Genomic DNA, 230,686 nt, shown 5'->3' with positions numbered 1-230,686 from the left:
TCGCCCCGGTAGGCGGACTCGACGAGTCGCACCAGGACCGGCACGTCGTCGCCGGTCGCGTCGCGGAAGGTGAGTTCTGCCCGTGCCGTGGCCGGTGCGCTGTCCATGTGGCTCTTCTCCGGTGGTGTGCTGCCGAGGGTGTCTTCCCGAGACTAACCCGGCCCCCGACCGCCCCCCGCAGGCCCGGGCGCGCTCCCCCAGTACCCCAATGCGCCCCGGTAACGGCAGCCGGAACGGGGCATCGATGGGACGACACCGGCGTGATCCGCCGTAGGGGGAGGTGCACCGTGCACGGACCGGCGCTGTCCGGCTGGCTGCTCATGGTGCTGTGCGGGGCCACAGGGGCGTACTGCCTGCTGCGGACCCGCGACGGCACGGAGCGGGAACGCGCATCGGCGCGCGCCGAGGCGCTGATGGGGTTCGGGATGGCCGCGATGGCGGTACCCGCGGCCCTGCTCGCGCTCCCGGAATGGATAGGGGTGGTGTACACGGTGGTGTTCGGCGCCGCCGCACTGCACGCGGCCGTGTCCGCCAGGGCCGGCGGCCATCATCTGCACCATCTGGTCGGCTCGCTGGCCATGGTCTACATGGCCCTGGCCATGGCACCGGGGGCCGGCCACGCCACGGGGGGCGGCCACAGCGGCCACGGAGCGGGGGCGGCCGGCTCCGCCGGGGGCATCCCCGTGCTGACGGGAGTACTGCTGGTCTACTACGCGCTCTACGTCCTGCACGCGGCGGGACGGCTGATACCGGCTCCCGCGCCAGCCGGCGTACCGGCCGGCGGGAGCGGCGGCAGGACGGCCCCGGCCTGGGGCGCCCGGCCGGAGCTGGCCCTGGCGTGCCGGCTGACCATGGGGATAGGCATGTTCGCGATGCTGCTCACCCTGTGAGACGGCGAGCCCCTCACCCCGTGTCGTACGTCACTTGGCGCGCGCGGCCATACCCGTGGATACCGCGGCACTCATAGGCTGACGCCCATGTTGGTCTCCCTCGCGCTGCTGCTGCTCGGTGCACTGGCTGCCGTCGTGGCCCCGGGCCTGATGGCGAGGGCCCGGTGGCCGGAGCGCGAGCCGGTCGTGGCCCTGTGGGTCTGGCAGTGCGTGGTCGCCGGCGTCCTGTTGTCGTTCGGGCTCTCCATGACCTTCAGCGCGGCCGCCGCCTGGCAGGCGGTCCGCGGCCATGTCTTCGCGCCCGCTCCGCACGCGGTGGTCGAGGCCTACGCCCTGGGCGCGTACGGGCCGTGGTCGGCGGTCATCGCGGTCCTGCTGGCGCTCGGCGGGGTCTGGTCGGCCGCCATGCTCGTACGGGAGATCCACCGCGCCCGGGTGCGACGCAGGCGGCGGCGCACCGAACTGCTGGTCCGTTCCCCGCTGTTGCCGGGCGAGGAACCCGGCAGCGGACGCCTCGTGGTGCTCGAGGGCGAACGGCCCGACGCCTGGTGGCTGCCGGGCGCCGCGCCCCAACTGGTGATCACCACCGCGGCGCTGGGCCGGCTGAAGGGGCGTCAGCTCGATGCCGTGCTCGCACACGAGCAGGGCCACGCCCGGGCCCGGCACGACTGGCTCCTGCACTGCTCGGACGCCCTCGCGACGGGATTCCCGCAGGTACCGGTGTTCGCCGCGTTCCGTGACGAGATGCACTGCCTCGTCGAACTGGCCGCGGACGACGTGGCGTCACGGCGCTTCGGGCGGCTCACGATCGCCCTCGCCCTGGTCGAACTCAACGAGGACCGCGGTGTGTTCGGCCCGGCTCCGGCCTCCGGCGCCCATGTGCCGCTCAGGGTGAACCGCCTGCTCGCGCCCGTGGAACGGCTCACCGCGGGGCGCCGGCTGCGGCTGACCGCCGCCGCGGCGCTCGTACCCGTCGTACCGCTGCTGGTGGCCTTCGTACCGGGACTCAGCGCTCTGGGATAGCTTCACGCGTGCCTCGTGAACGAGGATCATCCCCATGCACTCCCCTCCCCGCACTCCCCGCACCCCGGCGCCCTCGCTCATCACCGGCCTCGTCTGCGTCTCGCTCTCCCTCGTCCTTCTCGCGCTGGTCGCGGCGCGCTGGCCGCCGTTGATGTCGCTGGACACCACGGTGGCCGAGGCACTGCACCGCCGGGCGGTGACCCAGCAGGGGCTCGTGCAGGTCACCCGGGTGCTGACGGACTGGGTGTGGGACCCCTGGGCCATGCGCCTGCTGACCGCCGCCGTCGTGGTCGCCCTGTGGTGGCGCGGTTCCCGGCTCCTGGCGGGATGGGTCGCCGCCACCAGCCTGCTCACCTCGCTCGTCCAGCAGGGGCTGAAGGCAGCCGTGGGCCGGGAACGCCCTCGGTGGCCCGACCCGGTGGACTCGGCGCAGTACGCGGCGTTCCCCTCGGGGCACGCCATGACGGCGGCGGTGACCTGTGGGCTGCTGGTGTGGCTGCTGCGCCTGCACGGCGTGCGGCCACCGCTGTGGTGGGGCGCACTGGTGCTTGCCGTGGTCTCGGTGGCCGGGGTGGCCCTCACCCGTGTCTATCTGGGCGTGCACTGGCTGAGCGACGTACTGGGCGGGGTGCTGCTGGGGGGCGCCGTGGCCGCGCTCTCCGTGGCCGCGTACACCACGTACACCGCGCGCACCCGGCCGGCCGGTGGCGAGGGCAGGCCCTTGTAGATCCTCACCGGCGGCGGAGAGGATCAGCTCATGCAGATCAAGGGTGTGCTTTTCGATTTCTCCGGGACCCTCTTCCGGATCGAGTCGGTCGAATCGTGGCTGCGCGCCGTCCTGGACGCGCGCTCCGCAACCGTGGAGCAGGCCGACTTCGAACACTGGACGCGCCGGCTGACCGCGGCAGGAGCGCTGCCCGGCGGGCCGGCCCCCGAGCGGATCCCACCGTCGCTGGCCGCCGCGTGGGCCGATCGCGACCGCACCGCGCGGACGCACAGGGAGGCCTACACCGGGCTGGCCCGCGAGGCGGAGCTACCGGACCCCGGCCTGTACGACGCGCTGTACGACCGCCATATGAGCCCCGCCGCCTGGCGGCCGTACCCCGATGCCGAGGAGGTCCTGCGCGGACTGCACCGGAACGGCGTCGCGGTGGGGATCGTCAGCAACATCGGCTGGGACCTGCGCCCCGTCTTCCGCGCGCACGGTCTGGACGACCACGTCGACGCGTACGTCCTGTCCTACGAACACGGCGTACAGAAGCCCGATCCGCACCTGTTCCGCACGGCGTGCGCGCTGCTGGAGCTCGATCCGGCGGAGGTGGTGATGGTCGGTGACGACCGCGTCGCGGACGCGGGCGCGGCGGCGGTGGGCTGCGAGGTGCGTTTCGTGGACCATCTGCCCGTGGCGGAGCGGCCGGACGCGCTCCGGGCGCTCGGACTCACGGAACTCGCCGGAGAGGCACCGGGTACGCGCCGCTCGTGAAGGATTCCGGGAGACGGTGTGAGGGATATCCCTGTCCCGGAGGGGGTCCGAACGCCCGGCGGGGGTTTAGCTTGGTGGACATGTCCCCGTATCCGAACCCGTCCGCCGCCGTGCGCCCCGCCTCCGTGGTCAACGAAGAGATCCGCACCCTGTGGCAGCGCTCGGGCGGACTGCTGTCCCCGGACGAGGAGACGGAGTACCAGCGCCTGCTGGTGGAGTGGGCCGCGGCCGCGGGTACGAGCGTGCGGCCGGCCGCCTGAGCGACCGGGGCGCACCGCCGCCCCGCCGCTGATTCCGGCGATCCCCCGCATCGCCGGAATCAGGGGTACAGCATGTCCCCCGCGCAGCGCGGGGGTCAATGAGATTGAACGTGCCCCGCCGGACGGACTCCGTCCGGCGGGGCACTCGCGTTCGTCCGCGGGGGAGAACGATGGATCAGCGGGCGAAGTAGTCCGGCTGCGTCTGCACGTTGAGCTCCTGCAGCCGCACCTTCTTCGCCGGGTCGGTCCGCCGGTCGTCGAGCTTCAGGACGTCGAAGCCCTTCGCGATGTCGTTGGAGTAGATGTAGCCGTTGTAGTAGTACGCCGACCACGGACCGGCCGTGGTGACCTCGTCCAGGGTGACCGGACCGCGCTCGAAGTACGCGATCTCCTTGGGCTTGGCGGAGTTGGTGAAGTCCCACACGGAGACCCCGCCCTGGTACCAGGCCTGGACCATCAGGTCGCGGCCCTTGACCGGGATGATCGAGCCGTTGTGCGCGACACAGACCTCGGTGTCGGCCTGCGGACGGTCGATCTTGAAGTAGGAGCGGAAGACCAGCTTGCGGTGGTCGCCCCGGCCGGTGATGTCGTAGATGCCGTCGGCACCGCGGTCGGGACCGATCTCGTCGTTGCAGGTGGCCGCGCCGCCGCCGCCGAGCTCATCGGTGAAGACGACCTTGTCGGCCTTCTGGTTGAAGGTCGCGGAGTGCCAGAAGGCGAAGTTCACGTTGTCCTGGACGCGGTCGATGATCCTGGGGTTCTCCGGGTCCTTGATGGAGAACAGCAGACCGTCGCCCATGCACGCGCCGGCCGCCAGGTCCTTCGACGGCAGCACGGTGATGTCGTGGCACCCGGTGGTCTTGGAGACGCCGGGGTTGGTCGGCGCACCGGGGTTGCCGCCGTCCGGGAAGAGCACCGGGAAGTTCACGATCCGGGACTTCTCGGGTGTGCTGCGCGGCACCTTGATGACGGAGATTCCGTCGTGCGGTGGCTGGCAGTCCGGGAACGTCTCGTTCGGCGAGTACGAGGAGACGTACACGTAGACGTTCTTGCGCTCGGGAATGATCGTGTGGGTGTGCGACCCGCACGCGGTCTCGACGGCGGCGACGTACTTCGGGTGACGCTTGTCGCTGATGTCGAAGACCTTCATGCCCTCCCAGGAGGACTTCTCCGTGGCGGGCTGCGTCGTGCTCGCGCACGAGTTGTCGCTGCGCGAGGAGTCGGTCGACAGGAAGAGCAGGTTCCCGGAGACCGAGATGTCGTTCTGCGATCCGGGGCAGAGCACCTGTGTGACGGTCCTCGGCTTCTTCGGGTTGCTGATGTCGAAGATGCGGAAGCCGTCGTAGTTGCCTGCGTAGGCGTACTTCCCCTGGAAGGCGAGGTCCGTGTTCAGCCCCTGCAGCGCGTCCTTGGGGACGTTGGCGAGGTGCTGGATGTTGTCGCTGTGGACGATCTCGTCCACGCCGGGTATCTCGCCGCTCTCGATGGCGGCCCTGGCTTCGGCCTGTTCGCTCACGGAGACACCGCTGCGGGTGGTGGCGGTGTCACCCGGGTCAGGTGTCGCGGCTGCGGGCCCGGCCGTGAACAGCGTGGCAATGAGCCCGGCCGCGGCTGTCACCACACCCAGACGTCTCCTCCGCACGCTGGTGGTGTGCAACGAGGTCACTGCGTCCTCCCTAGTATCCGTTCGTCGACGAACGGTTCATGGACCCCGGCAGTATGACCCGTATCATGTACACACCAACAGACGGCAACAGAGACGTAATAAAGTTTTTGATCACGGGCCGGGTGGAAGGCGTGAAGACTGTCCGCAACACACTCATGTGGCAATGGAGGTCGTCGTGTTGATGCACCGTCGTAACACCCGCGTGCGCACAGCAACTCTGACGGCGGCGCTCGCGGCCGCCGTCCTCGCGCTGGGTGGCTGCGACGACGGCGGCGACAGGGCGAAGGCCGGGGCGGACGGGGGAACTTCGGTCGTGGCGCCCGGAAAGCCCGGCGAACCGGCCAGGACGCTGTCGGCCGACGAGGCGGTGAAGGCCGCCGGGGACGACACCCCGAACTCCGCCGACTTCCGCTACGCCCGCATGATGATCGCCCATCACGAGCAGGCGCTCGTGCTCACCGCCCTCGTCCCCGGGCGGGCCGCCTCCACCTCCGTGGAACGGCTGGCGAAACGTATATCGGCCGCCCAGAAGCCCGAGATCGGCGCCATGGAGGGCTGGCTGAAGAAGAACGGCGGGGATGACCGCGAGGAGACGCACGAGGACCACGCCGCGATGCCCGGCATGGCGACCGACCGGCAGATCGAACAGCTGCGGGCCGCGCACGGCAAGGCCTTCGACCGGCTCTTCCTGGAGCTGATGATCACCCACCACCAGGGGGCGGTCACCATGGCGACCGAGGCTCTCGCCGACGGCAACAACGTACTGGTGGAGGAGATGGCCAACGACGTCGTCGCCCAGCAGACCGTGGAGATCGACCGGATGCGCGGACTGATGACCTGAAGGGCCTCACCGGGCCCGCGAGCCTCTCCCCGCTGCCCGTCGGCGGTGCCATGCTGGAGGGAACCAGCCGGAGGAGGTGCGCCGTGCTCCGTGTCGCCGTCGTGGGTTCGGGACCCAGCGGGGTCTACACGGCCCAGGCCCTGCTGGAGCAGTCGCGGGTACCGGATGTGCGGGTGCATGTGCTGGACCGGCTGCCGACGCCGTACGGGCTGGTCCGCTACGGCGTGGCGCCCGACCACGAGAAGATCAAGTCGCTCCAGGGCAGTCTCCGGTCGGTCCTGGAGGACGACCGGATCACCTTCGTCGGCCATGTCGGGGTGGGCGGCGCGGGCGGGCTGTCACCCGACCGGCTGAAGGAGCTCTACCACGCGGTGGTCTACTGCGTCGGTGCCGCTGCCGACCGGCCTCTCGCCGTTCCCGGCGAGGGGCTGCCGGGAAGCTTCTCGGCCACCGAGTTCGTCTCCTGGTACAGCGCCCACCCGGACGCGGCCGTCGACGGCTTCGCTCTCCTGGCCCGTTCGGCCGTGGTGATCGGGGTCGGCAACGTGGCGGTGGACGTGGCGCGCGTCCTCGCCCGCGGCGCGGCCGAACTGCGGGGCACGGACGTGCCGCGGGCCGCGCTCGACGTGCTGGAGGCCAGCAGGGTGCGTGAGGTCCACGTCGTCGGGAGGCGCGGCCCCTCGCAGGCCAGGTTCACCACCAAGGAACTGCGTGAGCTCGGCGCGCTCCCCGGGGCCCGGATCGTCGTCGACGGGGCGGAGCTCGCGCGCGATCCGGCGTACGCCGCTGCCGGGGGCCGGGGGACGCCCCTGCCCGCCGTGGTCCGGCGCAATCTGGACGTACTGCGCGGATGGGCGGCGGATCCACCGCCCGCCGCGCCCGACGGGGAGCGCCGCGTCCGGCTGCGGTTCTTCCTGCGTCCGGTCGAACTGCTGGAGCGGGACGGCCGGGTCGCGGGAGTGCGGTTCGCCCGGACCGCCCCGGACGGTGCCGGGGGCGTGCAGGACACCGGGGCGTACGAGGACATCGAGGCCCAGCTCGTGCTGCGGGCCGTGGGCTACCGGGGGACGCCGCTGCCCGGTCTTCCCTTCGACCCCGTGCGCGGCACCGTGCCGCATCTGGCGGGCCGGGTGGTCAGGGACGGGACGGCGTCGCCCGGGGAGTACGTCGCCGGGTGGATCAAGCGAGGCCCCACCGGGGTGATCGGTTCGAACAGGTCGTGTGCGAAGGAGACGGTCGCCTCGCTGATCGAGGACGCGCCGCTGCTCCTCGGCCGCGAGGTCTCCGCCGATCCGCTGGGCGCTCTCCGGGACCAGGGGCTGCGGCCGGTGGAATGGGACGGCTGGCTGGCCATCGAACGCGCCGAGTCGGCGCTCGGCCGCTCGCTCGGACGCGGGCCGGTGAAGATCCCCGACTGGTCCGGGCTGCTCGACGCGGCCCGGGGCGATTCCCGCTAGCGCGGCCGAGGAGGCGTCAGCCCTGGCCGAGGCGCTCGGCCTGGAGGTCCGCCCCGCCGAGAACACTGTCCAGCAGGCCGGGGAAGAGGGCGTCCAGGTCCTCCGTCCGTACGCAGCTCAGCTTGGCCGTGCCACGGTAGAACTGGGTGATGACGCCGTTCTCCCGGAGCACCCTGAAGTGGTGGGTGGTGGTGGACTTGGAGACCGGGAGATCGAAGCGGGAACAGGCCTGCTCGTCGGCCGCGCCCGCCAGCTGACGCACGATCCGGAGCCTGACCGGATCGGACAGCGCGTGGAGCACTCCCTCGACGCGGATCTCCTCGCGCGAGGGGTGGGCGAGCACGCGAGCGGCGTTCGACGTCACGATGGCTCCACTTCGTACGGGAGACTCCATTGTACGAGAGTCGTCGTAGTTTTAGCCACGAGCCGCCGTGACGAGCCGGACACGAGGGCTGCCGTCCGGTCTCCGGCCGAACTCCTCCAGGGGCAGCAGCCGCACGGTGAATCCGGTCCGTACGAGGTCGTCCACCACGCCGGCGAGCGGGAACGTGCGGTAGTACATGACGAAGGGCGGGCGCCACAGCGTGTTGCGCGCCCGCATGGCCAGGTCGAAGCCGAGCACCGACCAGTAGGCCCGGGAGCCCACCGCGGGCGGAGCGCCCACCGGGAAGACGAACAGGCCACCCGGCCGCAGCGCCGCGTACACCTGGTCGAACAGCCGGGGGCGTTCCTCCGGCAGGAAGTGGCCGAACGCCCCGAAGCTCAGGGCCAGGTCGAAGGACCGCTCGAACGGCAGCGCCAGGGCGTCGGCCCTGACCCAGTCCACCGCCGGGCCGCCGGCAGTGCCGTCGTACGCGGCCCGGGCGACGTCGAGCATGCCGGCGCTGAAGTCGACCCCGGTGACGCGCTCCCGGCACAGCCCGCGCAGCACCCCGACGCCCGCTCCGGTGCCGCAGCAGACGTCCAGGCCCCGGCCGAACGGCCCGAGGGGCCGCACGGCGTCGGCGACGGCTTCGAGCACCCGGTCCGGGGTCCGGTAGGGCGTCAGGTCGAACTTCGGGGCGAGCAGGTCGTATCCGCGCATCGTCGAGGAGAACGCCTGTACGGCCAGTTCGCGCAGCGTGGGGCCCTGGGGAGTGAACATCGCCGCTCAGCGTACTCACTTCGGGGTGGCCCCGATCCCTGACGCGCCTGCGCGACCGCTGTCAGACGGAGCGGTGGTACTGGTCCGGGACATGGGATTCCGCGCCGAGCTCGCGTGCGGCGTGCCGGGCCCACGACGGGTTACGGAGCAGCTCGCGGCCGAGGAGGATCGCGTCGGCCTCGCCGTTCTCCAGGATCTTCTCGGCCTGCCGCGGCTCGGTGATCATGCCGACGGCGGCAACGGGCAGGGTGGTGCCGGTCTTGACGCGGGCCGCGAAGGGGACCTGGTAGCCGGGCCCGACGGGGATGCGGACGCCTGCGGCGTTGCCGCCGGTGGAGGTGTCGAGGAGGTCGACACCGTGGGCCTCGAGGTCGCTGGCGAAGCGGACGGTGTCGTCGGCGGTCCAGCCCTCGCCGTCCTCCAGCCAGTCGGTGGCGGAGACGCGGAAGAACAGGGGGAGCTCCTCGGGCCACACGGCCCGCACGGCGTCGACGACCTCGAGGGCGAAGCGGGTGCGGTTCTCGTAGGAGCCGCCGTACTCGTCCGTGCGCCTGTTGGAGTGCGGGGAGAGGAACTCGCCGATCAGGTAGCCGTGGGCGCCGTGGATCTCCACGATCTCGAAGCCGGCGTCCAGGGAGCGGCGGGCGGCGTCGGCGAACTGCCGGACGACGTCCTGGATGTCTCCGACGGTCAGCTCGGTCGGCACGGGGTGGTTCTCGTCGAACGCGATCGAGCTCGGCGCGACGGGCTGCCAGCCGTGCGCGTCCGGGCCGACCGGGGCGCCGCCCTTCCAGGGCTGCCCGGTGGAGGCCTTGCGGCCGGCGTGGGCGATCTGGATCGCCGGAACGGTGTTCTGGCTCTTCAGGAAGGTGGTGATGCGGCGGAACGCCTCGACCTGGGTGTCGTTCCAGATGCCGAGGTCCTGCGGGGAGATACGGCCCTCGGGGCTCACCCCCGTCGCCTCGACGATGACGAGGCCGGTGCCGCCGGCCGCGCGGGCGCCGTAGTGCTGCAAGTGCCAGTCCGTCGGGGCGCCGACCAGCGGGCCGTCGGGGGCGGCGCTGTACTGGCACATCGGGGCCATCCAGACGCGGTTGGGAACGGTCAGCGACCGCAGGGCGTAGGGCTCGAACAGTGCACTCACGGGGGCTCCGGTTCCTCGGGACACGGCTGGCGGCGCGACGGCCCCGGGCGTGCGGGGCCGTCGCTTCGTACGAAGTTCACCGTACTACGAGATTCACCGTACTACGGCGTTTATCGAAATACGAAGCCGCCCGTACGGCGCCTCCCTCACCTCCCCGTACGGCGCCTCCCTCACCTCCCCGGCCGCAGCCGGCGCCGGAGGCGGATGTCGGCGTCGGCCTCGTACATCTGGCTCCAGCTGCGTCCGCCTCCCGATGTCCAGGTCACCTGGACGTTCGCCCCGTCCGTCCTGACGGCTTCCACCGTCATGAGCCGGTCCCCGTCCCGTACGTCGCCGCGCAGCAGCTCGCGCGCCTTGACGGTGACGGGCTCCGACGACCGCGCGTTCTCCGCCTCCTCGGCCGCCGCGACGAGGGCCGCGGCCAGTTCCCTGGCCACGGCCGTGGAGCACGACCAGGAGGCGCCCGCGATCCGGATCCCGACCTGGAGAGGCCCTTCCGGTGGCCCGGGGGCCACCTCCAGCGCCGCGCCGCGCCCCTCGGTGTCCCGGATCTCGATGCTCATCCCTGCCGCCTCCTCATCCCGCTCCGGTCAGCTCAGCCGGAGACTCTCCGGCGGGCCCAGATAGCTGGGCTTGAGACCGCCGGTGTCCACCACGAGGTTCTGGAGTACCACGGTCGGGTCGACCATCCAGAATTTCAGTACGTGGGTGCCGGCCCGGCCGATGTGGTGCGCGGTGCCGGTGCGGCTGACGTTGTCCGACGTGTTGCGGGCCCACTGGGCGTTCATGGTGCCGTCGTCGGACCCCGTGACCTCGGTGATGTTGACGGACTGCGGGGTGTCGTCGTCGAAGGAGACGGCGTACGTGAGCCCGTCGGTCGCCAGGGCGTTGTTGCGGGGCGACAGATACGCCCAGACGGTCACCGGGCCGGTGGTGAACAGGCTGACCCGGTACTCCAGCCGGGGCCCGGTGCCGCCCGGGGTCTGCCGTGCCGCGGTGACCGGGAAGGGCTCCATGCCCGCTCCGGTGCGGCCGATGCCGGGGATGCGGCGCCAGGAGATCCCGCCGCGGCCGACCGCCCGGTGGAAGTGGTCCGCCTCGACGGAGACGTATCCGTTGGCCTCGACGAACCCCTTGAGCTGCGACCGCTCCAGCCGGGGCCGGTCGACCACGGCACGGACGACGACCTCGCTGCCGCCGGGGCCGGACACGGTGACGGGCACCCGGGTGACGCCCTTCGGGGCCCGGGCCCAGTCGACGCGGAAGGTGACCCGGGTCTGCGCGTCCACCCGGCCCCGCGTCCGGTCGGCGATCAGCCAGGAGGCGCCCGTACGGATGCGGAAGTCGAAGGGGACGGTGCCCCGGTTGAACACCTCGACGTACTGGGCGGGCTGGCTCTGATACGGGCTGAAGACCGGCAGGACCGGCTCCGTGCCGCTGCTGCCGGAGCCCGGCCACCAGTCGGGCGAGCCGTCGACGGCCACCCCCATCTCGGCCCTGTGCGGGAGTTCGATGCGCCGGACCGCGGGGAAGATCTCGTCCGCGAGCGCCACGTTGTCCAGCTCGGGCTGCTGCCAGGGGGCGTTGGGACCGTAACGGTCCACGTCCCCGTACCCGATGTGCGGCTGGGTCTGGAACCCCTCCCATTTGCCGTCGGCGACCTCGGTGTTGAACCGCCGCGCCAGGGCGAAGTCCTCGGCCAGCCCCGCCTCGGCGGTGGCGGCGAGCTGGTTGGTCAGGGCGCGGCCCTGGGGGGCGTAGTGCAGGTTGGTGAACTCCGCCTCCCGCAGGGCGTACAGGTTGGCGGTCGCCCGGACCGCGTAGCCGACGAGCTCGTACCAGGCGTCCTGGGCGGACGCGGGCAGGCCCCGCCGGACGCGTTCCGCCGCGGCGTCCAGGCGCTGCCAGTCCTCGGTGACGCGTTCCAGCTCGCGGTAGTCGACGAGACTGAAGGGGGTGGCCCGATCGTCGTGGACGATGGCGGAGGAGTCCTTCGCCGGGTCCTTGGCCGGGTCGAGGGTGATCTTCCGGTTGAGCAGCTCGGGCTTGCGACGGGACTGCAGACGGGCGTACGTGCGGAGGATCTCGGCGATCTCCTCCGCCTGGCGCTCGCCGAAGTTCTGGGCGGCGTAGCGCTCCTCCCACTCCGGGAGCGCGTCCAGGGGCCATCGGTCGGGGTCCCAGGCGTACTCCAGGAAGAACTGGGTGGGCAGTTCGTTGCCCTTGAGGTCGCCCACGTTGGTGACCCAGAGGCCGTGGTTGCCGTAGGCGGAGCTCTGGTGGAGCTGGTCCCACATGTTGGGGAGCGAGGCCGTGTCGACCCACTTGTAGTTCCGCCCCACCCCGACGTAGTCGAAGTGGTAGTAGAGGCCGTAACCGCCGCTGCGGGGGTCGTTCTTCAGGTCCGGCAGCTTGCGGACGTTCGCCCAGTTGTCGTCGGTGAGGACGACGGTGATGTCGTCCGGGACCCTCAGGCCGCGGTCCCAGTAGTGCTGGACCTCCTTGTAGAGGGTCCACACCTGCGGGACCCCGTCCTCCGCTCCCAGTTCGTCGGCGAGGATCCCGCGCTGGGTGGCGATGATCTCCGTCATCAGCTCGATGCCGTCGCCGTCGGGCAGGCTGACGTCGCCGTTGCCGCGCATGCCGAGCGTGACCACGCCCTCGAAGTCCTCCCGCTTCATGCGGCGGACGCCCTCGCGCCAGTAGGCCTTGATGGCCTCGGCGTTGCGGCGGAAGGACCACTCCCCGGTGCCGCCGTACGGGTCGTGGCCCGGCTTGGTGATGTTTCCGGCGCTGTCGCGGACCGCGGCGACGGCGTGCCGGTTCCACTCCTCGATGCCCCGCATCATGGGCGCCTCGTGCGAGGTGCCCATGACGACCCCGTAGGCCTTCGCGGTGGCGTGGTTCTGCGGGTCGTCCTCGGCGAAGGCGCGGCCCCATACCGCCGGCCAGAGGTAGTTGGCCTTCAGCCGCAGCATCACCTCGAAGATCTTGGCGTAGAAGGCGGCGTTGAACCCGCCCTCGAAGCCGGGTGCCTTGCCGGGGCCGAAGAAGGCGGGTGCCCAGGTGCCGAGCGCCGGGTTCTCGTCGTTGATGAAGAATCCGCGGTACTTCACGGCGGGGGTGCCCTGGCTGTGCCGGCCGGGCAGGACGTACAGCGCGTCACGGTGGACGGGTGTGACGTCGTCCCACCAGTACCAGGGCGAGACCCCGATGCCGCGGGAGACGTCGTACACGCCGAAGACGGTGCCGCGCTGGTCGCTGCCGGCGATGACGAAGGCGCGGTCCACTCCGGGCAGCGGCTTCTCGACCACCGTCTGCAGGCTGGTCTCCCACTTGCCCGCGATCCCCGAGACCTTGAGCTTGCCCGCGGAGATCAGGCCGTCGATCAGCGGGCTGCGGCCGATGGTGCCGACGAGGACGATCTCGCGGCCACGGGGTGCGGCGTTCCGGGAGAGCGCGGGGCGGACGCCGGTGACGCGCTCGATGTCGTCCTGGAGGTCGCCGGCCACCCGGACGACTCCGTCGTGGTCCTTGTCGCTGACCACGATCGGGGCCGCCCTGCCCGCCCTGACCAGAGGGAAGGCTCCGGATCGGGGCGTGAAGGAGATGTACGCGCCGGGGTCGGTGGGCCGGACCGCCGTGGAGTGGCCCGAGCCGGCGGGCGTCGCCGCCGCCTCGCCCGCCAGTCCCATCAGCGATCCGAGCGGCGTCGCCGCCAGGGCCGTGATTCCGAGACCGGCCCCGAGGACCGCTCTGCGGCTGGTGTGCTTGTCCATGTCGCTCTCCCCATTTTGTTCACACACATGACAAATTGGATGGGCGTGAGCCCTCGGCAGATGTTCGGTGGGGTACTACGAGGTCAGTCGGTGACGCCGGGCGCCGCGGCGGGCTGCCGCCCGGTCTCGGGGACCGGCGCGCCGTCCTCGTCCGGGGCGGGCGAGAGCGCGGCGACGATCGCGTCGGCGGTGTCGTCGGGCTCCGGGCCGATCAGTCCGACGACGACGTACACCACCAGCGAGGTGACGAGCGGTGTGACGATCACGAGCGTCTGGTCCGTGCTGTCGAGCCCGAACTTGACCAGGAGGTAGCCGAGCAGGCCCAGCGCCCAGGAGGACAGCGCCGCCCGGGGTCCGAACCGGCGGAAGGCGGGCAGCAGTCCGAGCAGCATCGGGATGGATATGGGACCCATCACGGCCGCGACCAGGCCGACGATGATGCCGAGCACTCCGCCGAAGTGGTCCGCCTCGATCGCGACGATCATGCTGACGCTGATGAAGACGACGGTGCACACCCGGGCGACGAGCAGCCCGGTCGCCGGGGAGAGGTCCCGGGCGCGGCGTACGACGGCGGGGATGATGTCGCGGGTGACGACCGCGGAGACCGCGTTGGCGTCGGAGGAGGCCATCGCCATGGTGTGCGAGAACATCCCGGCCAGCGTCAGCCCCACGAGCCCCGCGGGCAGATAGGACTCCGCCATCAGCGCGTAGACCTTCTCCGGTTCCGCGATGCCCGGCAGCAGCACGGCCGCGGCGACGGGCGGGAAGAGCAGGACGGCCGGCCAGATCACGTACAGCAGGGCGGAGAGCCCGGCCGAACGGCGGGCGGACTTCGGGGAGTCCGTGGCCATGTAGCGCTGGGCCAGGTTCCACATGCCGCCGTTGTACTCGAAGAGCTTCACGACGACGTATGCGCCGAGGAAGGTCGCGGTGTACGGGCCGACGAGCGGTTGTCCGTGCCCCTCGGGCAGCTTGTCCCAGATGGTGCCCAGGCCCGCGAGGCCGTCACCGAGCCGGTCCAGGACGACCCAGAGCATGGCGAGCGCGGCGGCGCCCTGGATGATGAACTGCCCGAAGTCGGTGAGCGCGTCGGCCCACAGGCCGCCCACCGTGCAGTAGAGCAGGGTGACGATGCCGGTGATCAGGATGCCGGTGGTCATCGGCATGCCGGTGAAGACGTTGAGCAGCACGGCCACGGAGGCCCACTTGGCCGCCACGTCGAACACCTTGAGCAGCGCGCCGCTCCAGGCGAGCGCCTGCTGGGTGGGCACGTTGTAGCGCTTGGCGAGGTATTCCAGGGGCGAGGCGACGGCGTAGCGCTTCCTGAGCCGCTGCCAGCGCGGGGCGAAGAGCCAGGCGCCCACCGCGGTGCCGAAGGCGAGCGGCAGGAAGGCCCAGACGTAGACGGTGATTCCGTAGCTGTAGGCGATGGCGGCGTACGCGACGAACACGGCGGCGCTGTACCCGGACATGTGGTGGGAGATGCCGGAGAGCCACCAGGGCATCCGGCCGCCTCCGGTGAAGTAGTCGCTCACGTTGCCGACGCGGCGGTGCGACCAGAGGCCGATGAGCAGCATCACCAGGAAATAGCCGCCCAGGGCGGCCCAGTCGAGCGGGGCCATCAGTGCCTGCCCGCGGCGAGCGTCAGGGTCTGGCGCAGGGTGCTGTAGGCGGGCTTGGGGGCGTAGTTCTCGTCGAAGAGGTTGGCCGCGCCCTCACCGGGGAACGTGTCCGGGACCCAGGAGTAGGTGTCGGTGAAGCCCCAGACGGTGAAGTCGCCGCAGCCCGGGGTGAGGAGGCAGCCGCGCAGCAGGACGGCGTACCCCTCGGCCTGGGCCTCGTACTCCGTGCTGTCGGCAGGCATGGGGATCCGGACGTCGGCCTCGGTGATCGCGGTCTCCAGGCCGAGACGGTCGAAGCGCAGCATGTTCTCGGCGATGTCGTGCGGCGCGCTGTACTGGACGGCCAGGTGGCCCTGGATCCCCACTCCGTGGACGGGGACGCGCTGCTTGAGCAGTTTGGTGACCAGTTCGTGGAGGGCCGTACTCTTCGCGTTGACGCCCTCGATGTTGTAGTCGTTGATGAACAGGCGCGCCTTGGGGTCCGCCTCGTGGGCCCAGCGGAAGGCGTCCGCGATGTAGCCGGGGCCGAGTTTCCGCAGCCAGATGCTGTCCCGCAGCGTACCGTCGTCGTTGAAGGCCTCGTTCACGACGTCCCACTGCCAGATCTTGCCCTTGAAGTGCGTGACCTGGTCGGTGATGTGCCGGTGCAGGATCGTCCGCAGCTCGGCGGTGGTGAAGTCGCCCTCGGTCAGCCAGGCGGGCAGCTGGTTGTGCCAGACGAGGGTGTGGCCGCGGACCAGCTGCCCGTTCTTCTTCGCGAAGTCGACGAGCCGGTCGGCGGCGGCCCAGTCGTAGGTGCCGCGCTGCGGCTCGACCGCCTCCCACTTCATGACGTTCTCCGCGGTGACGGAGGAGAACTCCCCCGCGACCTTGGCACGGTAGGGCGTGTCCTCGGCCAGGGCGGAGGTGTCGACCGCCGTACCGATGCGCAGTCCGGCCTTCCGGCCGAGGTCGCCGAGGCTCCGCGGGGCGGAGCTGTCGCCCTTTCCGCCGTGCCGGCTGCCGTCGTTGACAGCGGCGGAAGCGCTGGAGAGCGTGAACGCGGAGACCAGGAGCACGGCGGCCGCGGAGCCGACCGCGACCGAACGAGTTGCCTTGGACATGACATATACCTTTCCGTAGTGGCGCACGGACGCGAAGTCGGCGCCCGAGCGGGCGGGGTGGCCTTCGAAAGTTTCGGCATCACCCCCGCGCACCCCGGAGGGGGCGCGGGGGCGGGTGTCTGGGGGCCGCGGCCCCCACACGTCACTGCTGTGCGATCAGCGAGTCGACCGACGTGGCGCACACCATGCGGCGCCGGTGATCGACGGTCCGCTCCGGCCCGGTGAGACGCAGCCGTACGGTGTGCTTGACGTCGGCCGCGTCGCTGGACGTGGCGAACCGCAGCTCCAGGTCGCCGGGCTCGACGATCCGGCGCCCGCCGGTCCCGGTGAAGGACACCAGGTCGGGATGGAACCGGAAGCTGACCTTCCGGGACTCCCCCGCGGCCAGCGGCACCCGGGCGTACCCGATCAGCCGTGCCTCGGGGCGTGTGGTCTGGGCGACCGGGTCATGGACGTACAGCTGGACCACCTCGGCCCCGTCGCGGTCGCCGGTGTTGTGGACGGTGACCGCGAGATCGGTCTCGCCGTCGGTGGGGAGCTCCGCCGGCACCTCGTCACCGGCCTCCCAGGCGAACGAGGTGTACGAGAGCCCGTGGCCGAAGTGGTAGAGCGGGGTGGGGTCCAGATTGCTGACCCCGTTGGCCCGGCCCAGCGGCGGCTGCAGATACGTCCACGGCTGGCCGCCGGGGCCGTTGGGCACGCCCAGGGGCAGGCGCCCGGAGGGGTTGACCCGGCCGGAGAGCACACCGGCGAGCGCCGGGCCGCCCTCCTCGCCGGGGAAGAACGCCTGCACACAGCCGGCCAGCCGGTCCGCCCGCCCGCCCAGCGCGTACGTCCGTCCCGTCAGCAGGACCAGGACGACCGGGGTGCCGGTCGCGAGCAGCGCGTCCAGGAGCTCGCCCTGGAGACCGGGCAGCGCCAGGTCGGTCGCGTCGCATCCCTCGCCGGAGGTACCGCGGCCGAACAGCCCGGCCCGGTCGCCGAGCACGGCCACGCAGACGTCGGCCCCGGCCGCCAGTGCGACGGCCTCCTCGATGCCGGAGGCGTCCGTACCGTCCACGTCGCAGCCCTGTGCGAGGTCGATGCCCGCACCGGGGAACTCCTCGCGGAGCGCCTCCAGCACCGTCGGTACGTCGATGCCCATGGCCGACCCGGGGTGCTGGACGCCGACGTGGCTGGGGAAGGAGTAGCAGCCGAGCATGGCCAGCGGGTCGTCGGCGCGGGGCCCCACGACCGCGATCCTGCCGGTGCCGCTGAGAGGGAGCGCGCCCTCGGGGTTGGCCAGCAGGACGCAGGACCGCTCGGCAAGCAGCCGGGCCAGGGCCCGGTTCCCCGGCGGGTCGAGGTCCACCGTGCCGCGCGCCTGCGACGGGTCCACGCCGCTGAGTGCGGCGGGCAGGAGCTGCCGGTCCGGGTCGAGCAGGCCGAGCTCGCACTTCTGCAGGAGGACCCTGCGCAGGGCGCGGTCCACGAGTTCCTCGGCCACCAGTCCGTCGCGCACGGCGGCGACCAGCGCGTCACCGTAGCTGCGTACGGTGGGCAGTTCCACGTCGACGCCCGCGGTGAGGGCGAGACGGGCGGCGTCACCGCGGCCCTCGGCGACCTTGTGCAGGGTCTCCAGGAAGCCGATGCCGAAGTAGTCGGCGACGACGGTCCCGCCGAACCCCCAGGTGTCCCTGAGGAGTCCGGTGAGCAGGGTCGGGTCGGCTGCCGTCGGCACCCCGTCGATCTCGGCGTACGAGTGCATCACCGAGCGGGCGCCGCCCTCGCGGACCGCCATCTCGAACGGCGGCAGGATCACGTCGGCCATCTCCCGCGCGCCCGCCCGGACCGGGGCGAGGTTGCGGGCGCCGGCCGACGCGGAGTAGCCCGCGAAGTGCTTGAGGGTGGCGACGATCCCGGAAGACTCCAGGCCCTTGACGTACGCCGTGCCGATGGTCGCGACCAGGTAGGGGTCCTCGCCGATGGTCTCCTCGACCCGGCCCCAGCGCAGGTCCCGCACCACGTCCAGGACGGGGGCGAGGCCCTGGTGGACACCGACCGACCGCATGTCGCTGCCGATCCGGTGCGCCATCTCCGCGACCAGCTCCGGGTCCCAGGCCGCGCCCCAGGCCAGCGGCACCGGATAGGCGGTCGCGCCCCAGGCGGTGAAGCCGGCCAGGCACTCCTCGTGGGCGAGCGCCGGAATACCGAACCGGCTCGCCGCGGCGATCCTGGCCTGGGCCGTGGCCAGCGAGACGGCGCCGACGCCCGGGTCCACCGGGGCGGTGCCGAACGGCCGGGTGAGCTGGCCGAGTCCGCGGGTGGTGATCTCCTCGAAGTCGACCGGGTCGACCATGTCGTTCTGGTGCGGCGCGACTCCGTCGCCCTCCGCGTCGGCGCCCACCCAGATTCCGTACAGCTGGGCGGCCTTCTCCTCGAGCGTCATCCGGGACGCCAGGTCGGCCACCCTCGCCTCGGGGCTGAGCGAAGGGTCGCGCCACGGGCCGTCGGCGGCGGGGGACGGATCGGCCTGACGGGCCTGCGGGACGGGGTGGATTGCCATGGCGGCAGGGGTTCCTCTCATGAGTGCGGTGGTCCGGGGCGGCATGGATGCGCTACTTGCCGCCCACCCCCATCAGTCCGTTGATCAGCGCCCGCCGGGCCACGAGGTACACGGCGAAGATGGGTATGACGGAGAGGACGATCGCTGCCAGGACCGCGGGGATGTTCACTCCGAACTGGCTCATGAAGTTGAACAGCCCCAGCGTCAGGACGCGCTGCTCCTCCGACTGGGTCAGGATCAGCGGGAAGAGGAAGCCGTTCCACGCCTGGAGTGCGGAGAAGATCGCCACGGTGCTGATCCCCGCCTTGGACAGCGGTACGGCCAGCTGCCACAGCATGCGCAGGGGTGAGGCGCCGTCGAGGGCCATGGCCTCGTACATCTCCTCGGAGACGTCGCGCATCGTGCCGCTGAGCACGAGCACCGCGACGGGCATCGCGAAGGCGGCGGTGGGCAGGATGATCGCCCACAGGGTGTCGTACAGACCCATCTTGCCGATCATCAGGTAGAGGGGAACGATCACCGCCTGCGCCGGGATCGCCACGCCGAGCAGGAAGGTCCTGAAGGCGAGCGAGGAGAGGCGGCTCCGGGTGCGTACCGCCACGTACGCCACCGGGACGGAGAGCACCAGCACGATGGCGACCGTGGCCACCGCGACGATCGCGGTGTTGCCGATCAGCGTGAGGAACCCGCTGTCCAGCACGGTGTTGTAGTTGTCGAGCGTCGGATCCGTGGGGATCGCCAGCGGATCGCCGTTCAGCGCCTCGTCCTGGTGCATCAGCGACGCGGAGACCAGGGTGTAGAGGGGCACCAGGACGATGAGGAGCCAGATCAGCGAGCCGATGCCGGCGACCGGGTTGCCCAGGATCCTGCGCCGTCGGGCGGGGCGTCCGCGGCGCGGCGCGGTGGGCGCCGCGCGGTGCTGCGGAGCGGCGGGGCGGGTGTCGATCGACATCTCGTCACATACCTTCCCGGGTGGACCGCATCGACCCGAAGCCACTGAGGCGGACCATGATCAGCGAGATACTGGTGGCCACGACGACGAGCGCCGTGGCGATGGCCGCCGCGTAGCCGAGGTCGTACGTCTGGAAGCCGGTCCGGTACATCAGGTAGGGCAGGATCGTCGTGTCCGTGCCGGGACCGCCCTTGGTCATGATGAGCACGGTGTCGAAGTACGTCAGCGAGCCGACGATCATCAGGACCGACGAGGTCGTCATCGTGTGGCGCAGTTGCGGCAGCGTGATGTGGAAGAACTGCCGCACCATGCCGGCTCCGTCGATGGAGGCGGCCTGGTAGAGGACCTCCGGGATCTGCCGGGCGCCGCCCTGGTAGATCAGCGTGTGGAAGGGCATGAACTGCCAGCCGCCGACGAAGGCCACCACGAGCAGCGCCCCGGTGGACGTCCCCATGATGTTGGGATCGATGCCGAACCAGGGCCCGATGGTCTGGATCACCCCGAAGTTGGGGTCCAGCAGGGCGTGGAACAGCATCGCGATGGCGGTGGTGGAGAGCAGCAGCGGGATGAAGAAGATCGCGGACAGGAAGGCGCGGCTGCGCTGGCGGCCGGCGGCCCATACGCCCAGCAGCAGGGCCACCGGGGTCTGGAAGACCCAGCTGATCGTGGTGAGGAGAAGGCTCAGCCAGGCGGCCTGGCCGAACTCCGAGTCCTTGAACAGTCTGGTCCAGTTGTCCAGGCCGGTCAGGGTCGGGGAGTCGAGCCCGTCCCACTCGCAGAAGGAGAGATAGACGGCGATCGCCAGGGGCACGATCGCGAAGACGGCGAAGAAGAGGATGCCGGGGACGGCCCAGGCGACCGGCGGGCGGCCGACGTCGCCGACGGCCGCCTTCCTGTCTCCGTGCCTCTTCGCGACCGGAGTGTGGTGGGACATGGTTACTTTGCGGCCTTCATTGCTTCGACGAACTGCTCGGGGGTCGTCTTGCCGGCGAACAGCTTGCTGATCTCCGTGAGCAGCGGTGTGGCGTACTGGGCTTCGAGTGCCTGGTCCCACGAGAGGGTGAAGCTCGGGGCCTTCTGCACCATTTCGTAGCTGTCGGTCGCGAACTGCGGGTTCGGGGAGCCCTTCAGCATCTCGGCCGCGTTGGACGTGGTGGGGACGTCACCGTTGTCGACGAGGGCCTGCGCGTAGGTCTTCGACGCCATGGTCTTCAGGAACGCGATGGCGGTGTCCTTGTGCTTGGTCCGGGCGTTGACGGACCAGTAGTTGGTGGGGTTGCCCACCACGTTCGCGGGGTCGCCCACACCGCCGGCCACCGTCGGGAAGGTGGCCCATCCGAGGTCCTTCTTGGCGAACTCCGGTGCCTTGCCGAGCTGGGTCGAGTACTCCCAGGAGCCCATGAGGTGCATGGCGGCCTTGCCCTTGTTGAGCAGGGTCGGGGCTCCGCCGTTCCCGTAGTCGACGGAGTTGAAGTTCTTGCCGAACGCGCCCTCGTCGACCAGCTCCTTGACGGTCTGGGCCGTCTTGAGCACCGCCGGGTCGCCCCAGCCCTCGGTGTCGCCGTCCTGGATCTTCTTGAAGACCTCGGGGCCGCCGATCCGGTCCAGCAGGTACTCCATCCACATCAGTTCGGGCCACTTGTCGGAGCCACCGAGCGCGAAGGGGGTGATCCCCGCGGCCTTGAAGGTCTTGATGGCCTCCTGGAGGTCCTCCCAGGTCTTGGGCGGCTCGATCTTGTGCTCGGCGAAGAGGGTCTTGTTGTAGAAGAGCATCACGGGCTGCATGCCGCGCATGGGCACCCCGTAGATCTTCCCTTCGAGGCCGCCCGCCGTCATGATCGAGGGAAGGAAACCGTCCTTCAGCGTGGCGTCGTTCTTGACCGTCGACGTCAGGTCGACCAGGTCCTTCGAGTCGACGTACGGCTTGATGGAGCCGCCGCCCCAGTTGAAGAAGACGTCCGGGGCGCTGGGCGAGCCCATGGCGCTGCGGAGCTTGTTCACGTAGTCGGTGCCGGGGACCGACACCAGCTTCACCTTGACCTTGGAGGTCTTGTTGAACGTGTCGACCGCCGCCTGCTGGACCTTGACCGCGTCGTCCCCGTAGACGTAGGCGGTGATGGTCCCGCTGTCACTCCCGCTGCTACCGGAGCCACAGCCGGCCAGCAGACCGGCCATGGCCATCGCCGCACCCGCTGCGGCCCATCTCGTCGTACGTGTGCCCTGAGTGAATATCCCCGACCGCATGACCGCACCCTCTGTCGAATGTTTCGGCGTGCCTTTCGAATGTTGCCGGAACCGTACGGTCGTGTTTCGGACCCGTCAAGAGGGTAGGAGCAAGCATTTACGAACCTTGCCCGGGCGCGTATCCAGGGCCTCGGGGGAGCTACGATTCGTGCATGAGCCCTGCAAAGGTCCAGCCCCAACAGGAGAAGGCGTCCGTCGACGAGTCGTCGGAGAGCACCGCCACGCTGGCAGAGATCGCCCGAGCGGCCGGAGTTTCGGCTCCGACAGTTTCGAAAGTGCTGAACGGGCGCGCCGATGTCGCCCCGAGTACGCGCACGAGGGTGGAGGAGCTGTTGCTGCGGCACGGCTACCGCCGCAGGCGCGGAGCCTCCCAGCAGTCCCAGCTCATCGACCTGGTCTTCCACGAGCTGGACAGCGCCTGGGCGATGGAGGTCGTCCGGGGTGTCGAGAACGTCGCCAGGGACGAGGGACTGAGCCTCGTGCTCTCGGAGAGCGCCGGCCGGCTCACCCCGGGCCAGACGTGGGTGGACGGCGTTCTGGCCCGTCGCCCGGCCGGAGTGATCCTGGTGCTCTCGGACCTCGACGCCGCGCAGCGCGCCCAGCTGACCAGCCGCTCCATCCCGTTCGTCGTCGTCGATCCGGCGGGCGACCCCGGTGACGACATCCCGTCGGTCGGGGCGGCCAACTGGCAGGGCGGCCTTGCCGCCACCCGCCATCTGACGGGCCTGGGCCACCGCCGGATCGGTGTCATCGGCGGACCGGCCCGCATGATGTGCAGCCGCGCCAGGCTGGACGGCTACCGCGCCGCGCTGGAGACCTCGGGAGTCCCGATGGACCCCGCCCTCGTCCGGGAGGGCGAGTTCAACCACGAGGACGGTTACACGGCGGCCCTGGAGCTGCTGCGGCTGCCGGAGCCGCCCACCGCCATCTTCGCGGGCAACGACCTCCAGGCACTCGGTGTCTACGAGGCCGCGCGCGAGCTGGGGCTGCGGATCCCGGAGGACCTCAGTGTGGTCGGCTTCGACGACCTGCCGCTCACCCGCTGGATCGGCCCCCCGCTGACCACGGTGCGCCAGCCCCTCATCGAGATGGCCGAGACCGCGGCCCGCCTGGTTCTCGACCTGGGCCGGGGCAGGCAGCCCGCGACCACCCGGGTCGACCTGGCGACGAGCCTGGTGGTGCGCAGCAGCACGGCCCCGCCGGTGCGCTGAGGGGAGCCCCATGACTCCCGAGGTGCGGACGGCCCGCCTGCTGCTGACCCCGTACGTCCCGGGCGACGAGGAGTCGTTCGTCGCCCTGTTCCAGGATGTGCGGGTCTCCCGGTGGATGGGCGAGGGCCCCTCCCCGGAGGCCGAGGACCGTGCCCTCTTCGGGCGGGTCTTCACCAAGGTGTACGCGCGTGGCCTCTTCGACGTGTGGGCTGTCCGTGAGGGCGGCAGGACGGTGGGACACGCCGAGATCAAGCCCACCCCGGAGTCCGGCGGTCACGAGATCGTCTACGCACTCGCTCCGGACGCCTGGGGCCGCGGGCTCGGCACGGAACTGGCCGGGGCGCTCGTCGGCCAGGGGTTCGGCCGGCTCGGACTGCGCGAGGTGTACGCCACGGTCGCGGCGGGGAACGGCCCGTCCCTGGCTCTGCTGCGGCGCATCGGTTTCCGGCATGTCCGGGACATCGAGGAGGCGGACGGGAGCACGACCCGGCTGCTGGTCCGCACCCGTGAGCAGTTCCGGGAGCAGACGCCGTCCGAGGTGCTCGGGCACCGCCCCGACGGACCACCGGACCGTCCCGCGCCGTAAGGCCGCCCGCGCTTCGCTGCGGCGGTGACCTGGGACGTCACCGCGCCTACCGTCCGGTGTCAGTGGCGGGGTGCAGACTTTCCCGTATCCGGCACACCGGCGTTTCGGGAGGTCCTGTCATGACCGACGTACTGCTCACCGTAGGCACCCGCAAAGGGCTCTTCCTCGGCCACAGACGGGGCGGGACATGGGAGTTCGGCGATCCGCACTTCAACGCCCAGGCGATCTACTCGATCGCGATCGACACCCGCGGCGGGACACCCCGGCTCCTGGTCGGCGGGGACAGCGCCCACTGGGGCCCTTCGGTCTTCCACTCCGACGACATGGGCGCGAGCTGGGTGGAGCCGAAGCGCCCCGCCGTGAAGTTCCCGCAGTTCACCGACGCTTCGCTGGAGCGGGTCTGGCAGCTGCATCCCGCCGGGCCCGAGGCCCCCGACGTCGTCTACGCGGGGACGGAGCCGGCCGCGCTGTTCCGGTCGGACGACCGCGGCGAGTCCTTCGAGCTGGTCCGCCCGCTCTGGGAGCACCCGACCCGGTCCGCGTGGGTGCCCGGCGGGGGCGGCGAGGGCCTGCACACCATCCTGACCGACCCCCGGGACGCCCGGGCGGTGACCGTCGCCGTGTCCACCGCGGGCGTCTTCCGTACGGAGGACGGCGGTGAGCGCTGGGCCCCCTCCAACAAGGGCGTCTCCGCCGTCTTCCTGCCGGACCCCGACCCCGAGTTCGGCCAGTGCGTGCACAAGGTCACCCGGGACGCGGTGGATCCGGACCGGCTCTACCTGCAGAACCACTGGGGTGTCTTCCGCAGCGACGACGGCGGGAAGCGCTGGAAGGACATCGGCGCCGGTCTGCCCTCGGACTTCGGCTTCGCCGCCGCCGCGCACCCGCATCACGCGGACACGCTCTACGTCTTCCCGATCAACGCCGACGCCGACCGGGTGCCCGCCGGTCACCGCTGCCGCGTGTACCGCACACGGGACGCGGGCGAGACGTGGGAGCCCCTCGCACGGGGCCTCCCGGACGGCGACCACTACGGCACGGTGCTGCGTGACGCGCTCTGCACGGACGACGCCGACCCGGCCGGCGTCTACTTCGGCAATCGCAACGGCGAGGTGTACGCGAGCGCGGACGACGGCGACAGCTGGCAGCAGCTCGTCTCGCACCTTCCGGACGTGCTGTGCGTGCGGGCGGCGGTGATCGGCTGACCGGGGCGGGTCACTCCTCGGTCGGTACGCAGAGCACCGGCACGGTCGACAGGTGCAGGAGCTTGTGCGGGGTGGAGCCGAGCAGCGCCCCCCGCATCGGGCTCTCGCCCCAGCTGCCCACGACGATGACCCTCGCTCCGTGACGGGAGGCGGCTTCGATCAGCGCCTCCGCGGGTTTCAGATCGATGACCTCGACCGTGGTCGGCACGCCCGCCTCCTCGGCCGCGGCGACGGCGTGTTCCAGCCCCGCGCGCCCGGCCTGGCGGATGGCCTCGTAGTGGGCGCGGTACTCCTCGCCGGTGGGACCGGGCGGCGCCGCCCCGTAGACCAGGACGAGCCGCTCACCGAACGCGGCGGCCACCTCGATCGCCACCCGCAGGGCACGGGCGGCACCTGGCGACTCGTCGTACCCGAGGACCACGGACATCTCAGGGCTCCTTGCCGTGTACGAGGCCGGGGTCGACCACACTCCGGCGCTCGTCCCAGAACGAAGGCGACAGGAACCTCAGCGCCACCATGAGCACCACACCGATCAGGCTGATGCAGATGCCGATGACGAGCGGGGGCCCCAGTCCGAACCAGGAGGTTCCGCTGTAGGAGTTCGCCGGGTCGGACATATCCATGACCGACCGGACGAGCAGCCAGGTCAGCAGTCCGGCTCCGACCACCGGACCGAGGCCGATGAGGAGGAAGTTGCGCACGCTCTCGGTCAGATGACGGCGGTAGTAGACCGCGCACGCCACCCCGGTGAGCGCGTAGTAGAAGGCGATGAGCAGGGACAGGGCCGTCAGTGAGTCGAAGAGGGCGTTCTCGCTGATCTGGCTGACGACGAGATACCAGGCGATGGCGATGGCGGCCACCCACCACGTGCTCACGTCGGGGGTTCTGAAGCGTGGGCTGATGTGTGCGAACGTGGCGGGCAGCGCCTTCCTGCGGGCCATGGACAGTGCGGTGCGGGACGCCGGAATGATGGTCGTCTGGGTGGAGGCGAGCGCCGACGTCGCGACCGCGAGCAGCACGATCCAGTCCCAGTTCCCCATCACCTCGCCGGCGAGCAGGGCGAAGATGAACTCCTCCTCCCCCGCGTTCTCCACCAGGTACGCCGTTCCGGCGAACGCGACGACCGCGAAGCCGACGGACAGGTAGGTCACCAGCAGGATGACCGTCGACCACACGCCGGCCTTTCCGGGCGCGCTCGCGGAGTCCTCGACCTCCTCGGTGAGGTTGACGGCCGATTCCCAGCCCCAGTAGATGAACACCCCCAGCAGCAGACCGCTCGTGAGCGCCGCACCGCCCTTCCCGAAGGGGTTGAGCCACTCGACCGAGGGTCTGACGGAGTCGAAGGACGTCGTGCCCGCGTAGACGCGGTAGAGCGCGACGACCACGAAGATGAGGAGGAAGGCCACCTGAGCCAGGATCAGGACGTTCTGCACCTTGGCCGACAGTTCGGTGCCGATGACGCACAGCCCTGTCATCACGATGATGAGGAGCACGGTGAGCAGCTGGCGGACGAACGTGTTCTCGGCCCAGCTGTCGAGGCCGACGGCGAGCAGGCCGAAGCTGACGGCGACATCGGCCAGTGACCCGACCACGAGCACACCGGTCATCGCGATGGCCCAGCCCCCGAGCCAGCCGGTCCAGGGCCCCATGGCGCGCGTCACCCAGGAGAACGTCGTCCCGCAGTCCTGGTCGACCTTGTTCAGGTAGTAGAAGGCCGAGGCGATGAGGAGCATCGGCACGAAGGAGGCGAAGAGCACTCCCGGTGCGTACACGCCGACGAGCGCCACGATCGGGCCGATGACGGCCGCCACCGAGTAGGCCGGGGACGTGGCGTTCAGTCCGATGACCAGCGCGTCGACGAAACCGATCGCGTCCGGTTTCAAGCTTGCCGGCGCTACTGATCCGGCACGGTCCTCTGCCATGCTCCCTCGCTCGCGTCACAGGCCTGAAGGGAAGGCGGAATATTTCCTTCCACATGCTATTGACGTACCTCCGGGTGCGCACGTCCGGTGAGGCACCCGCCGGAACGGCACCGCGGCCGTCACTGCTCGCGCATGCCCCACGGTGCGCCGTACTCGGCCAGCAGGTCGAGGAAGGGACGGGGCGGCATGGCCTCGGGGCCCTTCACCCCGGAGCCGCCCCAGACACCGTTCGCGACGAGCTCGAGGGCCGCGACGGGGTTGATCGCGGTCTGCCAGACCACGGCCTGGGAGCCGTACTCGCGCATCGACCACTGGTTGTCGACCACGTGGTAGAGGTAGACCTCCCTGGGCCGCCCGTCCTTGATGCCCTTCACCCAGGTGCCCGCGCACGTCCTGCCGTGCATACGGTCGCCGAGGCCGGCCGGATCGGGCAGGCAGGCGGCGACCACGTCGCGGGGCGAGACCTTGACGGTGCCCGCGTCGCTCTTCACGGACAGCGGGTCCGTGCGGTCGAGGCCCAGCGTGTGGAGTGCGCGCAGCACCCCGATGAACTCGTCGCCCAGGCCGTACTTGAACGTGACGCGGCGGGCCTTGAGCCAGCGCGGCACGAGCAGCACCTCCTCGTGCTCGACGTTGACGCACTCGACGGGCCCGATGCCCTCGGGGAAGTCGAAGACCTCCGGCTCGCTGAAGGGGGCGGTGGTGAACCATCCCCGGTCCTCCTCGTAGACGACCGGCGGGTTCAGGCACTCCTCGATGGTCGTCCAGATACTGAAGGACGGGGCGAAGTCGTAGCCCTCCACCGTCAGGTCGGCGCCGTCGCGGATCCCGATCTCCTCGATCTCGTCGAACAGTTCGTCGGAGGCGTACCGGGCGAACACGTCCGAGAGCCCGGGTTCCACTCCCATCCCGACCAGTGCGAGACGCCCGGAGGCCTCCCACTCGGCCGCCCGCTCGAACTGGGCGTCGCCGAGCTTGACCCCGCACTTCTCGTACGGGCGGGACGGGTGCGGCTGCGACAGGGACATCGCCATGTCGAGGTAGTGCGCGCCGTGGGCGAGCGCCGCCTCGAACAGGGGCATGACGAAACGGGGGTCGGTGGCGTTGAGCAGGACGTCGCAGCGCTGCTCGGCCAGGGCGGCGCGCACCGCCGCCGGGTCCGAGGCGTCCAGCCGGACCGCGGCGAAACGGGCCCCGCTCTCCCCTAGAGCCGCGACGGCGCTCTCCGCCCGGTCACGGTCGTAGTCGGCGACCGCCATGTGCTCGAAGAAGGGCCGACGGGCCGCGATCCTGGTGATCGCCGTGCCCACGCCTCCCGCGCCGACCAGGAGAACACGCATGGGACACCACTCCTCTGCGGCTGCGGCCGGACCGGCCGGTCCGGCGGAGTGGGGACGCTAACAGCCGCACCGCCCCGCGGCGGGCAACCGCCCGCGCGGTGTCCCGCATCCGGCCCATCCGCGCCGGGGGTGCCACCCGGCCGGGCTCTCGGTGTCAGGGCAGACGCCAGTCCACCGGCTGTTCCCCCGCGCGTTCGAGGAATTCGTTGGTGCGGCTGAAAGGCCGCGAGCCGAAGAAGCCGCGGTCCGCCGACATCGGGGAGGGGTGCGCGGACTCGATCGCGGGCAGGTCACCGAGGAGCGGCCGCACGTTGCGCGCGTCCCTTCCCCAGAGGACCGAGACCATCGGCTTGCCCCGTGCGGCCAGGGCGCGGATCGCCTGCTCGGTCACTTCTTCCCAGCCCTTGCCACGGTGGGCGGCGGGTTTGCCGGGCGCCGTGGTCAGCGCCCGGTTGAGGAGAAGCACGCCCTGCCGTGTCCAGGGCGTCAGGTCGCCGTTGGACGGCCGGGAGACGCCGAGGTCGGAGTGCAGTTCCCTGAAGATGTTCTCCAGGCTGCCCGGCAGACGTCGTACGTCGGGCGCCACGGCGAAACTGAGCCCGATGGCCATGCCCGGTGTCGGATAGGGGTCCTGACCCACGATCAGGACCCGTACCTGGTCGAAGGGCTGCTGGAAGGCGCGCAGGACGTTCTGTCCCGACGGGAGATAGGTGCGGCCCGCCCCGATCTCCGCCCGGAGGAAGTCCCCCATCGCCGCGACCCGGTCGGTCACGGGCTCCAACGCCTCGGCCCAGCCGGGCTCCACAAGTTCACTCAACGGTCGCGCTGCCACAGCGGTCACTCTACCGGCCTACACCGCTCCGAGTGATCATGCGGTCTCCCACGGGGCGGAGCTGAGCGATAAGGTGCCGGTCGTCGTCAGTCTTCCACTCCCGGGGTCCAGTCATGAGGCGTGCAGGCGTTCATCCGCGGACAGCGGTGCCCGTGGCTTCCGGTGACCGGGCCGACCGGCGGCTGCCGTGACCGGCGACGCGTTCGTCGTCGGCGTCGACTCCGGCGGGTCAGGCCTTCGCGTGGCGCTCGGTCCGCCGGACGCGGGGCGCCCGGCGTTCACCACCGTCTGCGCCGAACCCGTACGGACGGGTGCCGAGGGCATCGACGCCGGGCATCTGCTGGAGCAGTTGCTGCCCGCCGTCCACCGGCTGCTGGAGCAGGCGGGAACCGGTGCGGCCGTCGCGGCCGTGGCGATCGGGGCGGCCGGCATGGCGACGCTCGGTGACCAGCTGCGCGCCCGGCTGCCCGGCGCCCTCGCCGACGCCCTGGGTGTGCGGCGGGTGGCGCTGGCCGCCGACGCGGTGACCGCGTACGCCGGGGCGCTGGGGCAGCGGCCCGGCGCGGTCGTCGCGGGCGGCACCGGCATGATCGCGCTCGGCACGGACCTCACGACATGGCGCAGGGCGGACGGCTGGGGCCACCTGCTGGGCGACAGCGGTGGCGGCGCCTGGATCGGCCGGGCGGGGCTGGACGCGGCGATGCGGGCCCACGACGGCCGGCGCGGCGGTTCGCCCGTGCTGCTGAAGAGGCTCGAGGCCGTCCTCGGACCGGCCACCGGACTTCCGGGCCTGCTCTATCCGCGTACGGACCGTCCCGCGCTGCTCGCCTCCTTCGCGCCCGAGGTCGGGGCCTGCGCATCCGAGGACCAGGTCGCGGCGGGGATCCTGCGGGACGCGGCGGCTCACATCGCCGAGGCGGCGGCCGCGGTGTGCCCCCGCCCGGACGGCTCCCGACCCGACGGCTGCGAAGTGGCTCTGACCGGTGGGCTCTTCCGCATGGGCGAGCCTCTTCTCGGACCGTTGCGCGAGGAGCTGGCCCGACAGGTGCCGCAGGCCCGGGTGGTCCCCGCGGAGGGTGATCCGCTGCATGGCGCCCTGAGGATCGCCCGGGCCCTCGCCGGACCGGGGCTGCACCTGCCACCCCACCCGTCCCTGCTGTTCGTACCGGGAGTAACGTAGGGAATTCGCGCGCCCATCTGTCCGGACAGAGCAGGCCAGTCGTCCACTATGCCGCTCAACAGACATATACGGACAGATAACGCCTGACGGCCCCCTCCCCGAACAGAGGGGCACCCAAAACCAGTAGCATGCGGCGCCATGAGCACCCCCACTGGGCCCGCTTCCGGCCTGCCTGTACGAATGCCGCGACCTCGCCAGTCCGGACGGCACCGCCGCCCGGAGCCCGTGGTCGCACCTGAGGGCGCTGCCGCGCTCGTTCTTGCCCTTCCCGGTACCCCTTCCCCGGCCTCGCGCAGCCTGGCCGAGGAAGTGATCAGCATCGCCCGTTCCGAGCTGCCCGGTCTGAACGCGCAGATCGGTTATCTCGACGGCGACGACGCCGAATATCCCACGCTCACCTCCGTACTGACCCAGGCCGCCACCGAGCGCACCGCGCGCTACGAGCAGGCCACCGCCGCGGGCCGCGAGGTCGCCGAGCCCTCGGGCCCGTCCGCCGTCGTGGTGCCGCTGCTCGCGGGCCCGGACAGCGCCCTGATCCGGCGCATACGGCAGGCGGTCATGGACAGCGGTACGCAGGCCGAGCTGACCGACGTACTGGGTCCGCACCCGCTGCTCGCCGAGGCGCTGCACGTACGCCTCTCGGAGGCCGGTCTGGCGCGCGCGGACCGCGCGCGGCTGTTCACCGTGGCGACCGCGGCCGACGGCATCGTGCTGGCCACGGTGGGCGGCGAGGAGGCCGTGCAGGCCGCCGGGATCACCGGCATGCTGCTGGCCGCCCGTCTCGCCGTGCCGGTGATGGCCGCGGCCCTGGACGTCGAGGGTTCGGTCGCCTCGATCGCCGCGCAGCTGCAGAACTCCGGTTCCGCCCAGCTCGCGCTGGCGCCGTACCTGGTGGGCCCGGAGATCGACGCCGGGCTGCTGGACGCCGCCGCGAAGGAGGCCGGCTGCTCGACCGCCGAGCCGCTGGGCGCGTACCCGGCCATCGGGAAGCTCGTGCTCTCCCTGTACGCGACGACGCTGGGCATCACCCCGGCGACCCCGCAGGGAGCCCAGGCGCACTGATCCGCGCCACTCCCGTGCCGGGACGACTGCGGCGCGGACCGGTTCTCCCCGGTCCGCGCCGTACGTCGTCGCGGGTCCGCGCCGACGTCAGACGAAGACCACGCAGGAGGCGGCCGGGACCTCGACGGATCCCGCGTGCGCCGGGATTCCCGTCTCCGCGTCCACGGCGAACCAGCTGACGTTCCCGGAGTGCTCGTTGGCGGCGTACAGCCACTGCCCGGTGGGGTCGAGGGCGAGATCGCGGGGCCAGCGCCCTCCGCAGCCCACGGCCGCCGCCAGGACGGGCTTCTCGCCCGTCTCGTCGAGCGTGAGGACCGAGATGCTGTCGTGCCCGCGGTTGGCGGTCCACAGGAAGCGGCCGTCGCGCGAGACCACCACTTCCGAGGGGTACGTACGCACGGCGGCTCCCTCGTCGTAGTCGTGCGGCAGCACCTGCGTCTCCCCGAGCGGTTCGAGCAGGCCTCCGGCCGCGTCCCAGCGGCACACGGTGACCGTCGGCTCCAGCTCGTTCAGGACGTACACGTGTCCCCCGGACGGGTGAAAGGCGAGGTGGCGCGGCCCGGTCCCCGGCCGCAGCGCCGTCTCGGCGTGCAGCCGCAGGGAGCCGGTGCCGGGGTCGAGGGCACAGACACGCACGGAATCCGTACCGAGGTCCACGCTCAGCACCCAGGCCCCCGAGGGGTCCGCCAGCACCTGGTGCGCGTGCGGGCCCGACTGACGGCTTTCGTCGGGGCCGCGGCCCTCGTGCCGGAGCACGGCGGTCGCGGGCCCGGGTGAGCCGTCGTCCCGCACGGGCAGCGCGGTGACACTGCCGGAGCCGTAGTTGGCCGTCAGGAGATGGCCCGCGGCGAGGGCCAGATGGGTGGGGCTGCTCCCGCCGACCGGTCGCACCTCGCCGATCAGCCGCGGTGAGCCGTCCTCGTCGGTGGAGAAGGCCGCCACGGCGCCGTCGGAGGCCTCACTGACCGCGTAGAGGACGGGGCCGCCCGCCCCCGGCGCGTGGCCGACCGCGAGGAAGGACGGGTCCGCCAGGGCGTCAGTGGACGCGAGCACGGACAGCGCCCCGGTGTCCCGGTCGACGGCGGCGACGCTGATTCCATGGCCGCCCGCCGAGGTGAACGACCCTATGAATGCCCGCTTTGCGTGGTCGGCGCCCATCGCGCTACCCCTCTTCACATCCGGCACGATCTTCCCGGGCGACGGTAGCAGGCGGCGTTTTCTGGTCCGGACCAGAAAGGAGGAGCGCGTCGTCAGGCGCCGGCCGGAATGCGGCTGGGCCTGCGCAGGGGCACGGCGAGTTCGAGCAGGGCGCGCTCCAGCGCATGGAGGTGGGCGAGCACCTGTTCGGCACCCGTCAGCTCCGTGGCCGTCGCGTCGTCGAGCCGGAGGTGCCGTCCGACGGCCGGCGCGTCGGTGAGCGCCTCGACGGCGGCCTCCACCCGCCAGCAGGCCGCGGCGAGCCGGATGTCGTGCGAGGCCTCGGGGTCGGCGGCGACGGAGGCCAGGCCGCGCACCTCGCGTGCGCAGTCGTCGAGCAGCGCGAGCACCTGCCGCGCCCGTCGCTTGCGTGCCTTCACCGGGTTGAGCGGATGCACCAGCGGCGCGAGCGACAAGCGCACCCGGCCGAGGATCGCCTCCAGTTCGGCGACGTGCCGGGGCGGGTCGGCCTCCTCGCTCCCGGCGAGCCTGGCGGCGGCCTCCGCCGTGCACGTGTGCACGCACCGCAGCGCCCGCTCCACCCACGCCTCGGTCACCGCGTGCGTGGTCACCGGCAGCACGAACAGCACCGCCAGTACGGCGCCGAGCGCCCCGACCCCCGTCTCGGTCACCCGCAGCATGAGCAGGCCCGCGTCGAGCACGCCGAGCAGCCCGTACAGCATGCTCGCCATCACGGTCACGGCCAGCATCATCCAGGTGTAGGAGACGGCGGCGGTGTAGAAGATCCCGAACACGCTGATCGCCACGACCACGGCGGCCACGACCGGCTCGTGGTGCAGCGGCACGGCCACGGCGAAGCCCAGCCCGATGCCGAGCACCGTCCCCAGGAATCGCCTGAACCCGCGCACGACGGTCTCGCCCCGCGAGGTCGTGGCCACGAACACCCACCAGGTGGCACCTACCGCCCAGTACCAGCGCTGATCGGAGAGCAGCTGTCCCACCGCGAGCGCGAACCCCGCCCCCGCCGTCGCCTGCACGGCCTGCCGCGTCGTGATCCGCCCGAGCCCCTCCGCCCCGGCGGGGAGGGCGACGGCCACGGGGGCAGCGATCCGCCGCTCGTAGCACCACACCCCGAACCGCACCGCCGACGACGCGACGAGCGACAGCAGGACGGCCGCGTACAGCTCGGGCAGCTGGCCGGGCACGGTGTGCAGGAACTGGGCGGAGAAATAGGCCATGAAGCCGAACACGCCCAGCGAGTGCCCGCGAGGGCCCCAGCGCCGCGCGTACACCCCTGCCCCGACGACGGCGAGGAACGCCAGGTCGCGTGCGACGGGTACGTCGTGCAGCACGGCGGCGAGCGTGAGCACCGGCAGGCCGACTACGGGAAGGAGCGCGGTCGTGACCGCCTGCCCGCGCACCGTCGGGTCGGTCACGGTGAACAGGGCGAGCAGCGCGGCCAGGCCACCGGCGACCGCCGCCACCAGCGAGTGCCCGGCCGCCCCGCACAGCGCGACGGCGAGCCCGATGCCGAGCACCGCCCGGGACGCGAAACGCAGGCGCATCCGGCCCGGGTCATGTGCGACGAACGCCCTCTTCAGCAAACTACCCCGCCCCTTTCACGCATGGACCACCGCAGACATGAGAAAGGCGCCGCAGAGATCCCCCGGGGGACCCGCAGCGCCATTGACAGCTCTATCTCAGCACCTGCCGGGCTGGCGGTTCAACCGATGCCCCGTTCATTGGGCCAATGGCCCAGCCTGACCCGTTCCGTCCCGGCCACAGCGGAGCCAACGGACCAGCCTCACGCGACACCGGCGTACGAACGGCGCGGGCGGCGCGCCGATCGCTTCAGCCCTGTGAACAGATCCCGAAGGGAGTTGACGCGTCACCTCGAACTCCCGCACTCTTGAGTTGATACATCAACTCATTCGGATGGGGAGCAGCCATGCCCAGAATTGCCGTGATCGTCGGAAGCGTCCGCCCGGGCCGGGTCACCCGCGAGGTGGCCGAGTGGGTGCACGGCGTCGCTTCCAAGCGTCCGGAGGCCGACTACGAGCTGGTCGACATCGCGGACTTCGACCTGCCGGCCTACGACGAAGCACTGCCGCCGCAGTACGGGCAGTACGAGGGGGCGCACACCAAGCGCTGGGCAGCGAAGATCGCCGAGTTCGACGGCTTCGTCTTCGTCACCCCTGAGTACAACCACAGCGCCCCCGCGGCGCTGAAGAACGCGCTCGACTACATCTACGGCGAGTGGAACAACAAGGCCGCGGGCTTCGTCAGCATCGGGGCCGCGGGTGGCGTGCGCGCGGTGGAGCACCTTCGGCAGATCGCTGCCGAGCTCCAGATCGCGACCGTGCAGGCACAGCTTCCGCTGCCCGTCTCGGCCGACTTCCCCGACTACCCCGCCTTCGCCCCGTCGGAGACCCGCGAGGAGGAACTGGGCCGGGTGCTCGACCAGCTGGAGAAGTGGGCCGGAGCGCTGAAGGCTCTCCGCGCCTGACCGTCCGGACGCCGCACCGCCTCCGCGCCGAGAGGCCCCCTCCCACGCCGAGCGCGGGAGGGGGCCTCTCGGTGCTCCGCGCGGAAGAGTGCCGGGTCCCGCCGCGGGGATCACCGCCCGTACGGAACCGCAGGGTCTTCGGAAGCACGCTCAGGGGGCGCGTACGCGCGGCGCTCCCTGTCGCGCACGGCGGCGATGTCGCCCGGGGGTACGTCGCTGATCGCCTGGATCCGTCCCGACCGGAGGCTGCCGGTGCGGCCGGCGTGGGCCCAGCAGATCGCCGAGTCGCTGACGGAGGCGGGAGCCAGGGCCGCGGCGGCGGGTGCCCGCCGGACGGCACCCCTCCGTACGCGGCCGTGCGGTGTACGGGGACGGGTTGACACGGGGGCGTGATCATGGCGCACTGGGATGACGTGTCAACCTCCCCTCGCTCTCCCTAGGATTCCGTGCCATGAACAGCACCGCAGACCATCTCACGGCGCGCGAGGACCGCGCCTGGCGTGCGTTCTTCGAGACCCAGGTGCTGTTCTGGCGGCGGCTCGGCCAGCAGCTCCAGCAGGACACCGGTCTGTCCGAACCCGACTTCGCCATCCTCAGCGCACTGGAGCAGGCTCCGGAGCATCGGCTGCGCGCCTTCGAACTGAGCGATGTCACGCAGTTCGAGAAGAGCCGGCTGCACCATCACCTGAACCGGATGATCGGCCGCGGGCTGCTCACCCGCGAGCAGTGCCCCGGGTCGTCCCGGGGCACGGTCATCGCCCTCGGCCCCGAGGGCCTCGCGGCCATCACCGCCGCGATCCCGCGCCGTGCCGCACACATCCGCCAGTGGCTGACGGATCCGCTCGACGACGGACAGCTCGACGCGCTGACGGAGATCTCCGAGACGATGCTCGGCCGCCTGCGCGCGACCGACGCTCCTCCCGCTCCCCCGTCGGCCGGCTGCGCCTGAGCCGGTACCGGCGACGCGGCCCACCGGTTCGACGCGCCGTCAACGGCCGTACGTGGTGCGGCACAGGTCGACGATCTCGGCGGACGCGACCCCCCGGCCGGTCGCGCAGACGGTGCGCATGTCGTACGTCTGCCGCGGCTGGGACCGGCGGGGCGGCGCCGCTGGGCGCGGTGCTTCGGGGCGGGCAGGAGCCACGTGTGGTGGCTGGTTCCGCGCCTCCTGGCCGGCCGGTGGTGCGCCGGCTTCCGCGCGAGCCGGCGCGCGCACCCCCTTCTCCTTCTTCCGCTTCCCGTCTCTCGTGCGGTCCGTCCCCTCGTCGGCCTTCCCCAGGGCGTCGTGGACGGCCGGGGGTGCGGCGGGCGCCGTGGACGCCTGCGCGGCGGGGGCGTTTCCGGGGCGTGCGGAGGCGGAGGGCGCGGGCCTCTCCGCCTCTGTCCGGACGGAGACGCATCCGGCCGTACTCAGCAGGGCGACGAGCACGAGGGACATGGGCCGCAGGTTCATGCCCTGGTCAACGACCGGCCGCGCGAGCGGACACGTCCAGATCCTCGGGCCCCGGGGCGGGGCGGGAGGTCAGTCGGAGAGGCCCGACCGGGCGATGGCCAGCGCCCGGTGGATGGTGCGGGACAGGGATTCCGGCCGCGGGTCCGCGCCCCACGCCCACTGCTCGACCGCGATGCGGAGCGCGCCGTTGAGCAGGGTCGCCTGCACCCGCGGCTGGAGATCGTCGGGTCCGTAGCCCGTCCGCTCGGCGATAACCTCGGCGAAGGCCGGCTCCGCGTCATGGTGGACCTGGAGCCATACGGCGCGCAGCCCCGGCTCGGTCCGGGTGAGCAGGACCAGGTCGCGCAGCGCCTCCGCGTCGGTGTCCGCCGACGCGTCCGCCCGCGAGGACGGCTTCCCCGCGACTGCCTCCGCCAGCGGCCGGTCACGTGGCCACGACCTCATGAGCGCGATGACGAAGTCGAGCGCGTAGGTCAGCAGGGGGCGTACGCACAGCTCCTTGGACGAGGTGTAGCGCCACAGGGTCCGCTGCGAGATCCCGGCGGCGGTGGCGATCTCGTCGGCGGTGGTCGCGGCCACACCCCGGTCGGCGAAGAGGCGTACGGCTTCGCGGGCGATCTCCAGCCGGGTCGCGGCCTTGCGGCGCTCGGTCAGCGGCGGGCGCCCGAGGCGTGCTCCGCCGGCCGCGGCACCTGCTCCGACCTCGGGTCCGGCCGCCGGCCGGGCAGCGTCGTCCGCCCCGTTGACGTGCGCGGTTTCCACGGTTTTCGGCCACCTTCCTTACGGCTGCGCCCATCGTATCGATATCTTTTCTGGCACCCCTCGCCATTTTGGCACTACCCGCCATTAAAGGTAGCGTGCCTCCCCCACCACCGGACACGAGGAGCATCACGTGAGCGTCACCACCAGCGGCCACGGCCGCAGCGTCATCGTCACCGGCGCCGGATCGGGCATCGGCCGGGCCACCGCCCTGCTGTTCGCGGAGGAAGGTGCGCGCATCGTGATCGCCGATGTCGACGGCGCGGCCGCCCGGACCGTCGCCGAGGAGGCGGAGCGGGCCGGTGGGACCGCGGTGACCGTGATCGGCGACCTGCGGGACCAGGCGGTCGTCGACCGGGTCGCGGCGACGGCGGTGGAGGAGTTCGGCGGCATAGACGTCCTGGTCAACAACGCCGGAGTCATGGACAGCATGTCGGCGGCGGCCGACACCGGCGACGACGAGTGGGAGCGGGTCGTCGGCATCAACCTCACGGCCCCGTTCCGCCTCACGCGGGCCGTACTGCCGCACATGCTCGCCGCCGGGAAGGGCGCCGTCGTCTTCACGGCCTCCGAGGCCTCCCTGAGGGGCAGTGCGGCGGGTGCCGCGTACACCGCGTCCAAGCACGGCATCGCCGGGCTGACCAAGTCCCTGGCGGTCATGTACCGCGACAAGGGCATCCGCTCCAACGCCATCGCCCCGGGCGGCACGGTCACCAACATCCGGGTCGACGCCGACCGCGGCGCCCACGGTCCGGCGGCCCTCGCCCCCTACATGGGCAATGTCGGATCACCCGCCCGGGCGGAGGAGCAGGCGGCGGCGATCGTCTTCCTCGCATCCGACGCGGCGAGCAACATCAACGGGGCGATCCTTCCCGTCGACAACGGCTGGTCCGCGGTCTGAGCACCCCTCACCCTCCACCGGGCGGGTCCGCAATGTGTATCAGCCACATGATGTGTACTATGCACTCTCAGGTCGGGACCGCACCGCAAGTCCCGTGAGAACCGCGGCAGTTGCCGATGGACTTCCCGGACGCAGACACCCGCACCCGCCCACGGCCGCCGCCCGGACACCCGGTGCGCCTGCGGCCGCACGACGACACCAGCCCTGGTCCGCCCCACGCCCTCCAGAGGAACGAGGCACCGCATGCCCTCCCCCCACACCTCACCCACCGGCCCCGACGCGCAGGAGCCGGGCTTCGATCCGGAAGAGCTGCGTCTGAAGTACCGCGCGGAACGCGACCGGCGGATCCGCCCGGACGGCAGTGCGCAGTACCGGAGCGCCGCCGGTGAGTTCGGCTATTACGACGCCGACCCGCACGCCGACCCGCACTTCACACGGGAGCCCCTGCTGGACCGGGTCGACGCGGTGATCGTCGGCGGTGGGTTCGGCGGTCTCCTGGCCGCCCGGCTGCGGCAGGCCGGCGTACGGTCGATCCGGGTGATCGAGAAGGGCGGGGACTTCGGGGGTACCTGGTACTGGAACCGGTATCCCGGGATCCACTGCGACATCGACTCGTACACCTACATGCCCCTGCTGGAGGAGGTCGGCTACGTCCCGAAGTGGAAGTACGCCCCCGGCGAGGAGATCCGCGAGCACGCGCAGGCCATCGCCCGGCACTTCGACCTCTACCGCGACGCCTGCTTCCAGACCGGGGCCACCGAGCTGCGCTGGGACGACGGCGCGTCGGAGTGGACGGTGGCCACCGATCGCGGGGACCGCATCAGGGCCCGGTACGTGGTGGTGTCGAGCGGCACGCTCAGCCAGGCGAAGCTGCCCGGCATACCGGGCATCGAGACCTTCGCGGGCCACACCTTCCACACCAGCCGCTGGGACTACGCGTACACCGGGGGCGACCAGGACGGTGGCCTGACGGGCCTGGCCGACAAGCGTGTGGCCCTCATCGGCACCGGCGCCACGGCCATCCAGGTCGTCCCGCACCTGGGGGCCGACGCACGTGAGGTGTACGTGTTCCAGCGCACGCCCTCCTCGGTCGACGTCCGGGACAACCGGCCCACCGACCCGGAATGGGCCGAGTCGCTCCGGCCCGGCTGGCAGCGGCGGCGGATGGAGAACTTCCTCGAGGTCGTCACGGGCAAGAAGGTCGACGAGGACCTGGTGGACGACGCCTGGACCAGCACGGCCCGTCTGCAGGAGAAGCTCATCCCGACCGACACGTACGCGGACGTACCGGCCGAGGAGCGTGAACGGGCTTACGAGATCGCCGACTTCCAGAAGATGAACGAGATCCGCGCCCGCGTGGACGCCCTCGTGGAGGACGAGGAGACCGCGGAGAAGCTCAAGCCCTGGTACCGCTACATGTGCAAGCGGCCCACGTTCAGCGACCACTACCTGCAGACCTTCAACCGGCCGGGCGTCACGCTCGTCGACACGGCCGACAGCCACGGCGTCGAGCGCATCACCGAGAACTCCGTGGTGGTCGGCGGCGTCGAGTACGAGGTCGACTGCATCATCTTCGCGACCGGGTTCGAGGTGGGTGTCTCCGGAGTGATGTCCGGGAAGCTCCCGGTGTACGGACGGGACGGGGTGACCCTGCTGGAGTCCTGGGCCGAGGGTCCGAAGACGCTCCACGGGTTCTACAGCCACGGGTTCCCGAACTTCTTCCAGCTCGGCCCGCTGCAGAACGCCAGCTCCGTCAACTACGTCCACATCCTCGACGAGCAGGCCACGCATGTCGCCGAGGTCGTCGCCGAGTCGGACCGGCGCGGGGCCAGGCACGTCGAGCCCACCGTCGAGGCGCAGGAGGAGTGGGTGGCCACGATCCGCCGGAAGGCGCCGAGCCTGCACGCGTTCCAGGCGGAGTGCACCCCCGGGTACTACAACAACGAGGGCAAGCCGCGGGCGCGCAGCGAATCCTTCGGCGACGGGCCGGTCGCCTTCCACGAGCTGCTCAGGAAGTGGCGCGCGGGCGACGGCATGGACGACGTCCTGGTCGAGGGGGAGTGACGGGCGTGCGCGGGACGGACGGGCAGGCGGCCGGTTACCCCAGCAGGTTCGGCGGAACAGGGTCACGGAGCGCCCACCCGACGGCGGAGAGGCTCAATCCGGCCAACCCGCTGTGGGGATCCAACGGCATCGCGTTCGGCCCGGACGGCCGGCTGTACGTCGCCGAGTTCCTGGGCGGCCGGATCAGCGCGGTCGATCTGGCGAGGGGTGAACTCGACGTCGTCGTACCGGCGGGCGGTCCGGTCCTGTCGCCGGACGACCTGGCGTTCGGTGCGGACGGCTCGATGTACATCGCCGACCTGGTCCCGGGCCGCGTCTGGCGGCGTACTCCTCGGGGCGAGTACTCCCTGGTGTGCGACGAGGTGAAGAACCCCAACGGCATCACCTGCGTCGGCGACCGGCTGTTCGTCAACGAGATGAAGCCCGGCGGCCGTCTGCTGGAGCTCTTCCCCGACGGAGGTGAGCCGGTCGTGCTCACCGAGGGGCTCGCCATGGGCAACGCGATGCAGCGCGGGCCCGACGGGTGCCTCTACTACCCGCACATGATGAGCGGGCAGGTCTGGCGCATCCCGCCGGACGGCGGTGAGCCGGAGATGGTCGCGGACCAGGTGGACCGGCCGGTCGCGGTGCGCTTCGACCAGGGCGGTGTCCTGCACGTGCTGTCACTCGGTCCGGAGGGCCGGGTGACCCGCATCGATCTGCACGGCTCCGGGTCGAGGACCCTGGTCACCAGCGGCGTGGTGGGCCTGGACAACGCGGCGTTCGACGCCGAGAACCGGATGTACGTCTCCAGCTACGCCAGCGGCGGCATCACCGAGATGCGCCCCGACGGTCGGACCCGGGTGATCGTGCCTCGCGGCTTCGACGGCCCGTACGGCGTCACGGTCGGCCCGGGCGGCACGGTGTACGCGGCCGACCACTACCGGGTGGCGGGCCCGCCGGTCACCCGCGAGGGCGTCCGGGCCGACGACACCGGCGGTGCGGACGCGGGTGAACCGGCCGTCCACGTCCTGGCGCCGTTCGTCCACGGCATCGTGGCGGAGGGCGGACTCCTGCACCTCACCTCGCAGTTCGGGGACGTACGGACCTACGACCCCGGGCAGGGATCGATGCGGGCCCGCGTGGGCGGGCTGGACCGGCCCATGGGCATCGCGGTGAGCCCGTCCGGCTCGCTCGTGGTCGCCGAGACGGGCGCCGGCAGGGTGCTGGCCGTCGACGGGGACGACAAGGTCACCGTGCTCGCGGAGGGCCTGCGCCGCCCGGTCGACGTGGCCTTCGACGGGGCGGGGCGGTGTTACGTCAGCGACGAGCAGGCGGGCGCCGTGCTCAGACTGGGTCCGGACGGTGCGGCGGCCGTCGTCGCCGACGGGCTCGGCGCACCTCAGGGGCTGACGGTCCTGGGTGACGCGCTGTACGCGGTGGAGACCGGGCACCGCAGGGTGCGCGCGATCTCCCTGACCACGTCGGAGAGTTGGACCGAGGCCGAGGACCTGCCGGTCGGCCCCTCGCCGGACGCCGGTCCCCTCCCACCGGAGGACGAGCCCGCGCTCTTCGCCCACGGCCTGCCGGGCCTGGCCCGCCGCTTCGCCGGGATCGCCGCCGCACCGGACGGTTCGCTCGTCCTGTCGGCCGACGGCGAGGGCACCCTGCTGCGGCTGACCCCGTCCGGCCGGCCGACATAGGATGGATGCGGTCGGGCGACCGATCACCGAGCCGGGAGGAGCACAGCCGGACATGGCGGTGGACGCCCTCGACACCCGCATCCTGCGGCTGCTCATCGAGCAGCCGCGCACCAGCGTGCGCGAGTACGCGCGCATCCTCGGCGTGGCACGCGGCACCCTTCAGGCCCGGATGGACCGCCTGGAGCGGGACGGAGTGATCACGGGCACCGGCCCCGCCCTCTCCCCCGCGGCCCTCGGCCACCCGGTGCTCGCCTTCGTCCACCTGGAGGTGACCCAGGGGCATCTGGACGAGGTGGGTGACGCGCTCGCCGCCGTCCCGGAGATCATCGAGGCGTTCTCGACGACCGGGGGCGGCGACCTCCTGACACGCGTCGTGGCCCGTGACAACGGGCATCTGGAGGACGTGATCCAGCAGCTGATCCAGCTCCCCGGAGTGGTCAGGACCCGGACCGAGGTGGCGCTGCGCGAGCGTGTCACCCACCGGGTCCTGCCGCTGGTCGAGGCGGTGGGACGGGCGGCGGGCCCCGGCTGACCGCCGTCGGGCATGCTGGAGGCCATGAACACCCCGCGCCGCCCCGCACCGCCCGTCCTCTTCGACCTCGACGGCACCCTCGTCGACAGCGAGCCGAACTACTACGAGGCGGGCCGCCGCCTCCTCGCCCGGTACGGCGTGCGGGACTTCGGCTGGGACGACCACGCCCGCTTCATCGGGATCGGCACCCGTGAGACCCTCACCGTCCTGCGGGCGGAGTACGGCATCGAGGCGCCGGTCGACGAGCTGCTGGCCGGCAAGAACGCCCTGTACCTGGAGCTCGCCGGGACGTCCACCACCGTCTTCCCCGAGATGCGGACGCTCGTCGGGCGGCTGTACGAGGACGGGGTGCCGATGGCGGTGGCGTCGGGGTCGTCCAGGGCCGCGATCGCGGCCACGCTGGCGGTCACGGGGCTGGACGCGTACCTCCCGCTGTACGTGTCCGCCGAGGAAGTGGCCCAGGGCAAGCCGGAGCCCGACGTCTTCCTGGAGGCGGCCCGGCGGCTGGGCGTGGCGCCGGACTCGTGCGTGGTCCTGGAGGACGCCGTCCCGGGAGTCCGGGCGGCCCATGCGGCGGGAATGCGCTGTGTCGCTATCCCGGAGACCCGTGCACCGTCGGACGACGCGGCGTTCGGGAAGGCGGAGCTGCTGTTCCCGGGCGGGCAGGGGGAGTTCACCGCGTCCGCCGTGCTCGACTGGCTCTCCGCCGGGTGAGAACAGGCCGGTCGGGCGGCTCCCAGGCGGGTGGGAACAGGCCGGTCGGGCCCGCCGATTGGCCGGATCCGGCGTCCCGGGCTCCGGCCGGGCGAGCGGAGGTCCGGGGGACGGATATCCTGATCATGCCGCGCATCCCGACGCACCGTACCGAGGCGATGAGCCCGACGAGGTCGCCGCCGCGGCAGTCGGAGCGGGCCACAATTCGAGATTGGTGTGCACAGGTGCTGGTTGCTGGACGGTACCGGCTGATATCCCCCATCGGCCGTGGCGGTATGGGCGAGGTGTGGCGCGCCGAGGACGAGGTTCTGGGGCGGGCCGTGGCGGTGAAGCTGCTGCTGGGCGACCAGGCCGATGCCTCGTCGACCGCGCGTTTCCGCCTGGAGGCGCAGACGGCCGCGCGTCTGAGCCACCCTCACCTGGTGGCGGTGTTCGACTTCGGTTCCTGGGAGGACCGCTTCTATCTGGTGATGGAGCTGGTCGAGGGCCGGAGCCTCGGGGATCTGCTGGAGGCTCAGGAGACGGTCCATCCCGAGCAGGTGGCCCGTATCGCCGGTGAGGCCGCCGCCGGCCTGGCCGCGGCGCACCGGCAGGGCATCGTCCACCGGGACATCAAGCCGGGCAACCTGATGCTGGACGCCGACGGGTCGGTGAAGATCGGGGACTTCGGCATCGCCCAGTTCGTCGACGACCCCTCGACGGCACTGACCACGGCCGGCCACATCGTCGGTACGAGCCTGTATCTGGCGCCCGAGCGGGCCCTGGGCCGTACGGCCGACTCGGCGTCGGACATGTACTCCCTGGGCTGTGTCATCTACCAGCTGCTGGTCGGGCAGCCGCCGTTCCGCTCGGACACGGCGACCGCGACGCTCTATCAGCACGTGGACACGCCTCCGGTGCCGGTCAGGCAGCGGGGGGTGGACGTCTCCCCCGCCTTCGACTCGTATCTGCTGGGCCTGCTGGCGAAGAAGCCCGAGGACCGGCCGAGTGCGCAGCAGGTCTCCGACTGGTTCCGTACGGACGCCTGGCGCGGGCGGCCGGAGCCGCTGCCGCATCACACGGCCGCCGCCCCTCGGCCCGTCGCCCCCGCCGCCGCACCGGCCCCGGGCACCTCGGGCCCCGCGAGCGGGTCGACGTACCGGCTGCCGCAGGCCACCGGCCGCAGACGGGCGGCTCCCGCACCCCGGGCGTCCAGATCCGCGGCCCGGTCGGCCACGACACGCCGGATCAGCACGGGTGAGGCCATCCGCCGGCGTCCGCGTGTGGCGAGCGCCGTGGCGGGGACGGTCGCGTTCCTGGCGGCGGTGTATCTGGGCACGGTCATCTTCGCGCCGGACACCGGGGCGGCGGACACCCCGGATCCCGGCTCCACCCCGACGGCAGGGATCGAGTCGCCCGCGCCGGCCGGGTCGGCGGTGGACCCGGCCGGTGACGGCGACGAAGACGAGGACTGAGCCGGCGGGTCACCAGCGCGCGTGGACCTCCGCGCGGATCCGCCGGTCGTACAGGTCGCGCACCGCGTCGAGGGTGCTCTGCGGGAGCGGCGGGAGGGCGGCGGCCGACGCGTTGGCGCGGGCCTGCTCCACCGACCGTGCGCCGGGGATGACGCTGGTGACGCCGGGCTGCTGGATGATCCAGCGCAGCGCGGTCTGGGCCGGGGTGGCGCCTTCGGGAGCGAGCGCGGCGAACTCGGCCGCGGCGGCCACTCCGGTCGCGTAGTCGATGCCGGAGAACGTCTCGCCCTGGTCGAACGCCTCGCCGTGGCGGTTGTAGGTGCGGTGGTCCTCGGGCGCGAACACGGTGTCGGCGGTGTACTTGCCGGACAGCAGCCCGGAGGCGAGCGGAACGCGCGCGATGATGCCGACCCCGGCCTCGATCGCCGCCGGGAGGACCTCGTCGAGGGGCTTCAGGCGGAACGGGTTGAGGATGATCTGGACGCTCGCGACTCCGGGCCTGGCGATGGCCGTGAGCGCCTCGGCGCACGTCTCGACGCTCACCGCGTACGCGGCGATCCGCTGCTCGGCGACGAGCGTGTCCAGGGCGTCGTACACGGCGTCGGAGGAGTAGACGGCCGTGGGCGGGCAGTGCAGCTGTACGAGGTCGAGGGTGTCGACGCCGAGGTTGGCGCGTGAGCGGTCGTTCCAGGTGCGGAAGTTGTCCAGGACGTAGTTCTCGGGAACCTGTTCCGCGCGCCGGCCCATCTTGGTGGCGACGAAGACGTCCGCGTCCGGGCGGTCCTTCAGATAGCGGCCGATGAGCTGTTCGCTGCGGCCGTCGCCGTAGACGTCGGCCGTGTCGAAGAAGGTGACCCCCGACTCGACGGCGGCGTCCAGGACACCGAAGGCATCGGTCTCCCGCACCTCGCCCCAGTCCCCGCCCAGCTGCCAGGTGCCCTGTCCTACGACCGATACGTCACGGCCGGTCCTGCCGAGTGTGCGCTGCTCCATGCGGATCATGCTACGTCGGTGCGCGGACCGGCGGGGGTGGCCGCCGCCGGTCCGCGTCCGCGGTCAGTCGCCCGTGGTCACACGGACGTAGTCGACGACGAGCTCCTGCGGGAAGCTGGTGCTGCCGTCCGGGTCGCCCGGCCAGTAGCCGCCGACGGCGAGGTTGAGGATGAGGAAGAACGGCTTGTCGAACACCCAGTCGTTGCCGTTGAGGTCCGCGGGGGTCCTCTGCTGGTAGACGGTGCCGTCGACGGACCAGGTGATGGAGTCGGGTGCCCAGTCCACGGCGAAGGTGTGGAAGTCGTCGGCGAACGCGGCCCCGCCCGGGAGGGTGTAGCCGGCGCCGATGCCTCCCGAGCCGGAGTAGCCGGGCCCGTGCAGCGTGCCGTGGACGGTGCCGGGTTCGAAGCCGACGTTCTCCATGATGTCGATCTCACCGCTGTTGGGCCAGCCGACACTGCCGATGTCGGCGCCGAGCATCCAGAAGGCGGGCCAGATGCCCTGCCCGCGCGGGATCTTCATCCTGCTCTCGACGTGTCCGTACGTCGCGGTGAACTTGCCGGAGGTGTTGAGGCGGGACGAGGTGTACTCGCAGGTCCCGTACCAGCACTGGTAGTTGCCGGGGTTCTCCTTGCGGGCGGTGATGACGAGGTTGCCCTGGCCGTCGAGGGCTGCATTGCTGTTGCCCGCCGTGTAGTACTGCCGTTCGTGGTTGTTGACGTTGTCGCCGGTCTCCGTCAGCCACTTGCCGCCGTCGACGGCGGATCCGGCGGCACCGTCGAAGTCGTCGGAGAAGGCGACGGCCTGCGCTGCCCGGGAACCCGTGGAGGACGCAGCCGTGTGGGGGTCGGGTGCGGCCGAGGCTCCGGCGGGAAGTGCGGTCATGACCACGGAGCAGCACAGCAGGGAGAGCGCGGCGTACAGCGTGGTGCGGCGCTTCCTGGAGAGGCGGCGCACCGCGTGATGGGGGGAAGGCACAGTCATCACTTCATTTCTGGTGGGGGGATGACAGTCATGCGCATGACAGACAAGCACCGAGAGATGAACACGTGACGCGCTCATCCCGGGCGTATCTTTCAACACTTGATTTAAGGCAGTGGCCCGAGGCCCGTCAAGGATCTGGTCCAGACCGGGTGACCGCGGAGGGAAGTCGCCCGCGAGGAACGGACAGCTGATGCGCATCCGTACCGACGTCACCCTTCCCGACGCTTTCGCCCTGGTCTGCGCCGCCGGCCGCGTTCCCGCCGTTCTCCGGCGATCCGGTGGACCGGCCGGCCGGCCTCGCAGTGCCCCGCTCCCGTACGGCCGTCGCCGTGCGGCGTGCGGTCGGCGGCGGCACAGTGGAGATATGGGCTGTGCGCCTGCCCGCACGGACCCGACCGGGCAGGCGCGCACCGTCCGACGCATCCCGGCGGAAGGATCAGGCGTGGACAGCGAGAGCACACGGCGTTTCGTGGTGCAGATCCACGACGCTCGGCGTATGCATTTCGACTTCCGTCTCGAGGTCGACGGCGTCCTGAAGTCCTGGGCCGTGCCGCGCGGCCCCTCGGACAATCCGAGCGACAAACGGCTGGCCGTGCCGACGGACGACCATCCCCTGGAGTACCGCGAGTTCGAGGGGGTCATTCCGCGGGACGAGCAGGGCAGCGGCACCGTGATCGTCTGGGACCAGGGCACCTACAGTCCGACCAGCCACGACCTCGCGGGCGATCCCGTCCCGTTCGCCGAGTCCCTGGAGCGCGGGCACGCCACGTTCCGGCTCGACGGGGCCAAGCTGCACGGGGAGTTCGCGCTCACCCGCTTCCACATCGACGACGAGGAGGGGGTCCGGGGGCCGGAGGCCTGGCTGCTGATCAAGGCCAACGACCGGCAGGCCGTCCACGACCGGCCGGGCACCCCCGATCCGTACCACGCCCGGTCGGCCCGCACCGGCCGCACCCTGCACCAGGTCGCCGTGGCCGAGCGGGAGGGCGCCCACTGAGAGCTCAGGGCGGGGGCGGCCCGTCGTCGGACCCGGTGAGCCGCTCCAGGACACCTGTGTAACGGGAGCGCCTGTCGGGACGGGCCTGGCCGGCGGCGTGGCGCAGTGCCGGAACCGCGGCTCCACCCATCAGCAGGAGCCCTTCGGCAGCCTCTCGGCGGACCGCGGGGTGCGTGTGGTCGAGCAGGGCGACCAGCGCGGGTACGGCGGGTTCCCAGCCGGCGCGGCAGAGCGTCCTGATCGCCATGCGTCTGATGTCCGGCTGCGGGTCGTCCAGCAGGGTGGCCGTGTGGAGCAGATGGGCAGGCCGGTCCAGCATGGCGCGCGAGGTCCGGTGGGCGTGCAGCCTGACCTTGGGCCTGGGATGGTGCAGCAGCTCGCCGATGACCTCTCTCAGGCCGGGGTCCCGGTCCGGTTCCCGGCCGCCGTGCTCCTCCGCGAGGCGGGCGAGGGCCCTGCGTATCTGCTCGGGGCCTCCTGTACGGGCCAGGCGCAGCAGCTCCGCGCGTGCCGGGCGGCGCGCCGCCGGGGCGGGAGCAGGCGTACGGGGGACGGAGCCCGGTCCTTCGTCCAGGAGGAGCCTCTCGGCGAGGTCGTCACGTCCCTCGGCGCGCAGCCGCTCCCTGATCCTCTTCATCTCGGGGGAGCCCAGCAGCCGCCGGCCCGCCAGCAGGTCCAGGAAACCCCGGGCCCCCGCCTCGATCCGGGGACGGAGGTGCTCCGCCAGTACCTCGGCGGGCGCAGCCCGCAGGGCGTGGCCGGCGTCCGCCCGGAGGCCGGCGGGGCCGTGCTCCCACCATCCGAGCAGCAACGGGATCAGCGGCACGACGTCCCAGGGGCCGAGCTGCCGCGCGAGGAGGGCCACCCTGTCGGGCAGGGTGGCCCCGCCGCTCAGCTCCGCGGGATCGACGGTGACCAGCGTGCGGGCCAGGCTGCCACCGGAGGGCAGGGGGATACGTCCTTGGAGGTACGCGTCGAGGACCGCGCGTACCGTGTCCGGCTCCGGCCGGCCCAGGAGCTGCCTGGCCGCGTCGGATCTGCGGCCGGCGTCGGGCCCTTCCAGCAGGTCGAGCAGCCGGGTGCGCCGCGCGGTGGTGCGCGGCCCGTCGAGGTCGCCGGAGCGTACGACTTCCGAAGCCGGGGCGGCTGTCTCGGCAAGCGTCCACGGGGGCGCTCCGAGGGGCTGGAGATCCGTCATCCAGTCGACGAGGAGGGCGCGCACTCCCACGTCGCCGGCCTCGGGGTACGCGGCCATGAGAGCCGAGAGGCGCTGCCTGGAGCCCGGTGGGTGCGGGACGCCGCACCGGAACTCCTCCAGGGCGCGGCGGGTGCGGAGGGCCGGGTGCAGGGCGGACCGCCACGCCTCCGCCCCAGGGTCGGGCGTGGGTGGCTCCGGCAGGGAGAACGCCTCACGCAGTACGGCGGTTTCGGCATCCCGCACATCGGAGGCGAGGCGGGCGGCGGCAAGGGCCCGGTCCAGGTCCTCCCTGGCCGGCACGGCGTCGCAGGCACGGAGCAGCCGCAGCGCCCGTACGTGCTGCGGGGGTGACATGGCGCGTACGGCGTCGGCGAGCTCCAGGCGTTCCGTACCGGACAGCCGGGGCGCCATGGCCTGGAGTACCGCGAGGAGGCCGGCCCGGTGTTCCCGCTCGCCCGCGAGGCCCTCCGTCAGCACCTGGGCGTACTCCGCGAAGCGGTCCAGCTCGTCGGGCGGCCACGGTGCGGGGCAGAGCCGCAGGACGAGGCCGAGGACCTGGTCCCGGGCGGCCTCCGGCACGGCCCCGGCCAGCCGGAGCCAGTCCGCCAGCATCGGCCGCAGCTCCGGCAGGCGCCGTACCGGCAGCGTGTCCGGGCTGTCCGCCAGGCGCAGGGCAACCTGTGCGGTCCAGCCGTGGTCGAGGAGCTCGGCGGCCCAGGATTCCGCGTCACCGGCCGCCGGGTGACCGGAGACGGTGATCCCGTACTCCGCGGCCGGCTCCGCGAGGTCCCCGGCGGCACTCCCCGCACCGAGACGTATCCGGCCGTCGGCCACCGCGGCGAGCAGGTCCGGGACGACGGGGGAGCTCTGATCGGCCAGGGCTGCGACCGTGCGTGAGGCGAGGGTGCCGTCGAGGCCCCGCAGCAGCAGCGTGCGCTCGCGGGGGTCCCCGGAGCGTACGGCGGCGGCGAGGAGCGTGGCCGTGCAGGCGTCACCCAGCACCGCGCGCAGTGCGGCGACGAGCCCCGTGCGCAGCCCCGGATTGTCGTTGCGGCCGAGTGCGCGCAGGAGGCCGGGCACGGCGGCGGGCGTCCCGGCGCGCGCCAGGACCGACGCGGCGGTCTTCCTGATGTTCATCGTGGGGTGGTCCAGGAGGTCCGTGATCGCCGTGCAGGCCCAGCGGGCCTCGGCTTGGCCGAGGGCGAGCAGCGCCTGCCGTACGGTCCGGATGTCCTCGGCCCGGGTCAGTGCGATCAGCGTGGCCGACAGGGCCTGCGCGTCCTCGCCCGTCGCGCCTGCGGCCAGCAGCGCGATGGCGTGCTTGCGCACATGCTGATCGCGGTGGCGCAGCAGCCGGTGCACACGGGGGCGGGTCCGGGCGGACGGTGCGCGGCGCAGGACTTCGAGCAGGACGGACAGCTCGCGGGGCGGCAGGCCCGGCCGGTCCAGCAGGTCCAGCACGATGTCGGCCAGCAGCGCGTCGCCCGCCTCCTGGGCGTCCCGGGCGCCGACCAGGCAGGACGGCCTGATCCTGCGCCGTTCGTGCAGCCGGCCGCCCAGGCCGCGTACGGCGTCCACGATCTCCTGGGGGACGACGGGTTCCTCGGCACGGGCCGGTTCCGGGAGCGGGCCGGTCTCCACCGTCTCCCACGATGCCGCCAGTTCGCCCACGACCCGCAGCAGCAGGCCGCTGACGGCGGGCAGGGTGGCCGCGCTGCTGTGGGCCGCGAGCGCGCACAGGGCCGCGGCCGGATCGTCCGGCTCCGGTCCCGCGGTCAGCAGGGCCAGTTCCCGCTCGTCGGGGGCTCCGAGGTCGGCCGCGACGGCCGGGGGCGGGGCGGCCGGGTCGACGCGGGTGAGGAGGTGGCGCCGAACCTCCGGATCGGTGGTGAGCTGCCACAGGAGTTCGAGTGCCCGGTGGTGTACGGGCCGGAGGAAGGGGGCGATCCCGCTCCCGTCGGTGTCCGGTCCGAGCGCTTCGGTCAGCGCCGCGACGGTGCGCTCTCCGCCGATGGCTTCGAGCGTGTCGAGGACGGCGGCGGGAGCACGGGGCAGCAGGGCGAGCACGGCCTCCTCGGCTTCCTCGTGGCGGAGTTCACGGATCGCTTCGAGATACGGCCCCGGGACGCGCGCGGACGGGAGCATGCGGGTGACCGCCGCCCCGATCGGGAGGTCTCCTGTCCCCTGCCCGGCCAGGGCGACGAGCAGGTCGAGGCGGCGCGGTCCGCCCGGGTCGTCCGCAGGTGCCTGGGAGAGCAGGTCCAGGACCGTCCGGCGGCAGGTGTAGAGGATCGCCGCGACGGTGCGGGGGTCGATCGAGTGGTCGGCCAGCGCCAGACCGACGACGGCCGGCGCCTGGGACGCATCGGGGAAGTGCCCGCGCCGGTGGAGTCCGTGCAGACAGCTGATAGCGGGCCCGCCGAGCAGCAGCGGATCCTGGGCCGCGATGTCCAGCAGCGCGCCGATGTCGCCGCGTTCCGCCAGGTCACCGAGGAGTTCCATGGCCAGGCGCCGTACCTCCGGGGGTACGGCGGTGTCCGACGCCGTACGCGGCAGCAGTGCCCCGTGCCCGTGCCGGGCGGCGGCGGTGAGCGCGAGAGCCGTCACCGGGGCCGCATGGGCGGCACCGAGGTACGGGGTGAAGCGGGCTGCGGGAAGAGGGTCCGAGGCCGCCCAGGGCTCGGCCAGTTCCTTCAGCGCGGCGGCTGCGGCGGCCGTGTCGTCCGGGCCGCCGCCGAGCAGCCCGGCCAGATGATCCCTGGCGAGGCCGGGTGCCAGCAGTCCGGCGTGCAGGCCCTGTCCGATCAGCCGGACCGCCTCCGTACGCAGGACGGGATCACCGGTGCCCAGGACGTCGGCCACGAGCCGGTCCGGGCGGGGGGCGTCCCCGGCGTCGACGGCGCGCACGGCCTGGTAGAGCGCTTCGCCGGGCTGCTCGTCCCGCAGCACCGAGGGGTCCATGAGGATCTCGGCGCGCAGCCAGGCGATCCGCACCCGTGCCGGCGGCGCGGCCGCACGCCAGGCGGGCAGCGTCCCGTGCGGGCTGTGGACTCCGAGCCGCCCGTAGAGCTGGGCCAGCAGGAGCGACTCGTCCGGCGGCCCGGGGACGTCCCGCGGCAGCAGGGCCGCCAGCTCGGCCGCCTCGCCGGCCGGCAGCCGGGGCCGGGCCGCCCGCTCGGCGAGGAGGGTCAGCCCCAGATACCGCGTACGACGGTCCGTGTGCCCGATGAGCGGCCCGAGTTCGGAGACCGGGCGGAGGGCCATGACGGTGTCACGGCCCGGCTGCCGCTGCGGAGTCCACGCGTCTGCGGGGGTCGTCGTCACCGTCGGATGTTAGGTGCGTACGGGACGTTCCGGCCAGCGAATACCGGCGTCCTCAGCGCACCGGCCGGCCCACCGGCCCGAGCCGGTCCGCGAGTTGCTCGCGCAGCCGGGTCAGGCGGGCGATCTCCGCGTCGAGCACGGCCAGCCTCCGCGCGGCGACCCCCTCGCTCCCCGCGTTCCCGTTCCCGGAGGCGCCGCACTGCGGCGGTGGGCCGTCCATCAGCAGATCGAGGCGGTCCGCGCACCGGCTCAGGTCCTCCACGGTGAGCCCGAGGGACAGCATCTCGCGGATGAACCCGACCCGGGCCACATCGCGGGTGCTGTACTGCCGCTGCCCCGTGGTGCTGCGCACCGGCGGGGGCAGCAGCCCTCGCTCCTCGTAGAACCGAAGCGCTCTCGGAGTCGTCCCCGCGGCTGCCGCGGCGTCACCGATCCGCATCTCCACCCCCGCTGTGCCGTCCTGGTGCTACAGCTCGACCACCACCGTGCCGAGGTGCCGCCCGTCCATCAACTCCTGCAACGCGGCGGGGGCGTTGTGTATGCCCGCGATCCTTACGTGCGGAAAGGTGATCTCACCGGAGCGCAGCCACGCGCCGAACTTCCGGGTCCATTCGCCACGGACCTCGGGGTGGTCGAGGCCGGAGATCCCCCGCATCGTGATCCGCTTGACGACCAGCTGGAACGTGTCGATCTCGACCGGCGCCGAGGTGCCGCCGCCCTTTCCTGACAGCTGTCCCGCCAGAGTCCCGATGAGCACGAACCGGGCGCCGGGCCGCGCCGCCCGTACGGCCGCGCGCAGCTGCTCACCCCCGACCATGTCGACAAAGACATCAATACCCTCGGGGGCCGCCTCCGCCAGCCGGTCGGAGAAGGTGTGCTCCGGGTCCCTCAGCACGACGGCGTCGTATCCGAGGGCATCCGTCATCCGCTCGGCCTTGGCCGGCGAGCCGGTGCTTCCGATCACGCGTCCGGCCCCGAGCAACCGGGCGGTCCGGCCCGCCACGGAGCCGATTCCGCCCGCCCCGCCCGACACGAACACGGTTTCCCCCGGCTGGAGTTCGGCGACCCGGGTGAGCGCCGTGTACGCCAGGGAGCCCTGGGAGAGATGGGCCGCCGGGTCGGGGAGTGCGCCGTCGTCGAGCGGTACGCACTCCGCGGCGGGCACCACCGCGTACTCCCGCCAGCCGAGGAAGTGCGAGACCAGCGATCCCACGGGCGGTCCGGCGGTGCCGGGCCGCGCCACGACCTCCCCGACGGCCGGGCCGAACAGAGCGTCACCGGGGCCCAGACCGGGGAAGGGCGCACCCTCCACCCCTCCGCCGACGAGGGTGCGCAGGGCGGGGAAGACCTGGAAGTAGGTGTTGCGTACGAGCACCTCCCCCTCCCCCGGCCGCGGGAGCGGCTGCTCCACGACACGGAAGTGCTCGGGGCGCGGCAGGCCCTCGGGTACGGCCGCGAGCCGTACCTCGCGGGAGACAGGGGGCAGGGCGGGGCGTGCGGTCATGGGCGGGCTCCTCGTCCGGGTGCTTCGGGCCCGGGCGGCCGGAAGCACCCGGACGCTAAGCCCTCACCCATGCGTCAGGGGCAAGGGCCGGAGCGCCTCAGGATTTCTTGGCGGAGGCCAGATGGGCGAAGACCACCACGTTGTCCTCGTAGTCCTTCTTCTTCTTGTCGTAGACACCGCCGCAGGTGATCAGCCTCAGCTGTGCGGTGCCGGCGTCGGCGTACACGCGCTTGTCCGGGAAATCAGCCTTGCTGAAGGTCTCGACGGTGTCGATCTTGAACGTGGCGACGACACCGTCCTTGCGGGTGATGTCGACCGTATTGCCCGCCTTGAGCGCACTGAGCAGCAGGAACACGGCGGGGCCGGTCCTGGTGTCGACGTGCCCCGCCACCACCGAGGTGCCGCGCTCGCCGGGCGTGGCTCCGTCCTTGAACCAGCCCGCGAGATTCGCGTCGTTCGCGGGCGGCGCGTCCAGCTGCCCGGAGGGACCGATCGACAGGGGCGTGAAGGGGGCGTCGACCGCGATCGACTTGATCGAGATCCGTTCGGGCTCGGACGGGGGAAGCCCGAGCGGAGCGGCGGAGGGAGTGGCGGACCGGGTTGCCGATGGGGTGGGCGAGGCGGATGCCGTGGCCGCGGGGAGGGACACCACGGCGGGTGCCGGCGGCACTCCGGCCGACGCGTCGAAGGAGTTGTAGACGAGGAGGAAGCCCAGCCCGACCGCCGCGACGGGCCACAGCAGGGAACGGCCGAGGGCTGGGGACTCGGGGGCTGGTTCGGACGGCTGCGGGGCGGCCATGCGCATGCGCCTTTCGCGTACGGGAGGGACGGGCGGCTGTACGGGGAAAATCGGCGCGGCCACCGCCCCGGGGAGGGCGGCGGCCACGACAGGATTCATGCGGTGTTGCGGGGCGCCTGTCAGACGGCCGCGGCACCCGAGGCGTTGCGGCGGCGCAGCTTGTACGCGGCGGCACCCAGGCCACCGAGCATCAGCACCGAGCCGGCGGCCAGGCCGCTGCCGGAGAGCGCCATCGCTCCACCGCCGGTGTGGACGCCGCCCTCGGGCTTCTCGTGCTTCCAGGTCTTCTCGCTGTCGCCGGAGCCGGACTCCTTGTCCTTCTCCCAGCCGCCGGAGTCGGAGCTGGAGCCGGAGTCCTTCTCCTTGTCCTTCTCCCAGTCGTCCGACGACACGGCGGCCAGGGCACCGCCACCCGCGTGGACACCGCCTTCCGGCTTCTCGTGCTTCCACGAGTCCGGCTTCTCACGGTCGTCGTTGCTGCCGGAACCGGAGTCCTTCTCCTTGTCCTTCTGCCAGTCGTCCGACGACACACGGGCCAGCGCACCGCCACCCGCGTGGACACCGCCCTCGGGCTTGTCGTGCTTCCAGGAGTCCGGCTTCTCACGGTCGTCGTTGCTGCTGGCGGAGGAACCGCTGTCCTTGTCCCAGTCGTCCGCCGAGGTCACGGCGTATGCGGCGGGGACGGAGACCGCGAGGACCGCCGTGACGGCGGCCGATGCGAACAGGGTGCGGGCAGAGCGCATGGATACACAGTCCTTTCGCCACCCCCGCGCTGGCCGGCTGGTTGTCGGCTCATCGGATCACGGGTGCGACGTGATCCACCGTCAGCTGAAAACCGGGGGCCCACCACTCGGGGAGGCCGCATTCGAGCGATGCGGTGGGCTCAACGTGTGACAGGGAGCCAGATGTCACCCGTTGGACGGCACGCCACGCCGAGGGGAGGTTTGGGCGCCGACGATCATCGGTGTAGGGGCGCCGCAGGGGTGCTCGTAGGATCACGGCATGAACGACATCGCACCGGCCGGCTGCTGCTCCCCCGGCCGCGGCAGGCCTGACGGCCCGTCCGGGAACACCCCCTCCGACCAGGCAGGACAGGAGAAGGACGCCGCCGTGACGTCCGTCGCGCGCGGGGCCGGTGACGGGATGGTGCTGCTCCCCGGCGGGTCGTTCCTCATGGGGTCCGAGGATCCGGACGGGTTCCGCGACGACGGTGAGGGCCCGGTCCGCGAGGTGCGGGTCTCCGCCTTCCGCATCGACGCGCACGCGGTCAGCAACCAGCGGTTCGCGGAGTTCGTCTCGGCCACCGGGTACGTCACCGAGGCCGAGCGTTTCGGCTGGTCGTACGTCTTCGCCGGGTTCCTGCCGGCCGCGCTCCGGCGCGGCGCCGGCCGTCCGGACTCCACGCCGTGGTGGTGCGGGGTGGAGGGCGCCCGGTGGGACACGCCCGAAGGTCCCGGCAGCGGGGTCGGGGACCGTGGGGACCATCCCGCGGTGCACGTCTCCTGGAACGACGCGCGCGCGTACTGCCGTTGGGCGGGCGCCCGGCTGCCGACCGAGGCCGAGTGGGAGTACGCGGCCCGGGGCGGCCTGGAGCAGGCCCGCTACCCGTGGGGCGACGAGCTGACCCCGGGCGGTGAGCACCGCTGCAACATCTGGCAGGGGCACTTCCCCACGAAGAACACCGCCGAGGACGGCTACGCGGGCACCGGCCCGGTCGGCGCGTACGAGCCGAACGGCTTCGGCCTGTACAACATGGCGGGCAACGTCTGGGAGTGGTGCCACGACTGGTGGGGCACCACCCACGCGACGGCCCGCCGGAGCGATCCGCGCGGTCCGGGCTCGGGTGACGCCAAGGTGATGCGGGGCGGCTCGTACCTCTGCCACCGCTCGTACTGCAATCGGTACCGGGTAGCCGCCCGTACCCGCAACACGCCGGACAGCACCGCGGGGAACCTCGGCTTCCGCTGCGTACGCACGGCCTGATCCCGCTGTCATTGCGGCAACATGAATATTTTTCCGGGTCATTGACTAAAAAATCGCGCGGTCATCATGCTGGGCGCCATGCACTCACACGGTGGACCTCTCTCGCGGCTGAGGCGCGGGCACGAGGAACGCGTACTCGGTCTGCTGCGCCGGCACGGGCCACAGAGCCGAGCCGAACTCGGACGCCAGGCCGGGCTGTCACGCACCACGCTGTACGACATAGTCGGGACCCTGGTCGCGAGCGGGGCCGTCGTGGCGGCCGCCGCGGAACCCGGTCCGCGCCGGCGCGGCCGTCCGGTGGAGCACCTCACGCTCAACCCCGCAGCCGGCCAGGCCGTCGGCATCGACTTCGCCCGCCGCGCCGTTCATGTGGCGGCCGCCAACGTGGCGCACGAGGTGATCGGTTCGGCGAGCCGGGCCCATGCCCCCGGGCTCTCCTGGGAGCGGCGCGTCGAACTGGCCGAGCGGCTCGTCGCCTCGCTGGCCGGCGGCACCCTGCGGCTGTCCGCCCTCGGCACGACCGGTGCGGTCGGGGTCGGCCTGGTCGGCCCGGTGCGCACGGCCGGCGACGCCCCGGAGGAACCGCTGGCGACCCTGGCGGGACTGCTGGGCAAGCGCTTCGGGGCCCCCGTCCTGCTGGACAACAACACCCGGCTCGCGGCGCTCGCGGAGTCCACCTGGGGGGCGGCGGCGGCGAGCCAGGACGTGCTGTACCTGCGGCTCTCGCACGGTGTGGGCGGCGGCCTCGTCGTGAACGGTTCGCTCCACCGGGGTGTCGACGGCCTGGCGGGCGAGCTCGGGCACATCACCGCCGACCCCGAGGGCGGGCCGTGCGAGTGCGGGGGCCGTGGGTGCCTGGAGACGATCGCGTCGATCGGGCCCGTCCTCGCCTCCTACCGCGCGCTGGGCGGCCGTGCGGACGACGTCCCGACCCTGCTGAGGGCGGCCGGGAACGGTGACCGGGCGGCCCACGAGGTCCTGCGGGCCGCGGGGACCCGGACCGGCGTCGTACTCGCGGGGGTCGTCAACGCGGTCGGCCCCGGTGTGATCGTGCTGGGCGGTGAGCTGGCCCGGGCGGGCGACGCGCTGCTCGTACCCGTACGGGAGGCGCTCGACGCCCATGTGATGCCGCTGGCCCGTGGGCGCGTGACGCTGCTGCCCGCCGGTCTCGGTGAGGCGGGGGGCGCGCTCGGCGGGGTCGCCCTCGCCCTCCATGAATCCCCGCTGCTCGCCCGCTACCCGGGTCCGGGCGGCGACGACCTTCCCGAGGACGCCACATGAGTTCCACGGAGACACCCGTGAAGCGGGCCGCACCCGTACGGGACAGCACGGGACCTGCCCGCGAGCCCCGGCGGAAGGGCCGCCGCCGTATCCCCGCCCTCGTCCTGAACCTGGTCGCCCTGGTGGCAGGCGTCGGACTGTGGGCGTGGCTGGCCTCGCTCGGGATCCAGGCGCTTCCCGGGCCGGCGGCCGTGGCGGACAAGGCGGGTGAGCTGATCGCGGACGGCACGCTGGCCGAGGACGCGCTGGCCAGCCTGCGACGGGTCCTGACCGGCTTCGCGCTGGGCACCCTACTGGCCGTGCCCGTGGGCTTCCTGATGGGCTGGTACCCGGTGGCGCGCGGACTGCTGGAGCCGTACGTCCAGTTCTTCCGCACGGTGCCGCCGCTGGCCATGATCCCGCTGGCCATCGTGCTGCTGGGCATCGGCGAGACGCCCAAGATCTTCGTGATCTTCCTGGCGGCGTTCCTGTCCAGCGTCGTGGCCGCCTTCCAGGGCGTCGTGGGGGTCGACAGGACGCTCATCGACGCGGCGCGGGTGCTGGGGGCCCGGGACGGGACGATCTTCCTCAAGGTGGTCGTGCCCGCCTCCGCGCCGTTCATCCTCGTCGGGATGCGGATCGGGCTGGGCTCCGCCTGGGGGACCCTGGTCGCGGCGGAGCTGATCGCCGCTCAGGAGGGCCTCGGTTACCAGATGCAGAAGGCCCAGCTCTACTACGACCTCCCCACCATCTTCGTCGGCCTCATCACCATCGGTCTGCTCGGCCTGCTGATGGACCGGATGCTGCTGCTCGCCGAACGACGCCTCACCCGTTGGCAGGAGACCCGATGAACGCCAAGATCTCCTTCCGGAACGTCTCCCGGACCTTTCCGATGAAGAACAGCACCTTCACCGCCCTGGACGAGGTGTCGCTGGACATCGGTGACGAGGAGTTCGTCACCGTCGTCGGACCGTCCGGGTGCGGCAAGAGCACCCTGCTCAATCTGGCCGCCGGGCTCGCCGTCCCGACCTCGGGCGAGGTCCTCGTCGACGGGAAGCCGGTCACCGGGCCCGGGCCGGACCGTGGGGTGATCTTCCAGCAGTACGCGCTGTTCCCCTGGCTGACCGTGCGCGGCAACGTCGAGTTCGGGCTGAAGCTGGCGTCCGTACCGGCCGCCGAGCGCAGGCGCCGGGCGGAGCGTGCCATCGAGCTGGTCGGTCTCACCGACTTCGCCGACGCGCTGCCCAAGACGCTGTCCGGCGGGATGAAGCAGCGCTGCGCCATCGCTCGTGCCTACGCCGTCGATCCGCAGGTGCTGCTGATGGACGAGCCCTTCGGCGCTCTGGACGCGCTGACCCGGGTCCAGCTGCAGGACCAGCTCCTGGACACCTGGAGCCGGGACCGGCGCACGGTCCTGTTCGTCACGCACGACGTGGACGAGGCCGTCTATCTCGCCCGGCGCGTCGTGGTGATGGCCGCGCGGCCGGGCCGGATCCAGTCGGTCATCGAGGTGGACCTGCCCTATCCGCGTACCGAAACCATCCGGCTCTCCCCCGAGTTCGCCCGGATCCGCAACGCCGTGTGGACCTCCGTCTACCACCAGACCCCGGCCGCCACGGCCGCCTGAGACACCACCTTCACCCGCTCCCCGAACTCCCGTAAGGAACCCAGCGCCATGCGTCTACCTCAGCGCGCCCTGACGGCGGCCGTCGCCGTGTCCGCCCTCGCACTCTCCGTCACCGGATGCTCGAACGACTCGTCGTCCGACGGCACCTCCACCGTCCGCTTCGGCTACATCAGCGACTACAACGGCGCGAGCCTGCTGGCCATCGCGGACGAGCAGGGGCTGTGGAAGGAACAGGGCCTGAAGTCCGAGTACTCGACGTTCACCAACGGCCCGCTCCAGATCCAGGCACTCGGATCGGGCAACCTCGACTTCGGCTACATCGGCCCCGGCGCCCTGTGGCTGCCCGCCTCGGGCAAGGCCAAGATCGTCGCGATCAACACGCTGGGCCGCGCGGACCGGGTGATAGCCCAGCCCGGGATCACCTCCATCAAGGACCTCAAGGGCAAGAAGGTCGGTGTGCCCGAGGGCACCTCCGGCGCGATGGTGCTCGATCTGGCCCTGCAGAAGGCCGGGATGTCGGAGAAGGACATCGAGAAGGTGCCGATGGATCCGTCCACGGTCGTCTCGGCGTTCGCCTCAGGGCAGATCGACGGGGCGGGCCTCTGGTATCCGCTGATCGACACCATCAAGACGAAGAAGCCGAAGCTCAACGAGGTCGCCAGTACGGCGGACTTCAAGGACCGGGCGTTCCCCAACGCGTTCGTGGCGCCCGCCGGGGGCGACGAGAAGCTGAACGCCAAGGTCGTCAAGGTCCTCCAGAAGGCCAATGACTGGCGCGCCGCGCACCCCGACGAGTCCATCGATGTGACCGCCTCGCTGCTGAAGGTCGACCGCGACAAGGTGGCGGCGGACGCGGCCAATGTGGAGACCATGTCGACGGCCGATCTCGTCGCCAGGACCGAGGACGGCACCGTGGACGGCTGGCTGGACGGGCTCGGCGAGTTCTTCGTGGGCACGGGACAGCTCATGAAGGCCCCGGCGGTGGACACGTACTACGAGGGCGACCTCTACACGAAGGCGTACAAGAAGTGAACCTGCTGTTCCTGATGACCGATCAGCACCGGGTGGACACCCTCGGCTGTTACGGCAACCCGCATGTCGCCACGCCGAACCTGGACCGGCTGGCGGCCACCGGCACGCGCTTCGACCGCTTCTACACGCCCACCGCGATCTGCACCCCGGCGCGGGCGAGCCTCCTCACCGGGCAGGCGCCCTTCCGGCACCGGCTGCTCGCCAACTACGAGCGCAACGTGGGGTATCTGGAGGATCTGCGCGAGGACGCCTTCACCTTCCCCGCGGCCCTGGCGGAGCGCGACTACCGGCTGGGCCTCATCGGCAAGTGGCACGGCGGGACCCACCGCAACGCCGCATCGTACGGCTTCGAGGGCCCGGACCTGCCGGGCTGGCACAACCCCGTCGACCATCCGGACTACCTGGCGTACCTGGAGGAGCGCGGGCTGCCGCCGTACCGCATCTCCGAGCCGATCCGGGGCATGGCCCCGGGCGGGAACCCGGGGAACCTGCTGGCCGCCCGGCTGCACCAGCCGGTGGAGGCCACGTTCGAGCACTACCTCGCCACCCGTGCCATCGAGCACCTGGAGCGGTACGCGGCCGGCGAGGAGCCGTTCTTCCTGGCCACGCACTTCTTCGGCCCGCACCTGCCCTATCTGCTCCCGGACGCCTACTTCGACCTCTACGATCCGGAGCTCGTCGAGCTGCCGCCGTCCATCGCCGAGACCTTCGAGGGCAAACCGCCGGTGCAGCGCAACTACAGCGCGCACTGGGCGTTCGACACCATCCCGATCGAGACGACGCGCAAGCTGATCGCCGTCTACTGGGGCTATGTCACCCTCATCGACGAGCAGATCGGGCGCATCCTCACCCGCCTCGACGAGCTGGGGCTCAGCGAGGACACGTCCGTGTTCTTCACCGCGGACCACGGCGAGTTCACCGGCGCCCACCGGCTCCACGACAAGGGCCCGGCGATGTACGAGGACATCTACCGGATCCCCGGCATCATCCGGATCCCCGGCGCCGCCCCGCAGGTCAGGGACGAGCTGGTGAGCCTCACCGACTGCACCGCGACTCTGCTCGAACTGGCGGGGTGCGACCCGTCCCCGGCGGTGGACAGCCGCAGCCTGGTCCCGCTGGTCAAGGGCGAACACCCGCGGTGGCCGGGCGAGCTGGTCGCGGAGTTCCACGGCCACCACTTCCCCTACCCGCAGCGGATGATCCGCGACGACCGCTACAAGCTCGTCGTCAACCCGGAGTCGGTCAACGAGCTGTACGACCTGGAGGCGGACCCGCACGAGCTGAGCAACCGCTACACGCACCCCGAGTTCGAGGCGGTGCGGGCCCGGCTGATGCGGCGCCTGTACGTGCTCCTGCGGGACAGGGGCGACAACTTCTACCACTGGATGACGTCGATGTACGACATCGGCGCCTCCGACCACGACCCGAGCCTCAGCGCCTTCGAGACCCACGACACGACCTGGACCGCGGCCGCGGAACCGGGCGGAACACTCGCGGAGACCCCATGAGACGCACGCGAAGGACGGCCCCCTCCCGCTTCCTTCCCCGGTGGGCGGCCGCAGTGGCTGCCCTGGTCTGGCTCGTCACCCTCGCCTCCGCCCCCTCGCAGGGCGCGCCGAGCCGTCCGGCCTCCCCGCCGACGTACACCAACCCGGTGTCCACCGGGGCCGTCGACACCTTCCCCGATCCCGCGATGATCCGCGGCAAGGACGGCCTCTGGTACGCCTACGGCACCCAGAACCCGGTCATGCAGAGCAAGGGTGAGGACGGGGAGCGCATGCTGCCCATCCTGCGCTCGGCGGACATGGTGACGTGGGAGTACGCGGGCGAGGTCTTCACCCCGGAGAACAAGCCGGCCTGGCACGAGGGTTCGCGGCTGTGGGCGCCCGAGGTGCGCTACGCCCTCGGCCGCTACTACCTCTACTACTCCGTACCCGGGCGCAACACCGTCGGCCTCGTCACGTCCGCCACCCCGACGGGCCCCTGGACCGACCGGGGCGCCGTGCTGCCCTCGCCGAGCGGCTGCCCGGCGGGGAACATCGACCAGGCGCAGTTCACGGACACGGACGGAACGCCCTATCTGTACTGGGGCAGTTACGACACGATCTGTGTCGCGAAGCTGAACGCCGACCTCTCCAGGACCGAGGGCGAGGTCACGCAGGTGGCCCGTGGCCGGCGCGTCGAGGGCGGCTTCGTCGTGCGGCGCGACGACTTCTACTACCTCTTCTACTCGGATGCCGGCTGCTGCGACGGCGCGTACAGCGGCTACCAGGTGAAGGTGGGGCGGTCCACCAGCCCCACCGGCCCGTTCACCGATGACGAGGGCACCGATCTGATGGCCCTCACCAGCAAGGCGGGTGTGGTCGTCGGGGCGAACGGCAACCGGTGGATCGGGCCCGGTCACAACTCCCTCCAGACGGACCTCGCGGGTCAGGACTGGCTGGTCTACCACGGCATCCCCGCCGAGTCGCCCGATCTCGCCCCGGCGTCGAACGGCACCCTGAAGCTGACCCGGCGCCCGATGCTGATCGACCGGCTCGACTGGATCGACGGCTGGCCGGTCGTACGGGCCGGCGCGGGGCCGTCGGACGGGCCGACCGCGGCGCCGGTGACCTCGTGGGCGACCGGCGGGACCTTCAACGACGGCGGTCTGTCGGGCTGGCACGCGGAGGGCGAGGGCACCTCCGGCTGGTCCGCCGCGACCGACCCGGACGCGCGGGGCCACGCCGTGCACACCCCCGGTGCTTCCGGGGCGAGCGCCGCGTATCTCGTCGCCGACGGGCGCGCCCCGGCGGACCTGCGGGCCGAGGCGGACCTGAGGGTCACGGAGGCAGGTGGTGCGGCGGGGCTCACCGTCGCCTACCGGGACCCCGGCAACCGGGTCGTGGCCTGGCTGGACCGGGCGCGCGGCGCGCTCGTCACCGACGTACGCGTGGGCGGCAGGAGCCGTGGTGAGCAGGTGACCGCACTGCCCGCCGGGTTCTCCTGGAACACCTGGAACAACGTGTCCGTGGAGCTGCGCGGCACCCGGCTGACGGCCGAGGTGACGGGCGACCGGCTCCGCGACCCGGTGGCCACGCAGTCACGTGATCTGCCGGCCGCCGCCGTGCGCAAGGGCGCGGTGGGTGCCGCCGCACGAGGTGCGGGTGCGGCGGCGGACAACGTAGGCGCGGCCGCCCTGTACCGGCCCGTGAAGAAGAGGGTGGCCCTCGATCCGCCGGGGCGTCTGCTGCGGGAACACAGCGACGAGTTCGACACCGCGACGGTCCCGGGCACGGGCACCACCTCCCCCTGGCGGTGGGTGCGTGGGCCGTCCGCGGGGGTCACCATGTCCGGCGGTGCGCTCTCCTGGCCGACGCAGGACGCCGAGCTCCATCTGGGCACCAACACCGCGTCCGTGCTGCTGCGGGACGCACCGAAGGGCGACTTCACGGTCGAGACGAAGATGCGGTTCGCTCCCGGTCAGGCGGCACAACAGGCCGGTCTCGTGCTGTACGAGAACGACGACCGGTGGTTCAAGCTCGTCCACTCGGTGCTGCCGCTCACCAACGGCGACGGCGCGGTGCTCGACGTCAGCGAGTTCGGCAAGGAGGGCGAGCGCCCCACGACCACTCCCCCGACGGCGGTGGCCAACGCCCCGATGTTCGGGGGGCCGCCGGCCGACACGATGTGGCTGCGGATGGCGTACCACCGCGACACCGCGCACGGGGAGCACGAGGTACGCGCGTCCACCAGCCGCGACGGCGTCCACTGGTCCGTGAGCGGCGTGTGGACCCTGCCGGTACGGGGCGATCTGAGGATCGGCCTCGTCTCCCACAACCGGTCGGGTGCGACGGCGGAGTTCGACTACGTACGGACGTACGCCGCGCCCTGAGACCAGCCGCCATTTCCTGAACCCAGGCCCTGTCAGATCTCACGCTCCGTCACCGAGTAGGGCGCCCCGGAGGGGTCATCACCACATCGCCGCCATTAGTTCTTGTCGCCAACAGGCCCTGATACATCTGGTGTTGCACATCTCTTGACGCGTTCGTAACAAGGGTGGAGTATCACGCACAGCCGGAGAGAGCGCTCTCTGGCTGTGCGCGTCGTGTACCCGCCCCACGACTCAGGAGACCCCTTTGTACGCACCTCCGAACCTCCACAGACCCTTTGCCGCCCCGACCGGAAGACGCGGCGCCCTGCTGGCCGTCATCGCCGGTCTCGTCCTCTCGCTCCTGGCCTTCGTCCCGCAGGTCCCCGCGAGCGCCGCACCCGCGCTGCTCTCCCAGGGGAAGACGGTCACCGCCTCCAGCCAGGAGAACGACGGCACCCCCGCTGCCGCCGCGGTGGACGGAAACAACGGAACGCGCTGGTCGAGCGCCTTCTCCGACCCCCAGTGGATCAAGGTCGACCTCGGCGCCGCCGCCTCGGTGAGCCAGATCGTGCTGCGCTGGGAGGCGGCCTACTCCACCGGCTACCGGATCGAGTTCTCCTCGGACAACAGCAGCTGGAGCACCGCCTACTCGACCACCACCGGCCCCGGCGGCACGGAGACGCTCAACGTCTCCGGCACCGCTCGCTACGTCCGGCTGACCGGCACCGCACGCGCCACCGGATACGGCCACTCGCTCTGGGAGTTCCAGGTGTTCGGCACGACCGGCGGAGGCGACCCGCAGATCCCCGGCGGCGGTGACCTCGGCCCGAACGTCCTCGTCTTCGACCCGTCGACCCCGAACATCCAGGGCAAGGTCGACGAGATCTTCAAGCAGCAGGAGTCCGCGCAGTTCGGCACGGGCCGCTACGCGCTGATGTTCAAGCCGGGCACGTACAACAACATCAACGCCCAGATCGGCTTCTACACCTCCATCGCCGGGCTCGGACTCAAGCCCGACGACACCACCTTCAACGGCGACGTCACCGTGGACGCCGGCTGGTTCAACGGCAACGCCACCCAGAACTTCTGGCGTTCGGCCGAGAACCTCGCCCTCAACCCGGTGAACGGCACCAACCGCTGGGCGGTCTCCCAGGCCGCCCCCTTCCGCCGCATGCACGTCAAGGGCGGCCTCAACCTCGCCCCGAACGGCTACGGCTGGGCGAGCGGCGGCTACATCGCCGACAGCAAGATCGACGGCCAGGTCGGCCCCTACTCGCAGCAGCAGTGGTACACCCGTGACAGCTCGATCGGCAGCTGGGGCAACGGCGTCTGGAACATGACGTTCTCCGGCGTCGAGGGCGCACCCGCCCAGAGCTTCCCGGAGCCGCCGTACACGACCCTGAACAACACCCCGGTCTCCCGCGAGAAGCCCTTCCTCTACCTCGACGGCAACGACTACAAGGTGTTCGTCCCCGCCAAGCGCACCAACGCACGGGGTGTCTCCTGGAACGGAACCCCGCAGGGCGAGTCCATCCCGCTCAGCCAGTTCTACGTGGTGAAGCCGGGTGCGACCGCGCAGACCATCAACGCCGCGGTACGCCAGGGCCTGCACCTGCTGTTCACCCCGGGCATCTACCACGTCAACGAGCCCATCGAGATCAACCGCGCGAACACCGTCGCGCTCGGCCTCGGCCTCGCCACGATCATCCCGGACAACGGGGTCACCGCGATCAAGGTCGGTGACGTCGACGGTGTCAAGCTCGCCGGACTCCTCGTGGACGCCGGTACGCAGAACTCCTCGGTGCTCGTCCAGGTGGGCCCCGAGGGCGCGTCGGCCGATCACTCGGCCAACCCCACCAGCCTCCAGGACGTGTTCGTCCGGGTAGGCGGCGCGGGCGCCGGCAAGGCGACCACCGGCATGGTGGTCAACAGCGACGACACGATCATCGACCACACCTGGCTGTGGCGCGCCGACCACGGTGACGGCGTGGGCTGGGAGACCAACCGGTCCGACTACGGGCTGACGGTCAACGGCGACGACGTCCTGGCCACCGGGCTGTTCGTCGAGCACTTCAACAAGTACGACGTGCAGTGGAACGGCGAGAACGGCAAGACGATCTTCTTCCAGAACGAGAAGGCGTACGACGCTCCCAACCAGGCAGCCATCCAGAACGGTGACATCAAGGGCTACGCCGCCTACAAGGTGGCCGACTCCGTCACCACCCACGAGGGCTGGGGCATGGGGAGTTACTGCTACTTCAACGTCGACCCGACCATCCGCCAGCAGCACGGCTTCCAGGCCCCGGTGAAGCCCGGGGTGAAGTTCCACGACCTGCTCGTCGTCTCCCTCGGCGGCCAGGGCCAGTACGAACACGTCATCAACAACACCGGGTCACCGACGTCCGGTACGTCGACCATCCCGTCCCAGGTGGTGTCCTTTCCCTGAGTCGGGATGAGATGAGCGGAGTCGGCTCATCGGACGGCGCGGGGCCCGGCGGTCACTCCTTGCCGGGCCCCGCGTCACGTCCCGGGGAGCCCGCGCCCGCGATCAGCACGTCGACGTCGGCCACGGGTGCCTCCCAGGGCGCGGGGCCACACTCCCGCCCGGCCCCGCGGTGCTCAGCCGACGTTGCAGGCCTCACCGCCCAGCGTGAACGCGCCGGGTGCGGTGCCGTCGCCCGTCGTCGTACCGGTGAAGCCGAAGCCGGCCGAGGAACCGGGCGCCACCTTGCCGTTCCAGCCGGCGTCCGTGACGGTCACCTTCGCACCGGTCTGCTGGTGGGAGGCGTTCCAGAGCTGACCGATCTTCTGGTCGCCGGGGAAGGTCCACCCCAGCTGCCAGCCGTCGTAGGCCGTGCCGCCGGTGTTGGTGAGCTTCACCTCGGCCTGGAAGCCGCCGGACCACCGGTTGGTGACCGTGTACGTCACCGAGCAGTCGGCGTCCGCAGGCGGCTCCTCCGGATCGGTGCCGGGGTCCGGATCGGGGTCGGTGCCGGGGTCCGTGCCCGGACCGTCGGTGTCCGAGGACTCGCCGACCTGGATCCCCCGGCCGTTCGTGGAGACGTACACCCGGCCGTAGACCCGCGGGTCCCCGGTGATCGCCGCGCCGGTCCAGGCCCACTGGTGCGCGTCGTCGTTGATCCGCGTCCAGCCGGCGCCGCCGTCGGTGGACCGGAAGATGCCGCGCACCCCGCCGATCTTCGCGCTGACGAACACCGTCTGGTACGAGGCACCGGGGGCGGCCTTGCCGAATCCGACGCTGTCGGCCTGTTCCACCCCGGAGAACCTGGTGAAGCTCGTGCCGGAGTCGGTGGAGCGCCAGAGCCCGTACGTGCCCGTCGGAGCGCCGCCCGCGAGCCAGATGTCGCCCTCCGTGCCGGGCAGCGCCTTGAAGCGGACGTTGCCCTCGGCCGGGAGCCCGGTCGCCTTCGCGGTGAACGTGGCGCCGCCGTCGGTCGACACGTAGAACGTGCCGGCGCTGAATCCGTAGAACTTCTTCGGGTTCTTCCGGTCCGACTCGACCGTCGCCCCGGCGGGGATCCCGGTGGAGGCGGTCCAGGAGGTGCCGTAGCCGGTGGTGTGGTGGACGGCCGCGCCCTCCGGGCTCCAGACGAATCCGCTGCCGTCCGCCGCGGCGGCGACCGTGCCTCCGCCCGTGACGCCGGAAGGCTCGGAGCCCTGGAACCAGTTGGCGCCGTTGTCGGTGGAGAAGCCGATGTGCGGAGCGGCGTCGGCGTTGCCGACCCGTACGACCGTGCCGGGCGTCGCCTCGGCGAAGTCCAGGCTGGTGGTCGAGTCCAGGTTCGGCGAGGTGAACATCATGGCGGGCACCGCGTCGAGGTCGGTGTGCCGGAAGCCTCCGATGTCACCGAGCGCGCTCAGCAGGGGCGCGCCCGAGGGCGGGCTCGCCAGGTCGTTGACGGCGGTCTCCTCCAGGCCCTTGACCATGGGCGTGATCGTGAACTTGGCGCCGGAGTCCCAGGAGGTGAGGTTCTCGGTGCCGTAGACCGTGGCGCCCGTGCCGTACATCATCCGGTCCGAGTCGAACGGGTCGATCTCCAGGGACTCCGTCATCCAGCCCAGCTTGGGCGCGGTCTCCGGCGGGGACGGGTTGGCCCCCCAGCTGAGCCAGGGCACCGAGGAGACGTCCAGCGTGTACCGGTTGGAGCGGTTGGGATAGCTGGTGTAGTCCCAGGCCCGGGTCCAGGTCGCGCCGCTGTCGGTGGAGCGGAAGATCTGGGTGTCGGGCCACCACGAGCTGTAGGCGGTCGCCATCAGGGTGCCGGGCTTCTGCCGGTCGACGGAGATGCCGCTGAAGCCGTAATAGGTATCGGCCTCAGCGACGGGGCTGACGTCCGACCAGGTGCCCGACTCCGTGTCGTACCGCCAGATCTGGCCCTTGGCACCGTCGTAGGGGCCGCCCGTGTCACTCAGCGTCAGATAGAGGTAGCCCGTCGAGGAGTCGAGTACACCCTTGTGCGCAAGGTATCCGGTCGGCTGGCCGGCGATCCTGGACCAGGTGGAGCCGCCGTCCGTGGAGCGGTAGACAGTGTTCTCCTTGTCGGCGACCCCGACGTAGATGTCCTGCGTGGCGCTGCCCGCGCTGCCGGAGCGTTCGTCGAAGGTGACCCACACGATGCCCTGGTTGTCGTTGCCGTACCCGCTGGTGTCGGACGGGTCCTGCGCGTAATTGCCCGGGTTCGGGAAGGCGGTCACCTCCGACCAGGTGACCCCGGAGTCGGTCGACCGCCACAGCCCGTTGCCGCTGGGGGCGCCGAGGTACAGCACGGAGTTCTTGTTCGGGTCGACCGCGAGCCGCTCCCCCATCCCTCGTCCCGGCATGTTGCCGCCGAGCTTGAAGGGCAGCGTGGCCGCCTTCCAGGAGGCACCGCGGTCCGAGGAGCGCAGGACCGCTCCGTTCGTCGGGTCCCAACTGTTGGTGTACGTGCCGACGGCTGCGTACACGTTGTCCGGCTCGGCGGTGTCGGAGGCGAGGCCCACCACCCCGGACCAGCCCCACCGGTCCCAGTCCACCCAGTCCAGCAGCGGTGTCCACTGCTTGCCCGTCTGGTCCCAGCGGTAGGCGCCGCCGATGTCGGTGCGCGCGTAGGCGAGGTTCTTCTCCGACCGGTTGAAGACGATGCCTGGCACGAAGCCACCGCCGTCGATCCGGGCGTTCTTCCATGTGTACGTGTCCGCCGCGATGGACACATCCGATGCTTCGGCCGCGGCGGGCCCGTCGTCCGGGCGTGCCACGGCCGGGGTTCCGGTGATCGACAACCCGGCGGTCAGGGCAAGTGCCGCCACCAGGGCGGCGATCGGTCTGGAGCTCAAGCGCACGGAAACGTCCTCTCCGAGCTGGACCGCCGCTGAACGGCGGTACGGGGCCGACAAGAGATGGGAGCGCTCCCATAAGGCATCCCGATGGTAGCGCCGCCCGTCGCCCCAGAGAAGGGTGGTGCAGTCGTTTCATCGGATGAATCAGCTCGTCCGCCGTGCATCGCCGCCCGCCGTGCCGCACGAACACCCACACCGTCCACGGCTGCCACGAATGGCGACACACCTTCTCCATATATCCGGAGGCCGCGTGACGCAATGGACACGCACACCCGGTAAATGCTTCATAAATACGCCGCCCATTCGCAGGCGCCCCACAGGGAAAAGAGAGCCGTGTTCACCTTTCACGGTAGCGTGAATACCGATACCTTCCGACTTCCCGGGGCGGTCCGCGCCACCGGAAGCCGGAATTACTGCACGGCACCCCGTTTCGGAGAAACCTGCACACGGCGTGCGCACACCGATCACGCGACCGGGCACGGAAGGCCAGGTCCAGACCGGTTCATGGGGCGATTGGGGCGGGACTGCCCCACTTGAGGAGCGTGAAGTTGCGCCGACTCGGAATTCATCCGGTGAAGCTCGTGAAGGATTTGCCGCCACCGAATGAACACTTCTGCACGTACGTCGATTCCAGCGGCCCGATAACCACAGATCCGCCTCAGTTCGATTGGCTGTACGAGGCGCAGGCGTGCTTTGATCCTGGCCCATACGGAGGCCGCACCACGGGTTTCCGTATATAGGCAATTTCCATACGAAGGGCAGCGCTCATCATGAACTACACCCCCCAGGTCGAGACCGCCGAGATCTCCGACAGCGACCTCGACAACGTCTCGGGCGGCCTCGTCGGCGGCCTCGTCGGCAACGCCACGGGCACCGTTGAGGGCATCGTCCCGGTCTCCGGCGTCGTCGGCTCGGTCACCGGTCTCGTCGAGTCCGCCACCGGCGTGAACACGGGCGCGGTCACCGGCCTGGCCTCCGGCCTGACCGCCGGTCTCTGAGACACGGCAGGACCCCACCGAGCCCCGGAACCCATCGGTTCCGGGGCTCGGTGCCGACCGCTGACAGGTGAGGAAAGAGTTCCGTGCAGTTCCGCCAACAGGCCCTTTCCAAGCTGCAGTCGCCCGAACAGCTCGATCTGCCGGTGCGCTTCGCCCGCCCGCAGGGCCTGCTCGTCCTCTGCGTCACCGTCGCCGTGATGGCCGCCGCCTGCGTCTGGGCCGTGACGGGTTCCGTCGCCAGCACGCTCGACGCCCCCGGCATCCTCACGCACTCCCGCGGAAGCTACATCCTGCAGAGCCCGGTCGCCGGACAGATCACGGAGGTGCTGGCCGACGAGGGCGAGACCCTCCCCCGGAACTCTCCCCTGTTCAAGGTCCGTACGGAGCAGGGCGAACGCGTCGTCCGCACCATCGACGCGGGCCGGCTCACCTCGGTGACCGCCACGATCGGCGCCGTGGTCACCACCGGCGCGGACGTGGCGAGCGTCGAGCGGATCGACGGCGCCGACGACCCGCTGGTCGTCCTGCTGTACGTGTCCGGCAGCAGTGCCGCGTCGGTCCCGGTGGGCGCCTCCGTCGACCTCACGGTCCAGTCCGTGCCCGCCCAGCAGTACGGGGTGCTGCGCGGCAAGGTGGCCGCGGTCGGCCGGGCCGCGCAGACACAGCAGCAGATCACCCGCTTCCTCGGCGACGCCCAGCTCGGCGAGCAGTTCTCGAAGCACGGGCGGCCGCTGGCGGTCCTGGTGAAGATCGAACGCTCGTCCTCCACGGAGTCCGGCTACCGGTGGTCCTCGGCCGACGGCCCTCCGTACGCCATCGGATCCATGACCCTGGCCACCGGCTCCGTCCGTCTCGCCGACCAGCGCCCGATCGATTGGCTGCTCCCGTGACCGCACCGCACCCGTCCCCCGCCGCCCAGCAGCTGCCGCCGCCCGGCCGCGGCAGGCACCGGCCGGAGGGTGCCCCGGCCGGCCGGCGGCGGTCACGTCCGGCGCCGAAGCCCGGGCGGACGAAGACCGTGCGCACCCCCACCGTGCTCCAGATGGAGGCCCTGGAGTGCGGTGCGGCCTCGCTGGCGATGGTGCTGGGCCACTACGGCCGCCATGTGCCGCTGGAGGAGCTGCGGATCGCCTGCGGCGTCTCGCGCGACGGCTCGCGCGCCAGCAACGTGCTCAAGGCCGCGCGTGGTTACGGCCTCCAGGCCAAGGGCATGCAGATGGAGCCCGCGGCCCTCGCGGAGGTCCAGGCGCCCGCGATCCTGTTCTGGGAGTTCAACCACTACGTCGTGTACGACGGTGTGGGGCGCCGCCTCGGACGGCGGGGGGTGCACATCAACGATCCCGACAAGGGGCGCCGGTTCGTGCCCGCCGAGGACTTCGACACCAGCTTCACCGGGGTCGTCCTGGTCCTCGAACCCGGCGAGGACTTCGAGCGCGGCGGCCGGAAGCCCGGCGTCATGTCCGCGCTGCCGGCCCGGCTGCGCGGCACCACGGGCACGATGCTGGTCGCGCTCCTCGCCAGCCTGCTGCTGGTGGCCGTCGGGGCCACGCTCCCGGCCCTGAGCCGCACCTACATCGACATGTTCATGATCGGCGAACAGACCTCGCTGCTGGGCGTGCTGTTCGCCGCGATGGGCTCGATGGTCGCCCTCACCGTCGTACTGACCTGGCTTCAGCAGGCGAATCTGCTGCGCGGGCGGATCATCTCGTCGACGCTCGGCAGCGCGCGCTTCTTCCGGCATCTGCTGCGGCTGCCCGTCACCTTCTTCTCGCAGCGCAGTCCCGCCGACCTCGTCCAGCGCCTGCAGTCCAACGACGCCGTCGCCGAGACACTCGCCCGGGACCTCACCGCGGCCGGTGTGGACGGCATCGTCGTCCTCCTCTACGCCTTCCTGCTGTGGACGTACGATCCGCAGCTGACCGTCATCGGGGTGGGGATCGCGCTGCTCAACGTCGTCGCGATGCGCATCGTCGTACGGCTGCGGGCCACCGGCACCCAGAAGCTGCGGGCCGACAGCGCGCGGCTGACGAACACCTCGTACACCGGTCTCCAGCTGATCGAGACGATGAAGGCCACCGGGGGCGAGAACGGCTACTTCCGGCGGTGGGCCGGGCAGCACGCCACGACGCTGGACGAGCAGCAGCGCCTCGGGGTGCCGAGCGCCTGGCTGGGCATCGTCGCCCCCGCCCTGGCGACGCTCAACAGCGCGCTGATCCTGTGGATCGGCGGGCTGCGTGCCGTCGAGGGGCACATCTCGATCGGTCTGCTGGTCGCCTTCCAGGCGCTGGTGACCCGCTTCACCGCACCGCTCACCCGGCTCAACGGGGTGGCGGGCCGGGTGCAGGACTTCGCGGCCGACGTGGCCCGGCTCAAGGACGTGGAGAACTTCCCGGTCGACCCGCTGTACTCCCGCCGTGAGCCGGCCGCGAGCACCCGCCGGCTGAAGGGGCATGTGACGCTGGAGGACATCACCTTCGGCTACAGCCCGCTCGACAAGCCGCTGCTCACCGGCTTCTCGCTGTCGGTGGGCCCGGGGCAGCAGGTGGCGCTCGTCGGCGGTTCGGGCAGCGGCAAGTCGACGGTCTCCCGGCTCATCTCGGGGCTCTACAGCCCCTGGGAGGGCACGATCCGCATCGACGGGCAGCGGCTGGAGGACATACCCAGGGGCGCGCTGGCCGCGTCGGTGTCCTTCGTCGACCAGGACGTCTTCCTCTTCGAGGGGACGGTCCGGGACAACGTGGCGCTGTGGGACCCCTCGGTCCCGGACGAGGCGGTGACCGAGGCCCTGCGGGACGCCGCTCTGTACGACGTCGTCGCCCGCCGGCTCCGTGGCATCCACAGCCGGGTGGAACAGGACGGCCGCAACTTCTCCGGCGGGCAGCGTCAGCGCCTGGAGATCGCCCGCGCGCTCGTACGCCGCCCCAGCATCCTGGTCCTGGACGAGGTCACCAGCGCGCTGGACGCCGAGACGGAGCGGATCATCATCGACAACCTGCGCCGGCGCGGCTGTGCCTGTGTCGTGATCGCGCACCGGCTGAGCACGGTGCGCGACAGCGACGAGATCGTGGTCCTGGACCACGGGACCGTCGTGGAACGCGGCCGGCACGAGAACCTGGTGGCCGCCGGTGGCCCGTACGCCGATCTGGTCAGGGAGCACTGACGTGGCATCCGTACATCCCTTCGCGGGCGCGGAAGCCCCGGCCCAGGACCCGGTGATCGGCGCCCTGGGCGCCCTCGGCGAGCCCGTCGACTGCACCGGGCTGCGGAGCCTGTCGCTGGAGGGCCCCCAGGTGCTGTGGCTCGTCGTGGGCGGCGCCCTCGACCTGTTCGCGGTGGACGCGGTGGAGCAGGGCCACTGGCACTTCCTGGGCCGGCTCGAACCGGGGACGCTCGTCCTCGGCCCGGTCGAGGGCCCGCAGCACACCCTGGTGGGGCGCCCCCTCCAGGAGTGCGTGCTGCGCCGGATCCCGCTGCGTGAGCTGTACCGGCCGGAGTACGCCGCCCAGGGGGCGTACGAGGGGCAGTACCGCAGTCATTACGACACCGGGGACGCGACGCTGAGCCTGCTGGAGCACGCCTTCTCGCTCGGCGTGGGCCGCAGCCAGCGGGTGCTGTTCGAGGCCCCGCTGGACGGGCGGACCACCTTCGACGAGACGGTGGGCGACGACGACATCCTGTGGCTGCCGGTGTCGCCGGGCAGTGTGCAGTACGGCGCCGCGTTCAGCGCCGAGGCGGCGGGTGACCTGCTCGTCGATCCGGAGATGTGGCAGGGGATGGTCAATCAGCAGTACCGCCTGCTGTCGGCGCTGGACCGCTGGATCGAACAGCTGGAGCGCGCCCACGAGGACCGCACCGCGGCGGGCATGAAGGCGGGCGAGGCCGTCCGCAAGGAGGCCGACCATGCGCTGCTGACCTCGATCGGCCGGTCCGGGAGGGGCACTTCGCGTGCTTCGGGGGCCTCGGACGACGCGGTGTACGCGGCCTGCCTCCTGGTGGCCAGGGACTCCGGGATCGTCCTCGCCGAACCGGCCACGGGCGGGGCGGTGAGCGACCGGATCGACCCGGTCGAGCGCGTCGCGGTCGCCTCGCGCATACGTACCCGCCCGGTGCGCCTGACCGGGCGCTGGTGGCGGCAGAACTCCGGGCCGCTGGTGGGCCACCGCGCCGCGTCCGGAGCGCCGGTCGCCCTGCTCTGGCGCCGTGGCCGCTACGAGGCGGTCAACCCGCTGACGGGGCGGCGCAGCCGCGTCGACAGCGACTCGGCGGAGGAGTTCGAGGAACGCGCCGTGATGTTCTACCGGCCGCTGCCGGAGCGGCCGTTGGGCAAGTGGCAGCTGCTGCGGTTCGGCCTGTTCGGCACCCGGGGCGACCTGCGGAAGCTGGTGCCGGCGGGGCTGATGACGGTGGCGCTGGGCTCACTGGTGCCGATCGCGACGGGCAAGGTGCTCGGCGTGTACGTGCCCAACGCGCAGAACGCCCTCATCGTGCAGGTGTCGCTGGCCGTCGTCATCTCCGGTGTCGTCTCGGCGGCCTTCATGCTGCTGCAGAACCTCACGATCCTGCGGATGGAGGGCCGGATCGAGGCCACGCTCCAGCCCGCGGTCTGGGACAGGCTCCTGCGGCTGCCGACGAAGTTCTTCACCGGGCGCTCCACGGGAGAACTGGCGAGCGCGGCGATGGGGGTGAGCGCCATCCGCCGGGTGCTGTCAGGCACCGGTCCCGTCGTGGTGCAGGCGGGCACGCTCGGGGCGATGAATCTGGGCCTGTTGCTGTGGTTCAGCGTTCCGCTGGCGCTCACCGCGGTCGCCATGCTGGTGGTCATCGCCGGGGTGTTCCTCACCATGGGCATGTGGGAGCTCCGCTGGCAGCGGCGGCTGGTCGTGCTGGGCAACAAGCTGAACAACCAGGCCTTCCAGACGCTGCGCGGCCTGCCCAAGTTGCGGGTCGCCGCGGCGGAGAGCTTCGCGTACGGGGCGTGGGCCGCGGAGTTCGCGCGCAGCCGTGAGCTGCAGAAGCGGGCGGGCCGGATCAAGAATCTGACGACCGTCCTCAACGCGGTCTATCTGCCGCTGTGTTCACTGGTCATCTTCGTCCTGCTGGCGGGCCCGGCGCGCGGTTCGCTGACGGCCGCGGAGTTCCTGACGTTCAACACGTCGGTGACGATGCTGCTGACGGCCGTCACCCAGCTCACCGGCGCCTTCGTGTCGGCCGCGGCCGTGCTGCCGATGTTCGAGCAGATCAAGCCGGTGCTGGACGAGGCGCCCGAGGTACGCGGCGCCAGCACCCAGCCGGGCACGCTGTCCGGGGAGATCGAGGCCAGGGGGGTGTCGTTCCGCTACTCCGAGGACGGCCCCGTCGTCCTGGACGAGGTGTCGCTGACGGTGCGGCCGGGCGAGTTCGTGGCGATCGTGGGCCCCAGCGGGTGCGGCAAGTCGACGCTGCTGAGGCTGCTCATCGGCTTCGACAAGCCGGTCTCGGGCAGCGTTCTGTACGACGGCCAGGACCTGACGGCGCTCGACCCGGCGGCCGTGCGCCGTCAGTGCGGGGTCGTCCTGCAGAACGCCCAGCCGCTGTCCGGGTCGATCCTGGACTGCATCTGCGGCGCCGAGGTCTTCACCCAGGAGGAGGCGTGGGAGGCCGCGGCGATGGCGGGGCTGGCCGAGGACATCAAGCGGATGCCGATGGGACTGCACACGATGATCTCGGGCGGCGGCTCGATCTCCGGGGGGCAGCGCCAGCGGCTGATGATCGCGCAGGCGCTCGTGCGGCGCCCCCGCATCCTGTTCTTCGACGAGGCCACCAGCGCGCTGGACAACGAGACCCAGCGCACCGTGATCGAGAGCACCCGGTCGCTGCGGGCCACCCGTGTCGTGATCGCGCACCGGCTGTCCACGGTGATGGACGCCGACCGTGTGGTCGTCATGGCGGACGGCCGGGTCGTCCAGCAGGGGCCGCCCGCCGAGCTCCTCGCGGACACGGGCGGGCAGCTCCATGAACTGGTCCGGCGTCAGATGAGCTGAGTCACCGGTCCCGCCTGCCGCCCGGCACCGGGGGCTCCACCGCGTCACGGATGCTGGCGCGGGCCGCCGCGGCGACGGCCTCGGCGGTGATGCCGAACTCGTCGTACAGCCGCTGGTAGTCGGCGGAGGCGCCGTAGTGCTCCAGGCCGACGATGTGTCCGGCGTCGCCGACCACCTCTCGCCAGCCCTGGCCGACGGCGGCCTCGACACTGACCCGGGCGCGCACGTCCGGGGGCAGCACTTCGTCCTGGTAGGACAGCGGCTGCTCGGCGAACCACTCGCGGCAGGGCATCGAGACCACGCGTACGGACAGTCCCTCGTCGACCAGCAGCTTGCGGCCGTCGAGGGCGATCTGGACCTCCGACCCGGTCGCCACGAGGATGACGTCGGGGGCGGTCCCGGCGCCCTCCACCAGGACGTAGGCGCCGCGCGCGGCTCCCTCGGCAGGGGCGTGGACGCCGTCGGCGCGGTCCAGCACCGGGAGGTTCTGCCGGGTCAGGACGAGACCGGCGGGGCGGTCGGTGTGCTCCAGGATCGTCCGCCAGCAGACGGTGGTCTCGTTGGCGTCCCCGGGGCGTACGACGTCGAGCCCGGGGATCGCGCGCAGGGCGGCCAGGTGTTCGACGGGCTGGTGGGTGGGGCCGTCCTCGCCCAGGCCGATGGAGTCGTGGGTCCACACGTAGGTGGCGGGGAGCTTCATCAGGGCGCCGAGACGGACCGCGGGGCGCATGTAGTCGCTGAACGTGAGGAACGTGCCGCCGTACGGGCGGGTCAGGCTCTGCAGCGCGATGCCGTTGAGCACGGCGCCCATGGCGTGCTCGCGGATACCGAAGTGCAGGGTGCGCCCGTAGGGTCCGCCCGAGAACTCGGCCGTCTGCCGGTCGGCCGGGATGAAGGAGGGCTCCCCGTCCATGGTGGTGTTGTTGCTGCCCGCGAGGTCGGCGGAGCCGCCCCACAGCTCGGGCAGGACCGGTGCGAGGGCGGTAAGCACCTCACCGGACGCCTTGCGGGTGGCCATGCCCTTGGCGTCGGCCGGGAAGTGCGGCAGGGCGTCGGCCCAGCCGTCAGGCAGTTCCTGTTCGCGCAGCCGGTCCAGCAGGGCCGCCCGCTCGGGGGCTGCGGCCCGCCAGTCCTCGTAGACCCGCTGCCAGCGCTTGTGGGCGTCCCGGCCCCGCTCCCCCACGGCCCGGGTGTGGGCGAGGACCTCGTCCTCCATGGGGAAGTACGTCCCGGGGTCGAAGCCGAGGAGCCGCTTGGTGCCGGCCACCTCGTCGTCGCCCAGGGCCGCTCCGTGCGCCTTGCCGGTGTTCTTCTTCGTCGGGGCGGGCCATCCGATGATCGTGCGCAGCATGATCAGTGAGGGCCGGGACCGCTCCGCCTTGGCCGCCTCGATCGCGTCGAGCAGCGCGTCGACGTCCTCGCCGTAGTCGCCCGTACGGGTCCAGTCCACGGTCTGCACGTGCCAGCCGTACGCGGCGAAGCGGGCCGGGACGTCCTCGCTGAACGAGATGTCGGTGTCGTCCTCGATGGAGATGTGGTTGGAGTCGTAGAAGGTGATGAGGTTGCCCAGCTGCTGGTGGCCGGCGAGCGAGGCGGCCTCGGAGGCGACGCCCTCCATCATGTCGCCGTCGGAGGCCAGCACGTACACGTGGTGGTCGAAGGGGCTGGTGCCCGGCGCGGCGTCCGGGTCGAGCAGGCCCCGCTCCCTGCGCCCGGCCATCGCCATCCCGACGGAGGCGCCCATGCCCTGGCCGAGCGGGCCGGTGGTGATCTCGACGCCGCGGGTGTGCCGGTACTCGGGGTGGCCGGGGGTCGCCGATCCCCAGGTCCGCAGCGCCTCGAGGTCCTCCATCTCCAGGCCGTAGCCGGCCAGGTAGAGCTGGATGTACAGGGTGAGGCTGGTGTGGCCGCAGGAGAGGACGAAGCGGTCCCTGCCCAGCCACTGGTCGTCGGCGGGGTCGTGCCGCATGACCTGCTGGAACAGCAGGTAGGCGAGCGGCGCCAGGCTCATCGCCGTACCGGGGTGGCCGTTGCCCGTCTTCTGGACGGCGTCGGCGGCGAGCACCCGTACGGTGTCCACCGCGCGCACGTCCACATCGCTCCACCCCGCCCGCTCGGCCAGCGGCCGGGCGAGGCCTGGGTCGCGCGGTGCTGCGCTGCCGGAAGAGGATCGCTCGGGCGCCATGGTGTTGTCTCCCTCGGACGTCGCTTCTCGGTACGACGGGGCCGGTGCGGCTCGCCACCCCTCGCATCCTCTGTTCCCTCGCCGTCCTCCGCACCCGGAGAGGGCCCGGCGGTGCGGGGTGGGGACCGCGATGCGCACGACGGGCGGAGATGCGCCCGGCGCGGGTGACGGTGACGCACGCCCCGTCGACCGGTCGCCTACCCCGAGCGGTGGCCGGCAGGCGGGGCGGTCGGTGCGACGAACTTGTTCGTTACGAACATGTTCGTTATGGTCGAGGGGTGACTCCGCGAACCCCAGCCCCCCGCAGCCGCCGCGAACGGCCGGCCAAGCCCGCCCTCACCCATGAGGCCATCATCGCCGCGGCGGTCCGTGTCATGGCCGCCGAGGGACTCCAGCGCGTCACCATGCGCCGGCTGGCCCAGGAGCTCGACACGGGCCCCGCGTCGCTGTACGTGTACGTCGCCGGCACGGCCGAACTGCACGCCGCGATCCTGGAGGAGCTGCTCGGCGCGGTCGACCTCGCACCGGCCGCCGACGGGGGCGACTGGCGGGACCGGCTCGCGCAGGTCCTGCTGTCGTACACAGGGGTCCTGTTCGACCATCCGGGCCTCGCCCACTCCGCGCTGCTCGCCCGGCCCTCCGGGCCGCACTACCTGGCGCTCGTCGAGACCGTGCTCGATCTCCTGCACCAGGGCGGTGTCCCGGACGCACAGGCCGCCTGGGGGGTCGACGTGCTCCTCCAGGTGGCCACCGCCACCGCGGCCGAGCAGTCCGGACGCGAGGGCGCCCCCGGCGCCGAGGACGAGCACAACGCCCTGGTCGAGGCGTTGAGCCAGGCGTCCGCCGGGACCCATCCCCGCATCGCGGCGCTCGGCACCGACCTGTTCTCCGGCACCCCGCACCAGCGGCTGGCCTGGATCTTCCGGGCGGTCGTCAACGGCACGGCGGCCACCCCCCGCTGAGCCCCGCCACCGGCTCCCGGCAGAAAGCGAAGGCACCACCATGAACACCACCCACCACCCCGTCACCATCGTCGGGGCCGGCCTCGGCGGCCTGGTCCTGGCCAGGGTCCTCCATGTGCACGGAATCCGGTCCGCCGTCTTCGACCTGGACGCCGGCCGGCAGGCGCGCACCCAGGGCGGCATGCTCGACATCCACGAGGAGACCGGTCAGGCCGCGTTGCGCGCCGCAGGGCTGTACGAGGAGTTCCGGGTCAAGGTCCATCCCGGCGGCGAGGCCCTCCGCGTGCTCGACAAGCAGGCCCGGATCTGCCTGGAGGAGAAGGACGACGGCAACGGCGGCCGTCCCGAGATCGACCGGGGCGACCTGCGCGATCTCCTGCTCGACGCGCTTCCCGAGGGCACCGTCCGCTGGGGCAGCAAGGTCACGGACGCCGCCCCGCTCAACGGCGGACGTCACGGGGTGACGCTCGCCGACGGCACCACGTTCACCACCGGCCTGCTCATCGGCGCGGACGGCGCCTGGTCGAGGATCCGGCCGCTGCTCTCACCGGACCTGCCCGCCTACACCGGCATCTCCTTCGTCGAGCTGGACCTCCTCGACGCCGATGTCCGCCACCCCGAGTGCGCTGACCTGATCGGGGGCGGGATGTTCTTCGCACTCGGTGACGACAAGGGGTTCCTCGCCCACCGCGAGACGGACGGAAGCCTGCACGTCTACACCGCCCTGCGTGCGGCCGAGGACCGGCTGTCCACCATCGACTTCACCGACTCGGATGCCGCCAAGGCCGCACTGCTGGAGCACTTCTCGGGCTGGGCGCCGGGTCTGCGCCGGCTGATCGCCGAGGCGGACGGCCCGCTGACCCCCCGGCTCATCCACGCCCTGCCGGTCGGCCACCGCTGGCCGCGCGTCCCCGGCATCACCCTGCTCGGCGACGCCGCGCACCTGATGTCCCCCTTCGCGGGGGAAGGCGCCAACCTCGCGATGATCGACGGCGCGGAGCTGGGCCAGGCCCTCGCCGCGCACCCGTCGGACGTCGAGGCCGCGCTGTCCGTCTACGAGTCGGCCCTGTTCCCGCGGAGCGAGCAGACCGCCCGCGAGTCCGCCCGGAGCCAGGAAACCCTGTTCAACGACCGCGCGCCCCAGCCGCTCATCGACATGTTCGCCTCTTTCGGGGCATAAGCGCCAGACACTGACGACGTCATTGTCAACAATATCGTCAACTCCTATTGCCCCCTGAGACGCGTCGGGCTACGTTCCTTGCTCGTGCCGCCGCTCCCTCAGGGGCCTCGGCGGCAACTCCCCCATGCCCCGAGCGAGTTGGAGACCGAGCATGCTCCTGCGGTTGAGAGGGCGCCGGTGGAAGCCGGCGGCCCTCATACCCACCTTCGCGGCCCTGGTCGCCCTGGCCACCGGTGCGAGCGTCGCACTCGCCGACGGCGGGACCGGGGGCCGGTCCGTCGGTTCCCGGGCCTCCGCCCCGGTGAGCGCCGCGACAGCCGGCATCGCGCCGGCCATGGACTGCGCCGATGTCGCGTCGCTGGATCTGGCCTCGGCCGTCCCGGGCGTCCCCTTCGCCATCGGCTCGGCCACCGAACTCGCCGCCGGCAGCAACACTCTGGGCGACTGGGCGGCATGTCTCGTGAAGGGCGTGATCGCGCCCCAGATCCACTTCGAGATGCGGCTGCCCAGGACGGGCTGGCAGGCCGACTACCTCCAGCTCGGCTGCGGCGGACTCTGCGGCAACGTGAGCACGAGCAGTGCCCCCGCTTCCAGCGGCTGCGCCCCGCTGACCACGGGTGCGTTCGCCGTCGCCTCCAGCGACGAGGGCCACTCCCTGGGCGGCGGGCTGTTCTCCACGGACCCGACGCTGCGCGCCGACTTCGGCTACAAGTCCGACCACCAGCTCGCGCAGGCCGCGAAAAAGATCATCGAGAAGTACTACGGGCAGCCCGCCAGGCACGCGTACTTCGACGGCTGCTCACAGGGCGGCCACCAGGGGCTGACCGAGGCCCAGCGCTACCCGGAGGACTTCGACGGCATCATCGCCGGGGCCCCCGCCAACAACTTCACGGCGCTCAACACCTTCTCGCACGCCTGGACCGCCCAGTCGGTCTTCCTGAACGGCGGTCCGGCCACCCTCACCACCGCGGACCTCCAACCGCTCCACGCGGCCGTCCTCAAGGGCTGCGGTGCCACCGACGGCATCATCGCGGACCCGTTGAGCTGCACCTGGGACCCGGCCGGCATCCGCTGCGAGGCGGGGCGGACGTCCACGCCGGAGGCCTTCTGCCTGACGGCCGACCAGGTCACGACCGTACGCAGGATCTACGCCGGACCGACGGACAAGCACGGCTCCCTGCTGTACCCCGGTTACCAGCTGCGCGGCTCCGAGCTGAACTGGGCCCAGGTCATCGTGCCGAGCACACCCACCGGACCGACCGGCGACATCAACTTCGTCAAGGACACCATCCGCTATCAGGTGTTCGACAGCCCGCAGCCTCATCTGACGTACAAGGACGTCAAGTTCACCGAGGCCTACTACGAGAGGATCGTGGGGCGGAACGAGGGCGTGTACGACGCGACGGACCCCGACCTCAGGGCCTTCGAGGCGGCCGGCGGCAAGCTGATCCTCTGGCACGGCCTCGGTGACCAGCACATCCCCGCGGTCGGAACCATGGCGTACTACAAGGCCGTCCAGAAGGTCATGGGCGGGCAGAAGGCGACGGAGGACTTCGCCCGGCTGTTCCTGCTCCCGGGTGTCGCACACTGCGGCGGCGGCCAGGGCCCGGACTCCTTCGACGCGCTGACGGCGCTCACCGACTGGGTCACCGAGGGCAGGGCCCCGGGCAGCCTGCTGACGAAGTCCGTCGACTCCGGCGGGCACACCACCGCCACCCGGCCCGTCTTTCCCTTCCCGTACGTCGCCGTGAACACCACCGGCGGTCCCGCCGACGAGGCCGGCAGTTACACCCCGGTCAGGTCCACCGCCCAGGCCCGGCTGACGCTGGATTGGCTCGGCTCCTTCCGCTCCGGCTACGAGACGGTCGGCAACTGGGTCGACGGCCGATGGGTCGTCACCAGGGGCAGGAGCTGAGGCCCCGGTGCGGGCCGGGCCGGCGGTGGCCCGGCCCGCACCGGCTCACATCACCGCCACCTGCGTGAAGCGGGCGGCGATGTGCAGTTCGGACTCGATACCGCCCGCGGTGAGGCGCAGTTCGGGCAGCACCTGCTCAAGGCATTCACCGATCGTCCGGCTGCTGCTGTGCATGGCCACGTTGATGGACGCGACCGCCGAGCCGGCCCGGTCCCGCACGGGTACGGCGATCGAGCGCAGGCCAGCCTCCAGCTCCTCGTCGACCAGGGCGTACCCCTCGGCGCACACACGCTCCAGCGCGGCTTCGAGCTCGGTGCGGTGGGTGAGGGTGTGGGGGGCCAGGGGGCGTAGCTCCGCGTGGTCGAGGAGGGGCCCGAGTTCACCGGGGGGCAGGTACGCCAGCAGGGCGCGGCCGAGGGAGGTGGCGTAGGCGGGGAATCGGGTGCCGACGGTGATGTCGACGTCCATGATGCGCTGGGTCGCGGCGCGCGCCACGTACTGCACGGAGTCGTCGGCGAGGACGGCCAGGGACGCGGAGTCCTGGATGCGCCCCGCCAGGGCGGAGAGGTGCGGGCCGGCGATGCGCGCCAGGGTGGTGCGGGAGAGCGGTGGATACCCGAGCGCCAGGACGCGTGGTGTCAGCCGGTGTTCGCGTCCGTCGGCCGTGACGTAGCCGAGGTGTTCGAGGGTGATCAGGGCGCGGCGCGCGGACGCGCGTGAGAGGCCCGTCGCCCGTGCGACCGCGCTCAGCGTCAGGGCCGTACCGCTGTCGCCGAAGGCGGTGATGACGGTCAGGCCCCGGGCGAGGGACTCGACGAACCCCCGGCCCAGCTCCTGCTTCGAGGCCGCGGTCCATGAGGCGAGGGTCCCCGGGGAGGGCGAGGGGTTCTCCGGCGGAGCGTCGCGCAGCCGGTGTTCCATCGCCGAGGCGGCGTCCCGCAGCCGGGGCAGGAGGTCCTCGCGGAGCCCTTGCGGGGTGTGCCTGCTGGTGTGGCTGACCACGCTGAGCACACACGCGAACCCTCCGGCCGGGTCCCGTACGGGCACGGCGAGGGCGAGCAGGCCTGGTTCGATCAGCTGGTCGTCCACCGCCCAGCCCTCCGCCCGCGCCGTCTCCACCCGCTCCTCGAACAGGTCGTCCGCCGGGCGGGGGCGCCTCGGCAGGGACGGGAAGCCCTCTCCGTCCGGATCCGAGGTCCGCCGCTCCCGCCAGGCCCGCCACTCCCCGGCTCCCCAGAGGGTGGCGAACAGGGGGCCCGGGGCGGTGCGTTCGACGGGCAGCAGGTCGCCGGTGCGGAAGCGCAGGGACATCGCGCGCCGCCGGGTGGCCTGGTGCACGAAGCGGATCCCTCCGCCGTCCGGCACGGCGAGGGACACGGTCTCGTCGAGCTCGTCCGCGAGGGCGTCGGCCCGGTCGCCGAGGAGGCCGGGCAGGCGGACCGACGAGAGATAGGCGTTGCCCAGCTCCATCAGGCGCGGCGCGAGGGTGACGGCCTTGCCGTCGATGCGGACGTATCCCGTGCGGGCGAGCGTGAGCGTGACCCGGTCGACGGTCGAGCGGGCCAGCCCGGTGGCGCGCTCCAGGTCGCTGAGGCTGAGGGAGCCGTCCGCGTCGGTCAGCCGGCGCAGGACCGCGATGCCGCGCATCAGCGGGGCCACGGCCTCCGCGGGCGTCTCCACGCCCTGCTGTGACGTGCCGGTCGGTGCCATCTGTTCTCCGTCGGGTGAGGGCGGCAGGTGCCGGGGCCGTTGACAGAGCTCCGGCCCTGGCGGCAGACTCACATCATCATAGTGAAGGAAACTTCACTATGCGAACACTAATGGATGGACGGTCCCATGGACAAGGTGGTCGCGTCAGCGGCGCTGGCCGTCGCCGACGTGCCGGACGGTGCGTCGGTGGCAGTGGGGGGCTTCGGCCTCAGCGGTGTGCCGAACGTGTTGATCGACGCGCTGTACGCGAGCGGTGTCAGCGGGCTCGGTGTCGTGTCCAACAACTGCGGAGCGATGGACTCCGGCCTCGCGGTGCTGCTCTCCGCCGGCCGGATCAGCCGGGTGACCGGCTCGTACATCGGCGCGAACAAGGAGTTCGCCCGGCAGTACCTCGGGGGCGAGCTGGAGCTCGAGCTGATCCCCCAGGGCACCCTGGCCGAGCGGCTCCGGGCCGGCGGGGCCGGGATACCCGCGTTCTACACCCCCGCCGGGGTGGGCACGCAGGTCGCCGACGGCGGACTCCCCTGGCGCTACGACGGCGAGGGCGGGGTGTCCGTGGCCTCCCCCGCCAAGGAGGTGCGCGACTTCGACGGCACCGAGTATGTCCTGGAGCACAGCATCCGCACGGACTTCGCCCTCGTCAGGGCGGCGAAGGGCGACCGGCACGGCAACCTGGTCTTCAACAGGTCCGCACGCAACTTCAACCCGCTCGCCGCCATGGCCGGCCGTATCACCGTCGCGGAGGTCGAGGAACTGGTCGAGCCGGGCGAGATAGACCCGGACCACGTGCACCTGCCGGGCATCTTCGTGCAGCGGGTGGTCGCGCTGACCCCCGAACAGGCCGTGGACAAGAAGGTCGAGAAGCGGACGATCACCGAGCGGGAGGCGCGGGACTGATGGCCTGGACCAGGATCGAGATGGCCGCCAGGGCGGCCGCGGAGCTGCGCGACGGCGAGTACGTCAACCTCGGCATCGGGCTGCCGACGCTCATCCCCAACCACCTGCCCGAGGGCGTGCACGTCGTCCTGGAGTCCGAGAACGGCATCCTGGGCACCGGCGCCTTCCCGTACGACGAGGACGTCGACCCCGATCTGATCAACGCGGGCAAGGAGACGGTGACCGTCCGGCCCGGCGCGTCGTTCTTCGACTCGGCGCTCTCCTTCGGCATGATCCGCGGCGGTCACATCGACGCCGCCGTCCTCGGGGCCATGGAGGTCTCGGCCCGGGGCGACCTCGCCAACTGGGCCGTGCCGGGGAAGATGGTGACCGGCATCGGCGGGGCCATGGATCTCGTGCACGGGGCCCGCCGCGTGATCGTGACCATGACTCACACCGCCAAGGACGGCAGCCCGAAGATCGTCGAGGAGTGCACCCTGCCGCTGACCGGCAAGGCGTGCGTCCACCGCATCATCACGGATCTCGCCGTGCTCGACGTGACCGACGACGGCCTGGTCCTGGTGGAGACCGCCCCCGGGGTGACCGCCGCCGAGGTCCTGGAGAGGACGGCCGCGCCGGTCCGTACGGCCGAAAGGACCGCGTCATGAGCTTCCGCCCCCGCGACGTGTACATCGTCGACGCCGTCCGCACCCCGATCGGCAGGTACAACGGGGCGCTGGCGCAGGTACGGCCCGACGACCTCGCCGCCCACGCCATCCGTGCGCTGCTGGACCGCACCCCGGAGCTCGACCCGTCGCGCATCGGTGACGTGGTGCTCGGCAACGCCAACGGCGCGGGCGAGGAGAACCGCAACGTCGGCAGGATGGCGGCGCTCCTCGCGGGTCTGCCGGTCTCCGTGCCCGGGGTGACCGTCAACCGGCTCTGCGCGTCCGGTCTCGAAGCCGTCGTGCAGGCGGCCCGCGCCGTGGCGCTCGGCGACCACTCGCTCGTCGTGGCCGGCGGCGTCGAGTCGATGACCCGCGCTCCCTACGTGCTGCCCAAGAGCGACCGCGCCTTCCCGGCCGGGCACCCCGAGATGTACTCGACCACCCTGGGCTGGCGCATGGTCAACCCAAGGATGGATCCGCAGTGGACGGTGGCGCTCGGCGAGAGCGCCGAGCTGATCGCCGAGAAGCACTCCATCAGCCGTGAACAGCAGGACGAGTTCGCGCTCGCCTCCCACCGCAAGGCGTCGGCGGCCCGGGCGGCGGGGCTGTTCGACGGGGAGATCGCGCCCCTGACGATCCCGCGCCGCAAGGGTGATCCGGTCGTCGTCGACCGGGACGAGTGCATCAGGGACGACGCGTCGCTGGAGGCGATGGCGAAGCTCCGCCCGTCCTTCCGTACGGACGGCGGCACCGTCACCGCGGGCAACTCCTCCCCGCTGAACGACGGCGCGTCGGCCCTGCTGCTGGCCGACGAGGGCGGTCTGCGGGCCACCGGCCGCGAGCCGCTGGCCCGGATCACGGCCTCCGCCGTGTCGGCCAACGAGCCGCACTACTTCGGGCTCGCCCCGGTCGAGGCCGTGAACAGGGCACTGGACCGTGCGGGCAGGAGCTTCGCCGACCTCGCCGCCCTCGAACTCAACGAGGCTTTCGCCGCCCAGGTGCTCGGCTGCCTCGCCGAGTGGCCCGATCTCGACCCGTCCGTCCTCAACCCGAGGGGCGGGGCGATCGCCATCGGCCATCCGCTCGGTGCCTCGGGGGCGCGTCTCGCCGGGGCGGTCGCCCACCAGCTCAAGGCCGCGGGGTCCGGGGTGGGCGTGGCGACGCTGTGCATCGGCGTGGGCCAGGGTTCCGCGCTCGTGCTGGAGAGGTAGTCCCGGGCGGAGGCCTCGGTACAGCGGGGCGGGCCCGTCCCGAGCGGCGGAACGGGCCCGCCGGATGAATGATGGACCGCATGACCTCCCAGACCGTGTTTCCGGCAGCGGACACGATGCCGCCCGTGCGGCTGCCGCCGGGCGGTCCGGGGTGCGTGACGAAGGCGAGCGGGGGCAAAGAGGTCCGCCCGAGGACGGCGGGGGCCGCTCGATGAGGTCAGCGGAGGGGCTGCTCGAGATCGGGTTCATGCGCACGGTGTTCGACAGCCTGGGCGCGGGGGTGTTCGTCACCGGCACCACGGGTCTGCTCACCGCGTGCAATCCACGCGCGCAGCAGCTCCTCGGCCGTCCGCAGGACGAGATGCTCGGTCACGACATGCACGATCTGCTGCACCGCGGTCCCGACGGCAGCACGCTCCCGCGGAGCGAGTGCGGCATGCTGGCCGTCCTCGACAGCGGCCGGCCGGCCGAGGGCAGCGACGAGCTGTTCCTTCGCGGGGACGACAGCCTGGTGCCGGTCATCTGGGCGGCCACCCCGTTGCGGCACGAGGGGCGGCTGGAAGGCTCGGTGGTCGTCTTCCACGATTTCAGCCTGCACCGTGACGCCGCCGAGCAGACCGCGGCCCACCTCGCCGCCCTGGAGGGGCTGACCGCCCGGCTGACGATGGTCTCCGAGGTGTCGACGGTCCTCATCTCCGCCCTGGAGACGCCGGAGATGCTGGACAGGCTGGCGGGACTGCTCGTGCCGGACATGGGTGACTGGGCGGCGATCGACGTGCGTACGGCGGGGCAGACGGGCGAGATGCGGCGCGTCACCGTCCATGCCCCGGACGACCCCCGTACGGCGGAAGCTCTCAGGGGCCCGCTGCCGCCCCTGCCCGAATCCACCCGTTCAGCCGTGGTCCAGGCGCTGCGGAGCGCCGAGCCCGTCGTACTGGACGCGGAAGACCTCGCGGCGGAGCCGGACAGTCCGCTCGCGCTCGCCCACCGGGAGCTCTTCGACCGGCTGGGAGGCAGCTGCGCCGTCGTGGTGCCCCTGCACACCCGGCGGCAGGTCTTCGGCGCGCTGACCGTGGCACGGGCGGACCCCGGCTCCTCCTACACCGAGGCCGAGCTCTTCGTGCTCGCCGACATCGCGCGCCGCGCCGGCCTGGTCATGGAGGCGTCCGCACTGTTCGAGCAGCAGCGCCACGTCGCGGAGACCATGCAGCGCCAGCTCCTGACCCCCCTGCCGCAGGTCGACCACCTGGAGCTGGCGGCGCGCTATCTGCCCGCCGAGAGCGTCGCGGAGATCGGCGGCGACTGGTACGACTCGTTCCTCCTCAGCGACGGCGTCCTGACGATGGTCATCGGGGATGTCGTCGGCCACGACCTGAAGGCCGCCGCCCACATGGCCGAGGTCCGCAACATGCTGCGTGCCCTGGCCTGGGACCGCACGGAACCCCCCAGCCTGATCATGCGCCGCCTGGACGAGGCCATGACCCATACGAGCGACGCCCCCATGGCCACCTGCGTCTTCGCCCGTATCGAAGGCCCGGAGGGCGGGCCCTGGCAGCTCCGCTGGGTCAACGCCGGCCACCCGCCGCCCCTCCTGGTCACGGCCGACGGACACACCCGCTTCCTCGAGGACGGCCACGGCCCTCTGCTCGGTCTCAGCTCGGCCCTGCACATGGGGCTGGGGTGGCCCGACGCACAGGCGGACCTTCCGCCCCGGTCGACCCTCCTGCTGTACACGGACGGGCTCGTGGAGAGCCGGACCCGCGACATCGAAGCCGGCCTCGACACACTGCGCCGGCATGCCGCGGCCCTGGCCCGCCGCGACATCGAGGACTTCCTCGACGAGCTCCTGCTCCGCATCGGCCCCAGCGGCGACGACGTCGCCCTGCTGGTGCTGCGCACCCCGGCGGCCGGGGTCGGCGCCGGTTCCGGCGAGGCACCGGCGCAGCACGCGCACAGCCCGGCGGCCGCCAACCGCGGAGCGCCCGGCTCCCGCGTCGAGGACACACCCGTCAGGGACACCTCGGAATCGGCCTGACGCAGGCAACGGGCCCTTCGACAGGCGGGTTTGACGACACCTCCTGTTCGGGTCCTGGGGTGACTCGGCCCACGCCGCAGGTCCCGACCACGTCACCTGCCGGGCCGGCCGGGTCGGGGCCGGCCGGGTCAGGTCCGGCCGGCGGCCCTTCGGCCGAGCTGTTCAAGAAAGTCCTGGACGGACTCCGCGACAGCTTCGAAGTCATCGAGCCAGGAGGCAGTGGTCGACCTCCAGACCCGCCCGCTGCCTGCCACGGCGAACAGGTGGCCACCACCGTCGCTGGCGAACACGATGGCAGGTGGCTCGTCGTCGATCCGGACAGCCCCGTACTCGCGCAAGTGCTCAGCCACTGCCGAGGCCGGGTGGACGAAGTATCCGTGCTCCACATCAGGCATGGAGACTTCGCGGACCACCCAGTAAAGGGTCGTCAGGTCGGAGGGGATCGGCGTCAGATCCACGAGAGCGTCCGTCGCCCCATGACTCTCATCCGTTGCGAGGACGACGGCATTCTCACCGGGCGGGTAACCGTGCGTCTCCCGGAACGACGACATCAGAGCCGAGAGACCCGCAGAAGTCCGCTCGCACCAGCCCCGCACCCACTCCGGGTCGAGCCTCTCACCGGACACGTCCGTCCTCCTCACACCCGACGCGACGGACGTATCGCAGGCGGTGGGGCCCACTTGGTACCGAGGGTGACGCTCAGTCCGCCGCTGCGGTGCTCTCGCGCCGGCCGGCATGGAAGCGCGCCTTCTTCTGACGATTCCCGCATGTGTTCATGTCGCACCACTTGCGGGTGCGGCTCCGGCTGGTGTCGAAGAAGGCGGCGCGGCAGGTCGGTGACGCGCACAGGGCCAAACGTCCGTCCCGTTCGCCCGAGATGACGCTGATCGCGTCGGCGGCGATCACACCGAGGGCGTCCTCCACGCGGGAATCCGGGCCGAGCCGCCATCGCCGTTCACCCTCGGGCGTCAGGATCGCCGCCGCCCGCCCCTGGGCGCTGTGGTCGTTGATGGTTCGGACAGCGGCTGCGGGGAGGGCGTCCTGGATCGCGGCCGCTGTCGCGGCGGCGTGGATCGACTCCCTCAGCTCGCGGGCGAGATCGAGCTGGGCCGTGGTGCAGGAGTCCACGGCGAGGCCGTACACCGCCAGCCAGTCGACGAGCCGGCCCGGCGTCGGAATGCGCTCCACGGGGCTGCCATGACGCTCCGACAGGGTCCCCGTGAAGCTGGTCGCCAGCACGCTGCCGAGGCGGAAGTCTGGGAACGCGGCACACATGGAACCACCATAGCCGGTTGCAGCGTGGCTCGGAGAACTGCTAGAACCGTCATAGCCGGTTCGCGGTGGATCGCGGCCGGCTCCACGACGGCCAGGAGGTCCCATGCCCCGTCCGACCAGCGACGTGCAAGCATTCGAAGCCCGTGCCGGTGACGCCGACCTCGACGATCTGCGCGCGAGACTGGCCGCGGCGCGGCTCCCGGAGGCCGAGACGGTCCATCCCGCCGCGCCCGGCCCTCGCCGATGGGCGCAGGGCGTCCCGCTCGCCGACCTCGTCGACCTCGTCGACTACTGGCGCACCGGGTACGACTGGCGGTCGTTCGAGGAGCGCCTCGACGAGATCGGCCAGTTCCGCACGACCATCGATGATCTGGGAATCCACTTCCTGCACCGCCGGTCCCCGCGCGCGGATGCCACTCCTCTGGTCCTGACGCACGGCTGGCCGGACAGCGTCGTCCGGTTCATCGACGTCGTGGACGAGCTGGCGGATCCGAAGGATGCGGACGCACCGGCGTTCCACGTCGTGGTCCCCTCGCTGCCGGGCTTCGGTTACAGCGACAAACCGGCCACCACCGGGTGGGGAACCGAGAGGATCGCGGCCGCCTGGGTGGAGCTGATGGGAAGGCTCGGCTACGACGAGTTCCTGGCCCACGGCGGCGACTGGGGCGGCAACATCACCACGGTTCTCGGCGGCAGGTTCCCGGCGCATGTGCTCGGTATCCACACCACGTTCGCGGAGGGACCGCCCGGACTGACGACGGACGGGCTGACCGCGGTCGAGCGCAGGTGGACGGAGGAGACCAGTGATTTCTGGCGCCACCGCGCGGCGTACGCGAAGCAGCAGGCGACCCGGCCCCAGACCATCGGCTACTCGCTGGTCGACTCACCGGTCGGGCTGCTCGCCTGGATCCTCGACAAGTTCGCCGAGTGGTCGGACACCGAGGACAGCCCGTTCGAGACGATGTCCCGGGACCGCGTCCTCGACGACGTCACCCTCTACTGGCTGACACGGACCGGAGCATCGGCGGCCCGCATCTACCACGAGAGCCACAACGCGCTGGACCCCCGGCTCCGGGTCGACGTCCCGTCGGCACTCACCATGTATCCCCGCGACGTCGAGAAGTGTCCGCGCCCCTGGGCGCAGGAGCGGTACCGGCGGATCGTCCGGTGGAGCTCGCCCGAAGCCGGGGGGCACTTCCCGTCCCTGGAGGTCCCGGAGTATTTCGTCAAGGACCTGCAGGAGGGCCTCGCGGCTGTGCTGGCCGCTCATCGGTGACGGTGCAGGTGACGACCGACTGCTCCGATCCGCAGCCCCCGGCGGCAATGAATTCGACGTCACCTGAGAGCCGTTGCGAACGTGCTGACCACAGCCGTGCACGAGTGGCCGGCTCAGTCGGCCGTGCGTGCGGCCATGTCGAGCAGCTTCTGTATGCGCAGGCCGTGGGCGGCGTCGATGCCGGTGCCCTTGCCCGTACGCACCGCGTCGGCGAACTCGCGGCGGAGGACCGGCCAGCACTCCTCGTGGTCGATGCCGGCCGTGTCGTAGACCAACTCCTCTCCGGGGCCGAACAGTTCGACCCTGGTCCTGGCCTTGGGGAGCCGGACGCAGCCCGAGAGGGACGCCTGGCTGACCGCGCCGTTCTCGTGCTCGCAGGTCAGCTCGGTCCAGCGGCGCGGGTCCCCGGTGGCCCGTACGGAGACGATGGGTGCGACCGCGGTGTCCAGGATGTCCAGGAGGTGGGGGCCGAGGTCGAGCAGGGCGCCGTGTTCCAGACGCCAGGCCGTGGCGAACTCCCCGCCGAGGAAGGCCCCGTGGAGATAGCAGGAGCGGGCTCCGGTCACCTCGCGGCCGGCCGCCTCGGCGAGGAAGGCGCGGGTCGCCGGGTGGTACCGCTTCGTGAGGACGAGCTGGGAGACCACCCCGTGTTCGGCGACGGCGTCCGCGACGGCGCGCGCCTCGTCGAGGTCGGCGCCGAGCGGCTTCTCCAGCAGGAGGGCCCGGCCCGCGGCGGCGGCCCGGGGTGCGAGGGCGGCCTGCACGGCGGGCGGCACGGCGAAGGCGACCGCTTCGCACCGGTCGAGGAGTTCCTCGAAGGAGGCGGCGACGGGGGCCCCGTAGGCCTGGGCGACCTCGGCCGCGGCCTCCGGGCGGCGGGCCCAGACCGCCGCCAGTGAGGTCTCGGGCCCGGCCGCGAGCATACGGGCGTGCATGGCGCGGGCCCAGGGACCTGCGCCCACGAGGCCGACACGGACCGGTTCGTGGGGCCGGCTGTCCGGGAGGGGGGCGGTGGACATGGTGCTCTCCGTCGTTCTGGTGGGGCGGTGTGCTCAGACGCCGGTGCGGGCCAGGGCCGCGAGGCGGGCGTCGGCGCGTTCGGGTGCGTACAGGTGGTCGATGACCATGCGGGCGGCTCCGACCAGGGCCGCGCGGTCGCCCAGGGCGGAGGTGACGACCTGGAGGTGGGCGGTGGTGCGGGGCATGGCGCGCTGGTAGATGAGTTCGCGGACCCCGGTGAGGAAGGGGGTGCCCGCGAGGTCGCCGCTCAGCATCAGGACGCCGGGGTTGAGCAGGGTGACGACCGTGACCAGGACCTCGCCGACGCGCTGCCCCGCCTCACGGGCGAGCCTGACGGCGTCCGGCTGGCCCGCGGCGAGGTGTTCGCGTACGTCGGATCCCGACGCGGTGGGCACACCGGCCGCGGTGAGCTGGCCCGCGATGGACCGGCCGCTGGCGACGGCGGCGAGGCATCCGTAGGACCCGCACATGCACAGGGCGTCGGGGCGGTCGTGCAGGCGGATGTGGCCGATGTCGCCCGCCCCGCCGTCGATGCCCCGGTAGACCTCGCCCCCGACGACGACACCGGCGCCGATCCCCGTGGACGCCTTGACCAGGACGAAGGCGCTGCAGTCCGGGTGGCCGGCCCGCTGCTCCGCGAGGGCCATCAGGTTGGCGTCGTTGTCGACGAACACGGGCAGGGCCCCGGCGGCCGGCATCGGGCCGACGTGCTCGGTCCAGGCCTCGCGCAGTCGTTCCCGTACGGGGAAACGGTCCCAGCCGGGCATGATCGGCGGCTGCACGATCCGGGCCGACTCCCAGTCCACCGGCCCCGGCACGGAGAGACCGATGCCGCAGACCCGCTCGGCCCCCACACCCGCCTCGGCGAGCAGCGGGCCGAACCAGCGCGCCAGTTGGTCCAGGGCGCGGTCGGGGCCGTCGGCGATGACGAGGGTGCCGGTGTGCTCGGCGAGTACGGTGCCGGAGAGGTCGAGCGCGGCGACGCGGGCGTGCCGGGTCTCCAGGTCCGCGACGAGCACCACGGCGTGCGCCGGGTCGAACTCCAGCCGGGCGGAGGGGCGTCCACCGGTGGAGGTGCCGGTGGCGCCGCGCAGCCAGCCCGCTCCGAAGAGCTGGTCGAGCCGGTGTCCCACCGTGGAGCGGGAGAGCCCGGTCGCCTGCTGGAGCTCGCCGCGCGTGGTGGCCTCGCCGCTGCGAATAAGCTGCAGCAGATGCCCCGCGCTGGCCTGGTTTCCTGCCATCCCCGCCGTCCTCGCCCTCAGCCCTTGTCCGCGCCGCTGGTCAGGCCCTCGGTGAGGAGCCGTTCGGCGGAGAAGAACAGGAGTACCACAGGGATGGTGAGGACAACCGAACCGGCCATCAGCACCGTCTTGGACACCTCGATGCCGTTGGCCAGTTGCTGGAGTCCCAGGGAGACCGTCCACCGTTCTGGGTCGGCCGCCAGGAAGAGGAGGGCGAACAGGAACTCGTTCCAGGCGATCATGAAGACGTACAGCCCGGTGGCCATGAGCGTCGGCAGGGCGAGCGGCAGAATGATCCTGCGTACGGTCTGCAGCCGTGACGCGCCGTCGATCGCCGCCGCTTCCTCGATGCTGAACGGGATGGTGACGAAGTAGTTCTTCAGCATGTAGATCGAGACGGGGACGGTCTGCGCGATGTAGACGATGGCGAGCCCGATGAGGCTCCCCGACAGCCCCATCTTCGCGAACATGACGAAGAGCGGCACGGCCAGCAGCGTGGCCGGGAAGAGGTAGACGGCCAGGAAGAGGGCGCTGACCTGGCGGTTGCCGAAGAACTTCAGCCGGCTGACGGCGTACGCGCCGGGGACCGCGGCGGCCAGCGTGAGCAGGACCGTGGCGACGGCGACGAGCGCCGAGTTGAGCAGCATGCCGAGGAAGCCCTGGCCGCCGTCCTCGGAGGACTTGAGGACGCTCTCGTACGTGCCGAGGGTGAATTCCTTCGCCGAGACCCAGAGGTTGCCCGGGTCGAGGAGGAGGGCGTCGATGGGCTTCACCGACAGCATCAGCATGTAGTAGAAGGGCACGATCGTGATCGCGGCGAGGAAGGCGATGACCACCCAGCGCAGGACTCCGAAGAACCGTTCCTCGAACTGGGCGCGGGTGAGCCGGGGCCGCCTGGGGGCGGGCAGCGGGCGGGTGGTGCGCTCCGCCTGTTCGCGGGTCATCGTCGGGGTGGCGGTCATGCCGACTCCTCCTGCATCTTCTTGCCGAAGAACTTGAAGTAGACGCCCAGGAGGGCCATGAGGACGACGGCGAGGACGAGGGCCTGCGCGGAGGCGGCCCCGACGTCGAAGCGCGAGGTGAGGAAGTCGTAGACGCGGACGGCCACGACGTCCGTGCCGGAACCGCCGCCGGTGAGCAGGTAGATGTCGTCGAACTTGTTGAACGTCATGATGAAGCGCAGGACGGACAGCAGGGCGATGACGGGCATCAGCTGCGGCAGCAGGATGTGCCGGAAGCGCTGGGACAGCGTGGCGCCGTCGACCTCGGCGGCCTCCTCCAGGCCGGCCGGTACCGCCTGGAGGCGGGCGAGCATGAAGAGGAAGGCGAACGGGAAGTAGCGCCAGGTCTCGAAGGCGATGACGGTGAGCAGCGCCAGCGGGATGTCGAAGTGGACGCCGAGCACGCCTACTTCGTAGGAGCGGGTGGACAGGAAGGCGATGGGGTCGTCCCACCCGAAGAGCTTCCGGCCCCATTCGTTCACGATGCCGTACTGCGGGCTGAGGGCGACCTCCCAGACGAAGGAGACCGCGACGACGGGGGCGACGTACGGCAGGAGCATGGCGGCGCGCAGGACGCCCCGGCCCCGGAAGGGCCTGCGCAGGGCGAGGGCGGCGATCAGCCCGAGGACGACGGAGCCGGCGGTGGCGCCGACGGTGTAGAGGAGCGTGGTGCCGAGGCTGCTCCAGAAGCCGGGTGAGCCGAAGACCTGGGAGAAGTTGTCCAGGGTCCAGCGGCCGAAGAGGCCGCTCTCCTGGATGTCGACCAGCTTGGCGTTCTGGAAGGCGAGCAGCACGGTCCACAGGATCGGCAGGATCACCACGACCAGGACCACCAGGAAGGTGGGGGTCACGAAGGCGAGGCCCGCGCGGTTCTCCCGCCTGCTCGAACTCTGGGGTGGGACACGGCGCTTCTTCGCGCCGCTCTGAATTGTGCTCATGGGTCGGTTACCTCGTGAGGGAGCGGCGGGCGGCTACTGGAGGGACTTCTGGAGGGCGGTCACTTCGTCGTTCGCCTCCTCGGCGGCCTCGTCGGGCGAGAGCTGGCCGCTGGTCATCGCCCTGATGGCCTTGGCGACGGGGAGTTCGCCGTTGGTGGCGCCGACGAGGGCGCCCTGCCCCTGGGTGAGGCCCCAGCGCTGCATGCCGCCGACCCCGGTGACGAGCCGGTCAAGGAGCGCGGAGGGGTAGGCCTTCTGCATGGACTCGCGCCGGTCGACGCCCATGACGCTGGCGCGCCAGGCCTGCTCGAAGGAGCCGGGCTTCTGCGCCGTGCCGGTGCGGACGGGGATCTTGCCCTCAGGCGCCATGCCGAACCAGTCGGCGTACCCCTCGCCCATCATGTACTCGATGAACTTCCGGGAGGCGCCGGTCTCGGCGGTCCTGGTGACGGCCCAGGACGTGATCTCGCCGAACTGGGCGGGCTCCTTGCCGTCGGGGCCCTTCAGGGAGGTGACGACGCCGGTGTTGCGGGCCAGGAACTTCGGGTCCTTCTTGCACTCGGGGCAGCTGGGCAGGGCGTCCGAACGGAGGCCCGCCAGCTCGTCCAGCAGGAAGGACGACCAGACCATCATGGACGACTTCCCGGCGAAATAGGTGGCGCGCGTGGTGTCGACGCTCTGGGTGCCGGGCGCCCCGTGTTCGCGGGCGAGGGTGTCGTACGCCTTGAAGGCCGTACGGCACCCCGGGGAGTCGAGGGCGGGATCGCCCACCTCGTCGACCAGCTGGCAGCCGTTGGCCAGGGCGAGGTCCTCGAAGCTCTGCTGGGTGAAGACGTCCGAGGGGTCGGTGGCCAGCGAGATGCCGTCCCGGCCGCCCTTGTCGAGGGACGCGGCGGCCTTGAGGGCGCTCGCGTAGTCCTCGGGTGCGTCGAGTCCGGCCTTCGCGAACAGGTCCTTGCGGTAGACGAGGACCTGGAGCCAGGCGTCGGAGGGCACGCCGAGCCTGGTGCCGCCGTCGGAGGTGAGCGCGAGCGCGTTGCTGTTGAACGTGTCCGGCTGCAGGTCCTTCACGATGCGGTCGGCGACCTCGGTGTTGAGCAGGCCGTTGCCGTACATCTGCCAGACCTGGCCCATCGGGACCGCCCCGATCACGTCCGGGAGCTTGCCGGCCGCCGCCGCGGACATGATCAGCTGCGGCAGCTGGGCCTCGTCCACGCCGACGAGATCGACCTTGACGCCGCTCTCCTTCTCGAAACGGCTGATGACCTTTCTGGTCGCCGCCATCCGCGGCGGCAGGTTCTCCTGCGACCACACCGTGATCCTGTTGTCGGACTGCTCCGCGCCCGAGCTGCCGGAGCAGCCGGCCAGCAGGCCCCCGGCCAGGGTCGCGGCGAGCCCGAACAGGGTCACCCTCGACCGTCGGGTCTTCATCACCATGCTCTGTCCTCACGCCACTTACGCATTTTCCTGATGCATCTCAGCATCACTTTTGCTTGTTGACAAGACATAACTCTGAGATATCTTCGACTGAAGTCAGCGAGCAATACCCCTCCAAGCGCTACCGGAGCCCCCCGTGGAACGCGTCGTCCAGTTCACCGGCCCCCGTCAGGTCGAAGTCGCCGAGCACGAGAGCGCTCCGCTGCCCGCCGGGCATCTGCGGGTCCGCACCCGCTACTCCGGCATTTCGGCAGGAACGGAACTCACCGCCTATAGGGGTACGAACCCGTACCTCACGCGCACCTGGGACGCCGAGGCCCGGATCTTCCGCGACGGGGCGGCCGGGATCGAGTACCCGGTGGCCGGCTGGGGCTACTCCGAGGTCGGCGAGGTCACCGAGGTCTCCCCCGAGCTCGTCGGCACGCCCGGCATGCCGGTCACGGGGGATCTGGTCTGGGGCATCTGGGGCCACCGCAGCGAGGGCATCGTCCCCGCCGAGCGCATGGTCGGGCACGCCCTGCCCGCCGGTCTCGAACCGCTCGCCGGGGCCTTCGCCCGGGTCGGCGCCATCGCGTACAACGCGATCCTGGCCGCCGACATCCACCTGGGCGAGGACGTGGCCGTCTTCGGCCAGGGCGTCATCGGTCTGCTGACCACTCGCCTCGCCCAGCTCAACGGCGCACGCGTCACCGCGGTCGACGCGCTCGACGGCCGGCTCGCGACGGCCCGTGAGTACGGTGCGCGGCACACCCTCAACGCCCGTACCGACAGCGTCGCCGAAAGCATCCGGGCCGCCACGGGCGGGGCGGGCGCCGATGTCGCGATCGAGATCAGCGGGGTGTACCCGGCCCTGCACGAGGCCGTGCGCTCCGTCACCGTGGGCGGCCGGGTCGTGGCCTCCGGCTTCTACCAGGGTGACGGCGCGGGTCTCCGCCTCGGCGACGAGTTCCACCACAACCGGGTGCAGCTGATCTGCTCCCAGATCGGCGGGGTGCCGCCGCAGCTGGCGGGACGCTGGACCGTCGAGCGGCTCCAGCAGACCTTCCTCTCGCTGGTCGCCGAGGGCCAGGTCGATGTGAAGTCGCTGGTCAGCCATGTCGTCCCGGTGGCGGAGGCCGCCGACGCATATGTGCTGCTCGACGAGACGCCCGCCGACGCCCTCCAGGTCGTCCTGGAGTTCTGACCTCCGCGACCCGCCCCGATCACCCCAGGAACTCCCGCGCGCCGTACACCGGCGCCGAAAGGCACCCCATGCTGAAAACCGCCTGCCAGGAACAGCTCCTCCCCGGCGACACGCTCCAGGAGAAATGGGCCTTCGCCCAGGACGCCGGCTACGACGCCGTGGAGCTGCGGTCCAAGGGCGACTTCCACTTCCGCGACCGTCTGCCCGAGCTCAAGCAGGCCCTGGCCGACGGTGTGGTCATGCCGACCGTCTGCGTCGACATGCTGCACTTCTTCGCCGCGTTCGACGACGGCCTGCGCCGTGACGCGCTGGAGCAGATGAAGTCGCAGCTCTCGGTCGCGGCCGAGATCGGGGCGCTGGGCGTCCAGACCCCCGCCTCCTACGGGATGTTCTCGCGAAGGCTCCCCCCGTTCGAGCCGCCGCGCACCGAGGAGCAGGACCGCGAGGTGCTGCTGTCCGGCCTCTCCGAGCTGGGCGAGCACGCGCGCGCCGAGGGCGTCACCCTCTATCTGGAGCCGCTCAACCGGTACGAGGACCACATGGTCAACCGGCTGGAGCAGGCCGTCGACCTGATCCGCACGGTGGGCCTGGACTCGGTCCGCATCGGCATCGACAGCTACCACATGAACATCGAGGAGGCCGACCCCTCGGCCTCGATCCTCGCGGCGGCGCCCTACATCGGCCACGCCCAGGTCAGCGACTCAAACCGGTTCCAGCCGGGGGCCGGACACCTCGACTGGCCGGCCTGGATCGGCGCGCTGCACGGCATCGGCTACGACGGCTACCTCGCCGCCGAGTGCCGGCTGACCGGCGACCCCGTCGCCGCCGTGCGCTCCGTCCCCGCGTTCCTCCGGAGGTCCGGCGCGTGACGACGCTGCTCGAAACCCCCGTGCCCGCCGCCGCCGATCACCTGACCCTTCGGCGCGGCGCGGCACGGGTACTCCTGACCAACTGGACGGGCTCCTCCACCGTCCCGTCGCACGGTCTGTATCCGCACCAGTGGAGCTGGGACTCGGCCTTCATCGCGATCGGGCTGCGCCATCTGTCGGTGCGCCGGGCCCAGCGCGAGCTGGAGAGCCTGCTGGGCGCACAGTGGGCCGACGGACGTGTCCCCCACATCGTGTTCAGTCCCTCGGTGCCCCTGGACGCGTACTTCCCCAGCCCCGACTTCTGGCGCTCCTCCACGGACGGCGCCCGGGCGGGCGCCCCGGCCGGCACCGAGACCTCCGGCATCGTGCAGCCCCCGGTGCACGCGCTCGCCGCCTGGCTCGTGCACCAGGCGGACCCGGAGACCTCGCGGGACCGCGGCTTCCTGCCCCGGGTGTACGGCAGGCTCGTGGCCTGGCACGACTACCTCACGGGCCCCCGCGACCTCGGCGGCGGCGGGCTGGCGGCCATGGTGCACCCGTGGGAGCCCGGGATGGACAACAGCCCGTGCTGGGACGGCCCGTTGGCGCGTGTGGAGCCGGCCGCCCCCGGTTCGTACCGGCGCGCCGATCTGGACCACGGGCAGGCCTCGGAGCGCCCCACCGACCTGGACTACGGCCGCTATGTGCGGCTCGCCGCCGACTACCGGGACAGCGGCTACGCGGATGTGCGGGGCGGGCATGCCTTCGCGGTCGAGGACCCCTGTGTCAACGCGCTGCTGATCGTCTCGGAGCACGCGCTGGCCCGGATCGCCGCCGAGACGGGTGCGGACCCGGCCCCGCACGAGGCGCGGGCCGCGCGCCTCACCGCGGCCCTGGTGGAACGGCTCTGGTCGCCCGCCGACGGCATGTTCCTCGCCCGTGACCTGGTCGGCGGCGAGCTGATCCCCGAGCGCAGCGTCGCCGGGCTCGTGCCGCTCATCGTCCCCGGGCTCCCCCAGGGTGTCGTGGACGCCCTGCTGGACACGGTGACAGGTACGGGCTTCCGCCTCGGCGAGGTCCCGATGACACCGTCGTACGACATCACCGGGCACGCCTTCGACCCCTCCCGCTACTGGCGCGGTCCCGCCTGGTTCAACACCAACTGGCTGCTGGAACGCGGTCTGCGCGGGTACGGGCAGGCAGGTGCGGCCGACGCCCTGCGCACGGCGATGCTCGACGCGGCCGGCGCCAGTTCCTTCGCCGAGTACGTGGACCCCTTCACCGCCGAGGCCCGGGGCACCCGCGCCTTCGGCTGGACGGCGGCACTCACCCTGGACCTGCTGGCCGCAGCGCGCCCGGCGGACGAGGGCACCACTCGCACGACGATCGGAGTACGTACGTGAACGGCACGGCGGACACCACCCTGGTCCGCGCGGGTACCTTCGCCGTCCTCGGGGCCGACGGCGGTGTGGAGGGCCGGCGAGGCACCTCCCCCGACGGTCTGTTCCACCGCGACGCCCGGCATCTGAGCCGGTGGACCCTGACCGTCGACGGTGCCGCGCCGGCGGTGCTGGTGCCGTCGGCGGGCGAGGAGTCCGCCCGGTGCGTCCTCACCCCGCCGGGCACCCGGGACGAGCCGGCCGCCTACACCGTCTTCCGCGAACAGGCCGTCGACGCGGGTGTCCTGAGTGAGAGTCTGCGGCTGGTCAACAACCGCCCCGCGCCGGTCACCGCCGTCCTCTCGCTCACCGTGGACGCCGACTTCGCCGACCAGTTCGAACTGCGCTCCGACAAGCGCCGGTACGAGAAGGCCGGCGCCCTGCGCACGGCGAGCACCCACGCGGAGGGCGTCACCTTCACCTACGAGCGCGGCGCCTGGCTGTCGCGTACGGCGGTCTGCGCCTCCCCCGCCCCGGCCGCCGTCCGGCCCGTAGCCGATCAGGACACGGCGCACCGGCTGGACTGGCACCTGGAGCTGCCCGCCCACGGGACGGCCGAACTCCTGCTCACGGCCACGGCGTACGCGCACGGAGCGCCAGCGCCGGCCCTGGTCGGCACACCGGCCGAGGCCGTCGCCGAGCGCGCGGCGGACACCTCGGCCTTCACGGGCACACCGCTGCCCCTGCCGCCGGGGTCCCCCGAGGGGCTGGCCGCCGCGTGCGCCCGTGGGCTGAGCGACCTGGCGGCGCTGCGGGTCCCCGCCACCGGCCCGGACGGCGAGCACGTGCGCGTACCGGCGGCGGGGATCCCCTGGTTCCTCACGCTCTTCGGCCGGGACTCCCTGTTCACCTCGCTCTTCGCGCTGCCGTACCGGCCCGAGCTGGCGGAGGGGACCCTGCGCGCCCTCGCGGCGACCCAGGGCACGGAGTACGACACGGGGAGGGGCGAACAGCCGGGGCGGATCGTCCATGAGATCCGGCACGGCGAACTGGCCCACTTCCGCCAGGTCCCGTACGGCCGCTACTACGGCTCGGTGGACGCCACCCCGCTCTTCCTCGTGCTCCTGGACAGCTACACCGAGGCCACCGGCGACCACGCGCTCGCCACCCGCCTCGAACACCACGCACGGGCCGCCGTGACCTGGATGTTCCGGGACGGCGGCCTGGACGACGGCGGCTACCTGGTCTACTCGCCCGACCCGCAGGGCCTGGTGAACCAGAACTGGAAGGACTCCGAGGGCGCCATCTGCTTCCTCGACGGCACCCAGGCCGAGGGGCCGATCGCCGTCGCGGAGGCGCAGGGGTACGCCTACGACGCACTGGTGCGCACCGCGCGGCTGGCCCGCTCGCTGTGGGACGACGCCGCGTACGCCGACCGGCTCGACAGCGCCGCCGCCGGTCTGCGGGAGCGGTTCCTGCGGGACTTCTGGATGCCGGGCCCCGACTTCCCGGCGCTCGCCCTGGACGGCCGGGGGAGGCAGGTCGACTCGCTGGCTTCGGACGCCGGACATCTGCTGTGGTCCGGCATCCTCGACGCACGGCACGCCACGCGCGTGGGCCGGCGCCTGCTGGAAGCCGACTTCTTCTCGGGCTGGGCGATCCGTACGCTGGCTTCCGGCCGGCCCGGGTACCACCCGCTCTCGTACCACCGGGGCACGTCGTGGCCGCACGACAACGCGGTCATCCTGCTCGGTCTGGCGCGGTGCGGTCTGAAGGACGAGGTGCGCAGGGTCGCCCTCGGTCTGCTGGAGGCGTCGGCACACCACGGGCACCGGCTGCCCGAGGTGATGGCGGGCTACTCCCGCGACCAGCACCCGCGCCCGGTGCCGTACCCCCACTCCTGCTCACCGCAGGCCTGGGCGGCGGCCACCCCCCTGGCCGTGCTCACGGCGCTGCGGGAGGCCGGTTGACGCGTCACCGCCTGCCACGGCGCCCCGGGAGTGGCACAGTCGTGTCCGGTGGACCAGGGGGCCGTGGCGGTCGGTGGAAGAGCCGGCCGGTGGAAGAGAGTGATGCGCGATGAGGCTTGTCGTACAGGAGTTCCTGTCCCTCGACGGTGTCTCCCAGGGCCCCGGGTCCCCGGACGAGGACCGGAGCGACGGATTCGACCGGGGCGGCTGGTTCGTACCCCACCTGGACGAGGAGTTCGTGGAGGTGGCCGCCAGCTGGCTCGGCACGGCGGACGCGTTGCTGTTCGGCCGCCGCACCTACGAGAACTTCGCCCGGGACTGGCCGACGATGACCGACCATCCTTTCGCGCCGCTCATGAACGGCCTGCCCAAGTACGTCGCCTCCCGCAGCCTGACCACGGGTGCGTGGAATCCGACGACGGTCCTGAACGGGGATGTCCCTTCCCAGGTGGCCGAGGTGAAGAGCCGTCCCGGCCGGGACCTGCAGATCCACGGCAGCGCCCGGCTCGCCCAGTCCTTGCTGGCCGCGGGCCTGGTCGACGAGCTGCGCCTCGTGATCGCCCCGGTCGTGGTGGGCCGTGGCCGCAGGCTGTTCCCGGACGGTGGCGCCCCGGCCGGCCTGCGGCTCGTCAGCCACAGGACGACCGCGCGCGGGCTCTCCGTCCACACCTTCGAACCGACGGGGCTGCCGGAGCAGGGCGTTTACGGGGCCGGGGCCTGAACCCGGTTACGTGAAGGGGCCAGGGGCGGGCCGCTCTACCGCTGTCCGCGCCCCTGGTCCTGCAGGCGCCGGCCCTCGTCCCGCAGCCGCTGGTCCTGCAGGGCCTTGCCGTCCGCTTCCATCTTCCGCCCGCGCAGCTGCTGGAGCGCGGAAACCATCTTGCCCATGAGATCACCTCACGTCGGTGCCGCCGGACCCGCTCACGGCAGGCCCTTCCGCCCGGCCGGCCGGGGCGACTCCGAAGAGTCCCACCGGTCCGCCTTGCCCCAATTTTTCCCGCCGATCGAAACCGAATGCAAGTGCGGACGGTCACCTTTCTCCGAACAGGCGGAAGGGGCACGGGCGTGCGCTCAGCGTGGTGCCCGGATCCGGTCGATGATGCGCGTCCAGTTGTCGTTGCCGTGCCCGTCCTCGATCGCGTGCCGGTAGTGGGCCTGCACGGCCAGCGGGAGCGCGGGATCGAGTCCGAGTGACCTGCTGGTCCCGACGATGTGGTCGGCCGTCGCACCCATCATGGTGACCGTGCTGAGGTCGCCGGGATGCTCGCCGGCGTCGAGCGCGGCGCCGGGACGATCGTCGCCGGCCCTCAGGATGTCGCTGAGCGTGTCGGCGGTGGAGAGCAGCTCCGGGAGCGATTCCTCGGCCTTCATCCCGGCGGTCCCCAGCATCGCTGTGGCCTGCATCAACGCGGAGAGGGTGGTGAGGAACACCGTGAGCTGGGCCTGGTACATCATCTGGGCGAGGCCCGGATCCTCGCCCAGATACCTGGGTGTCCCGAGCGGCGCCAGCGCCGCTCGACGGCTCTCCATCACTTCGCCGGGGCCGCTGTAGTAGACGTAGGACGCCTCCGTGCCGACCATCGGCGCCGGGGCCATGATCCCGCCGGTGAGGAAGGCGGCCCCGTGGCCCGCCGCCCAGGCGGCGGCCTCGCGTGTGCGATCGGGGGTGTCGGAGCTCAGGTTCACCAGGGTCCGGCCGGCCAGCGATCCGGTGGCGCTGCCGAGGATGTCGTACATCGCCCGGTAGTCCGTGAGGCTGAGGATCACGAGGCCGCTCGCCTCGACGGCCTCGCGCGGTGTCGCCGCGCGCGTCGCTCCCTCGGCGACGACGCCGTCGGCGCGGGCGGCGGTGCGGTTCCATACGGTGACGGGGCGGCCTGTGGTGAGGAGGGTGCGTGTCATCGCCCGGCCCATCGGGCCGAGCCCGATCACGGTGACAGCGTCGTCCTGTTCGGTGTTACGGGTCTGTTCGTTCACCCCTTCATCGTCGGAGAGCGCCACTACGCTCGGAAGTACCCACTATTTACTGCGGTACTTACCTTTTAGTAAGGGAGCGAGCCACTGATGGCCAAGGCACCCAGACGCGGGCCCTACATCTGCGGCATCGACGCCGCGTTCGACGTGGTGAGCGGCAAGTGGAAGGGACTGATCCTCTGGGAGCTCGATGCCCATGGCGTACGCCGGTTCGCCGAACTACGCCGCGGACTGCCGGGAGTGAGCGAGAAGATGCTCACCCAGCACCTGCGTGAGATGGAGGCCGACGGCCTCGTGCACCGGAAGGTCTACGCCGAGGTGCCGCCCCGCGTGGAGTACTCCCTGACCGAGCACGGGCACACGCTCAACAAGGCGCTCGAACCACTCGGCGCCTGGGGCATCGAGCGCATGGGCCGCGAGGGCTCCGAACGAGCCGGCGCGGTGGAGACTCCGCACGGTTGAGGGGTTGCCCGTCCGGTCGGACGTGGCACGTCGGGACCCGCACCCACGGACGTCGCTCCCCCGGCCGGCTCGCGCATGGCGAGCCGGCCGGGGGCTGTGTGTGCGGTCCGACCGGGGGCTGTGTGCGGTCCGGCCGGATCTACTTCCGGGCGGACGCCCCTCCCGCGCCGCCGTTGATGACGAACTGCGACCCGGGTTCGATCACGACGTCCCCGTCGGCCGAACCGGTGATGGTCACATCGGTCAGCGTCGCGCTGCCCCGGGCGCCCCCATGGGCCAGAATCCCCGCCCCGTTGACGGAGTTGTCGATGCGGACGTCCGAGATCTTCGCGCCGGGCACGGACCCGCCGCCGGACTTGAACTGGATGCCGTCGTACATCGAGTCATGGATGTCGGTGTCGCGGATCGTGACGCCCGGGATGTCCTGCCCGGCCGCGAACAGTGTGATCGCGCCGAACTCCTGGGCCTCCCCCCAGAACGCCCCGCCCGTGCGGTGCAGTGTGTTGCCGGCGATCACTGTCTGCCCGGAGAAGGGCAGCGGATCGTGGTCCGTCGCCAGCATGATGCCGGGGTAGTTCATGGTGTCGGAGATGATGTTGTTCTCGATCGTGTTGCCGTAACCGCCGTAGACCGCGATGCCGTTGGCCCGCCACGGCAGCTGGATCGTGTTGTTGCGGAAGTGGTTGTCGTGGCCGACGTCCACCCAGGGGTAAACAACTGTTCCTATTTTTTCAGTGGATATGCGGTGTTCTCTGTGAATACCGTGGTGTTGTGAAGCTTTCGGAGTGGGCGGCGCGTAACGGTGTGCATTACCAGACTGCGTGGACGTGGGCGAAGGAGGGCCGGATGCCGGTTCCGGTCGTTCAGACGCCGTCGGGTACGTGGCTGGTGACCGAGCCCGCGGTGAAGTCCGCGGGCCGTGTGGTGGTGTATTGCCGTGTGTCGTCGGATGATCAGAAAGGGGACCTGGAGCGGCAGGTGGCTCGGACGGTGCAGGGCGCGACCGCCCGGGGCCTGGCGGTCTCGGACGTGGTGACGGAGATCGGGTCCGGTCTGGACGGGCGCCGCCGTAAGCTGCACGGGCTTCTGGCCGATCCGGGGGTGGGCACGATCGTGGTGGAGCATCGTGAGCGTCTCGCCCGGTTCGGTGTCGAGCATCTCGAAGCGGCCTTCTCGGCCTCGGGGCGGTGTCTGCTGGTCCTTGACCCGGCCGAATCCGACGATGACTTGGTGCGGGACGTCACCGAGGTCCTGACCTCGATGTGCGCCCGCCTGTACGGGCCGCGCTCGGCGAAGAACCGGGCCGCCCGCGCGGTAGCGGCCGCCACCGCGCAGGACGTGGCCGGATGAAGAGATTCGTCCCGCAGCCGGGCTTCGCCGTCTCCGCGCACAGGCTGGCCCTGGACCCGAACGCCACAGCTATAGCCCGTCTGTATTCGCATGCGGGTGGGGCGCGGGCCGCGTACAACTGGGCTGTCGCCCATGTCACCGCGGTGTGGGATCAGCGCCGGGCCGAGCAGTCGTACGGGATTCCCGAGAACGAGCTGACGCCGTGGCGGTCCTGGTCACTGCCCGCCCTGCGCAAGGCGTTCAACGAGGCCAAGCGGACCGATCCGCGGTTTTCGGGGTGGTGGGAGGAGAACTCCAAGGAGGCCTACAACACCGGTCTGGCCAACGCGTCCGCCGCGTTCGACAACTACGCGAAATCCAAGAAGGGGAAACGCAAGGGCGCGAAGGTAGGTCTTCCGCGTTTCAAGTCGAAGCGGAAGGCGCGTTTGGCCTGCCGGTTCACGACCGGCACGATCCGTATCGACGCGGACGGCAGGCATGTCACTCTGCCCCGGATCGGCACGGTCCGTCTCCACGAACCCCGCCCCGACCTGCGCGCCCGTATCAACGCGGGACACATGCGGATCCTGTCCGCAACCGTGCGGCTGGACCGGGGACGCTGGTTCGTCTCCTTCCAGGTCGAGCAGCGAGACGAGCTGGTGCGGGTGGCCCGCCCGGATGCGGCGGTCGGCATCGACCTGGGCATCAAATCCCTCGCGGTTCTCGCGGACAGTGACGGCACGGTGACCGAGGTGCCCAACCCGCGTCACCTCGACCAGGCGCAGAAACAGTTGCGTCGGGCCAGTCGTGTCGTCTCGCGCCGCCAGGGTCCTGACCGGCGTGCGCGGAAGCCCTCGCGGCGGTGGGAGAAGGCGAACCGGGCCCGGAACAAGGTTCAGTACCGGGTGGCGAATCTGCGCGAGGACACTCTCCACAAGCTGACCACTCGCCTCATCCGCACGTACGGCACCCTCGTGGTCGAGGACCTCAACGTGGCCGGGATGGGCCGCAACCGGCGGTTGTCCCGCCGGGTCGCGGACGCCGCGTTCGGCGAGATCCGCCGCCAGCTCACCTACAAGACCCGCCGGCACGGCACACGCCTGGTGGTGGCCGACCGGTGGTTTCCCTCCTCGAAGACATGCTCACGCTGCGGCGCGGTGAAAGCCAAACTGCCCCTGAGCGTGCGTGTCTTCGAGTGTGATGCCTGCGGGCTCGTCCTGGACCGGGACGCGAACGCGGGACACAACCTGCTCACCCTCGCCACCCGCAACACCAGCACCATTCGTATGACAGGTACCGGAGTGGCCGGAGACCTGGACCCCACCCCCATGGTGGTGGGGTCGAAGCCCCGTGGAGCCGACCGCAAGACCCGCACCACCCGTCCCGGCCACCCGGCCGGGAAGGGGCGGGCAGGTGGCACAATCCCCAGCCCCAGAGCCGGGACAGAAACGGGAGACCGCCAACAGGACACCAGAACGCAACTCGCACTCTGGTGACACCGTCACGGACCATTCCGACAGAAACGCCGGAATTGCTGAGATCCACTGATGATCAAAGCAACGGTTCTTCACGTACTTGCTGGACCAGACGGCCAGCGAGTCGTCACCGGTGTTCCGGAACGAGGAGTTGAAGACCGTCGAATCATGCGTCCCGTTAGCGAAGTTGATGCCGTCCGCGTAGGTGTTGCGTATCCGCATGCCGGTGAACTCGACGCCGCCCTCGGCGTTGCCGTCGCCGCCGCGGATGGTGCCGGCGCCGAAGATGGCCCGGCACGTGCGGGCTGCCGGTACACCGACGGGAGTGATCAGGGACGCCGGCAGGAGGGAGGGAGCAGGTCACCTGCCGGGAACTCGCGCATGTTGCATGGAATTTTGAGTGATCTGGTCAATATTTTGTGGTGCCGAGGTGACAGGTTTCTAGCAGCGCGCACATTTGTCAACGGTCCTCACACCGCTACCGCCCGGAGGCTGTTCAGCGGCCGGCGGGCGCCACAGGGCGCTCGGGCCGGTGCCACACGAGCGAGTAGCGCCAGAACAGCCGCCGCCGTAACCGCGCGCCGGGCAGGATCTTCGCGGCCTCACCTGCGATGTCGTCGAAGGTCATGGAGGCGGGGCGCGTACGGGCCGTCATGGAGACGGGGCGGCGCGAGGGCCTGCCCCTGTTCCTGATCCAGCCCGTGGCGGCGTTGGCCGGCACGGCGACGAGACCGAGCGCGTGATCCAGGGGACTGGCGGCCCGGGACAGCCCGAGGACCACCAAGGTGCCGCCCGGGGCCAGTTGGCGGCCGAAACAGGTGAGCGCCTCGGTGAACGGCAGATGGTGGAGCGTGGCGACGCACGTGATGACGTCGAAAGGGCCGCCGGGGAGCTCCGCCGACACATCGGCGACGGCGAAGGTCACGGGGAGCGTGGCGGGGGTGAGTTCGCGGGCGCGGGCGGTGATCTCCGGATCGGCGTCCAACGCCGTGACGGCCTTCGCACGTCCGGCGAGGAGTCTCGCAAGGTCACCGCTGCCCGATCCGACGTCCAGGGCGCTCCCGAAGCGTCCCGGCAACTGCCGGAGGATCCAGCGGTGGTAGTGGGCGTTGTGATCCCAGGGATAGGTGGCGTTGAACCGTTCAAGGGCCCGCAGGACCCGGGGCGACAGCAGATTCATGCGGTCAGTCAATCAGCCGGGCCTCAGGGCGGGGCGGACGGCCGGGCAGGGCAGGTCAGGCGGGCCGCAGGCCGGGAGCCGGGCGCGGGGGCGGGGGCGGGCGCGGGTCGTCAGTAGAACTGCGACAGGCAGAATTCGTTGCCCTCGGGGTCGGCCATCACGACGACCACACCCTCGTCGTAGTCGTGCCGCTCGCCGGTGGACCGGCCGCCCAGCGCGACGACTTGGGTGATCCCCCGGTCGATGTCGTCGACGTTCACATCCAGATGCAGGCGCACCTTGCCCTGCTTCGGCTCGGTCACCGGCTGGAAGACGAGGCGCGGCTGGGGGTCGTCGACGCTGCCGAGATAGACCCAGCCAGGCCGGGTGGGCCCCTGCGGGCGGTCCAGCAGCACACTCCAGAAGCGGGCGACCCGCTCCACGTCGACGCAGTCGACGGTCACCCCGACCCAACGATTCGTCATGCCGGACAGCATACGGCGCTACCCGATCCCCGCATCATGGGTTAGGTTAGGCATACCTAAGTAACTGCAATGAGGTCTCCCCGCCCGCTCCTCTGGAGAACTTGGATGCGTCCTTTCAACTCCCGCGTCACACAGCCCACCCCCGCCGAACGCGTCCTGTCCATCCTGACCGCAGCCCATTCGATGACTGTGGTGAGCGATGGGCTCGACCCCGTCGAGGTGCACCGCCTCGACGGTTCGGCAGCGATGGGCCACATCCACCTGCACGAACCGTCCGAGGAGGGCTCGCCCCAGCCGGGGCCGCGCATCCCCGTGCGGCTGGAGTTCACCGACATCGCGCCCACGCCCGTACGGGACCGTATGCGCGCCCGCGTCACGGTGACCGGCCTGCTGGCGGCCCCGTACAGCACGGACTCCGAGGAGAGCACCTGCATGGAGTTCGGCCAGGCGGTGTTCGAGGACGACAGGGGCCGCGCGTTCGTCACCCTGGACACGCTGCAGGACACCGTCCCGGACCCGATCGCCACCAGCGAGGCGGGGATGCTCACCCACCTCGTGGACGACCACGGCGAGCTCGTCCCCCTGCTCCTGCGGCTCGTGCACCCCCAGCCAGAGAAGGGCGCGACGCGCGTCCTCCCGCTGGCGATGGACCGCTACGGGGTGACGCTGCGCCTGGAGTACCCGAGGTCCCACCGCGACGTACGCCTGCCGTTCGCCAAGCCCGTGGCCCGGCTCGACCAGGCCGGCCCCCAGATCCACGCCCTCCTGGCCGCCGCCCGTCGCGCGTCCCACCGCAACCAGCTGCTGACCTGAATCACGGCCCGCGGCCGACGCCGCCAGGAACGGGTCCGGGGGGTGGCACCCATGTGCCACCCCCCGGACCCGTTCCTGGCGCGCCCTCAGGTCTGGGGACGGCTGCCGTGGTTCGCGCCGTTCTTGCGGCGGGCCTTCTTCTTGCGACGTCGCTTCGAGGACATCGAACCTCCTGAGTCAGTAGTTTTTGCACACTATCCACCGGATTGTCGGCTCCGGCAGCCACAGAGCCCCTTACCCACCCACGCGTCGGCAAACACCCCGAGATGCACCGAAGAGGTGGCGTACGCCACGCCACGCGACAGGGCTCTCACTCCGTGTCCTCCCCCCGCCTCCGGCGCCGACCGTCGCCCTGATCGTCGTGGACAGCCATCGACCTGCTGTGATGTGATCCGTGCGGCGGAACGGCCCCTTCCGGGCGCGGCTCACCGGGCGATCCCCAGGTGCGACGCGCGAGGGCGGCCCGACCCCCTCGTCATGTTTCCGCCGCTCGATCACCCGTGGGTCCCCGCATCGCCACGGCGAGCGCTCGGGTCCGTCCCCCCAGGCTCGAAAGTTCCGTACACATGCAGAAGACCAAAGCCGCACTCTGGGAGTTCCTCCAGGGACTCGGCAAGACGTTCATGCTCCCGGTGGCCCTGCTCGCGTTCTGCGGCATCATGCTGGGCATCGGCTCCTCGCTCTCCAGTGAGGCCGTCACCGACAACCTGCCCTTCCTGAAGGCCGAGGTCTTCCACCTCGTCTTCACCTGGATGGCCAACACGGGGCTGGTCGCCTTCACCTTCCTGCCCGTCCTCTTCGCGATGGCGATCCCGCTCGGCCTCGCCCGCGAGGACAAGGGGGTGGCCGCCTTCTCGGGTTTCGTCGGCTTCGCCGCCATGAACCTCGCGGTGAACTTCTACCTCACCTCCAAGGGGGTGGACTTCGAGGACGCGTCCGCGATCGAGCACTACGGCATAGCCGACGTGCTCGGCGTGCAGTCCATCGATACGGGACTCCTCGGAGCCGTGGCCGTTGGCATCGTTGTCAGCCTTCTCCACCAGCGCTTTCGTACGCAGCGGATGCCTGATGCACTGGCCTTCTTCGGCGGTCTCCGCTTCGTCCCCATCATCTCCGCTCTCGCCCTGAGCGTGCTCGGTCTGCTCATCCCGCTGGTGTGGCCGACCTTCAACGGCTGGATCACCGCCGTGGGCCGGGGCATCGGGCACACCGGGGTCTTCGGGCCGTTCTTCTTCGGCATGGGAGAGGTGCTGCTGCGGCCGATCGGGCTCCACCACATCCTGGTGGCCATGTTCCGGTTCACCGATGTCGGCGGTTCGGGAGCGGTGTGCGGGGACCATGTCTCCGGCGCCCTGAACCTGTTCTACGCGCACCTGGACTGCGCCGGCGCCCCGAACGGCGAGGTCACCGAGGCGACGCACTTCCTCTCCCAGGGCAAGATGGCGTCCTACCTGGGCGGCCTCCCGGGCGCGGCGCTCGCGATGTACCACTGCGCCAAGAGGAAGATGCGCCCGGAGATCAAGGCCCTGCTGGTGTCCGGTGTGGTGGCCTGCGTGGTCGGCGGCATCACGGAGCCGCTGGAGTTCCTGTTCCTCTTCGTCGCCCCGTGGCTGTACGCCATCCACGCGGTCCTGGTGGGGCTCGGCTTCCTCACGGCGGCGGTGCTCGGCGTGTTCATCGGGAACACGGACGGCAACGTCATCGACTGGCTGGTCTTCGGCGTCCTCCAGGGCTCGACGACCAAGTGGTACCTGGTGCCGGTGATCGCGGCGGTGTGGTTCGCCGTGTACTACTTCCTGTTCCGCTGGGCGATCACCCGCTTCGACCTCAGGACCCCGGGCCGCGACGAGGAGCCGGACGACGCGGACGGCGACACCGCCGCCCCGGAAGCGGCGGCGCCCGCGCGTGAGCTGGTCGCCGGGAAGTACGACGCCGTCGCGATCCTCGACGCGATCGGCGGTGCCGAGAACATCCGCACCCTGGACAACTGCATCACCCGCCTGCGCATGACGGTCGAGGACGCCGCACAGGTGGACGAGGCCCGGCTGAAGAAGCTCGGCGCCGTAGGAGTGATCAAACTCGACGGCCACACCGTGCAGGTCATCATCGGGCCGCAGGTCCAGTCGGTGAAGGACGCCATCGCCACCATGATCCCGGTGGGCTGACCATGGTCTCCTCCTCCCCTGCTCCCTCGGCCCGTGGGGCCGCGCCGGATCCGTACGGCTTCGACACCGTGGTGGACCGGCACGGCACCTGGTGCACGCAGTGGGACTACGTCGAGGACCGCTTCGGCGTGCCGGATCTGCTGCCGTTCACGATCTCCGACATGGACTTCGAGACCGCCCCGGAGATCATGGCCGCGCTCCGCGGCCGGCTGGACCACGGGGTGCTGGGCTATTCGCGGTGGCGGCAGGACGACTTCCTGTCCGCGATCGTCCACTGGTACGCGACCCGGCACGCGACGGCCGTCGATCCCGGGTCGATCGTCTACGCGCCGTCGGTCGTCTACCAGCTGTCGCAGCTGCTCCGGCTCTGGTCGGATCCGGGTGACGGCGTGGTCGCCCACACCCCCATGTACGACGCGTTCCCCAAGACCGTGGCGGCCCACGGGCGCCGGCTGCGGGAGTGCCCGCTCGACGACTGGACGGAGCTGGAGCGACTCCTGGCGCTGCCCGACACGTCCGTGCTGCTGCTGTGCTCGCCGCACAACCCGACGGGCCGGGTCTGGTCCGGGGACGAGCTGGACCGGATGGCGCGGCTGTGCGCGCGGCACGGGGTGGCCGTCATCAGCGACGAGATCCATTCCGATCTGGCCCATCCCCCGCACGTCCACCGCCCCTGGGCCGGACACGGCGGCGAGGGCCGGTGGGCCATGATCACCTCGGCGTCCAAGTCGTTCAACATCCCTGCTCTGACCGGAAGTTACGGGATTATCGGTGATCCCGCGTCGCGCGACGCCTATCTGAGGCAGCTCAAGGAGGCCGACGGTCTCTCCTCGCCCGCGGTGCTGTCGCTGGTCGGGCACATCGCGGCGTACAGGGACGGCGCGCCCTGGCTGGATGCCTTGCGTACGTACCTCGCGGGCAACCTCGCGACGGTCGCCGGCCGGCTGCGCGAGGAGTTCCCCGAGCTCGGCTGGGAGCCTCCGCAGGCGGGGTACCTCGCCTGGATCGACCTGCGGCCGCTCGGCGTCGACGACGAGGCGCTGCAGCGCGAGCTCGTCGAGGTGGAGAAGGTGGCCATCATGCCGGGAGCAACGTACGGCTGTCCGGGGCGGGTTCGGCTCAACGTCGGATGCCCCCGGTCCAAGGCGGTCATGGGTGTCGAGGCGCTGGTGCGGGCGTTGCGCCGGCTGACGCGGGAAGGGCGGGGGCCGGGAGCTCACCGGGGCGGCGCCTGACCGGCCGGGCGGGGCCGTCCCCGCCCGGCCCGGGCCCGCGGTGGGCGGCAGCGTCTGCGAAGTGTCAGTGCCCGGCGGCGGCCTTCACCAGTGCGACCGCGACACCGATGACCGCGTCGGCCAGACCGGCCAGCACCGCGAGGAGGACGCCGCCACCCATGCGCAGCCCGCCCGCGCAGCCCCAGGCGAAGAGCGAGGCGATGCCCACGCCGGCCGCCGTCATCAGCGCGGCGGACAGGGACAGGACGTCCAGAGCGGCGAGGGCGATCATCACGCCGGGGCCCACCGCGCAGGACAGCAGCGGGCTGCTGACGTACAGCATGCGGCGCAGGTCGTGCCCGGTGGCGAGGTGGCCGTGCACGGTGCGGTGCGCCTGCTGGTCGGCGACGAACGCGGCGAGCCACAGCCCCAGTGCGGCGGTCAGGACCGTGGCGAGGGCTCCTGCGGTGCCGGCGTCGCTCACGGACAGACCGACCACCACGGCGATCATCGTGATCGTCGCGTAGATCCGCTCCTTGAGCCGGTCCACCAGCGCACCCGTGGCCGGTCCGGGCGGCGGTCCCGGCCGCCGGTCGTCCGCCATCCGGTTTCCTCCGCCCGTCACGGGACGGCGGACGTCGCGCGTCCCTGGTCCGGCACCGCGGCAAGCTCACGGAGAGCGCCGTGGTCACGGCCACCAGCATGCCCTGCCGGCGGGCCGAAATCCGGAACCACGGGCCCGCCGGCCGTCGGTGTCACCCCTGGAAGCGCCTACCGCCCGCCGGGGACGAGGGTACCGAGGTGGCGCAGGAGTGCGGCCAGCGACTCCTGCGGCTCCTCCCCCGCCGTGTCGACGACGATGTGGTCCCGGTTCCACGGCTCGTAGTCGTGGTCGAGCACCTGCTGCCAGTCGGGCGGGGTCAGGCCGGGGATGTCGATGGTCCGTGAGGTCACCCGCTGTCTGTGCTCGTCACGGTCCGAGCAGATCACCTCCACCTCGGCGAGGGGGACGGCCGCTCCTGTTCCCACGTCCCGCCAGCTGTCCCGGGTCACGGCGAGGGGGTTCACGGATTCCGCGATCACGGTGAGCCCCTGCCGGAGGTGGTCGCCGGCCAGGGCGTATCCCACGGCGTATCCGACCGGTCCGAGGGGGTGCTGAGCGAGGCCCGAGCGGACGACCGCCTGCTCGATGGTGTCGATCCGCAGGTGGACCGCGCCGATGCGTGAGGCCAGCAGGCGGGCGAGCGTGGTCTTGCCGGTTCCGGGCAGTCCTCCGATGACGATGAGCATGGCTCCATGCTGTCATCGTGCGGAGCCCGGGCGGTCAGCCGAGGACGAAGGGAAGTTGCGCGGCCAGTTCGCCGAGCTCGGCCTTCTCCGCTTCGGTCGGTGGACGCCGTCCGGTACCGACCAGGAGCGCGTCCCTGTCGGTGAGCGACGCGGGGAAGGCGTTCCCGGCGATCTCCTCCAGCAGCCGGCGCGACCTGGCGAGCGTCTCCTCCGGGGCTTCCGGGGCGTCAGGGAGGTACGCGATCAGATCAATGTGGTGCAGCGTCCACTCCAGGACGTACGTCGTGAGGTAGTCGGCCGCGGTCAGGACCTCGCCGCGGGTGCCGACGCGGAGGTCCGGTGCGGCAAGTGCGGCGGCGCGGCCGGCGGCGGATCCCACGTCGTCCAGGTGGAACTTCAGCAGGCCGGGCTCCTCGTACGCGGCTGCCAGCCGGACGGTCAGCGCGTCGAGCGGGTCGTCGCCGCTCGGCGGCGTCCGGGTGACGTCCCAGTAGGTCGCCGCGTCGCGGGTCGGTTCCGTCCCGGCGGGTGTCGCGAGCGTGATCAGGACGTCCTGGGCGTCGATGACCAGATGACACACGAGGTCCCGCACGAGCCACCCGGCGCAGCCGGACGGTCGGGAGAAGTCCTCGTCCGGCAGTCCGGCGACCGCTGTGCGCAACGCCGTCCACGAGCGTGAGAAGAGATCCACGCCGGCGACGCTAGTGCAGCGCCGCGAGGGTCCACAAGAAGAGGCCGCCCGGACGCGGGTACCTCCACGGCGTCAATGTGGTTTCTGCGGGCTCGCATCGAGCTGAGCTCGTAGGGAGTGTGCCAAGTGGTCCGCCTGATCGGCCGTCACCCGCTCGGGCTCCGGTCGGCCGAGCAGCCCGAAGACGCCCGCCCCCCGTTGCTCGGGAGGCAGTCCCGGCATCCGCGGCACGATGTGGAAGTGCGCGTGAGCGAAGCCCTCGGCCTCGGCGAACTGGATGACGTAGGTCTTGACGCAGCCGGTCACGCTCCGGAGGGCCCGGGAGAGCTTGACCTGCCATGTCCCCAGGGCCGCGGCCTCGGCGTCGGTGAGGTCGTGGACGGCCGTGACATGACGGCGGGGCAGGAGCACCAGCCAGCCGGGCACCGCCGTGTCGAAGGCATGGGCCACCCTCCAGAGTTCGTCGAACACGACGCACTCGCGTGGCGGGAGTTCGCCGAACTGTGCTTCTCTGCCGCACACGTAGCAGTCGGGAGCCGTCATGGAACCGGATCGTAGAGCCACCTCGCCCCTGGGGCACGGGAGTTGGCGTCGATGCCGTGCTCACGTGATACACCGGAGAATCACCGCGACGCCGGCAGAGAGGGTCCCGCCCATGAGCAGGCCGACGACATCAACTCCGCTGCCCAGGGACACGAAGGTGCTGTCCATCGGGTTGCATCCGAGTGCGCTCGACTACAGCCGGATGCCCGAGGGCCTCGACGAGGCGGTGCTCACCGCCCGGATCGAGGCCGGGAACGCGGCGCTGCGCGAGGCCGGGTTCGATGCCGTCCCCTGCCTGATCGACACCTCCCCGGACCGCGCCGAGGCGACCGTCCGGGAGCAACTCCAGGAGCATGCGTTCGGCTTGGCGATGATCGGCGCCGGCGTACGGGTGGCCCCGGAGAACACCCTGCTGTTCGAGCGGCTGGTCAACGTCCTCGCCGAGGCGGCGCCCGGGATCCGGCTGTGCTTCAACACGGCGCCGGAGAACACGGTCGAGGCGCTGAGGCGGTGGATCCGCGCGTGAGCGTGCTCCTCACCCCGGGTGGGCCCGTGGGTGCCCGGTGCCAGGAACCAGCACCGGGCACGCCGCTACGACGCTGAGGAGTCGTCGTCAGAGCGAGGTCATGACGTGCTTGATCCGGGTGTAGTCCTCGAAGCCGTACGCGGAGAGGTCCTTGCCGTAGCCCGACTTCTTGAACCCGCCGTGCGGCATCTCGGCGACGAGTGCCATGTGGGTGTTGATCCACACACAGCCGAAGTCGAGGTTCTTCGACATCCGCATCGCCCGCGCGTGGTCCTTGGTCCACACCGAGGAGGCCAGGGCGTACTCCACGCCGTTGGCGTACTCCACGGCCTGGGCCTCGTCCGCGAACGACTGGACCGTCATGACCGGCCCGAAGACCTCCTGCTGGACGATCTCGTCGTCCTGCCGCAGCCCTGACACGACGGTCGGGGCGTAGAAGTAGCCCTTGTCGCCCACCCGGTGGCCGCCCGCCTCGATCCTGGCGTGCTCGGGCAGGCGCTCGATGAAGCCGCTGACCTGGGCGAGCTGGCCCGCGTTGTTGAGGGGGCCGTACAGCACGTCCTCGTCGTCCGGCAGGCCGGTCCTCGTGTCGGCCGCGGCCTTGGCCAGCGCGGCAACGAACTCGTCGTGGACGGACTCGTGGACCAGGACACGGGTCGCGGCCGTACAGTCCTGGCCGGCGTTGAAGAAGCCGCCGACCACCAGGTCCTCGACCGCCTTCGCCAGGTCGGCGTCCTCGAAGACCACCGCGGGGGCCTTGCCGCCGAGCTCCAGGTGGACCCGCTTGACGTCCTTGGCGGCGGACTCGGCGACCTGCATGCCGGCCCGCACCGAACCGGTGATGGAGGCCATCGCCGGGGTCGGGTGCTCCACCATCAGGCGGCCGGTGTCACGGTCGCCGCAGACCACGTTGAAGATTCCGCGGGGCAGCTCCAGCTCAGCCAGGACTCCGCCGATGATCTCGGCGATCAGCACCGTGGACGCGGGGGTGGTGTCCGAGGGCTTGAGGACGACCGCGTTGCCCGCCGCGAGCGCGGGTGCGAACTTCCACACCGCCATCAGCAGGGGGTAGTTCCAGGGTGCGACCTGTGCGCACACGCCGACGGGTTCACGCCGGATGATGGAGGTCAGCCCCTCCATGTACTCACCGGCCGAGCGGCCTTCGAGCATCCGCGCCGCCCCCGCGAAGAAGCGCACCTGGTCGATGGCGGGGGCGAGTTCGTCGCTGCGGAGGAGGTGGAGCGGCTTGCCGGTGTCCCGGCTCTCGGCGGCGACGAGGTCGTCCGCGCGTGCCTCCATCGCGTCGGCGATCTTCAGCAGCGCGCGCTGGCGCACGGACGGTGTGGTGTCGCGCCAGACCGGGAAGGCGGCGGCCGCGGCCGCCATCGCCGCGTCGACGTCGGCCGCCCCGGACAGCGGGGAGGTCGCGTAGACCTCGCCCGTGGTGGGGTCCACCACGTCGAGCGTGCGGCCGTCCGAGGCGTCGGCGAACGCACCGTCGATGTAGTTGCGGAACGTGGTGCTCATTGGGCGTCTCTCCCGGTCAGGCGGTGGTGCGGGCGGAAAGGTGCTCGTGGACGGCGGCCCAGCGGCCGTCCTCTGTGCGGGCGAAGACGATGGTCTCCCGCTCGTGGACCGTCTCCTCACCGGCGTGTGTGGCGACCCGGGTCTCCACGTCGTGGCTGAAGACGGCCGTGTCGCCGAGGTGCTGGATCAGTGGGGCGGACGAGATGCAGCCGAGGACGCGGAAGCCGTCGTGCTCCACCCACTGCTGCCAGAGGGCGCGGTACTCCGCGGTGGAGCCGAGCCGCTCGGCAGTGGTGTGGAAGACGAACGTCGCGTCCGGGGCGAAGGCACCGAAGTAGTCGTCGAGGCGGCCTTCGGCGAAGGCAGCGACGAGGGCGTCGGCGGCATCCCTGACCTCCGGGGCGGTGGTGGTGCTCATGGTCAGCTCCTGGTCACGGGCGTACGGCGGTCGGTCGGGGGTCAGTGGGCCGCTGCGGGCTCGGTGACGGTTCCCTCGGTGCCGCCGGTGCCGCCGGTGATCGGGGGCACCGGGGTGTCCGAGGCCCGTACGAAGCGGGGTCCGTCGGGGCCGTACACGGCGCGTGGTTCGGGGAACAGGGCGAGCAGCGTGAGGTAGAGGACGGTCGCGAGGGCGAGGCCGACCGGCAGGGAGATGTCCGCGCCGTTCGCGAGGTCGCCGAGCGGGCCCACGAACTGGCCGGGCAGGTTGGTGAAGAGGAGCGCCACGACGGCCGACACGGACCAGGTGGACATGCCGCGCCAGTTCCAGCCGTGGGTGAACCAGTAACGGCCGCCGCGCTGACGGCGGTTGAAGACCTGGAGCGCCTCCGCGTCGTACCAGCCACGCCGGGTGACGTAGCCGAGGGCCATCACGATCATCCAGGGCGCGGTGCAGGTGATGATCAGCGTCGCGAAGGTGGAGATGGACTGCGCGAGGTTGAGTGCGAAGCGGCCGACGAAGATGAACGCGATGGACAGTACGCCGATGAAGAAGGTGGCCTGGACGCGGCTGAAGCGCGTGAAGACGCTGGAGAAGTCGAGGCCCGTGCCGTACAGGGCGGTCGTGCCGGTGGAGAGGCCGCCGATCAGGGCGATCAGGCAGAGGGGCAGGAAGTACCAGCCGGGCGAGATCGCGAGCAGCCCGCCCACGTAGTTGGGGGCGGCCGGATCGACGTACTTCGTGGCCTTCGAAGCGATGATCGACGCGGTGGCCAGGCCGAACAGGAACGGCAGCAGCGTGGCGATCTGGGCGAGGAAGGCGGCGCCCATCACCCGGCGGCGCGGTGACCCGGCCGGGATGTAGCGGGACCAGTCGCCGAGGAACGCGCCGAAGGAGACCGGGTTGGAGAGCACGATCAGCGCGGCGCCGATGAACGACGGCCAGAAGAGCGGGTCGGCGGTCGACGCGAAGGCTCCCGCGTAACCGGGGTCGAAGTCGCCCGCGAAGGCGAACGCGCCGAGGGCGAAGAGGGATGAGGCCGCCAGCACCGCGATCTTGTTGACCAGCAGCATGAAACGGAAGCCGTAGACGCAGACGACGAGGACGAGCCCGGCGAAGAGGGCGTACGCGATGCCGTACGTGAGATCCGATTCGGGGACGTCGACCAGGCGGTGCGCGCCGCCGACGAGCGCGTCGCCCGAGGACCACACCGAGATCGAGAAGAACGCGATGGCGGTGAGCAGGGAGAGGAACGAGCCGACGACCCGGCCGTGCACGCCGAGGTGCGCGGAGGAGGAGACGGCGTTGTTCGTGCCGTTGGCCGGTCCGAACAGTGCCATCGGGGCGAGCAGCAGCGCGCCGGCGACGAGACCCAGGAGGGTCGCCGCGACGCCCTGCCAGAAGGAGAGGCCGAAGAGGATCGGGAACGCGCCCAGTACACAGGTCGCGAAGGTGTTGGCGCCGCCGAAGGCGAGCCGGAACAGGTCGACCGGGCGGGCCGTGCGGTCCGCGTCCGGGATCCGCTCGACACCATAGGTCTCGATTTCGGTGATCGAGGTCGTCACGGACGCTCCACCTTCCGTTCATGCGTAGGGGCGTGCGCAGGGCGTCCCAGCAGTGTGTGGCCCGTGGATGATCAGCGACAACTGTGTTCAGCACAAAGATGTAGGCTCCCGACTGTGGCCCGCAACAAACTCACCGTCGAGGATCTGCTCACCTTCCCGGCGCTCCAGCTCTCGGTGACGGCCGGCAGCGGCGGCCTGGGCCGGTCCGTGTCGTGGGCGCACGCCAGCGAGCTCGCCGATCCGACGCCCTGGCTGCTGGGTGCCGAGGTGATCATGACGGCGGGTCTGGCGGTCCCCCGGGGCGCGGCCGGGCAGCGCGCCTATCTGGAGCGGCTCGACGACGCGGGCGTGTCCGCTCTCGCGCTCTCGGCGCAGCTGCACATGCCGCCCCTGCACGACGCGTTCTTCGAGGCGGCCGAGGAGCGGGGCTTCCCGGTCCTCGAAGTCCCGCTCGCCGTCCCCTTCATCGCCGTCGCCCAGGAGGTCGCCGCCTCGGTCCAGGAGGACGCGCGGTACCGGCTGGGCGCGCAGCTCCAGGTCTTCGGCTCCTTGCGCTGGCTGGTCGCCGAGGACATCGACACCCCCGCGCTCCTGCGCCGCCTCGAAGCGCTGTCGGGCTACGACGTCTACCTCTGCACACCGCAGGGCCGCCCGCTGCTGCCGGGCGTTCCGACCCCGGACCCGGGTGTGCTGCCCGCGTCCGTCGACGCCCCTCCCACGGTGCCCGGCGGCTTCGTCCTGCCGGTGCCCGCGCCCGGCGGACCGGCCGGCTTCCTCGTGGCGTACGAGCGTCAGGGTGCCCAGCCCGCGGGGCTCGCGGTGGTCCAGCACATCGCCACGGTGGCGGCGCTGCGGCTGGCGATGGTGCGCAACGAGCGCGAGGTGCTGCGCCGCGAGGGCGCGGAGACCCTGGCCGAGCTGCTGCAGGAGGTGCTCGACCCGGAGGCGGCGCGCCGCCGGCTCGCCCGGCACGCGATCGAGGGGGACGCCGTGCTGCTGGTGGTCCGCCGGACCACGGACGAGGCACTGCTGCACTGCCTGGAGGGCCACCCGCATCTGCTGCTCACCTGGGGCGAGGACCGCTATGTCCTGGGAGCGCCGGACCTTGCGGAGGCCGTCGGCGAGCTGCCGGCCGTGGCAGCGGGGATGAGCCGCCCCTTCGCACCGGGCGTCGCGCTGAAGGTCGCCGAGCGCGAGGCGCTCTGGGCGGTCTCGAAGGCGGTGGAGTCGGGCCGCCCGGTCGTCCGGTACGGCGACGACGCGACGGGCCGCTGGCTGCCCGAGGACCCCGCTGTCCTGACCGCCCTGGTCGAGCACGTGCTCGGCGAGGTCCTGCGGTACGACGAGGCCCACGACTCGCACCTGCTGGTCTCCGCCCGTACCTGGATGGAGCGCGACCGCCGTACGGAGACGGCCGCGGCGGCGCTCCACATCCACCCGAACACCCTCGCCTACCGGCTGCGCCGCTTCGGCGCCCTCTCGCACCGCGATCTGACGTCGACGGGCGCCCTGGCCGAGGTGTGGCTGGCGATCCAGGCGGCGGGCGCGCTGGGCCTCACCGACCGACCGGGCGGCTCAGCGGGCTGAACCCGGCCGGTTGTCCTCGTCCCGCCGGGCCTGAAATGTGTGACGGGGGGTAGGCGGGCGGTGGATGAGCTGCGAGGTGCAGCTGACGGACGGGGGATGCGGGATGGAACAGCTGGTGACGAGGTGCACGACCGAACAGGACGGGCCGGAGGCGGGCAAGGCCGTCATGGCCGGTAGCGCCGCGTACGACATGGGTTCGGGGGAGATCTCCCGGGCCCGTCGGTTCGTGCGCGACTTCCTGTCCGACGCACGGGCGCTGCGAGGTGTGGACGTTCCCACGCGGGTGCTGGAGGTCGCGCAGCTGGTCGTGAGCGAGCTGGCCACGAACGTCTGCAAGTACGCGCCGGGCCCGTGCCTGCTGGATCTCGAGGTGCACGGCAGCATGCTGGACATCACGATGTGGGACTCGGGCTCCGTGCTCCCCAGCGCATTGCACGGCAGCGCCCTGCACGGCGATCCCGCACGCGCGGGGCAGCACGGCCTGGAGATCGTTCTGGCGGTCTGCCAGAGCTTCGAGGTGCGCCGCGAGCCCGTGGGCAAGCGCGTGCGGGTGCAGATCTCGCTGTTCGACGGCCCGGACGGCGATCCGGCCGGCCAGTCACCCTGGTGACGTCCGCGGTCCGTGCCTGAGCGCGGCACGGACGGTGCGCGCGGCCTCGGGGAGCCGCCGGGGATCAGCGGATCACGGTGCCCGGTGCCGCGTCGAGCAGGCCGAGTTCGTCGCGGCGCGGCAGCCCCTCCCAGTCTCCGTCCGAAGCGACGGCGAACGCGCCGAGGGTGTTCGCGCGGGCGAGGCGCCCGGCCGGCGGGAGCCCGTCGAGCAGGCCGGAGAGATATCCGGCGCAGAAGGCGTCGCCCGCCCCCACCGTGTCCCGTACGGGTACCCGAAGTGCGGGCAGGGAGTGCCTGGCGCCCTGCCGGTCGCGGAACGCGGCGCCCTCTCCCCCGCGCTTGACGACCACCTCCCGTACACCGGTGTCAAGCAGCGCGTCGACGGCTCGTTCCTCCCCGTCGGGTGTCTCGCTGAACGCGTCGGTGACGACGGGGAGTTCGTCGTCCGAGGCGATCAGGACCGTGATGTGCGGCAGCAGGGGCCGGAGCGCCCTGCCCGCTTCCTCGGCCGTCCACAGCCGCTGCCGGTGGTTGACGTCCAGGGCGACGGTCCAGCCCTGCGCCTGGGCGTGGGCGGCGGCTGCGCGCACCGCCTCCAGCGGGCCCGGACCGAGGGCGCAGGTGATGCCGGTCAGATGGAGGACCCGGGCGCCGTCGCCGAGGGCGGGCGCGAGGTCGGCGGGGGTGAGCAGCGAGGCAGCGGAGTGGCTGCGCCAGTAGTGGACCCGGGCGATGTCCGCGACGCGCCGCTCGCGGAGCATCGCGCCGGTCGGCGCCGTGGCGTGGGTGGCGGCGCGGGTGATGTCGACGCCTTCCCCGCGGAGCGTGCGCAGGACGAGCCGGCCGGGCTCGTCGTCGCCGACGAGGCCGGCCCACACGGCGCGGTGGCCCAGGCGGGCCAGACCGATGGCGACGTTCGACTCCGCGCCGGCGACGGTGGTCCGGGCCTGGGCACCGACCGCGAGGGTGCCGGGCAGTTGGGCGGCGAGCATGGTCTCACCGAACGTCAGCACGTCGGCGGGCGCGGATACGCGCCCGGCGGCGATCACGCCTCCCCCTGCTCGTCCCGGGCGCAGAGCGCGACGAAGCGGCGGGCGCGTTCGCGCAGTGCGGCCAGGTCGCCGCCGTGTGCGGCGTCACCCACCAGCGGTGAGCCGACGCCGACCGCGACCGCGCCGTGGGCGAGGTACTGCTCCGCCCCGGCGAGGTCCACGCCGCCGACGGGCACGAACGGCATGTCCGGGAAGGGGTCGCGCAGGGCCTTGAGGTAGGCGGGGCCGCCGAGCGAGGCGGGGAACAGCTTGACTGCGTCGGCTCCCGCGCGTCGCGCGGCGACGGCCTCGGTGGGGGTGAGGGCGCCCGCCAGGACCGGCAGCCCGGCCCGGACCGACGCGGCCAGGGATTCGGTGAGTGCGGGGGTGACGATCCAGCCGGCACCGGCCTCCTGGGCCCGGGCGACGTCGTCCTCGGTCAGCACGGTGCCCGCGCCGATGACGGTTCCGGACCCCGTCTCGGCGGCGGCACGGCGTATGACGCCGAGGGCGTCGGTGGTGTTGAGGGAGACCTCGACGAGGGCCACGCCCTCTTCCGCGAGGGTCAGGACGGTACGCAGGGCTGCATCGGGGTCCGGTCCCCGGACGATGGCGGCCAGGCGGGTGCGACGCAGCACGCCGGCGAAGATGTCGCTGTTCAAAGGGGGTACGGGTCGCATCTCGTTCACGTCCACGAGCGTAGTGGGGAGGGACTCCGGCCCGTCGCGGGGGCACCTCCGGGCACGGGAACGGCACGGCCACGCCCCCGGTGGGGCGTGGCCGTGCCGTGTGCCCTCGGTGCTCAGTAGGCGGAGTCGACGTTGTCGATGGAGCCGTACTTGTCGGCCGCGTAGTTGGCGGCCGCGGTGATGTTGGCGACCGGGTCGGTCAGGTCCTTCGCGGTGCCCGGGACGTGGTAGGCGTCGAAGGTCGGCTGGATCACCTGGAGCAGGCCCTTGGAGGGCGTGCCGTTCTGGGCGTTGACGTCCCAGCCGTTGGACGCTTCGGGGTCTCCGCCGGACTCGCGCATGATGTTGCGGTGCAGGCCCTCGTAGGTGCCCGGTATCCCCTTGTCCTCCATGATCTTGAGGGACTTACGGATCCAGGTGTCCAGCTTGTCCGTGGTGGCGGGCGCCTTCTCGGCCTTCCCGGCGAGGGTCTCCGCCTGTGCGGCGACCGCGGCTGCCGAGCCCTTCGCCGACGCGCTCGTACCCGGCGAGGCCGGTGCCGAGGCATGTGCGGGGGACGGGACGAGGGTCAGAGCCGCTGCTGCGGCTCCGGCTGCGCACAGTCCGGAAACCGAGAACCTGCGGATCCGGGCGGTGCGGGCGGCGGGGGCCAGGGACTGGGCGGACGTACGGATAGAACACTCTCCTCGCGCTGCTGTCAGGGACGTCGCGGGGCCGGCAAACGGCTTCCCGGGACTCGTCCCATGGTTAGCGGCACCGCAGGACGGCGGCAACGACCCGTGCTACTAGGCCTCTACGTAGAACGGGCCGGGAGGGCGTCTCATGCGCGCGGAGACCGCGGGCGCGGACGCCGCCCCCTACTACCCCGCGTCGTATGTGATCTGCGGCCTATGGGCCGACTCACAGCCCACGCCCCTCCGGAGTCACCCCGCGCCCTCGACAGGACGGCGGCCCACGCCCCCGTCAGGGTCGCGCGGGCCGCCGTCACACCCCACCGGATAGCGGCTACACGGTGGTGGGGGCCGGTTCCTGCCTGCCGTCGCTTCCGGGGGACCGCAGGGCGGATGCCTCGTCCTCGGCGGAACGGTGGGTGCGGACCCCAATCATGCCGACGGCGGTCAGGACCGCGGCGACGGCCGCCGCCACACCGCAGACCAGGAAGGCGGTGCTGAAACCGCTGCCCAGGGCGTCCAGGGCCAGACCGTGCGCCGCGGAGCCCGGGGCGCCGGCCGGCAGGCTGTTCACCGCGATGGGCCCACCGGCGGCGGCGATCTCGCCCGCCGCCGCCACCTGGGCGGCCGGCAGGTCGGCCCCGGACAGGTTGCCCGCGAACGCCGACCCCGCGTTGCTGAGGGCGACCGCGCCGACGACGACGGGGCCGAGGGCGAACCCGAGGTCACGCAGCATGTTGGTGGTGGCACTGGCCATACCGGCCAGGCTCGGGGGCACGCTGTTGAGCGCCACGGCCGTCACCGAGCTGATGGTCAGGGCGAAACCGATGCCGATCAGCAGGGCGGGCGCAACGAACGGGCCGAGCCCCGGATCCGTGACGTCCAGCCGGGTGAACAGCAGGCAGCCGATGGCCATCAGCGCGAATCCGGTGGTCAGCAGCCAGGTCGCGGCGACCCGGTGGAGGAGCCGCGAGACGACCGGGATGAGCACGAAGGCGGGTCCCTGGAGGAGCAGGAACAGGATCGCGACGCGCATCGGGTCCTGGTGCTGCACCGGGCCCATCCACATGCTCATCGCGAAGCAGGCGCCGAGGAAGGCGAGCATGCCGATGACCGCGACGACGGACGAGACGGTGAAGGCCCGGTTGCGGAACAGCTTCAGGTCGAAGATCGGTGATTCGGCGCCCAGTTCCACCACGATGAACGCGGCGAGGAAGCACGCGCCGAAGGCGAAGGAGAACATGACGGGAAGGGTGGTCCAGCCCGACTCGGGCCCCTCGACGGCGCCGTACAGCACCAGGACGAGACCGATGGCGAAGGTGATCTGACCGGGTACGTCGAACCTGCGGCCCTCGGGCGCCCTCGACTCCTGGGCCAGCGTGAGGGTGAGCACCATGCTGACCAGAGCGAGTCCGACGAGCACCCAGAAGGAACCGCGCCAGGACCCGACCTTGGCGAACATACCGCCGAGCAGCGGTGAGACGGCTGCGCCGGCGGAGAGGAAGCCGCTCCAGAGCGCCACCGCGTGTGCCCGTTCCCGCATGCTGCGGGTGACGGCGGTGATCGCGGTGAGCGAGCCGGGGAACATGGCGCCGGCGCCCAGTCCGTTGAGCGCGGCGCCGATCCACAGCACCTGGACGGTGGGGGCGAGCGCGGCCGTGGTGCTGCCCACGGCGACCAGGGCCGTACCGGCGGCGACGAGCCTTCGCCGTCCGAAGAGGTCACCGAGGACACCGAAGGTGAACTCGAAGCAGACCACGGCGATCATGAACGCGGCGGTGATCCAGGTGAGCTGGGACCCGTGGGTGTTCAGGTCCTCCTGGAAGAGCCCGAGGAGCGAGGCCGGCAGCGCGTTGGCGACCTGGGCCACGAAGACCGCGCAGCAGGCGGCAGCCAGTGTTCCCGCGTAGCCCGGTGCCCGGGCAGCCCCCGCGGTTGGGCCAGGGGACGTCGTCGTCCCGTTGTTGAGCGTCATTGCTGTTCTCCCTGGCTGGGAAAGATCGGCGTCCCGGAACGGGAGCCTCGAAGGCGTGGAAGGCCTCGGCTCTGCGTGCGCGGTGGGGAGAGGGCACGACGCGAGTCGGGCGTGATGTCCAGGACAATGGCACTCGCTTTACGGTGCGTCAATGCTCTGTTCGCAATCTAAGGCGAGTTTCATCGACGTAAACCAACTGACCACTCTGTCGGGCAGTCGAAGGCGGCGTACCGGCACGGGCCAGCTTTACGGCGCGTAAAGAATTCATACGCACAGCACTGCGTGAAGCCGGTATGTACGCTCGACTTGCAGCGGCACGTATGATGCGGCCATGGCAAACCTTCGTGAGGCGCAGAAGCAGATGACACGGCGGCTGCTGCTGGAGTCAGGACTCGAGCTCTTCAAGGTGAAGGGGTACGCCGCCACCACCGTCGACGACATCGCGACCGCGGCGGGCACCACGCGGGTGACCTTCTACGCGTACTTCTCCTCCCGCAGCGAGCTGATGAAGGCGCTCATCGACGAGCAGCTCAACGAGGCGCTCCAGCGCGTCCGTTCTCCCGAGCACGGCTCCACGGCTCAGGACCTCGTGGCAACCGTCGCCGACGGGACGCCGGAGGCGATCATGGCGTGGCTGCGGCGGACCACCGACAGCTGGCCGGCCATCCGGCCGATCATCCGGCTCGGCCGCGATGCCGCGGTGATCGAGCCCGAGCTCACCGACCTGGTCGAGCAGTGGATGGAGGAGGCGGTCGGCGACATCGAGGACGGCCTGGAGACAGCGGGGCGCTTCGAGCCTCATCAGCGCCACTTCCGGGGCGTTCTCGCGATGGCCCAGCTCGACTTCGTCGCCCAGAACTGGCACCGCGCCGACTGGAAGCTCACGCATGAGCAGATGCTCGAAGAGCTCGGCGCCAGCTGGGTGGGGCTGCTGACCTGACCGCGCGGGGCGGAGCGCGCGGGGCGGTGCGGCGCAGCGTACGCAGGTGCTGTCAGAGGTCCGGTGCGGCGTCGGCCAGCAGCGCCCGGAACCATGCGGTGAAGTGCTGATCGGCCAGCCGGGGGTTCCAGACCATGTCGATCCCCAGCCCGGGGAGCGGGAACGGGAACTCCTCGATCCGCAGGTCGGCGAGCGTCCGCATGGTGACGGCCACCTGGTGACGGAGGAGCGCGACGCCGCCCGCGCGTGCGACCAGGAAGGGCACCAGCAGGAAGTCGGAGATCAGCATGCCGACGCGGTAGTCGACCCCCTCGTCCTCGAGCATCGCGTAGGGGAAGACGCGCCGGTCGGTGTCGACGACGATGTGCGGCTGTGTGGTCAGGAGTTCCAGCGCGCTCGCTTCCGGCGGGGTGTCCGGCGAGGCCACCACCACGCAGCGGTCGTTGTACATCCGCTCGCGCGGGTACGGCGAGAAGTGCCCCTCGGAGATCAGCACGACGTCGACGCCGTTGTCGGTGAAGGTGGCCTCGGTCGGCACCGTGATCGTGCGCACCCGCAGCGTGGCGTGGGGCGCGCGCTCGGCGACGAGCCGCTTCAGCCGGGGGCCGACGACGAACGCCGTGCTGTTCGTCATGGCGACCGTGATGACGCGCCGGTCCGTGGCGGGGTCGAACCGGGGGAAGTTCACGATGTGCGCCGTCTGCTGCAAGGCACCGCGCAGCGGCGCGATCAGCTCCAGCGCACGCGGGGTCAGCGTGACGCCCGCCCCTTGCCGGACGACGAGTTCGTCCCCGAGCAGACGTCGCATCCTCGTGAGGGCGTGGCTCATCGCCGGCTGCGACAGACCGACCCGCTCCGCCGCCCTGGTCACCGAACGCTCCTCGAGGAGCGCGAGAAGGGGCACCAACAGGTTGAGGTTGACCGATGCCAGCCGGTCCAGCCCCGAACCCGTGGTGCCCGTTCCGTCGTCGCCCATGGCGCAGACCCTACGGTGCCGGCCGGGTCATGCGCCGCAGCCGGGGTATCGGGATGCGGTAGTTGAGCGCCGCTGCCACACCGCCGCCGTCACCGTCCGGCCAGTGCATCAGCGCCGGTCCCCCGCCGGGCCCTCCGTCGACGTGATCCGGCTCCCCTTCCAGCGGCAGGTAGCCCACCGCCTTGAGGCTCAGGCCGAACTGCTCGGTCCAGAAGTACGGCTGGAACCGGAGCGGCGGTGCGTCGTCGCCGCGGACCAGCGCCCGTGCGGCGGCCTTCGCCTGCTCGATCGCGCTGCTCCAGAAAGGGACTCGGCGCAGACCGTAGGGGGTGGGGAAGGCCGCGAGGTCTCCGACGGCCGCGACGTCGGGGCGGACGAGCCCGCGCGAGTCGACCGGGACGGCGCCCTTCGCGGTGAGCCCCGTGCCGGCGAGCCACTCCGTGTTGGCGATGTCGCCGACGGCGGTCACGAACAGCTCCGCGTCGAGGACAGCCCCGTCGTCGAGGACGACCCGGGCGCTTCCCCCACGCCGCTCGATCCGGGCCGAACCGGTCTCGACGACGGTGAGCCCCTGGTCCAGCGCGGCCTCGACGAAGACGCCGGCGAGGTACGGACCGAGCTGGGCGGTCAGCGGCATCCCTTGGGAGACGAGGGTGACCCGGCAGCCGGCGGCCAGGCACCCCGACGCGATCTCCATGCCGAGCGGGCCTCCGCCGACCACGACGACCGACGGCCGGGCAGCCAGCCGGCTCCGCAGAGCCAGCGCGTCGTCGAGTCCACGCAGGGTGAGCTCCTCCGGAAGGTCGGACAGCCGTCGCGCCCGGGAGCCCGTGGCGAGGACGAGACGGTCGTACGGCAGGGCCGTGCCGTCGTCGAGGGTGACGAGCCGGCGGTCGAGGCTGAGCCCGGTCGCCCGTACGCCCAGGAGTTCCGTCGCCCCGTGGCCGGCCGGCGGCAGCTCGTGCGCGGCCGTGCCTGCGCCTTCGCCCTCGCGGGCGCCTTCGCCGCCTTTGCCGCTGCCTTTGCCGCCGTCGCCGTCGCCGTCGAGCAGGAGCGCCTTCGACAGGGCCGGGCGGCTGTACGCGGGGTGCGGTTCGTCGCCGACGATGGTCAGCTCCCCGTCGAAGCCCTCCTCGCGGAGGGTGTCGGCGGCGGTGAGCCCGGCGATCCCGTTACCGACCACGACGACGCGGTCCACCGTGCCGCCGCTCATACGAGCCTCAGCGCCGCGACCGGACACACGCGGACAGCGGCGTTGGCCGGGGCCGCGTCGGCTTCGTCGACCTGCTCGCGGTCGAGCACGAGTTCACCCTCGTCGTCGAGGTGCATGAGCTCCGGGGCGGCCTCCTCGCACAGGCCGTGGCCCTCGCAGCGGGGCCGGTCAAGGACGATCTTCATGCGGGAACCACCTCCAGGACGGGGAGCTCCTCGATGCTCCGGGTGATGTTGCCGGGGACACGGACCTCGGGTCCTACGACGAGGCGTTTCACGCGCCGGGAGAGCGCCTCGATCACGGCGTGGGCCTCCAGGCGGGCGAGCCCCTGGCCCGCGCAGCCGTGCGGGCCGTAACCGAACGAGAGGTGGTCGACCGGATTGCGCCCGACGAGGAAGGTGTCCGGGTTCTCGTAGTGCCGGGGGTCGCGGTTGCCCGCGCCGAACAGGATCGCGATCTGCGCGCCTGCGGGGATGACGGTCCCGTCGATCTCGACGTCCTTGGTGGCACGCCGGCCCCAGGCGTGGACCGGGGCCCAGAAGCGCAGCACCTCGTTGAAGGCCGCCGGCACCAACGACCGGTCCTCCCGGACCAGATCGAGCTGGTCGGGGTGCGTCCCGAAGAGCGCGACGATGTTGCCGATCGCCGCCACGGTGGTGTCGACGCCCGCGCCGAGGTACTGGTGGATGATGTGGCCTGCCGTGCCCGCCGGAACGGTGCCGCGCGCCTCGGCCTCGAAGATGCCGCGCCCCACGGACCCTTCGGCCAGGTCGGTGGCGCTGACCTGCGAGCACCAGCCGTAGAGCTCACCGGCGATCGGGAAGCTCTCGGCCGTGCGCTGGTTCATCGGGCCGATGACCTGCATGGCGGCCTGTCCCCAGCGCAGCATGTTGTCGCGGACGTGGCCGGTGAAGCCGATCAGATCCGCGACGACCTCCAGCGGGAAGGCACGCGCGAGCGCGTCGATCGCCTCGAAGGAGCGCTGCTCGACGAGCTCCGCGACGAGAGCGTCCGCCTTCGCCTCGATCCGCCCCTTCATGCCACGCAGCGCACGCGGCGAGAGGTTCTCCGTGAGTGTGGCGCGCAACTGGGTGTGCACCGGCGGATCGGATGCGAGCGAGGTGCCGGTGAGGGCCTCGTTGACCGTCGGGTTGAATCCGATCGAGGCCGAGGAGAACGACTCCCAGTCCGCGAGTGCGCCGCGGATGGCGTCGTACCGCGTCAGCACGTGGACATCGTTCTTCTCGAGGTGGACGACGGAGCCCTGTTCCCGCAGTTCGGCGTAGACGGGATACGGGTCGAGCACGACCTCGTCGGCGAACAGGTCGATGCCGGAGGTAGGTGGAGTGGTCATGCCATCAGTGAAGTGGCCGCCCTCACATCCAGCAAATGAATGATTGTCATCGATTGGCATGCATGAGGTGCATGTCACCTGCTCGCAGCGGTGACACGGCCGGCTCCGACCCCTCGGGGCGACCGGTTCAGGAGACCCGATCCACGCTACGTCCAATATTTTTTCTTGGTGTTCATTTCATTGACGCCGTGTAAACCGAATGGCTACGGTGACGGGAGCCACAGGGTGCTGCGCTGCGCACCCCACCCGGACACGTGAGGGCAGGCATGAGCGTCAACAGCAACACCGTGAAAACCGTGAACACCGTCCTGGGCCCACTCCCCGCTGAAGAGCTTGGCGTCGTCTCGGTCCACGAGGCCCTGCTGTCGGTGGTCCCCGGCGCGGAGCACGCCTTCGACATCACCATCGACCGGGCGGAAATCTTCGAGGCACTCGCCGAGAAGCTGAAGGACTTCCGCGCCCACGGCGGCGGCACGATCGTCGACAGCACCGGGATGTTCCACGGCCGGGACGTCCGGCTGTACGAGTCCCTCTCCCGCACGACCGGCGTGCACATCGTCGCCTCGACGGGACAGGGCCCCGAGGAGCTGCTCGGCGGCTACTTCCTCACGCCCCAGACCAACCCGCCGACACCGTGGCCGGCCGAGAAGTTCGCCGCCCTCTTCACCGAGGAGGTCACCGAGGGCATGGTCGTCCCCCGTGTGGAGCGGCGCGGCCCCGCCGGCCTGGTGGCCACCGTCGCGACCCGCGACGGCATGACCGCGACCGACGAGAGCCTGTTCCGCGGTGCGGCCCGGACCGCCCTGAGCACCGGTGTGGCGGTCTCCATCCGCTACGGGAGCGACGCCGTCCACGACCTCGACGTCGTCCTGGACGAGAAGCTGCCGGCCGACCGCGTCGTCGTCGGCGGGCTCGACCGCAAGGACGCCGTCGCGGCCGGCGCGCCGCTCGAGATCGCCCGCCGCGGTGCCTACGTCGCACTCGACCACGTCGGTGCGGAGGACGAGGCGCACCTCACCGATGACGAGCGGGCCGCCCTGGTCGCCGACCTCGTGCAGTGCGGCTTCGGCGACCGGATCCTGCTCTCCGGCAACGCGACCGGGGTGGCGAAGGGCCACACCGGCAACGACCTGCCGTACAGCTACGTCCTGACCTCCTTCGTCCCGCTCCTGAAGGCGAGGGGTCTCAGCGACGAGGACACCCGGCGGATTCTCGTGGACAACCCGCGCGACCTGCTGTCGGTGCGCTGAACGCGCCCGGCACGAACGACCGTCAAGTCTCTTACTCAAAGGTGAGTGTTGTGTCGAGAGTGAACACCGTCCTGGGACCGGTCCCGGCCGAGGAGCTGGGGATCGTGGCCATCCACGAGCACATCGGCTACGGCATGCCCGGCTCCGAGCTGGACACGCAGTGGTGGAAGACGCCCGAACAGCGGTACGAGGAGACCGTCCCGAAGCTGCGGACGTTCCACGAGTACGGCGGCGGGACCTTCGTGGACGCGACCGGGATCTGCAACGGCCGCGACGTCGACTACTACAAGTCGCTGTCCGCGAAGACCGGCGTCCACATCGTCGCCTGCACCGGCTTCGTCGGCGGCGACACCGCGCTGCCGCACTTCGCCCGGGCCGATGTGGACTACCTCGCCCGGCAGTTCGTCCACGAGATCACCGTCGGCATCGGCGGCACCGGAAGCCTCGCCGGTGTCATCAAGGTCGGGGTGAGCCGCGGCGGCCGCATGACGAACCTGGACAAGCGCATCTACCGTGCCGCGGCGCGCGCCTCGCTGAGCACCGGCGTACCGATCCTGACGCACCTCGCGATCGACGCCGAGAACGCGATCGCGATCTTCGCCGAGGAGGGGCTCCCCCTGGACCGCGTCCTGTTCGGGCACGTCGACGACGGCGTGAACGCCGACAAGACGCGCGACGTCTGGATCGCGGAGCAGGGCGGCCGCATCGGCTTCGACACCTTCGGCTACGAGACCGAACTGCCGGACCCCCCGTTCTGGGCCCGCCCCCGCCAGGAGCGGCTGGACCACTTCCTCCGCTTCATCGGCGACGGCCGGCTGCACCAGGTCCTCGCCTCCGCCGACGCCAACTGCTCCCCGCTGGGCTGGCCGGGCGTGAAGGGGCACACCGTCAACTACATCTTCGAGGACCTCATCCCGGACCTCCGCGACGCCGGTCTGGACGAGGCCGCCATCAAGAAGATCTTCGTCGACAACCCCGCCGGCTTCCTCACCATCCAGAAGTAGAGAGAACCACCATGCAACTCTCAGACCTCAAGAACCTGAAGATCGCCATCGTCGGAGCAGGGTACGGCGGCGCGTCGGCGGCCAAGGCCCTGAGCCTGCTCGGTGCGGACGTCGCCGTCTACGAGCAGGCGACCCAGATCCGTGAGGCCGGCGCCGGCATCGGTCTGCGGCCCTCCACCATGAACAGGTTCCGCGAGTGGGGGATCTTCGACGCGATCGCTGAAGTGAGCTCCCCGAGCGAGGCCTTCGAGATCCTCACGCCCACCTGTGACCGGATCATGAAGGAGGAGTGGCCGGTCGCCGGAGACCAGACCCACACCCATCTCATCCATCGCGGGGACTTCATCGACGCTCTCCTGGGCGTGCTCCCCGAGGGCATGGTGCACCTCGGCCACAAGCTGGAGAGCGTCCAGGACAAGGGCGAGACCTCCGTCCTGACCTTCGCCGACGGCAGGACCGTCGAGGCCGACCTGGTCATCGGCGCCGACGGCATCAGGTCCGTGGTCCGCCGGCTGTTCAGCGACAAGGAGCCGGTCTTCTCCGGGGAGCACGCCTACCGTGTCGTCATCTCCGCCGACGACGCCTACGGGATGGTTGTCGACGACAACCTCCGGATGTACATCGGCCGGGGAACGAAGATCTATCTGCTGCCGCTGCGCCACCGCAACCAGGTGTCGTTCGACATCACCGCCCTGTGCCCGGACGGCACCTGGGTACCGGAGGTCAGCAAGGAGGAACTCCTCGCGACGGTGGAGGGTTTCGACGAGCGCCTGGTGAACATCACGCGCGACCTCGACATGGACACCGTGAACATCCGCGCCGTCTACGACATCGACTCGATCGACACGTGGCACTCGGACTCCGTCGTCCTGATGGGCGACGCCGCGCACTCGATGCTGCACCACCAGGGCCAGGGTGCGAACTCCGCGGTCGAGGACGCCGGCGCGCTCGCCGACGCCCTGCGGGAGGCCGCCTCCGTGAAGGAGGCGCTGGCCCTGTTCCAGGCCACCCGCAAGCCGGTGACCGACAAGCTGCAGGCGATCTCGCGCCAGGGCTGGGCCGAGGACGAGATCGCCGAGGTCTTCCCCGGGCAGAAGCCCGCGTCCCTCGCCCAGGGGAAGTGACGCCATGACGCTGCATCCCGAGATCGCGAAGTTCGTCGCCGGCCTCCCGGCCCCGCCCGAGGGCCCGCTCGACCCGGTCGCCATGCGCGCCGGGGACGAGGCCCACGTCGCTCCCCTCGATGAACGCCGCTCGCTCCACGCGGTCGAGGACGTGACGGCCCGGACCGCGTCGGGCGGGGTACCGGTGCGGATCTACACCCCGGCCGAGGCCGACAGCTACGGCGTACTGGTCTACTTCCACGGCGGCGCCTTCTTCCTCGGCAGCCTGGAGACGCACGACCACGTCGCGCGCTCGCTGGCCGAGGAGACCGGCCTCAAGGTCGTCTCCGTCGGCTACCGCCTGGCCCCCGAGGCAGCCTTCCCCGCCGGTCTCGACGACTGCTACGCCGTCGTACGGTGGGCCGCCGAGGCGGACGCGGGCCTGGCCTGGGACGGCACGACCCTCGCCCTCGCCGGCGACAGCTCGGGCGGCACCTTCGTCGCCGCGGTCGCGGCCAGGGCGCATGACGACGGCTTCCACCGGATCACGCACCAGATCCTCTACTACCCCTCGCTCGACCTGGACTTCGACGTCGACCGCTATGCCTCGCTGCGGGAGAACGCCGTGGGCTACGGCCTGGAGACGGCGGGCCTGAAGCCCTTCAACGCCTTCTACCTCGACAGCGGCGCCGACCCCGCGGACCCGCTCGTCTCACCGGTCAAGCGGACGGACCTCACCGGGCTGCCGCCGGCTCTCGTCGTCACCGGTGAGCACGACCCGCTGCGCGACGAGGGCGAGCTCTACGGCCGGCGGCTCCGGGAAGCCGGGGTCGAGGCCGCGGTGAGCCGGTACGAGGGCGCGGGCCACGGATTCGTCCAGCACTTCTCCTGGATCCCGGAGTACCACCGGGTCTTCGAGGAGACACGCGACTTCCTCGGCCGCTGACCCGGCCGGCCCCACGCACGAGTTCGGAAAGAGAGCCATGACGCACGCAGTCAACGTCCACCCCCTGGTCTCGCCGTGGGGCCGGTTCGGTCTCTACAGCTTCTTCATCGACGCACCCGAGCCGGCCGTCGTCGACACGGGGATCGCCTCCTCGCCCGCCGAGGGGATGGCCCCCGCGCTGGAGGCGATCGGCCGCCGCATCGAGGACGTGCGGTGGATCCTGCTGACCCACGGTCACATCGACCACCTCGGCGGGGCTCACGCCCTGTGGGAGCTCACCGGCCGCCGCGCCCAGGTCGTGATCCACGAGGCCGACGCGCCGATGCTCCGCTCACGGCGGGCCCATGTCGACGAGTACCTCGCGGGACGGGGCCGCTACCTGGGCGACCCCGAGGGCGAGGCGAAGGTGACGGCGGCCACGCAGGCCGTCATCTCCGGCGAGATGGAGCCCTCCCTGCTCGTCAAGGGCGGCGAGACCCTCTCACTCGGCGGCGACGTCACCGTGTCGGTGCACTCGATCCCCGGCCACACACCCGGATCGGTCGCCTACGCCGTCGACGGTCAGCGCTCGGTGTTCGTCGGCGACGCCGTGCAGGTCCACGGGGCCGCCAACGGCTTCCCCGGCTACACGGACCCGGCGGCCTACCGTGCCGGCCTGGAGTACGTGCGGGACGAGCTCCGTCCGCGGCACCTGTACCTGGGGCACCCGTACCGCCGCGCCGACGGCACCCCGTACGGCGTCGAACTCGATGCCGCGCAGGCCCAGGAGGCGCTCACCCAGAGCCTCGAAGCCGAGAGCCGTGTCGGTGCCGCCGCCTGCGGCTGCCTCCGGTCCGGCCTGCGGGAGACGGAGTCGCCGTACTCCCCGTTCGCCCCCGCGGCCGAGGAGCTCGGCTACACCGGCGACCCCGCGCTCGAACCGTCGCCGTTCTTCACCTCGATGCACGGCTACCGCACGCAGCACCAGCAGAACTCGTAGCACAGGAGCACTCATGACCGACTTCCAGACGATCCGGGCGGGCGGGCAGAAGATCGCCGTCCGCAAGGATCTCCGCGTGCCGATGCGCGACGGTGTCGTGCTCGCCGCCGACACCTACAGCGGCGTCGACGACAAGCCGCGTCCGGCCCTCGTGGCACTCAGCCCGTACGGCAAGGAGCTGCAGGCGCTCGCGCTGACCACTCCGCCGCAGCGGCGCCCCAGCCCGATGTGGGACGGCTGCATCGAGGCCGGCGACATCGCACGCGTCGTCCAGGAGGAGTACGTCCACGTCATCGGGGACCTGCGCGGCTCCGGCGCCTCCGAGGGCGAGCACATCGGCAACTACAACGCCGGTGGGGTCCCGCTCGGCCAGGACGCCCACGACTTCATCGAGTGGGTCGCGGCTCAGCCGTGGTGCGACGGGAACGTCGGCATGATCGGCATCTCGTACTTCGGCTCGATGCAGGTGCTGGCGGCCGCCGAGCGTCCGCCGAGCCTCAAGGCGATCTTCGTCAGCGGCGGTCACTTCGACTTCTACGAGACCACCTATCACGGCGGCGTCATGTGGTTCATGCCGCGCGCCGCCCGCGAGGGCCGCGGTGGGGACTCCGGCTGGGCGTTCACCGATGGCGTCAAGTCCCGCATGCTGGAGACCTACTCCCCCGAGGAGATCAAGGAGCGCGTGGCGAAGCGCCTCCAGGACCCGGACGTCGCCGCCTGGCCCAACCTGTTCCACGTCCTGAACTACCCGAAGAACCACGAGGCCTGGTTCGACATCGTGATGAACGAGGTCGACGGCGAGTGGTACGAGGAGCGCAACCCGATCACGCTCGCGCCCGGCATCGACATCCCCGTCTGGCTCCAGATCGACCAGGGCCGCGGCTGGACGGTGGACGGCACCATCGAGACCTACCACGCGCTGAAGGGCCCGAAGAAGCTCGACATCGGCCCCTACCCTCCGATGCAGTCGCGGCCCTTCATCGAGGAGCACGACAAGATGTTCCGCTGGTACGAGTACTGGCTCAAGGGCATCGACAACGGGATCATGGACGAGCCGGCCGTCACCGTCCACGTCGAGGGCTCGCGCGAGACCGTGACCGCCGCGCAGTGGCCGCCGAAGGACGTGGAGTACAGGCCGCTCTACCTGCGTCCGCGCCGCACGCTCTCCTTCGAGCCGGAGCTCATGGGCGCCGAGCACGCCGCGCCCGACGGCTTCTACCAGGCGCCGCTGACGGTGACCGACAAGGTGGAGATCCTCAGCTGGAGCACCGCCCCGTTCACCGAGCCCACCGAGATGATCGGCCAGGGCGCGGCGCACCTCTTCGCGGAGATCGACCAGCCGGACACCAACTTCATCCTGCGCATGTGGGACGAGGCCCCGACCGGCAAGCGTCAGCTCATCACGACCGCCTACCTCAAGGCGTCGCACCGCGAGCTCGACGAGGAGCGCACCACGGAGGGCGACCCCTACCACCCGCACACCCGCGCGGTGCCGGTCGAGCCGGGGAGGATCGAGGAGTACGTCCTGCGCGTCTACCCGTTCGCGGCGACGTTCCTGCCCGGGCACAAGCTGGTCGTGGAACTGTCCAACGACGAGCCGCTGGCCGACGAGCACAACGCGCTGCTGCCGCCGGACGCCTTCCACCTGCCGGTGGGCCGGCCCGTCACCCACAAGATCTACCGTGACGCGGCGCACCCCTCCCGGCTCGTGCTGCCGTTCACGACGGCCGCGCCGCAGTCCTGACACACCGTCACCGCGCCGCCGTGGGACCTCGTGTCCCCGGCGGCGCGGTGGTGTGTGCGGGCCGTGCGGAGGGGTCAGACGGGCAGCCGGGGCACGCTCTCGATCAGCCGGCGGGTGTAGGGGTGCGCGGGTTCACCAAGCACCTGGGAGGTGACTCCCTGCTCGACGACCCGGCCGCGCTCCAGCACGGCGGTGCGCTCGCACAGGGAGGCCACGACCGACAGGTCGTGGGAGACCATGACCATCGTGAGCCCCCGCTCCTCCTTGAGCTCGGCCAGCAGATCGACGACCTTCACCCGGGTGGTGACGTCCAGCGCGCTGACCGGCTCGTCGGCCAGCAGCACACGTGGATCGCAGACCGTGGCACGGGCGATGGCGATGCGCTGGCGCTGGCCTCCGGAGAACTCGTGCGGATAGCGGTCGACGGCGTCCGCCTGGAGACCGACGCGCTCCAGCGCCTCGGTCACCTTCGGCGCCGCCGTGGCGCGGGTGGCGAGACCGAGGGAGCGCAACGGCTCCGCGACGATCGCCCCCACCCGTCGGCTCGGATCGAGCGAGGAGTACGGGTCCTGGAAGACGCACTGCACGCTCCGCCGGAAGCGGCGCATCTGCTCCCGGTCGCGGGGGTTCAGAGCGGCCCCGTCGAAACGTACGCTTCCGGCCGTGGGGCGGGCCAGGCCGAGCAGCAGGCGCAGCAGAGTCGTCTTGCCCGCACCGGACTCGCCGACCAGCGCCAGGCTCTCACCCGCCTCGACGGCGAGGGACACGTCCCGCACCACGTCGGCCGCGGTCCCCCGGTAGCGCACCGCGGCGTCCTTCAGTTCCAGCACCGGTGTCATCGGGCGCTCCTCAGGTCCAGGGCGGACTCCAGTTTCCGGGCGCTGGCGACCAGGGCCCTGGTGTACTCCTCGCGCGGTGCGCGCACGATGTCGTGGACCGCGCCCTGCTCGACGGCCCGGCCGTCCTTCATCACCAGCACCCGGTCGGTGACCCTGGAGACGACGGCGAGGTCGTGGCTGACGAACAGCACGGCCATCTCCCGTTCCTCGACCAGGCCGTCGATCAGCTCCAGCATCTCCGCCTGCACGGACACGTCCAGGGCGGTGGTGGGCTCGTCGGCGATGAGCAGCTTGGGCTCGCAGGCCAGCGCCATGGCGAGGGCGACGCGCTGGCGCTGTCCGCCGGAGATCTCGTGCGCGAAGGCGCGGGAGATACGGCCGGGCTCGGGCAGCCGTACCTGTTCGAGGGCGTCGAGGACGGCCCCGCGCAGGTGCCTGCCCTTGAGGCCGGTGCGGCGGGCGAGCGGCTCGGCGATCTGCCGGCCCAGCCGCATCAGCGGGTCCAGTGCGGTCAGCGGCTCCTGGAAGACGACGGCCGCGTCCCGCCCCCGTACGGCGGTGAGCCGCTTCTCGGGGACGCCGACCGTCTGCGTGCCGGCCAGTTCGACGCTGCCGGCCGAGGTCATGCCGTCGGGCAGCAGTCCGAGGACCGCGAGCGTCGTCAGGGACTTGCCGGAGCCGGATTCGCCGATGAGGCCGAGCCGTTCGCCGCCGGCCACCGTGAAGGACAGGTCGTCGACCAGGGTCCGTCCGTCGGGGGCACGGACGGTGAGTCCGCGTACGTCGAGGAGAGTCACGTGCGCCTCCGCCGGGTGGCCGGGTCGAGGGTGTCGCGCAGGCCGTCGGCGACGAGGTTCACGCCGATGACGAGCAGGACGAGCAGGATGCCGGGCGCGAGCGCACCCGCCGGTGCCGTGGTGAAGGTGGCCTGGGCCTCCTGGAGCATGCGGCCCCAGGAGGCGTTGGGCGGCGGCGCTCCGAGTCCCAGGTAGGACAGCCCGGCCTCGGCGAGCACGGCGAGGCCGAACTGCAGGGCGAGGTTGACCACCAGCGTGGGCCAGATGTTGGGCAGGACGTGGGAGAGGACCGTACCCGGCCAGGAGGTGCCGGAGGTGCGGGCGGCGGTGATGTATTCCTGGGCGAGGACCCGCTTGACCAGGATGCGCACCAGCCGCGCCACGACCGCGCTCTGCGCGAGGCCGATCGCCAGGACCGCCGAGCCGAGGGTCGCCGACCGCGCGGCGACGATGAGCATCGCCAGCAGCAGCGTCGGGAAGGCGATGAGGATGTCGAGGAACGCGGAGAGCGTGTCGTCGAGCCAGCCCTGCGCGAACGCGGCGAGCACGCCCAGCGTCACCCCGATGAGGGCGGCGACGGTCACCGACCCGAGCCCCGCCTCGACGGCGATGCGGGAGCCGGTCATCACCTGCGTGAACAGGTCGCGCCCGAGCTTGTCGGTACCGAGCAGATGGCCGCCACCGGGGCCGTCGAGCCGTCCGCCGGAGGTGTCGTCCGCGTCGTAGGGCAGCCAGAAGACCGACACGAGGGCCAGCAGGGCGATCAGACCGGCGAGTACGCAGCCGACGACGAGGGTGGCCGAGCGCCGGGGGCGCCGCTTCACGGGGAGCTCGGTGGGGAGCTCGGCGGGGGTGAGCAGGTCCGTCCCGGTCATCGGGCACCTCCCGAGAGACGGCCGCGCAGCCGCGGGTCGATGACCCGCTGGACCAGGTCGGCGAGGAATCCGATGATCAGCACCGCGAGGGTGGAGACGAACAGCACGCCCTGGATGACCGGGTAGTCGTGCTGCGCGATGCCGGTGGCGAGCAGGGAGCCGAGGCCGGGCAGCGCGTACACCGACTCCACGACGACGGCGCCGAGCAGGGTCGAGGCGAGTTCGATGCCGAGGATGGAGATCACCGGCACGGAGGCGTTGCGCAGGCCGTGGCGCCACATGGCGCTGCCGAAGGACGAGCCGAGGGCGCGGGCGGTGCGCAGGTAGTCGCTGCCGAGGACGTCGAGGGTGGCGGAGCGGACGTAGCGGATCAGGGACGCGCTCATCACCAGGGCGATGGTCACGACCGGCAGGACGAGGGCGCGGACCGCCTCGGCGGGGTCGCCCCAGCCGTCCTGCGGGAAACCGCCGGAGGGCAGCCAGCCCGCGTTCAGCGCGAACACCGCGATGAGGATCATGCCGAGCCAGAACACGGGGATCGCGATGCCCAGTTGGGACACCCCGCTGAGCAGCGCGCCGTACCAGGTGTTCCGCTTGTGGGCGGCGGTGAACCCGGCGGGTACGGCGACCAGGACGGCGAGGACGAACGCGGCCAGGGTGAGCGGCACGGTGACGTCCAGCCGGGCGACGACCTCCGGTCCCACGGGCAGCGAGCTGACGAACGAGGTGCCGAGGTCGCCGCTCGCCAGCTGCCCGAGCCAGTGGGTGAACTGTTCGGGCAGCGGCCGGTCGGAGCCGATGGAGTGGCGGGCGGCGGCTATCTGCTCGGGACTGGCGCCGACCGCGGTGAGCGCGTTGGCCGGGTCGCCGGGCAGCATCCGCAGCAGCACGAACAGCACCACGCTCGCCAGGGCCAGCGATACGGCGAGGAAGGCGAGCCGCCGCAGCAGATAGCGCGCCATCAGCCCGTCTTCTTGATGTCGTAGGCGAAGAACTGCGAGTTCAGGCCGTTGAGCGGGTAGCCGGACAGCTTGTCGTTCGCGACGACGATCTGCGGGTAGAGGTACAGCCAGTCACTGGCGGCGTCCTCGGCGGTCCGCCGGTTGACCTTCTTCAGGAGCTCGGTCTGCTCGGCGGTGCTGGAGGCTGCCTCGGCCTGCTCGACCCACTTGGTGACCTGCGGGTTGTCGTAGCCCCAGTAGAAGTCTGGGTTGCCGTACCAGACGAGGTCGCGGTCGTTGACGTGCTCCTGGAGCGTGGCCGTGAAGTCGTGGTTCTTGTAGACCTTCGTGTACCACTCGTCCGGGGTGATCGTGTTGATCTTGACGGTGATGCCGACCTCGGCGAGCTGGGACTTGATGAAGGTCGCGGCCGTCGGGTGCGGGTCGTAGTTGGGGGTGTCGAGGGTGAAGCTGAAGCCCTTGGCGTAGCCGGCCTCGGCGAGCAGCTTCTTGGCCTTCGTCACGTCGTGGGCGTCGACGTCGGTGAGGTCCTCGTACCACGGGTCGGTGGGCGGGACCATCGACCCGATCTCCTTGCCGTAGCCGCCCCAGACGGACTCCAGGAGCTTCTTGTCGTCGATGGCGGCGGACACGGCCCGGCGCACCTTGACGTCGGTGAAGGGCTTGGCCTTGTCGTTGAACGCCAGCAGCAGCTTGGTGGTGGAGTCGCCGTCGTTCACCTTGTAGGAGCCGTTGCTCTTGAACTGCTCCAGGGCGTCGGGCGACTGCTCACTGGTGACGACGTCGACGGCGTTGGTCAGCAGCGCGTTGTTCAGCGCCGTGGCGTCCTTGTAGTAGTGGAAGACGACCTGCTTGTTGGCCGCGGCGTCGCCCCAGTAGCCGGCGAACCGGTTCAGGCTCAGCGCGGAACCGCGGCTCCACTTGTTCAGGGTGTACGGACCGGTGCCGTCCTCGGTCGTCTTCAGGTTCTTCGCCTGGGAGTTGATGATCCAGACGTAGGAGAGGTTGTAGACGAAGGAGATCGACTTCTTGGACAGCGTGATCTTCACGGTCCGCGCGTCGGGGGTGGCTATGTCCTTGACGACGTCGAGGTTGCTCTTGCGGGCCGACTGGGAGTCATCGGCGGTGACCTTCTCCAGGCTGTACTTCACGTCCTGGCTGGTGAGTTCCTTGCCGCTGTGGAACTTCACACCGTCGCGCAGGGTGAAGGTGTACGTGAGGCCGTCGGCGCTGGTCTCGTAGTCCTGGGCGAGGAGCTTGTCGACCTCGCCGTCGTCCGAGAGTCTGAACAGGCCCTCGTAGACGTTGCCGTTGAGCGCCTCGGTGACGCCCTGGCCGCCGCCCGCGGTGTTGTCGAGGTTCTGCGGCTCGTAGAGGGAGCCGATGTTGACGACGGCGTCCTTGTCCCAGGTACCGCCCGAGGCGCTGGACCCGCCGGATCCGCCGCAGGCGGTGAGGGTCACGGCGAGAGCGGCGGCGGAGGCGACGGCGTACGAGATGTTCTTCTTGGTGCTCATGGGTGAGGGCTCTTTCGGTGCGGGGAGCTGCGGGGACGATCAGTGCTGAGCGTCGAAGCCGTCGCGGAAGAGGGGGAGCTTCTCGCCGGCCTCGACGGGCAGGTGGAAGCGGTTCTGCCGCGGCGGCATCGGACAGTTGTACTGATCGGAGAATCCGCAGGGCGGCACGAACGCCCGGTTGAAGTCGAGGACGACCCGGCTCTCGTCGTCCGTGCGCCGCACGAAGAGGAAGCGTCCCGCCCCGTAGGTGCTGTCGCCGTTGGTCGGGTCGCCGAAGACGAGCAGCAGGGTCCCGTCGTCGTCGAAGGCGCTCAGCGTGTAAGCGCGGCCGTCGACGGTCAGCGTGATGTCGCCGGGGACGACCAGGTCGCGGCTGCCGCCGTTGTCCCGGATGTGCTCGAAGGCGATGCGCCGGGCGCCGGCGACGGGCGTGTACGAGGCTTCCAGGACCCACGCCGGGTCGTAGGGGAAGGCGTCGACCCGGTCGAAATGCCGGATGGCGGGCGCGTCGGCGTCCCAGAGACGCAGGCCGTGCTCGACGTCGCCGCTGACCAGCTCCGTGCGCCGGAGTGTGGTGACGGTCACGGTCTCCGGGAGGCCCGCACCGGCGTCCGCCGCGTCCGGCACCTCGCCCGCCGGAGCCCAGCGGGTCTCGACCAGGGCGAGGTTGCCCGTCGGGGACGTGAGCGCGCGGTGGCGCTCGGCCCGCCAGGCGTCCCACTCCTCCGCAGGGTCGGCGGATGCACGGTCGGGGGCGGAGTGGGACACGGCAGTACTCATTCGTCTAGGCGGGGCCAGCCCTCACGATCACCGAGTAACGGGACGTAAATAAGTGGCCAAAGCATCACCTTTATTGACCATAAGCTCATCTAATGTCAAACTTCTGTGCCACATTGTGAGACGGGTCTCTCGGCGACGGCCCGGTGGAAGGCGCCGTCACCCCGGGTGCCGCTGCCCGGCCGGCCGCTCATTCCTGGGCCCTGAGCACCTCGGCCTGGGCGGCCTTGAGGCTCCGGTACGCGTCGCGGATGTACGTCACGAGTCCCTCGCCCGGATGCCGCACCAGGACGTCGCCGTCCTCCCCGGCCTCCCACTCGACGACCGTGACCTCGTACGACGAGACGTGGGCGCAGAAGTCGAGAACCACCTGGGGAATCTCGTCCTCGATGAACAGGTCGCCGTGGGCCAGGACCACGTCACGCATCTGCCGCGCCGTCGGCACGAGGACGGTGAGGACCCACCGGCGCCAGCGGAGGTTCTGTTCCTCGGTGAGCCCTCCGGCCCGTCGCCGTTCCTCGCGCGACGTCAGGTGCCGTTCACGAAAGGCGTCCCATGTCCGCTCGTTCGCCTCGATGAGGACCAGGAGAGGACCGTACAGGTCCCTGAGCTGCGCGTTGATCCGGTCGAGGTGAGCTTGACGCTTGGAGCGCCGTAGCTCTCCGCGCTGGTTCAGGACATAGGCGAGCACGGCGATCAGAACGCCGGTGAGGGCGGTGATCATCGCGGCGATGAGCGAGGTCAGGTGAACTCCTCGGGTCGGGGCGGCCGGGTGGCGCCGGTGCACGGTGGGAGCGGGACGGCGGAGAGGGGCGGGACGGCACAGAAGGACACGGTCGCGGTCCTACGAGGACGGGGCGAACACCACGGAATCCTCGCCGTGGGAGACCTTGATGGGCATCCTGCACCAGTCCACGAGCCGTCGAAGCCCTCCGTTCCCCTCCTCCTTGGCCTTCCTGTACCCCTCTCCGTCACAGATCACGGAGATCTCCCCCGCGTGCGCGTCCGCCCGCACCACATGGGTGCGGCCGAGGATCTCGGAGACTCCCCCGATCACGTGGCCCGTCCTGTCCTCCTCGCCGGAGGGCCGCTGGGGCGCGATTCCGGCTCCTTGCCCGACGGCCTCCACAGGTGCGGGTGCGGCGTCGGGAGCGCCCAGCTTCGCCTCCAGAGCGGCGATCCGCCGGTTCTGTTCGCGCACGAGGCCGACCAGTTCGTCGAGGACCTCCGGCATCTCACGCGCCTGTGCCGGGGGCATCCTCCTCCTGATGTCACGCAGGTCCTTCTGCAGCCTCTCCCAGACGGGTACGAACACCGTTCTCAGCTGGTCCGGATCATGGCTGTACGCGCATTCGGCGTTGAGGGACTCGATCATGGAGTAGACCTCCTTCCGGCTGGCGGAGTCCGTCGCCTGAAACAGCTTGAGGGGGCCGGAGATCTCCTTCGGCGGCAGGTCGATGAGGAAGGTGCGGACGCGTGCGCTCGCCCTCTGCTCGGACGGAGCCGCCATGGACAGGGCTCCCGTCTCGAAATTGATCCATTGCCGCTGCTGGTTCTCTCTCGTGAGACAGACGATCCCGGATCTTGAGCCCCGGAGTGATTCCAGGATCTCCTCCATGGCTCTTTCCCCTTTGCCGATGCCCACCGACGAGACCCAGGGATCGATCTCCGGATTGATATGGGGAAGCTCCCTCTTGAGCGCCTCCGCGCACTTCCGGGCCGCGTCTCCCGACCAGCTGATGAAGATCTTCATGCTCGTGCGTCCTTGCGGCGAGATCCGGAGGTCCGGGAAAGGGCGATGACGGCCGCCGACGGGGCCACGGCCTGATTCATTGTCAACTTCCGTGGCTCATACGTCCACCGGCCGCACGCGGCCCGACGACCACATCGCGAGCGATGAGCGAACCTGAGTAGAATGCCACCCCTTCGTCACTCGATAGGCATACGCACCACGGGGGTCGCGCGTCAGTGATGGTTCCGAACGAAACATCCGTGGTGGCCAGGGACCTCGAACTGTTCCTGTCGGGTCGAGGCCGCAACTCGAAGGGCCTCTACTCACCCGCGGTCCTCAGAGGCGTCGCACCGTTCGCGGTGCTCCTGCACCGCCGGGTCACCATGCTCTCGTCGGTACTCGTACCGGCTGCCGGCCGGGTGGCGGGCCCCAGCCCGCACACACTGCTGCTCCCCAGGCTGTGCCAGAGCGCGACGGCCGTGGGGGAGCACGCACTCGCCGAACTGCTCGACTGGGCGGCGATCTCCTGGACCGGGCGCACGAGCCTTCGCCACTTCTACGCGGGCCGCGCACTGCCGGAGCCGTTGCGCCGGACCCTGGAGGAGGCGCTGGAGGGCGACAACGCGGTCATGCGGCGGATCACCGGCTCCCTCGTCCTCCGCGACAGGAGCGAGCAGCTGCGGGCCGACACGAAACGGCTGGCGGCGGTCGACCAGACCTTCACCCGCTCCCTGTTCGTCCAGCCCGTGGAGGCGGTCCTGCACGACCTGAGCCGGGGCGTGATCGACGACCACGGCCTGCTGGAACGCCCCGCGGACGTGCTGATCGCGCGTGCCAACGCCGATCGCCACGGGAACCTCATGCCCGTCCCCACCAACGGCAAGCGCTGGCCGCAGCTGATGAAAGGCACGACGGAGATCTGCGAGTCGGTGCGGGAGCTGCTGGACATCGCGGCTGAACACCCCTGGGACGGACCGGATGTGCCCGTGCCGCCGCTCGACGGTCTCGCCCCGGATCTCGTACCCCTCGTCGAGGCGCTCCTCCTCGCCTCGCCCGACCTGGAGGCGCCCCGTACGGACGCCAACGGCAGTTGGGTGACCGGCGTCGCCGCAGAAGCGCTGTCGCTCGCGGCTCCGGAGCACCGGCATGTGATCGCTCTCTGCGCGCAGGGCGCGGGCGTGCCCGCCGACACGGTGCGGCCGGCCCTGGCGCCGATCGACAAGGTCCGTGCGCAGGCGGAGTCACTGTTCGAGGCGCTGAGCCAGGATCCGGACGGCCAGGGGGAGGACCTGCGCAGTCTGATCCTCCAGGCCCTGGACCGCGGGCACCTGCTGGAGGCCCGGGAGGGCCTCGACATGCTTGAGGAGCACGCGCGTCGTACGGAGGTGGACACGAGGGTCGCCGCCGTGCGGGAGGCCGTGGCCCGCGTCGAGGACGCGACGGCGGCGGAGTCGGTGCTGCTCCACCTGAGCACGGTCGAACTGCACCTGAACCGTGGCGATCTGAAGGCCGCCGAGTCGTACGTCGGCGAGGCCGAGCGGTCCCTCCCGTCCGCTCCGCAGGCCGTGGAGGACGGGCCGCCCCGGAGCGCCGTGGCCGTGGCACAGGTACCGCAGCAGGGAGGCGCTCCGGTCTTCCCGCCGAGCGCGGCCGGCATCCCGGCACCGGGCACGCACGCCCATGAGAACGGCGCGCGGGACAGGATCCTGGCCGCGCTCCGGACGCCGGCCCACGAGGCGCCCGACCGTGGTCGGGTGGAGGAGGACGTCCGGCAACTCGGCCGGACGGGGCTGCTGGACGACGTGGTCAGCACGGCCCGCGACCTGCTGCACATCGCACCGGACCTGGCCCTCACGCTGACGGACCCGGCGCTCGAGAGAGCTCGTCCGGTGATGCGCCCGGTCCTGTGGCAGCTGCAGGTCGACGCCCTGCGCGCCCTCAACGAGCCCGAGCGCGCCGAGGAGGTGTTCCGTCTCGGCCATCCCCCGCTGCCCCCGGATGCCATGGCGATCACCGAACCGAGTGTGGGCGCGCACCTGTTGAAGCCCCGGATACAGCCGTTCCGGGAGGCCGGCGACCCGGCCGAGGCGGACTTCCCGGCGACCGGGCACCGCGCGCCCGCGGACGAGGCACAGCTGTACGCCCGCTCGCTGGAGGTGGGCAACACCTCCGCTCTCGGCTTCGCGGTCGGCTGGGCGGTGAGCGCGGGAAGGGCGGCGGAGGGGCTGCACCTCTACCGCCGGTTCGGACCGCACCAGTACATCAACGCCACCGCCGCCTGGAACATCGCGGTCGCCTACGCCCAGGTCGGCCAGGCGCAGCTCGCCCTGGATTCCCTGGTCGTCTTCCAGGCGGTCCTGTCCGGCCGTATGGAACCGCTCCAGCGCCAGGGGATGGAACAGTTCGCGTATCTCTACGGGGCCCGCCCGGCACCCCCGCAAGCCGTCCCCGTCCCGGATCAGGCGCTGGTGGCCCCCCAGCCCGAGGAGGAGGCCAAGCGCCTCCACGCGGCGGGCCGGGTCACGGAGGCGGCGGCAGGTCTGGACCGGCTGCTGGCGGAGAACCCGCGGTCCCCCGGGGCCTTCCTCCTGCTCCGCATCCACCGGGAACAGATGAACCTCGATGCGGCCCGCAGGACCGTCGACCGGATCGAGGCGGCCGGGGCCGTGACCTGGCGCCATCACCTCGAACTCGCCCGTAACGCGCTGGAGGCCGACGATCTCGTACTCGCACGGCAACGGCTGGACCGCGCCCAGGAGATGGGTGCCACGGTCGGCTGGACGGTGCCGCTCCTCAACAGGCTGCGCAGGGCGTCGGCCGACCAGGGACCGGCGCCGGAGCCCGCGGCCGTGGCCACGTGGCGGACGCAGCCGCTTGCCGGCAGCGAGGTGCCGGCACGACAGGCCCAGCCGCTCGCCGACAGCGACGACCCGGAGGCCTGGCGGAACTATCTCTCCGCCGAACTGAACAAGTCCGGCCTCCAGGGCGTCCTGGACTCGGCCGAGTGGGGCTCACGCCGTGATCCCGCCGCCGTGGGCGTGCTGACCTCTCAGCTCCGGGCCAAGCGGGTCGTCGTGGAGGACCGGGAAACCCTCGAACGGCTGGTCGACCTGGTCAATCAGCACCGTGACTCGTTCCTCAGCCGCGATCTGGCTCTCTGGCTGATCAACATCGGCGACCACCGGTCAGCCGTGCGCGTGCTCCAGGACGCCGTGGCCTGGACCCCGCCCGACCGTCTTCCTCGCGTGGTGTTCCTGCGGGACGAGGCGGTCCGCAGGGGCGAGCTGCCGGTCGAGGAGTTCGATCCGCCCTCGCCTCCCTCGGGTGTCACCGGCGCAGGGAGCGACCCGGACCCGGCGCTCGTACCGGATGTCTATCTGCAGGAGATCGCCGGGCTGCAGGCGAGCAACCCCCACATCCTGGAGGCACAGCGTCTGCCCCCGGACACCGACCCCTCGGTCGTGGCGGACGCCTGGGTGCGGGCCCTGCGGAACGGCCAGTCCCTGGCACTCGCCAATGCTCTGGGGACACTTGTGCGCGCCGGCCGTGCCGACGAGGCCATCACGCTCTACAACAGCGTGTCCACGGTGTACTGGCTGGGCACCGCCGCGGCCTGGAACCTCGGCTGTGTGTACGCGGCATCCGGTCACCTGGAGGAGGCGGCCGCCACTTTCACGTACTACGCGCGCGTGTGCCCCCGCCAGTACTCGGAGGCACAACTGCGCGTACTCACCGCGCTGTTCTCCTCGCTGAACATGCCGGTGCCCATCCCCTCCGGGTCCAAGCCGCTGCCGGTCCGCGGCGGGAGCGTCCCGCCTGACGGCGGCCCCCTCCCGGCCCCTGACTCCCGTACGGCCAGCGACAGCCCCGAGGGCCTCGCGGCCCGCAGGATCGCCGAATTCCGCAGTGCACCCGACAACCACAAGTTCTATGTCGCCGGTACAGCCGTGCGCAAAGCGATGCAGGCAGGGCCGCAGGGCGGCATCACCCGTTACGCGGCCACGATGCGGAACCTGTTCTCGGTCCTGGCCAACCCCAGTCCGAAGGCCGCCGCCGAGATGGCGGGAGTGCTGGAGGCCGCGGGGCACCGGCAGGAGGCCTGGGATCTTCTGGTGGCGTGGATCGATCACACCGGTGCGGCGTCCGCGCTGCTCGCCCCGGCGGTCAGGATCTCCCGCGAGCTGGGGCGGGACGACGAGCTGCGCGGCCTTCTGGAGCGCCGGCACCAGCCGTACTCCAAGTACGAACTGCACCTCAGCCTGGCCAAGCTGGCACAACGGCAGGGGGACACGGCGGCCCTGGTCAGGTACGCCGACCTCGCGCTGCGCCGCAACGCCGCCTCAGTCGAGGCGACCGTGCTCCGCGAGGGTGTCGCCGACCGGCTGCAGACCCCGCCGCCCGACGACCGGGAGATCCTGCGGAAGGTGAAGAACCCGGGGGCGTCGGAGGCCGAGGCGGTCCAGCTCCTGGTCCACGAGTACGCGGCCGAGGTGAACGCGCTTCAGAGCAAGGCGGTGACCTGGTTCCAGCCGGAAGTCGACTGGGAGCAGCTGGCCCTGGGGCTCCCCGATGACCTGCGGACCGGGGCGAGGCCCGCGCTGGACGCCGTCGCGGCGCAGGACTGGGAGCGGGCGGCGACCCTGTTCCGCGAGTTGCTCCTCGACAAGGACCCCAGGAACATCGTGCTGGCGCGGGCCACGGTGGTATGCCTGCTCGAACTCGACAAGTACGACGAGGCCGATGTGGTGGCCGGGGTCCTGAGCCATCTCCCGGACGGTGTCCGGCTGCAGGTGCAGATCGCCGCGGCCCGCAACAAGTACGCACATGCCCGCGAACTGCTGGCGCACTTCCGCACCGTACGGGACGGTTCCATGGACGAGGCCTTCGCCCATGCCGGCCTGATCGCGCATCTGGGACACCGGCCGCTCGTCGCGGCGAAGCTGCTGCTGGAGTTCGCGCGGATCCGGCCTCCCGGCACCTCGGACCTGCCCCTGGCCTTCGCCGTCGTGCTGGCTCACCGCGACCGGAAGCGGGATCCGGAACTCCAGTTGCTGGCGCTCAGGGAGCTGCGCCGCCCCCAGGTCGGCCTGGACGAGCTGGTCACCTGGGCGATCGAACAGGACGTCCCCGAGGCCCTCCACGACGCGGCCCTGACGCCCCTCGGCCGGGCCCGCCTGGAGCGCGTGGCGAAGAGCCTGGCGGCGGATCCGGAGCGGCTGCTGCGATTCGTCCGGCACCATCTCACGGGTGGCCGCGATGACGCCGTGACGCGCGACGCCCACCAGTTCTGCGCGGAGCTGCTGGGGCGCCACGGGCTGGTGCGGGACGCGTTCACGGAATGGCGCGCGCTCGCGGAGCGGTCGCCCGGTCAGGAGGAGCAGGTGAGGGTCCTCCGCGAGCTGAGATCCTTCTGCGACGAGGCCAGGTTCGCCGAGGGCTACCGCTACGCGGCGGTCACCCTGCTCCAGCTCGGCGAGGAGGGTGACGAGGAGGCGATGGACTACGCCGACACCCTGTCCTCGGAGGAGGAGCCCCAGTCCCTGCCGCCGGAGACCGAGGAGCTCGTCGCCCGGACGGCCGCCAGGCAGGTGCCGGTGCTCTCGGAGGGGCTGGCCGCCGCCGCGTCGGAGCTGCAGACGGAGGCCGGGCCGGGGGACAGGGATTCCTTGGGGCAGCTGAGCACCTTGTGGGTGGGGATCGCCACCCAGCTGGAGCACGAGGACGCCCTGTCCGTCCTGACCGACGGCACCGCGCGCGACTCGGTCGAGAGGACCACACGTATCGAGGCCGACCTGCGGCTGCAGGCGCTGCTGGCGCGGAATCTCGTGTCGCGCAAGCTGCGGGAGGCGGCGTCCTCGCTCTCGGAAGCGCTCGACGCCGCCTGGGACGACGTGGCGCGGGATCACCTGAGCAAGCGGAGCGACGGAGAGGGACGCCTGCTCGAACTGAGCCTTCTGCGGGTGACCCGGCTGGGTTCCGGGCCCGTCGAGGTCAAGGTGGAGATCACCGCGCTCCAGGCGATGTCGCAGATCAGGGTGGGGGTCGAAGGCGCGGGTCCGCAGGCCTGGGTCCAGCTCGACAGGATGGAGACCGGCGCCAGGGCGACACGGCTCCTCCTCCTCACCGGCGAACACGAGGAGGTGAGGGTCACGGCGTCGGGGGTACTCCCCCAGGGCCCGCAGCCTCCCACGACAGCGACCGGAACGGTCAGCAACTACCCGCCGGGCCAGCGGCTGTCCGCGCACTTCAAGCCGAGCGACCGGGTGGATCCCGCGATGTTCGTGGGGCGCACCAAAGAACTCGAAGACCTTGCACACCACTACGAGAAGGCGGCGCGCGGCAACGTCACCGCCCTGTTCATGACGGGCTCGCGACAGGCTGGGAAGACCTCCATCGCGTACCAGCTGAGCGAGGTCCGGAGCCCCGGATCACACGAGCTGCAGCCCCCTGGCAAGTGGCGGGTGCCGCGGGTCTTCCCGGTCTATCTCAACGCCGAGATGACGGAGGACTCCGACTGCCCGTTGATGACCGACATCGCCAAGGCCATCGGGCTTTCGGTGAACCAGGCCTTCGAGGACCGCGCGCCGGCGATCGGGATGCCCGAGGGCGGCGGCCCGCTCGACCTCCTGGACTGGTGGCGGCGCATCCGACGCCTGCTGTGGCCCAAGGACACGGTCGGGCTGCTGCTCATCATCGACGAGTTCCAGCATCTGCTGAGGCGTCTGAAGAAGTCGGACAGCCTGGATCCCGTGCTGAGCCAGCTGCGCGGGCTCAAGAACGAGGAGGTGGCTCTGCTGTTCTGCGGTGCGGCGACGACCCGCGGGATCCGGGATCTGCTCGAAGGCACCCGGTTCCAGCAGGACTTCACGACCCCCTACCTCATCGGCCCGCTCGACAACGACGCCACGCGTCAGGCGTTCCACCTGGGTTTCCTGGAGCCGGTCCAGGTGATGGACGAGGCCGCGGAGCGGGTGTGGGAGCTCACCCAGGGCCATCCCCAGCACATCCACATGATCGGCGCGCGGGTCCTGGAGCTGCTGGAGACGCATCAGCAGACGCATGTGAACGTGGAGCTGGTGAACACGGCGTTCGACTGGGTGGTGGACCAGGACGACGCCGTCATAGCGCTGCTCGACCCCTACGGCGAGGGCGGCCGGGAACACGTCCTCGCGCTCCTGCACGAGATCGCGCTGCTCATCGAGGAGGACTCGTTCGTGACGGCGGTCCGGGCCTCGCTCGCCACGGCGAAGGTCAGGGACCTGGAGGGACTCAAGGACTTCGGGATCCTTGTCGAGCGGGACAGGGACTGGGCGTGGGTCAACCCGATCGTGCGCACATGGCTGGCGACGCGGAGGCCCCCGGACACCAAGCACACCGGTCTCGGCTGGGAGCCGGACGAACAGCCGCTGAGGAACGCCGGTTACGTCGTCCGGCGACGCTCCGACGAACGGGGTGCGAAGGTGCTCCATCTCGAACAGGAGGGCCGCCGGCAGCCACTGGTCGCCCTGTTCCACCCCGGTCACGGGCCGCAGCTGGAGCGTCTCCACACGATCTTCTCCGGTCCGGCCCAGCACCTCGAAGGCGTACCGGAGCTCCTTCCTCCCTGTGGGGAGTGGCTGGTGTTCGACAGGGTGGACGGTGTCAGCCTGCAGGAGAGGCTCGACGCCAAGCTGGCGGGCGGTCCGGTGATCGGTCCGGTGGAAGCCGCCCGGTTCATCGTCGGCGCCTGCGACACGCTCGGCCGGATGATGGAGGCGCGGAAGCTCACCCACGGTGACATCCGGCCCGAACACCTCGTACTGAGCGGAGCGGGCCCCGGAGAGCTGTTCGTGCTCGGCTGGGGTGCGGGCCTGGATGTGACGCACGGCGAGCCCCTCCTGCCGCCCGGGCCGTCGGACTATCTGCCTCCCGAGGCGCTCAGGGGCACGCCTGCCGAGCGCTCCGAGGCCGACGACGCGTTCGCGCTGTCGGCGATTCTGTACCGCCTTCTGCACCCGACGGGAGCGCTGCCCTACGGGGACGAGGAGGCGTTCGGCCAGGGCCCGGAACTCCTCGTGGACCACGGAAACCTGGGGCTCAAGGTGATGCAGGGGGTGAGCTACCGCCCGGGCACCCGCTTCCGGAATCCGACGGAGCTCCGCCAGGCGCTGTACGAAGCCGTCCCCGAGCTGCGGGCGGAGAACGATGCCCAGGCACCGCCCGCGGTGCGGCACGGCGGGGGCGCGACCGACAACGGCGAGGCGCTCCGGGAGCTGCTCGAACGTCTCACCGACGAGATCGGACACCTCGGCTCGCACCTCACCCCGGACGAGGACGACGACGTCCAGAGCGACCACAAGGACCTGGTCCGGTCCATCGAGATCACGGCCTCGTCCCCCGCTCGCGTCACACGGTTCGCGACACGGCTGAAAGACACGCTCCAGGGCCTGGGCCTGGAAGCCGCGTCGACGGCCATCGGCATCGTGGACGACATCATCGGCACGGCCCGCCTGTGACGAGGTCGTACGCGGGAGACGAAGAGGCCGCGGTCAGCCGAGCTTCTTGAGCAGCTCGGTGGCGAGCAGGCCGGAGGAGGCGGGGTTCTGGCCGGTGACGACGTTGCGGTCGACCCTTACGTGGGGCGCCCACGGCTCGCCCACCTCGACCTTCAGACCGGCCTCGGTGAGCCGGTCCTCCAGCAGCCACTTCGAGACCGCGGCGCAGCCGGTCAGCTGCTCCTCGGCATTGCTGAACGTGGTGATCCGGTAGCCGGCGTAGGCGTTGGTTCCGTCCTCCTTGACCGCGGCCAGCAGGGCGGCCGGGCCGTGGCACACCACGCCCACCGGCAGGCCGGACTCCACGGCCCGGGTGAGTACGCGGCCGCAGTCGGCGTCGACCGCCAGGTCCTCCATCGGGCCCCGGCCGCCGGGAACGTACACGGCGTCGAAGTCCTCCACCCGCACGTCGGAGAGGGCCGACGGGTTGAGGAACTCCGTGGAGCCCTCCAGCACCGCCCGGACCGCGGCGGCGTTCGCCTCGCCGCCGTTGGCCTGCGCACCGAGGCTGGACGGGTCCACCGGCGGCACCACTCCGCCCGGAGTGGCCACGGTGATCTCGTGGCCGGCGGCCTTGAACGCCTCGTACGGGATGACCGCCTCGTCGGCCCAGTAGCCGGTGCGGCGCGTTCCGCCGTCGGACTGCGTCCACCGATCGGCGCCGGTCATCACGAAAACGATCTTCGACATGTGCTCTCCTCGGGTGGTTCCGCGACGGCAGCCACGACGTTAGGGCCGCGGGCCACCGGAGTACCAATGGAGAAACCGATTCGCGCCATCGAGGTTTCCGATGCGGGCGAGGGATGAACGGGCGGTCGAGCGGTGCGGGTGGCCGCCCCTCGCCACCCGTCGATACGCTCCGCGAGTTGCCGCACGCGCTCGGTCACCCGCACCATGGAGGTCTCGTCCGGAGGCCGGCTCGTCCGGTCCCGCAGCCGTGGACGGAAGGGGTTCGGCGTATGGCCAGGTACTTCGAGAACGGCACCGGCGAACTCGTCCCCGACGCGCTGTCCGGCTTCGCCCGCGCGCACGCGGACCTCGTGGCGTACGACCCCGGCGACGGGTTCCTCACCGCCCGGCACGCCTCACCGGCCCGGCGGGTGGGGCTCCTGTCGGGCGGCGGTTCGGGGCACGAACCCCTGCACGCCGGATACGTCGGCGCGGGCATGCTCGACGCCGCCTGCCCCGGGAGGGTCTTCGCCTCCCCGCACAACCGGCAGATCTACCGGGCCTCCCGCGCGGTGGCGGGGCCGGAGGGCGTGCTGCACATCGTGAAGAACTACACGGGCGACCGGATCAATTTCGGGATCGCGGCCGAGCGGCTCGCCGACGCGGGAATCACCTGCGCGCGGGTACTCATCGACGACGACCTCGCCTCCGACTCCGAGGAGATAGCCGCCGGGCGCCGTGGCACGGGTGCCACGATGCTCGTGGAGAAGGTCCTGGGCGGCGCCGCGGACACCGGAATGGGACTCGACGGGCTGGTGGGACTGGGTACCGCCCTCGCGGGCCGGTGCCGGACGCTCGCCGCCGCCTCCGCCGCCCACAACGCACCGGCCACCGGTGAGCCGGCGTTCGGGCTGCCGCCCGGAGAGCTGGAGTACGGCGTCGGGATCCACGGCGAGCGTGCCGAGCGCACCAGGAGCCAGGGGCAGGTGGGCGCGTTGGTGGAGGACATGGCCGGTGCCCTGCTCGACGCGCTGCGCCCCGGACCCGAGGAACCGGTCGTGGCCCTGGTCAACGGTCTGGGATCGGTCACCTCGCTCGAGCTGTACGGCATCTTCGGTGAACTGGCCCGCGTGCTCGACGCCCGGCGGGTGCGGCTGGCCCGGCATCTCGTGGGCGACTACGTGACCGCGCTCGACATGCGGGGCTTCTCCCTCACCCTCATGGTCGCCGACAGCGACACTCTGGGCTTCTACGATGCGCCGGTCCGCACCCCGGCGTTGCGATGGTGAGCGGCCGGCGGACCGGCGCCCCGGCGGCCCGTGACAGGAGCAGGAGGACGGCCCCATGACGACTGCCGCTTTCGACGGCACGCAGACCCGTGACTGGACGCGCCGGTTCGCCGAATCGGTGTACGCGACCGAGGCCGAGCTGACCGCACTCGACCAGCGGGCGGGAGACGGTGACTTCGGGACCAATCTCGCGACCGGGGTCCGGGCCGCCGGGCTGCTGCTCGACCGCACGGACGGGTCGGCCGGACCGGCGGAGACCCTGGGCACCATGGCCACCGCCTTCCTCGACGAGATCGGTGGGACCAGCGGCCCCCTGTTCGGTCTGCTGTTCCAGGCCTTGAGCAGGGCCGCGGCGGAGTCCGGTCCGGGTCTGACGACCGCGGCACTCGCCGACGGCACCGCCCGGGGGCTGGCCGCCATCCGCCGTGTGGGTGAAGCCTCACCCGGCGACAAGACGCTGGTCGACGCGCTGGCTCCGGCCGCCGACGCACTGCGCGCGGCAGGGAGTGCGCCGCCCGCGACCGCTCTGGTCACGGCGGCGGACGGCGCCTGGCGGGGTGTGCGGGACACCGCGTCCCTGTCGGCGCGCATGGGCCGGGCCAGCTATCTGGGCGAGCGGGCGACAGGCATTCCCGATCCGGGAGCGGTGGGCATCGCCCTGTTCTTCGCCTCCGCGGCCGGCACTGTCCATGCTCTGGGGCCTCTTCTGCGTCCCGCCGGCTGACCGTACGGCGCCGAGAGCCGCAGGAGCGCGCTACCCGCCGATCCGGCTGTGCGCCCAGTCGACGAGCTCACGGTCGGCGAGGCTCTCCACCCACAGATCGGCCTGCTCCGCCTCCGGTCCCGGCGGGCAGGGTCCGAGGCCGATGACGCGGAGGCCCGCCCGGCGGGCCGATTCCATGCCCGTGAGCGAGTCCTCGACGGCGAGAGCCTTCTCGGGCGGGACGCCGCAGAGGCGGACAGCCACGCTGTAGACATCGGGCTCCGGCTTCGGCCGTACGTCCTCGCCGGCGACCACGACGTGGCTGAAGGAGCTGAGGAGACCGGCCCGGCCGAGGCAGGATTCCACCGTCTCCCGAGGGCAGTTGCTCGCCACCGCGAGAGGGAGGTGCCGAGCGGCCAGCCGGACCAGCGCGGCGGCGCCCGGCATGGTGACGGGGTCCTCGTCGACCAGCGCGGTGAAGGTGGTGAGGAGTGTGTCCGCCAGGTCGTCCACGAGGTCCGGCTTCCCGGTCTCCTCGGCCATGAGTGCGCCGCACTCGATGTAGTGCACGCCCTTGGCGCGGTCGGCGAATCCGGCAGGCGGCTTGAGGCCGAACACCCGGAAGGTGGCGTTCCGGGCCTCCTGCCAGTGTCGTTCCGTGTCCATCAGGGTCCCGTCGCAGTCGAAGACGATGGCTGACGGGGACCAGGCGAGGATGTTACGAGCTGTCATGTGGCTGCCGTTCTCGGAGACTGCGCCGACCGTTTCGGTGCACGGGTGCAGATGAGTGCCGGGATGCGGGTGACGTATGCGCAGCAATGAGGGAGCCGGACGAATTACACCTCTGCTGCGACCGCGTGCACGTTGCTGAGCGCGTCATGGCGGACGTGGATAGCCGCTTTCGGCCCGAGCCGAAAACATCGTAGCCGTTACGTTATTTCGGCCTCTCCGATTTCCGCAATCACCAATTCGAGTGCATGGAATTGCCCCGACGGCAGGCGGCCGGGGCGCATGGACGAGAGGGAGCAGGAGGCCGCGGCGCCCGGGGATACGGTCAACAGGCCTGGTGGCCGACACTTCCGGTCATCCGCGACGCCGCCCGGGGGCGTAGTCGTGGCGCTTGCGCGAAACGTTTCTCCCCGACAGGTCGGCAGATTGTGTGAACACTCGTCCACACATGCACGACTGGCGAATAATAAGATCTTCGCGCGATGCGACTGCACCCCCCTCGGGGAGGGTCCGGATTCTCTCGCCGCAGTGTTAGCACATTTGAGCGAAGGTGGAACGTAAGTGCAGGACAGAGCTCGCGCAACCCGCAGAGCGTTGCTGGAATCAGCAGCACATCTATTTGTCGAACGAGGATATGCGGGAACGAGTGTCAATGACATAAGCGATCACTCGGGAAAGACCAGTGGCGCGATCTATTTCCATTACTCGAGCAAGGAGAAGCTGGCACTGGCCGTGGCGCGGGAACAGTTCGCCACCTGGCCGCAGCTCGCCGCTTCCTACGCCGCGCCCGGAATCCCCCCGCTCGAGAAGCTGGTCGTCCTCAGCTTCGGTGTCGCACGCTCCCTCAGCGAGGATGTCGTGGCGCGCGCGGGCGCACGGTTGTGGGCGGAGCGCCGCGGCATCGAGGCAGCTGTGCCCACGCCGTTCGACGCCTGGGCCCTGGCTGCCACCCGGCTCCTCGCCCAGGCCCGCACGAGGGGTGAACTCGCGGCGGATGTGAAGCCGTCGGCCGCGGCCGTCACGCTCGTGTGCGCGTTCTTCGGGCTCTGTACGCTGACCGACGATCTGCCGGGCGGCCGGGACTGGACGGAGCAGCTCGACCAGTGGTGGCTGCTGGCGCTCAAGTCCCTTCAGGCGAACCCGGATCCGACCGCTCTGCTCGCCCGTGCGCGGGCACGGATTCCCGTACGGCCGTAGACAGGGATCAGCCCACCAGATCCGGCGCGCGCAGCATCTCGGACGGGACGCCCCAGGCGTCGACGAGATCGACGGCGAGGGGCCGTACCTTGCGGCAGAGGTCGTTCACCTCACGGCTGATCGCCTTGGAGCGCTGGACGGTCAGCCGGCCGTGCTCCATGAACCAGGCCCGGTCCGCCTCGATCGTCGACAGGGCGAACAGGTCGCACAGCAGGCCGAGCGCGACCTTGTTTCCGCTCTCGGGCTGTGCGCGCACCGCGTCGACGAACGCCTCCAGCACCAGCCGCTCGACGTGTGCGTGGGCGACCGCGATGACGTGGTCCTGCACCTGCGAGAAGACGACTCCGGGATTGCGCTTCTGGTCGATCCCGCGCTTGAGCCTGCGGGCGACGCCCGCGAGCATGTGCTCCTCGCGGTAACGGAGCATGGCGAGCTGGTACTCCGAGTCGAGCAGGCCCGCTTCCTGGTCCCACTCGTCGCCGCCGGGCAGCAGGTCACGCACCCGTTCGAGCAGCTTGTGGGCCGAGGTCTTCTCGATGACCGTCTCGACGGCGAGGCCGGTGACGTAGCGGACCATGCCGAGCTGGTCCAGGTCCTCGAACTCGCTCGCGTGATGGGTGAGCAGGCCCTTGGCCACGAGCTGCAGCAGGACGTGGTTGTCACCCTCGAAGGTGGTGAAGATGTCGCTGTCGGCCTTGAGGGCGGCGAAGCGGTTGACGGCGAGATACCCGGCGCCGCCGCACGCCTCACGGCACTCCTGGACGACCCGGGTGGCGTGCCAGGTTCCGAGTGCCTTGGTTCCGGCGGCCCGCGACTCCAGCCGGCGCCGCGCCTGCGCGTCGTCCTTGATGCCGGAGAAGACTTCGTGCAGCTGCGTACGCACCACGTCCTGCGCGAAGTGCAGCGCGTACGTGCGCGCGACGAGCGGCAGCAGACGACGCTGGTGCAGCCCGTAGTCGAGGAGCAGCTGCTCCTCCGTGTCCGAGACCGCCTCGAACTGCCGGCGCCGCACGGCGTACTTCGTGGCGATCATGAGGGCGACCTTGGCGGCGTTGACCCCGGCCCCGCCGACGCTGACCCGGCCCTGCACCAGTGTGCCGAGCATGGTGAAGAAGCGCCGGTCGGGGTTGTCGATCGGGCTCTCGTAGACGCCTTCGGCGGTGACATCGGCGAACCGGTTGAGCAGCGCCTCGCGCGGCACCCGTACGCCGTCGAACCGGATGCGGCCGTTGTCGACCCCGTTGAGGCCCATCTTGCGGCCGTCGTCCTCGATGCGGACGCCGGCCGCCACCTCGCCGCCGGACCGGACCGGCACGACGAACGCGTGCACGCCCTCGGACTTCCCGTCCACCTCCAGCTGGGCGAAGACGACCGCCAGTTCGGCGTGGCGGGCCGCGTTGCCGATGTAGTCCTTGCGCGCCTGGTCGCCGTCGGTGGTGATGACGAACTCCTGGGCCGCGGCGTCGTACCTCGCGTGGGTGCCGAGCGCCTGGACGTTGGAGCCGTGCCCGGTCTCGGTCATCGCGAAGCATCCCATCAGCTTCCCGGTGATCAGGTCCGGCAGATAGGCGTCGTGGTGGCGTTCGGTGCCCAGGTGCAGGATCGCGCCGCCGAAGAGCCCGAACTGCACCCCGACCTTCACCAGCACCGACAGATCACCGAAGGCGAGCGTCTCGAACGCGGCGATCGAGGCCCCGATGTCGCCGCCCCCGCCGTACGTGGCCGGGAACCCCATGCCGGTCTGGCCGGTCGCGGCCATCTCGACCACGAGTTCACGCACCCGCTCGCGGAACGCGTCGATGCCGAGCTCCTCGGCCTCCTCCAGCACGGAGGCGTACGTCACCAGGTTGGTCCGGACGAGGTCGCGGATCTCGGCGTACTCGCCGTCGAGTACCTCGGTCAGCGCCCGGACGTCGACCTCGGGCTGTACGTAACCGCTCGGATCAGTGGATGCGTTGTCAGTGGCCATGCCAGTTCGCTACCCCGCCCCGGGACGATCAAGCGGTCGGCCGCATCACCCGGAGCCGTACGGGGGAAGCCCGGCGAGGCCACTCGGGTCCGGCTTCCGTGCGAACCGGGTGAAGTACTCCAGGGCCTCGATGTCGTCGACGGCCTCCCGCCCGGCGACCTGGTCGATGGCGGCGCCTTGCAGCAGGCGCTTGACGGGGACTTCGAGTTTCTTGCCGGTACGGGTGTGCGGCACGGCGGGCACCTCGATCACGGTGTCGGGGACGTGCCGGGGCGAGGCGTGCGTGCGGACCGTGGCCGCGATGTCGGCCCGCAGGCCGTCGGTCAGCTCGTGGCCGGGTTCCAGGACGACGAACAGCGGCATCCAGTACCCGCCGTCGGGCAGTTCGGCGCCGATGACCAGACTCTCGCGGATCCCGGGCAGCTCGTCCACGACAGCGTAGACGTCGGCGCTTCCGATCCGTACCCCGTGGCGGTTGAGGGTGGAGTCCGAGCGGCCGGAGACGATGACGCCGCCGTGGGCGGTCAGGGTCATCCAGTCCCCGTGCCGCCACACTCCGGGGAAGGCGGCGAAGTACGCCTGGTGGTAGCGGGCGCCGTCGGGGTCGTTCCAGAAGGCGAGCGGCATCGACGGCATCGGCCGGGTGACCACGAGCTCCCCGACCTCGTCGGTGACGGGCAGGCCCCGGGCGTCGAAGGCCTTGAGGGCCACGCCCAGCAGCGGGGCGGAGATCTCGCCGGGCCGGACGGGGACGGTGGGTGCGCTTCCGGCGAAGCCGCTCACGATGTCCGTTCCGCCGCTGGTGGAGGCGGTCTGCACCCGGGGTCCCACATGGTCGTGGACCCAGTGGTAGGAGTGGGCGGGCAGCGGGGCGCCGGTGGAGCCGAGGGTCCGCAGGGCGGTGAGACCGAGGTCCCGGCCCGGTTCGAGGCCGGCCTTGGCGGAGGCCTGGAGGTAGCCGGGGCTGACGCCCAGGACGGAGGTCCGGTGTTCGGCGGCCAGCTCCCACAGGCGTTCCGGGCCCGGATGGGTGGGGCTTCCGTCGTAGAGGACGATCGTCGCGCCGACCAGCAGGCCGGAGACGACCATGTTCCACATCATCCAGTTGGTGGTGGTGTACCAGCAGAAGCGGTCACCGGGGCCCAGATCGAGGTGCAGGCCCAGGAGTTTGTGGTGGTCGAGCAGGACTCCGCCGTGGCCGTGGACGATGCCCTTGGGCGTTCCGGTGGTGCCGGAGGAGAACAGCACCCACAGCGGTGCCTCGAAGGGCAGCTCCTCGAAGACGCACTCCCCCGCCTCGGCGAGCGTCTCCTGCCAGCTCGCCGAGGTGCCGTCCGGGGCGGGGTCCGGGAGGCCCAGGTTCGGTATCCGTACGGTGATCCGGACGGACGGCAGCGCCTCGCGGAGTGCGGCGGTCTCCGAGCGGCGGTCGTGTTCCCGGCCGTTCCAGCGGTAGCCGTCGGCGGCGAAGAGGACGACCGGTTCGAGCTGGGCGAAGCGGCCGGCGGCGCCCTCCACTCCGTAGTCCTGGCCGCAGGCCGACCACACGGCGCCGATGGCGGCCGAGGCCAGGAACGCGGTCACGGCGTGCGACGTGTTGGGCAGGCAGCCCACCACGCGGTCACCGGGCCGCACTCCCTGCCGTCGTAGCCAGCCAGCCAACGCTCCTACCTGCGCACGCAGTTCGGCCCAGGTGGTGTGCGTCGTCGTGCCGTCCTCGCCCACCGAGATCATCGCGGTGCCGGCGGGGTCACCGGTGCGCAGCGCGTGTTCCGCGTAGTTCAGACGGGCGCCGGGGAACCAGCGCGTCGCGCCTCCGAGGCCATGTCCGGGCGAGGAGACTCCAGTGTGCACCGCCTCGCCTGGCACCTGGCACGCCGGGGGTACGAGGTCAGCGCCGACCTGCTCGGCGACGACCTGCCCGAGCGTACGGCGGCCTTCTACGCGCAGACGCTGGAGTGGCTCCGGGGGTGCGACGGACCGGTCTGAAGCGACTCGCCGGCAGTGCGGCCCGGATCAGCCGGGTCTTCCCGTGCTCGACCGGAGCAGGGCCGCCCCTACGGGCGTGAGGGTGTGCAGTACCGCAGGGCCGTTGCGGACCGTGGTGATGAGACCCGCGTCGCGCAGCGCGGTGGCATGACGGCTGGCCGAGGAGGCCGAGACTCCCGCGGCACGGGCCATCTCCGCGGTCGTGGCACCGGTGGACGCCGAGCGCAGGGCAACCGCTCGGGCCCGTCCGAGGAGAGCCGCCAAGGGCTTGCCGTCGGCGTCGCTGCCGTACGGGGAGTCCGGCTGGGCCGGTTCGTGGAGCAGCGAGTACCAGAGCACGGGCGGCAGTTGCGGATCGGCGAAGGCGACCGGTTCGCCCCAGTTGAAGTACGAGGGGACCAGCGTGAGTCCACGGCCGCCCAGATGCAGGTCGCGATCGGCGGCCTGCTTGGGGTAGCTGACCTCCAGGACGGGAGGGCGCCAGCGCAGCATCGGCCCGAGCCCGGAGAGCATGCCCTCGACCCCACCGTCCAGGAGCCCTCGGCAGCGTGCCGCCCGCTCCGACTCGATCCGGGCCTGCGCCTGTTCGCCGTACGGGGCGACAACCGCGTCGTGGTACGCGTGCAGCAGGCCCACGAACTCCTTGCGCGACTCCAGCCGGGTCAGCTGCCCGGCCCATGCGGGGGCCCCTACGGTCCGGTCGAGGATGGCCACCTCTTCCAGGATCCGCTGCGGTGGCGTGGCCACGATCGACTCGGTTCCCAGGGCCAGGTCACCCACCGCGTGGGCCGGGGTCAGGAAGTCCGGAAAGTACGCGGCCCTCGGATACAGCGGCAGCAGGACACTCCTCAGAGCACGCTCCAGGCCCCTCTCCCGCAGTTGCCGCCGCGCCGTGCGGTACCACTCGGCGTAGGCCCACCGGCCCTTCCGCGACTGCAGCCGGTGCAGACTCGCGGCGATCTCCCACACCGGATCAGGCGCGGCCGCGATCCTGGTCCTCGCCAGATCCGCGTCACCGAAGTGAACACGCAGCATGTCGTCGCCCCCCTCGGCCGGCTCCTGCCACGTCGTTCAGCAAACCAAGGGGCGATGAACGGAAGTTTGACGGGCATGGGCCGCACATTTATCGGGCAGGCCACGCGAACGCCGCCCGTCGGGGTCAGCGGGTGGCGAGCCGCTCCAGCAGGGCGGCGCTCCGCGCCAGCAACGTCCGCTCCTCATCGCTGAGTTCGGCCTCGATCGCCTGCGCGAGCCAGCCGACCCTGCGGCCGCGCTCCGCTTCGAGCGCGGCCCGGCCCTCGTCCGACAGCTCGACCAGCGACTTGCGGCCGTCCGTGGGGTGCGCCCGGCGCGTGATCAGGTTCTGCTCCATGAGCAGCCCCACCGCCCGGGCCATCGACTGGGGGCGTACGCGCTGATCGGCGGCGAGGTCGCTGGTGGTCATGGCGCCGTCGCGGTCGAGCACACCGAGCACGGCGACCTGGCCCAACGGGATGCGGTCCTCGTGTGTGACGCGTCGGGTGAGCTTGCCCATCGCGGTGCGCAGTTCGGCGGCGATGGCGGCGGCTTCCGAGGTGGGCATAGGGCACTTTACCCCGTTGACCAGGTGGACCGGCCGATCTGCACAGCAATGCTGCACAGCAAAACTGAGCAGCATTGCTGTATGGTTTCGCCTTGTCGGGCTCAGCGCCAGCGTTGTCGCAGCCAGGGCCACGGCACACGACAACGGGAAGGACCTCCCATGTCCGCAAAGGCACTCGGAACCGTCGACTCCGCCATCGGGACCGTCACCGCCCGCCGGATCATCGACAGTCGGGGCAACCCCACGGTCGAGGTCGACGTCGTCCTGACGGACGGGTCCCTGGGGCGCGCGGCTGTCCCGTCCGGCGCCTCCACCGGCACCCGGGAGGCCGTGGAACTGCGTGACGGAGACCCCGCGCGCTGGCACGGCAAGGGCGTGGACCGCGCGGTGGCCCACGTCAACGGGGAGATCGCGGCAGCCGTGCGCGGCCGGGACGCGGCCGACCAGGCGGGTCTCGACGCCGCGCTGGTCGCCCTCGACGGCACCGCCACGAAGTCCCGGCTCGGCGCCAACGCGATCCTCGGCGTCTCCCTCGCCGCCGCCAAGGCCGCCGCGGCGGCCCACCGCCTGCCCCTCTACCGCTACCTCGGCGGCGCCGACGCGCGTCTCCTGCCGCTGCCGATGATGAACATCGTCAACGGCGGCGCCCACGCCGACAATCCGCTGGATTTCCAGGAGTTCATGATCGCGCCCGTGGGTGCGGACACCTTCGCCGAAGCCGTCCGCATGGGCAGCGAGGTCTTCCACACCCTGCGCCGCGATCTGCTGGCCGCCGGGCACTCCACGGGCGTCGGCGACGAGGGCGGCTTCGCACCCTCCTTGCGTACCGCCGAGGAGGCGCTCGACTTCGTGACGACCGCCGTCGAGCGCACCGGCTACCGCCCCGGCACGGACATCGGCCTGCTCATGGACCCGGCGTCTTCGGAGTTCTTCCGCGACGGGGTGTACGACTACGCGGGTGAGGGGGTGCGGCGCACCCCCTCCGAGAACGCCGACTACCTGGCCGGGCTCATCGACGCCTATCCGGTCGTCTCCATCGAGGACCCGATGGCGGAGAACGACCTGGACGGCTGGCGCGAGCTGACCGCCCGCGTCGGCGACCGCTGCCAGCTCGTCGGCGACGATGTGTTCTGCACCGACGAGAAGCTGTTGCGCGAGGGCATCCGTACCGGCGTCGGCAACTCGGTCCTGGTCAAGGTCAATCAGATCGGGACCCTGACCGAGGCGCTGACCGCGGTGGACACGGCCCACCGGGCGGGCTGGACGGCTGTCATGTCGCACCGCTCGGGCGAGACGGAGGACACCACCATCGCGGACCTGGCGGTGGCGACCGGCTGCGGTCAGATCAAGACCGGCTCGCTCTCCCGCTCCGACCGTACGGCGAAGTACAACCAGCTGATCCGGATCGAGGAGGAGCTGGGCGACTCGGCGCGCTTCGCGGGCCGTTCCGCACTGCGTCGAGCCTGAGCCCGGCCGGGCAGTGTTGGCCAGAGTAAAGGCCCTACGCCAAGAGGTCTAGACCCCACACGTCTTATGACTTAACGCTCCTTGGTCCAGCATCGTAGAAACGCAGGGAAGTTGATGGCCCGGACCCTATGAGGAGATGACGTGGGACCTCGCGGAAGCACAACACTGGCTGTCTGTACATGCTTCGCACTCGCAAGTGGTTTGGTGCTCCAGACCCTGCCGGCCACCGCCGCCCCCGACGCACCCCGCCGCGCGGCGGGGGCGGCACCACCGGTCTCCCCCACTCCGCAGAACCTCAGCCGCGCAGGCGACGACGTCCGGGTGACCGGCAAGGTGTACGTCGTCGCAGACGATGCGACGGACGCCGCGGCCAGGGACCGGCTGGTCCAGGAGCTCAAGGACCATGGGGCCCGCGCGGTCGAGGTCGTCACCCCAGGAAACGTTCCCGCGGACTCCGTACGGCACCTCACCGTGCGGCTCGGGGAGGCGGACCGGAGCGACATCGCCAGGGCGCTCGGCAGCACGGAGGTGCCGGAGCGGGCGGAGGGCTACGCCCTGCGGGTCAACCGGACCCGGAGCGCCGGGACCATCGCGCTCGGCGGCAGGGACGCCGACGGTCAGTACTACGCCGTGCAGACCCTGCGCCAGCTCTTCCTCCGCTCCGAAGGGCGCTGGAAGATCTCCGGTGTCCGGATCAGTGACCACCCGTCGATGCCGTTGCGCGGCACCATCGAGGGTTTCTACGGCCAGCCCTGGACACACCAGGAGCGCCTGGACCAGATGGACTTCTACGGGGACGTCAAGGCCAACACGTACATCTACGCCCCCAAGGACGACCCGTACCACCGCGGCAAGTGGCGCGAGCCCTACCCCGAGGACAAGCTCACCGAGCTCGGCGAACTGGTCCGCCGGGCCACCGCGAACCATGTGCGCTTCACCTTCGCCGTGTCCCCCGGCGAGTCGATCTGCTACTCCGACGCCGGGGACCGCGCGACGCTCAAGGCCAAGCTCCAGGCGCTGTACGACCTGGGCACCCGCGCCTTCTCCATCCCGCTCGACGACATCAACTACACGAGCTGGAACTGCGAGGCGGACCGTGCGGCGTACGGCGAGCCGGGCCAGGAGTCGGCCGCCAGGGCCCAGGTCGACCTGCTGAACGACGTACAGCGCGACTTCATCGCCGGCCACGACGGCGCGAAGCCGCTGCAGATGGTGCCCACGGAGTACGGCGACCTGCGGGACAGCCCGTACAAGAAGACCCTCCGGGACACCCTGGACCCGGAGGTCGTGGTGATGTGGACCGGCACCGACGTCGTGCCCCCGCAGATCACCAACGACGAGGCCGACCGGATCTCGGAGCTCTTCGGCCGCAAGGTCTTCGTCTGGGACAACTATCCGGTCAACGACTTCGGGAACACCAGCGGACGCCTGTTGCTCGCGCCGTACGACAAACGCGAGGCCGGCCTCTCGGAGCACCTCTCCGGCATCGTCGCCAACCCCATGAACCAGCCGTACGCCAGCAAGGTCGCCGTCTTCGGTGCCGCCGGCTTCGCCTGGAACGACCGGGGGTACGACGCGAGGGAGAGCTGGCCGCAGGCCATGTCCTACCTCGCGGGCGGGGACGGTGCGGCGGCCGACGCGCTGCTGGTCTTCGGCGACCTGCAGCACATGGCGCCGACCTTCGGTGCCGAGCCGTGGCAGCCTCAGGCTCCCGAACTCGACCGGCGGGTGAGGGAGTTCTGGACGGCCTGGGACGGCGGCGGCGACCGTACGGAGGCCCTGAAGTCACTGCGCTCCTACGCGGCGGCCATCGAGGGGGCCCCGGCCACCATCCGCGGCGGAACCGTGGAGAAGGGCTTCACCGTCGACGCCGCGCCGTGGCTGGATGCCACCGCACTGTGGGGCGGGGCGATGGTGAAGACCGTCGACGCGCTCGCGGCGCGCGACGGCGGAGACGCGGAGGCGGCGAACCGGCTGTTCGCCGAGTCCGCCGGACTGCGGGAGCAGGCCCGCGCCGTGCTCGTCGACCCGCCGCGCAACTCCTGGGGCAAGGTCAGGCCCAAGGTCGGTGACGGGGTGCTCGACACCTTCCTGGACAGGGCCGCGAAGGAGTAGGCCCCTCGGGGGCTGAGACCCGCCCCGGCGCGATCGACCACTTCAGCATGTCCGGATCGCTACATCAGCTGTCCCATTGGATTGATTGCGACACGGACGGCTACCCCTTTACACTGCAACAGAAAGGCAAGCCCTACCTAACATTTCGCCAGGGGCGTGCACACACTTCACGGGGACGGCCCGGTGCCCGGACGGATGGACGAGCACCTCAGGCACCCGAGGACGTGGAGTTCCGCAATGCTTCGTTCATCTGTGACGACAGTGGGCTGCCGGCCATGACGTCGAAACTGTCCGCGGTGCTGCCCGACCTCTCCCCCTGGCATTCCTCACGTGACTTCCGGCTCCTCTGGGGACAGGGCCTGATCACGAATTTCGGCAGCTTCATGGCCCTGGTCGCCCTGCCGCTCCAGATCAAGGAACTGACCGGGTCCCCGCTCGCGGTGGGCGCGATGGGCGCCGTCGAGCTGGTGCCGCTGATCGTCTTCGGCCTGTACGGCGGGGCGCTCGCCGACGCGGTCGACCGGCGCAAGGTCATCCTGCTCACCGAGGCCGGGCTCGGACTGCTCGCGGTCGTCCTGCTGGTGAACGCGATGCTGCCGGAACCGATGCTGTGGCCGCTCTACGTGGTGGCGGCCGGGGTGGCGGCGCTGGCCGGTCTTCAGCGCCCCGCACTGGACTCGCTGCTGGCCCGGATCGTGCCGCACGACCAGCTCGCGGCGGCGGCCGCGCTCAACGCGTTCCGCTGGCAGGCCGGCGCGATCGCCGGCCCCGCGCTGGCCGGCCTGGTCGTGGCGTACGCGGGCAACGTTCCCGCGTACGCCACCACCGTGACCTGCTTCGCCGTGTCGGTCACGATGTGTCTACGGCTCACCCCCGTGCCACCGGCCGAGAACGCGGAGAGGCCGTCGCTCCGCGGCATAGCCCAGGGCGCTCGCTACGCCTGGTCGCGCCCGGTCCTGCTGGGTACCTACGCGGTGGACCTGGCGGCGATGTTCTTCGCCTTCCCGAACACGATCTTCCCCTTCCTCGCCGACGAGCTCGACGCCGACTGGTCGTTGGGACTGATGTACACGGCCGGATCCGTCGGTTCGGTACTGGTGAGCCTGACCAGTGGCTGGGTGTCCCGAGTACGTCGGCATGGGCTCCTGGTCGTGTTCGGCGCGGCCGGGTGGGGCCTGGCCATCGCAGCCGCCGGCTGGCTGTCGAACGTCTGGCTGGTGCTGGTGTGCCTGGGCCTGGCCGGCGCGGGGGACATGCTGAGCGGGCTGGGCCGTTCGACGATCTGGAACCAGACCATCCCCGACGAACTGCGCGGCCGACTGGCCGGCATCGAGGTCCTCTCGTACAGCGTCGGGCCGCAACTCGGGCAGGTGCGCGCGGGTGCGATGGCCGGCTGGACGGGCGCCCGCCCGGCGATCTGGACCGGGGGCGTCGCCTGCCTGGCGTCGGTGGGCCTGCTCGCCGCGGCACTGCCGAAGCTCCTGACGTACGACGCGCAGACCGACGAGGACGCCGGCCGCCGCCGCACGGCCCACGCGGCCGCGACGAGCGGGCAGGACACGGCGTGAGCAGCGCGGCGCCGCCCGGGTCAGCCCGACTTCGGCGGCTTCTGCGTGTCGAAGGCGAAGAGCGTGTTGTCGGCCGCGGCCACGATCACCGCACGCCCCGCAACGGTCACGCGCGGGCTCGCGCCCTGCTCACCCGCCAGACCGTCGGCCTGCGGGTCCGTCGTCCACAGCTGTGTGCCGTCCTTCGGCGACAGCGCAACCACCCGGCCGCTGGCCGAGCTGAAATACAGTGCGCCGGCCCCCGCCACGGGCCCTGACGCACCCTCCACGCCGGTCTGCCGCGACCACTTCTTGCGCCCGGTCGCGGGGTCCAGCGCCGTGACGAGGCCGGTCTGCCCGCTGACGTAGACGATGCCGCCCGCCATGCCGGGCGTCCCCGCGTACGTCTCGGCCAGTCGGGAGTACGTGACCTTCCGCGAGGCCGGGTCGACCCGTGCCACCCCGTCGTAGCCGACCGACTCCGGGCCCTCCATGCGCACCTGAAGGAGTACGAGCCTGCCGTCGGCGACACCCGTCGGCACGGCGGGGCCGTCCACCGCGACGGGGCTGCCCAGGGCCCCCGAGGAGAGGTCGACCGTGTGGAGGGTGGGGTTGCGCACCTCGGAGGCGTCCAACTCCGCGTCCGCGGCGCACATCGCCATGAGCTGCGGGCCCACCGGCACGGGGGCGCACCGCGTGCCCGCGGGGAACGGCGTGGTCCAGGTGATCTCACCGCTGTGCGCGTCCCGGGCCTCGAAGTCGGAGTTGGAGGCATCGACGGTCACGACGGCCGAGCCGACCACCAGGGCGTCCTGAGTCCGGCCCGTGACGGCCGTCGACTGGGCGCCGGACGGCACGGACCACAGCTCCCGGCCCGTGTTCGCGTCGATGGCCACCACCTCGCCGGGAGGGTCCTGCGGGGCGTCCTCGGCGGCGAAGCGGTAACCGAGCACCGTGTCGTCGGTGGCGCCCACCAGGTGCATTCCCTGGACCGGCACGCCCGGGCTCTTCGCCGTCCACACCCGCGAGCCGTCCGCGGCCCTGATACGGGCCGCGACCACACCGCCGCCCCCGCAGAACAGCGCGTCGCCGTGCGCGACGCACCGCAGCTCGTCGGGGATGTCCTCGCGACCGCCCTGCACGGTCTCGTGCCAGGGCTCGAAGCCGTCCGGAAGCGTGGCGGTCGGCGCCGCGACGCTTCTGCCCTTGTCACCTCCGCCGTTCCCCCCGAAGCCGCCCGCCTTCAGCGCGGTGACTCCCCCGCCGATCGCTGCGACAGCGACCGCGGCCGCGAGCACGGGGCGCCATCGGCTGCGCAGACGGCGGCCGATCGCGGTGCCGGTGTTCTCCGCACCGGGACCGGGTCCGGCCGGGCCGGTGGTCGCGGCGACCGGCACCGGGGTGGCCGGCGCAGCGATGTCATGCTGGGTGATCATGTCGCGGGTGCGGCCCACACCGGCCCCGCTCGCTTCGGTCCCGCCGAGGTCGGCCGGCAGATCCCGGAGCAGCACGAGGAGTTCGTCCGCCGAGGGGCGTCCCTCGGGCTCCTTGTCCAGGCACGACTCGACGACCGCGCGCAGAGCCTCCGGCACGGCCCCCAGCGACGGCTCCTCGTGCACCACCTGGTACGCCGTCATGTAGGGGCTGTCCGCGTCGAAGGGTCCATGGCCGGTCGCCGAGTACACCAGCAGCGTCCCCAGCGAGAAGACGTCGGACCGCGGCCCCACACCACGCGGCGCCTGCAGCTGCTCCGGCGACATGAAGGGCGGCGTACCGATGACCCGCCCCGTCATCGTCAGCGTCTGCTGGTCCGCGGCGCGCGAGATGCCGAAGTCGATGACGCGCGGGCCCTCGGGCGAGAGCACGACGTTCGAGGGCTTCAGGTCACGGTGGACGACCCCGGCCCGGTGGATGTCGCGCAGCGCCTCCGCCAGCCCGATGGCCAGCCTCCGCAGCTCCGCGCCGTCCAGCGGGCCGTTCGCGGCGATGCGCTGGGCGAGGGTCTGCCCCTCGATGTAGGTCGTCGCCATCCAGGGCTGCTCGGCCTCGGGGGCGGCGTCGACCACGGCGGCGGTGAACGCGCCGCTCACCCGCCTCGCGGCCGCCACCTCCTGCCGGAAGCGGATCCGGAACTCCTCGTCCCCCGCGAACTGCTGGTGGATCAGTTTGATCGCGACGGGTCGCCCCGAACTCGTACGGGCCAGAAAGACCGTGCCCATGCCACCCGAGCCGAGCCGCGCCTCGAGCGGATAGCCGCCGATCTCGGCTGGATCACCTCCGCGCAGCGACACTCTTCCCGACCTCCCGTCCCCCGTGCGCCTCTGTCACCACGGGCCTGCTCCAACTGTCCTGCACACAAACTAGTCGCAGGGCGTTACGGCAGTGCAAAGCGGGTGACCAACGGGGAGCCAGGACGTCGGTCGGGCGGGTCAGGCGCACGGGGACAGTCGCACCGTCACGATCTGGAAAGGACGCAGTTCGAGCGGTACGCCGTCGGCGGTGACAGGAAGGCCGGGTCCGTCTGCCAGGGGCCGTTCGAGCAGGTCGGTCATCGCGGCGGCGGCAAACGGGAATCCGGCGCGCAGGATCGTCGTGGCGCGCCCGCCGAGCGACTCGTAGAGACGCACGATCACGTCTCCCGAGCAGTCGTCCGCGAGCTTGACCGCCTCGATCACGACACCGCTGTGGTCGACCTCTGCCAGGGGGGCGACAACGGCCGTACCGGCGACGGTACGTTCGGCAAGGTTGAAGCAGTAGCCCTCGCGGACGGCGTCGCCGATGTCCGCGCCGATCACCAGGCCGTAGCGAAAACGGTGTTCGCCCTGGTCGGTGTCCGGGTCCGGGAAGAGCGGGGCGCGCAGGAGCGAGAGCCTGGCAGTGGTCGTCGTGCCGCCGTCGGGTCGGACATCGTGGGTGACGTCGTGGCCGTAGGTGGAGTCGTTGACCAGCGCTGCTCCCCAGCCCGGCTCAGCCAGGTGCAGGAAGCGGTGGGCGCAGATCTCGAAACGGGCCGCGTCCCAACTGGTGTTGGAGTGGGTGGGCCGCTGCACGTGGCCGAACGGGATCTCGCTGGTGGAGTGGCCGGCCCGGAGATCGAACGGGAAGGCGGCCTTGAGGATCTTCTCCCGCTCCCTCCAGTCGACGGTGGTGTCGATGTCGAGCCGACGGGCGCCTTCACGCAGGCTGAGCGACTGGCGTACGCGCGAGCGGTTGACGGTGCGCACCACCTCGATGGAGTCGCCGTGCCGGGTGACCTCGTCGGCTTCGGTGAGGTCCTGCACGGTGTTGCGGTAGAACGCGTCGACGTCCCAGGCGTCCCACTGGTTGGGGAAGTCCTGGTGGAGCTGGAGCAGGTTCGCCACCGCGCCGGGGGCGAGCGCCTCGCGCCCGGCGGTCAGGTCGTACGCGGACGTGATCAGCCCACGGCGGTCGACGGTGATCCGCACCAGATCGTTGTCCAGGACGAGGCTGCCGTCCGGGCCGGGCGTCGCCGGGACCGCCCGCAGCGGCGTGGTGCGGGGCATGGCGCCGAGAGCGGGTATGCCGTCGCGGCCGTGCGGTGCCGCGTTGAAGACGACCTGGCCACCCTCCGGGTCCGGCGGTCCGGCCAGGGCGCGCTGGGCGGTGTCGATGATCGCACCCAGCTCCCGGGCGACCTCCCGGTAGGTCTGCTCCGTCTCCCGGTGCACCCACGCGATGGAGGAGCCGGGCAGGATGTCGTGGAACTGGTGCAGCAGAACGGTCTTCCAGACCCTGTCGAGAGCCTCGTACGGATACGGCTCACCGGCCCGCAGCGCAGCCGTGGCCGACCACAGTTCGGCCTCCCGCAGCAGGTGTTCGCTGCGGCGGTTGCCCTGCTTGGTGGCGAGCTGGCTGGTGAGGGTGCCCCGGTGGAGTTCCAGGTACAGCTCGCCGACCCAGACCGGCGCGTCGGGATACTCTTCGTGGGCCTTGGTGAAGAACTCGGCGGGCCCCTCCATCTCGACCCTCGCGGAGCCCTCCAGGTCCGCGAGCCGGTCGGCGCGCGCCAGCATCTCGCGGGTGGGGCCGCCCCCGCCGTCCCCGTAGCCGAACGGCACCAGGGAGCGGCCGGCGGGTCCCTTGTCGCGGAAGTTGCGTTCGGTGTGGCCGATGTCGGCGCCGGAGAGGTCACCGTTGTAGGAGTCGACGGGCGGGAAGTGGCTGAAGATCCGGGAGCCGTCGATGCCCTCCCACCAGAAGGTGTGGTGCGGGAAGGCGTTCGTGGCGTTCCAGGAGATCTTCTGCGTCAGGAACCAGTCGATCCCGGCGAGCTTCATGAGCTGGGGCAGCGCGGCGTTGTAGCCGAAGGTGTCCGGCAGCCACATGTCTCGCGTCTCGACTCCGAACTCCTCCAGGTAGAACCGCTTCCCGTGGACGAACTGGCGGACCAGGGACTCACCGCCGGAGAGATTGGTGTCGGGCTCGACCCAGAGGCTGCCGGTCGGCAGGAACTGTCCGGTCCTCACCTTCTCCAGTACCCGGGCGTACACCTCGGGCCGCTGCTTCTTGAGCCAGGCGAGTTGCTGTGCCTGCGGCATCACGAACCGGAAGCCGGGGTGGTCGTCCATCAGCGCGGTGACGTTCGAGACGGTACGCGCCGCCTTGCGGACGGTTTCGCGCACCGGCCACAACCAGGCGGTGTCGATGTGGGCGTGGCCGACGGCCGAGATGCGGTGGGCGCTGGCGTGCGCGGGTGCGGAGAGCGCCGGGGCCAGCAGTTCCCTGGCCCGCCCGGCGGTGCCGCCGATGTCCTGGAGGTCGATCGCGTCCAGTGCACCGCTCACGGTGTGGCGGATCGCGCTGCGGCGGGTGGAGTCCTCCGGGAGCTGGTGCATGAGCCCGGACAGGACGTCGAGGTCCTGGACCAGTTCCCAGACCGTCCGGTCGAAGACGGCGAGGTCCGTCCGGGTCAGTCGGTAGAGGGGTTCACCGGCTGCCCCGGCCGGCGCTTCGCCGCGGAGCCAGGGGGCAACATCGCCCGCACGGGTGGGGACGAAGGGGTCTCCCGCCGCGTCGAAGTCGAAGATCAGCGGGTTGGCGGCGGCCTCGATGTGGTATTCGAACTCCTCGCCTCCCACAGCTTGTTCGGCTATCAGGAGCCAGGTGTTGCGCGGGTTGAGCGCCTTGACGGGGGTGCCGTCGGCCCGGTGTACGAGTCCTTCGGCGGAGAAGCCCGGATGGGTGGCGCCGAAGCCGAGGTCGAGCACCGCCTCGACCCGTCGTCCCGCCCAGTCGGCGGGAACGGTGCCACGGATCCTGAACCAGCTGGTCGACCAGGCCGGGCCCCAGTACGCGCCGGTACCGATCGGTTCGTAGGGTCCGGAGATTCCTTCGGCCACCGGGACCGGTTCTCCGGATATGTGGTGGGCGCTCACCTCCAGCGGGACGCTCCGGGTGTGGACTGCGGGCCGGAGGCGCTGGTCGAGTACCCGGGCGAGCCGGCGTTCGGTCAGTGTGCGGTCGTCGTGCATGGGGGCTCCATCGAAGGTTCCGCGCGGTGGCGACAGTTGCGTCCACGGGGCCCGTCAGGACATACGGGTGCCCCGGAGCCGCAGCCGGCGGAAGGCTTACGGTCGGTCGGTCCCGTACCGGATGACCCGGGTGGGGACCACGGTGCGTCGTGCGGGCAGCGGGTCGCCGGGGGCGGCGTTGATGCGGTCGATGAGCATCTGCCCGGCCCGGCGCCCGATCTCGTCGGCGTCGTAGGACACGATCGTCAGCGGCAGTCCGAGGACGTCCGCGAGGTCGAAGTCGTCGAAACCGGCCAGGGCCACCGGGGCGTCGAGGGTGCGGACGGCCCGGATGGCGCCCTGGGTCAAGCGGTTGTTGGTGCAGAAGAGGGCAGTCGGAGCGTCCGGTCCGCGCAGCAGGGCGACGGCGGCGCGCTCGGCCGTGGGCACGTCCACCAGGCCGCGGCGGACATGGTGTTCGTCCGGTTCGAGGCCGGCCGCCTCGTGGGCGGCCCAGTAGCCCCGGAATCGTTCGGCGCCCGTGTAGAGGGCCGGCGGGTTGCCCAGGAACCCGATCCGCCGGTGCCCGTCCTCGATCAGCCGGCCGGTGGCCTCCTCCGCGCCGCCGAAGTCGTCGACCAGCACGCAGTCGGCGTCCATTCCGGCCGGTGGCCTGGAAGCGAGGACGATAGGCATGCCGCGCAGCGCGGCCGGCGCCAGGTGCCGGTGGCTGCTGCCCGCGGGCACCACGATCATGCCGTCGACCTGACGGGACGCCAGGTCCTCCACCAGGCCGCGCTCCCGGTCCAGCTGTTCGGCGGTGTTGCTGAGCAGGACCCGCAGACCGTGTTCGGAGGCCACCTCCTGGACGCCCAGCGCCAGCCGTGAGTAGAACGGGTTGGCCAGGTTGGTGACGACGAGTCCGATCAGCCCGCTGCCGCCGAGCCGCAGACTGCGCGCGGTCTCGTTACGCCGGTAACCGAGCGCGTCGACGGCGCTCAGCACCCGCTCCCTGGTGGCCTCGCTGACCCTGGTGTCGTCCTTGAGCACCCGGGAGACGGTCATCGCGCTGACACGGGCGCGGGCGGCGACGTCACGCATCGTCGGCGCGCCCGCCTCGGACGGTCGGTGCTGCGCCAAGGCAGGTCCTTCCTTCGTACCGTCAGGGGTCTCTGCCGCCGGTGGGCTGCCGGAAGCCGCGGGCGCCGTCATTCTAGAGCGACCGTCCCCCGGCAGCGTTCTCCGTGGGCAGGTCCGGTGACGGCCCTCGGTCGCGCCCGCGGAGCGGCGGTACCGCCTCACGGACGGACGGCCCGGGCGTCGTCGGACGGCACGGCACCGGCACCACCCGGCCGGCCCGCCTCCGCCTGCCGCAGGGCCCAGCGCGCAGCGCCGATCAGGGGTGCGTCGTCGGGCCGCCGAGCCGTGCACAGGACCATCGACGCGACCACGGAGGCCGCGTCCGGGCCGGCGCCCCGGGCCCCGGTGGTGAGTCCGGCGCGGAGCGCGGGGCCGATGAGGTCCCAGGACGCGGCCATGGAACCGCCGACGACCATGACCTCCGGCCGGAACGCGGCGCACCAGGGCGCCAGAGCACGTCCCAGCGCGTCGAAACAGGTGCTGACCGTCGCCGCCGCGTGCGGGTCTCCCCCACGTGCCAGTGCGGCGATGGCGCTGACATCGGGGACGGCGGCCGGGACGTCGATCCCCGCGGACCTGGCGTACCGCGCCCTGATCGCCTGCCGCGAGACCACTTCCTCCAGCGGCAGTCCGTCGACGCTGATGCGGTGCGCCCGGCCTTCGGGCGGTACGTCGGCCCCTTCGGCGACGGGCCGCCCTGCGTGGAGGAACGAGGAGCCGACGCCGGTGCCGAGCGTGATGCACACGGCTCGCTCCCGCCCCGCCGCCGCCCCGCAGTGGTACTCCCCCACGGCGAAGGCGTCCGCGTCGTTGAGGAAGCTGAGGGCGCGCGGGCGAGGCAGCCGCGCGCGCAGTTCCGCTCCTACGTCGACGCCGTGCAAGGACTCGAACTTGCCGATGCCCCGGAATCCGCCGATGCCGGTTGCGTAGTCGAACGGGCCCGGTACGGCGACGCCCCAGCACGCTCCGTCGGGCGCGCCAGTGTGCCGAGCGGCTTCGGCGAAGGCGTCGAGGATCTCCGGAGCACCCGCGCCGGCGGACACGGGCCGGCGCACGACGGAACCCGCGACCGGCGCACCGGCCGTCATGTCCACCAGCGCGCCGGTCACATGGGTGCCGCCTATCTCCAGTACGGGCACCGTGGTCATGACGGGGTCACCAGGGATTTGACGACCTGCACCGGCCGGTCACCGACGGGGTGGAGGCGGTAGCCGCCCACGGCGGCCGGCACGGTGAGGGTCTCCGCGAACGCCAGGTCGTGGCGCCGCCCGTCGGCGGTCTCCACCACCACACCGTCACCGGCGGCGACGTTGAGTATGTGGAAGCGGCCATCGGTGTCGTCGTCCGCGGGGCCCGTTCCGTCGAGCACGAACCGGTGTACCGCGTAGAACATCTCGGGCAGGCCGCCGATGATCTCCTCGCGCCAGCCCGTCCCCGTGCGCAGGGTGCGGGGCTCCTGGACGAGGTCCTCGGCGACCTGGTCGCCGCGCCGCCCGGTGTCCAGGTTCGCGAACGCGTGCCGGCGCGACAGCGGCCGGGGCGCCCCGGAGGTGGAGCGGCGCAGCCAGTCGTAGAAGCGCAGGGAGTAGAGGTAGGGGGTGGCGCTGATCTCCAGCACCAGGTTGCCCGCGCCGGAGGAGTGCGGGGTGCCGGCCGGGATCATGAACAGCCGGCCGGGTTCGGCGGGGAACGTCTGGACGTGGTCCTCGACGCGCAGCGGTGTGCCGTCCGCCGCGGAGGCCTCCACTTCCTTGCGCAGGACGTCCACGTCCGTACTCTCCCGCAGGCCCAGGAAGACCCGGGACCCGGGTTCGCTGGCGGTGACGTAGTAGGTCTCGTGCTGGGTGTAGGGCCAGCCGAAGGTCTCCCGCATGTACGGCTCCTGCGGATGGCAGTGCAGGGAGAGGTTGCCGCCGCCGACGGTGTCGAGGTAGTCGAAGCGGATGGGGAAGGAGGTGCCGTAGCGCCGGTGCACCTCCGTGCCGAGGAACTGGTGCGGGTGCAGGACGCACAGGAGCTGGAAGGGGAGTTCCACCTGCGCCCCGGCGTCCTCGCCGACGAGGACGCCCGCTTCGGGGGCGATCAGTTCGTAGCCGAGGGCGGTGTTGCCGTGGTCGGGCTCGAAGCCGAGCTTCTCGGCGGCCCACCGGCCGCCCCAGGGTGTGGAGTTGAAGTAGGGGCGGGTACGGACGGGCCCCCGGGCGAGGTCGGCGAGGGTGGCGCGGACCGCCGTGCCGTCGAGGGAGGCAGGGGCTTTCGGGTCCTGCACGTCGATCCACCGGTCGATCCGGGGCGCGAGTGCGTCGCGGTGGCGGTCGGCGACGGGCCAGTCGGTGTAGAAGAGGCTGCGCAGTTCACCCGGCCCCTGCGGGCGACCGAGATTGACGCCGACAGGCATGGTCCCGGAGGCGACGGCACTCTCGGCGTACCGCTTGGGCAGGTCGGCCCACCAGGTCAGGTCGGGCGAGCAGAGAGCGGCACCGGGGCCGTGGACCAGCAGGACACCGCTCGCGGGCCGGGCGACGGACAGCTCCCCGTCGAAGAGGTCCGCCATCTCGAACTCGGCGAGCGGCAGGAAGAACGCGTCGGCATCCGCTACGGGCACGCACAGCCGGTCCACGGCCGCCGGTGACCAGCGGTCGCGTACATCGAGCGCGGTGACTTCGACATCCCGTTCACGCAGGGCCCGGACGATCCCCCGGGCGGCCTCGTCCCAGTCCAGGGCCGAAGGTCCGTCCAGGGCCAGCACGACCGGCCGGTCGGGCAGCGTGGCGACGGCGGCGTTCCACCCGGTGACCACGGTGCCGCCGGTGGCCGGGTAGCGGGGGTTGCGTTCATAGGGGCGGGGCTCTGGGTGCACGGGTACTCCTGTGAGACGTGAGTGGGCGGCCGAGGGGATGGTATCGATAACATGGGTACCGAACAAGGCAACGGTTCAGATGATCGATAAAACCGCAGCTAGATATGGATCGCGAGCGAAACATCGCCGCGAAGTATTGTCTCGACCTCATGGTGTCGTTAACATCCTGGCAACCCGAACCGCCGATGCCGTGCGGTACGGCGAGATCTCTCGGAGGGCCGCGTCCTCCACACCCACCACACCCCAGAGCCAGGGATCCCTGCCGGGATCCGGAGGGAAGGGAACCCATGAGATCAACCGGCGGGGCGACACAGCGCTCACCCCACCCGCTCGGCCGCCGCAGCGTTGTGGCGGGCCTCGGGGCGGGTGCCGCCGCCGTGCTGGCCGGCTGCGCCCGGGGCGACAGCACCGCGGTGAAGCCCGGCACCATCTCGCTCGCCAACGACAACGCCACCTGGGACCGGGGCTATGTCGAGGCCGGGCACGAACTGAGGAAACTCACCGGATACGCGCTGCGCCCGTTGTCCAACCCGAACCCCACGTCGTACAGGCAGGTCACCCAGATCTCGCTCCAGACGACCAAAGCCACCGACATGATCAAGTGGGCGTCGGGCTACTTCCTCAAGTCGCTGGCGCGCACCGGGGAGCTCAGCGATCTCTCCTCGATGTGGAAGGCGTACGAGCGGAAGGGCTGGATCAGCGCCCACGCCCGTGACGCGATGTCCTACCGCGGCTCCGTGTACGGGATACCGCTGTACGAGTCGTACTACGTCCTCTTCTACAACACCGCGGTCTTCCGCAAGCACGGGCTCCGGGCGCCCGGCACCTGGGAGGAGCTGCTGCACAACGCCGAAGTGCTGAAGAAGGGCGGCGTCATCCCGTTCGTCGCCACCCAGGCCGGCAACTGGCCGGCGTACGAGTGGTTCCAGGAACTGGTCAGCAAGGTGGACCCGGCGTTCTACGCGGAGCTGATCGCCGGGAAGGCGAGCTACACCGATCCGCAGGCGAAGAAGGCCCTCCAGATCTGGCAGGACTTCATGCGCAAGGGCTGGATGACGGCGGCGGACTTCGACCAGAACAACGGTCCCGCCGCGCTCAAGGCCGGGCGGGTCGGCATGTTCCTGCACGGGTCCTGGCAGTCGCAGGGCATCGCCGCCACCGGGATGAAGCCGGGCGTCGACTTCGACGCCTTCGTCATGCCGCCCGTCGACGCCTCCACCCGCCGCTCCGTCATCACCGAGTCCGGGGTGCTCGCCGTGCCGCGCAAGGCCGTCTCGCACGACGCGGCCATGGCCAACGCGGCGAACTGGCTCGACCCGGGGGTCCAGAAGGTGTGGACCGACTTCCTCCAGGACTCCTCGGCCAACCCGCTCTCCAGGCCGGGCAATCCGGTGATCGCGGGTCTCAAGGACCGGGCGCTGAAAGAGCGGTGGACGCTGCTGCCCCGCTACGGCGAGTCGGGCCCGCCCAACCTCATTCAGGGAAACACCGACGATCTGGGGAGCTTCATGACCAGGGCCTCCTCGCCCGACGCCACTCTGCGCAGCATGGCGGGCAGGGCCGCGAAGGAGTGGGCCGCATGGGAGAGGGACGAGTCATGAGCTCCTCCCTCGACCAGCGCAGGCCGCCGCTCACCGCACCGCAGGCCACGCCCGGCCCGGCGGGCCCCGCCTCCGGGCGCCGTCTCCCGCGCAGGCTGCGGGAGAGGGTCGCCGGCGCCGGATTCCTCGCCCCCGCCGTGCTTCTGGTGGGCACGCTGCTCCTCGCCCCGTTCGCCGCCACCGTCCACCGGAGCTTCTTCGACGACCGCCGCGTCTCCGGGTTCGCCGGTCTCGACAACTACGCCCTGTTCCTCAACGATCCGGTGCTGACCCGGTCGGTCCAGAACACCCTGATGTGGGTGGTCGGGACGGTCGCGCTGCCGCTGGTGCTGGGCCTCGCCATCGCCGTACTGACCGATGGCGCCAGGTGGTCCCGGGTGGCACGGCTGATCGTGGTCCTTCCCTACGCGCTGTCCGGATCGGCCGTCGCGGTGGTGTGGAACTTCGTCCTCAACACCGACGGTGCCGCGAACCAGGTGCTCAAGGCGTTCGGCATGGACTCGCTCGCCCAGGGCTGGCTGCTGGAGTGGCCGGGCAACACCCTGGTGATGATCGTCGCCAACACCTGGCAGTCGGCGGGGGTGGCGGTGATCCTCTTCCTGGTCGGTCTCCAGACCATCCCGCCGGAGACCATCGAGGCGGCTTCCCTGGACGGGGCGGCCGGCTGGCGGAAGTTCTGGTACGTCGTGCTGCCCCAGCTCCGGACCGTCTCCGTCGTCGTCGTGGGCACCAGCCTGGTCAACGGGCTGAAGTCCTTCGACCTGATCTGGGTGCTCACCCAGGGCGGGCCGGGCCGGCAGTCCGAGACGCTCGCGGTCTCGATGTACCAGGAGACGTTCCTCGCCCTGCACCCGGGAGCGGGCGCGGCGGTCGCCGTCATCCTCACCGCGATCGTGCTGTTCGCCTCGTGGCTCTATCTGCGGCGCCAGCTGACCCCGAAAGGCGACTGATCATGTCCACCACCCGCACCACGCCGGGCCGGATACCGGGGAGCCCCCCGCGAAGGCGGCCCACGCCGGGCCGGATCGTCCGCAACACGGCCCTGGTGGTCATCTCCCTGATCTGGGCCCTGCCCACCTGGCTGCTGCTGGTCAACGCCTTGGTGCCGGCCGCCGACTACGGCGGTACGCCCCACTGGTGGCCGCAGGGCTTCGGCCTCTTCGACAACATGGCGCAGGCCTGGACGAAGGCGGATCTGGGCCCCTCGATGGGCAACAGCCTTCTCTACGCCGTCACCAGTGCCGCCGCCGCCATCGTCGTGGCCACCACCGCCGCGTTCGCGACCGTCGTCATGCCGGTTCGGCACAAGGCGCTGTGGTTCTGGCTGATCTACTCGGGGACGCTGCTGCCGCTCCAGGTCTTCCTGCGGCCCCTGTTCCTCGCCTATGCCGGCACCGGTCTCTACGACGCCCAGTTCGGGCTGTTCCTGGTGTATGTGGCGATCGCCATCCCGTTCGCGTACTTCATCATGCGCAACTTCGCGCTGACGCTGGCACCGGAGATCATCGAGGCGGCCCGGATGGACGGCGCCTCGTGGTGGCGGGTGTTCTGGCAGATCCATGTGCCGCTGTCCAGGTCCGCCATGGTGGCCGCCTTCGTCTTCCAGTTCGTCTCCGTATGGAACGACCTGCTGTTCGGCATCACGCTCTCCACCAGCAAGAACATCCGACCGGTGATGGCCGCGCTGGCCGACCTCCAGGGCAACTACTCCAACGTGGGGCCGCCGGTGGTGCTCGGCGGTGCGCTGCTGGTCTCGCTGCCGACCGTCGCCCTGTTCTTCTCCGCGCAGCGTTACTTCGTCAGCAGCCTCAAGCTGCACGGCTGAGCCGTGTCCCGGCCGCCCGTCACCGTTCCACCTTCCCGAAAGGCAGACCATGGTGAAGACACCTGTACGCGCCACGCTGGCCCTCGCCGTCCTGTCCGGAGCGCTGTGGGCGAGTCCCGCCGCCGCCGACAGCGGGACCACCCCCTCCGTCTGGGCCCACCGCGCCGAGGTCACCTACGGCTCGTTGCAGCAGCACCTCTACCAGGGCCCGAAGGAGCACGGGCTGTACCTGGAGAAGACGCCGCGCAAGGAGGGGGAGAACCCCCACTCCTATCTCTGGCCGCTGCGTGAGGCGGCCGCCGCCACCGTCGACATGTCCGAACTGCCGCACGTCGGTGCCCGCTACGACCGCGATGCCGCCGAGCGTTTCACCACGCTGCGGCTGTACTTCGACCCCCGCGACGGCAGGCCCGGATACGACTCCTACCTGCCCGCCCCGCTCGGCCGGGGCGGCGACGTCTTCTACGACGACAACGCCGTCGTCGGGCTCTCCTTCCTCGACCAGTACCGGGCGACCGGCGAGAAGCTCTACCTCGACCGGGCGCTGGAGACCTATCGGGTCGTGGGCCGGGGCTGGGACGAGGACCCCGCCAAGCCGTGCCCCGGAGGCATGCACTGGGTCGACTCCCCCGGCAACTACATGCGCGCCGCCAACGTGACGGGACTCTCCGCCCAGCTGGCCGCCGAGCTCTACGCCATCGAGCGCGACGACCGGTACCTCGCGAGCGCGAAGAAATGGTACGAGTGGAACTGGTCGTGCCTGCGCCGCTCCCCCGGTCTGTACGACAACAGCCGCGAGGACGACGGCACCGTGAACACCACCCTGTGGTCGTACAACTCCGGCGCGATGATCGGCACGGCGACCACGCTCTACCGTGCGACCGGGGACCGGAGTTACCTCGAACGTGCCGTCGAGGACGCCAACGGTTCGCTCACGTACTGGAAGCAGGGTGACCGGCTGCACGACCAGCCGGCGATCTTCAACGCCTTCTACTTCGACAACCTCCGCATCCTGGACGAGGTGCGGCCCGACCGCGCCTACCGTGCGGCAGCCGCCGCCTATGCCGAGCGGACCTGGAAGGAGAACAGGACACCTTCGGACGGACTCTTCCGCTTCCAGCCCTCCGGCGGCGGTGACCACGATCCGGCCGCGCAGGCCGAGACGCTCGAACAGTCCGCCATGGTGCAGATCTTCGCCGGTCTCGCCACCGACCGTTCCTGAACCCCTCCCCCGCCCACGCCCCGAGCAGCACGTCCCGGCACCACACACGAGTGGAGACCTCTCCCATGCCCCGCCCCGAACTTGCCCGTCCCTCCTGGTGGGACTCGAACATGGCCCGAGACATCCTGCGCGAGCGCGCGGTGTCCGCCGAGGGTGACCTCGGCGGACACCGGGTCAGGTTCTCCTGCGAACCGCTCCTGCGCCACGACGGTGCGGGAGGCCTGCTCCAGTCCGTCCGTGTATCGGCGGACCGGCCGCTCACCCGCGCCCGCGTGACCACCGTCACCGGGAGTGTCCTGCGCTGCGACGTGCTTCCGGGGCCGGGCGGGGACACCCGGCTGCTGGTTCCGGAGGTGGACGCGCCCACGCCGGTCCTCGTCGAGCTGCCCGAGCTCGCCGGCACGGGGAGCGTCGAGGTACTGCTGACCCCGCAGCGCCACTGGACGCTGCACCTGGTCCAGCACGCCCACCTGGACATCGGCTACACCGACCCGCAGGGCACCGTGCTCGCCGAGGGACGCAAGTACCTCGACTCCCTGCTCGAACTGTGCCGCACCACCGACGACTGGCCCGACGAGTCGAAGTTCCGCTGGGCGGTCGAGGGTTACTTCAGTTTCGAGAACTGGGCGCAGAACCGGCCGCCACGGATGGTCGCGGAATTCCTGGACCGGGTGCGCGAAGGGCGCATCGAACTGGCCGCGATGCCCTTCAACCTCCACACCGAGACCTGCTCCACCGACGAACTGCACGAACTGCTGCGCCCGATACGTGAGTTGCGCGAGCGGCACGGCATCGACGTCACCACTGCCATGCAGACGGACGTGCCGGGCCAGGTCGTGGGGCTCCCCGACGTCCTCGCCGACAGCGGGATCCGCTATCTGTCGGTCGCCCACAACTGGGCGGGCCGCGCGGTGCCGCACCACGTCGGCGGCCAGGACCTGCCGCGCCTGTTCCGCTGGCGGGCGCCGAGCGGGAGCGAGGTGCTGGTGTGGCGTACCGACACGCCCCACGGCCTCGCCTACATGGAGGGCTCGATCATCGGCTTCGACGAGTCCTTCGACCGCGTCGACGACCTGCTGCCGAACTACCTCTCGGCGATGACGAACCACCAGTACCCGCACGAGGGCCGGGGCATCCCGGGATTCCCCGTACTGGACGAGGAGTTCAAGGGCGACCCGTACCCGTGGGACATCCTGCACCTGCGGGTCCTGGGCAAGTTCGCGGACAACGGACCGCCGCGCCGCATCATCGCGGACACCGTGCGCCGGTGGAACGAGGAGTGGGCCTTCCCTGTCCTGCGCACCTCGCGCAACGAGGACTTCTTCATCGACGCCGAGGAGCGGCTCGGCGACCGGATCGAGACGTACGAGGGCGACTGGACGGACTGGTGGGTCGACGGCGTCGGCGCGGGAGCCGTGCCGCTGGCCGCCACCCGCGACGGGCAGGCGGCGCTGGCCGACGCCCAGACTCTCGCGGGACACGCGGAGATCCTGGGGGCAGCGGACGGGGCCGGCATCACGAGGGCGGCACCCGAGGTGTACCGCGCCGCCTCCCTGTTCAACGAGCACACCTGGGGTGCCGGCGACCCCTGGACGCACGGCGACCACGGTCATGCCTCGGGCGAACGGCAGTGGCACTGGAAGTACGCCCAGGCCCTGCGCGCCCATGACGGGGCGCACACCCTGCTGGACGCCGCGAGTGCGACGCTGGGAGAACGCCTGGCCCCGCGCGAGGGGACACTCGCCGGCTACTACGTCGTCAACACGTGCAGCTGGGAGCGTTCCGAGACGGTCCGGCTCTTCCTCCCCGAGAGCACCGTGCCCCTCGCCGACGCGGTACGGGTCATCGACTCCCGCGACGGCACACCGCTGGAGGCGACGGAGGAGGAGCAGAGCAACGAACTCCACCGGGCGGCCGGCCGTTTCCTGTTGTTCCGGCTGGCCGGCGTACCGGCCCACGGGGCGGTACGGGTGGACATCGAGCCTGCTTCCGCCCCGGCGGCCGGACTGCCGGCGGAAGGCGGCGGTCCGGCCGACGACTCCACGGTCCTGGAGAACGAGTTCCTTCGCGTCCACGTCGACCTGGCATCCGCGTGCATCGACTCGATCCGGGACAAGCGGACGGGGAGCGAACTGGTCCGCCAGGACGCCACCGTGGGCTTCAACGGGTACCTGTACGACGAGTACGCCACGGCCGGCGGGTTCAACCACCAGTCGAGCAAGACCACGGCCGACGACTCGATGCACCTGCTGGCCACCCGGAGGACGGCTCCCCCGGCGGCTCTGGTGGAACGCACCTCCGACGCGACCGGCGAGACGCTGGTCTACGAATGCGCCCCGGCCGGCACCCGACGGCTGCGGGTCAAGGTCCATCTGCCGCGCGCGAGTGCGCGGATCGACCTGGAGAACCGGATCGACAAGGCCGCGACCCTGACGAAGGAGAGCGCGTTCTTCGCCTTCCCCTTCGCGATGCGGTCCCCGGTCGTCCGGATGGAGGCAACCGGCGGAGTCACCGGGACGGGCCTGCCCACGGTGCCCGGTTCGGCCCGGCACATGCGGGCGGTACGCCGCTGGGTCAGCCTCCAGGAGGGTGCCACGAGCGCGGCGCTGGCCACCCAGGACGCACCGCTGATCCAGGTGGGCGGGGTCGCCATCCCGTATGTGCCGTATCCGCAGTCACTGGCGCAGGAGGAGCCGGGGACGGTGTTCTCGTGGGTCCACAACAACATCTGGGACACCAACTTCCCCTCGGAGCAGGCATTCGACCATGTCTTCCGCTACAGCGTCGGGTGGCAGGACGCACCGGCCCCCGTCGGTGCGGTGCTGGGCATGCGCACGGCTGCCGTCGGCAGCCGGCCCCTGGTGGCGGTACGAGCGAACCGGGCGGCCGAACCGGTCCCCAGCACCTCCTACGCACTCCTGGCCCTCGACGACCCGCGGGTGAGGATCGTCGGTCTGACCGTGCCGGAACCGGGGCGCGTCCTCGTACGGCTGCAATCCTTCGCCGAAGAGAGCGTCACCTGCCGGCTCACTCCGGGCTTCCCCACCACGGGAGCCAAGCTTGCCGACTACCTCGGTGCTGTGGGCGCCCCACTGTGCGCCGGTGCGGACAGCTCACTGCCGGTACCGGTGCCCCGGCTCGGCACCGCGGCGGTGTCGCTGACGACGGGAGGCATGCCGGATCCGGTTTGACGGACCGCGCCGACGGAGGCGGGGGCACGACCGTACGATCGCGCCGGCCTTTCGGAGTCACCGGGGACAAGCCTGCGCGGGTAGTAGCGTATTGATCATGTCCACGCCTCCGCCCTCCCCTCCGCCGTCGCCTCCGCAGCAGCCCTTTCCACACTCATGGCCGCCCTATGGGCCGCAGCCGGGCACACACGCTGCGGGCCGAGCGCCGTACCCAGGGATGCCGGGAGTCTGGGCACCACCCCGGCCTGCGCGGCGGAGGAGGCGGGCCGGACTCATCTCGGGCATCGTCGCCGGATCCCTGATAGCCCTCGGAACCGTGGGATACGGGCTGGTCCAGTACCTCGGCCCGATCAAGCTTCCGGACGGGAACTGGCCGCAGGCAACCCATCAGCTCACCGCACCCGCCACCGTCCTGGAAGGTTCCTACCGTCTCACCGAGGACTCGTCGGGCACGAGCGGAGAACATTTCCGTAAGGGCATCGACGACTACCGCGTCCGCGACGACGGCATGACGTTGGCTTCCTACGCCGGCGAGGACGGCGAGGAGGCGCTGCACATCACCGGACTGTTCGGAACGATCCGGGAGTCTGATTCGGTGCGTGCCGAGATCCTCACGGCACTGGAGGAACCATCGGAAGGAGACACCTTCTACCTTGCGCCGGTCGACTTCCATCCGGCCGGACGTGATGTGACCGTGCGGTGCGCGGTCCGTGACATGGAGCAGAACAGGCCGGTCACCCAGGTCGGCTGTGCGTGGGCAGACCCGAATACCACCGCCGTGGCACTGTTCACCAGCACCGCACTCGACCGCCTGAGCCCCGAGCAGGTCGACCTCGCCCCGTACGCCGATCTCACCGCCCGGCTGCGCCAGGACGTCCGTCAGCCTCTCGGCTGAACGGGCAGGCCCACCCCGGCGGCCACTTCACGTTCCCCGAAAGGGGCACTTCAGCTCGTCGTCCCACCGGCCGGAGCGTCGTCCTCACCGCCCGGGAGCCGGTAGACCGAGACATGGGATTCCGAGTCGGCGGTGAACCGGCCGCCCCGCCAGTCCGCGTGCCTGGATTCGAGTGCGAAACCGGCGAGTTGTGCCATGAGGTCGAGTTCCGAGGGCCAGATGTAGCGGTGCGGGCTCTGGAACAGGCCCGCAGTCCGTTTGCCCTCCTCGAAGTCGAAGTGGTGCGAGACGACGTGCTGGGTGAGCACGTCATAGGTGTCCAAGCTGATGTGACCGGGCTCGGACCGGCAGACCACGGCCTTCCTGTCCGGCGGAAGCTTGTGCACGTCGGGCACCCACAGTTCGATCACGAACCGGCCGCCGGGTGCGAGGTGGTGGGCCGCGTTGCGGAAGCACTCGACCTGCTCGGACTGGGTCTGCAGCACGGAGATCGCGTTGAAGACCAGGTAGACGAGCTGGAAGCAGCCCGCGCCAGGAGCGGTTGCGGTGGCCATGTCGCCCAGGACGACGGGGATCGCCTGCTCGTCGGCCTTCGTGCGCAACTGCTCGACCATGGGCCTGCTCAGCTCGATGCCGGTGACCGCGACGTCTTTGGCGGCGAGCGGGACGGCTACGCGGCCCGTACCGATGGCAAACTCCAACACCCTTCCGCCGTCGACGAGTTCAGCGAGTGTGTCCACTCCTGTCTCATGCCGCACATGGTCCAGGAGGGGCGGGACGGGTGTCGACACCATTTCGCCCGTGGGTCGCACGGCCTCGCGGTGCGTGAACCAGCTGGGGGGTCCTCGCGGGCGCCGGGCAAATGCCGCCACGTCACGGCCCATCTGACACCCATTCAGGATGAGTTGTCGGAATGCACGGTCAAAGGCAGCTCGGCGAGTCCGGGAGTCAGGACTCGTGCAGCTCGTCGACCAGCGCGAAACCGTCCGCTATCCAGGCCAGTTCGGTGCGGGCGCGGGCGATGAGCCCGTCGTAGGCGTACACCTTGTAGCGGACCGCAAGCTCGGCCTCCCGCTCGGTCAGCTTGAGCAGGCGGGCGGCCAGCGTGGGGTGGGTGCGGTCGACGAGCGCGGCCCGGGTGCCTTCGAGCATGCTCAGCTGCTCCTCCCAGTAGGCCCGTTGCTGCGTGAGTTGCTCACGCACCGACGCGGGGTCGGCGAAGTCGAAGTAGGCCGCCTTCAGGAAGGCCGGGTCGCGCTGTCGCTGGGGTGTCAGCGGGGAGCTCATCCACGCCCGGAAGTCGGCGAGGCCGGCGGCGGTGACGTGGTACTCCTTCTTCGTCCCCTTCTTGCCCCAGGGCACCTCGACCGAGGTGAGCAGCCCGTCGCGCTCCATCCGGTTGAGCTCGGGATAGATCTGCGAGTCCGGGGCGTGCCAGACATGGGCCACCGAGCGACTGAAGCTCTTGGAGATGTCGTACCCCGTCATCGGACGACCGGTGAGCAGCGCGGTCAGCGCGTAACGCAGCGACAAGGCGTCCCCCCTTCCGGATTGATCAAGCTCCACACCCTTGCCACTCACTATATCCATAGCTAGTTTGTGACGCGCGCAACACATACCTCTCTCCATAGGGAGTTTCCATGCCTCTCTCCGTCTCTCCCCCGCCGGACACCGCGCCACCGACCACCGCCGCGGCGAAGATCTTCAACTACCCCCGCAACGCCTGGTACGTCGCCGCCTGGGACTACGAGGTCACCGGCCGGAAGCCGCTGGCGCGCACGGTCGGTGGCGTGCCGCTGGCGTTGTGGCGCAACACGGAGGGCCGCGCGGTCGCCCTGGCGGACGCTTGCTGGCACCGGCTCGCGCCGCTGTCGAAGGGCAGGATCCTGGGCGACGAGCTGCAGTGTCCGTACCACGGTCTGCGCTACAACTCGACCGGCCGCTGCACCGGGATGCCCGCGCAGGAGACGATCAACCCCAGCGCGGTGGTCCCCTCCTACCCCCTCGTCGAACGCTACCGGTACGTGTGGGTCTGGCTCGGCGATCCCGACCTGGCCGATCCGGCCGCCGTACCCGACATGCATCAGATGGACGACCCGGCGTGGGCCGGCGACGGGAAGACGATCCACGCCGACTGCAACTACCAGCTCATCCTCGACAACCTCATGGACCTCACCCACGAGGAATTCGTGCACTCCTCGAGCATCGGCCAGGAGGAGCTGTCGGAGGCCGAGTTCGAGGTGACGCACGAGGGCGACACGGTGACCGTCGCTCGTTGGATGCGCGACATCGAAGCCCCTCCGTTCTGGTTGAAGAACATGCGCGACGCGTTCCCGGACTTCTCCGGCAAGGTCGACCGCTGGCAGATCGTCCAGTTCGAGGCGCCAGGCACGATACGCATCGACGTCGGTGTGGCGAAGGCCGGCACCGGTGCGCCCGAGGGCGACCGCAGCCAGGGTGTCAACGGATACGTGATGAACACGATCACTCCCGAGACCGACCGCACCTCTCACTACTTCTGGGCGTTCATGCGCAACTACCGCCTGGGCAGTCAGACCATCACCACCCAGCTGCGCCAAGCGGTGCACGGGGTCTTCGGTGAGGACGAGGACATGCTGTGCGCCCAGCAGCGCGCCATCGACGCCAACCCGGACCACGACTTCTACAGCCTCAACATCGACGCCGGCGGAATGTGGGTACGCCGGATACTCGAGCGCATGCTCGCGGCCGAGGGGCGCCCCTCCTCCGTGCCTGCCGCCGGTCAGGGGGCCTGAAGTGGCGGTGCAGACCAGGCTTCGTCGGCAGCGGGCCAGGGTGGTCGAAGTCTCCGACGCCGCTGTCGGGGTCCGCCGGATCGTCCTGGCCCCCGAGCATCCCGAGCACGCCGCGCCCGGCACGCACATCGACGTCGAGATCGGGGACGGTGCCCGCCCGGTGCGTTCCTACTCCGTCGTGCGCTCCGAGGACGGCGGCCGCAGGCTGACGCTCAGCGTGCAGCTCTCCCCCACCTCGTCGGGTGGCTCGGCGGCGATGCACCGGCTTCAAGGCGGGGACGAGCTGACCGTCACCGGTCCGCTGCAGAACTTCCCGCTCGCGGTCGGGGCCACCCGCTACGTACTCGTCGCCGGAGGCATCGGCGTCACAGCGCTGGTGGCGATGGCCTCCGCACTGCGCAGACGGGGTGCCGACTACACGCTGGTGTTCGCCGGCCGCAGCCGCGCCGTGATGGCGTACCTCGACGAGCTGGTCGCCGAGCACGGCGACCGGCTCAGTGTCCACATCGACGACGAGGGCACCTCGCTGGCGGTCGACGACCTCGTCGCCGGGATCTCCGGGACACCCGCCGCCGCAAGCTCCGAGCTCTACATGTGCGGCCCGATCGGGCTCATGAACGCCCTCTCGCAGAGCTGGGCCGAGCACGACCTGCCGGCAACCAGCCTGCGCTTCGAGACGTTCGGTTCCAGCGGCCGGTACCCGTCCGAGGAGTTCGTGGTGCGTCTCCCCCGGTTCGACCGGGAGATCACCGTCGCACCCGACACCTCGATCCTCGACGCCCTCGACGCGGCCGGTGTCGAAACGCTCTCGGACTGCCGCAAGGGCGAGTGCGGGCTGTGCCTGGCGAAGGTGGTCGGCTCCACCGGCACCGTCGACCACCGCGACGTCTTCCTGAGCGGGCCCCAGAAGGAACGCTCGAACCGACTGTGCCTCTGCGTCTCCCGAGCAGTGGCGGCCGGCAGCGACTCGGACGGCCCGGCCGTCCTCACCCTCGACCTCACCTGACCCGGTGCAGCATCGCGTACGCCCGGATCCCTCACCACCTGGACACCCATGAACATCGCTGCACGCATATCGCAGACACCGATGAGCGGCTACCAATGGCTGATCGTCGCGCTCTGCACCTTCATGAACTGTCTGGACGGCTTCGACGTCATGGCGGTCGCCTTCACCGGGCCGTCGGTCACCGAGGAGTTCTCGCTCAACGGCTCGCAGTTCGGACTGCTGGTCTCGGTCGGCCTCATCGGGATGGCGATCGGCTCGATGCTGCTCGCGCCCTTCGCCGACGTCATCGGCCGACGCCCGCTGATCCTGATCAGTCTCACTCTCTGCACGATCGGCATGTTCGGAGCGGCGCTGGCGCCGTCGGCCACGGTGATGGGCGTCTTCCGCCTCGTCACCGGACTCGGTGTCGGCGGCATCCTTGCCAGCACCAATGTGATCGCCAGCGAGTTCTCCAACGCAAGGAACCGTGGTCTCGCCATCGGCATCTACACCGCCGGGTACGGCCTCGGTGCCACCGCGGCGAGCCTGGTGGCGAAGGCCACCCTGGGCGGCGACTGGCGGATCGTCTTCCACGCCGGCGGCGTCGGGACCTTGCTCGCCCTGGTAGTGATCGCCGTCGTCCTCCCCGAGTCGGTCGCATTCCTCGAACAGCGCCGTCCGAGCGGTGCGCTGGAACGGATCAACCGGACGCTGGCCCGCATGCGGATGGAGGCCGTCACCGATGCCGACCTCGACCACGCGGCCGCTACCCGGGCGGACACCGAGCGGGCCGGCCGGGGATGGATCAAGCAGCTGATGACCCCGACGATCCTGCTCTGGCTCACCTTCATCACGATCATGTTCGGCTTCTACTTCGTCAACAGCTGGACCCCCACGCTCCTGGTCGAGGAGGGCCTCTCGGAGAGCGCGGCGGTGACCGCCGGAATGGCGATCTCGATCGGGGGCACGGTGGGCTCGGTCCTCTACGGTGTCGCCGCCCGGGTGCGTACGCCGAGGGCGGTGCTGATCGGGTTCTCCCTGCTTTCGGCCGCCATGATGATCGTCTTCATCTTGAGCACCTCGGCTCTGTGGCTCGGTTTCGGCATCGGTGTCGTCGTCGGCGCCCTGATCAACGGCTGCATCGCCGGTGCGTACACCGTCGGTCCGCCGCTCTACCCGGCCAACGTCCGCAGCGTCGGCATGGGCTGGGCACTGGGAATGGGGCGCATCGGCGCCATCCTGTCCCCGACCGTCGCCGGCCTGCTCAAGGACACGGGCGCCTCCGCGACACAGCTCTACGTCGGTGCTGCCATGGTGGTCGCTGTCTGCGCACTGGTCCTGGTGGGCCTGCGCCGGTACGACCCCGAATCCCGCCCCGGAGCGAGGGAGGCACTCGCCGTCTGACCTCTGCCCGGTCTCCTCTGTACGGGTTGGTGTGCGGGGCCGACGGAACCGGGTAACGTATTTGTCATGTTCTTCCAGCCGCCGATTTACGAGTGAGAGCGTGACGGGCCCCTGCTGACGTCCTCCGATGTCGCCGTCCGTCCCCCACCGATGAATCCGTAGATCACTTCACATCATTACCGGGAGAACCCGTGACCGTGAGCAAGAACATCAACAACCCTGTGGGCATGGGCGGCGGCAAGCGCAAGAGGTTGTCCCGCACCGAGCGGCAGAACAACGGTCCGCACCGCAACCTCGACCGCAAGGGCGCCGCCGACCAGAAGGCGGAGCTGGTGCGCAAGATGCGCGAGAAGACAGGCTCAGCCGAGGGCGCCGCGCAGGCAGGCGACGACACCGAACAGAGCTGACGCACCGACGTCACGGGGCAGGGCCCGGCACCGCGAGGAGCGATGCTGTTGGTTAATTCGGGCCCTCGCGTGACGTCGGCCTTCAAGACCCGGTTGTGGTCTTGAAGGCCGACGTTGTCGTTTGGGGTGGGTGCGGGATGTCGATGCAGCCGAAGAGGTCGGGGGAGATCCCTGCTGAGACGGGCGGGTGGCGCGAACTGCGTTCCCGAAGGGGAGCCTGGCGATCCGGGTGCGGGACGAACTGGGGCCGTTGTTCAGCGACGAGCAGTTCGCCGGTCTGTTCCCGGTGCGGGGAAAGCCTGCTTGGTCACCGGGGCGACTGGCGATGGTGCTGGTGTTGCAGTTCGTGGAGGGGCTGACCGACCGGCAGGCCGCGGAGGCGGTGAGGGCTCGTATCGACTGGAAGTACGCGTTGAGCCTGGAGCTGACCGATGCCGGCTTCGACTTCTCGGTCCTGTCAGAGTTCCGTGACCGGCTCATCGGTGCGGAGGGGGGCCGGGAGCTTCTGGATGCGGTGCTGGCAGCTGCCCGGCGGCAGGGGCTGGTCACTGCCCGGGGCAGTGCGCGGACCGACTCCACGCATGTGCTGTCCGCGGTGCGTTCGTTGAACCATCTGGAACTCGTCGCGGAAACCCTGCGTGCGGCACTGAACGCCGTGGCCCTGACCGGGCCTGACTGGCTGAGTGAGCACGCCCGGCCGGAGTGGTTCAGACACTACGCCACCCGGGCCGAGGACTCTCGCTTCCCCAAGGAGCGGTCCCGCCGGGACCAGACATATCGGCGGATCGGTGACGACGGCGTGCACCTGCTGCGGATGATCTGGGCCAAGGACGCGCCCCCTGGCTTGCGGGGGCTACGGGAAGTTGAGGTGCTGCGGCAGGTGTGGGTGCAGTACTTCCACCTGGTCGATGGCGAGGTGGCTCGCCGGGGCCCAAAAGACCGGCCACCGGGCGTGATGCGCCTGGTGAGCCCCTATGAGCTTCAGGCCCGCAGCGGTGCCAGCGCGACATCAACTGGGACGGCTACAAGGTCCACGTCACCGAAACGTGCGACGACGCCACTCCCCGCCTCGTCACGAGCATGGTGACCACCGTCGCCAGCGTCGCCGACGACCGGATGGCTGCTGTGGTCCATGCGGAACTCGAACGGCGAGACCTGGTGCCGGGCGAGCACTGGGTGGATGCCGGCTATGCGAGCGCCGGTTCGCTCACCGCCGCCCGGCGTGATCATGAGGTCGATCTGAACGGGCCGCTGAAAGCGGTGACCGTCCCGCACGCCCGGGGCGATGCCTCGTTTGCGCAGGACGCGTTCACCATCGATTGGGACAGCGGGCAGGCAACCTGTCCGAACGGCCACACCACCACGTCATGGCGCACCAACCGCTCCGAGGAGGGCCTGCCCGTGATCCGCGTCCGGTTCTCCCGCACTGCCTGCCGACCCTGCCCCGATCGGGCCAGGTGCATCAACTCGCCCAACGGAATGCAGCGCGAACTCAACCTGCGGCCCCGCGAGGAATTCCATGCTCTCCAGCAGGCCCGTGCCCTCCAGGCCACAGACGGCTGGAAGGCCCGTTACAAGATCCGCGCCGGTGTCGAGGGCACCATCTCTCAGGCGGTACAGGTTTGCGACCTGCGCACATCCCGCTATCGCGGCCTGGACAAGACCAGCCTCCAGCACCAGCTCACCGGCGCCGCCGTCAACCTCATCCGCATCGACGCCTGGCTCACCGACACACCTCGAGCCCGCACCAGCCCTCTGACAGCACTTTGCCCCGCCGCATAGCGGCGGGGCAAAGTGACCAGGCCCGAATTAACCAACAGCATCCGCGAGGAGCGGTCCGGGCCCTGCTGCCGCATCGGAGCTTTGCTGCCGTGCCGGGTGCGGCCGGTCCCGCTCAGCTCTCGGCCGAGCACCTGCGGCAGCCGTGGATTCGGCAGCCCCGTCACCGCCCGTGTCCGTGACGTAGCCGCCAGGCTCCCCCTCGGTCAGCGAGCAGTCCGTCGGCCAGCGGCTGGCGCAGACACACGCGGACGGCGTGCTCGCCCGAGCCGACGATCACCGTGGGGCGCTTCGTAGCGGGTGGCCAGAGTTTGTACCGTCTCGGCGATGCGGTCACGGAGTTCAGCCGGTGCCATGACCTCGACGCCGGCGCCCAGCCGCAGGAGCTCTCCGTGGGCGTGGTCGATCGACTCGATGGGTTCCCGGGCCTCCGTCCATCCGTCACCGGCGGGTGTGACACCGAGGCGGCGGGCGCCCTCCGGAGTGAGCCGTACCAGGGCCGCCCCGGTGTGCAGCCGGGCTCGGAAGTCGACCAGACAGCTGTTCCAGTGCTGGGTCAGGTCGAACCCGTCCTGGATGGCGAACGCTCCTTCCGATGGACGGAGTTCGAGGATCTGTTCGACACAGTAGGCGCGGATCCCGGACGACCCGTCGGCGGCCAGGTACCAACGGCCGGCCTTGAGTACGAGCCCGTACGGCTCCACCCGCCGCTCGATCTCCTCCGGCGCCCGCCAGCGCCGGTACCGCAGTACGACCGCCCGCCGTGCCCACACCGCGGCTGCGACCGCCGGTCAGGTGAGGCGTAAGGTCGGCGACGCCGTACCAGCCGGGGCGTCGAGCAGGAAGCGCTCCTGGATCCGCTCGGCGTGCTCGCGCAGCTCCGCTGGAAGGGCCGCCCGCAGCTTGAGCCGGGCGGTGGCAAGCGCCTCACCGACGCCGAGCTCGGCAGCGGCTCCGGGGAGTGCGGCGAGGAAGTCGGCCTGCCCATCGTCCGCGGTCAGTCCGGTGAGCCGGGTCCGGTAGCCGTCGACCAGCCGGTAGCCGCCCGCGTGGCCGGCGTCACCGTACAGCGGGATACCGGCGGCGCCGAGCGCCTCGACGTCTCGGTAGACGGTCCATACGGAGACCTCCAATTCCTCGGCCAGCTGCCGGGCCGTCATCCGGCCCCGATCCTGAAGCAGTAGAAGCCGGGTGACCAGCCGACTCGCACGACGTCCTCGCGGAACTCCTGGGGATAAGGCTTGGGCACAGCAACATCCTTCCCACCTGCCATACAGGGCAAGCCAGTTCAGATGTCACCCGTTCGTGCGGCAGACCCGGCCGAATCGAGCGGTGATGGCTTCAAGCTGGGCATGAGGAACGTCTGCCGATGCGGACCGCCTCGGCACCGCCGAGAGCAGCGTGCCGAAGCAGGACCGGTGTCCGGGATTCGAGAGCGACGGCGATGTCCTGGAGCATCGATCCCACGGAGTCCCACAACGGAACCCCGAGCCCCCATCGCTCGTGATCCCACAAGAAGATCGCGCCGTGGTGCTCACCGGCTCGGAGTTCGACGATCAGCCCGTCACCGCCAGGGCTCATCGCGATCGGCATGAACTCCGGCAGAATCCGGGGTTGGTCATCCCCGTTCCCATCGGCCGGGGGCTCTTCCTCCTCCGCGACGAGCAGCCAGATCTCCCTTGTCTCCAGGGCTTCCTCGAGCGCCACCGGAGCGAACGGGCCCGGTATCCAGAAGTCGGCGCTCACGCCGGCCAGGGCCCACCATTCCCGCACTTCGGCAGGCAGCGACGGCACCGCCGCCTCCGCCGCGGCCGCGTCGAGGCGTCCCGCATCCGCCGCCGGCCTGACGGGGGCCGTTCGGGCGTGCACCCTCAGCCAGTCCTCGATGCGGCCCCACGACTCCCGCACACCATGTTCCATCGACGTCATGGCCGGCAGTCTTCCAGGCCGCTCCGACACCCCCGCTCCCCGGCCCCGGGCCGCCGGATGCTGCGCGGTGCCGCACCCGTACGCCCCCGGCCCGGCCGGTTCGATGGAGGGCCGGCCGGACGGGCAGCCGCTCCAGCGCCCCGCGGTCCCGTTCGTCCAGTGCCGCCCGCACCCGGGGCTTCAGCCGGCGGAGCAGACGGCTCCGGGCGAAGAAGCATGCACGCTGACATCACGGCCTGGTAGTTCCGCCGGCCCCGGTGGAAACGCGTGCGCACCGGCCGGCGGAGACCCGGCCGGGCACCGGGCGCCGCCGGCGGGATGACCTCGGGAACACGCCGAGGGGGGCCTCTGAGCAGCAGATCAGCGGTTTTCGGCCAAGTCCGCACTACCTACGTACTTTCCCCGATGTACGGACAGTACAGCCGGGCGACAGTGGCATCTGATCACACACCCGTTCCTCAACTGAACGAGGTATCGATGCGCTACGAACTGCTGGGGCCCCTTCGCGTACGTCACGCACAGGAGTGTTTCTCCCTTTCCGCAGCGAAGCGGGAGCTGACTCTGGCCGCCCTGCTGCTCGGTAGCGGACAGGTGGTCACCAAGGAGCAGCTCTTCACCGAGCTGTGGGGCGGCCGTCCTCCGCGGCGGGCGATGGCCGCCGTCCACGTCTACATATCCCAGCTGCGGAAGTTCCTCGCCGAGGCCGGGGCCGGGGAGCAGCAGGTCATCGAGACGAAACCGGCCGGGTACGTGCTGCGCAGGAACGGTGCCGGGTACGACACCGACGACTTCACGGCCGCCGTGCGCGAGGGCCGGGCCCATCAGGAGTCCGGGCGTCATGAGGCGGCCCTGGAGTCCTTCGAGCTGGCGCTGTCCTTCGTGCGCGGTCCGGTGCTGGACGGCCTCGCCGAAGGGCCGATGCTCTCCTCCTTCGCCGCCTGGGTGGAGGAGGAGCGGCTGGAGTGCCTGGAGCTCTCCGTCGAGGCGAGGACCGCGCTGGGGCGGCACCGGGAGGTCATCGGACTGCTGCATTCGCTGACTGAGCAGTACCCCTTGCGGGAGTCCTTCTACCGGCAGCTGATGCTGGTGCTGTACCGGTCGGAGCGCCAGGCGGAGGCCCTCCAGGTCTACCGTTCGGCGCGCCGGGTCCTCAGGTCCGAGCTCGGGCTGGAGCCGCACCGTTCACTGCGGCGGCTGCACCAGGCGATCCTCTCGTCGGACCGGCTGCTGGAGCTGTCCGCAGCCGGCTGAGCCGCAGGTCCGCGCCCGCCGGGGGGCGGCACGTACGGAAGCACTTCGTACGTGCCGCTCCCGGCACACCGGGAAGTCACGGGTGAGACGGCCGGGCGCGCGGGTGATCCGCCGGTCCGCGCCTGCGGATCGCCCGCGTCAGCCCACGTCGGCCAGCAGCCGCACCAGCGCGGCCCTGGTGTTGACGCCGAGCTTGCTGTAGATCCGGGTGAGGTGGGCGTCGACGGTCCGGGGACTGACCAGCAGCCGCCCCGCGATGTCCCGGGTCTTCAGGCCCCGGCCCGCCAGATCCGCCACTTCCCTCTCCCGCAGGGTGAGTTCGTCCAGGACCTCTGCGTCCCGTCCGGCCCGGCCCCGCGCTCCGGCCCTGGCCAGCTCCCCGGCCCGCAGTCCGACGGCCGTCTCACCCAGCAGCGCGTGCGCCTGCTCGTACAGTCGCGTCGCCTCGTCGGGAAGGCAGCGGGCCCGCAGCGCGTGCCCCCTGGCCAGCAGCGCGTGTCCGTGCTGTTCGACGAGGTTGACCGCACTCGCCGCCTCCTCCGCCCTGCTCGCCCACAGCTCCGTGTCACCCCCGGTCATCACCGCTGCCGCGGCGAGGAGTTCGTACACCCGGGCGGCGTACACGGCGGTGGGCTGCGGGATCCGGTGGGCCCCTTCGGGCAGCAGCAGGGACAGCACCGCTTCACCGTCGCCCGCTGCGAGTTCCACTTCGGAGAGGAGCAGCACGGCCGCGGTGGCACGCGGCAGTCCGTTCACCGCGGACGGCTCCCTCGGCCCCTCGGGCGCCGCCCGGCCGAGCGAGGTCCAGGCAGCCGCACTCACGGCCTCCGAAAAGGCCACCAGGTCATGGCGCCCGGCCGTCCGCGCGACCCGCACCGCCTGCTGCGCGTGGTCGAGCCCCTCGGCCGTGCGCCCCGCCTGATGGGCCGTGTAGGCCAGCACGCTGAGCAGGATGGGCAGCAGATGGACCTCACCACGCAGTCTGGCCTCGGCCAGCGCCCTGCTGCCGTGCGCCTGCGCGGGCCCGTACCAGCCCATCGCGGACTCCGCGCAGATCAGGACGGTGAGGTAGGCGGCGCAGCGGCCGGCCGCCGGCTCGTCGGGGTCGAGGGCGTCGAACAGCTCGGCTGCCGCGTCGAGGCGGTCCTCGGCGGTGCCCAGGTCACCGGCGAAGACGGCGGAGAGCGCCTGGAGGGCCCGGATCCCCGCTGCGGTGACCGGGTCGGCGTGCGAGGTGAATCGGGACAGCGCGTCGATGTCCGCACGGTTGGGCAGTGGGCCGGCGAGCATCCGAACGAGCTGTGACTGGCAGCGTAGTGATACCAGTTGGGCCGGCTCCTCGCCGCACGGTCCGTCCATCGCGGCCGCGATCAGCGCCTGCCCCTCGTCGGCGTGACCGAGCGCACCCTGGACGACGGCCAGGTCTCCGGCGGTGCGGGCGCTGTTCGCGCCGGGCGCGATGGCGAGGGCCGCGAGGATCTCACGGGACAGCGTCCTGGCACGTTCGGCGTCACCGTCGGCGGCGACCGCGCGGACGACCTGGAGCCAGAGTTCATGGCCGTGGGGGCGGTCACCGTTACGGCCGTCCGGCGTGCCCGTGGCCTGACCGTGGGCGCGCAGCAGGCCGAGGGCACAGCTCAGCCAGTTCGCCGCCTGCTCCGTGCCCTCGAGGGCGAGTGCGGAGCGCACTGCCGCGAAGAGATCGGCGGCGTCGGCGGCCACGCCCAGGTTCCCGGAGTTCACGATGTGCGGGGCGAGTTCCGTGGGAGCCGCGCCGAGGGTGCGCAGGTGGTGCAGCGCGCGGCGGTGCGCGCCGGTGCGCCAGCAGCTGTCCGACTGCGAGTAGAGGAAACGGCGTACCAGCGGGTGCCGGAACGTCAGCCCGCCGGCCCCGGGATCGGTCCTGACCAGGTCACGCCCGCAGAGGCTGCTCAGCATGCGGCACGCTTCGTCCCTGCTGGTCCCGGCGACGGCGGCGACCGAGTCCACGTCGAAGGTGGCTCCGAGGACGGCTGACGCGTGGGCGGCGAGGTGTTCGGGACGGCTGAGCAGGGCGGACTCGGCGAGAAGTCTGGTCGCCAGTTCGGCGCGGCCCGCCGGAGCGGCGCCCCAACCCTCCCCGGTCACCGCGCCGTTCGGCGGAAGTGCGCCGTTCGCCGCGAGTTCGGTCAGGTACAGCGGGTTGCCCGCGCTCTCCTCGTGCAGTTGCTCCAGACCGGGGGCATCGGCCCGCACACCGAGCAGTTCGGCGCTCTGGCACCGGGTCAGCGCGGGCAGCGCGATCTGTTCCACGCTGCCCAGTTCGACGCCGTGCTGGAACGCGACGCGCAGGGCGACGGGCGCCTGCCTCGGCCGGTGGGCGACCACGACGGCGAGTCCGCCTCCCACGGGCCAGCGCAACAGCATCTCCACGAGCCGCACGGAGCAGTCGTCGGCCCAGTGGAAGTCGTCGAGGAGCAGCAGCAGTCCGTGCGGGGCCTCGGCGACGCAGGCGGTGATGAGCCGCCGTATCTCGGCGAAGTACTGGCACTGACGGGTGAGTCCGCCACCGCCGTCGACCTCGGAGCCCGGGTCGTCGGGTGGCGCGGCGAGGGCCCGGACGAGTCCGGCGGCCTGAGGCAGCGCGGCACCGTCCGCGCTGCGCAGTGAGCCGAGCGCTTCGATGAACGGGCGGAACGGGGCGCTCTGTTCCGCCTCCACGCTCAGTCCGCGCAGTACGAGGACGCCCTCCTCCCGGGCCTCGCGGGCCAGCAGCGTGAGCAGCCTGGTCTTGCCGGCGCCCGGGTCCCCGGTCAGCTCGACTGCAGCGTCCCGGTGCCGGCTCGCCTCCGTGACGAGGCGGGCCAGTCCTGCGAACTCTTCCCGGCGGACGGTGTTGCGGTCGTCGGGTCCGGCACTGACGGTCACGGCCATTTCTGCGCCCCCTTCCGCGTTCTTCGGCATGGCCCGGTCGGGGCACAGGGCTCACGGAGAGCCGCGGTCCGCAGCAGCATAGGAGAGCCCGCGGGAGAGGTTCCTTTCTGTAACAGAAGCTTCACGGTCGGCAAGCCGGCCGGCCCGTGGTCGCGGCGGCCACCCGGTGGCGCCGGTACGCCGGTGGAACCGCGAACGGTCCACCGGCGAGTTCCGGTCCGGCCTCCCGCCCTGCTCCGCGGCTGCCGGGGACGCCTTCTTCGTGCCGGGGCCGAACCAGAAGACGACTGCCGTCAGGATGGCGAGCGCGGTGATCAGCGACGCCCAGACGAAGACCTGGGAGATGGTGTCGGCGGCTCCTGCTCCGTCGGTGAAGGGAATGAGGAGCACGGCGAGTCCGACGGATCCGCCGATGGTGAGCGCGGTCTGCAGGACACCCGCGGTGATACCGGCGTGCTCCGGCGGCGCGGTGGTGAGGATGACCATGTTGAACGGGATGATCGCCACACCGACCCCGAGGCCGATCAGCACGATCTGCGGCAGCACTCCGGCCGCGTAGGAGCTGTCACCGTCCAGCAGGGTCAGCCAGCCGACCCCGGCGAGCACGACGACGAGGCCGCCGATCGCCCGGATCCTGAGGTCGACGGTGGCGATGAACTTCGTGAGTACCTGCGTGGACAGCAGCAGGGCGGCACCGAAGGGCAGGATCGCGAGCCCGCTCTCCAGCGCGTTGAATCCGAGGACGTTCTGGAGGTACTGCACCAGGTAGATCAGGAAGCTGGTGAGGACCGCCGCGAGGAGCAGCAGGTCCACGAAGGCTCCGGCCCGCGTCCGGTCGGCGAAGATCTTGCCCGGCAGCAGGGGCTCGGCGGTGCGCCGGTCGGCCACGAGCAGGACCGCCCACAGGACCACCGATGCGCCCAGCGCACCGAGTGTCGTGCCGTCGCCCCAGCCCTTCTCGGCGGCGTGCACGAGTCCGTAGACGCCGGCGGTGACGGCCAGGGTGACCAGCAGGGCGCTGGGCAGTCCGAGCGAGCGGGCCTGCGTGCTGTCGTCCTTCAGCCCCAGGGTGCGGAGACCGATGAGGATGATGACCAGACCGACCGGGACGTTGACCAGCAGGCTCCATCGCCAGTCCCCGGCCCAGGTCAGGACGCCGCCGAGGACCATGCCCGCGGAGGCTCCGAGCCCGGTCACCGTGGAGTAGAGGCCGAAGGCGCGCTGACGCCGTTCCCCCTCGAAGACGACGGCCAGCAGGGCCAGTCCGGTCGGTCCGGCGATCGCCGCACCCGCCCCCTGGAGCACGCGGCCGACGAGCAGGACCTCCAGGTTGGGGGCGAGCCCGGCGATCAGGGAGGCGACCACCACCAGGGCGATCCCGCCCAGGAAGACCTTCCGGTGGCCGAGTACGTCACCGAGACGTCCGGCGAACAGCAACAGCCCCCCGAAAGCCAGCAGGAAGGCGTTGGGGACCCAGGAGCCGCTGGTGACGGAGACCCCGAGGTCGTCCTGGAGCGTGGGCAGGGCGACGTTCACGATCGTGCCGTCGAGCTGGAGCATGAATTCCGCTCCGACGATCGCCGTCAGGGCGAGAGCCCAGGGCCTGGACGGCGTCTGGGGTGCGGGAACGCCGTCGGAGACGGTGTCGGTGGTCATGGATGTCCCTCCACGTTCAGCGGCCCGAGCTATAGTGAGTTGGCCTCAGGTTAAGTGGGACGCAGTTAACCTGAGGCACCCTCAGGTAGTCAAGTGGAGGCGGTACCCGTGTCAGATGCCCAGCCGTACATCGCCCGGCGGCCCAAGCGGGCCGACGGTGCCCGCAACTACGACGCGATCCTCTCCGCGGCCCGGAAGGCATTCGAGTCCCAGGGCGCGGACGCCTCGCTCGAGGACATCGCCGGACAGGCGGGGGTCGCGATCGGCACGCTGTACCGGCACTTCCCCACCAGGGCTTCGCTGGTCGAGGCCGCCACCAGGGAAGGACTGGCGGAGCTCATCAGCCGGGCCGAGGCCCTGGCCGGCACCAAGGACCCGCTGGCGGCCCTGTCCGAGTGGATGCGGCGGGCGGTACGGCACTTCAGCACGTTCCGGGGCCTGGTCGGCATCCTGACCCGGAGCATGTACGACGAGGGCACCCCCTCGCACGCCGCGTGCAGCGCCATGCACAGCAGCGGGGCACATCTGCTCCGGGCGGCCCAGGACACCGGGCAGGTCCGTGAGGACCTCACCGCCGATGAACTGTTCGACCTGCTGAGCGGGGCCGCCTGGGTGCGGGAGAACGCCCTGGCCGACCGCGACGGCAGTCCCCGTTTCGTCCAGATGATCCTGGAAGGCATCGTGACCCGCCCCGGGACCGGCTGACCGCCGGCAGGGCCCCCGCCGCGGGCGGCCTGTCTTTAGAACCGGTTGAGAGGTCCCTCCTAGCGTGCCCGCAGCGCCCGGCACAGTCCGGCGCATCCCGCGCTCCAGGAGGGCACATCGTGGTGTTGCAAGTTCTGTCCGACCGGCTGTCACCGCTGTCCGACGCGGTCCGCTCGCGGCTGCTGCCGCTGCTCGCGGCGCCACCCCGCACCGTCTCCGACCGGGTCGGCGCGCTCAAGCGGCCGAACCGCTCCCTGGTCCTGCGCGACCTGACGGAGAAGGTGGTGTCCTACACGTCCAACAACCCGGACCCCACCGGCACCTCGCCCACCGAGAAGGACTTCGCCACCGTCGAACTGGAGATATTCGACGCGGAGGGAAGCCGGATCGGACGCACCAAGGGCGCCGGCCGGATGCTCTACCGCAATCCGGGCGACGAGCACTTCATCGCCTACTTCGGTGAGGAGATCACCCTGGACGACGGACACGTGATCCGCGCCGGCGGCCTGGTCGACGACGCCCGCCTCACCGCGGGCGAGTTCGCGTCCTTCCCCGCCGTCGTCGTCGCCGGCCCCCTGCGGGGCGCCATCGGCTACCGGCAGTTCAGGCCCCTGGTCAAGGAATCGCACACGACGTACGAATCCGCCATCGTGCTCTACCGGAAGTGACGGTACCGGCCATGCCCAGCACCCCCGCTGCCACCACCAGGGGCCGGACGGCCGGCCCCGCTCCGGTGCCCACCGCGCCGCTCGGCCCCCTCGAAGCGGGGCGGCAGGGTCTCGGCTGCCTCGGCATGTCGGAGTTCTACGGGCCGGTGGATCCCGCCGAGGCCGTCCGGACCGTCCGGGAGGCGCTCGATCTCGGTGTGACCCTGCTCGACACCGCCGATGTATACGGCCATGGGGCGAACGAGGAACTCGTCGGCCGCGCGGTGAAGGGGCGCAGGGACGAGGCGGTGATCTCCACCAAATTCGGCGTGGTGCGCCCGGGTCCGGGCGTCGGCACCGGCATCCGGGCGGACGCCGCCTACGTCGGGCAGGCCTGCGAGGCTTCGCTGCGGCGGCTCGGAGTGGACCACATCGACCTGTTCACCCTCACCCGGATCAGCTCCGAGGTCCCCGTCGAGGAGACCGCGGGGGCGCTGGGCGAGCTGGTGGCCGCGGGCAGGATCCGTGGATACGGGCTGAGCGAGGCCGCGCCCGCCACCATCAGGAGGGCACACGCCGTGGCCCCGGTGGCGGCCCTGCAGACCGAGTGGTCGCTGTGGTCGCGGGACATCGAACGCGAGACGGTGGGCGTCTGCCGGGAGCTGGGCATCACCGTCGTCCCGTACGCCCCTCTCGGACGCGGCTTCCTGACGGGCCGGATCAGGTCGGCGGAGCAGTTCGGGGAGGCCGACTTCCGGCGGTTCGGCCTGCCCAGGTTCGAACCGGAGAACCTGGCCGCCAACCTGCCGCTGGCCGAGCGACTGACGGAGGTCGCCGAGGGTCTCGGGCTGACGGCGGGCACGGCCGCACTGGCCTGGCTGCACCATCAGGGACCCGACGTCTTCCCCATCCCAGGCACCAGGAGCCCGGCCAGACTGGCGGAGAACGCCGCCGCCGTCCACGTCACCCTGACGCCGCGACAGCTCGACGAGATCGCCGGCGCGGTCCCCGCGGACCGGGTCCACGGTGAGCGCTGGAACGCGCAGAGCATGAGCTATCTGGACCGCTGACCGGTGCACGGACGACGGCCCGGGGTCTTACCCGCCGGAGTGGCGGGTAGGACCCCGGGCCGTCGCGTTCCGGCTCACCCCGGGCTCAGGGGCGGCCGGCCGCCCCCTGCGCGGACGGCGCCGCTCCGGGTGACAGGGAGAGCGCGCGGGACGGACAGAGCTCCACCGCCAGTTCCAGCACCTCGCGTTCCTCCTCGCTCTGCTCCGGTCCGGCCACGACGACCAGGCCGTCCTCCGCGTGGTCGAAGACCCCGGGCGCCGTGACCGCGCAGTGCCCCGCCGCCATGCACCGTGAACGGTCCGCGCTCACCAGGATCGGCCGCCGCTCCGACGGCCCGTCCGGCGCCGGGACCGCCGCCCCGGCTCCCGTCGCCCCCCGCACCCCGCTCACCACTCCACCGGCAGCGCGTGCACGCCCTGCATCGTGCCGCCGCTGCGCGCAGACAACTGGTCCGCCGGGACGGCCAGCCGGAGATCCGGGATGCGGGTGAAGAGCGCGGAGAAGGCGACCTCCAGTTCCATCCGGGCGAGGTTCTGGCCCAGGCACTGATGGATTCCGTAGCCGAACGTGAGGTGCTGGCGCCCGGAGACGGCACCGCCGCGCCCGGTCCTGTGCACGTCGAAGGTGTACGGATCCGGGTAGACCGACGGATCTCGGTTGGTCATCGAGGAGGACACCAGCACGCCCTCTCCCGCCCGGATGACCTGCCCGCCGATCTCGATGTCCTCGGTGGCGACCCGCACGCCGGACACGTCGGTGACCGAGACCATGCGCAGCAACTCGTCGACAGCCGGAGGAAGTATCTCCGACCCATGGGTGAAGGCGGCCTGCTGCTCGGGGTGTTCGAGGAGGGTGACCACACCCAGGGCGATCATCTGCGACGTGGTGTCATGGCCGCCGATGAGCAGGGCCAGCGCGATCCGCAGCAGGTCCTCGCGCGTCAGGTCCCGGCCGTCGATCCGACCCGCCAGCGCACTGATCACCCCGGCTTCTCCGGGGCCCTGTTCCTGCGCGGTGATGAGTTCGTCGAGGTAGTCCCACAGTGCCTGTCCGGCCGCCTCGGCGCCGGCCGCGTCCTTGGCCTGCAGCAGACCCACGGTCTTCTCCTCGAAGAACTCGTGGTCCTCGTAGGGCACTCCGAGGAGGTTCGAGATCACCATGGAGGGGATGGGCAGCGCGAAGTCCGCCACCAGGTCGGCCGGCGGGCCGGTGCTCAGCATGCGGTCGATCAGGTCCGAGGTGAGGGCCTCGACCGCCGGACGCATGTCACGCACATGCTTGAGGCTGAACGCCGGTGCCAGCATGCGCCGGTGGACGTCGTGCACCGGCGGGTCGTACCCGATGAGGGCGAGCGGCTTGAATATGGGTGCCTCGAAGCGGGGAAGCACCACCGGGAAATCGTCCCTGGAACGGTCGGCCGACATTCTGGGATCGGCCAGCAGGGATCTCCCTTGGGCGTGGCCCGTCACCATCCAGATGGATTTTCCGTCCCAGAGGGAGACACGGTGCAGCGGCCCGTCCTCACCGAGTTCCTGGTATTCCGGGGAGGGCTGATAGGGACAGGTTCTGTCCCGTGGGTAGGACAACAGTGCGATCACTTCCTTCTCTCGGACGGAATCCGGGCGGGTGGCGGGGACATTCGTGTGCGGGTGCCGTCACGCGTTCTCCAGCGAGGGTTTCCGTGCGGGGCTTTCCCCGCCGCCGCCCCAGCGGCGCATCGCGGGCTCCTCGACGAGACGCAGGAGCGCCCAGGAGACGAGCGTGGTCAGGGCGAAGAGTGCGGCGAGGATCCCCGTGGCGGAGACGGCGCCCCAGGTGCGTCCGGTGCCCAGCACGGTGTGGGCGTGGGCGAGGACCAGGTAGTGGGCGAGGTACGAGGCGTAGGAGACCGTGCCGAGCCACTGGAGTGCCCTGCTGCGGAACGGGGTGAAACCGCCCCGGACGTCGGCGGTCGCCACCGCGGGTATCAGCAGCGCGATCGGCACCACGATGAGTGCGGTAAGGCTGTAGACACCGGGGAAGCGCGACACCTGGAGCAGGAAGCCGGCCGCCAGCAGCGCGACCGCGGGCAGCGGTCCGAACCGGATCCAGCGTCCGGTCAGCACGATGCGGGCCATGATGACGCCGAGCAGGAAGTCGAGGAGCCTGACCGGCGGGAACGAGACCAGGAACCAGTTCTGGGTCAGGGACATGTCCTGACCGGGGAGCGGTGGGGTGCCGGGCAGCCCCGCGTACGCGATGGCCGGCAGCACCATCACGGTGACGGCGACCCCCGCCGCCCACCACCACAGCCGGCGGACCGGGATCTTCCGGACCAGCGTGTGGAGCAGCGGGAACATCAGGTAGAAGAAGAGGTCGCAGGCGAGGGACCAGGTCACCACGTTGACGGAGACGATCACTTCGAGCGCGGGGTACCAGGTGTGTACGAGCAGCAGGCTCGGCAGGGCCTTGGGCAGGTCCACCGCCCAGCCCGCTCCGAAGGCCAGCAGCACCGCCGCCACCCAGGTCACGATGTGGTTCGGGAAGACCTTCGCCAGGCGGCGGCGCCAGAAGCGCCTCGGGGTGTCGCCTTCGCGCGCCGACCAGGTCAGCACGAAGCCGCTCAGGACGAAGAAGAACTCCACTCCCAGCCAGCCGATCGCGAACGCGTACGGCCGCAGGGCCGATTCGGTGGCGCGGTCGAAGTAACCGAGGACGAACGAGTGGCAGAGGAACACGAGGAAGGCGGCGAAGAACCGCATTCCCGTCAGGGACGGCAGCCGGACGGATCTGCCGGAGGGACTCGACATGGGTGGTGTGCTCCTGGATCAGCCCTGTGAGGGGTCGTCGGTGATGCGGATGACCCCGGCCGGGCACAGGTACGCGGCCTTGCGGGCGCGTTCCTCCTGATCGGGGGCGGGTACGGGGGTGCGGACCACGACCAGGCCCTCGTCGTCCTGGTCGAACACCTCCGAGGTGGTGGCCATGCAGCGACCGCCGCTTATGCAGGACTCCCGGTCGGCGCTGATGTGCACGGCGGGGTCACCACTCCACCGGCAGGGACAGCACCCGCTGGACGGTGCCGGCGCCGAGGATGGGCAAGTCGTCCACCGGGGTGGCCAGGCGCAGGCCCGGGAGACGGGAGAAGAGCTCCTTGAAGGCGATCTCCAGTTCGAGCCGGGCGAGGTTCTGGCCGAGGCACTGGTGGATCCCGAAACCGAAGGTCACGTGGTGGGTGTCCTCGCGCAGGATGTCGAACGTGTCGGGGTCGTGGTGCATGTCCCGGTCGCGGTTGGCGAGCGTCCCGGAGACCAGGACCCCCTCCCCCTCACGGATCAGGTGTCCGGCGATCTCGATGTCGCCCTTGGCGATGCGGGTGGCGACCAGATCGGTGGTGGCGATGTAGCGCAGGAGTTCCTCCACGGCACCCGGCAGCCGCTCCGGGTCCTGCTGGAGCAGGGCCAGCTGCTCGGGGTGTTCGAGCAGGGTGATGACGCCGAGTGCCAGCGAGGACGATGTGGTCTCGTGGGCGGCGATGAGGAGCACCAGGGCGATGGAGACCAGCTCGTCGTGGCCGAGGTCGCCGGGGACGACCCGTTCCCGGACGAGCCGTCCGAGCAGCCCGTCGGACGGGGTCTTGATCTGCTCGGTGACCAGGGCGTCGATGTAGTCGACGAGTTCCTGGGCCGCGGTCGCCGACTCCTCCTCGGTCCCCAGCATGACCTTGCCGCTGGCGTCCTGGAAGAAGTCGTGGTCCTCGTACGGGACTCCGAGGTGGCGGCAGATGACCAGCGAGGGCAGCGGCACGGCCAGCAGCGGCACGAGGTCGGCGGGCGGCCCGTGGTCGATGATCGTGTCCACGTATCCGGCGACCAGCTTCTCCAGTTCGGGGCGCATGGCGCGCACCTGCTTGAGACTGAAGTGCGGGTTGAGGTAGCGCCGGTAGGTGTCGTGGACGGGCGGGTCCATGGCGATCAGTGCGAGGCTGCGGGCGATCTGCGAGCGGAACCTCGGGGCCACGATGGGGAATCCCGGGTGCGTGCGCAGGGACGAGAGGTTCGGATGGGTGAGGATTTCCCGGGATTCCTTGTACCCGGTGACCATCCACGCTTCCCGGCCGTCGAAGAGCGTGACCTTGAGGACGGGCCCCTGCTCGCCTATCTCCTGGTATCCGGCGGGCGGCTGATAGGGGCAGGTGCGTTTCTGCGGATACGGCGGCGCTGCGGTCATTGCTTTCCGTCCTTCGTTCGTCGTGGAAAACGAAAGGGAGTGAATTCGACGCGTCGGGTCGACGTTAGGGAGAGGCGGAAAAACCGGCAAGGCCGGTTAAGCCGCGCTTCAGAAGGGCTTATGAACGGCCGGTCGCCCGGGTCGCACGGACCCTGGACACGGCGCTCAGGAGCGTCCGGGTGTAGGGGTGTTGAGGGGCTTCGAAGATCTGCTCGGCGCTGCCGGACTCCAGCAGGAGGCCGTCCTTCATGACCAGGACCCGGTGGCTGAGCCGGCGGATGACCCCGAGGTCGTGCGAGATGAACACGTAGGCGACGTCGAGCCGCTCCTGCACCTCGACCAGGACGTCGAGCACCTGGGCCTGGACGGCGGCGTCCAGGGCGGAGACGGGTTCGTCGCAGATGATGACGTCGGGGTCGGGCGCGAGCGCGCGGGCGATGGCCAGCCGCTGGCGCTGGCCGCCGGAGAGATCGCGGGCGCGGCGCGTGAGCACCTCCGCGGAGAGGCCCACATGGCCCAGGAGCGTGGCGACGCGTTCTTCGCGTTCCTCGCGGGGGACGCGGACCGCCCGCAGGGGCTCTTCCAGCAACTGCCGTGCCGTGTGGCGTGGATCGAACGATCCGAGCGGGTGCTGGTAGACCATCTGAATACGGCGCCTGGCCGCGCGGCGCGCGGATCCGCGCAGGCCCGCCCAGTCGAGTCCGTCAACCTCCACCCGTCCCTCGTCGGGCGCCACGAGCCCCATGAGCATCCGTCCCACGGTGGTCTTGCCCGAGCCCGACTCCCCGACGATGCCCAGGGTCTCGCCGGCCCGGACGGTGAGGGAGACGTCGTCCACCGCGGTGAGGACGGCACGCCCTGACAGCCGGTAGCGCTTCGTCAGCCGGTCGGCCCGCAGGACCGTGCGGGCGTCCTCGCCGGGTGCGCCCGTGCGCCCGCCGCCTCCGGGAACGGCCGCGACCAGGGTCTTGGTGTACGGATGGGTGGGGTTCTCCAGGACCTGTGCGGCGGGGCCCTGCTCGACGAAGCGTCCGTCGCGCATCACATGGATGTCGTCGGCGAACTCGGCCACCGCTCCGAGGTCGTGGCTGATGAGCAGGACTCCGGTGCCCGCCGTGGCGCGTTCCCGCAGGAGTTCCAGCACCTGGCGCTGCACGGTCGCGTCGAGGGCGGTCGTCGGTTCGTCCGCGATCAGCAGATCGGGCCCCGCTGCGAGAGCGGAGGCGATGAGGGCACGCTGGCGCAGCCCGCCGGACAGCTGGTGGGCGTACTGTCCGGCGCGGACGGCCGGTTCGGGTACGCCGCATTCGGCGAGCAGCCGGAGCACTTCGGCGTCGCGCTGCGCGGGGGGCACCGTGCGGTGCTCGCGCAGGGGTTCGGCCACCTCGTCACCGATGCGGCGCAGCGGGTCGAGGGAGCCCAGGGCGTCCTGGAGGACGAGTCCGATGCGCCGTCCGCGCAGGGCCCGCCAGCCGTTCGGCCGTAGACGGCTCAGGTCGAGGCCGTCGAAGCGCAGGGCGGTGGCGGTCACTTCGGCGCCCTCGCCCGCGAGACCGACCAGACTGCGCGCGGTGACGCTCTTGCCCGAGCCCGACTCGCCGACGATCGCGACGATGCGGCCGCGCGGGACGGTGAAGGAGACGTCGTGTACCGGCCGGGTGCGGTGGCCGCCGGTGCCGAAGGACACGGTGAGCCCTTCGACACGGACGAGAGGTTCGCCGGCGGGGACGGTCCGGGTGTCGTCGGGGCGGGGGGAAACACGGGTCATCGCTGCCTCCGGTCGGCGCTGCGCTGGAGATGCTGGCCGACGGCGGTGACGGCGAGCACGGCGATGGTGATGGCGGCGCCCGGGAAGGCGGCCGGCCACCAGGCGAACGCGAGGAACTCGCGGCTCCCGGCGAGCATCGCGCCCCACTCGGCGGTCGGCGGCCGGGGGCCGAGACCGACGAAGCTGAGGCTGGACCCGGCCACGATCATCGATCCGAGCGAGACGGTGGCCAGGGCGAGCACCGGCCCCAGTGCGTTGGGCAGCACGTGGCGGGCGATGACCTGCGGACGGGACCAGCCGAAGCCGTGCGCGGCCTCGACGTAGGGGCGGCCCCGCAGCCCGATCACCTCGGCGCGGGCCATCCGGGCGAAGCCGGGCAGGGAGACCACGGCGAGTCCGACGGTGGCGGTGCTGCTGCCGGGGCCCAGTACCGCCACCACGAGGAAGACCAGCAGCAGGCCGGGCACCGAGAGCACCACGTCGAGGAGCCGGCTGAGCACCTGGTCGACGACGCGGCCGGACTGGGCCGCCGCGATTCCGAGCAGGGTGCCCGCGACCAGGGCCGCCGCCGTCGCCCCGGCGCCGATCGCCAGGGAGGGCCCGGCTCCGTACACGATCCTGGCGTACAGATCGCGGCCGTTCTGGTCGGTGCCGAGCCAGTGGGAGCCGCCGGGGGCCTGCAGGATCGCCTCCACGTCGGCGGCGTTGGGGTCGGCGTCGGTGAAGAGACCTGGGGCGAGGACCATGACCGCGAGGACGACGAGCACCGCGGTTCCGGCCCAGAGGCCGTACGGACGGTGTCTCATGACGTCCTCCCGGTGTCCCGGGTCCGTGGATCGATCAGCCACTGCAGCAGGTCCACCAGGATGTTGACGACGACGAACACGGCCGCGGCGAGCAGCACGACGGCGATCACCACGGGCATGTCCTTGTTCTCCACGGCGGACAGCACCAGCCGGCCGACGCCCTGGCGGGAGAAGACGATCTCGATGATGACGGCCCCGCCGATCAGTGATCCGGCGATCCAGCCGAGCAGCGTGGTCGCGGGCAGGAGCCCGTGCCGCAGGACATGGCGCAGTCGCAGGCCGATTTCACCGACGCCCCGGGCGCGCGCGGTGGTCACGAAGGGTTCCTCCAGCGCTCTGAGCAGTCCTTCGCGCAGTACCTGGGAGACCACGGCGGTGGGTGCGGCGGCCAGGGCCACGGTGGGCAGGACGAGACCCGCCGCACCGTCCGCGCCGACGGTGGGGAACCAGTGGAGGGTGAAGGAGAAGACGGTCAGCAGGAGCAGGCCGAGCCAGAACGGGGGCAGGGCCACCACCAGAGATTCGGCGGCGGCGAACAGCGTCTGGACCCAGGTGCGGCGGTTCGCGCTGATGACCGCGAGGACGACGGCCACCACTGCGGTCACCAGCAGGGTGCACAGGATCAGCAGCAGGGTGTCGGGGAGTTGCGCGCCGATGGCGTCCCGCACGGGGAGGCGCAGCACGTAGGACTCGCCGAGGTCACCGCGCACGATCCGGCCGAGGTAGGCGCCGTACTGTGCGATCAGCGGGTCGTCGAGGCGGTACTGGGCGATGATCTCCGCGCGGATCTGCGGTGTGACGGTGGAGCGCGCGAGCAGCACGTCGGCGGTGCTGCCCGGCATGAGCTGGACGAGGAAGAAGGTGGCGGTGACCGCGCCCCACAGCACTCCGGCCGAGCCGGCGAGGCGTACCAGGACGAGCCGCAGCAGTCGGCCCGGGCGGGCCCGGCCCGGTGCGGTCGCACCGGGCCGGGCCCGCCCGGCGCTCAGGACGCCAGCCATATGCCGTACAGGTCGGCCGAACCGTCCGCGTTGAAGGCCGTGCCGCGGACCGCTGAGCGGGCCGCGAGGGTGGAGAGCGGTGAGTAGACGGGCAGGACGGCGGCGTCCTCGGTGATCCGCCGCTGCACGTCGCCGTAGATCTCGAACTGCTCCTTCTGGTTCTCCGCCCGCTGGGCCGCCTCGAACTGCCGCTCCACTTCCGGGTTGTCGTAGCGGGCCATGTTGTTGCTGATGCCGCGTTCCGGGGTGGGAATGTTGTCCTTGCCGAACAGGACGCGCAGTACGTCGGGGCCGGGTGCGGAGAAGCTGGTGTCGATGAGTTCGTAGTCGCCGGCGAGCAGCCTCTTGACGAAGGTGCCGCCGTCGACGTTCTCCTCGACCGTCTCCACCCCCAGTTCCTTCGCCGCGGCCTGGATCTGCACGGCGAGGTTGGAGACGGACGGGTCGGACCACAGGTGACGGACCTTCAGGCGTTTCCCGTCCTTGGTCCGGTAGCCCTCGGCGTCCCGGGTCTGCCAGCCCGCCTCGTCGAGCAGTGCGGCCGCGGCCGCGGGGTCGTGCTTGTAGGAGGGGGCGAGTGCGGCGTCGTATCCGGGGGTGCGGGAGGAGAGGGCGCCGGTCGCCGCGTCGTACTCACCGAAGTAGACACGCTTGACGATCTGCTGCCAGTCGATGCCCGCGCGCAGCGCCTTGCGGACCCTGACGTCGGCGAGCGGACCGCTCTCGGTGTTCGGCCAGTAGCTGTAGTTGATGCCGGGGAACTGCGCCTTGTGCAGTTCGAACCCCTCGGTGGACCTGAGCTGGCGGAGGCTGGTGGGGGACAGCGCGGTCACGGCGTCGACCTGCGAGCTGCTGAGCGCGCCGAACCGGGAGGCGTTGTCGGGGACGACCTTGACCTGGATGCCGTCGAGGTATGCCTTGCCCTCGTGGGCCGCGCCCTTGGGCGCCCAGGCGTAGTCGGCGTTCCTGGTGTAGTCGATGCCCTTCTGGGCGACGAGACCGGTGTCGCTGCGGAACGGTCCGGTCCCGATGATCTTCTGGCAGAGCGAGGCCGGGGAGCCCTTGAGCGTGGCGGGCGCCTCGATCCCCAGATTGGGCAGGGCGAGCGCTCCGAGGAAGCCGGAGTCGGGCTTCTTCAGCTTGACCGCGACGGTGTGCGGACCGACGGCGCGCGAGGAGTCGTACGCCGAGATGAGGCTGGAGGCGAGCAGCGACTTGGTGGCGGGGTCGGCGACGTGTTCGAGGTTGGCGACGACGGCCGCCGCGTCGAAGGCGGTGCCGTCGGTGAAGCGGACGTCGTCCCGGAGCTCGAAGGTGTAGGTGAGCCGGTCGGCCGAGACGGTCCAGCGGCTGGCCAGCCAGGGCTGGAAGGCGCCCTTGGCGTCCTGGTGCACCAGGGAGTCCACCAGGGGACGGGCCAGCAGCCGGGCCGCCCCGGTCGGGCTCTGGTGCGGGTCCAGGCACTCCGGTTCCTTCTCGATGGCCAGCCGCAGGGTGCCGCCCTCCTTCGGCGTGCTGCCGGCGGCGGTGCCGCCGTCCCCTCCGGACGAACAGGCTGCCAGCAGCGTCATCAGCACGGCTGTGGCCCCTGACACGAAGGCGGCGGGCCTGCTCGTTCTCAATCCTGTACCGGAGTCCATCCTGGTCCTCATCGCATTCGCTTCGCAGTGACGTTCGGCCGTCACAGTGCACGGCCGTTCTAAACCCGCTCTGAAAGCGTCTGCGCACCGCGGTCGGCGCGGTGCCGGGGACCCGCCCCGTCAGACCGAGGCGACGATCTTCGCGAGGTGCTCGTAGGAGCGGACCCGGGCCTCGTGGTCGGGAACCTGCGTCAGTACGAACAGTTCGTCGGGCCGGGCCTCCTCGATGAACGCGGTGAGCCGCGGTGCGACGCGGTCCGGCGACCCGACGAACTGCGGATCGATCCTGGAGCGCAGGAAGTTCTCCTCCTGGGCCGTGAAGCGGTGGGCGGCCGTCTCCTCCTCGGTCGGCAGTACGGAGTCCGGGTCGACGGTCCGCATCAGGATCTGTCCGTACACGAAGGACTCCGCGAGGCGTGCGGCGCGTTCGTCGCTCTCGGACACGACCGCTATCACCGCGACGGCGGCGTGCGGCTGTTGCTGCCGTTCGCTGGGCCGGAAGGCCTGGCGATAGGCGTTCAGCGCCTGGGGCGCCCCGCCTCCGACGATGGCGTGCGCGTAGACGTAGGGAAGTCCGTGCCGTGCTGCGTACACGGCACTGCCGACGCTGGATCCGACCAGCCAGAGCGCGGGCGGGATCTCCGGTTCGGGGACGGCCCGCACGCCTTCGTGCCCTCCGCCGAAGAAGCCGCGCAGTTCGGCGAGTTGCTGGTCGAAGTCGGAGCGGCGGGGATCGCCGAGCCGGGCGGCGGAGGCCGGTGAGCCGCCGGTCGCCCGGCCGAGGCCCAGGTCGACGCGGTCGGGGTAGAGCGAGGCCAGCACACCGAACTGCTCCGCCACGGCGAACGCGGAGTGGTTGGGCAGCAGGACGGCGCCGGATCCGACCCGCAGCGACCGCGTGGACGCCAGGATCGGTCCGGCGAGCACGGCCGGGCTGGACGTGGCGAGGGCGGGCGTGCTGTGGTGCTCGGCCACCCAGTAGCGCCGGTAGCCGAAGTCCTCCACGGCCTTGGCCAGTTCGATGCTGCGGCGCAGCGCGTCGCCTGCCCGGTCACCCCGCCAGACCGGCGCCGTGTCGTGCACGGAGATCGCGATTTCCTGGGTCAAGGCCCTCTCCTCGTGTCAGTGGGGCCGTACGGCGGCCCGTGCCGCCCCGATCCAATCCTGAGGCAACCTCACTTTATTGTCGCGGTCAGTTAAGGCGAGGAGCCCTCGCCTTGTCAATGCGTCACGGCCCGTCCGGCACGAGGCCGTCGGCCGCCTCGAGCGCCAGGTGTCCGGGCACTCCGGGCAGCGTCACCTCCCCGGCGAGGCTCAGTGCGTACCGGTCCGCGCCCGTGCTCCCCCGCGGCCCGTGCGGGACGAATCCGTAGTGCGGATAGAGATCGGCGACCTTCGCGTTCTTGGGTGTGGGGACGTAGGTACCGCGCGCCTCCGCGAAGCCGGCCCGCCGGGCCAGACCGAGTACCGCGGACAGGGATGCCTGCTCGATACCCCGGGCGAACACCCGGCAGCTCAGCAGGAGGTTCTCGATCTCCAGCACCGGGCCCCCCGGCCCGTCCCCCTTGTCCGCCCTCAGGAACAGCGCCCCCACGACGCCGTTGGAGCCGAACCGGTCGGCGGCGGACAGCACCACGACCGACCGCCCCGGGTCGTCCGATCTGGCACGCACCTCGTCCGCGGTCAGCCGCTCGGTGGTGAGGTTGAACTGATTGGTGCGCTGGGTCAGCTGGGCCACCCGCGGCACCTGCGCAGGGGTCACGGGGGCCAGTTCGAGCCGGACGCCGAGGGCGTCGAGGAACTCCTGCGCCGAGCCCGCCGCCCCCAGGAAGCCCGAGCGCGCGGACTCCTCCTGGTAGAGACGGGTGCGCACCCGGTCCTCCTGGGTGACCCCGGTGCTGGTGAACCACCCGTCGGCCAGCAGCCGTTCGACGTGGTGCGCCGGTTCCTCGTCGACCGGGACGACCGTGACGTCAGGGAGTCCCGCACTCACCGCCGCGCACTCACCGGGGTTGTCGTCGACGAAGACGAGGGAGTCCTCCCCCAGGTTCAGTGCCTCGGCCAGGGACCGCAAATGTCCGGGCTTGGGCTGCCAGTCGGCGTGTACGGCCACGAAGTGCTCCTCGCGCACACGCAGATCGGGGTGTTCGCGCAGTGCCTCCAGGACCGTGGCGCGGTCGTTCTTCGTCACCGCCGCCAGCAGGACCCCCTGCGACTGGAGCTGCCTGACCACGCCCTGGAAGGCGTGGAAAGCCGCACCCTGCCGCCCGTGTGCGACCTCGATGCCCTCGACCCCGTCGTCCCCGAGGACCCCGCCCCACAGGGTGCCGTCGAGGTCGAGTGCCAGCACCTTCTTGGCACGCCCTGTCCTCGCCCGGACCAGGTGCGCCAGTTCCCGTGCGTAGCCCGCGAGCAGCGCGTCCGAGAGGTGGGCACCGGCGTAGACCTCGAACCTCGGCTCGGTGAGCACGGCGTCGCCGGTGAGCAGCGGATCGATGTCGACCGTGACGGCCGGGCCGCCCTCGGCGCCGAGGGCGAGCAGCTCGCTGTTGGCGGTGCGCCAGAGCACACCGAGGCGGGCGCGTGCGGTGTGGTCGAGGAGCTGGACCTGCTGGGTGCGGGGCAGCGGCACGGTGTTGAGGACCAGCGTGCCTCGTCCGCGTGCCGCGAAGCCCTCGGCCAGCTGCCGCCAGAGCGACGTCTTCTCGCCGAGCACCCGGGCGACGTCGTCGACGGTGAAGGGAACGGGTACCTCGTCGAACACCGTGGCGTGGTCGAGGACGCACACCGTGAAGTCGGCGGCGCGGGAGTACAGCGAGGAGTCCGGGTCGCCGAGTTCGAAGACGTAGGAGCCGAAGTCGGTGAGCCGGACCTCCGGCAGATAGCCGTGGCGGGCGAGTTCCCCGACGAGCGCGGTGCGCAGGGCGTCGAGTGTCCCGTTACCGGTGAGCGCGACACTCACCGCCGGCAGCGCCGGATGGTGCCCCGCCGCCTCGCTCAGGTCGGTGCGGGCCAGTAGCCGCGAGGCCACCGCCAGGTCGTCAGGGCCGAGGGCGGAGAGCAACGCGGCCACCTCGTCGAACCGTGACGCGAGAGTGCCCTCGCGGTGAAGCAGGCGAAGTGCGGCGAGCGCGCCGCCGTCGGGCGTGGTCATCGGACGGCCTCCGGCACTCGGCCGGCGAGCAACCGGTCGACGTGACGGGCGAGTTCCCTGGCGGTGCGGTGCTCGAACACGACGGTGGCGCGCACCTCGATCCCGGTGCGGGCGGAGAGCCGCGTGGCGATCTCGAGGGACCCGAAGGAGGTGATGCCGGCCTCGGTCAGATCGGCATCGGCCTCCACCGTGCCCGGCGGATGGCCCAGCGCCTCGTCCACGGTGTCCAGGATGTGCCCGAGTACCGTCCGGTACCGGTCGTGCGGCTCCGACGCGGCCGGCGGCACCGCTTCCCCGGGCTCCGGCGGGCCGGCCGGCGCGGGCTCCCGGCCGGCGGTTCCGGACCAGGTCCTGGGCAGCCAGTAGGAGGTGTGCTGGAAGGGGTAGACGGGCACGTCGCGGGGGTGCGCGGCCGGTCCTCGGCCCAGCACGGCGTCCCAGTCCACGTCGGCCCCCTGGGCATGGGCCTGGCCGACGGCCTGCAGCACCGAGCGGGCCTCCGCGGCCGGGCGGCGGATCAGGGGCAGCACGGCGGGACGCGCCGGATCCCCGCCGAGGCAGTCCGCGGTCATCGCGGTGACCGTGGTGTCGGGGCCGATCTCGATGAACACGTCGGCCCCCAGCTCCCGAAGGGCAGCCACCCCGTCGCGGAACCGCACCGTCCCCCTGACCTGCGAGGACCAGTAACCGGGCGCGGCCAGCGCGGCGCGGCCCACCGGCCCGCCGGTCAGATCGGAGATCAGCGGCACCGTCGGCCGGGCAACGGTCAGCGCCGCGGCGGCTCGGTCGATCGCCGGCAGGGCACCGTCCATGTGCGGCGAGTGGAAGGCATGGGCGGTCCGCAGCGGTTTGACCCGGGCCCCTTCGGCACGCCAGGCGGCGGCGAGCGCGCGGACCGCTGCGGGATCGCCGGACACCACCGTCGAGCGGGGACCGTTGACGGCGGCCACGGCCAGCAGATCGCCGTACGGTGCCAGCGACTCGCGTACGTCGGCCTCGGGGACCCGCAGCGACACCATGGCACCGGGCGGGGTGGCCTGCATGGCCCGGCCGCGTGCCACCACGAGCCGTGCGGCGTCCTCGAGGTCCAGGACTCCGGCGACATGGGCGGCGGTCAGCTCGCCGACGGAATGGCCGAGCACGGCGGACGGCCGCAGACCGAAGGACTCGGCGAGACGGGTCAGGGCGAGCTGGGTGGCGAACAGCGCGGGCTGGGTGAACTCGGTGCGCTCCAGCAGCTCCGACTCCGGGGTCCTGGATGCGGCGAGGACGAGGCCGGACAGCGGCGGGGCGTGCTCGGCGCGCGCCTCGGAGCGGGCCCGGTCCAGGGCGGAGCATGCCTCCTCGAAAGCGTCCGCGTAGACCGGGAAGTGCCGCAGGAGCCCGGCGCCCATGCCGGGGCGCTGGGTGCCCTGGCCGCTGAAGACGAAGACGGTGACCGGGGCCGGACGGGCCTCGGCGAGCGTCGAAGAGGGACCGGAGAGCGCGTCCAGTTCGCGGAGCAGCTCCGCGGTGTCGGTGCCGACCGCCACGGCCCGGTGCCGGAACGCGGTGCGGCCGCCTGCGAGGGTTCTGGCCACTGCCACCAGGTCGGTGTCCGGCTCCCGGCGCAGCAGTGCGGCCAGCCGGGCCGCCTGCTCCCGCGCCGCCTGCGGGGAACGCCCGGAGACCGGCCAGAGCACGGCGGGTGCCTCGCGGCCGGTGGTGGACGAGGGCCGCGACCCCGCTTCCCGGTCCGAGGCGCGGACGTCCGGTCCGGGCGTTCCGGAGTCCGGGTCACCGGCCGCCCGGGCCGTTCCGGATCCGGCGCTCCCCGCTTCCGCGTCCGCCGTTGCGGCCGGGTCCGGGACGTACTCCTCGACGAGCAGGTGGGCGTTGGTGCCGCTGATACCGAAGGACGACACCGCGCCGCGACGCGGCTTCCCGTCCCTGGACGGCCAGGGGCGGGAGGCCGTGGCGATCTCCACCCGGTCCTCAGGCCAGTCCACCAGCGGGGAGGGCTCGTCGGCGTGCAGGGTCGCGGGCAGCACCTGGTGCCGCAGCGCCTCGATCACCTTGATCACCCCTGCCACGCCGGCGGCCGCCTGGGTGTGCCCGAGGTTCGACTTGACCGAACCGAGCAGGAGCGGCGCCGGACGTCCGTCCGCGCCATAGGCGCCGATCACCGCACCGGCCTCGATCGGGTCGCCCAGGCCGGTGCCGGTGCCATGGGCCTCGACCAGGTCCACGTCGGCAGGGGACAGCCCGGCGTCGCGCAGGGCCGCCCCGATCACCTTCTCCTGGGCGGACCCGCTCGGCGCCGTCAGGCCGTTGCTGGCGCCGTCGGAGTTGACGGCCGACCCGGCGAGCAGCGCCAGCACCGGGTGGCCCAGCCGTTCGGCGTCGGCCAGGCGTTCCAGGACCAGGAGTCCGGCGCCCTCGCCGAAGCCGGTTCCGTCCGCCCCCTTCGCGAAGGCCTTGCACCGGCCGTCGGCGGCCAGTCCGCCCTGCACCGCGAAGTCGGTGAACACGCGGGGTGTGGCCATCACGGTTACCCCGCCGGCCAGGGCGAGGTCGCACCGGCCACTGCGCAGCGCGTCGGCGGCCAGGTGCAGCGCGACCAGTGACGAGGAGCAGGCGGTGTCCACGGTCAGCGCGGGACCTTCGAGACCGAGGGTGTAGGCGAGCCGCCCGGAGGCGATGCTCGACGCGTTGCCGGTCATGAGGTACCCCTCGTAACCGGGGGGTGTTTCGTGGGCCGGCGGCGCGTAGTCCTGGTAGATGACGCCCGCGAAGACACCGGTCGCGCTGCCGCGCAGTGTCGCGGGGACGATGCCGGCGCGTTCCAGGGCCTCCCAGGCTGTCTCCAGGAGCTGCCGGTGCTGGGGGTCCATCGCCGCGGCCTCCTTGGGGCCGATGCCGAAGAACGCGGCGTCGAAACCGGCGGCGTCGTCGAGGAAACCTCCGGCCGCCGCGAATGTGGCCGCCGCTTCCGGCCAGCCGCGGTCGCCGGGCGGCGGGCCGATGGTGTCGGTGCCGTCCGCCACGGTCCTCCAGAGGTCCTCGGGTGAGCGGATGCCTCCGGGGAAGCGGCAGGCGGCGGAGACCACGGCGACGGCGTCCGGCTGCCGCGCGGAGCCGTCCCGCCCGGTGGCCAGCGCCAGCTCCGCCTTCACCCTGGCCAGTTCGCCGGTGGTCCAGCGCAGGTACTCGATGAGCTTCTTCTCGTCCGCCATGGGGTCGGATGCCTCTCAGGATCGGAGTTCGGAGTCGATGAACCGGAACAGTTCCTCCGCGTCCGCCGGGGGGCCGGCAGGAGCGTCGGGTCCGTCGGTCTCCGGTACGAGCTCGCTGAGCAGATGGCCGACGAGGGCGTCCGGGGTCGGGTGGTCGAACACGAGGGTGGCGCCCAGGCGGAGCCCGGTGGCCCGGCCCAGCCTGTTGCGGAGCTCCACCGCGGTCAGCGAGTCGAAGCCGAGCTCCTTGAAGCTGCGTCCGTCGTATCCGGATCCGTCGCTCCCGCTGCGTCCGAGCACCGTCTCGACATGGCTGATGACGGTCGCGGCGACCAGCTCGCGCCGCCGGGCGGGTTCGGCCGCCGCCACCCGGTCCGCCAGGGTCTCCGAGGTGTCCCGGGCCCGAGGCGTCCCGTCCCCGGCCGATGGTGCCGGGGCGGCGACCAGGGAGCGCAGGGGCGGTACCGGGTCGGCGCCGCGGGCCAGCCGTGCCAGGTCGAGGCGCGCCGCGAACAGGGCGGGTTCACCCCGTTCGAAGGCCGCGTCGAGTGTGGCGAGGCTCTGGGCGGCGGGCAGCGGAAGCATCCCGGACCGGGTCATCCTCGCCCGGTCCGCGTCGGACAGACCGCCGGTCATAGCGCTGTCGGACTGCCAGAGCCCCCAGGCCACCGAGGTGGCCGCGTATCCGGCCGCCGCCCGTGCTGTGGCCAGGGCGTCGAGATAGACGTTGGCCGCCGCGTAGGCGCCCTGCCCCGGGCTGCCGACGATGCCGGCGGCGGAGGAGAAGAGGACGAAGGCGGCCGGGTCGGCGTCACGGGTGAGCCGGTCCAGGTGCCGTGCACCGTCCGCCTTCGGCCGCAGTACGGCGTCGAGGCCTGCCGCGTCGAGCGTGCCGAGGGTCGCGTCCGCGAGGACACCGGCCGCGTGGAAGACACCCGTCAGCGGACGGGACGGGTGGATGCCGTCCAGCAGCCGTGCCACCTGCTCCTCCTCCGCCACATCGACGGCCACCGCGGTCACCTCGGACCCCAGCGCGACGAGTTCGGCCGTCAGGCGGCGCACGGTCTCGTCCTCCGGGCCCCGTCGGCCGGCCAGCAGCAGATGCCGTACGCCGTGCCGGGTGACCAGATGCCGGGCGACCTGACGGCCGACTCCGCCGGCCGCTCCCGTGACGAGCACGGTGCCCTCCGGGTCGAGGGAACGTGGCAGACGCAGCGTGACCTTGCCGGTGTGCCGGGCGAGGCTGAGGTGGCGCAGCGCCCTGGGCGCCTGGCCGACGTCCCACGAGGTGACCCGCAGCGGGGTGAGGACACCGGCGCGGAACAGCCCGGCCAGCTCCCCGAGGATCTCCCCGATCCGGTCGGGTCCGGCGTCCATCAGGTCGAACGCCCGGTAGCCGACGCCGTACCTGGCCCGGATCGCGAACACGTTGCGGATGTCGGTCTTGCCCATCTCGACGAATCTCCCGCCTTCGGCGAGCAGTTCGAGGGAGGCGTCGGTGAAGGGACCGGCGAGGGAGTTGAGTACGACGTCCACGCCGCGGCCACCGGTGGCCGCGCGGACGGCGGGCGCGAACGACAGGTCCCGGGAGCTCCCGATACGGGCGTCGGGCAGGCCGGCGGCCCGTACGGCGTCCCACTTCGCGGGGCCGGCCGTGCCGAACACCTCGATGCCCCAGTGCCGGGCGAGCTGGATGGCGGCACCGCCGACCCCGCCCGCCGCGGAGTGCACCAGCAGCCACTCCCCCGGCCGCGCGTCGGCGAGATCCCGCAGGGCGTAGTAGGCGGTCAGGAAGACCGCGGGGATCGTGGCGGCCCGGGCGAATCCGATCCCCTCCGGGACCGGGGTGAGCAGCCGGTGATCGGTGACCGCGACCGGGCCGATGCCTCCGGAGATCAGGCCCATGACGGCGTCTCCCGGGCGCAGTGCCGTGACGGCGTCGCCGACGTCCAGGACCACACCGGCCCCTTCGGTGCCGAGTTCGGCGTCCCCGGGGTACATCCCCAGCGCGAGCATCGCGTCACGGAAGTTCAGCCCGGCCGCGCGGACGGCGATCCGCACCTCGCCCGGCGCCAGGGGCTCCTCGGGAACAGGGGTGTGCACCAGATCGTCCACGGCACCGCTGCCGCCGGTCCCCAGCCTCCAGTTCCCGGTGCGGGGCGGGCGTGTCCCCGGTGCCCCTCTGCGGAGCCTGGGTGCCAGCAGTTCCGCCCTGCGAAGGGCGAGCTGCGGTTCGTTCGTGACTGCGCCCGAGGCGATCAGTGCGATCGCGGCGCTCTCGTTCGCGCTGTCGCCGGCGGGTTCAGGCAGGTCGAGCAGGAAGACCCTGCCTGGTTCCTCGGACTGGACACTGCGGACCAGGCCCCACAGCGCCGCTCCCACCGGGTTCCCGGCCCGTTCGCCGTGTACCGCGCCGACAGCGCCTCGGGTGCGCACGACGACCGGTGCCGTGGCGAGCCTGGGCTCGGCGAGGGTGTCGCGCAGGGTGTGAGCCGTCGACAGCAGGACGTCCCGGAGGAGCTGTCCCTCGTCCTCGGACGCGGACTCCGGCCCGGGCCCCTCGACGATCAGGGCGTCCGGCACGTCCTCACCCCGGTCGAGGGCTTCGAGCAGCGGGGCGAGCCCGCCCGCCCCGAGATGCCGGACCACCGGCGCGTGTGCCTCCCCGGGGGCAGCCGGGAGCGGAGCTCCGGTCGCCTCCCAGTGCAGTTCGTGGAGGAGTTCGCCGGGGTCGCGGTCGGTCACGCGGAAGGTGACCCCGTCGATCACGACGACCGGTTCGCCCTGCGGACCCGCCAGGTTCACCGAGACGCCGTCCGTCCCGTCGCGGGTCAGTCTCACGCGGACGGTGGCCGGGAGTGTGCCTCGGCTCTCGTAACCGCGCCAGACGAACGGCAGCCGGACCTGGCCGTCGTCGGGAAAGCCCCCGGCCGTCGCGGCCAGATGCAGGGCGGCGTCCAGCACCGTGGGATGGACCGCGAAGCCGGGCTCCGGCGGGGTCCCGGTCGACACCTCCGCGTACACCTCGTTCCCCGACGGGGAGCGCCAGGCCGCCCGCACGCCCCTGAACGCGGCGCCGTAGCCGTAGCCCTTGAGTGCGAGGTCCTCGTACAGGCCGGTGACGTCGAAGGGTTCGGCGTCGGCCGGGGGCCACGGCACGGCGGAGCGGCCTTCGGAGGCGGGGGCGAGAGTGCCCAGTGCGTGGCTGGTCCAGGGCGCGCCGAGCGGCCCGCCCGAGTCGGCCGCGTCACGGGCGTACAGGGCGAGCGGCCGGCGTCCGTCCGCTTCTGCGGCTCCGGCCGTCAGCAGGATCTCGACCGGTTCGCCCGTGAGCACCAGGGGCTGCTGGAGGACGAGTTCGTCGACGCGGGGCGCGCCGGCGAGTTCCCCGGCGTAGCGGGCGAGTTCGGCCAGCACGGCGCCGGGCACGAGCACCGTGCCGTCCACCGTGTGGTCGGCCAGCCAGGGCTGGGCGGTGAGCGAGAGCTGTCCGAAGAGCTGCACGCCGTCGCCGCCGGGGGCCCGCACCGCACCGGTGAGCAGCGGGTGACCGACCTGCCGGGTGCCCGGGAGCGCGGTGCCGACGGAGGCCGAGGGCGCGGCGTCGAGCCAGTACCGCTGCCGGTCGAAGGCGTAGGTGGGCAGGGGCGGCAGTCCGGCCCTGCGGACGCCGGTGTGCGTCCGCCAGTCGATCCGCACCCCGTTGACCCACGCCTCGGCCACCGAGCGCAGCAGGCGGCCCGCCCCGCCCTCGTTCCTGCGGAGGGTGCCGAGCACGGCGGTGCGGCCGGGCCCGTCGGTGTCCAGGACGTCCTGGACACCGACGCCGACCACCGGGTGGGGGCTGACCTCGATGAACACCCGGTGTCCCGCCTCGGCGGCCGCCCGGACCGCCGGGCCCAGCAGGACGGTCCGGCGGAGGTTGTCGTACCAGTAGCCGGGCGAGCCGAACGTCGTGTCCCCCGGATCGACGCGGCGGCCGGTGACGGTGGAGAAGATGTCCGCCGTGGGGGCCGCGAGCCGCTGCGGCTCGGGAAGCGCGGCCCGCAGTTCCTCCTCCAGCGCCTCGACGTGCGCGGAGTGCGAGGCGTAGTCGACGTCGATCAGCCTGACGCGTACGCCGGCTCCGGCGAACGCCGCTTCGATCCGGGCGACCGCCTCCGTGCCGCCGGAGACGACGGTCGATTCGGGCCCGTTGACAGCGGCGACGCCTGCCGCCGCACCGGTCTCCTGAAGGACCGCCCGCACCGAGTCCTCCGAAGCGGCGACGGAGAGCATGGCGCCGGTGCCGGCGAGCTCGGTGAGCGCCTTACTGCGCAGGGCCGCCACTGCGGCGGACTCGGCGGGGGTCAGAGCACCTGCGGCGAGTGCTGCCGCGATCTCTCCCTGGGAGTGGCCGACCACGGCGGCGGGGCGCACCCCGAACGACTCCCAGACCGCGGTCAGCGCGGTCATGGTCGCCCACAGCACGGGCTGGACGACGTCGACCCGGTGCAGCCCCGTCCCCTCCCGGAGCGCGTCGAGGAGCGACCACCCCGTCAGCGGGTCGAGCAGCCGGGCGCATTCCTCGATCCGTCCGGCGAACACCGGTGAGGTGTCGAGGAGTTCACGGGCCATTCCGTCCCATTGCGCGCCCTGGCCGGGGTAGAGGAACACCGGAGTCCTGGACTCGGTGGCGTGCCCGGTGACGACGTACGGGGACGGCTCGCCGTCGGTGACGGCCCGGAGCCCTTCCAGCGCCTGCTTCCGGTCCTCCGCCACCACGACGGCCCGGTGGGGGAAGTCGCCCCGGACGTGGACGAGTTCGGCGGCGACGTCGGCCAGGTCCGTGTCCGGGTGGGCCAGCAGGTAGCGGTGCAGCCGGGCGGCCTCCCCGGCGAGTGAGCCGGGCGATCCGGCGGACAGGACGAGCACGACGGGGCCGGCGGGGCGCTCCGGTCCGGGGGCCGGCGCCGTCTCGGCGGCGGGCGGTTCCTCCAGGACGACATGTGCGTTGGTGCCGCTCATCCCGAAGGCGGACACCCCGAAGCGCCTCGGCCGCCCGCCCTGCGGCCAGGGGGTGTTGTCGGTGAGCAGGGCGACGGCACCCTGGTCCCAGTCCACGTGCCGGGAGGGGTTGGCGGCGTGCAGGGTCCGCGGCAGCGTCCGGTGGGCCAGTGCCTGCACCATCTTGATGATGCCGCCGACCCCGGCGGCCGCCTGGGTGTGGCCGATGTTGGACTTGAGCGAGCCCAGATGGAGGGGCGCCCCTCCGGCCCGGTCCGCGCCGTAGGTGCCCAGCAGGGCATGAGCCTCCACGGGGTCGCCGAGAGTGGTCCCCGTGCCGTGCGCCTCGACCGCGTCGACGTCGGCGGGCGTGAGGCCCGCGTTGTCCAGGGCCGCCCGGATGACGCGTTCCTGCGCGGGGCCGTTGGGAGCGGTGAGCCCGTTGCTGGCTCCGTCCTGGTTGGTGGCGGAGCCCTTCAGCACGGCGAGCACCGGGTGCTGGTTGCGGCGGGCGTCCGAGAGCCGTTCCACCAGGAGCAGCCCGACGCCCTCGCTGAAGCCGGTGCCGTCGGCCTCGTCGGCGAACGCCCGGCAGCGGCCGTCCGGCGACAGCCCGCGCTGGCGGCTGAACTCGACGAACGTCGAGGGTGTGGCCATCAGCGTGGCGCCCCCGACGAGTGCGAGATCGCATTCGCCCGCACGCAGCCCCTGGGCGGCCAGGTGCAGTGCGACCAGCGAGGAGGAGCAGGCGGTGTCCACGGTGACGGCCGGGCCTTCGAGGCCGAAGCTGTACGAGATGCGGCCGGAGGCGACGCTGCCCGCGCTGCCGGTGCCGAGGTATCCCCCGTGTTCCCCCGGGTCCGCCTGGGCCCGTCCGCCGTACTCGGTGTAGATCAGGCCGACGTAGACGCCGGTGCGCGATCCGCGCAGTGCCCTGGGGTCGATCCCGGCACGCTGGAAGACCTCCCAGGAGGTTTCCAGCAGCAGCCGTTGCTGGGGGTCCGCGGCAGTGGCCTCTCGGGGACTCATCTCGAAGAACTCGGCGTCGAAGTCCGAGGCGTCGCGCAGGAATCCGCCCTGCCGTGCGTAGGAGGTGCCGGGGTGGTCCGGGTCGTCGTGGAAGAGACGGTCCAGGTCCCAGCCGCGCTCCTCGGGGAACGGGCCTATGGCGTCGCCACCGCGCTCCAGCAGCTCCCACAGCTCTTCCGGGGTACTGATGCCGCCCGGGTAGCGGCAGCCCATCGAGACGATCACCACCGGGTCTTCGTCGTGCCGTACGACGGGCGCCGGGCGGGGCCCGTCCGCTGTCCGGGGGGCGTCGGACCGGGCGAGGTGGGCGGCGAGCGCCCGGGGGGTGGGGTGGTCGAAGACCACGGTGGCGGGCAGCTTGCGTCCGGTGACGGTGCCGAGGTGGTCGCGCAGACGCACGGCGGTCATGGAGTCCAGCCCCAGGTCGCGGAAGGGGCGGTCGGGCCGGATCTCCTGGTCCGAGTCGTATCCGAGGATGGCCGCGACGGCCCGGCCGACGGTCACCAGCAGCCGTTCCTCCCGCTCCTCCGGGTCGAGGAGGGCGAGGGTGCTGGGGGCTTCGGCCGCGCCGGCGCCGGGGGGCCCGGCAGGCAGGGCCCTCAGCCGCGGCGTGGAGGGACGGCCGTCCCCCTGCCCGGCCGCGGGCGTTCCCGGTTCGAGCGTGCGCAACCGCAGTTCGCCGACGGTGAGGACCGTACGGCCGTCCTCGCCCGAGGCGGTCAGGGCGTAGGTGTCCGGGGCGGTGGTCGCGACGTGGACTTGCAGCCGTGCGGGAAGGTCCCCGTACTGTCTGACCCCGCTCCAGCTGAACGGCACCGTGACGGCCCCGGAGCCGTCCGTCCCGCTGTCCGGCGCGCCGGTGAGCACCCGCCCCAGCAGCACGGCCTGCACCAGTCCGTCGAGCAGCGCGGGGCGCGGGTCATGGCCGTGGCCCCCGGCCTCGGCACTCGAGATCTCGGCGTACAGCCCGGTGTCGTCCGCCCAGGCGGCGCCGACCGTGCGGAGCCGCGGTCCGTAGTGCACCTCGTGGCCGGCCAGCGCCAGGTAACCGGCGTCGGTGTCCAACGGCCCGGCGCCGGCGGGCCGGCCGGCCGTGGCGGGCCTCGCGGTGCCGGTGTGCTCGTCCGGGGCCCTGCGCAGCAGGCCGGTGGCGTGCAGTTGCCAGCCGTCCCCGGCTCCGTCCGGTGCCCGGGTGTGCACGGTGAACGACGCCCCGTCCGGATCGCCGTCCGCCGCCAGCTGGAGTTCGAGCGGCCGGCCGCTGCCGGGGACACCGACCGGGGCGAGGAGGGTGATCTCCTCCAGGTGTTCCAGGCCGAGCCGGGCACCGGCGGCGAGGGCGAGGCCGGTGAGCGCGCTGCCGGGCAGCAACAGCCGTTCGCCCAGCCGGTGCTGGCCGCTCCACCGGGCGTCACCCACCGGGACCGAGCCGCTGAAGAGCACCCCGCCACCGTCGGCGCGCTCCAGCACCTCGCTGATCAGCGGGTGCGGTCCGGCTGCCGCCGGGGGTGCGGGGAACCCGGCGCCGTGGTGGGTGTCCAGCCAGAAGCGCCGCTCCTGGAAGGCGTAGGTGGGCAGGTCCACGGTGCGGCCCCGGGTGGCCGAGGACCAGTCGACGCGGCCGCCGTGGGCGTACAGATCACCGGCCGAGGCGAGCAGGGTGCCGAGGGAGCCGTGGTCCCGGCTCAGCGTGGGTGTGGCGTGCGCGGGGAGTCCACGGGTCTCGAAGGTGTCGCGGAGGGCGCCGGTGAGTACCGGGTGCGGGCTGATCTCGAGGAAGAGGGTGTGGCCGGCCTCGGCGAGGGCGCCCACGGTGTCGGCGAGACGCACCGGCTCTCGCAGGTTGGTGTACCAGTAGGCCGCGTCCAGGCCGCTCGTGTCCGTCTCGACGGTGGTGACGGTGGAGTGGAAGGGGACGGTCGAGGACCGGGGCCGCAGGTCCGCGAAGCGGTCCAGCAGGGTGTCGCGCAGTGCCTCCACCGCCGGTGAGTGCGAGGCGTAGTCGACGGGGATCGTCCTGGCGCGTACCCCGTCCCGCCTGCATGCCTCGACGAACTCGGCCACCGCGTCGGCCGCACCCGAAACCACGGTGGCCGTGGGCCCGTTGACGGCGGCCACGCCGATCACACCGGAGGCGGGGAAACGGCCTTGCGCCTCTTCGGACGTCAGCTCGACGGAAGCCATGGCGCCCTGTCCCGCCAGGTCGAGCAGGGCTTCGCTCCGCTTGGCCACCAGGCCCGCCGCGTCGTCGAGGGTGAGGGCGCCCGCGACATGGGCGGCGGCGATCTCGCCCTGCGAATGGCCCACGACGGCGCCGGGTTCGACGCCCAGGGAGCGCCAGACCGCGGCGAGCGAGACCATCACCGCGAACAGCGCGGGCTGGACGACGTCGACCCGGCCGAGGGCGCTGTCGTCGTCGCTCGACACGACATCGACGAGGTCCCATTCGACGTGCGGGGCCAGTGCGCGCGCGCAGCGCTGCATCTCGTCCCGGAACACGTCGGACCCGGCGAGGAGTTCACGGGCCATCCCGGCCCACTGGGAGCCCTGGCCCGGGAAGACGAAGACGGGGCGCCCGCTCCCCTCGGCCACCCCGAACGCGGTTCCGGGGGACGGCAGCCGCTCAGCGGCCGAGGAGAGTTCCCGTTCGAGGGCGCCACGCCCGGTGCCCACGACGACCGCCCGGTGCGGCAGCGCGGCTCGTCCGGTGCGCAGGGTGTGGGCGATGTCGCCGGCGGAGAGTTCGGGATGGACGGCGAGATGTGAGCGGAGCCGCTCGATCTGGGTGTCGAGAGCGGCGGCGGTCTGTCCCGACAGCAACCAGGCGGACGGCACGGGCTCCGTCGGGGCCTGCGTGCTTCCGCCGGGCGCCCCTTCCTCGTGCACCCCTTCACCGGGCACCTCTTCCTCGCGGGCTTCGTCCGGAGCCGTGGAGGCGGGCGGGGCTTCGATGATGGCGTGGGCGTTGGTGCCGCTGATACCGAAGGAGGACACGGCCGCGCGCCGCGGCCGGTCGGCCTCCGGCCAGGCCTGTTCCTCGGTGAGCAGCGAGAGACCGCCGGCCGACCAGTCGACGTGCGGTGACGGCTCGTCGATGTGCAGGCTGGCGGGCAGGACGCCGTGCTCGATGGCGAGCGCCATCTTGATCACACCGCCGATCCCGGCGGCGGCCTGCGTATGACCGATGTTGGACTTCAGC

At 71.4% G+C, this 230,686-nt stretch carries 178 protein-coding genes and 5 pseudogenes (2 of these 183 only partly in view); 85 read left to right on the top strand and 98 right to left on the bottom strand.

All coding sequences use genetic code 11. The annotated features are described in order from the left end of the window. Positions 1-107 carry the 5' end (the start) of a GNAT family N-acetyltransferase gene (locus ACIRD8_RS04830; protein ID WP_403986073.1) on the bottom strand. It extends 442 nt beyond the left edge of the window, so 107 of the gene's 549 nt are visible here — the first part of the coding sequence; it begins with the start codon at positions 105-107; its stop codon lies off the left edge, out of view. Positions 108-287: 180 nt separating this feature from the next. On the opposite strand from ACIRD8_RS04830, the gene ACIRD8_RS04825 reads away from it, so the two are divergent. From ACIRD8_RS04825 to ACIRD8_RS04805, 5 genes are all read left to right on the top strand, one after another. Continuing rightward, positions 288-890, top strand: a complete 603-nt coding sequence (locus ACIRD8_RS04825; RefSeq protein WP_403986070.1) for a DUF5134 domain-containing protein — start codon at positions 288-290, stop codon at positions 888-890. Between the two features lie 87 nt (positions 891-977). Beyond that, positions 978-1,913, top strand: coding sequence for a M56 family metallopeptidase (locus ACIRD8_RS04820; protein ID WP_403986067.1), 936 nt, complete (start codon positions 978-980; stop codon positions 1,911-1,913). Between the two features lie 34 nt (positions 1,914-1,947). Next, a complete protein-coding gene (locus tag ACIRD8_RS04815) occupies positions 1,948-2,640 on the top strand; it encodes a phosphatase PAP2 family protein (RefSeq protein WP_403986064.1) in 693 nt (230 codons plus the stop codon). A 30-nt stretch (positions 2,641-2,670) separates the two neighbouring features. Continuing rightward, positions 2,671-3,396, top strand: coding sequence for an HAD family hydrolase (locus tag ACIRD8_RS04810; RefSeq protein WP_403986061.1), 726 nt, complete (start codon positions 2,671-2,673; stop codon positions 3,394-3,396). Positions 3,397-3,476: 80 nt separating this feature from the next. Then, a complete protein-coding gene (locus tag ACIRD8_RS04805; RefSeq protein ID WP_403986058.1) occupies positions 3,477-3,656 on the top strand; it encodes a hypothetical protein in 180 nt (59 codons plus the stop codon). A 175-nt stretch (positions 3,657-3,831) separates the two neighbouring features. Here the strand turns inward: ACIRD8_RS04805 and ACIRD8_RS04800 are convergent, their stop codons facing one another. Next, positions 3,832-5,322, bottom strand: a complete 1,491-nt coding sequence (locus tag ACIRD8_RS04800; protein WP_403986055.1) for an LVIVD repeat-containing protein — start codon at positions 5,320-5,322, stop codon at positions 3,832-3,834. A 181-nt stretch (positions 5,323-5,503) separates the two neighbouring features. On the opposite strand from ACIRD8_RS04800, the gene ACIRD8_RS04795 reads away from it, so the two are divergent. Further along, positions 5,504-6,163 carry a DUF305 domain-containing protein gene (locus ACIRD8_RS04795; RefSeq protein ID WP_403987264.1) on the top strand — a complete coding sequence of 220 codons (660 nt, stop codon included), beginning with the start codon at positions 5,504-5,506 and terminating at the stop codon, positions 6,161-6,163. Between the two features lie 83 nt (positions 6,164-6,246). Next, positions 6,247-7,620, top strand: a complete 1,374-nt coding sequence (locus tag ACIRD8_RS04790; protein WP_403986052.1) for an FAD-dependent oxidoreductase — start codon at positions 6,247-6,249, stop codon at positions 7,618-7,620. Between the two features lie 16 nt (positions 7,621-7,636). Here the strand turns inward: ACIRD8_RS04790 and ACIRD8_RS04785 are convergent, their stop codons facing one another. The 11 genes from ACIRD8_RS04785 to ACIRD8_RS04735 form a co-directional block, all read right to left on the bottom strand. After that, positions 7,637-7,984, bottom strand: a complete 348-nt coding sequence (locus tag ACIRD8_RS04785; RefSeq protein WP_403986049.1) for an ArsR/SmtB family transcription factor — start codon at positions 7,982-7,984, stop codon at positions 7,637-7,639. A gap of 51 nt (positions 7,985-8,035) precedes the next feature. Beyond that, on the bottom strand, positions 8,036-8,764 hold the full coding sequence (locus tag ACIRD8_RS04780; protein ID WP_403986046.1) for a class I SAM-dependent methyltransferase: 729 nt from the start codon (positions 8,762-8,764) through the stop codon (positions 8,036-8,038). 61 nt (positions 8,765-8,825) lie between these two features. Next, entirely contained in the window at positions 8,826-9,908 is a 1,083-nt protein-coding gene (locus ACIRD8_RS04775; protein WP_403986043.1) for an NADH:flavin oxidoreductase/NADH oxidase, read from the bottom strand. 170 nt (positions 9,909-10,078) lie between these two features. Then, positions 10,079-10,471 carry a hypothetical protein gene (locus ACIRD8_RS04770; protein WP_403986040.1) on the bottom strand — a complete coding sequence of 131 codons (393 nt, stop codon included), beginning with the start codon at positions 10,469-10,471 and terminating at the stop codon, positions 10,079-10,081. 27 nt (positions 10,472-10,498) lie between these two features. Next, complete coding sequence (locus ACIRD8_RS04765; RefSeq protein ID WP_403986037.1) at positions 10,499-13,687, bottom strand: glycosyl hydrolase 115 family protein; 3,189 nt, start codon at positions 13,685-13,687, stop codon at positions 10,499-10,501. Positions 13,688-13,770: 83 nt separating this feature from the next. Then, positions 13,771-15,309 (bottom strand): sodium:solute symporter family protein, encoded by a 1,539-nt coding sequence (locus ACIRD8_RS04760; RefSeq protein WP_403986034.1) that lies wholly within the window; start codon positions 15,307-15,309, stop codon positions 13,771-13,773. Continuing rightward, on the bottom strand, positions 15,309-16,412 hold the full coding sequence (locus tag ACIRD8_RS04755; protein ID WP_403986031.1) for an endo-1,4-beta-xylanase: 1,104 nt from the start codon (positions 16,410-16,412) through the stop codon (positions 15,309-15,311). The genes ACIRD8_RS04760 and ACIRD8_RS04755 overlap by 1 nt, the downstream gene beginning before the upstream one ends. A 142-nt stretch (positions 16,413-16,554) precedes the next feature. Continuing rightward, positions 16,555-18,957: a glycoside hydrolase family 3 N-terminal domain-containing protein gene (locus tag ACIRD8_RS04750; RefSeq protein ID WP_403986028.1), complete on the bottom strand. Its 2,403-nt coding sequence runs from the start codon at positions 18,955-18,957 to the stop codon at positions 16,555-16,557. Positions 18,958-19,009: 52 nt separating this feature from the next. Continuing rightward, the gene (locus ACIRD8_RS04745; RefSeq protein ID WP_403986025.1) at positions 19,010-19,909 is read right to left on the bottom strand and encodes a carbohydrate ABC transporter permease; all 900 of its coding nucleotides are present in this window, start codon (positions 19,907-19,909) and stop codon (positions 19,010-19,012) included. Between the two features lie 4 nt (positions 19,910-19,913). Continuing rightward, positions 19,914-20,843: a carbohydrate ABC transporter permease gene (locus tag ACIRD8_RS04740; protein WP_403986022.1), complete on the bottom strand. Its 930-nt coding sequence runs from the start codon at positions 20,841-20,843 to the stop codon at positions 19,914-19,916. Between the two features lie 2 nt (positions 20,844-20,845). Further along, positions 20,846-22,090, bottom strand: coding sequence for an extracellular solute-binding protein (locus ACIRD8_RS04735; RefSeq protein ID WP_403987261.1), 1,245 nt, complete (start codon positions 22,088-22,090; stop codon positions 20,846-20,848). A gap of 215 nt (positions 22,091-22,305) precedes the next feature. On the opposite strand from ACIRD8_RS04735, the gene ACIRD8_RS04730 reads away from it, so the two are divergent. The 3 genes from ACIRD8_RS04730 to ACIRD8_RS04720 all read left to right on the top strand — a co-directional run bounded on the left by ACIRD8_RS04730 (position 22,306) and on the right by ACIRD8_RS04720 (position 25,155). Beyond that, on the top strand, positions 22,306-23,364 hold the full coding sequence (locus ACIRD8_RS04730) for a LacI family DNA-binding transcriptional regulator (RefSeq protein ID WP_403986019.1): 1,059 nt from the start codon (positions 22,306-22,308) through the stop codon (positions 23,362-23,364). A gap of 10 nt (positions 23,365-23,374) precedes the next feature. Continuing rightward, positions 23,375-23,950 (top strand): GNAT family N-acetyltransferase, encoded by a 576-nt coding sequence (locus ACIRD8_RS04725; RefSeq protein ID WP_403986016.1) that lies wholly within the window; start codon positions 23,375-23,377, stop codon positions 23,948-23,950. A gap of 119 nt (positions 23,951-24,069) precedes the next feature. Further along, positions 24,070-25,155, top strand: a complete 1,086-nt coding sequence (locus ACIRD8_RS04720) for a WD40/YVTN/BNR-like repeat-containing protein (RefSeq protein WP_403986013.1) — start codon at positions 24,070-24,072, stop codon at positions 25,153-25,155. 10 nt (positions 25,156-25,165) lie between these two features. Here ACIRD8_RS04720 and ACIRD8_RS04715 read toward each other — a convergent pair whose 3' ends face one another. From ACIRD8_RS04715 to ACIRD8_RS04700, 4 genes are all read right to left on the bottom strand, one after another. Further along, on the bottom strand, positions 25,166-25,582 hold the full coding sequence (locus tag ACIRD8_RS04715; RefSeq protein WP_403986010.1) for a universal stress protein: 417 nt from the start codon (positions 25,580-25,582) through the stop codon (positions 25,166-25,168). Between the two features lies 1 nt (position 25,583). Beyond that, complete coding sequence (locus tag ACIRD8_RS04710; RefSeq protein ID WP_403986007.1) at positions 25,584-27,077, bottom strand: APC family permease; 1,494 nt, start codon at positions 27,075-27,077, stop codon at positions 25,584-25,586. A gap of 119 nt (positions 27,078-27,196) precedes the next feature. After that, positions 27,197-28,417 carry a saccharopine dehydrogenase family protein gene (locus tag ACIRD8_RS04705; RefSeq protein ID WP_403986004.1) on the bottom strand — a complete coding sequence of 407 codons (1,221 nt, stop codon included), beginning with the start codon at positions 28,415-28,417 and terminating at the stop codon, positions 27,197-27,199. A gap of 154 nt (positions 28,418-28,571) precedes the next feature. Then, entirely contained in the window at positions 28,572-29,249 is a 678-nt protein-coding gene (locus ACIRD8_RS04700; RefSeq protein ID WP_403986001.1) for a uracil-DNA glycosylase, read from the bottom strand. A 187-nt stretch (positions 29,250-29,436) separates the two neighbouring features. On the opposite strand from ACIRD8_RS04700, the gene ACIRD8_RS04695 reads away from it, so the two are divergent. After that, positions 29,437-30,429 (top strand): N-acetylglucosamine kinase, encoded by a 993-nt coding sequence (locus tag ACIRD8_RS04695; RefSeq protein ID WP_403985998.1) that lies wholly within the window; start codon positions 29,437-29,439, stop codon positions 30,427-30,429. Between the two features lie 138 nt (positions 30,430-30,567). Next, on the top strand, positions 30,568-31,491 hold the full coding sequence (locus ACIRD8_RS04690) for a sirohydrochlorin chelatase (RefSeq protein WP_403985995.1): 924 nt from the start codon (positions 30,568-30,570) through the stop codon (positions 31,489-31,491). A gap of 87 nt (positions 31,492-31,578) precedes the next feature. On the opposite strand, the gene ACIRD8_RS04685 is transcribed toward ACIRD8_RS04690, so the two are convergent. Beyond that, on the bottom strand, positions 31,579-32,649 hold the full coding sequence (locus ACIRD8_RS04685; RefSeq protein ID WP_403985992.1) for a lactonase family protein: 1,071 nt from the start codon (positions 32,647-32,649) through the stop codon (positions 31,579-31,581). Between the two features lie 92 nt (positions 32,650-32,741). After that, positions 32,742-34,253 carry an FUSC family protein gene (locus ACIRD8_RS04680; RefSeq protein WP_403985989.1) on the bottom strand — a complete coding sequence of 504 codons (1,512 nt, stop codon included), beginning with the start codon at positions 34,251-34,253 and terminating at the stop codon, positions 32,742-32,744. Between the two features lie 344 nt (positions 34,254-34,597). On the opposite strand from ACIRD8_RS04680, the gene ACIRD8_RS04675 reads away from it, so the two are divergent. Further along, on the top strand, positions 34,598-35,155 hold the full coding sequence (locus tag ACIRD8_RS04675; RefSeq protein WP_403985986.1) for an NADPH-dependent FMN reductase: 558 nt from the start codon (positions 34,598-34,600) through the stop codon (positions 35,153-35,155). 451 nt (positions 35,156-35,606) lie between these two features. Then, entirely contained in the window at positions 35,607-36,104 is a 498-nt protein-coding gene (locus tag ACIRD8_RS04670) for a MarR family winged helix-turn-helix transcriptional regulator (RefSeq protein ID WP_403985984.1), read from the top strand. 39 nt (positions 36,105-36,143) lie between these two features. Here ACIRD8_RS04670 and ACIRD8_RS04665 read toward each other — a convergent pair whose 3' ends face one another. Together ACIRD8_RS04665 and ACIRD8_RS04660 are read right to left on the bottom strand one after the other, a co-directional pair. Next, positions 36,144-36,593: a hypothetical protein gene (locus tag ACIRD8_RS04665; protein WP_403985982.1), complete on the bottom strand. Its 450-nt coding sequence runs from the start codon at positions 36,591-36,593 to the stop codon at positions 36,144-36,146. A gap of 84 nt (positions 36,594-36,677) precedes the next feature. Further along, positions 36,678-37,262 carry a TetR/AcrR family transcriptional regulator gene (locus ACIRD8_RS04660; RefSeq protein WP_403987258.1) on the bottom strand — a complete coding sequence of 195 codons (585 nt, stop codon included), beginning with the start codon at positions 37,260-37,262 and terminating at the stop codon, positions 36,678-36,680. Between the two features lie 238 nt (positions 37,263-37,500). Here ACIRD8_RS04660 and ACIRD8_RS04655 point away from each other — a divergent pair, with 238 nt between their 5' ends. The 6 genes from ACIRD8_RS04655 (at position 37,501) to ACIRD8_RS04630 (ending at position 44,714) form a co-directional block, all read left to right on the top strand. Then, positions 37,501-38,268 (top strand): SDR family NAD(P)-dependent oxidoreductase, encoded by a 768-nt coding sequence (locus ACIRD8_RS04655; protein WP_403985979.1) that lies wholly within the window; start codon positions 37,501-37,503, stop codon positions 38,266-38,268. A 243-nt stretch (positions 38,269-38,511) separates the two neighbouring features. Next, positions 38,512-40,332: a flavin-containing monooxygenase gene (locus tag ACIRD8_RS04650; RefSeq protein ID WP_403985976.1), complete on the top strand. Its 1,821-nt coding sequence runs from the start codon at positions 38,512-38,514 to the stop codon at positions 40,330-40,332. Between the two features lie 5 nt (positions 40,333-40,337). Beyond that, the gene (locus ACIRD8_RS04645) at positions 40,338-42,014 is read left to right on the top strand and encodes a hypothetical protein (protein ID WP_403985973.1); all 1,677 of its coding nucleotides are present in this window, start codon (positions 40,338-40,340) and stop codon (positions 42,012-42,014) included. 52 nt (positions 42,015-42,066) lie between these two features. Beyond that, a complete protein-coding gene (locus ACIRD8_RS04640; RefSeq protein WP_403985970.1) occupies positions 42,067-42,546 on the top strand; it encodes an Lrp/AsnC family transcriptional regulator in 480 nt (159 codons plus the stop codon). 24 nt (positions 42,547-42,570) lie between these two features. Beyond that, positions 42,571-43,260, top strand: coding sequence for an HAD family hydrolase (locus ACIRD8_RS04635; RefSeq protein ID WP_403985967.1), 690 nt, complete (start codon positions 42,571-42,573; stop codon positions 43,258-43,260). A gap of 275 nt (positions 43,261-43,535) precedes the next feature. Next, positions 43,536-44,714, top strand: coding sequence for a serine/threonine-protein kinase (locus ACIRD8_RS04630; RefSeq protein ID WP_403987255.1), 1,179 nt, complete (start codon positions 43,536-43,538; stop codon positions 44,712-44,714). A gap of 9 nt (positions 44,715-44,723) precedes the next feature. Here ACIRD8_RS04630 and ACIRD8_RS04625 read toward each other — a convergent pair whose 3' ends face one another. Both ACIRD8_RS04625 and ACIRD8_RS04620 read right to left on the bottom strand, forming a co-directional pair. After that, entirely contained in the window at positions 44,724-45,716 is a 993-nt protein-coding gene (locus ACIRD8_RS04625; protein ID WP_403985964.1) for an aldo/keto reductase, read from the bottom strand. Between the two features lie 54 nt (positions 45,717-45,770). After that, the gene (locus ACIRD8_RS04620; protein ID WP_403985961.1) at positions 45,771-46,691 is read right to left on the bottom strand and encodes a family 16 glycosylhydrolase; all 921 of its coding nucleotides are present in this window, start codon (positions 46,689-46,691) and stop codon (positions 45,771-45,773) included. A 364-nt stretch (positions 46,692-47,055) separates the two neighbouring features. Between ACIRD8_RS04620 and ACIRD8_RS04615 the strand changes: the two genes are divergently transcribed. Beyond that, complete coding sequence (locus ACIRD8_RS04615) at positions 47,056-47,688, top strand: DNA polymerase ligase N-terminal domain-containing protein (protein ID WP_403985958.1); 633 nt, start codon at positions 47,056-47,058, stop codon at positions 47,686-47,688. A 4-nt stretch (positions 47,689-47,692) separates the two neighbouring features. Here ACIRD8_RS04615 and ACIRD8_RS04610 read toward each other — a convergent pair whose 3' ends face one another. The 5 genes from ACIRD8_RS04610 to ACIRD8_RS04590 form a co-directional block, all read right to left on the bottom strand. Beyond that, positions 47,693-52,210, bottom strand: coding sequence for a HEAT repeat domain-containing protein (locus tag ACIRD8_RS04610; protein WP_403985955.1), 4,518 nt, complete (start codon positions 52,208-52,210; stop codon positions 47,693-47,695). A 52-nt stretch (positions 52,211-52,262) separates the two neighbouring features. Next, a complete protein-coding gene (locus ACIRD8_RS04605) occupies positions 52,263-52,649 on the bottom strand; it encodes a MerR family transcriptional regulator (protein WP_403985952.1) in 387 nt (128 codons plus the stop codon). Positions 52,650-52,676: 27 nt separating this feature from the next. Then, the gene (locus ACIRD8_RS04600; RefSeq protein ID WP_403985949.1) at positions 52,677-53,714 is read right to left on the bottom strand and encodes an MDR family NADP-dependent oxidoreductase; all 1,038 of its coding nucleotides are present in this window, start codon (positions 53,712-53,714) and stop codon (positions 52,677-52,679) included. Positions 53,715-53,811: 97 nt separating this feature from the next. Beyond that, positions 53,812-54,513, bottom strand: coding sequence for a class F sortase (locus ACIRD8_RS04595; protein WP_403985946.1), 702 nt, complete (start codon positions 54,511-54,513; stop codon positions 53,812-53,814). A gap of 119 nt (positions 54,514-54,632) precedes the next feature. After that, positions 54,633-55,256 (bottom strand): hypothetical protein, encoded by a 624-nt coding sequence (locus ACIRD8_RS04590; RefSeq protein ID WP_403985943.1) that lies wholly within the window; start codon positions 55,254-55,256, stop codon positions 54,633-54,635. 259 nt (positions 55,257-55,515) lie between these two features. Here ACIRD8_RS04590 and ACIRD8_RS04585 point away from each other — a divergent pair, with 259 nt between their 5' ends. The 8 genes from ACIRD8_RS04585 (at position 55,516) to ACIRD8_RS04550 (ending at position 66,714) form a co-directional block, all read left to right on the top strand. Further along, positions 55,516-56,496, top strand: a complete 981-nt coding sequence (locus tag ACIRD8_RS04585; protein WP_403985940.1) for a formylglycine-generating enzyme family protein — start codon at positions 55,516-55,518, stop codon at positions 56,494-56,496. 66 nt (positions 56,497-56,562) lie between these two features. After that, the gene (locus tag ACIRD8_RS04580; RefSeq protein WP_403985937.1) at positions 56,563-57,777 is read left to right on the top strand and encodes an ROK family protein; all 1,215 of its coding nucleotides are present in this window, start codon (positions 56,563-56,565) and stop codon (positions 57,775-57,777) included. Continuing rightward, positions 57,774-58,607, top strand: coding sequence for an ABC transporter permease (locus tag ACIRD8_RS04575; RefSeq protein WP_403985934.1), 834 nt, complete (start codon positions 57,774-57,776; stop codon positions 58,605-58,607). The genes ACIRD8_RS04580 and ACIRD8_RS04575 overlap by 4 nt, the downstream gene beginning before the upstream one ends. Then, the gene (locus ACIRD8_RS04570) at positions 58,604-59,383 is read left to right on the top strand and encodes an ABC transporter ATP-binding protein (protein ID WP_403985931.1); all 780 of its coding nucleotides are present in this window, start codon (positions 58,604-58,606) and stop codon (positions 59,381-59,383) included. Before ACIRD8_RS04575 ends, ACIRD8_RS04570 begins: the two co-directional genes overlap by 4 nt. Positions 59,384-59,431: 48 nt before the next feature. Next, entirely contained in the window at positions 59,432-60,415 is a 984-nt protein-coding gene (locus tag ACIRD8_RS04565; RefSeq protein WP_403985929.1) for an aliphatic sulfonate ABC transporter substrate-binding protein, read from the top strand. Further along, positions 60,412-61,923: a sulfatase-like hydrolase/transferase gene (locus tag ACIRD8_RS04560; protein WP_403985926.1), complete on the top strand. Its 1,512-nt coding sequence runs from the start codon at positions 60,412-60,414 to the stop codon at positions 61,921-61,923. Before ACIRD8_RS04565 ends, ACIRD8_RS04560 begins: the two co-directional genes overlap by 4 nt. Then, positions 61,920-64,289, top strand: coding sequence for a family 43 glycosylhydrolase (locus ACIRD8_RS04555; RefSeq protein ID WP_403985924.1), 2,370 nt, complete (start codon positions 61,920-61,922; stop codon positions 64,287-64,289). The genes ACIRD8_RS04560 and ACIRD8_RS04555 overlap by 4 nt, the downstream gene beginning before the upstream one ends. Positions 64,290-64,593: 304 nt before the next feature. Next, complete coding sequence (locus tag ACIRD8_RS04550; protein ID WP_403987252.1) at positions 64,594-66,714, top strand: discoidin domain-containing protein; 2,121 nt, start codon at positions 64,594-64,596, stop codon at positions 66,712-66,714. A 173-nt stretch (positions 66,715-66,887) separates the two neighbouring features. On the opposite strand, the gene ACIRD8_RS04545 is transcribed toward ACIRD8_RS04550, so the two are convergent. Further along, positions 66,888-69,608: a cellulose binding domain-containing protein gene (locus tag ACIRD8_RS04545; RefSeq protein WP_403985921.1), complete on the bottom strand. Its 2,721-nt coding sequence runs from the start codon at positions 69,606-69,608 to the stop codon at positions 66,888-66,890. Positions 69,609-70,375: 767 nt separating this feature from the next. Here ACIRD8_RS04545 and ACIRD8_RS04540 point away from each other — a divergent pair. The 4 genes from ACIRD8_RS04540 to ACIRD8_RS04525 all read left to right on the top strand — a co-directional run bounded on the left by ACIRD8_RS04540 (position 70,376) and on the right by ACIRD8_RS04525 (position 76,623). Beyond that, on the top strand, positions 70,376-70,603 hold the full coding sequence (locus tag ACIRD8_RS04540) for a type A2 lantipeptide (RefSeq protein WP_403985918.1): 228 nt from the start codon (positions 70,376-70,378) through the stop codon (positions 70,601-70,603). Positions 70,604-70,686: 83 nt separating this feature from the next. Further along, the gene (locus tag ACIRD8_RS04535; RefSeq protein ID WP_403985915.1) at positions 70,687-71,493 is read left to right on the top strand and encodes an HlyD family efflux transporter periplasmic adaptor subunit; all 807 of its coding nucleotides are present in this window, start codon (positions 70,687-70,689) and stop codon (positions 71,491-71,493) included. Next, a complete protein-coding gene (locus ACIRD8_RS04530) occupies positions 71,490-73,763 on the top strand; it encodes an NHLP family bacteriocin export ABC transporter peptidase/permease/ATPase subunit (RefSeq protein ID WP_403985912.1) in 2,274 nt (757 codons plus the stop codon). Before ACIRD8_RS04535 ends, ACIRD8_RS04530 begins: the two co-directional genes overlap by 4 nt. Before the next feature lies 1 nt (position 73,764). Next, entirely contained in the window at positions 73,765-76,623 is a 2,859-nt protein-coding gene (locus ACIRD8_RS04525) for an NHLP bacteriocin export ABC transporter permease/ATPase subunit (protein ID WP_403985909.1), read from the top strand. 1 nt (position 76,624) lies between these two features. Here the strand turns inward: ACIRD8_RS04525 and tkt are convergent, their stop codons facing one another. Further along, complete coding sequence (gene tkt / locus ACIRD8_RS04520; protein ID WP_403985906.1) at positions 76,625-78,808, bottom strand: transketolase; 2,184 nt, start codon at positions 78,806-78,808, stop codon at positions 76,625-76,627. 278 nt (positions 78,809-79,086) lie between these two features. On the opposite strand from tkt, the gene ACIRD8_RS04515 reads away from it, so the two are divergent. From ACIRD8_RS04515 to ACIRD8_RS04505, 3 genes are all read left to right on the top strand, one after another. After that, positions 79,087-79,770 (top strand): TetR/AcrR family transcriptional regulator, encoded by a 684-nt coding sequence (locus ACIRD8_RS04515; protein WP_403985903.1) that lies wholly within the window; start codon positions 79,087-79,089, stop codon positions 79,768-79,770. Between the two features lie 40 nt (positions 79,771-79,810). Next, positions 79,811-80,950, top strand: a complete 1,140-nt coding sequence (locus ACIRD8_RS04510; RefSeq protein ID WP_403985900.1) for an FAD-dependent oxidoreductase — start codon at positions 79,811-79,813, stop codon at positions 80,948-80,950. 151 nt (positions 80,951-81,101) lie between these two features. Further along, entirely contained in the window at positions 81,102-82,865 is a 1,764-nt protein-coding gene (locus tag ACIRD8_RS04505) for a tannase/feruloyl esterase family alpha/beta hydrolase (RefSeq protein ID WP_403985898.1), read from the top strand. Between the two features lie 45 nt (positions 82,866-82,910). On the opposite strand, the gene ACIRD8_RS04500 is transcribed toward ACIRD8_RS04505, so the two are convergent. Next, positions 82,911-84,575, bottom strand: a complete 1,665-nt coding sequence (locus ACIRD8_RS04500; RefSeq protein ID WP_403985896.1) for an IclR family transcriptional regulator C-terminal domain-containing protein — start codon at positions 84,573-84,575, stop codon at positions 82,911-82,913. A 126-nt stretch (positions 84,576-84,701) separates the two neighbouring features. Here ACIRD8_RS04500 and ACIRD8_RS04495 point away from each other — a divergent pair, with 126 nt between their 5' ends. The 4 genes from ACIRD8_RS04495 (at position 84,702) to ACIRD8_RS04480 (ending at position 89,365) form a co-directional block, all read left to right on the top strand. After that, the gene (locus ACIRD8_RS04495; RefSeq protein ID WP_403985894.1) at positions 84,702-85,472 is read left to right on the top strand and encodes a CoA transferase subunit A; all 771 of its coding nucleotides are present in this window, start codon (positions 84,702-84,704) and stop codon (positions 85,470-85,472) included. Then, complete coding sequence (locus tag ACIRD8_RS04490; RefSeq protein ID WP_403985892.1) at positions 85,472-86,119, top strand: CoA transferase subunit B; 648 nt, start codon at positions 85,472-85,474, stop codon at positions 86,117-86,119. Before ACIRD8_RS04495 ends, ACIRD8_RS04490 begins: the two co-directional genes overlap by 1 nt. Next, positions 86,116-87,330, top strand: a complete 1,215-nt coding sequence (locus ACIRD8_RS04485) for a thiolase family protein (protein WP_403985890.1) — start codon at positions 86,116-86,118, stop codon at positions 87,328-87,330. The genes ACIRD8_RS04490 and ACIRD8_RS04485 overlap by 4 nt, the downstream gene beginning before the upstream one ends. A 211-nt stretch (positions 87,331-87,541) precedes the next feature. Continuing rightward, positions 87,542-89,365 (top strand): SpoIIE family protein phosphatase, encoded by a 1,824-nt coding sequence (locus tag ACIRD8_RS04480; protein ID WP_403985888.1) that lies wholly within the window; start codon positions 87,542-87,544, stop codon positions 89,363-89,365. A 128-nt stretch (positions 89,366-89,493) separates the two neighbouring features. On the opposite strand, the gene ACIRD8_RS04475 is transcribed toward ACIRD8_RS04480, so the two are convergent. Together ACIRD8_RS04475 and ACIRD8_RS04470 are read right to left on the bottom strand one after the other, a co-directional pair. Further along, complete coding sequence (locus ACIRD8_RS04475) at positions 89,494-89,991, bottom strand: hypothetical protein (RefSeq protein ID WP_403985886.1); 498 nt, start codon at positions 89,989-89,991, stop codon at positions 89,494-89,496. 73 nt (positions 89,992-90,064) lie between these two features. Then, positions 90,065-90,640 carry a CGNR zinc finger domain-containing protein gene (locus tag ACIRD8_RS04470; RefSeq protein WP_403985884.1) on the bottom strand — a complete coding sequence of 192 codons (576 nt, stop codon included), beginning with the start codon at positions 90,638-90,640 and terminating at the stop codon, positions 90,065-90,067. Between the two features lie 103 nt (positions 90,641-90,743). On the opposite strand from ACIRD8_RS04470, the gene ACIRD8_RS04465 reads away from it, so the two are divergent. Continuing rightward, positions 90,744-91,916 (top strand): epoxide hydrolase family protein, encoded by a 1,173-nt coding sequence (locus ACIRD8_RS04465; RefSeq protein WP_403985882.1) that lies wholly within the window; start codon positions 90,744-90,746, stop codon positions 91,914-91,916. A gap of 113 nt (positions 91,917-92,029) precedes the next feature. Here the strand turns inward: ACIRD8_RS04465 and ACIRD8_RS04460 are convergent, their stop codons facing one another. Genes ACIRD8_RS04460 through ACIRD8_RS04440 form a run of 5 tightly spaced genes read right to left on the bottom strand, consistent with a single transcriptional unit; the run spans position 92,030 to position 97,553 of the window. Next, complete coding sequence (locus ACIRD8_RS04460) at positions 92,030-92,935, bottom strand: Gfo/Idh/MocA family protein (protein WP_403985880.1); 906 nt, start codon at positions 92,933-92,935, stop codon at positions 92,030-92,032. 33 nt (positions 92,936-92,968) lie between these two features. Beyond that, positions 92,969-94,177, bottom strand: coding sequence for an ROK family transcriptional regulator (locus tag ACIRD8_RS04455; protein WP_403985878.1), 1,209 nt, complete (start codon positions 94,175-94,177; stop codon positions 92,969-92,971). Positions 94,178-94,194: 17 nt separating this feature from the next. Beyond that, positions 94,195-95,121: a carbohydrate ABC transporter permease gene (locus ACIRD8_RS04450; protein WP_403987249.1), complete on the bottom strand. Its 927-nt coding sequence runs from the start codon at positions 95,119-95,121 to the stop codon at positions 94,195-94,197. Positions 95,122-95,135: 14 nt separating this feature from the next. Further along, on the bottom strand, positions 95,136-96,116 hold the full coding sequence (locus tag ACIRD8_RS04445) for a carbohydrate ABC transporter permease (RefSeq protein WP_403985876.1): 981 nt from the start codon (positions 96,114-96,116) through the stop codon (positions 95,136-95,138). Positions 96,117-96,149: 33 nt separating this feature from the next. Then, complete coding sequence (locus ACIRD8_RS04440; RefSeq protein ID WP_403985874.1) at positions 96,150-97,553, bottom strand: ABC transporter substrate-binding protein; 1,404 nt, start codon at positions 97,551-97,553, stop codon at positions 96,150-96,152. A gap of 136 nt (positions 97,554-97,689) precedes the next feature. Between ACIRD8_RS04440 and ACIRD8_RS04435 the strand changes: the two genes are divergently transcribed. The 5 genes from ACIRD8_RS04435 to ACIRD8_RS04415 all read left to right on the top strand — a co-directional run bounded on the left by ACIRD8_RS04435 (position 97,690) and on the right by ACIRD8_RS04415 (position 103,654). Beyond that, on the top strand, positions 97,690-98,736 hold the full coding sequence (locus ACIRD8_RS04435; protein WP_403985872.1) for a zinc-binding alcohol dehydrogenase: 1,047 nt from the start codon (positions 97,690-97,692) through the stop codon (positions 98,734-98,736). Between the two features lie 68 nt (positions 98,737-98,804). Next, a complete protein-coding gene (locus ACIRD8_RS04430; RefSeq protein ID WP_403985870.1) occupies positions 98,805-99,605 on the top strand; it encodes a TIM barrel protein in 801 nt (266 codons plus the stop codon). Next, positions 99,602-100,987 (top strand): MGH1-like glycoside hydrolase domain-containing protein, encoded by a 1,386-nt coding sequence (locus ACIRD8_RS04425; protein WP_403985868.1) that lies wholly within the window; start codon positions 99,602-99,604, stop codon positions 100,985-100,987. Before ACIRD8_RS04430 ends, ACIRD8_RS04425 begins: the two co-directional genes overlap by 4 nt. Further along, positions 100,984-102,933: a glycogen debranching N-terminal domain-containing protein gene (locus ACIRD8_RS04420; protein WP_403985866.1), complete on the top strand. Its 1,950-nt coding sequence runs from the start codon at positions 100,984-100,986 to the stop codon at positions 102,931-102,933. The genes ACIRD8_RS04425 and ACIRD8_RS04420 overlap by 4 nt, the downstream gene beginning before the upstream one ends. 109 nt (positions 102,934-103,042) lie before the next feature. Next, entirely contained in the window at positions 103,043-103,654 is a 612-nt protein-coding gene (locus ACIRD8_RS04415) for a dihydrofolate reductase family protein (RefSeq protein ID WP_403985864.1), read from the top strand. 35 nt (positions 103,655-103,689) lie between these two features. On the opposite strand, the gene ACIRD8_RS04410 is transcribed toward ACIRD8_RS04415, so the two are convergent. Then, a complete protein-coding gene (locus ACIRD8_RS04410; RefSeq protein WP_272925341.1) occupies positions 103,690-103,821 on the bottom strand; it encodes a hypothetical protein in 132 nt (43 codons plus the stop codon). 183 nt (positions 103,822-104,004) lie between these two features. After that, positions 104,005-104,910: an NAD(P)-dependent oxidoreductase gene (locus ACIRD8_RS04405; protein WP_403985862.1), complete on the bottom strand. Its 906-nt coding sequence runs from the start codon at positions 104,908-104,910 to the stop codon at positions 104,005-104,007. Between the two features lie 87 nt (positions 104,911-104,997). Between ACIRD8_RS04405 and ACIRD8_RS04400 the strand changes: the two genes are divergently transcribed. Next, a complete protein-coding gene (locus ACIRD8_RS04400) occupies positions 104,998-105,369 on the top strand; it encodes a winged helix-turn-helix transcriptional regulator (protein ID WP_403985860.1) in 372 nt (123 codons plus the stop codon). Between the two features lie 139 nt (positions 105,370-105,508). Here the strand turns inward: ACIRD8_RS04400 and ACIRD8_RS04395 are convergent. Next, positions 105,509-106,078 (bottom strand): annotated as a pseudogene (locus ACIRD8_RS04395) (right-handed parallel beta-helix repeat-containing protein); the annotation flags it as partial. Between the two features lie 62 nt (positions 106,079-106,140). Here ACIRD8_RS04395 and ACIRD8_RS04390 point away from each other — a divergent pair. Then, a complete protein-coding gene (locus tag ACIRD8_RS04390) occupies positions 106,141-106,719 on the top strand; it encodes an IS607 family transposase (protein WP_403985858.1) in 579 nt (192 codons plus the stop codon). Then, positions 106,716-108,194 (top strand): IS607 family element RNA-guided endonuclease TnpB, encoded by a 1,479-nt coding sequence (tnpB, locus tag ACIRD8_RS04385; protein WP_403985856.1) that lies wholly within the window; start codon positions 106,716-106,718, stop codon positions 108,192-108,194. Before ACIRD8_RS04390 ends, tnpB begins: the two co-directional genes overlap by 4 nt. A gap of 54 nt (positions 108,195-108,248) precedes the next feature. On the opposite strand, the pseudogene ACIRD8_RS04380 reads toward tnpB, so the two are convergent. The 3 genes and pseudogenes from ACIRD8_RS04380 to ACIRD8_RS04370 form a co-directional block, all read right to left on the bottom strand. Further along, positions 108,249-108,464: pseudogene (locus ACIRD8_RS04380) on the bottom strand (hypothetical protein); the annotation flags it as partial. A 205-nt stretch (positions 108,465-108,669) separates the two neighbouring features. After that, a complete protein-coding gene (locus ACIRD8_RS04375; protein ID WP_403985854.1) occupies positions 108,670-109,353 on the bottom strand; it encodes a class I SAM-dependent methyltransferase in 684 nt (227 codons plus the stop codon). Between the two features lie 110 nt (positions 109,354-109,463). After that, on the bottom strand, positions 109,464-109,817 hold the full coding sequence (locus ACIRD8_RS04370; protein WP_403985852.1) for a VOC family protein: 354 nt from the start codon (positions 109,815-109,817) through the stop codon (positions 109,464-109,466). 105 nt (positions 109,818-109,922) lie between these two features. Here ACIRD8_RS04370 and ACIRD8_RS04365 point away from each other — a divergent pair, with 105 nt between their 5' ends. After that, positions 109,923-110,630 (top strand): DUF2470 domain-containing protein, encoded by a 708-nt coding sequence (locus tag ACIRD8_RS04365; protein ID WP_403985850.1) that lies wholly within the window; start codon positions 109,923-109,925, stop codon positions 110,628-110,630. Between the two features lie 86 nt (positions 110,631-110,716). On the opposite strand, the gene ACIRD8_RS04360 is transcribed toward ACIRD8_RS04365, so the two are convergent. Next, positions 110,717-110,794, bottom strand: coding sequence for a 50S ribosomal protein bL37 (locus ACIRD8_RS04360; RefSeq protein ID WP_371604899.1), 78 nt, complete (start codon positions 110,792-110,794; stop codon positions 110,717-110,719). 402 nt (positions 110,795-111,196) lie between these two features. Between ACIRD8_RS04360 and malX the strand changes: the two genes are divergently transcribed. Further along, positions 111,197-112,795 (top strand): maltose/glucose-specific PTS transporter subunit IIBC, encoded by a 1,599-nt coding sequence (gene malX / locus ACIRD8_RS04355; protein ID WP_403985848.1) that lies wholly within the window; start codon positions 111,197-111,199, stop codon positions 112,793-112,795. Between the two features lie 2 nt (positions 112,796-112,797). Beyond that, positions 112,798-114,030 carry a MalY/PatB family protein gene (locus ACIRD8_RS04350; protein WP_403985846.1) on the top strand — a complete coding sequence of 411 codons (1,233 nt, stop codon included), beginning with the start codon at positions 112,798-112,800 and terminating at the stop codon, positions 114,028-114,030. Between the two features lie 64 nt (positions 114,031-114,094). Here ACIRD8_RS04350 and ACIRD8_RS04345 read toward each other — a convergent pair whose 3' ends face one another. From ACIRD8_RS04345 to ACIRD8_RS04330, 4 genes are all read right to left on the bottom strand, one after another. Continuing rightward, positions 114,095-114,613: a hypothetical protein gene (locus ACIRD8_RS04345; RefSeq protein ID WP_403985844.1), complete on the bottom strand. Its 519-nt coding sequence runs from the start codon at positions 114,611-114,613 to the stop codon at positions 114,095-114,097. A gap of 167 nt (positions 114,614-114,780) precedes the next feature. Continuing rightward, a complete protein-coding gene (locus ACIRD8_RS04340; RefSeq protein WP_403985842.1) occupies positions 114,781-115,299 on the bottom strand; it encodes an AAA family ATPase in 519 nt (172 codons plus the stop codon). Positions 115,300-115,333: 34 nt separating this feature from the next. Then, positions 115,334-115,990 carry a maleylpyruvate isomerase N-terminal domain-containing protein gene (locus ACIRD8_RS04335; protein ID WP_403985840.1) on the bottom strand — a complete coding sequence of 219 codons (657 nt, stop codon included), beginning with the start codon at positions 115,988-115,990 and terminating at the stop codon, positions 115,334-115,336. Between the two features lie 72 nt (positions 115,991-116,062). Continuing rightward, a complete protein-coding gene (locus tag ACIRD8_RS04330; RefSeq protein ID WP_403985838.1) occupies positions 116,063-116,533 on the bottom strand; it encodes an HIT family protein in 471 nt (156 codons plus the stop codon). 112 nt (positions 116,534-116,645) lie between these two features. On the opposite strand from ACIRD8_RS04330, the gene ACIRD8_RS04325 reads away from it, so the two are divergent. Next, positions 116,646-117,059 carry a hypothetical protein gene (locus ACIRD8_RS04325; protein WP_403985836.1) on the top strand — a complete coding sequence of 138 codons (414 nt, stop codon included), beginning with the start codon at positions 116,646-116,648 and terminating at the stop codon, positions 117,057-117,059. 87 nt (positions 117,060-117,146) lie between these two features. Here ACIRD8_RS04325 and ACIRD8_RS04320 read toward each other — a convergent pair whose 3' ends face one another. From ACIRD8_RS04320 to ACIRD8_RS04310, 3 genes are read right to left on the bottom strand one after another with little or no spacing between them, the layout of a single operon-like run. Beyond that, positions 117,147-118,586, bottom strand: coding sequence for a gamma-aminobutyraldehyde dehydrogenase (locus ACIRD8_RS04320; protein WP_403985834.1), 1,440 nt, complete (start codon positions 118,584-118,586; stop codon positions 117,147-117,149). Between the two features lie 16 nt (positions 118,587-118,602). Further along, a complete protein-coding gene (locus tag ACIRD8_RS04315; RefSeq protein WP_403985832.1) occupies positions 118,603-119,004 on the bottom strand; it encodes a nuclear transport factor 2 family protein in 402 nt (133 codons plus the stop codon). Between the two features lie 41 nt (positions 119,005-119,045). After that, complete coding sequence (locus ACIRD8_RS04310) at positions 119,046-120,590, bottom strand: purine-cytosine permease family protein (protein WP_403985830.1); 1,545 nt, start codon at positions 120,588-120,590, stop codon at positions 119,046-119,048. A gap of 114 nt (positions 120,591-120,704) precedes the next feature. On the opposite strand from ACIRD8_RS04310, the gene ACIRD8_RS04305 reads away from it, so the two are divergent. Then, positions 120,705-122,177 carry a PucR family transcriptional regulator gene (locus ACIRD8_RS04305; RefSeq protein ID WP_403985828.1) on the top strand — a complete coding sequence of 491 codons (1,473 nt, stop codon included), beginning with the start codon at positions 120,705-120,707 and terminating at the stop codon, positions 122,175-122,177. A gap of 103 nt (positions 122,178-122,280) precedes the next feature. Continuing rightward, positions 122,281-122,787, top strand: a complete 507-nt coding sequence (locus ACIRD8_RS04300; protein WP_403985826.1) for an ATP-binding protein — start codon at positions 122,281-122,283, stop codon at positions 122,785-122,787. Between the two features lie 64 nt (positions 122,788-122,851). Here ACIRD8_RS04300 and ACIRD8_RS04295 read toward each other — a convergent pair whose 3' ends face one another. The 4 genes from ACIRD8_RS04295 to ACIRD8_RS04280 form a co-directional block, all read right to left on the bottom strand. Continuing rightward, complete coding sequence (locus ACIRD8_RS04295) at positions 122,852-123,835, bottom strand: sugar kinase (protein WP_403987246.1); 984 nt, start codon at positions 123,833-123,835, stop codon at positions 122,852-122,854. After that, positions 123,835-124,500, bottom strand: a complete 666-nt coding sequence (locus ACIRD8_RS04290) for a bifunctional 4-hydroxy-2-oxoglutarate aldolase/2-dehydro-3-deoxy-phosphogluconate aldolase (RefSeq protein ID WP_403987243.1) — start codon at positions 124,498-124,500, stop codon at positions 123,835-123,837. Before ACIRD8_RS04290 ends, ACIRD8_RS04295 begins: the two co-directional genes overlap by 1 nt. Positions 124,501-124,622: 122 nt before the next feature. Beyond that, positions 124,623-125,183, bottom strand: a complete 561-nt coding sequence (locus tag ACIRD8_RS04285; RefSeq protein WP_403987240.1) for a transglycosylase SLT domain-containing protein — start codon at positions 125,181-125,183, stop codon at positions 124,623-124,625. Between the two features lie 331 nt (positions 125,184-125,514). Continuing rightward, positions 125,515-127,155: an MFS transporter gene (locus tag ACIRD8_RS04280; RefSeq protein WP_403985824.1), complete on the bottom strand. Its 1,641-nt coding sequence runs from the start codon at positions 127,153-127,155 to the stop codon at positions 125,515-125,517. Between the two features lie 331 nt (positions 127,156-127,486). On the opposite strand from ACIRD8_RS04280, the gene ACIRD8_RS04275 reads away from it, so the two are divergent. After that, positions 127,487-128,095 carry a TetR/AcrR family transcriptional regulator gene (locus tag ACIRD8_RS04275; protein WP_403985822.1) on the top strand — a complete coding sequence of 203 codons (609 nt, stop codon included), beginning with the start codon at positions 127,487-127,489 and terminating at the stop codon, positions 128,093-128,095. Positions 128,096-128,147: 52 nt separating this feature from the next. Here ACIRD8_RS04275 and ACIRD8_RS04270 read toward each other — a convergent pair whose 3' ends face one another. Genes ACIRD8_RS04270 through ACIRD8_RS04255 form a run of 4 tightly spaced genes read right to left on the bottom strand, consistent with a single transcriptional unit; the run spans position 128,148 to position 131,638 of the window. Next, entirely contained in the window at positions 128,148-129,071 is a 924-nt protein-coding gene (locus tag ACIRD8_RS04270) for a LysR family transcriptional regulator (RefSeq protein ID WP_403985820.1), read from the bottom strand. Between the two features lie 10 nt (positions 129,072-129,081). Beyond that, the gene (locus tag ACIRD8_RS04265; RefSeq protein ID WP_403985818.1) at positions 129,082-130,284 is read right to left on the bottom strand and encodes an NAD(P)/FAD-dependent oxidoreductase; all 1,203 of its coding nucleotides are present in this window, start codon (positions 130,282-130,284) and stop codon (positions 129,082-129,084) included. Then, on the bottom strand, positions 130,281-130,469 hold the full coding sequence (locus ACIRD8_RS04260) for a ferredoxin (protein WP_403985816.1): 189 nt from the start codon (positions 130,467-130,469) through the stop codon (positions 130,281-130,283). Before ACIRD8_RS04260 ends, ACIRD8_RS04265 begins: the two co-directional genes overlap by 4 nt. Further along, positions 130,466-131,638, bottom strand: coding sequence for a cytochrome P450 (locus tag ACIRD8_RS04255; protein ID WP_403985814.1), 1,173 nt, complete (start codon positions 131,636-131,638; stop codon positions 130,466-130,468). The genes ACIRD8_RS04260 and ACIRD8_RS04255 overlap by 4 nt, the downstream gene beginning before the upstream one ends. Positions 131,639-131,904: 266 nt before the next feature. Between ACIRD8_RS04255 and ACIRD8_RS04250 the strand changes: the two genes are divergently transcribed. The 6 genes from ACIRD8_RS04250 to ACIRD8_RS04225 are packed head-to-tail and all read left to right on the top strand — an operon-like array spanning position 131,905 to position 138,664. Next, a complete protein-coding gene (locus ACIRD8_RS04250; RefSeq protein WP_403985812.1) occupies positions 131,905-132,888 on the top strand; it encodes a phosphotriesterase in 984 nt (327 codons plus the stop codon). A 50-nt stretch (positions 132,889-132,938) separates the two neighbouring features. Beyond that, positions 132,939-133,892: a phosphotriesterase gene (locus ACIRD8_RS04245; protein WP_403985810.1), complete on the top strand. Its 954-nt coding sequence runs from the start codon at positions 132,939-132,941 to the stop codon at positions 133,890-133,892. An 11-nt stretch (positions 133,893-133,903) separates the two neighbouring features. After that, on the top strand, positions 133,904-135,016 hold the full coding sequence (locus ACIRD8_RS04240) for an FAD-dependent oxidoreductase (RefSeq protein WP_403985808.1): 1,113 nt from the start codon (positions 133,904-133,906) through the stop codon (positions 135,014-135,016). A 4-nt stretch (positions 135,017-135,020) separates the two neighbouring features. After that, positions 135,021-135,941, top strand: a complete 921-nt coding sequence (locus ACIRD8_RS04235) for an alpha/beta hydrolase (protein WP_403985806.1) — start codon at positions 135,021-135,023, stop codon at positions 135,939-135,941. Between the two features lie 37 nt (positions 135,942-135,978). Then, complete coding sequence (locus ACIRD8_RS04230; protein ID WP_403985804.1) at positions 135,979-136,920, top strand: MBL fold metallo-hydrolase; 942 nt, start codon at positions 135,979-135,981, stop codon at positions 136,918-136,920. Between the two features lie 13 nt (positions 136,921-136,933). Further along, a complete protein-coding gene (locus ACIRD8_RS04225) occupies positions 136,934-138,664 on the top strand; it encodes a CocE/NonD family hydrolase (RefSeq protein ID WP_403985802.1) in 1,731 nt (576 codons plus the stop codon). Between the two features lie 74 nt (positions 138,665-138,738). On the opposite strand, the gene ACIRD8_RS04220 is transcribed toward ACIRD8_RS04225, so the two are convergent. The 8 genes from ACIRD8_RS04220 to ACIRD8_RS04185 form a co-directional block, all read right to left on the bottom strand. Then, the gene (locus ACIRD8_RS04220; RefSeq protein ID WP_403985800.1) at positions 138,739-139,503 is read right to left on the bottom strand and encodes an ABC transporter ATP-binding protein; all 765 of its coding nucleotides are present in this window, start codon (positions 139,501-139,503) and stop codon (positions 138,739-138,741) included. After that, positions 139,500-140,300 carry an ATP-binding cassette domain-containing protein gene (locus tag ACIRD8_RS04215; protein ID WP_403985798.1) on the bottom strand — a complete coding sequence of 267 codons (801 nt, stop codon included), beginning with the start codon at positions 140,298-140,300 and terminating at the stop codon, positions 139,500-139,502. The genes ACIRD8_RS04220 and ACIRD8_RS04215 overlap by 4 nt, the downstream gene beginning before the upstream one ends. Beyond that, on the bottom strand, positions 140,297-141,175 hold the full coding sequence (locus ACIRD8_RS04210; RefSeq protein ID WP_403985796.1) for an ABC transporter permease: 879 nt from the start codon (positions 141,173-141,175) through the stop codon (positions 140,297-140,299). The genes ACIRD8_RS04215 and ACIRD8_RS04210 overlap by 4 nt, the downstream gene beginning before the upstream one ends. After that, complete coding sequence (locus ACIRD8_RS04205; RefSeq protein WP_403985794.1) at positions 141,172-142,137, bottom strand: ABC transporter permease; 966 nt, start codon at positions 142,135-142,137, stop codon at positions 141,172-141,174. Before ACIRD8_RS04205 ends, ACIRD8_RS04210 begins: the two co-directional genes overlap by 4 nt. Continuing rightward, positions 142,137-143,654: an ABC transporter substrate-binding protein gene (locus ACIRD8_RS04200; RefSeq protein ID WP_403985792.1), complete on the bottom strand. Its 1,518-nt coding sequence runs from the start codon at positions 143,652-143,654 to the stop codon at positions 142,137-142,139. The genes ACIRD8_RS04205 and ACIRD8_RS04200 overlap by 1 nt, the downstream gene beginning before the upstream one ends. 39 nt (positions 143,655-143,693) lie before the next feature. Continuing rightward, entirely contained in the window at positions 143,694-144,434 is a 741-nt protein-coding gene (locus ACIRD8_RS04195; RefSeq protein ID WP_403985790.1) for a DUF1684 domain-containing protein, read from the bottom strand. A 187-nt stretch (positions 144,435-144,621) separates the two neighbouring features. After that, the gene (locus ACIRD8_RS04190; RefSeq protein WP_403985788.1) at positions 144,622-145,218 is read right to left on the bottom strand and encodes a hypothetical protein; all 597 of its coding nucleotides are present in this window, start codon (positions 145,216-145,218) and stop codon (positions 144,622-144,624) included. Positions 145,219-145,275: 57 nt separating this feature from the next. Further along, positions 145,276-146,184, bottom strand: coding sequence for a hypothetical protein (locus ACIRD8_RS04185; RefSeq protein ID WP_403985786.1), 909 nt, complete (start codon positions 146,182-146,184; stop codon positions 145,276-145,278). A gap of 239 nt (positions 146,185-146,423) precedes the next feature. Here ACIRD8_RS04185 and ACIRD8_RS04180 point away from each other — a divergent pair, with 239 nt between their 5' ends. After that, positions 146,424-154,658, top strand: a complete 8,235-nt coding sequence (locus ACIRD8_RS04180) for a hypothetical protein (protein WP_403985784.1) — start codon at positions 146,424-146,426, stop codon at positions 154,656-154,658. Between the two features lie 33 nt (positions 154,659-154,691). Here the strand turns inward: ACIRD8_RS04180 and ACIRD8_RS04175 are convergent, their stop codons facing one another. After that, positions 154,692-155,387, bottom strand: coding sequence for a type 1 glutamine amidotransferase domain-containing protein (locus ACIRD8_RS04175; protein WP_403985782.1), 696 nt, complete (start codon positions 155,385-155,387; stop codon positions 154,692-154,694). 269 nt (positions 155,388-155,656) lie between these two features. Here ACIRD8_RS04175 and ACIRD8_RS04170 point away from each other — a divergent pair, with 269 nt between their 5' ends. Together ACIRD8_RS04170 and dhaL are read left to right on the top strand one after the other, a co-directional pair. Continuing rightward, positions 155,657-156,655, top strand: a complete 999-nt coding sequence (locus tag ACIRD8_RS04170; RefSeq protein WP_403985780.1) for a dihydroxyacetone kinase subunit DhaK — start codon at positions 155,657-155,659, stop codon at positions 156,653-156,655. Between the two features lie 55 nt (positions 156,656-156,710). Next, positions 156,711-157,379: a dihydroxyacetone kinase subunit DhaL gene (gene dhaL, locus ACIRD8_RS04165; protein ID WP_403985778.1), complete on the top strand. Its 669-nt coding sequence runs from the start codon at positions 156,711-156,713 to the stop codon at positions 157,377-157,379. Between the two features lie 30 nt (positions 157,380-157,409). Here dhaL and ACIRD8_RS04160 read toward each other — a convergent pair whose 3' ends face one another. Next, complete coding sequence (locus tag ACIRD8_RS04160; protein ID WP_403985776.1) at positions 157,410-158,090, bottom strand: HAD family hydrolase; 681 nt, start codon at positions 158,088-158,090, stop codon at positions 157,410-157,412. 558 nt (positions 158,091-158,648) lie between these two features. Here ACIRD8_RS04160 and ACIRD8_RS04155 point away from each other — a divergent pair. After that, the gene (locus ACIRD8_RS04155; protein WP_403985774.1) at positions 158,649-159,284 is read left to right on the top strand and encodes a ScbR family autoregulator-binding transcription factor; all 636 of its coding nucleotides are present in this window, start codon (positions 158,649-158,651) and stop codon (positions 159,282-159,284) included. Positions 159,285-159,291: 7 nt separating this feature from the next. Here the strand turns inward: ACIRD8_RS04155 and ACIRD8_RS04150 are convergent, their stop codons facing one another. Next, the gene (locus ACIRD8_RS04150) at positions 159,292-161,253 is read right to left on the bottom strand and encodes an acyl-CoA dehydrogenase family protein (protein WP_403985772.1); all 1,962 of its coding nucleotides are present in this window, start codon (positions 161,251-161,253) and stop codon (positions 159,292-159,294) included. Between the two features lie 45 nt (positions 161,254-161,298). Further along, positions 161,299-163,107: an acetoacetate--CoA ligase gene (locus ACIRD8_RS04145; protein WP_403985770.1), complete on the bottom strand. Its 1,809-nt coding sequence runs from the start codon at positions 163,105-163,107 to the stop codon at positions 161,299-161,301. Here ACIRD8_RS04145 and ACIRD8_RS04140 point away from each other — a divergent pair. Next, positions 163,102-163,242 carry a hypothetical protein gene (locus ACIRD8_RS04140; RefSeq protein ID WP_403985768.1) on the top strand — a complete coding sequence of 47 codons (141 nt, stop codon included), beginning with the start codon at positions 163,102-163,104 and terminating at the stop codon, positions 163,240-163,242. The two genes, ACIRD8_RS04145 and ACIRD8_RS04140, sit on opposite strands and share 6 nt — an antisense overlap. A 27-nt stretch (positions 163,243-163,269) precedes the next feature. Here ACIRD8_RS04140 and ACIRD8_RS04135 read toward each other — a convergent pair whose 3' ends face one another. Both ACIRD8_RS04135 and ACIRD8_RS04130 read right to left on the bottom strand, forming a co-directional pair. Continuing rightward, positions 163,270-164,277: an ArsR family transcriptional regulator gene (locus ACIRD8_RS04135; RefSeq protein WP_403985766.1), complete on the bottom strand. Its 1,008-nt coding sequence runs from the start codon at positions 164,275-164,277 to the stop codon at positions 163,270-163,272. 124 nt (positions 164,278-164,401) lie between these two features. Next, positions 164,402-164,824 (bottom strand): MarR family winged helix-turn-helix transcriptional regulator, encoded by a 423-nt coding sequence (locus ACIRD8_RS04130; RefSeq protein ID WP_403985764.1) that lies wholly within the window; start codon positions 164,822-164,824, stop codon positions 164,402-164,404. Between the two features lie 159 nt (positions 164,825-164,983). On the opposite strand from ACIRD8_RS04130, the gene eno reads away from it, so the two are divergent. From eno to ACIRD8_RS04115, 3 genes are all read left to right on the top strand, one after another. Beyond that, positions 164,984-166,291: a phosphopyruvate hydratase gene (gene eno / locus ACIRD8_RS04125; protein WP_403985762.1), complete on the top strand. Its 1,308-nt coding sequence runs from the start codon at positions 164,984-164,986 to the stop codon at positions 166,289-166,291. Between the two features lie 204 nt (positions 166,292-166,495). Beyond that, positions 166,496-168,406: a beta-N-acetylglucosaminidase domain-containing protein gene (locus ACIRD8_RS04120; protein ID WP_403985760.1), complete on the top strand. Its 1,911-nt coding sequence runs from the start codon at positions 166,496-166,498 to the stop codon at positions 168,404-168,406. Between the two features lie 275 nt (positions 168,407-168,681). Then, complete coding sequence (locus ACIRD8_RS04115; RefSeq protein ID WP_403985758.1) at positions 168,682-169,974, top strand: MFS transporter; 1,293 nt, start codon at positions 168,682-168,684, stop codon at positions 169,972-169,974. Positions 169,975-169,994: 20 nt separating this feature from the next. Here the strand turns inward: ACIRD8_RS04115 and ACIRD8_RS04110 are convergent, their stop codons facing one another. From ACIRD8_RS04110 to ACIRD8_RS04090, 5 genes are all read right to left on the bottom strand, one after another. Continuing rightward, positions 169,995-172,244, bottom strand: coding sequence for a PQQ-binding-like beta-propeller repeat protein (locus ACIRD8_RS04110; protein WP_403985756.1), 2,250 nt, complete (start codon positions 172,242-172,244; stop codon positions 169,995-169,997). A gap of 138 nt (positions 172,245-172,382) precedes the next feature. After that, entirely contained in the window at positions 172,383-175,445 is a 3,063-nt protein-coding gene (locus tag ACIRD8_RS04105) for an alpha-mannosidase (RefSeq protein WP_403985754.1), read from the bottom strand. 96 nt (positions 175,446-175,541) lie between these two features. Further along, the gene (locus ACIRD8_RS04100) at positions 175,542-176,525 is read right to left on the bottom strand and encodes a LacI family DNA-binding transcriptional regulator (RefSeq protein WP_403987237.1); all 984 of its coding nucleotides are present in this window, start codon (positions 176,523-176,525) and stop codon (positions 175,542-175,544) included. Between the two features lie 197 nt (positions 176,526-176,722). After that, positions 176,723-177,712, bottom strand: coding sequence for an ROK family protein (locus ACIRD8_RS04095; protein WP_403985752.1), 990 nt, complete (start codon positions 177,710-177,712; stop codon positions 176,723-176,725). Then, positions 177,709-179,424, bottom strand: a complete 1,716-nt coding sequence (locus ACIRD8_RS04090) for a class I mannose-6-phosphate isomerase (protein WP_403985750.1) — start codon at positions 179,422-179,424, stop codon at positions 177,709-177,711. The genes ACIRD8_RS04095 and ACIRD8_RS04090 overlap by 4 nt, the downstream gene beginning before the upstream one ends. A 287-nt stretch (positions 179,425-179,711) precedes the next feature. On the opposite strand from ACIRD8_RS04090, the gene ACIRD8_RS04085 reads away from it, so the two are divergent. The 6 genes from ACIRD8_RS04085 (at position 179,712) to ACIRD8_RS04060 (ending at position 188,158) form a co-directional block, all read left to right on the top strand. Further along, complete coding sequence (locus ACIRD8_RS04085) at positions 179,712-181,025, top strand: ABC transporter substrate-binding protein (protein WP_403985748.1); 1,314 nt, start codon at positions 179,712-179,714, stop codon at positions 181,023-181,025. Then, positions 181,022-181,975, top strand: a complete 954-nt coding sequence (locus ACIRD8_RS04080) for a carbohydrate ABC transporter permease (protein WP_403987234.1) — start codon at positions 181,022-181,024, stop codon at positions 181,973-181,975. Before ACIRD8_RS04085 ends, ACIRD8_RS04080 begins: the two co-directional genes overlap by 4 nt. A 2-nt stretch (positions 181,976-181,977) precedes the next feature. Continuing rightward, positions 181,978-182,850: a carbohydrate ABC transporter permease gene (locus ACIRD8_RS04075; protein ID WP_403985746.1), complete on the top strand. Its 873-nt coding sequence runs from the start codon at positions 181,978-181,980 to the stop codon at positions 182,848-182,850. 49 nt (positions 182,851-182,899) lie between these two features. Beyond that, positions 182,900-184,072 (top strand): glycoside hydrolase family 76 protein, encoded by a 1,173-nt coding sequence (locus ACIRD8_RS04070; protein ID WP_403985744.1) that lies wholly within the window; start codon positions 182,900-182,902, stop codon positions 184,070-184,072. Positions 184,073-184,137: 65 nt separating this feature from the next. Further along, a complete protein-coding gene (locus ACIRD8_RS04065; RefSeq protein ID WP_403985742.1) occupies positions 184,138-187,263 on the top strand; it encodes an alpha-mannosidase in 3,126 nt (1,041 codons plus the stop codon). Between the two features lie 316 nt (positions 187,264-187,579). Beyond that, the gene (locus ACIRD8_RS04060; RefSeq protein WP_403985741.1) at positions 187,580-188,158 is read left to right on the top strand and encodes a hypothetical protein; all 579 of its coding nucleotides are present in this window, start codon (positions 187,580-187,582) and stop codon (positions 188,156-188,158) included. A 50-nt stretch (positions 188,159-188,208) separates the two neighbouring features. On the opposite strand, the gene ACIRD8_RS04055 is transcribed toward ACIRD8_RS04060, so the two are convergent. Beyond that, a complete protein-coding gene (locus ACIRD8_RS04055) occupies positions 188,209-188,952 on the bottom strand; it encodes a class I SAM-dependent methyltransferase (protein ID WP_403985739.1) in 744 nt (247 codons plus the stop codon). A gap of 154 nt (positions 188,953-189,106) precedes the next feature. Beyond that, on the bottom strand, positions 189,107-189,691 hold the full coding sequence (locus ACIRD8_RS04050) for a PadR family transcriptional regulator (RefSeq protein WP_403985737.1): 585 nt from the start codon (positions 189,689-189,691) through the stop codon (positions 189,107-189,109). Positions 189,692-189,798: 107 nt separating this feature from the next. Between ACIRD8_RS04050 and ACIRD8_RS04045 the strand changes: the two genes are divergently transcribed. The 5 genes and pseudogenes from ACIRD8_RS04045 (at position 189,799) to ACIRD8_RS04025 (ending at position 195,510) form a co-directional block, all read left to right on the top strand. After that, positions 189,799-190,932, top strand: coding sequence for a Rieske 2Fe-2S domain-containing protein (locus ACIRD8_RS04045; RefSeq protein WP_403985736.1), 1,134 nt, complete (start codon positions 189,799-189,801; stop codon positions 190,930-190,932). 1 nt (position 190,933) lies between these two features. Next, positions 190,934-191,938 (top strand): PDR/VanB family oxidoreductase, encoded by a 1,005-nt coding sequence (locus tag ACIRD8_RS04040; RefSeq protein ID WP_403985734.1) that lies wholly within the window; start codon positions 190,934-190,936, stop codon positions 191,936-191,938. Positions 191,939-192,019: 81 nt separating this feature from the next. After that, entirely contained in the window at positions 192,020-193,321 is a 1,302-nt protein-coding gene (locus ACIRD8_RS04035; RefSeq protein ID WP_403985732.1) for an MFS transporter, read from the top strand. A gap of 191 nt (positions 193,322-193,512) precedes the next feature. After that, the gene (locus tag ACIRD8_RS04030; RefSeq protein ID WP_403985730.1) at positions 193,513-193,728 is read left to right on the top strand and encodes a DUF6243 family protein; all 216 of its coding nucleotides are present in this window, start codon (positions 193,513-193,515) and stop codon (positions 193,726-193,728) included. A 137-nt stretch (positions 193,729-193,865) separates the two neighbouring features. Continuing rightward, positions 193,866-195,510, top strand: a pseudogene (locus tag ACIRD8_RS04025) (IS1182 family transposase). A 203-nt stretch (positions 195,511-195,713) separates the two neighbouring features. Here the strand turns inward: ACIRD8_RS04025 and ACIRD8_RS04020 are convergent. Then, positions 195,714-196,667 (bottom strand): annotated as a pseudogene (locus ACIRD8_RS04020) (helix-turn-helix transcriptional regulator). A gap of 181 nt (positions 196,668-196,848) precedes the next feature. Continuing rightward, on the bottom strand, positions 196,849-197,436 hold the full coding sequence (locus ACIRD8_RS04015; RefSeq protein ID WP_403985728.1) for an SMI1/KNR4 family protein: 588 nt from the start codon (positions 197,434-197,436) through the stop codon (positions 196,849-196,851). Between the two features lie 477 nt (positions 197,437-197,913). Between ACIRD8_RS04015 and ACIRD8_RS04010 the strand changes: the two genes are divergently transcribed. Next, positions 197,914-198,687, top strand: a complete 774-nt coding sequence (locus tag ACIRD8_RS04010; protein ID WP_403985726.1) for a BTAD domain-containing putative transcriptional regulator — start codon at positions 197,914-197,916, stop codon at positions 198,685-198,687. Positions 198,688-198,825: 138 nt separating this feature from the next. Here the strand turns inward: ACIRD8_RS04010 and ACIRD8_RS04005 are convergent, their stop codons facing one another. Continuing rightward, positions 198,826-201,600: an ATP-binding protein gene (locus ACIRD8_RS04005; protein ID WP_403985724.1), complete on the bottom strand. Its 2,775-nt coding sequence runs from the start codon at positions 201,598-201,600 to the stop codon at positions 198,826-198,828. A gap of 51 nt (positions 201,601-201,651) precedes the next feature. Next, positions 201,652-203,256 carry an MFS transporter gene (locus ACIRD8_RS04000; protein ID WP_403985723.1) on the bottom strand — a complete coding sequence of 535 codons (1,605 nt, stop codon included), beginning with the start codon at positions 203,254-203,256 and terminating at the stop codon, positions 201,652-201,654. A gap of 108 nt (positions 203,257-203,364) precedes the next feature. Here ACIRD8_RS04000 and ACIRD8_RS03995 point away from each other — a divergent pair, with 108 nt between their 5' ends. From ACIRD8_RS03995 to ACIRD8_RS03985, 3 genes are all read left to right on the top strand, one after another. Continuing rightward, positions 203,365-203,961 (top strand): TetR/AcrR family transcriptional regulator, encoded by a 597-nt coding sequence (locus ACIRD8_RS03995; RefSeq protein WP_403985722.1) that lies wholly within the window; start codon positions 203,365-203,367, stop codon positions 203,959-203,961. Positions 203,962-204,080: 119 nt separating this feature from the next. After that, positions 204,081-204,629 carry a hypothetical protein gene (locus tag ACIRD8_RS03990; RefSeq protein WP_403985720.1) on the top strand — a complete coding sequence of 183 codons (549 nt, stop codon included), beginning with the start codon at positions 204,081-204,083 and terminating at the stop codon, positions 204,627-204,629. 11 nt (positions 204,630-204,640) lie between these two features. Then, complete coding sequence (locus ACIRD8_RS03985) at positions 204,641-205,678, top strand: aldo/keto reductase (protein ID WP_403985718.1); 1,038 nt, start codon at positions 204,641-204,643, stop codon at positions 205,676-205,678. A gap of 85 nt (positions 205,679-205,763) precedes the next feature. On the opposite strand, the gene ACIRD8_RS03980 is transcribed toward ACIRD8_RS03985, so the two are convergent. From ACIRD8_RS03980 to ACIRD8_RS03920, 13 genes and pseudogenes are all read right to left on the bottom strand, one after another. Next, entirely contained in the window at positions 205,764-206,069 is a 306-nt protein-coding gene (locus ACIRD8_RS03980; protein ID WP_403985716.1) for a ferredoxin, read from the bottom strand. After that, positions 206,066-207,268 carry a cytochrome P450 gene (locus ACIRD8_RS03975; protein ID WP_403987231.1) on the bottom strand — a complete coding sequence of 401 codons (1,203 nt, stop codon included), beginning with the start codon at positions 207,266-207,268 and terminating at the stop codon, positions 206,066-206,068. Before ACIRD8_RS03975 ends, ACIRD8_RS03980 begins: the two co-directional genes overlap by 4 nt. 66 nt (positions 207,269-207,334) lie before the next feature. Further along, complete coding sequence (locus ACIRD8_RS03970) at positions 207,335-208,468, bottom strand: acyltransferase family protein (protein ID WP_403985714.1); 1,134 nt, start codon at positions 208,466-208,468, stop codon at positions 207,335-207,337. 18 nt (positions 208,469-208,486) lie between these two features. Next, the gene (locus tag ACIRD8_RS03965) at positions 208,487-208,693 is read right to left on the bottom strand and encodes a ferredoxin (RefSeq protein WP_403985713.1); all 207 of its coding nucleotides are present in this window, start codon (positions 208,691-208,693) and stop codon (positions 208,487-208,489) included. A 7-nt stretch (positions 208,694-208,700) separates the two neighbouring features. Further along, complete coding sequence (locus ACIRD8_RS03960; RefSeq protein WP_403985711.1) at positions 208,701-209,888, bottom strand: cytochrome P450; 1,188 nt, start codon at positions 209,886-209,888, stop codon at positions 208,701-208,703. A 118-nt stretch (positions 209,889-210,006) separates the two neighbouring features. After that, a complete protein-coding gene (locus tag ACIRD8_RS03955) occupies positions 210,007-211,656 on the bottom strand; it encodes a dipeptide ABC transporter ATP-binding protein (RefSeq protein ID WP_403985709.1) in 1,650 nt (549 codons plus the stop codon). Then, positions 211,653-212,462, bottom strand: a complete 810-nt coding sequence (locus tag ACIRD8_RS03950) for an ABC transporter permease (RefSeq protein WP_403985707.1) — start codon at positions 212,460-212,462, stop codon at positions 211,653-211,655. The genes ACIRD8_RS03955 and ACIRD8_RS03950 overlap by 4 nt, the downstream gene beginning before the upstream one ends. Continuing rightward, the gene (locus ACIRD8_RS03945; RefSeq protein ID WP_403985706.1) at positions 212,459-213,463 is read right to left on the bottom strand and encodes an ABC transporter permease; all 1,005 of its coding nucleotides are present in this window, start codon (positions 213,461-213,463) and stop codon (positions 212,459-212,461) included. The genes ACIRD8_RS03950 and ACIRD8_RS03945 overlap by 4 nt, the downstream gene beginning before the upstream one ends. Next, positions 213,448-215,034, bottom strand: a complete 1,587-nt coding sequence (locus ACIRD8_RS03940) for an ABC transporter substrate-binding protein (RefSeq protein ID WP_403985704.1) — start codon at positions 215,032-215,034, stop codon at positions 213,448-213,450. Before ACIRD8_RS03940 ends, ACIRD8_RS03945 begins: the two co-directional genes overlap by 16 nt. Before the next feature lie 189 nt (positions 215,035-215,223). Further along, entirely contained in the window at positions 215,224-216,210 is a 987-nt protein-coding gene (locus tag ACIRD8_RS03935) for an LLM class flavin-dependent oxidoreductase (protein ID WP_403985702.1), read from the bottom strand. A 121-nt stretch (positions 216,211-216,331) separates the two neighbouring features. Then, a complete protein-coding gene (locus tag ACIRD8_RS03930; protein WP_403985700.1) occupies positions 216,332-218,257 on the bottom strand; it encodes an HAD-IIIC family phosphatase in 1,926 nt (641 codons plus the stop codon). Next, positions 218,254-221,391 (bottom strand): annotated as a pseudogene (locus tag ACIRD8_RS03925) (type I polyketide synthase); the annotation flags it as partial. The gene ACIRD8_RS03930 and the pseudogene ACIRD8_RS03925, both read right to left, overlap by 4 nt. Before the next feature lie 96 nt (positions 221,392-221,487). Beyond that, on the bottom strand, positions 221,488-230,686 hold the 3' portion of the coding sequence (locus ACIRD8_RS03920) for an SDR family NAD(P)-dependent oxidoreductase (RefSeq protein ID WP_403985699.1). The gene runs 1,178 nt beyond the window's last position; 9,199 of the gene's 10,377 nt are visible here — the last part of the coding sequence; the start codon falls outside the window, past its right edge; the stop codon is at positions 221,488-221,490.

The sequence above is a fragment of the Streptomyces sp. NPDC102451 genome (assembly GCF_044765485.1).
Taxonomy (GTDB): Bacteria; Actinomycetota; Actinomycetes; order Streptomycetales; family Streptomycetaceae; genus Streptomyces.
Note: the sequence above shows the minus strand (reverse complement) of the source record. Positions and strands in the feature narration are given on the sequence as shown.

What these genes read in the sequence shown, in the direction of transcription:
- ACIRD8_RS04400 (WP_403985860.1), top strand. Translation starts at nt 104,998, where the DNA reads ATGGCCAAGGCACCCAGACGCGGGCCCTACATCTGCGGCATCGACGCC.
- ACIRD8_RS04570 (WP_403985931.1), top strand. Translation starts at nt 58,604, where the DNA reads ATGAACGCCAAGATCTCCTTCCGGAACGTCTCCCGGACCTTTCCGATG.
- ACIRD8_RS04755 (WP_403986031.1), bottom strand. Translation starts at nt 16,412, where the DNA reads ATGTCCAAGGCAACTCGTTCGGTCGCGGTCGGCTCCGCGGCCGCCGTG.
- ACIRD8_RS04430 (WP_403985870.1), top strand. Translation starts at nt 98,805, where the DNA reads ATGCTGAAAACCGCCTGCCAGGAACAGCTCCTCCCCGGCGACACGCTC.
- ACIRD8_RS04175 (WP_403985782.1), bottom strand. Translation starts at nt 155,387, where the DNA reads ATGTCGAAGATCGTTTTCGTGATGACCGGCGCCGATCGGTGGACGCAG.
- ACIRD8_RS04455 (WP_403985878.1), bottom strand. Translation starts at nt 94,177, where the DNA reads ATGGCAGGAAACCAGGCCAGCGCGGGGCATCTGCTGCAGCTTATTCGC.
- tkt (WP_403985906.1), bottom strand. Translation starts at nt 78,808, where the DNA reads ATGGCGCCCGAGCGATCCTCTTCCGGCAGCGCAGCACCGCGCGACCCA.
- ACIRD8_RS04345 (WP_403985844.1), bottom strand. Translation starts at nt 114,613, where the DNA reads ATGGCGGACGACCGGCGGCCGGGACCGCCGCCCGGACCGGCCACGGGT.
- ACIRD8_RS04360 (WP_371604899.1), bottom strand. Translation starts at nt 110,794, where the DNA reads ATGTCCTCGAAGCGACGTCGCAAGAAGAAGGCCCGCCGCAAGAACGGC.
- ACIRD8_RS04055 (WP_403985739.1), bottom strand. Translation starts at nt 188,952, where the DNA reads ATGGTGTCGACACCCGTCCCGCCCCTCCTGGACCATGTGCGGCATGAG.
- ACIRD8_RS04590 (WP_403985943.1), bottom strand. Translation starts at nt 55,256, where the DNA reads ATGCGCTCTGCCCGCACCCTGTTCGCATCGGCCGCCGTCACGGCGGTC.
- ACIRD8_RS04205 (WP_403985794.1), bottom strand. Translation starts at nt 142,137, where the DNA reads ATGGCGCGCTATCTGCTGCGGCGGCTCGCCTTCCTCGCCGTATCGCTG.
- ACIRD8_RS04605 (WP_403985952.1), bottom strand. Translation starts at nt 52,649, where the DNA reads ATGCGGATCGGTGACGCCGCGGCAGCCGCGGGGACGACTCCGAGAGCG.
- ACIRD8_RS04745 (WP_403986025.1), bottom strand. Translation starts at nt 19,909, where the DNA reads ATGTCGATCGACACCCGCCCCGCCGCTCCGCAGCACCGCGCGGCGCCC.
- ACIRD8_RS04085 (WP_403985748.1), top strand. Translation starts at nt 179,712, where the DNA reads ATGAGATCAACCGGCGGGGCGACACAGCGCTCACCCCACCCGCTCGGC.
- ACIRD8_RS04710 (WP_403986007.1), bottom strand. Translation starts at nt 27,077, where the DNA reads ATGGCAGAGGACCGTGCCGGATCAGTAGCGCCGGCAAGCTTGAAACCG.
- ACIRD8_RS04440 (WP_403985874.1), bottom strand. Translation starts at nt 97,553, where the DNA reads ATGGTGATGAAGACCCGACGGTCGAGGGTGACCCTGTTCGGGCTCGCC.
- ACIRD8_RS04690 (WP_403985995.1), top strand. Translation starts at nt 30,568, where the DNA reads ATGAGCACCCCCACTGGGCCCGCTTCCGGCCTGCCTGTACGAATGCCG.
- ACIRD8_RS04705 (WP_403986004.1), bottom strand. Translation starts at nt 28,417, where the DNA reads ATGCGTGTTCTCCTGGTCGGCGCGGGAGGCGTGGGCACGGCGATCACC.
- ACIRD8_RS04665 (WP_403985982.1), bottom strand. Translation starts at nt 36,593, where the DNA reads ATGTCCCTCGTGCTCGTCGCCCTGCTGAGTACGGCCGGATGCGTCTCC.
- ACIRD8_RS04635 (WP_403985967.1), top strand. Translation starts at nt 42,571, where the DNA reads ATGAACACCCCGCGCCGCCCCGCACCGCCCGTCCTCTTCGACCTCGAC.
- ACIRD8_RS04615 (WP_403985958.1), top strand. Translation starts at nt 47,056, where the DNA reads ATGGGCTGTGCGCCTGCCCGCACGGACCCGACCGGGCAGGCGCGCACC.
- ACIRD8_RS04640 (WP_403985970.1), top strand. Translation starts at nt 42,067, where the DNA reads ATGGCGGTGGACGCCCTCGACACCCGCATCCTGCGGCTGCTCATCGAG.
- ACIRD8_RS04450 (WP_403987249.1), bottom strand. Translation starts at nt 95,121, where the DNA reads ATGACCCGCGAACAGGCGGAGCGCACCACCCGCCCGCTGCCCGCCCCC.
- ACIRD8_RS04750 (WP_403986028.1), bottom strand. Translation starts at nt 18,957, where the DNA reads ATGGCAATCCACCCCGTCCCGCAGGCCCGTCAGGCCGATCCGTCCCCC.
- ACIRD8_RS04230 (WP_403985804.1), top strand. Translation starts at nt 135,979, where the DNA reads ATGACGCACGCAGTCAACGTCCACCCCCTGGTCTCGCCGTGGGGCCGG.
- ACIRD8_RS03950 (WP_403985707.1), bottom strand. Translation starts at nt 212,462, where the DNA reads ATGAGACACCGTCCGTACGGCCTCTGGGCCGGAACCGCGGTGCTCGTC.
- ACIRD8_RS04715 (WP_403986010.1), bottom strand. Translation starts at nt 25,582, where the DNA reads ATGTCCGTGGTCCTCGGGTACGACGAGTCGCCAGGTGCCGCCCGTGCC.
- ACIRD8_RS04315 (WP_403985832.1), bottom strand. Translation starts at nt 119,004, where the DNA reads ATGAGCACCACCACCGCCCCGGAGGTCAGGGATGCCGCCGACGCCCTC.
- ACIRD8_RS04010 (WP_403985726.1), top strand. Translation starts at nt 197,914, where the DNA reads ATGCGCTACGAACTGCTGGGGCCCCTTCGCGTACGTCACGCACAGGAG.
- ACIRD8_RS04365 (WP_403985850.1), top strand. Translation starts at nt 109,923, where the DNA reads ATGCGTCCTTTCAACTCCCGCGTCACACAGCCCACCCCCGCCGAACGC.
- ACIRD8_RS04820 (WP_403986067.1), top strand. Translation starts at nt 978, where the DNA reads ATGTTGGTCTCCCTCGCGCTGCTGCTGCTCGGTGCACTGGCTGCCGTC.
- malX (WP_403985848.1), top strand. Translation starts at nt 111,197, where the DNA reads ATGCAGAAGACCAAAGCCGCACTCTGGGAGTTCCTCCAGGGACTCGGC.
- ACIRD8_RS04250 (WP_403985812.1), top strand. Translation starts at nt 131,905, where the DNA reads ATGAGCGTCAACAGCAACACCGTGAAAACCGTGAACACCGTCCTGGGC.
- ACIRD8_RS04045 (WP_403985736.1), top strand. Translation starts at nt 189,799, where the DNA reads ATGCCTCTCTCCGTCTCTCCCCCGCCGGACACCGCGCCACCGACCACC.
- ACIRD8_RS04185 (WP_403985786.1), bottom strand. Translation starts at nt 146,184, where the DNA reads ATGAAGATCTTCATCAGCTGGTCGGGAGACGCGGCCCGGAAGTGCGCG.
- ACIRD8_RS04490 (WP_403985892.1), top strand. Translation starts at nt 85,472, where the DNA reads ATGGCCTGGACCAGGATCGAGATGGCCGCCAGGGCGGCCGCGGAGCTG.
- ACIRD8_RS04810 (WP_403986061.1), top strand. Translation starts at nt 2,671, where the DNA reads ATGCAGATCAAGGGTGTGCTTTTCGATTTCTCCGGGACCCTCTTCCGG.
- ACIRD8_RS04735 (WP_403987261.1), bottom strand. Translation starts at nt 22,090, where the DNA reads ATGGCCATGGCCGGTCTGCTGGCCGGCTGTGGCTCCGGTAGCAGCGGG.
- ACIRD8_RS04100 (WP_403987237.1), bottom strand. Translation starts at nt 176,525, where the DNA reads ATGCGTGACGTCGCCGCCCGCGCCCGTGTCAGCGCGATGACCGTCTCC.
- ACIRD8_RS04470 (WP_403985884.1), bottom strand. Translation starts at nt 90,640, where the DNA reads ATGTGTGCCGCGTTCCCAGACTTCCGCCTCGGCAGCGTGCTGGCGACC.
- ACIRD8_RS03940 (WP_403985704.1), bottom strand. Translation starts at nt 215,034, where the DNA reads ATGACGCTGCTGGCAGCCTGTTCGTCCGGAGGGGACGGCGGCACCGCC.
- ACIRD8_RS04675 (WP_403985986.1), top strand. Translation starts at nt 34,598, where the DNA reads ATGCCCAGAATTGCCGTGATCGTCGGAAGCGTCCGCCCGGGCCGGGTC.
- ACIRD8_RS04760 (WP_403986034.1), bottom strand. Translation starts at nt 15,309, where the DNA reads ATGGCCCCGCTCGACTGGGCCGCCCTGGGCGGCTATTTCCTGGTGATG.
- ACIRD8_RS04000 (WP_403985723.1), bottom strand. Translation starts at nt 203,256, where the DNA reads ATGACCACCGACACCGTCTCCGACGGCGTTCCCGCACCCCAGACGCCG.
- ACIRD8_RS04815 (WP_403986064.1), top strand. Translation starts at nt 1,948, where the DNA reads ATGCACTCCCCTCCCCGCACTCCCCGCACCCCGGCGCCCTCGCTCATC.
- ACIRD8_RS04195 (WP_403985790.1), bottom strand. Translation starts at nt 144,434, where the DNA reads ATGAGTACTGCCGTGTCCCACTCCGCCCCCGACCGTGCATCCGCCGAC.
- ACIRD8_RS04650 (WP_403985976.1), top strand. Translation starts at nt 38,512, where the DNA reads ATGCCCTCCCCCCACACCTCACCCACCGGCCCCGACGCGCAGGAGCCG.
- ACIRD8_RS04350 (WP_403985846.1), top strand. Translation starts at nt 112,798, where the DNA reads ATGGTCTCCTCCTCCCCTGCTCCCTCGGCCCGTGGGGCCGCGCCGGAT.
- ACIRD8_RS04200 (WP_403985792.1), bottom strand. Translation starts at nt 143,654, where the DNA reads ATGAGCACCAAGAAGAACATCTCGTACGCCGTCGCCTCCGCCGCCGCT.
- eno (WP_403985762.1), top strand. Translation starts at nt 164,984, where the DNA reads ATGTCCGCAAAGGCACTCGGAACCGTCGACTCCGCCATCGGGACCGTC.
- ACIRD8_RS04275 (WP_403985822.1), top strand. Translation starts at nt 127,487, where the DNA reads ATGGCAAACCTTCGTGAGGCGCAGAAGCAGATGACACGGCGGCTGCTG.
- ACIRD8_RS04575 (WP_403985934.1), top strand. Translation starts at nt 57,774, where the DNA reads ATGAGTTCCACGGAGACACCCGTGAAGCGGGCCGCACCCGTACGGGAC.
- ACIRD8_RS04465 (WP_403985882.1), top strand. Translation starts at nt 90,744, where the DNA reads ATGCCCCGTCCGACCAGCGACGTGCAAGCATTCGAAGCCCGTGCCGGT.
- ACIRD8_RS03985 (WP_403985718.1), top strand. Translation starts at nt 204,641, where the DNA reads ATGCCCAGCACCCCCGCTGCCACCACCAGGGGCCGGACGGCCGGCCCC.
- ACIRD8_RS04320 (WP_403985834.1), bottom strand. Translation starts at nt 118,586, where the DNA reads ATGAGCACCACGTTCCGCAACTACATCGACGGTGCGTTCGCCGACGCC.
- ACIRD8_RS04495 (WP_403985894.1), top strand. Translation starts at nt 84,702, where the DNA reads ATGGACAAGGTGGTCGCGTCAGCGGCGCTGGCCGTCGCCGACGTGCCG.
- ACIRD8_RS04260 (WP_403985816.1), bottom strand. Translation starts at nt 130,469, where the DNA reads ATGAAGATCGTCCTTGACCGGCCCCGCTGCGAGGGCCACGGCCTGTGC.
- ACIRD8_RS04625 (WP_403985964.1), bottom strand. Translation starts at nt 45,716, where the DNA reads ATGATCCGCATGGAGCAGCGCACACTCGGCAGGACCGGCCGTGACGTA.
- ACIRD8_RS04005 (WP_403985724.1), bottom strand. Translation starts at nt 201,600, where the DNA reads ATGGCCGTGACCGTCAGTGCCGGACCCGACGACCGCAACACCGTCCGC.
- ACIRD8_RS04255 (WP_403985814.1), bottom strand. Translation starts at nt 131,638, where the DNA reads ATGACCACTCCACCTACCTCCGGCATCGACCTGTTCGCCGACGAGGTC.
- ACIRD8_RS04765 (WP_403986037.1), bottom strand. Translation starts at nt 13,687, where the DNA reads ATGGACAAGCACACCAGCCGCAGAGCGGTCCTCGGGGCCGGTCTCGGA.
- ACIRD8_RS04330 (WP_403985838.1), bottom strand. Translation starts at nt 116,533, where the DNA reads ATGACGGCTCCCGACTGCTACGTGTGCGGCAGAGAAGCACAGTTCGGC.
- ACIRD8_RS04510 (WP_403985900.1), top strand. Translation starts at nt 79,811, where the DNA reads ATGAACACCACCCACCACCCCGTCACCATCGTCGGGGCCGGCCTCGGC.
- ACIRD8_RS04565 (WP_403985929.1), top strand. Translation starts at nt 59,432, where the DNA reads ATGCGTCTACCTCAGCGCGCCCTGACGGCGGCCGTCGCCGTGTCCGCC.
- ACIRD8_RS04150 (WP_403985772.1), bottom strand. Translation starts at nt 161,253, where the DNA reads ATGGCCACTGACAACGCATCCACTGATCCGAGCGGTTACGTACAGCCC.
- ACIRD8_RS04505 (WP_403985898.1), top strand. Translation starts at nt 81,102, where the DNA reads ATGCTCCTGCGGTTGAGAGGGCGCCGGTGGAAGCCGGCGGCCCTCATA.
- ACIRD8_RS04325 (WP_403985836.1), top strand. Translation starts at nt 116,646, where the DNA reads ATGAGCAGGCCGACGACATCAACTCCGCTGCCCAGGGACACGAAGGTG.
- ACIRD8_RS04105 (WP_403985754.1), bottom strand. Translation starts at nt 175,445, where the DNA reads ATGCACGACGACCGCACACTGACCGAACGCCGGCTCGCCCGGGTACTC.
- ACIRD8_RS04555 (WP_403985924.1), top strand. Translation starts at nt 61,920, where the DNA reads ATGAGACGCACGCGAAGGACGGCCCCCTCCCGCTTCCTTCCCCGGTGG.
- ACIRD8_RS04290 (WP_403987243.1), bottom strand. Translation starts at nt 124,500, where the DNA reads ATGCGACCCGTACCCCCTTTGAACAGCGACATCTTCGCCGGCGTGCTG.
- ACIRD8_RS04065 (WP_403985742.1), top strand. Translation starts at nt 184,138, where the DNA reads ATGCCCCGCCCCGAACTTGCCCGTCCCTCCTGGTGGGACTCGAACATG.
- ACIRD8_RS04500 (WP_403985896.1), bottom strand. Translation starts at nt 84,575, where the DNA reads ATGGCACCGACCGGCACGTCACAGCAGGGCGTGGAGACGCCCGCGGAG.
- ACIRD8_RS04770 (WP_403986040.1), bottom strand. Translation starts at nt 10,471, where the DNA reads ATGAGCATCGAGATCCGGGACACCGAGGGGCGCGGCGCGGCGCTGGAG.
- ACIRD8_RS04300 (WP_403985826.1), top strand. Translation starts at nt 122,281, where the DNA reads ATGGAACAGCTGGTGACGAGGTGCACGACCGAACAGGACGGGCCGGAG.
- ACIRD8_RS04720 (WP_403986013.1), top strand. Translation starts at nt 24,070, where the DNA reads ATGACCGACGTACTGCTCACCGTAGGCACCCGCAAAGGGCTCTTCCTC.
- ACIRD8_RS04600 (WP_403985949.1), bottom strand. Translation starts at nt 53,714, where the DNA reads ATGACCGCACGCCCCGCCCTGCCCCCTGTCTCCCGCGAGGTACGGCTC.
- ACIRD8_RS04220 (WP_403985800.1), bottom strand. Translation starts at nt 139,503, where the DNA reads ATGACACCGGTGCTGGAACTGAAGGACGCCGCGGTGCGCTACCGGGGG.
- ACIRD8_RS04415 (WP_403985864.1), top strand. Translation starts at nt 103,043, where the DNA reads ATGAGGCTTGTCGTACAGGAGTTCCTGTCCCTCGACGGTGTCTCCCAG.
- ACIRD8_RS03930 (WP_403985700.1), bottom strand. Translation starts at nt 218,257, where the DNA reads ATGACCACGCCCGACGGCGGCGCGCTCGCCGCACTTCGCCTGCTTCAC.
- ACIRD8_RS04135 (WP_403985766.1), bottom strand. Translation starts at nt 164,277, where the DNA reads ATGCTGCGTGTTCACTTCGGTGACGCGGATCTGGCGAGGACCAGGATC.
- ACIRD8_RS04595 (WP_403985946.1), bottom strand. Translation starts at nt 54,513, where the DNA reads ATGGCCGCCCCGCAGCCGTCCGAACCAGCCCCCGAGTCCCCAGCCCTC.
- ACIRD8_RS03960 (WP_403985711.1), bottom strand. Translation starts at nt 209,888, where the DNA reads ATGACCGCAGCGCCGCCGTATCCGCAGAAACGCACCTGCCCCTATCAG.
- ACIRD8_RS03945 (WP_403985706.1), bottom strand. Translation starts at nt 213,463, where the DNA reads ATGGCTGGCGTCCTGAGCGCCGGGCGGGCCCGGCCCGGTGCGACCGCA.
- ACIRD8_RS04480 (WP_403985888.1), top strand. Translation starts at nt 87,542, where the DNA reads ATGAGGTCAGCGGAGGGGCTGCTCGAGATCGGGTTCATGCGCACGGTG.
- ACIRD8_RS04015 (WP_403985728.1), bottom strand. Translation starts at nt 197,436, where the DNA reads ATGACGTCGATGGAACATGGTGTGCGGGAGTCGTGGGGCCGCATCGAG.
- ACIRD8_RS04130 (WP_403985764.1), bottom strand. Translation starts at nt 164,824, where the DNA reads ATGCCCACCTCGGAAGCCGCCGCCATCGCCGCCGAACTGCGCACCGCG.
- ACIRD8_RS04460 (WP_403985880.1), bottom strand. Translation starts at nt 92,935, where the DNA reads ATGTCCACCGCCCCCCTCCCGGACAGCCGGCCCCACGAACCGGTCCGT.
- ACIRD8_RS04240 (WP_403985808.1), top strand. Translation starts at nt 133,904, where the DNA reads ATGCAACTCTCAGACCTCAAGAACCTGAAGATCGCCATCGTCGGAGCA.
- ACIRD8_RS04270 (WP_403985820.1), bottom strand. Translation starts at nt 129,071, where the DNA reads ATGGGCGACGACGGAACGGGCACCACGGGTTCGGGGCTGGACCGGCTG.
- ACIRD8_RS04730 (WP_403986019.1), top strand. Translation starts at nt 22,306, where the DNA reads ATGAGCCCTGCAAAGGTCCAGCCCCAACAGGAGAAGGCGTCCGTCGAC.
- ACIRD8_RS04670 (WP_403985984.1), top strand. Translation starts at nt 35,607, where the DNA reads ATGAACAGCACCGCAGACCATCTCACGGCGCGCGAGGACCGCGCCTGG.
- ACIRD8_RS04585 (WP_403985940.1), top strand. Translation starts at nt 55,516, where the DNA reads ATGAACGACATCGCACCGGCCGGCTGCTGCTCCCCCGGCCGCGGCAGG.
- ACIRD8_RS04725 (WP_403986016.1), top strand. Translation starts at nt 23,375, where the DNA reads ATGACTCCCGAGGTGCGGACGGCCCGCCTGCTGCTGACCCCGTACGTC.
- ACIRD8_RS04620 (WP_403985961.1), bottom strand. Translation starts at nt 46,691, where the DNA reads ATGACTGTGCCTTCCCCCCATCACGCGGTGCGCCGCCTCTCCAGGAAG.
- ACIRD8_RS04160 (WP_403985776.1), bottom strand. Translation starts at nt 158,090, where the DNA reads ATGACAGCTCGTAACATCCTCGCCTGGTCCCCGTCAGCCATCGTCTTC.
- ACIRD8_RS04540 (WP_403985918.1), top strand. Translation starts at nt 70,376, where the DNA reads ATGAACTACACCCCCCAGGTCGAGACCGCCGAGATCTCCGACAGCGAC.
- ACIRD8_RS04235 (WP_403985806.1), top strand. Translation starts at nt 135,021, where the DNA reads ATGACGCTGCATCCCGAGATCGCGAAGTTCGTCGCCGGCCTCCCGGCC.
- ACIRD8_RS04070 (WP_403985744.1), top strand. Translation starts at nt 182,900, where the DNA reads ATGGTGAAGACACCTGTACGCGCCACGCTGGCCCTCGCCGTCCTGTCC.
- ACIRD8_RS04095 (WP_403985752.1), bottom strand. Translation starts at nt 177,712, where the DNA reads ATGACCACGGTGCCCGTACTGGAGATAGGCGGCACCCATGTGACCGGC.
- ACIRD8_RS04630 (WP_403987255.1), top strand. Translation starts at nt 43,536, where the DNA reads ATGGGCGAGGTGTGGCGCGCCGAGGACGAGGTTCTGGGGCGGGCCGTG.
- ACIRD8_RS04280 (WP_403985824.1), bottom strand. Translation starts at nt 127,155, where the DNA reads ATGACGCTCAACAACGGGACGACGACGTCCCCTGGCCCAACCGCGGGG.
- ACIRD8_RS04445 (WP_403985876.1), bottom strand. Translation starts at nt 96,116, where the DNA reads ATGAGCACAATTCAGAGCGGCGCGAAGAAGCGCCGTGTCCCACCCCAG.
- ACIRD8_RS04685 (WP_403985992.1), bottom strand. Translation starts at nt 32,649, where the DNA reads ATGGGCGCCGACCACGCAAAGCGGGCATTCATAGGGTCGTTCACCTCG.
- ACIRD8_RS04075 (WP_403985746.1), top strand. Translation starts at nt 181,978, where the DNA reads ATGTCCACCACCCGCACCACGCCGGGCCGGATACCGGGGAGCCCCCCG.
- ACIRD8_RS04340 (WP_403985842.1), bottom strand. Translation starts at nt 115,299, where the DNA reads ATGCTCATCGTCATCGGAGGACTGCCCGGAACCGGCAAGACCACGCTC.
- ACIRD8_RS04780 (WP_403986046.1), bottom strand. Translation starts at nt 8,764, where the DNA reads ATGTTCACTCCCCAGGGCCCCACGCTGCGCGAACTGGCCGTACAGGCG.
- ACIRD8_RS04580 (WP_403985937.1), top strand. Translation starts at nt 56,563, where the DNA reads ATGCTGGGCGCCATGCACTCACACGGTGGACCTCTCTCGCGGCTGAGG.
- ACIRD8_RS04375 (WP_403985854.1), bottom strand. Translation starts at nt 109,353, where the DNA reads ATGAATCTGCTGTCGCCCCGGGTCCTGCGGGCCCTTGAACGGTTCAAC.
- ACIRD8_RS04485 (WP_403985890.1), top strand. Translation starts at nt 86,116, where the DNA reads ATGAGCTTCCGCCCCCGCGACGTGTACATCGTCGACGCCGTCCGCACC.
- ACIRD8_RS04225 (WP_403985802.1), top strand. Translation starts at nt 136,934, where the DNA reads ATGACCGACTTCCAGACGATCCGGGCGGGCGGGCAGAAGATCGCCGTC.
- tnpB (WP_403985856.1), top strand. Translation starts at nt 106,716, where the DNA reads ATGAAGAGATTCGTCCCGCAGCCGGGCTTCGCCGTCTCCGCGCACAGG.
- ACIRD8_RS04370 (WP_403985852.1), bottom strand. Translation starts at nt 109,817, where the DNA reads ATGACGAATCGTTGGGTCGGGGTGACCGTCGACTGCGTCGACGTGGAG.
- ACIRD8_RS04265 (WP_403985818.1), bottom strand. Translation starts at nt 130,284, where the DNA reads ATGAGCGGCGGCACGGTGGACCGCGTCGTCGTGGTCGGTAACGGGATC.
- ACIRD8_RS04170 (WP_403985780.1), top strand. Translation starts at nt 155,657, where the DNA reads ATGGCCAGGTACTTCGAGAACGGCACCGGCGAACTCGTCCCCGACGCG.
- ACIRD8_RS04795 (WP_403987264.1), top strand. Translation starts at nt 5,504, where the DNA reads ATGCACCGTCGTAACACCCGCGTGCGCACAGCAACTCTGACGGCGGCG.
- ACIRD8_RS03955 (WP_403985709.1), bottom strand. Translation starts at nt 211,656, where the DNA reads ATGACCCGTGTTTCCCCCCGCCCCGACGACACCCGGACCGTCCCCGCC.
- ACIRD8_RS04115 (WP_403985758.1), top strand. Translation starts at nt 168,682, where the DNA reads ATGACGTCGAAACTGTCCGCGGTGCTGCCCGACCTCTCCCCCTGGCAT.
- ACIRD8_RS04740 (WP_403986022.1), bottom strand. Translation starts at nt 20,843, where the DNA reads ATGTCCCACCACACTCCGGTCGCGAAGAGGCACGGAGACAGGAAGGCG.
- dhaL (WP_403985778.1), top strand. Translation starts at nt 156,711, where the DNA reads ATGACGACTGCCGCTTTCGACGGCACGCAGACCCGTGACTGGACGCGC.
- ACIRD8_RS04035 (WP_403985732.1), top strand. Translation starts at nt 192,020, where the DNA reads ATGAGCGGCTACCAATGGCTGATCGTCGCGCTCTGCACCTTCATGAAC.
- ACIRD8_RS04210 (WP_403985796.1), bottom strand. Translation starts at nt 141,175, where the DNA reads ATGACCGGGACGGACCTGCTCACCCCCGCCGAGCTCCCCACCGAGCTC.
- ACIRD8_RS03970 (WP_403985714.1), bottom strand. Translation starts at nt 208,468, where the DNA reads ATGTCGAGTCCCTCCGGCAGATCCGTCCGGCTGCCGTCCCTGACGGGA.
- ACIRD8_RS04805 (WP_403986058.1), top strand. Translation starts at nt 3,477, where the DNA reads ATGTCCCCGTATCCGAACCCGTCCGCCGCCGTGCGCCCCGCCTCCGTG.
- ACIRD8_RS04080 (WP_403987234.1), top strand. Translation starts at nt 181,022, where the DNA reads ATGAGCTCCTCCCTCGACCAGCGCAGGCCGCCGCTCACCGCACCGCAG.
- ACIRD8_RS04410 (WP_272925341.1), bottom strand. Translation starts at nt 103,821, where the DNA reads ATGGGCAAGATGGTTTCCGCGCTCCAGCAGCTGCGCGGGCGGAAGATG.